190 protein-coding genes, 2 tRNA genes and 5 pseudogenes (1 of these 197 cut by a window edge) are annotated in these 230,686 nt (G+C 60.8%); 84 read left to right on the forward strand and 113 right to left on the reverse strand.

Annotation, left to right across the window (positions count from 1 at the left end):
• Positions 1-484: 484 nt before the first annotated feature.
• The 12 genes from FIV35_RS00005 to FIV35_RS00060 form a co-directional block, all read right to left on the reverse strand.
• Entirely contained in the window at positions 485-1,117 is a 633-nt protein-coding gene (locus FIV35_RS00005; RefSeq protein ID WP_034095334.1) for a class I SAM-dependent methyltransferase, read from the reverse strand.
• 39 nt (positions 1,118-1,156) lie between these two features.
• Positions 1,157-1,801 carry a methionine ABC transporter permease gene (locus tag FIV35_RS00010; RefSeq protein ID WP_034136471.1) on the reverse strand — a complete coding sequence of 215 codons (645 nt, stop codon included), beginning with the start codon at positions 1,799-1,801 and terminating at the stop codon, positions 1,157-1,159.
• Positions 1,791-2,906 (reverse strand): methionine ABC transporter ATP-binding protein, encoded by a 1,116-nt coding sequence (locus FIV35_RS00015; RefSeq protein ID WP_034136472.1) that lies wholly within the window; start codon positions 2,904-2,906, stop codon positions 1,791-1,793. Before FIV35_RS00015 ends, FIV35_RS00010 begins: the two co-directional genes overlap by 11 nt.
• 2 nt (positions 2,907-2,908) lie before the next feature.
• Positions 2,909-3,718 (reverse strand): MetQ/NlpA family ABC transporter substrate-binding protein, encoded by an 810-nt coding sequence (locus FIV35_RS00020; protein ID WP_034095337.1) that lies wholly within the window; start codon positions 3,716-3,718, stop codon positions 2,909-2,911.
• Positions 3,719-3,793: 75 nt separating this feature from the next.
• A complete protein-coding gene (locus tag FIV35_RS00025) occupies positions 3,794-5,146 on the reverse strand; it encodes an LLM class flavin-dependent oxidoreductase (RefSeq protein ID WP_034136473.1) in 1,353 nt (450 codons plus the stop codon).
• The gene (locus FIV35_RS00030) at positions 5,146-6,339 is read right to left on the reverse strand and encodes an SfnB family sulfur acquisition oxidoreductase (RefSeq protein WP_034136474.1); all 1,194 of its coding nucleotides are present in this window, start codon (positions 6,337-6,339) and stop codon (positions 5,146-5,148) included. Before FIV35_RS00030 ends, FIV35_RS00025 begins: the two co-directional genes overlap by 1 nt.
• A gap of 24 nt (positions 6,340-6,363) precedes the next feature.
• Positions 6,364-7,605, reverse strand: coding sequence for an SfnB family sulfur acquisition oxidoreductase (locus tag FIV35_RS00035; protein WP_034136475.1), 1,242 nt, complete (start codon positions 7,603-7,605; stop codon positions 6,364-6,366).
• Between the two features lie 186 nt (positions 7,606-7,791).
• The gene (locus FIV35_RS00040; RefSeq protein WP_034136476.1) at positions 7,792-8,553 is read right to left on the reverse strand and encodes a hypothetical protein; all 762 of its coding nucleotides are present in this window, start codon (positions 8,551-8,553) and stop codon (positions 7,792-7,794) included.
• Between the two features lie 317 nt (positions 8,554-8,870).
• On the reverse strand, positions 8,871-9,617 hold the full coding sequence (gene tcyN / locus FIV35_RS00045) for an L-cystine ABC transporter ATP-binding protein TcyN (RefSeq protein WP_034136477.1): 747 nt from the start codon (positions 9,615-9,617) through the stop codon (positions 8,871-8,873).
• A gap of 3 nt (positions 9,618-9,620) precedes the next feature.
• Entirely contained in the window at positions 9,621-10,286 is a 666-nt protein-coding gene (tcyL, locus tag FIV35_RS00050) for a cystine ABC transporter permease (RefSeq protein WP_034111309.1), read from the reverse strand.
• Positions 10,286-11,080, reverse strand: coding sequence for a cystine ABC transporter substrate-binding protein (tcyJ, locus tag FIV35_RS00055; protein WP_034136478.1), 795 nt, complete (start codon positions 11,078-11,080; stop codon positions 10,286-10,288). Before tcyJ ends, tcyL begins: the two co-directional genes overlap by 1 nt.
• A gap of 275 nt (positions 11,081-11,355) precedes the next feature.
• On the reverse strand, positions 11,356-12,351 hold the full coding sequence (locus FIV35_RS00060; RefSeq protein ID WP_034136479.1) for a D-cysteine desulfhydrase: 996 nt from the start codon (positions 12,349-12,351) through the stop codon (positions 11,356-11,358).
• A gap of 166 nt (positions 12,352-12,517) precedes the next feature.
• On the opposite strand from FIV35_RS00060, the gene epsC reads away from it, so the two are divergent.
• The 3 genes from epsC to mgrA all read left to right on the forward strand — a co-directional run bounded on the left by epsC (position 12,518) and on the right by mgrA (position 16,919).
• Positions 12,518-13,444, forward strand: a complete 927-nt coding sequence (gene epsC / locus FIV35_RS00065) for a serine O-acetyltransferase EpsC (RefSeq protein WP_034095345.1) — start codon at positions 12,518-12,520, stop codon at positions 13,442-13,444.
• A gap of 336 nt (positions 13,445-13,780) precedes the next feature.
• A complete protein-coding gene (gene betT / locus FIV35_RS00070) occupies positions 13,781-15,742 on the forward strand; it encodes a choline transporter BetT (RefSeq protein ID WP_170245397.1) in 1,962 nt (653 codons plus the stop codon).
• Between the two features lie 139 nt (positions 15,743-15,881).
• A complete protein-coding gene (gene mgrA / locus FIV35_RS00075; protein WP_034111313.1) occupies positions 15,882-16,919 on the forward strand; it encodes an L-glyceraldehyde 3-phosphate reductase in 1,038 nt (345 codons plus the stop codon).
• Positions 16,920-16,981: 62 nt separating this feature from the next.
• Here the strand turns inward: mgrA and FIV35_RS00080 are convergent, their stop codons facing one another.
• The 10 genes from FIV35_RS00080 to FIV35_RS00125 all read right to left on the reverse strand — a co-directional run bounded on the left by FIV35_RS00080 (position 16,982) and on the right by FIV35_RS00125 (position 28,336).
• Complete coding sequence (locus FIV35_RS00080; RefSeq protein ID WP_052198895.1) at positions 16,982-17,725, reverse strand: hypothetical protein; 744 nt, start codon at positions 17,723-17,725, stop codon at positions 16,982-16,984.
• Between the two features lie 57 nt (positions 17,726-17,782).
• On the reverse strand, positions 17,783-18,715 hold the full coding sequence (locus FIV35_RS00085; protein WP_052198896.1) for a hypothetical protein: 933 nt from the start codon (positions 18,713-18,715) through the stop codon (positions 17,783-17,785).
• A 52-nt stretch (positions 18,716-18,767) separates the two neighbouring features.
• Positions 18,768-19,742 (reverse strand): hypothetical protein, encoded by a 975-nt coding sequence (locus FIV35_RS00090; RefSeq protein WP_146374927.1) that lies wholly within the window; start codon positions 19,740-19,742, stop codon positions 18,768-18,770.
• Between the two features lie 387 nt (positions 19,743-20,129).
• Positions 20,130-20,966, reverse strand: coding sequence for a taurine dioxygenase (gene tauD, locus FIV35_RS00095; protein ID WP_034136481.1), 837 nt, complete (start codon positions 20,964-20,966; stop codon positions 20,130-20,132).
• A gap of 13 nt (positions 20,967-20,979) precedes the next feature.
• The gene (gene tauC, locus FIV35_RS00100) at positions 20,980-21,816 is read right to left on the reverse strand and encodes a taurine ABC transporter permease TauC (RefSeq protein ID WP_034136482.1); all 837 of its coding nucleotides are present in this window, start codon (positions 21,814-21,816) and stop codon (positions 20,980-20,982) included.
• A complete protein-coding gene (tauB, locus tag FIV35_RS00105) occupies positions 21,813-22,592 on the reverse strand; it encodes a taurine ABC transporter ATP-binding subunit (protein ID WP_034136483.1) in 780 nt (259 codons plus the stop codon). Before tauB ends, tauC begins: the two co-directional genes overlap by 4 nt.
• A gap of 17 nt (positions 22,593-22,609) precedes the next feature.
• Entirely contained in the window at positions 22,610-23,587 is a 978-nt protein-coding gene (gene tauA, locus FIV35_RS00110; protein WP_034136484.1) for a taurine ABC transporter substrate-binding protein, read from the reverse strand.
• 243 nt (positions 23,588-23,830) lie between these two features.
• Complete coding sequence (gene gshA / locus FIV35_RS00115; protein WP_034136485.1) at positions 23,831-25,414, reverse strand: glutamate--cysteine ligase; 1,584 nt, start codon at positions 25,412-25,414, stop codon at positions 23,831-23,833.
• A 214-nt stretch (positions 25,415-25,628) separates the two neighbouring features.
• Positions 25,629-26,012, reverse strand: a complete 384-nt coding sequence (locus FIV35_RS00120; protein WP_034095353.1) for a PaaI family thioesterase — start codon at positions 26,010-26,012, stop codon at positions 25,629-25,631.
• Positions 26,012-28,336, reverse strand: a complete 2,325-nt coding sequence (locus FIV35_RS00125; protein WP_034136486.1) for a Tex family protein — start codon at positions 28,334-28,336, stop codon at positions 26,012-26,014. Before FIV35_RS00125 ends, FIV35_RS00120 begins: the two co-directional genes overlap by 1 nt.
• Before the next feature lie 357 nt (positions 28,337-28,693).
• On the opposite strand from FIV35_RS00125, the gene ompR reads away from it, so the two are divergent.
• A complete protein-coding gene (gene ompR, locus FIV35_RS00130; protein WP_003187669.1) occupies positions 28,694-29,434 on the forward strand; it encodes an osmolarity response regulator transcription factor OmpR in 741 nt (246 codons plus the stop codon).
• A 117-nt stretch (positions 29,435-29,551) separates the two neighbouring features.
• Positions 29,552-30,865: an ATP-binding protein gene (locus FIV35_RS00135; RefSeq protein ID WP_034095356.1), complete on the forward strand. Its 1,314-nt coding sequence runs from the start codon at positions 29,552-29,554 to the stop codon at positions 30,863-30,865.
• A 99-nt stretch (positions 30,866-30,964) separates the two neighbouring features.
• On the opposite strand, the gene rimK is transcribed toward FIV35_RS00135, so the two are convergent.
• From rimK to rimA, 3 genes are read right to left on the reverse strand one after another with little or no spacing between them, the layout of a single operon-like run.
• Positions 30,965-31,870, reverse strand: coding sequence for a 30S ribosomal protein S6--L-glutamate ligase (rimK, locus tag FIV35_RS00140; RefSeq protein ID WP_034095357.1), 906 nt, complete (start codon positions 31,868-31,870; stop codon positions 30,965-30,967).
• Positions 31,867-32,349, reverse strand: a complete 483-nt coding sequence (rimB, locus tag FIV35_RS00145; protein WP_005783815.1) for a retropepsin-like aspartic endopeptidase RimB — start codon at positions 32,347-32,349, stop codon at positions 31,867-31,869. The genes rimK and rimB overlap by 4 nt, the downstream gene beginning before the upstream one ends.
• 13 nt (positions 32,350-32,362) lie before the next feature.
• Positions 32,363-33,142 carry a S6 modification regulatory phosphodiesterase RimA gene (rimA, locus tag FIV35_RS00150; RefSeq protein ID WP_034136487.1) on the reverse strand — a complete coding sequence of 260 codons (780 nt, stop codon included), beginning with the start codon at positions 33,140-33,142 and terminating at the stop codon, positions 32,363-32,365.
• A 116-nt stretch (positions 33,143-33,258) separates the two neighbouring features.
• Between rimA and FIV35_RS00155 the strand changes: the two genes are divergently transcribed.
• On the forward strand, positions 33,259-33,666 hold the full coding sequence (locus FIV35_RS00155; protein ID WP_034095359.1) for an RNA-binding S4 domain-containing protein: 408 nt from the start codon (positions 33,259-33,261) through the stop codon (positions 33,664-33,666).
• A gap of 43 nt (positions 33,667-33,709) precedes the next feature.
• On the opposite strand, the gene FIV35_RS00160 is transcribed toward FIV35_RS00155, so the two are convergent.
• The gene (locus FIV35_RS00160; protein ID WP_034136488.1) at positions 33,710-34,513 is read right to left on the reverse strand and encodes a phosphatase PAP2 family protein; all 804 of its coding nucleotides are present in this window, start codon (positions 34,511-34,513) and stop codon (positions 33,710-33,712) included.
• Between the two features lie 103 nt (positions 34,514-34,616).
• Here FIV35_RS00160 and hslO point away from each other — a divergent pair, with 103 nt between their 5' ends.
• Entirely contained in the window at positions 34,617-35,519 is a 903-nt protein-coding gene (gene hslO, locus FIV35_RS00165; RefSeq protein ID WP_034136489.1) for an Hsp33 family molecular chaperone HslO, read from the forward strand.
• A 179-nt stretch (positions 35,520-35,698) separates the two neighbouring features.
• Positions 35,699-37,240, forward strand: coding sequence for a phosphoenolpyruvate carboxykinase (locus FIV35_RS00170; RefSeq protein ID WP_034095362.1), 1,542 nt, complete (start codon positions 35,699-35,701; stop codon positions 37,238-37,240).
• Between the two features lie 98 nt (positions 37,241-37,338).
• Here FIV35_RS00170 and FIV35_RS00175 read toward each other — a convergent pair whose 3' ends face one another.
• The 4 genes from FIV35_RS00175 to FIV35_RS00190 form a co-directional block, all read right to left on the reverse strand.
• On the reverse strand, positions 37,339-37,695 hold the full coding sequence (locus FIV35_RS00175; protein ID WP_034095363.1) for a DUF1493 family protein: 357 nt from the start codon (positions 37,693-37,695) through the stop codon (positions 37,339-37,341).
• Between the two features lie 280 nt (positions 37,696-37,975).
• On the reverse strand, positions 37,976-38,458 hold the full coding sequence (locus FIV35_RS00180) for a hypothetical protein (RefSeq protein ID WP_034136755.1): 483 nt from the start codon (positions 38,456-38,458) through the stop codon (positions 37,976-37,978).
• 205 nt (positions 38,459-38,663) lie between these two features.
• Positions 38,664-39,263, reverse strand: coding sequence for a putative adenosine monophosphate-protein transferase Fic (locus tag FIV35_RS00185; protein ID WP_034136490.1), 600 nt, complete (start codon positions 39,261-39,263; stop codon positions 38,664-38,666).
• Positions 39,263-39,433 carry a YhfG family protein gene (locus FIV35_RS00190; RefSeq protein WP_080761377.1) on the reverse strand — a complete coding sequence of 57 codons (171 nt, stop codon included), beginning with the start codon at positions 39,431-39,433 and terminating at the stop codon, positions 39,263-39,265. Before FIV35_RS00190 ends, FIV35_RS00185 begins: the two co-directional genes overlap by 1 nt.
• Before the next feature lie 175 nt (positions 39,434-39,608).
• Between FIV35_RS00190 and FIV35_RS00195 the strand changes: the two genes are divergently transcribed.
• The 3 genes from FIV35_RS00195 (at position 39,609) to FIV35_RS00205 (ending at position 43,402) form a co-directional block, all read left to right on the forward strand.
• Positions 39,609-40,784: a tetratricopeptide repeat protein gene (locus FIV35_RS00195; RefSeq protein WP_034095365.1), complete on the forward strand. Its 1,176-nt coding sequence runs from the start codon at positions 39,609-39,611 to the stop codon at positions 40,782-40,784.
• Positions 40,785-41,009: 225 nt separating this feature from the next.
• Positions 41,010-42,947, forward strand: a complete 1,938-nt coding sequence (locus FIV35_RS00200; protein WP_034136491.1) for a RecQ family ATP-dependent DNA helicase — start codon at positions 41,010-41,012, stop codon at positions 42,945-42,947.
• Positions 42,948-42,970: 23 nt separating this feature from the next.
• A complete protein-coding gene (locus FIV35_RS00205) occupies positions 42,971-43,402 on the forward strand; it encodes an acyl-CoA thioesterase (RefSeq protein ID WP_034136492.1) in 432 nt (143 codons plus the stop codon).
• Between the two features lie 68 nt (positions 43,403-43,470).
• On the opposite strand, the gene FIV35_RS00210 is transcribed toward FIV35_RS00205, so the two are convergent.
• The 4 genes from FIV35_RS00210 to FIV35_RS00225 all read right to left on the reverse strand — a co-directional run bounded on the left by FIV35_RS00210 (position 43,471) and on the right by FIV35_RS00225 (position 48,325).
• Positions 43,471-43,950, reverse strand: a complete 480-nt coding sequence (locus FIV35_RS00210) for a glycine zipper domain-containing protein (protein WP_034136493.1) — start codon at positions 43,948-43,950, stop codon at positions 43,471-43,473.
• Positions 43,951-44,156: 206 nt separating this feature from the next.
• Positions 44,157-46,505, reverse strand: a complete 2,349-nt coding sequence (locus FIV35_RS00215; RefSeq protein ID WP_034136494.1) for an FdhF/YdeP family oxidoreductase — start codon at positions 46,503-46,505, stop codon at positions 44,157-44,159.
• Entirely contained in the window at positions 46,502-47,341 is an 840-nt protein-coding gene (gene fdhD / locus FIV35_RS00220) for a formate dehydrogenase accessory sulfurtransferase FdhD (RefSeq protein ID WP_034136495.1), read from the reverse strand. The genes FIV35_RS00215 and fdhD overlap by 4 nt, the downstream gene beginning before the upstream one ends.
• 96 nt (positions 47,342-47,437) lie before the next feature.
• The gene (locus FIV35_RS00225; RefSeq protein WP_034136496.1) at positions 47,438-48,325 is read right to left on the reverse strand and encodes a LysR family transcriptional regulator; all 888 of its coding nucleotides are present in this window, start codon (positions 48,323-48,325) and stop codon (positions 47,438-47,440) included.
• Positions 48,326-48,457: 132 nt separating this feature from the next.
• On the opposite strand from FIV35_RS00225, the gene lysM reads away from it, so the two are divergent.
• A complete protein-coding gene (gene lysM, locus FIV35_RS00230) occupies positions 48,458-48,898 on the forward strand; it encodes a peptidoglycan-binding protein LysM (protein ID WP_034136497.1) in 441 nt (146 codons plus the stop codon).
• A 43-nt stretch (positions 48,899-48,941) separates the two neighbouring features.
• On the opposite strand, the gene yrfG is transcribed toward lysM, so the two are convergent.
• Entirely contained in the window at positions 48,942-49,604 is a 663-nt protein-coding gene (gene yrfG / locus FIV35_RS00235; RefSeq protein WP_034095373.1) for a GMP/IMP nucleotidase, read from the reverse strand.
• Positions 49,605-49,691: 87 nt separating this feature from the next.
• On the opposite strand from yrfG, the gene nudE reads away from it, so the two are divergent.
• Positions 49,692-50,258: an ADP compounds hydrolase NudE gene (gene nudE / locus FIV35_RS00240; RefSeq protein WP_034095374.1), complete on the forward strand. Its 567-nt coding sequence runs from the start codon at positions 49,692-49,694 to the stop codon at positions 50,256-50,258.
• Positions 50,255-51,091 carry a 3'(2'),5'-bisphosphate nucleotidase CysQ gene (gene cysQ, locus FIV35_RS00245; RefSeq protein WP_034136498.1) on the forward strand — a complete coding sequence of 279 codons (837 nt, stop codon included), beginning with the start codon at positions 50,255-50,257 and terminating at the stop codon, positions 51,089-51,091. Before nudE ends, cysQ begins: the two co-directional genes overlap by 4 nt.
• A 61-nt stretch (positions 51,092-51,152) precedes the next feature.
• On the opposite strand, the gene FIV35_RS00250 is transcribed toward cysQ, so the two are convergent.
• The 7 genes from FIV35_RS00250 to rfbB are packed head-to-tail and all read right to left on the reverse strand — an operon-like array spanning position 51,153 to position 58,224.
• Positions 51,153-51,608: a thioesterase domain-containing protein gene (locus FIV35_RS00250; RefSeq protein ID WP_034136499.1), complete on the reverse strand. Its 456-nt coding sequence runs from the start codon at positions 51,606-51,608 to the stop codon at positions 51,153-51,155.
• 26 nt (positions 51,609-51,634) lie between these two features.
• A complete protein-coding gene (locus tag FIV35_RS00255) occupies positions 51,635-53,020 on the reverse strand; it encodes a sigma-54-dependent transcriptional regulator (protein ID WP_034136500.1) in 1,386 nt (461 codons plus the stop codon).
• Positions 53,017-54,825, reverse strand: coding sequence for a sensor histidine kinase (locus FIV35_RS00260; protein ID WP_034136501.1), 1,809 nt, complete (start codon positions 54,823-54,825; stop codon positions 53,017-53,019). The genes FIV35_RS00255 and FIV35_RS00260 overlap by 4 nt, the downstream gene beginning before the upstream one ends.
• 36 nt (positions 54,826-54,861) lie before the next feature.
• Positions 54,862-55,731, reverse strand: a complete 870-nt coding sequence (gene rfbD / locus FIV35_RS00265; protein ID WP_034136502.1) for a dTDP-4-dehydrorhamnose reductase — start codon at positions 55,729-55,731, stop codon at positions 54,862-54,864.
• Positions 55,728-56,273 carry a dTDP-4-dehydrorhamnose 3,5-epimerase gene (gene rfbC, locus FIV35_RS00270; RefSeq protein WP_034136503.1) on the reverse strand — a complete coding sequence of 182 codons (546 nt, stop codon included), beginning with the start codon at positions 56,271-56,273 and terminating at the stop codon, positions 55,728-55,730. The genes rfbD and rfbC overlap by 4 nt, the downstream gene beginning before the upstream one ends.
• Positions 56,270-57,145, reverse strand: coding sequence for a glucose-1-phosphate thymidylyltransferase RfbA (gene rfbA / locus FIV35_RS00275; RefSeq protein ID WP_034111342.1), 876 nt, complete (start codon positions 57,143-57,145; stop codon positions 56,270-56,272). The genes rfbC and rfbA overlap by 4 nt, the downstream gene beginning before the upstream one ends.
• A complete protein-coding gene (gene rfbB, locus FIV35_RS00280; protein WP_034136504.1) occupies positions 57,142-58,224 on the reverse strand; it encodes a dTDP-glucose 4,6-dehydratase in 1,083 nt (360 codons plus the stop codon). Before rfbB ends, rfbA begins: the two co-directional genes overlap by 4 nt.
• A 152-nt stretch (positions 58,225-58,376) precedes the next feature.
• On the opposite strand from rfbB, the gene FIV35_RS00285 reads away from it, so the two are divergent.
• The 4 genes and pseudogenes from FIV35_RS00285 (at position 58,377) to FIV35_RS00300 (ending at position 64,518) form a co-directional block, all read left to right on the forward strand.
• Positions 58,377-61,286, forward strand: coding sequence for an aminotransferase (locus FIV35_RS00285; protein ID WP_034136505.1), 2,910 nt, complete (start codon positions 58,377-58,379; stop codon positions 61,284-61,286).
• Between the two features lie 120 nt (positions 61,287-61,406).
• Positions 61,407-62,513 (forward strand): agmatine deiminase, encoded by a 1,107-nt coding sequence (gene aguA, locus FIV35_RS00290; protein WP_034136506.1) that lies wholly within the window; start codon positions 61,407-61,409, stop codon positions 62,511-62,513.
• Between the two features lie 237 nt (positions 62,514-62,750).
• On the forward strand, positions 62,751-62,963 hold the full coding sequence (locus FIV35_RS00295; RefSeq protein ID WP_034136507.1) for a hypothetical protein: 213 nt from the start codon (positions 62,751-62,753) through the stop codon (positions 62,961-62,963).
• A 269-nt stretch (positions 62,964-63,232) separates the two neighbouring features.
• Positions 63,233-64,518 (forward strand): annotated as a pseudogene (locus tag FIV35_RS00300) (OprD family porin).
• A gap of 73 nt (positions 64,519-64,591) precedes the next feature.
• On the opposite strand, the gene FIV35_RS00305 reads toward FIV35_RS00300, so the two are convergent.
• Together FIV35_RS00305 and FIV35_RS00310 are read right to left on the reverse strand one after the other, a co-directional pair.
• On the reverse strand, positions 64,592-66,721 hold the full coding sequence (locus tag FIV35_RS00305; RefSeq protein WP_034136508.1) for a M48 family metallopeptidase: 2,130 nt from the start codon (positions 66,719-66,721) through the stop codon (positions 64,592-64,594).
• A 183-nt stretch (positions 66,722-66,904) separates the two neighbouring features.
• Positions 66,905-67,264, reverse strand: a complete 360-nt coding sequence (locus tag FIV35_RS00310) for a hypothetical protein (protein WP_034136509.1) — start codon at positions 67,262-67,264, stop codon at positions 66,905-66,907.
• Positions 67,265-67,382: 118 nt separating this feature from the next.
• Here FIV35_RS00310 and FIV35_RS00315 point away from each other — a divergent pair, with 118 nt between their 5' ends.
• Positions 67,383-68,189: an MmyB family transcriptional regulator gene (locus FIV35_RS00315; RefSeq protein WP_034136510.1), complete on the forward strand. Its 807-nt coding sequence runs from the start codon at positions 67,383-67,385 to the stop codon at positions 68,187-68,189.
• Between the two features lie 139 nt (positions 68,190-68,328).
• Here the strand turns inward: FIV35_RS00315 and FIV35_RS30155 are convergent.
• Positions 68,329-68,482 (reverse strand): annotated as a pseudogene (locus FIV35_RS30155) (integrase domain-containing protein); the annotation flags it as partial.
• A gap of 123 nt (positions 68,483-68,605) precedes the next feature.
• Here FIV35_RS30155 and FIV35_RS29520 point away from each other — a divergent pair.
• Together FIV35_RS29520 and FIV35_RS00325 are read left to right on the forward strand one after the other, a co-directional pair.
• Positions 68,606-68,755 (forward strand): hypothetical protein, encoded by a 150-nt coding sequence (locus FIV35_RS29520; protein ID WP_156796372.1) that lies wholly within the window; start codon positions 68,606-68,608, stop codon positions 68,753-68,755.
• 199 nt (positions 68,756-68,954) lie between these two features.
• Positions 68,955-69,281 (forward strand): colicin E1 family microcin immunity protein, encoded by a 327-nt coding sequence (locus FIV35_RS00325; RefSeq protein ID WP_034136512.1) that lies wholly within the window; start codon positions 68,955-68,957, stop codon positions 69,279-69,281.
• 529 nt (positions 69,282-69,810) lie between these two features.
• Here the strand turns inward: FIV35_RS00325 and FIV35_RS00330 are convergent.
• The 4 genes from FIV35_RS00330 to FIV35_RS00345 all read right to left on the reverse strand — a co-directional run bounded on the left by FIV35_RS00330 (position 69,811) and on the right by FIV35_RS00345 (position 74,926).
• Positions 69,811-69,886 (reverse strand) — tRNA-Thr (locus FIV35_RS00330).
• A 121-nt stretch (positions 69,887-70,007) separates the two neighbouring features.
• Positions 70,008-71,348: an HlyD family type I secretion periplasmic adaptor subunit gene (locus FIV35_RS00335; RefSeq protein WP_094066163.1), complete on the reverse strand. Its 1,341-nt coding sequence runs from the start codon at positions 71,346-71,348 to the stop codon at positions 70,008-70,010.
• Between the two features lie 25 nt (positions 71,349-71,373).
• Positions 71,374-73,527, reverse strand: a complete 2,154-nt coding sequence (locus FIV35_RS00340; RefSeq protein WP_034136514.1) for a type I secretion system permease/ATPase — start codon at positions 73,525-73,527, stop codon at positions 71,374-71,376.
• 46 nt (positions 73,528-73,573) lie between these two features.
• Positions 73,574-74,926, reverse strand: coding sequence for a TolC family outer membrane protein (locus FIV35_RS00345; RefSeq protein ID WP_034136515.1), 1,353 nt, complete (start codon positions 74,924-74,926; stop codon positions 73,574-73,576).
• A 347-nt stretch (positions 74,927-75,273) separates the two neighbouring features.
• Between FIV35_RS00345 and FIV35_RS00350 the strand changes: the two genes are divergently transcribed.
• Both FIV35_RS00350 and FIV35_RS00355 read left to right on the forward strand, forming a co-directional pair.
• Positions 75,274-88,413, forward strand: coding sequence for a retention module-containing protein (locus FIV35_RS00350; RefSeq protein ID WP_146374931.1), 13,140 nt, complete (start codon positions 75,274-75,276; stop codon positions 88,411-88,413).
• A 123-nt stretch (positions 88,414-88,536) separates the two neighbouring features.
• Positions 88,537-88,875 (forward strand): hypothetical protein, encoded by a 339-nt coding sequence (locus tag FIV35_RS00355; protein ID WP_034095418.1) that lies wholly within the window; start codon positions 88,537-88,539, stop codon positions 88,873-88,875.
• Positions 88,876-88,922: 47 nt separating this feature from the next.
• On the opposite strand, the gene lapD is transcribed toward FIV35_RS00355, so the two are convergent.
• Together lapD and lapG are read right to left on the reverse strand one after the other, a co-directional pair.
• Positions 88,923-90,869: a cyclic di-GMP receptor LapD gene (gene lapD / locus FIV35_RS00360; protein WP_034136518.1), complete on the reverse strand. Its 1,947-nt coding sequence runs from the start codon at positions 90,867-90,869 to the stop codon at positions 88,923-88,925.
• 11 nt (positions 90,870-90,880) lie between these two features.
• A complete protein-coding gene (lapG, locus tag FIV35_RS00365; protein WP_034095420.1) occupies positions 90,881-91,573 on the reverse strand; it encodes a cysteine protease LapG in 693 nt (230 codons plus the stop codon).
• Positions 91,574-91,863: 290 nt separating this feature from the next.
• On the opposite strand from lapG, the gene bcsQ reads away from it, so the two are divergent.
• Positions 91,864-92,823 (forward strand): cellulose biosynthesis protein BcsQ, encoded by a 960-nt coding sequence (gene bcsQ / locus FIV35_RS00370; protein WP_034136519.1) that lies wholly within the window; start codon positions 91,864-91,866, stop codon positions 92,821-92,823.
• 239 nt (positions 92,824-93,062) lie between these two features.
• Here bcsQ and FIV35_RS00375 read toward each other — a convergent pair whose 3' ends face one another.
• From FIV35_RS00375 to FIV35_RS00395, 5 genes are all read right to left on the reverse strand, one after another.
• Positions 93,063-94,250 carry a methyltransferase gene (locus tag FIV35_RS00375; protein ID WP_034136520.1) on the reverse strand — a complete coding sequence of 396 codons (1,188 nt, stop codon included), beginning with the start codon at positions 94,248-94,250 and terminating at the stop codon, positions 93,063-93,065.
• Entirely contained in the window at positions 94,231-94,920 is a 690-nt protein-coding gene (locus tag FIV35_RS00380; protein WP_034095706.1) for an ABC transporter permease, read from the reverse strand. Before FIV35_RS00380 ends, FIV35_RS00375 begins: the two co-directional genes overlap by 20 nt.
• Before the next feature lie 38 nt (positions 94,921-94,958).
• Positions 94,959-95,654, reverse strand: a complete 696-nt coding sequence (locus FIV35_RS00385; RefSeq protein ID WP_034136521.1) for an ABC transporter permease — start codon at positions 95,652-95,654, stop codon at positions 94,959-94,961.
• A gap of 71 nt (positions 95,655-95,725) precedes the next feature.
• On the reverse strand, positions 95,726-96,487 hold the full coding sequence (locus FIV35_RS00390; protein ID WP_034136522.1) for an ABC transporter substrate-binding protein: 762 nt from the start codon (positions 96,485-96,487) through the stop codon (positions 95,726-95,728).
• Between the two features lie 13 nt (positions 96,488-96,500).
• The gene (locus tag FIV35_RS00395) at positions 96,501-97,274 is read right to left on the reverse strand and encodes an ABC transporter ATP-binding protein (RefSeq protein WP_034095425.1); all 774 of its coding nucleotides are present in this window, start codon (positions 97,272-97,274) and stop codon (positions 96,501-96,503) included.
• Between the two features lie 552 nt (positions 97,275-97,826).
• Between FIV35_RS00395 and gabP the strand changes: the two genes are divergently transcribed.
• Positions 97,827-99,218, forward strand: a complete 1,392-nt coding sequence (gabP, locus tag FIV35_RS00400; protein WP_034136523.1) for a GABA permease — start codon at positions 97,827-97,829, stop codon at positions 99,216-99,218.
• Positions 99,219-99,263: 45 nt separating this feature from the next.
• Here gabP and FIV35_RS00405 read toward each other — a convergent pair whose 3' ends face one another.
• Positions 99,264-99,677 (reverse strand): hypothetical protein, encoded by a 414-nt coding sequence (locus FIV35_RS00405; RefSeq protein WP_034136524.1) that lies wholly within the window; start codon positions 99,675-99,677, stop codon positions 99,264-99,266.
• Positions 99,678-99,853: 176 nt separating this feature from the next.
• Here FIV35_RS00405 and FIV35_RS00410 point away from each other — a divergent pair, with 176 nt between their 5' ends.
• Together FIV35_RS00410 and FIV35_RS00415 are read left to right on the forward strand one after the other, a co-directional pair.
• Positions 99,854-100,819, forward strand: coding sequence for an arsenic resistance protein (locus FIV35_RS00410; RefSeq protein ID WP_034136525.1), 966 nt, complete (start codon positions 99,854-99,856; stop codon positions 100,817-100,819).
• Between the two features lie 87 nt (positions 100,820-100,906).
• Positions 100,907-102,514, forward strand: coding sequence for an ArnT family glycosyltransferase (locus tag FIV35_RS00415; protein WP_034136526.1), 1,608 nt, complete (start codon positions 100,907-100,909; stop codon positions 102,512-102,514).
• A gap of 166 nt (positions 102,515-102,680) precedes the next feature.
• Here FIV35_RS00415 and FIV35_RS00420 read toward each other — a convergent pair.
• From FIV35_RS00420 to FIV35_RS00435, 4 genes are all read right to left on the reverse strand, one after another.
• Positions 102,681-102,756, reverse strand: a tRNA-Phe gene (locus FIV35_RS00420).
• Positions 102,757-102,859: 103 nt separating this feature from the next.
• Entirely contained in the window at positions 102,860-103,132 is a 273-nt protein-coding gene (locus FIV35_RS00425) for an oxidative damage protection protein (RefSeq protein WP_034095430.1), read from the reverse strand.
• Positions 103,129-104,196 carry an A/G-specific adenine glycosylase gene (gene mutY / locus FIV35_RS00430; protein ID WP_034136527.1) on the reverse strand — a complete coding sequence of 356 codons (1,068 nt, stop codon included), beginning with the start codon at positions 104,194-104,196 and terminating at the stop codon, positions 103,129-103,131. Before mutY ends, FIV35_RS00425 begins: the two co-directional genes overlap by 4 nt.
• A complete protein-coding gene (locus tag FIV35_RS00435; protein ID WP_034136528.1) occupies positions 104,193-106,412 on the reverse strand; it encodes an AsmA family protein in 2,220 nt (739 codons plus the stop codon). The genes mutY and FIV35_RS00435 overlap by 4 nt, the downstream gene beginning before the upstream one ends.
• Before the next feature lie 326 nt (positions 106,413-106,738).
• Between FIV35_RS00435 and FIV35_RS00440 the strand changes: the two genes are divergently transcribed.
• The 7 genes from FIV35_RS00440 to FIV35_RS00470 all read left to right on the forward strand — a co-directional run bounded on the left by FIV35_RS00440 (position 106,739) and on the right by FIV35_RS00470 (position 112,687).
• Positions 106,739-108,400, forward strand: a complete 1,662-nt coding sequence (locus FIV35_RS00440; protein ID WP_034136529.1) for an OFA family MFS transporter — start codon at positions 106,739-106,741, stop codon at positions 108,398-108,400.
• Between the two features lie 279 nt (positions 108,401-108,679).
• Positions 108,680-109,273, forward strand: coding sequence for an imidazoleglycerol-phosphate dehydratase HisB (gene hisB / locus FIV35_RS00445; protein ID WP_034095434.1), 594 nt, complete (start codon positions 108,680-108,682; stop codon positions 109,271-109,273).
• The gene (gene hisH, locus FIV35_RS00450) at positions 109,273-109,911 is read left to right on the forward strand and encodes an imidazole glycerol phosphate synthase subunit HisH (protein ID WP_034095435.1); all 639 of its coding nucleotides are present in this window, start codon (positions 109,273-109,275) and stop codon (positions 109,909-109,911) included. Before hisB ends, hisH begins: the two co-directional genes overlap by 1 nt.
• Entirely contained in the window at positions 109,912-110,172 is a 261-nt protein-coding gene (locus tag FIV35_RS00455; RefSeq protein WP_034136530.1) for a DUF2164 domain-containing protein, read from the forward strand.
• Positions 110,173-110,261: 89 nt separating this feature from the next.
• Positions 110,262-111,011 carry a 1-(5-phosphoribosyl)-5-[(5-phosphoribosylamino)methylideneamino]imidazole-4-carboxamide isomerase gene (gene hisA / locus FIV35_RS00460; RefSeq protein WP_034136531.1) on the forward strand — a complete coding sequence of 250 codons (750 nt, stop codon included), beginning with the start codon at positions 110,262-110,264 and terminating at the stop codon, positions 111,009-111,011.
• 83 nt (positions 111,012-111,094) lie between these two features.
• Entirely contained in the window at positions 111,095-111,865 is a 771-nt protein-coding gene (gene hisF / locus FIV35_RS00465) for an imidazole glycerol phosphate synthase subunit HisF (protein WP_003171107.1), read from the forward strand.
• A 66-nt stretch (positions 111,866-111,931) separates the two neighbouring features.
• Positions 111,932-112,687 (forward strand): substrate-binding periplasmic protein, encoded by a 756-nt coding sequence (locus FIV35_RS00470; RefSeq protein WP_034136532.1) that lies wholly within the window; start codon positions 111,932-111,934, stop codon positions 112,685-112,687.
• A 72-nt stretch (positions 112,688-112,759) separates the two neighbouring features.
• Here the strand turns inward: FIV35_RS00470 and FIV35_RS00475 are convergent, their stop codons facing one another.
• The 5 genes from FIV35_RS00475 to gpmI all read right to left on the reverse strand — a co-directional run bounded on the left by FIV35_RS00475 (position 112,760) and on the right by gpmI (position 119,547).
• The gene (locus FIV35_RS00475; protein ID WP_034136533.1) at positions 112,760-114,340 is read right to left on the reverse strand and encodes a hypothetical protein; all 1,581 of its coding nucleotides are present in this window, start codon (positions 114,338-114,340) and stop codon (positions 112,760-112,762) included.
• Between the two features lie 65 nt (positions 114,341-114,405).
• Positions 114,406-115,191 (reverse strand): divergent polysaccharide deacetylase family protein, encoded by a 786-nt coding sequence (locus FIV35_RS00480; protein WP_034136534.1) that lies wholly within the window; start codon positions 115,189-115,191, stop codon positions 114,406-114,408.
• 1 nt (position 115,192) lies between these two features.
• Positions 115,193-116,509, reverse strand: a complete 1,317-nt coding sequence (locus FIV35_RS00485) for a S41 family peptidase (RefSeq protein ID WP_034095441.1) — start codon at positions 116,507-116,509, stop codon at positions 115,193-115,195.
• A gap of 31 nt (positions 116,510-116,540) precedes the next feature.
• A complete protein-coding gene (locus FIV35_RS00490) occupies positions 116,541-117,836 on the reverse strand; it encodes a murein hydrolase activator EnvC family protein (protein WP_034136535.1) in 1,296 nt (431 codons plus the stop codon).
• Positions 117,837-118,020: 184 nt separating this feature from the next.
• A complete protein-coding gene (gene gpmI, locus FIV35_RS00495; protein ID WP_034136536.1) occupies positions 118,021-119,547 on the reverse strand; it encodes a 2,3-bisphosphoglycerate-independent phosphoglycerate mutase in 1,527 nt (508 codons plus the stop codon).
• A 151-nt stretch (positions 119,548-119,698) separates the two neighbouring features.
• On the opposite strand from gpmI, the gene FIV35_RS00500 reads away from it, so the two are divergent.
• Genes FIV35_RS00500 through secB form a run of 3 tightly spaced genes read left to right on the forward strand, consistent with a single transcriptional unit; the run spans position 119,699 to position 120,890 of the window.
• Positions 119,699-120,112, forward strand: coding sequence for a rhodanese-like domain-containing protein (locus tag FIV35_RS00500; protein ID WP_034095444.1), 414 nt, complete (start codon positions 119,699-119,701; stop codon positions 120,110-120,112).
• Position 120,113: 1 nt separating this feature from the next.
• Positions 120,114-120,368, forward strand: coding sequence for a glutaredoxin 3 (gene grxC, locus FIV35_RS00505; RefSeq protein WP_034136537.1), 255 nt, complete (start codon positions 120,114-120,116; stop codon positions 120,366-120,368).
• A gap of 42 nt (positions 120,369-120,410) precedes the next feature.
• A complete protein-coding gene (gene secB, locus FIV35_RS00510) occupies positions 120,411-120,890 on the forward strand; it encodes a protein-export chaperone SecB (protein ID WP_014716520.1) in 480 nt (159 codons plus the stop codon).
• 126 nt (positions 120,891-121,016) lie between these two features.
• Here secB and FIV35_RS00515 read toward each other — a convergent pair whose 3' ends face one another.
• Positions 121,017-121,472 carry a tRNA (cytidine(34)-2'-O)-methyltransferase gene (locus tag FIV35_RS00515; protein WP_034136538.1) on the reverse strand — a complete coding sequence of 152 codons (456 nt, stop codon included), beginning with the start codon at positions 121,470-121,472 and terminating at the stop codon, positions 121,017-121,019.
• Between FIV35_RS00515 and FIV35_RS00520 the strand changes: the two genes are divergently transcribed.
• Positions 121,471-121,911, forward strand: coding sequence for a hypothetical protein (locus FIV35_RS00520; protein ID WP_034136539.1), 441 nt, complete (start codon positions 121,471-121,473; stop codon positions 121,909-121,911). The two genes, FIV35_RS00515 and FIV35_RS00520, sit on opposite strands and share 2 nt — an antisense overlap.
• A gap of 444 nt (positions 121,912-122,355) precedes the next feature.
• Here FIV35_RS00520 and ntrC read toward each other — a convergent pair whose 3' ends face one another.
• The 5 genes from ntrC to glnA form a co-directional block, all read right to left on the reverse strand.
• On the reverse strand, positions 122,356-123,792 hold the full coding sequence (gene ntrC / locus FIV35_RS00530; RefSeq protein ID WP_034095448.1) for a nitrogen regulation protein NR(I): 1,437 nt from the start codon (positions 123,790-123,792) through the stop codon (positions 122,356-122,358).
• A complete protein-coding gene (gene glnL, locus FIV35_RS00535) occupies positions 123,789-124,874 on the reverse strand; it encodes a nitrogen regulation protein NR(II) (RefSeq protein ID WP_034095449.1) in 1,086 nt (361 codons plus the stop codon). The genes ntrC and glnL overlap by 4 nt, the downstream gene beginning before the upstream one ends.
• A gap of 290 nt (positions 124,875-125,164) precedes the next feature.
• Complete coding sequence (locus tag FIV35_RS00540; RefSeq protein WP_034136540.1) at positions 125,165-125,590, reverse strand: cupin domain-containing protein; 426 nt, start codon at positions 125,588-125,590, stop codon at positions 125,165-125,167.
• A 94-nt stretch (positions 125,591-125,684) separates the two neighbouring features.
• The gene (locus FIV35_RS00545) at positions 125,685-126,230 is read right to left on the reverse strand and encodes a chorismate mutase (protein ID WP_034136541.1); all 546 of its coding nucleotides are present in this window, start codon (positions 126,228-126,230) and stop codon (positions 125,685-125,687) included.
• 205 nt (positions 126,231-126,435) lie between these two features.
• Positions 126,436-127,842, reverse strand: coding sequence for a type I glutamate--ammonia ligase (gene glnA / locus FIV35_RS00550; RefSeq protein WP_034136542.1), 1,407 nt, complete (start codon positions 127,840-127,842; stop codon positions 126,436-126,438).
• A gap of 334 nt (positions 127,843-128,176) precedes the next feature.
• Between glnA and thiI the strand changes: the two genes are divergently transcribed.
• Together thiI and typA are read left to right on the forward strand one after the other, a co-directional pair.
• On the forward strand, positions 128,177-129,631 hold the full coding sequence (gene thiI / locus FIV35_RS00560) for a tRNA uracil 4-sulfurtransferase ThiI (RefSeq protein WP_034136543.1): 1,455 nt from the start codon (positions 128,177-128,179) through the stop codon (positions 129,629-129,631).
• 139 nt (positions 129,632-129,770) lie between these two features.
• A complete protein-coding gene (gene typA / locus FIV35_RS00565; protein WP_016972267.1) occupies positions 129,771-131,591 on the forward strand; it encodes a translational GTPase TypA in 1,821 nt (606 codons plus the stop codon).
• A gap of 193 nt (positions 131,592-131,784) precedes the next feature.
• On the opposite strand, the gene FIV35_RS00570 is transcribed toward typA, so the two are convergent.
• Complete coding sequence (locus FIV35_RS00570; RefSeq protein ID WP_034136544.1) at positions 131,785-132,219, reverse strand: YkgJ family cysteine cluster protein; 435 nt, start codon at positions 132,217-132,219, stop codon at positions 131,785-131,787.
• A 236-nt stretch (positions 132,220-132,455) separates the two neighbouring features.
• On the opposite strand from FIV35_RS00570, the gene FIV35_RS00575 reads away from it, so the two are divergent.
• The 6 genes from FIV35_RS00575 (at position 132,456) to FIV35_RS00600 (ending at position 142,113) form a co-directional block, all read left to right on the forward strand.
• Positions 132,456-134,906 (forward strand): glycogen/starch/alpha-glucan phosphorylase, encoded by a 2,451-nt coding sequence (locus FIV35_RS00575; protein WP_034095455.1) that lies wholly within the window; start codon positions 132,456-132,458, stop codon positions 134,904-134,906.
• Positions 134,907-135,064: 158 nt separating this feature from the next.
• A complete protein-coding gene (locus tag FIV35_RS00580) occupies positions 135,065-138,622 on the forward strand; it encodes a DUF2339 domain-containing protein (RefSeq protein WP_034136545.1) in 3,558 nt (1,185 codons plus the stop codon).
• Positions 138,622-139,974 (forward strand): DUF3999 domain-containing protein, encoded by a 1,353-nt coding sequence (locus FIV35_RS00585; RefSeq protein ID WP_034136756.1) that lies wholly within the window; start codon positions 138,622-138,624, stop codon positions 139,972-139,974. Before FIV35_RS00580 ends, FIV35_RS00585 begins: the two co-directional genes overlap by 1 nt.
• A gap of 97 nt (positions 139,975-140,071) precedes the next feature.
• Positions 140,072-141,082, forward strand: a complete 1,011-nt coding sequence (locus FIV35_RS00590) for a class 1 fructose-bisphosphatase (RefSeq protein ID WP_034095457.1) — start codon at positions 140,072-140,074, stop codon at positions 141,080-141,082.
• 176 nt (positions 141,083-141,258) lie between these two features.
• The gene (locus FIV35_RS00595; protein WP_034095458.1) at positions 141,259-141,513 is read left to right on the forward strand and encodes a lipoprotein; all 255 of its coding nucleotides are present in this window, start codon (positions 141,259-141,261) and stop codon (positions 141,511-141,513) included.
• Between the two features lie 30 nt (positions 141,514-141,543).
• Positions 141,544-142,113, forward strand: coding sequence for a lipocalin family protein (locus tag FIV35_RS00600; protein ID WP_034095459.1), 570 nt, complete (start codon positions 141,544-141,546; stop codon positions 142,111-142,113).
• A 64-nt stretch (positions 142,114-142,177) separates the two neighbouring features.
• Here the strand turns inward: FIV35_RS00600 and FIV35_RS00605 are convergent, their stop codons facing one another.
• Positions 142,178-143,542 (reverse strand): formimidoylglutamate deiminase, encoded by a 1,365-nt coding sequence (locus tag FIV35_RS00605; protein ID WP_034136546.1) that lies wholly within the window; start codon positions 143,540-143,542, stop codon positions 142,178-142,180.
• Positions 143,543-143,689: 147 nt separating this feature from the next.
• Between FIV35_RS00605 and hutC the strand changes: the two genes are divergently transcribed.
• The 19 genes from hutC (at position 143,690) to FIV35_RS00700 (ending at position 166,722) form a co-directional block, all read left to right on the forward strand.
• Positions 143,690-144,400: a histidine utilization transcriptional repressor HutC gene (gene hutC, locus FIV35_RS00610; RefSeq protein ID WP_371263978.1), complete on the forward strand. Its 711-nt coding sequence runs from the start codon at positions 143,690-143,692 to the stop codon at positions 144,398-144,400.
• Entirely contained in the window at positions 144,397-144,957 is a 561-nt protein-coding gene (locus FIV35_RS00615; protein ID WP_034095462.1) for a HutD/Ves family protein, read from the forward strand. The genes hutC and FIV35_RS00615 overlap by 4 nt, the downstream gene beginning before the upstream one ends.
• 343 nt (positions 144,958-145,300) lie before the next feature.
• Complete coding sequence (gene hutU / locus FIV35_RS00620; protein ID WP_034136547.1) at positions 145,301-146,971, forward strand: urocanate hydratase; 1,671 nt, start codon at positions 145,301-145,303, stop codon at positions 146,969-146,971.
• A gap of 80 nt (positions 146,972-147,051) precedes the next feature.
• Positions 147,052-148,515: a purine-cytosine permease family protein gene (locus tag FIV35_RS00625; RefSeq protein WP_034136548.1), complete on the forward strand. Its 1,464-nt coding sequence runs from the start codon at positions 147,052-147,054 to the stop codon at positions 148,513-148,515.
• Positions 148,516-148,583: 68 nt separating this feature from the next.
• Positions 148,584-149,552 carry an ABC transporter substrate-binding protein gene (locus FIV35_RS00630; protein WP_034136549.1) on the forward strand — a complete coding sequence of 323 codons (969 nt, stop codon included), beginning with the start codon at positions 148,584-148,586 and terminating at the stop codon, positions 149,550-149,552.
• A 71-nt stretch (positions 149,553-149,623) separates the two neighbouring features.
• Entirely contained in the window at positions 149,624-150,475 is an 852-nt protein-coding gene (locus FIV35_RS00635; protein ID WP_034095466.1) for an ABC transporter permease, read from the forward strand.
• Positions 150,472-151,296 (forward strand): quaternary amine ABC transporter ATP-binding protein, encoded by an 825-nt coding sequence (locus FIV35_RS00640; RefSeq protein WP_052198898.1) that lies wholly within the window; start codon positions 150,472-150,474, stop codon positions 151,294-151,296. The genes FIV35_RS00635 and FIV35_RS00640 overlap by 4 nt, the downstream gene beginning before the upstream one ends.
• A 216-nt stretch (positions 151,297-151,512) precedes the next feature.
• Positions 151,513-153,036: a histidine ammonia-lyase gene (gene hutH, locus FIV35_RS00645; RefSeq protein ID WP_034136550.1), complete on the forward strand. Its 1,524-nt coding sequence runs from the start codon at positions 151,513-151,515 to the stop codon at positions 153,034-153,036.
• A gap of 25 nt (positions 153,037-153,061) precedes the next feature.
• On the forward strand, positions 153,062-154,594 hold the full coding sequence (gene hutH / locus FIV35_RS00650) for a histidine ammonia-lyase (protein WP_034136551.1): 1,533 nt from the start codon (positions 153,062-153,064) through the stop codon (positions 154,592-154,594).
• Between the two features lie 15 nt (positions 154,595-154,609).
• Positions 154,610-155,815, forward strand: a complete 1,206-nt coding sequence (gene hutI, locus FIV35_RS00655; RefSeq protein WP_034136552.1) for an imidazolonepropionase — start codon at positions 154,610-154,612, stop codon at positions 155,813-155,815.
• Between the two features lie 11 nt (positions 155,816-155,826).
• On the forward strand, positions 155,827-156,627 hold the full coding sequence (hutG, locus tag FIV35_RS00660; RefSeq protein WP_034136553.1) for an N-formylglutamate deformylase: 801 nt from the start codon (positions 155,827-155,829) through the stop codon (positions 156,625-156,627).
• A 302-nt stretch (positions 156,628-156,929) separates the two neighbouring features.
• Positions 156,930-157,901 (forward strand): prolyl aminopeptidase, encoded by a 972-nt coding sequence (gene pip / locus FIV35_RS00665; protein WP_034095471.1) that lies wholly within the window; start codon positions 156,930-156,932, stop codon positions 157,899-157,901.
• Positions 157,898-158,335 carry a D-aminoacyl-tRNA deacylase gene (gene dtd, locus FIV35_RS00670; protein ID WP_034095472.1) on the forward strand — a complete coding sequence of 146 codons (438 nt, stop codon included), beginning with the start codon at positions 157,898-157,900 and terminating at the stop codon, positions 158,333-158,335. Before pip ends, dtd begins: the two co-directional genes overlap by 4 nt.
• A 324-nt stretch (positions 158,336-158,659) precedes the next feature.
• Positions 158,660-160,339 carry a glucan biosynthesis protein G gene (locus FIV35_RS00675; RefSeq protein WP_187696826.1) on the forward strand — a complete coding sequence of 560 codons (1,680 nt, stop codon included), beginning with the start codon at positions 158,660-158,662 and terminating at the stop codon, positions 160,337-160,339.
• Entirely contained in the window at positions 160,332-162,902 is a 2,571-nt protein-coding gene (mdoH, locus tag FIV35_RS00680; protein WP_034136554.1) for a glucans biosynthesis glucosyltransferase MdoH, read from the forward strand. The genes FIV35_RS00675 and mdoH overlap by 8 nt, the downstream gene beginning before the upstream one ends.
• A 186-nt stretch (positions 162,903-163,088) precedes the next feature.
• The gene (locus FIV35_RS00685; RefSeq protein WP_034136555.1) at positions 163,089-163,886 is read left to right on the forward strand and encodes a transporter substrate-binding domain-containing protein; all 798 of its coding nucleotides are present in this window, start codon (positions 163,089-163,091) and stop codon (positions 163,884-163,886) included.
• A 219-nt stretch (positions 163,887-164,105) separates the two neighbouring features.
• Positions 164,106-164,903: a transporter substrate-binding domain-containing protein gene (locus tag FIV35_RS00690; RefSeq protein ID WP_034136556.1), complete on the forward strand. Its 798-nt coding sequence runs from the start codon at positions 164,106-164,108 to the stop codon at positions 164,901-164,903.
• Positions 164,904-165,035: 132 nt separating this feature from the next.
• Positions 165,036-165,995: an amino acid ABC transporter permease gene (locus FIV35_RS00695; protein WP_034136557.1), complete on the forward strand. Its 960-nt coding sequence runs from the start codon at positions 165,036-165,038 to the stop codon at positions 165,993-165,995.
• On the forward strand, positions 165,988-166,722 hold the full coding sequence (locus tag FIV35_RS00700; RefSeq protein WP_034136558.1) for an amino acid ABC transporter ATP-binding protein: 735 nt from the start codon (positions 165,988-165,990) through the stop codon (positions 166,720-166,722). Before FIV35_RS00695 ends, FIV35_RS00700 begins: the two co-directional genes overlap by 8 nt.
• 15 nt (positions 166,723-166,737) lie before the next feature.
• Here the strand turns inward: FIV35_RS00700 and FIV35_RS00705 are convergent, their stop codons facing one another.
• From FIV35_RS00705 to ubiE, 12 genes and pseudogenes are all read right to left on the reverse strand, one after another.
• Positions 166,738-168,645 carry a methyl-accepting chemotaxis protein gene (locus tag FIV35_RS00705; protein ID WP_034136559.1) on the reverse strand — a complete coding sequence of 636 codons (1,908 nt, stop codon included), beginning with the start codon at positions 168,643-168,645 and terminating at the stop codon, positions 166,738-166,740.
• A 182-nt stretch (positions 168,646-168,827) separates the two neighbouring features.
• Positions 168,828-169,700: a methyl-accepting chemotaxis protein gene (locus tag FIV35_RS30185; protein WP_371918509.1), complete on the reverse strand. Its 873-nt coding sequence runs from the start codon at positions 169,698-169,700 to the stop codon at positions 168,828-168,830.
• Positions 169,686-170,744 (reverse strand): annotated as a pseudogene (locus FIV35_RS30190) (methyl-accepting chemotaxis protein); the annotation flags it as partial. The pseudogene FIV35_RS30190 and the gene FIV35_RS30185, both read right to left, overlap by 15 nt.
• A gap of 89 nt (positions 170,745-170,833) precedes the next feature.
• Positions 170,834-171,541 (reverse strand): 16S rRNA (uracil(1498)-N(3))-methyltransferase, encoded by a 708-nt coding sequence (locus FIV35_RS00715; protein WP_034136561.1) that lies wholly within the window; start codon positions 171,539-171,541, stop codon positions 170,834-170,836.
• On the reverse strand, positions 171,538-172,329 hold the full coding sequence (gene tatC / locus FIV35_RS00720; protein ID WP_083377916.1) for a twin-arginine translocase subunit TatC: 792 nt from the start codon (positions 172,327-172,329) through the stop codon (positions 171,538-171,540). Before tatC ends, FIV35_RS00715 begins: the two co-directional genes overlap by 4 nt.
• Complete coding sequence (gene tatB, locus FIV35_RS00725; protein WP_034111411.1) at positions 172,326-172,724, reverse strand: Sec-independent protein translocase protein TatB; 399 nt, start codon at positions 172,722-172,724, stop codon at positions 172,326-172,328. The genes tatC and tatB overlap by 4 nt, the downstream gene beginning before the upstream one ends.
• Before the next feature lie 10 nt (positions 172,725-172,734).
• Positions 172,735-173,013 (reverse strand): twin-arginine translocase TatA/TatE family subunit, encoded by a 279-nt coding sequence (locus FIV35_RS00730; protein WP_017738835.1) that lies wholly within the window; start codon positions 173,011-173,013, stop codon positions 172,735-172,737.
• 26 nt (positions 173,014-173,039) lie between these two features.
• Complete coding sequence (locus FIV35_RS00735) at positions 173,040-173,372, reverse strand: phosphoribosyl-ATP diphosphatase (RefSeq protein WP_003209299.1); 333 nt, start codon at positions 173,370-173,372, stop codon at positions 173,040-173,042.
• Between the two features lie 2 nt (positions 173,373-173,374).
• Positions 173,375-173,767: a phosphoribosyl-AMP cyclohydrolase gene (gene hisI / locus FIV35_RS00740; RefSeq protein ID WP_034095483.1), complete on the reverse strand. Its 393-nt coding sequence runs from the start codon at positions 173,765-173,767 to the stop codon at positions 173,375-173,377.
• Between the two features lie 41 nt (positions 173,768-173,808).
• The gene (gene ubiB / locus FIV35_RS00745) at positions 173,809-175,413 is read right to left on the reverse strand and encodes a ubiquinone biosynthesis regulatory protein kinase UbiB (RefSeq protein ID WP_034095484.1); all 1,605 of its coding nucleotides are present in this window, start codon (positions 175,411-175,413) and stop codon (positions 173,809-173,811) included.
• On the reverse strand, positions 175,410-176,033 hold the full coding sequence (locus FIV35_RS00750) for a ubiquinone biosynthesis accessory factor UbiJ (protein ID WP_034095485.1): 624 nt from the start codon (positions 176,031-176,033) through the stop codon (positions 175,410-175,412). Before FIV35_RS00750 ends, ubiB begins: the two co-directional genes overlap by 4 nt.
• Positions 176,033-176,803 carry a bifunctional demethylmenaquinone methyltransferase/2-methoxy-6-polyprenyl-1,4-benzoquinol methylase UbiE gene (ubiE, locus tag FIV35_RS00755; RefSeq protein ID WP_034095486.1) on the reverse strand — a complete coding sequence of 257 codons (771 nt, stop codon included), beginning with the start codon at positions 176,801-176,803 and terminating at the stop codon, positions 176,033-176,035. Before ubiE ends, FIV35_RS00750 begins: the two co-directional genes overlap by 1 nt.
• Before the next feature lie 158 nt (positions 176,804-176,961).
• Here ubiE and FIV35_RS00760 point away from each other — a divergent pair, with 158 nt between their 5' ends.
• From FIV35_RS00760 to FIV35_RS00770, 3 genes are all read left to right on the forward strand, one after another.
• A complete protein-coding gene (locus tag FIV35_RS00760) occupies positions 176,962-177,237 on the forward strand; it encodes a polyhydroxyalkanoic acid system family protein (protein ID WP_034136562.1) in 276 nt (91 codons plus the stop codon).
• Positions 177,238-177,341: 104 nt separating this feature from the next.
• On the forward strand, positions 177,342-177,764 hold the full coding sequence (locus FIV35_RS00765; RefSeq protein WP_034136563.1) for a phasin family protein: 423 nt from the start codon (positions 177,342-177,344) through the stop codon (positions 177,762-177,764).
• Positions 177,765-177,776: 12 nt separating this feature from the next.
• The gene (locus FIV35_RS00770; RefSeq protein WP_034136564.1) at positions 177,777-178,706 is read left to right on the forward strand and encodes a phasin family protein; all 930 of its coding nucleotides are present in this window, start codon (positions 177,777-177,779) and stop codon (positions 178,704-178,706) included.
• Between the two features lie 88 nt (positions 178,707-178,794).
• Here FIV35_RS00770 and FIV35_RS00775 read toward each other — a convergent pair whose 3' ends face one another.
• From FIV35_RS00775 to FIV35_RS00800, 6 genes are all read right to left on the reverse strand, one after another.
• Entirely contained in the window at positions 178,795-179,322 is a 528-nt protein-coding gene (locus tag FIV35_RS00775; protein ID WP_034136565.1) for a fimbrial protein, read from the reverse strand.
• Between the two features lie 18 nt (positions 179,323-179,340).
• Complete coding sequence (locus FIV35_RS00780) at positions 179,341-180,279, reverse strand: fimbrial protein (protein ID WP_231980875.1); 939 nt, start codon at positions 180,277-180,279, stop codon at positions 179,341-179,343.
• Between the two features lie 76 nt (positions 180,280-180,355).
• Positions 180,356-182,950 carry a fimbria/pilus outer membrane usher protein gene (locus tag FIV35_RS00785; protein ID WP_034136567.1) on the reverse strand — a complete coding sequence of 865 codons (2,595 nt, stop codon included), beginning with the start codon at positions 182,948-182,950 and terminating at the stop codon, positions 180,356-180,358.
• 51 nt (positions 182,951-183,001) lie between these two features.
• Positions 183,002-183,757 carry a fimbrial biogenesis chaperone gene (locus FIV35_RS00790; protein WP_034136568.1) on the reverse strand — a complete coding sequence of 252 codons (756 nt, stop codon included), beginning with the start codon at positions 183,755-183,757 and terminating at the stop codon, positions 183,002-183,004.
• Between the two features lie 6 nt (positions 183,758-183,763).
• Positions 183,764-184,540: a fimbrial biogenesis chaperone gene (locus FIV35_RS00795; RefSeq protein WP_034136569.1), complete on the reverse strand. Its 777-nt coding sequence runs from the start codon at positions 184,538-184,540 to the stop codon at positions 183,764-183,766.
• A gap of 4 nt (positions 184,541-184,544) precedes the next feature.
• Positions 184,545-185,123 carry a fimbrial protein gene (locus FIV35_RS00800; RefSeq protein WP_034111416.1) on the reverse strand — a complete coding sequence of 193 codons (579 nt, stop codon included), beginning with the start codon at positions 185,121-185,123 and terminating at the stop codon, positions 184,545-184,547.
• Positions 185,124-185,473: 350 nt separating this feature from the next.
• Here FIV35_RS00800 and FIV35_RS00805 point away from each other — a divergent pair, with 350 nt between their 5' ends.
• Entirely contained in the window at positions 185,474-186,136 is a 663-nt protein-coding gene (locus FIV35_RS00805) for a response regulator (RefSeq protein WP_034136570.1), read from the forward strand.
• A 17-nt stretch (positions 186,137-186,153) separates the two neighbouring features.
• Here FIV35_RS00805 and FIV35_RS00810 read toward each other — a convergent pair whose 3' ends face one another.
• The 10 genes from FIV35_RS00810 to FIV35_RS00855 form a co-directional block, all read right to left on the reverse strand.
• Positions 186,154-186,774: a TetR/AcrR family transcriptional regulator gene (locus tag FIV35_RS00810; RefSeq protein ID WP_034136571.1), complete on the reverse strand. Its 621-nt coding sequence runs from the start codon at positions 186,772-186,774 to the stop codon at positions 186,154-186,156.
• Positions 186,775-186,801: 27 nt separating this feature from the next.
• A complete protein-coding gene (gene phaC, locus FIV35_RS00815) occupies positions 186,802-188,484 on the reverse strand; it encodes a class II poly(R)-hydroxyalkanoic acid synthase (protein WP_034136572.1) in 1,683 nt (560 codons plus the stop codon).
• Between the two features lie 88 nt (positions 188,485-188,572).
• Positions 188,573-189,418: a poly(3-hydroxyalkanoate) depolymerase gene (phaZ, locus tag FIV35_RS00820; protein ID WP_034136573.1), complete on the reverse strand. Its 846-nt coding sequence runs from the start codon at positions 189,416-189,418 to the stop codon at positions 188,573-188,575.
• A gap of 85 nt (positions 189,419-189,503) precedes the next feature.
• Positions 189,504-191,183 carry a class II poly(R)-hydroxyalkanoic acid synthase gene (phaC, locus tag FIV35_RS00825; RefSeq protein ID WP_034136574.1) on the reverse strand — a complete coding sequence of 560 codons (1,680 nt, stop codon included), beginning with the start codon at positions 191,181-191,183 and terminating at the stop codon, positions 189,504-189,506.
• 249 nt (positions 191,184-191,432) lie between these two features.
• A complete protein-coding gene (locus tag FIV35_RS00830; protein WP_034095501.1) occupies positions 191,433-191,810 on the reverse strand; it encodes a gamma-butyrobetaine hydroxylase family protein in 378 nt (125 codons plus the stop codon).
• Positions 191,811-191,889: 79 nt separating this feature from the next.
• Positions 191,890-193,227, reverse strand: coding sequence for an ATP-dependent protease ATPase subunit HslU (gene hslU, locus FIV35_RS00835; RefSeq protein ID WP_034136575.1), 1,338 nt, complete (start codon positions 193,225-193,227; stop codon positions 191,890-191,892).
• Positions 193,228-193,265: 38 nt separating this feature from the next.
• The gene (hslV, locus tag FIV35_RS00840) at positions 193,266-193,796 is read right to left on the reverse strand and encodes an ATP-dependent protease subunit HslV (RefSeq protein WP_003171209.1); all 531 of its coding nucleotides are present in this window, start codon (positions 193,794-193,796) and stop codon (positions 193,266-193,268) included.
• A 258-nt stretch (positions 193,797-194,054) separates the two neighbouring features.
• Positions 194,055-194,756 (reverse strand): SPOR domain-containing protein, encoded by a 702-nt coding sequence (locus FIV35_RS00845; protein ID WP_034136576.1) that lies wholly within the window; start codon positions 194,754-194,756, stop codon positions 194,055-194,057.
• A 1-nt stretch (position 194,757) separates the two neighbouring features.
• The gene (argS, locus tag FIV35_RS00850; RefSeq protein WP_034136577.1) at positions 194,758-196,494 is read right to left on the reverse strand and encodes an arginine--tRNA ligase; all 1,737 of its coding nucleotides are present in this window, start codon (positions 196,492-196,494) and stop codon (positions 194,758-194,760) included.
• Positions 196,495-196,604: 110 nt separating this feature from the next.
• A complete protein-coding gene (locus tag FIV35_RS00855; protein WP_034136578.1) occupies positions 196,605-198,824 on the reverse strand; it encodes a primosomal protein N' in 2,220 nt (739 codons plus the stop codon).
• Between the two features lie 216 nt (positions 198,825-199,040).
• On the opposite strand from FIV35_RS00855, the gene rpmE reads away from it, so the two are divergent.
• The 3 genes from rpmE to FIV35_RS00870 all read left to right on the forward strand — a co-directional run bounded on the left by rpmE (position 199,041) and on the right by FIV35_RS00870 (position 201,539).
• Positions 199,041-199,259 (forward strand): 50S ribosomal protein L31, encoded by a 219-nt coding sequence (rpmE, locus tag FIV35_RS00860; protein ID WP_010213765.1) that lies wholly within the window; start codon positions 199,041-199,043, stop codon positions 199,257-199,259.
• Positions 199,260-199,294: 35 nt separating this feature from the next.
• The gene (locus FIV35_RS00865; protein WP_034136579.1) at positions 199,295-200,092 is read left to right on the forward strand and encodes a thermonuclease family protein; all 798 of its coding nucleotides are present in this window, start codon (positions 199,295-199,297) and stop codon (positions 200,090-200,092) included.
• Positions 200,093-200,270: 178 nt separating this feature from the next.
• On the forward strand, positions 200,271-201,539 hold the full coding sequence (locus FIV35_RS00870) for a malic enzyme-like NAD(P)-binding protein (protein ID WP_034095507.1): 1,269 nt from the start codon (positions 200,271-200,273) through the stop codon (positions 201,537-201,539).
• Between the two features lie 136 nt (positions 201,540-201,675).
• On the opposite strand, the gene FIV35_RS00875 is transcribed toward FIV35_RS00870, so the two are convergent.
• A complete protein-coding gene (locus FIV35_RS00875; RefSeq protein WP_375538196.1) occupies positions 201,676-204,141 on the reverse strand; it encodes a penicillin-binding protein 1A in 2,466 nt (821 codons plus the stop codon).
• A gap of 220 nt (positions 204,142-204,361) precedes the next feature.
• On the opposite strand from FIV35_RS00875, the gene pilM reads away from it, so the two are divergent.
• The 11 genes and pseudogenes from pilM to FIV35_RS00935 form a co-directional block, all read left to right on the forward strand.
• Positions 204,362-205,015: a type IV pilus biogenesis protein PilM gene (pilM, locus tag FIV35_RS00880; RefSeq protein ID WP_034136758.1), complete on the forward strand. Its 654-nt coding sequence runs from the start codon at positions 204,362-204,364 to the stop codon at positions 205,013-205,015.
• Positions 205,012-205,566 (forward strand): PilN domain-containing protein, encoded by a 555-nt coding sequence (locus tag FIV35_RS00885; RefSeq protein ID WP_034136581.1) that lies wholly within the window; start codon positions 205,012-205,014, stop codon positions 205,564-205,566. Before pilM ends, FIV35_RS00885 begins: the two co-directional genes overlap by 4 nt.
• Positions 205,563-206,543: a pilus assembly protein PilP gene (locus FIV35_RS00890; RefSeq protein ID WP_034136582.1), complete on the forward strand. Its 981-nt coding sequence runs from the start codon at positions 205,563-205,565 to the stop codon at positions 206,541-206,543. Before FIV35_RS00885 ends, FIV35_RS00890 begins: the two co-directional genes overlap by 4 nt.
• A 139-nt stretch (positions 206,544-206,682) precedes the next feature.
• Positions 206,683-207,939, forward strand: a pseudogene (locus FIV35_RS00895) (type IV pilus secretin PilQ); the annotation flags it as partial.
• Between the two features lie 4 nt (positions 207,940-207,943).
• Positions 207,944-208,462, forward strand: coding sequence for a shikimate kinase AroK (gene aroK, locus FIV35_RS00900; protein ID WP_003187914.1), 519 nt, complete (start codon positions 207,944-207,946; stop codon positions 208,460-208,462).
• A gap of 125 nt (positions 208,463-208,587) precedes the next feature.
• The gene (aroB, locus tag FIV35_RS00905) at positions 208,588-209,688 is read left to right on the forward strand and encodes a 3-dehydroquinate synthase (protein WP_034136584.1); all 1,101 of its coding nucleotides are present in this window, start codon (positions 208,588-208,590) and stop codon (positions 209,686-209,688) included.
• A 10-nt stretch (positions 209,689-209,698) separates the two neighbouring features.
• Positions 209,699-211,258, forward strand: coding sequence for an SPOR domain-containing protein (locus tag FIV35_RS00910; protein ID WP_034136585.1), 1,560 nt, complete (start codon positions 209,699-209,701; stop codon positions 211,256-211,258).
• Between the two features lie 351 nt (positions 211,259-211,609).
• Positions 211,610-216,055, forward strand: a complete 4,446-nt coding sequence (gene gltB, locus FIV35_RS00920; protein WP_034136586.1) for a glutamate synthase large subunit — start codon at positions 211,610-211,612, stop codon at positions 216,053-216,055.
• Between the two features lie 124 nt (positions 216,056-216,179).
• The gene (locus tag FIV35_RS00925; protein ID WP_034136587.1) at positions 216,180-217,598 is read left to right on the forward strand and encodes an FAD-dependent oxidoreductase; all 1,419 of its coding nucleotides are present in this window, start codon (positions 216,180-216,182) and stop codon (positions 217,596-217,598) included.
• Positions 217,599-217,840: 242 nt separating this feature from the next.
• Entirely contained in the window at positions 217,841-218,908 is a 1,068-nt protein-coding gene (gene hemE / locus FIV35_RS00930) for a uroporphyrinogen decarboxylase (RefSeq protein WP_034095516.1), read from the forward strand.
• A gap of 193 nt (positions 218,909-219,101) precedes the next feature.
• Positions 219,102-219,590, forward strand: a pseudogene (locus tag FIV35_RS00935) (cytochrome b/b6 domain-containing protein); the annotation flags it as partial.
• 35 nt (positions 219,591-219,625) lie between these two features.
• On the opposite strand, the gene FIV35_RS00940 reads toward FIV35_RS00935, so the two are convergent.
• Positions 219,626-220,873 (reverse strand): MFS transporter, encoded by a 1,248-nt coding sequence (locus FIV35_RS00940; protein WP_260401308.1) that lies wholly within the window; start codon positions 220,871-220,873, stop codon positions 219,626-219,628.
• 146 nt (positions 220,874-221,019) lie between these two features.
• Between FIV35_RS00940 and FIV35_RS00945 the strand changes: the two genes are divergently transcribed.
• Entirely contained in the window at positions 221,020-221,913 is an 894-nt protein-coding gene (locus FIV35_RS00945; protein WP_034136588.1) for a LysR family transcriptional regulator, read from the forward strand.
• A 288-nt stretch (positions 221,914-222,201) separates the two neighbouring features.
• Here the strand turns inward: FIV35_RS00945 and FIV35_RS00950 are convergent, their stop codons facing one another.
• The 9 genes in view from FIV35_RS00950 to FIV35_RS00990 are tightly spaced (at most 33 nt apart) and all read right to left on the reverse strand, a layout consistent with a single transcriptional unit that may run on beyond the window.
• Positions 222,202-222,648 carry a hypothetical protein gene (locus FIV35_RS00950; protein ID WP_034136589.1) on the reverse strand — a complete coding sequence of 149 codons (447 nt, stop codon included), beginning with the start codon at positions 222,646-222,648 and terminating at the stop codon, positions 222,202-222,204.
• Between the two features lie 25 nt (positions 222,649-222,673).
• The gene (locus FIV35_RS00955) at positions 222,674-223,900 is read right to left on the reverse strand and encodes a beta-ketoacyl-ACP synthase (RefSeq protein ID WP_034095712.1); all 1,227 of its coding nucleotides are present in this window, start codon (positions 223,898-223,900) and stop codon (positions 222,674-222,676) included.
• Entirely contained in the window at positions 223,900-224,628 is a 729-nt protein-coding gene (gene fabG, locus FIV35_RS00960; RefSeq protein ID WP_034095520.1) for a 3-oxoacyl-ACP reductase FabG, read from the reverse strand. Before fabG ends, FIV35_RS00955 begins: the two co-directional genes overlap by 1 nt.
• Complete coding sequence (locus tag FIV35_RS00965) at positions 224,625-225,086, reverse strand: hotdog family protein (protein ID WP_034136590.1); 462 nt, start codon at positions 225,084-225,086, stop codon at positions 224,625-224,627. The genes fabG and FIV35_RS00965 overlap by 4 nt, the downstream gene beginning before the upstream one ends.
• Positions 225,083-226,249: a beta-ketoacyl-[acyl-carrier-protein] synthase family protein gene (locus FIV35_RS00970; RefSeq protein WP_034136591.1), complete on the reverse strand. Its 1,167-nt coding sequence runs from the start codon at positions 226,247-226,249 to the stop codon at positions 225,083-225,085. Before FIV35_RS00970 ends, FIV35_RS00965 begins: the two co-directional genes overlap by 4 nt.
• Positions 226,246-226,728 (reverse strand): hypothetical protein, encoded by a 483-nt coding sequence (locus FIV35_RS00975; RefSeq protein WP_034136592.1) that lies wholly within the window; start codon positions 226,726-226,728, stop codon positions 226,246-226,248. The genes FIV35_RS00970 and FIV35_RS00975 overlap by 4 nt, the downstream gene beginning before the upstream one ends.
• Positions 226,725-227,459 carry a class I SAM-dependent methyltransferase gene (locus FIV35_RS00980; RefSeq protein WP_034111451.1) on the reverse strand — a complete coding sequence of 245 codons (735 nt, stop codon included), beginning with the start codon at positions 227,457-227,459 and terminating at the stop codon, positions 226,725-226,727. Before FIV35_RS00980 ends, FIV35_RS00975 begins: the two co-directional genes overlap by 4 nt.
• A complete protein-coding gene (locus FIV35_RS00985; protein WP_080761380.1) occupies positions 227,456-228,703 on the reverse strand; it encodes an NAD(P)/FAD-dependent oxidoreductase in 1,248 nt (415 codons plus the stop codon). Before FIV35_RS00985 ends, FIV35_RS00980 begins: the two co-directional genes overlap by 4 nt.
• 33 nt (positions 228,704-228,736) lie before the next feature.
• Positions 228,737-230,686, reverse strand: the 3' portion of a protein-coding gene (locus FIV35_RS00990; protein WP_034136594.1) for an MMPL family transporter. The gene runs 381 nt beyond the window's last position; the window shows 1,950 of its 2,331 coding nt (coding positions 382-2,331); its start codon lies beyond the right edge, outside the window — the gene reads right to left on this strand; the stop codon is at positions 228,737-228,739.

The following is a 230,686-nucleotide window of genomic DNA, read 5'->3' on the forward strand; positions in this document are numbered from 1 at the left end:
TCGACCCAGGGGAAGGCCGAATATGGGTGATCCAGGTCTTCAATTCGTCGCGGTTCAGGGCGTTCCAGGCTGGGTGATTGATAGGGCACTGGAAGCGACGCGGCGGGTAGACCGCCCGAGATCGAATTGTTCTCGGGGCCAAGGGGGGTGTCGGACATGATGAATCTCCTGGCTGGGAGCGCGCTCAGGACTGGCGCGTTGTGCAAGGAGAATCAAACCCCCATCCGGATGGGGTGGGTAACTGTCAGAATTGACAGTGGCGACGAATGGCAGCCGTTGGCGTCCCGTTGATGTGATTCAGCAACATCACACTTTCCCTTAAAAATTTTTTCACGCTGCGGGTGGGTGCAACGCCGGTGGTGTATCAGGTGCAGTAAATGTGGGAGGGGGCTTGCCCCCGATAGCGGTGTATCAGTATCAGATGTACTGACTGACCCACTGTCATCGGGGGCAAGCCCCTCCCACATGGGTATGTATTGCCAAGCTATTGGTGAGGTTTGCGCCAGACGCTGGCCAGCCACGGCTGTTGTTCGCGAGGCAATCCGGCAGGGCGGTAGTAATGCTCCAGCTCCACGAACCCTGCGCTGGTCAGCAACGTCTGCCACGCCTCCAGGTCGTGATACGACCCGTAGCGCGGCCCGTTCCAGCCTTCCTGGTTGTCGCCGCGCGGGTTGGAGCTGAACAGCACGCCCCCCGGTTTCAGCGCGGCATGCAGCTGTTTGAGCACCCGGGGCAATTCCTGTTTGGGGATATGAAACAGCACCGCATTGGCGAAGATGCCGTCGAAGCGCGCGGCGGGCAGTTGCAGCTTGAGGAAGTCTTGTTGCAACACTTCGCAGCCGCTGTCCTCGCGCGCCATCTGCGCGAAACGCTCGGAGCCGTCGAGCCCTACGGCGATGTGGCCCAGGCGCGTAAACGTCTGTAGATCGCGGCCAGGCCCGCAGCCAAAATCCAACACGGTAAACGGCGGCGCGCCCTGGATATGCCGCAGCAAGGCGTCGATGTTCTGGCTCACATCGTGGTCGCGGGTGCCTTCGCGAAAGTCCTCGGCCACCTTGTTGTAGTGGCCGAGGGTGGTGGAGGTGATCTGGTCGAGGTCGTCGGGTTTGAGGGTCATGGCGAGCGATACCGGGCACTGAAAGGTCCCGACTATACCTCACCGTTTGTTCAACACCCGCGCCAGGCGATCGCCGCTCACCTGAATCAGCACCACCAACGCCACCAGCAGCACGATCACCGTGAGCATGATCTGCGTATCGAAACGCTGGTAACCGTAGCGGTAGGCAATGTCCCCCAACCCGCCGGCACCGATTGCGCCGGCCATGGCCGAGGAGTTGATCATGGTCACCAGGGTGATGGTGAAACCGCCGACAATCCCCGGCAACGCTTCGGGCAACAGCACATGCCAAATGATGTGCCAGCGCCGGCAGCCCATGGCCTGGGCGGCTTCGATCAGGCCGTGGTCGACTTCGCGCAGGCTCACCTCGGCGATCCGGGCAAAGAACGGCGTGGCAGCGATGGTCAGCGGCACCACTGCGGCCCACACGCCGTAGGTGGTGCCGACGATCAGCCGCGTGAACGGGATCAGCGCCACCATCAGGATCAAAAACGGAATCGAGCGGAACAGATTGACGAACGCCCCCAGCGCCCGGTTCAACGCCGGCGCCTGGAAGATGCCGCCCTTGTCGCTGGTGACCAGGAACACCGCCAGCGGGATGCCCACCAGCAACGCGATCAACGATGACACGCCGACCATCAGCAGGGTGTCGAGGGCGCCCTGTACTAAACGATCAAACCACATAACCGAGCACCTCCACCTGTTGTGCAAAGCGCCCGGCGCGTTGGCGCAAGGCGTCGGCGCCGTGGGCCGAACCACTCACCGCCAGCAGCAATTGCCCCAGGGCGTGACCTTGGATGCGCTCCACCCCGCCGTGCAGCAAACGCACGCGCCCGCCCAGAGCGCTGAATAGCGCGGCCAGGTCCGGCTCGTCGGCGGCGCTGCCGGTGAACTGCACGCGCAGTACCACCGCCGCCTCGGCAGAGGTCGGCTGGTCCTGCAAGCGCGCTTGCAGCTCCGGCGGCAAACCTTGTTGCAGCGGTGCCAGCAGGGTTTTGCTGACCTCATGCTGCGGATCGCCGAACACCTGCCACACCGGGCCTTGCTCGACGATGCGCCCATGCTCCAGCACCACCACGCGGTCGCAGATTTCGCGGATCACCGCCATCTCATGGGTGATCAGCACGATAGTCAGGCCCAGGCGCCGGTTGATCTCGCGCAGCAGGCCAAGGATCGACTGGGTGGTTTCCGGGTCGAGGGCCGAGGTGGCCTCGTCGCACAGCAGGATTTGCGGGTCGTGCACCAGCGCGCGGGCGATGCCCACCCGTTGTTTCTGCCCGCCGGAGAGCTGCGCCGGGTAAGCCTGATGCTTGTCCTTGAGCCCCACCAATTCCAGCAGCTCGCGCACCTTCTGCTCGCGCTGCAGCTTGGGCACGCCGGCTACCTTGAGCGGCAGCTCGACGTTCTGCCATACGGTCTTGGCCGACATCAGGTTGAAGTGCTGGAAGATCATGCCGATGCGCCGCCGCAGCGCCACCAGGTGGTCTTCGTCGAAGTCGCCGATGTCCACCTGATCGATCAGCACGCGCCCGCTGCTGGGTTGTTCAAGCCGGTTGATGGTGCGGATCAACGATGACTTACCGGCGCCGCTGCGGCCGATAATGCCGAACACTTCACCACGCTGGATCGCCAGGTCGATGCCTTGCAGCGCATGCACGCTGCCGTCGTAGGTCTTACCCAGGTTGATAAAGCGCACATGGGCGCGGTTCAGGTGCGGATGCAGCTCGGTCTGCTCGGCGTCCCTGGGCGGTAAACCCAGGTCGCGCAAATGTGCGTGGGCGACGGTCATGTTCAGCCCTCCCAACCGACTTGGTAGAGCTTGCCGAGGGATTTATCCAGCGCGGCGCGCACCACCGGCGAGTGCTGGTAGATGTCGACGAACTTGATCACTCGTGGGTCGGTTTTGCTGTTGGGCTGAACCACAAACTGGATCACGTATTCGGGATGGTCGAGGCCGTCGAACAGCAGCGCCGACTCGGCATCGAAGGTCTTGGACAAGCGGATATAGGCCGGGTAGCCCTGCACCAGGTCCGCATCGTCATAGGCGCGTACCAGTTGCACGGCTTCCACTTGCAGGATCTTGATGTGTTTCGGGTTGGCGACGATGTCTTCTTCGGTGGCCTTGTAACCCACCCCCGGCTTGAGGGTGATCAAGCCCGCCTTGGCCAGCAATTGCAGGCCGCGACCGCTGTTGATCGGGTCGTTGGCAATCGCCACGCTGGCGCCTTGGGGCAGGTCGGCGAAGCTTTTATATTTTTTCGAATACAACCCGACGTTGTTGATGATGCCCGGCGCATACGGCACCAGGTCAAACCCGGCGGCGGCCTTGGCGTTTTCCAGGAACGGGATGTGCTGGAAGTAATTCACATCGATGTCGCCCGCCGCCAGGCTGACATTCGGTGCGATCCAGTCGGTGAACTCCACCAGCTCGACCTTCAAGCCTTGCTTGCCGGCTTCGGCCACGGCGGCCTCCAGCGGAATCGCAAAGGCTGCCGTGGTGCCGACTTTCAGCGGTGCGTCGGCGGCGAACACCGTCGAGCTGAACAGCCCGAAGGCCAGGGCCAGTGCTTTGACTGGGTTATTGATCAGGGTCTTTTTCATAGTGGTTTCCAGTCATCAGGGATCAGGGCAAACAAGGCAGTTGTACGGTGGGAGGTGCCCTCCCAGATCTTTTGATCAGTGGCGGTACGTAGAGCCGGTGTGTTGGTCGGGTAGGCGGGCGCTGGCGTGAAAGACTTTTTCACGCAGGGTGCCTTGCTCATATTCAGTCTTGTACGACCCGCGCCGCTGCAACTCCGGCACCACCAGGTCGATGAAGTCCACGTAGCTTTCCGGGGTCACGATGCGCGTGAGGTTGAAGCCATCCAGCCCGGTTTCGTTGATCCACGACTCCAGCTCATCGGCCACCTGTTGGGGCGAGCCCACCAGGGTGATGTAGCGCCCGCCCAGGGCGTGCTGGTCTAGCAATTTGCGGCGGGTCCAGTCGTTGTTTTGCAGGGTTTTGGTGGCCGATTGAATGGCGTTGCTCTTCACGTACTGGATCGGTTCGTCCAGTTCGTACTGGGAAAAGTCGATGCCGGTGGAGGCCGAAAAGTGCGCCACACCCGCTTCCGCGCTGGCGTAGCTCAGGTACTCGGCGTGTTTCTCCCAGGCCAGGGCTTCGGTGGCGCCGACGATCACATTGATGCCCATAAACACCTTGATGTCCTCGGGGTTGCGCCCGGCCTTGAGCGCGCTGGCGCGCACTTTGTCCACCTGCACCTTGGTCGCGGCTTTGTTCTGCCCGCTGATAAACACGCACTCGGCGTGTTGCCCGGCGAAGGCCAAGCCGCGCTCGGAACTGCCGGCCTGAAACAACACCGGTGTGCGTTGCGGCGACGGCTCGCACAGGTGATAACCCTCCACCTGATAGAACTCGCCGCGATGCTCGACCTTATGCACCTTGCCCGGTTGCGCGTAGACCCGTTGCTGCGGGTCGTTGAGCACTGCGTCGTCTTCCCAACTGCCCTCCCACAGTTTGTAGAGCACCTGCAGATACTCATCGGCCTGGTCGTAGCGGCGGTCATGCTCGACTTGTTCGGTCAGGCCCATGGCCTTGGCGGCGCTGTCCAGGTAGCCGGTGACGATGTTCCAGCCCACTCGGCCTTCGCTCAGGTGATCGAGGGTGGACATGCGCCGGGCGAACAGATACGGCGGCTCGTAGGTGAGGTTAGCGGTGAGGCCGAACCCCAGATGGCGGGTGACCGCGGCCATCGCCGAGATCAGCAGCAACGGGTCGTTGACCGGCAGTTGAATCGACTCCTTGAGCGGCACCTCGACCGATTGCTGGTAAACGTCATACACGCCGACGATATCGGCGATGAACAAACCATCGAACAATCCGCGCTCCAGGGTCTGCGCGAGATCGGTCCAGTAGGCCAGGGTTTTGTACTGGGTCGAGGTGTCCCGAGGATGGGTCCACAGGCCGTGGTTGATGTGCCCGATGCAGTTCATGTTGAAGGCATTGAGCAGGATTTTCTTTTTGCCCATCAGATCGTCCCCCGCAGTGGCGGGTTGGCGTCGTTGAGGTAGTAATTGCCCACCGCGTGATACTTCCAGCGCACCGGGTCGTGCAGGGTGTGTACGCGTGCGTTGCGCCAGTGCCGATCCAGGCCGTGTTCAGCCAGGGTCGCCTGGCTGCCGGCCAGCTCGAACAAAGTGCTGCCGGCGGCCAGGGAAATCTCGGTGCTCAAGGCGCGCGCTTCGGCCACCGCAATCGAGGCGGCCGCGACGTGTTCGGCGCTGCTGTCGGCCTGGGCGCGGTCGAGGTATTCGCCGGCGCGCTCCAACAAGGCTTCGGTGGCATGCAGACGCACGCTCAGGTGGCCGAAGCTTTTCAGGGTCAGCGGGTCTTCGCTGGCTTTGTCGCTGGTGGCGTCGATCCACGGCCGGGTTTTGGTGCGCACAAAGTGCAGCGCGTCTTCAAAGGCGGCGCGAGCGATGCCGGTGTCGATGGCGGCATGGAGGATCTGCGCCAGCGGGCCCACGGTGGTCGGGCGCTCGAAGGCGCTCTGGAACGGCACCACGTCCTGCGCCGCGACCCACACGTTATCGAACACCACCGAACCACTGCCGGTGGTGCGCTGGCCGAAGCCGCTCCAGTCGTCGATCACGTTCAGGCCCTGGCTGTCGCGGGGCACAAAGGCCAGTTGCTGCACGCCGTGTTCGTCCACCACCGAGGTGGGGATGCGTTGGGCGTAGAGCGCGCCGGTGGCGTAGAACTTGCGCCCGTTGATGCGAAAACCATCGCCGTCGCGGGTCAGCGCCGTCACGCGGTCGTGGGCGGTTTTAGTGCCCAGCTCCGCCAGTGCATTGCCGAAACGCTGGCCGGCGAGTACCTCGGCGTACAGGCGCTGCTGCTGGGCGGTGCTGCCATTTACGCGCAGCACCTCCAGGGCATAGAAATGGTTCTGCGGGATCTGGCCCAGGGAGGCGTCGGCCTGGGCGATCAGCGCGATGACCTTGGCCAGGGTCACGTTGGACACGCCGGCACCGCCGAAGGCTTTGGGCACGCTGATACCCCACAGCCCGGAGCGCGAGAACACATCCAGTTCAGGCCACGGCAGACGGCGCTCGCGGTCGCGCTGGGCGCTGTCGCGACGAAAGTCTTCGGCCAGGTCGCTGGCCACCACAAGGGCATGTTCGTCGCTGGTGATCACCGCGACGTTGGTCGAGAAAGGCATAGAGGTCTCCAGACGTCCGCTCGGTTAAATCCAGGAGTGTCGGGCGGGCAAGGTGCCGTTGAGGCGATACGCGCCCACCGCGTGATACTTCCAGCGCACCGGGTCGTGCAGGGTGTGCACGCGGGCGTTGCGCCAGTGGCGGTCGAGGTTGAATTCGGCGAGGGTGGCGCGGCTGCCGGCCAGTTCGAAGAGCTTTTCGCTGACCAGCAGCGACACTTCGGTGGTCAGCACCTTGGCCTCGGCCACGGCAATCGACGCGCGCGCCGCCGACTGCGCAGTGATCGGCGCGGCGCTGACCTGGTCGAGTACCTGGCCGGCCTTGCGCAGCAGGGCTTCGGCAGCGTGCAGTTCGATGGTCAGCTTGCCGATATCGGCGATCACGTACGGGTCATCACTGGCGCGTTCGACCTTGGCGTCGATCCACGGGCGCGAGCGCTCACGCACGAAGGCGATGGTGTCTTGCAGCGCACCGCGGGCAATGCCGGCGTCAATGGCGGCCTGGATCAATTGCGAGACCGCGCCCTGGATGTTCGGGCTTTGGCCGAGGCGCCAGTTGTCCACCACCAGGTCGGCGTCCACCGGGACGTGATCGAGCAACACGGTGCCGCTGGCGGTGGTGCGTTGGCCGAACCCGGACCAGTCATCCACGATGCGCAGCCCTTGGGTGCCACGGCGCACGAAGGCCATGACTTGTTTGCCGTCGTCGTTGAGCGCCTTGATCGCAACCCAATGGGCAAACAGTGCGCCGGTGGAGTAGAACTTCTGGCCGCTGACCACATAACCGTCGCCTTGGGCGGTGAGGCGCGCCTTGAGTTCCAGGGTGTTTTTAGTCCCGCGTTCAGGGCCGCCGTTGCCGATGCGCCAACCGTCGAGCACGCTCTGGAACAGCTGCTCTTTCTGGCGCTCGGTGGCGGTGTCCTGCAACAGATGCAGGATGCCGAAGTGGTTCTGCGGGATCTGCCCCAACGCGGGGTCGGCCGCGCTGATGATCGCGAACACCTCGGCCAGGGTGGCGAAGGACACCTGCGGGCCGCCGTACTCGCGGGGAATAGAAATGCTGCCCAGCCCACTGCGGGTGAACTGTTCGATTTGCGCCCAAGGCAGTTTGCGTTGCTGGTCGCGCGTGGCGGCTTGCAGGCGCGCGGCCTGGGCCAGCTCATGGGCGGCGTCGAGCGCCTCTGCGTCGTTGCGCAGCACCACGGCCGGCAACAGCAAAGGCGCGACGTCCAGCTGAGTGACTGGGGGTGTAAGAGCCAAGTTAGACATCAGCGCCGCTCCTTGGCTGCACGCAATGCCCTGGCGTTGCGCACCGGGGTAATTCTGACCATACCGACCTCGCATTCAATGAAATTAAAAACAAAAATTCAGAGATGTCCGGTGGTCCGGTGCATATACCCTAAGCTTGTTAAATATTTAAATAAACTAACTTTTAGGAATATGCATAGAAGGCGATCAGCCCGGTTCGCACGGGGAGCCGAGCGGTCTGGGGCGATAGGGCGTCACGGCCCGGGTCGGCCGTGACGACGTCGACGCCGCGATGCGCACCGTGCGTGACGGCGCCCAGTGCGAGGTGTTACCAACGCGATCCAGAATGCAGTACGTCACCTCCAGCCGGCAGTCGTCGCCCGCCTCCGCGATCACCGTCGCCGGCACCCAAACCTGCACGGCCAGGCCGATGCCGCGAGCCTGGATCTTCGGCAGATCCATGCGCACATCGCCCCAGCGCAGGGTGATGGCGTCGCCGGTAGTCATGTTCAGGTAGGGCTCAATGGTCAGCGGCACACCACGGCGTACCTGGCGACTGTTGACGCCGTAGCGGCGAATGGTCTCGGGCAGGCCGACGGGGGCCAGGTTCTGGTTTTCGTCGCTGTACAGCGCCGGGGGCTGGCCGCCTGGGGCGTTGGTCTTGACGCGCACCTGGGTCACGGCCGAGCGCGCCGGGCCGTGGCCCACCTGCATAACCTGGTAATACACCTGCGCCAGGCCGTCTTGCACAAAACTCTCCGGCACCCGCAGGTGCGTAGGCGTGCCGACCTTGCACGCCGTGATCCGCCGCGAGGCGGCAAAGCAACGGTTCCAGAACAATTCGATCAGGTCGCCTTCGTCCATGCCGAGGTACGGCGCAATGGCAACCTGCAACTGGGTGGCCGCCCGAGCGTTGATGCCATATCGGTTGGCCTGGGGCAGCGTTGGGGCGGTGAGCGTGGGCGTCATAAGTCATCTCCTTGATGCAGCCAGCAGCAATCGTTCCGGCCCCTTGGCGCGGGTGCGCAGGGGGGGCTGAAAGGCACGATTCAGTGAATAGCCGGGATAGGATCCAATCCTCTGAGGCCTAGATAAGAGGGTTGGCCAAGGAGCGTCAATGGCGGCAAAAGGCTAAACGGCGGGTTTGCGGATATTCAGAAGGGTCTGACTGGGAGGGGGATTTCAGGCGGCGCGAGGCGGTGCGTTTTATGCGGCTCGATGGGGCGTTGCTGTAGGAACGCGGGGTATGGCGAGGGCGCAGGCACCCTCGCCACAAACAGGCAGGCTCAGTGAGCGAGAAACTTGCTCAGGAACTGCCGTGTGCGTTCTTCCTTGGGGTTGGCGAACAGCGCCTTGGCTTCGCCTTGCTCCACGATCACGCCCTTGTCGAAGAAGATCACGCGGTTGGCCACATCCCGGGCAAAGCTCATTTCGTGGGTGACGATGACCATGGTGCGCTTCTCTTCGGCCAGGCTACGGATGGTCGCCAGTACTTCGCCGACCAGCTCCGGGTCCAGCGCCGAGGTGGGTTCGTCGAACAGAATCACCTCCGGCTCCATGGCCAGCGCACGGGCAATCGCCACGCGCTGTTGCTGGCCGCCGGACAGGCGCCGTGGGTAGGCGTCTTCTTTGCCCGCCAACCCGACCCGAGCCAGCAGCTTGCGGCCCAGAGCCACCGCAGCCTCATGGGGCATCTTTTTGACCACGGTCGGGCCTTCGATGACGTTTTCCAGCGCGGTGCGATGCGGGAACAGGTTGAAGCTCTGGAACACAAAACCCACATGCTGGCGCAGACGACGTATCAGGCCTTGCTGTTGGTTGATTGGGCGGCTGCCGTCGATCTCGATATCGCCCACCTTGATGCGTCCGCTGGTGGGCGTTTCGAGAAAGTTGAGGCAGCGCAGGAAGGTGGTTTTGCCGGAACCGCTGGGGCCGATGATGGCGATGACTTCGCCTTCCTTGACCTCCAGGTCGATGCCGGCGAGCACCACCTGACCGTTGAATTGTTTGGTCAGTTTTTCAACCACGATCATGCTTCAAGACTCCAGGTCATGCCGGTTGACCCGGTCTTCCAGGCGATTCTGAAAATGCGCCAGGATGCTGGCCAGGATCCAATAGATCAGCGCAGCGCTGAGGTACATGGTGAAAATTTCGAAGGTGCGCGCCGACACCAATTGCGCCTGGCGAAACAGCTCGGGGACCTGAATGGTGGCGGCCAGCGCCGTGTCCTTGACCAGCGAAATAAAACTGTTGCCCAACGGTGGCAGCGCTGTGCGCATGGCCTGCGGCAGGATGGCCCGGCGCAGGGTCTGCGCGCGGGTCATGCCGATACTGGCCGCTGCTTCCCACTGGCCGCGCTCGATTGAGCCGATGGCGGCACGCAGGATTTCACAGGCGTAAGCGGCCATGTTCAGCGAGAAGCCGATCAATGCCGCCGGAATCGGGTCCAGCTCGATGCCTACTTGTGGCAAGCCGTAGTAGATCAAAAACAGCTGCACCAGCAACGGCGTGCCGCGAAAAAACGACACATAGATCCGAGCAATCCCACGCACCGGCAAGAAGCGCGACAAGCGCATCAAGGCTAGGCCAAAGCCCAGCAGCAAACCGAAGAACATGCCGCCCAGGCTGAGGATCACCGTGTAGTACGCGCCCTTGAGCAGAAAGGGCGCGGAATCCAGTGCGAGTTGGAAACTTGCTTCCATTATTGAGTGACGTCAGCGTTGAAGTACTTCTCGGACAGCTTCTTCAAGGTGCCGTCGGCGCGCAGTTTGTCGAGGGCCTTGTTCACGGCGTCCAGCAGTTCAGGCTCGCCTTTGCGCAAGGCAATACCCGATTCCTGGCGCGAGAATGCTTCGCCGGCAGCGGCGGTGTCCGGAGCCTTCTTGGCATATTCCAGCGCGGCCAGGCGGTCGATCAGGATCGCGTCGATGCGGCCGATACGCAGGTCCTGGAACTTGGTCGGGTCGTCGTTATAAGTCTTGATGATGGCTTTGGGCTGGTTGTCCTTGAGCCATTGTTCGTAGTTGGTGCCCAGGCCCACGCCGACTTTCTTGCCGGCCAGGTCATCGGCGGTCTTGATGCTATCCACATTCTTTTTCAGAACCAGCGCCTGAATCCCGGAAACGGTGTAGGGCTTGGAAAAATCGTACTTTTTCTTGCGCTCTTCGGAGATGGTGACCTGGTTGACCACCGCGTCCAGGCGTTTGGATTCCAGCGCGGCGAGGATGCCGTCCCATGGCGTGGCTTGCAGCTTGACCTTTACGCCCAGCTCTTTGGCCAGGGCTTCGGACAGCTCCACCTCGAAGCCACTGAGCTTGCCGCTTTCATCTTGGAAGCTGAACGGTGGATAGGTACCTTCCAGGCCGATTTTGATCTCGCCGGCCTTCTTGATATTGGCCAATTGTTCGCCGGCCACAGCCTGACCCAACCAACCGGCACCGAGTGCCAGACCCAGCGTGCCAACCAGTAACGTGCGACGCAATGCAGAAATAGACATGAAGAGCCCCTGTGTTTTTATGGTGAGCGAAGCAGGTGACGCAGTAGGCGTATCCTGCCTTAAAGCGCGAAGCGCGTCTTCGCCTGCGGCGCGACTATAAAGCCGGTTTTTAAGACTTGAAAATAATATAAATTCAAAATCATATTCTTTTTTAGAATATAAACTGTTTCTAATGTGGGAGGGGGCTTGCCCCCGATAGCTATAGTCCAGCCAGCGCATCTCTGACTGATAGGCCGCCATCGGGGCAAGCCCCCTTCCACTTTTAACCGGTTAACTCAGTTGAACACCGCGTCATAGGCAAACAGCGCCGGCGCGCCGCCGGTGTGCAGGAAGATAATCGGCCCGTCCTCAAAGCGCTGACGCCCGATACCGTCGAGCAAACCCGCCATGGCTTTGCCGGTGTAGACCGGGTCGAGCAACAGACCTTCCTGGCTGGCCAATAGTTTGATCGCGGCCAATGTGCCGGCATTCGGCTCGCCGTAGCGCGGCGCAAAGTACTCATCCCACAGGATCACCTTGAACGCCTCGGGCAAGCCCACGCCCAGCAGCTCGGCGGTGCGCTCGGCCAGGCCCTGGACTTTCGGGAACTGTGCCTCTTCGGTACGCGATACGGTGACGCCGATGACGGGCAATTGCGGCAGTACCTCACTCAAGGCCAGCGCCAGACCGCTGTGCGTACCGGCACTGCCGGAGGCCAGCACCACGGCGGCGAAGTCGATGCCGCTGTCTTCGATCTGCGCGGCCAGCTCCAGCCCGGCGCGCACGTAGCCCAGGGCGCCCAATGCATTGGAGCCACCGATGGGCACCAGGTACGGCGTCTTGCCGTTGCTGCGCAGCCGGTCGGCGACGGCGTTGAGCTGCTCGTCGACGTGATCGAGGTTTTCCACCAATTCCACCTTGGCGTCGAACAACTCCAGCAGCAGGCGGTTGCCGTTGCCCAGGTAGTTCGGATCGTCGGTGCCGGTAGGATTTTCCAACAGGGCGACGCAACCCAGGCCGAGCTTGGCGGCGAGGGCGGCGGTCTGGCGCACATGGTTGGACTGGATCGCGCCGGCGGTCACCAGGGTGTCGGCGCCTTGGGCGATGGCATCGGCGGCCAGGTATTCGAGCTTGCGCAGCTTATTGCCGCCCATGGCCAGCGGGGTGGTGTCGTCGCGCTTGACGTAGATATCCCGGCCCAGCCACGCCGATAGCCGTTCGAGTTTTTCCAGCGCGGTGGCACCGCCCAGCAGTTCCAGGCGGTCAAAACGGTCGAGCTGTTGTTTGATCATGGTTAAACACGGTGGCGAAGTAATGGGCCGACTATAGGCAGGCACTTTTCATCGGGCAACCGTCAATCGCTTATGTCCGATGGTTATGAGCATCGCACCATTGGTTCTTAATGTCGGTCGGTGCGCTTGCCGTAAAGTGATGGCCATTTTGTCAGGAGTGAAAACCGTGAGTGAGCGTTCCAGCCATTGGCAATTGCAGACCATCGTCAGCCAACTGCGCGGCGCCCGCGATCAGTGGCGCTCCCGCAATGGCCGCCTGAGCGGCGAGCATGGTGGGCGCGAGTTGCCCTCGCGCCAGGCCGTGGCGCAGATTCTTGAGTCGCTGTGCGGGGCGCTGTTCCCCATGCGCCTGGGCCCGGCGGACCTGCGTGAAGAAAGCGAGGATTTTTACGTCGGCCACACCCTCGATGTGGCCCTCAATGCCCTGCTCGCCCAGGCACGCTTGGAACTGCGCTACGCCGCGCGCCAGGGCGGTGAGGATGACAGTGATATCGACGCCCACGCCATCCGCCTAATCCAGGATTTCGCTCTGGCGCTCCCAGCCCTGCGCAGCCTGCTGGACACCGACGTGCTGGCTGCCTATCACGGCGACCCGGCCGCGCGCAGTGTGGATGAAGTGCTGCTGTGCTACCCGGGGATCCTGGCGGTGATTCACCATCGCCTGGCGCACCATTTGTACCGCGCCGGTTTGCCGTTGCTGGCACGCATCAGCGCGGAAATCGCCCATTCGGCCACCGGCATCGATATCCACCCCGGCGCGCAGATCGGCCCGAGTTTCTTTATCGACCACGGTACGGGCGTGGTGATCGGCGAGACCGCGATCATCGGCGAGCGCGTGCGCATCTACCAGGCGGTGACCCTGGGCGCCAAGCGTTTCCCGGCCGATGAAGATGGGCAGCTGCAGAAAGGCCACCCGCGCCATCCGATCGTCGAGGATGACGTGGTGATCTACGCCGGGGCGACGATTCTGGGGCGCATCACCATCGGCAAGGGCTCGACCATCGGCGGCAATGTGTGGCTGACCCGCAATGTGCCGGCGGGGGCGAATATCACTCAAGCGAATCTGCAGCATGATGATGGGGCGCAGAAGTAGAGAACCTGCACGGGTCACCTGTGGGAGGAGGCTCGCCACAAGTGACCTGTCAGCCACCGATACACTGACTGTATTCCACACCGGGGCGGTATTTCCGTGAGCAGTCGCTGAACGATTTCCTTTGCTCAGCCGTCATACCGCTCAGCCCTGCGATTAGTCCAAAACCACCTATTCATGTTTAACTTGAACGTTCGTTCAAGTTAAACCGGTGGTTCGCTGCCCGCTCACAACAGGAGGCTTACCTTTGCTGAGTCTGTTTTTCCCAGCCACATTTCACGTCCCAGGGGTGCATCGCTCATGAGTGCATCGTCCACCCCTTCCAGCGGCCTGGTGCGCATGAATGCGCCCATTTTCTACTTTGCCGCCACGGTTATTCTGCTGTTCGGCTTGACCGTTATCGCCATCCCACAACAGGCCGGTGCCTGGCTGCTGGCGGCGCAAAACTGGGCGGCCAATACGGTCGGCTGGTACTACATGCTGGCGATGACCCTGTATCTGGTCTTCGTGGTGGTCACCGCGTTATCGGGCTACGGCAAGATAAAACTCGGTGCCGACCACGACGAGCCCGAATTCAGTTACTTGTCCTGGGCCGGCATGCTGTTCGCCGCCGGCATCAGCATCACGCTGTTTTTCTTCTGCGTCTCGGAGCCGCTGACGCACCTGGTGCAACCGCCCCAAGGCGCGCCGATGAACGCCGACGCCGCACGCCAGGCCATGCAGGTGCTGTTTTTGCACTGGGGCCTGCATGGCTGGGGTGTGTTCGCCTTTGTCGGCATGGCCCTGGCCTATTTCGCCTACCGGCATAACCTGCCGCTGGCGTTGCGTTCGGCGCTGTACCCGCTGATCGGCAAACGCATCAACGGCCCCATCGGTTATGCGGTGGATGGCTTTGGCATCATCGCCACGGTGTTCGGCCTGGGGGCCGACATGGGCTTCGGCGTGCTGCACCTCAACTCCGGTCTGGACTACCTGTTCGGCATCGCCCACACCCAGTGGATCCAGGTCGGGTTGATCACCCTGATGATGGGCGCTGCGATCTTGGTGGCCGTGGCCGGCGTGGACAAGGGCGTGCGGGTGATGTCCGACATCAACATGCTGCTGGCCTGCGCGCTGCTGCTGTTCGTGTTGTTCGCCGGGCCTACCCAGCACTTGCTCAACACTCTGATCCAGAACATCGGCGACTACCTCGGCGCCTTGCCGACCAAGAGTTTCGACGTCTACGCCTACAACAAACCCAGCGACTGGCTGGGCGGCTGGACGGTGTTCTACTGGGCTTGGTGGATCGCATGGTCGCCGTTCGTGGGTCTGTTTATCGCGCGGATTTCCCGCGGCCGCACCATCCGTGAATTCGTATTCGGCGTGCTGCTGATCCCGCTCGGCTTCACCCTGGCGTGGATGTCGATCTTCGGCAACAGCGCCATCGACCAAGTGCTCAACCACGGCATGGCGGCGCTCGGCCAATCGGCCATCGATAATCCATCGATGAGCCTTTACCTGTTGCTGGAAACCTACCCTTGGAGCAAGGCCGTCATCGCTGTCACGGTGTTTATCAGCTTTGTGTTCTTCGTGACGTCGGCCGACTCCGGCACTGTGGTGCTGTCGACCCTGTCGTCCAAGGGTGGCAACGCCGACGAAGACGGGCCGAAATGGCTGCGGGTGTTCTGGGGCGCGATGACGGCGCTGGTGACCAGCGCATTGTTGTTCGCCGGCAGTATCGATTCGCTCAAGTCGGCGGTGGTGCTGACCTCGTTGCCGTTCTCGCTGATTCTGCTGCTGATGATGTGGGGGCTGCACAAGGCGTTCTACATGGAATCGCAAAAGCAGATCGCCCAGTTGCACTCGCTGGCGCCGATCTCTGCGTCACGCAAGGGCCGTGGCGGCTGGCGTCAACGCTTGAGCCAGGCGGTGCACTTTCCATCGCGTGACGAGGTGTACCGTTTCCTCGAATCGACCGTGCGCCCAGCCATCGAAGAAGTGACCGCGGTGTTTGTCGAGAAGGGCCTGAACGTCGTCACCCAGCCGGACCCGGCCAACGACAGCGTCAGCCTGGAAATCGGCCACGGCGAGGAGCGCCCGTTTGTCTATCAAGTGCAGATGCGCGGCTACTTCACGCCGTCGTTTGCCCTGGGCGGCATGGGCAAGAAAGCTATCAATAACCGCCGCTATTACCGGGCGGAAGTGCATCTGAGCGAGGGCAGCCAGGATTACGACTTGGTGGGCTACACCAAGGAGCAGATCATCAACGACATCCTCGACCAGTACGAGCGCCACCTGCAGTTCCTGCATCTGGTGCGCTAGAGAAGAGGCGTGCGTGTTCCTCTCGGGTAGGACTTTGCTGTAAAACAGCAATGGCGAAGTTAAGCGATTCAGCTGGTTAAAGGGCCTGGGAATAGTCTTGTTCCCGGGCCTTATTTGCCGCCGTCCAAGAGAGGATTCGATGACTTATATTGCTGCCGAAAACCGCTATGAATCTATCCCGTACCGTCGCGTAGGCCACAGTGGCCTGGTGCTGCCGGCACTGTCCCTGGGGCTGTGGCACAACTTTGGCGACAGCACGCCGATCGCCACCCAGCGCGCGCTGTTACGCACTGCGTTCGACCTGGGGATCAACCACTTCGACCTGGCCAACAACTACGGCCCACCCTACGGCAGCGCCGAGATCAACTTCGGCCGTTTGCTGCGCGAAGACTTCAAGCACTATCGCGACGAACTGATCATCTCCAGCAAGGCTGGCTGGGACATGTGGCCCGGCCCGTATGGCCAGGGCGGCGGCTCGCGCAAATACGTGCTGGCCAGCCTGGACCAGAGCCTGCAACGCCTGGGCGTGGATTACGTGGACATCTTCTACTCCCACCGCTTCGACCCCGACACGCCCCTGGAAGAAACCGCCAGCGCCCTGGCCACTGCCGTGCAACAGGGCAAGGCGTTGTACATCGGCATTTCGTCCTACTCCGGCGCCAAAACCCGCGAGATGGCCGCGCTGCTCAAGGAATGGAAAGTACCGTTGCTGATCCACCAGCCGGCCTACAACCTGCTCAACCGCTGGGTGGAAAAAGACCTGCTGGACACCACCGAAGCGCTTGGCACCGGCGTGATCGCCTTCACGCCGCTGGCCCAGGGTTTGCTCACCGACAAGTACCTCAACGGCGTGCCGGCCGATGCGCGGGTCAATCGTCCCGGCGGTGGTTCGTTGCAGGCCGGGCACTTGTCTGAAGCCAACCTCGCCCACGTCCGGGCGCTGAACGAGATCGCCCAGCGTCGCGGCCAGAGCCTGGCGCAACTGGCCCTGGCCTGGACCCTGCGCGACCCTCGGGTGACCAGCGCGCTGATCGGTGCGAGTCGGCCAGAGCAGATTGTTGAGAACGTCGGCGCGCTGAACAACTTGTCGTTCAGCGCTGAAGAACTGGCGGAAATCGATCGGTTTGCCCAGGAAGGTGGGATTAACTTGTGGGAAAAGCCGTCACTGGCGCAGTAATGCACGACGCCCTCTCGCCTGGACGGCGAGAGGGCGTTTGATCATCCGGTCAGGCGCGGGCGCTATACCAGCTTGAGGTACATCCCGCGCCAATTCCGGAATGGGGACGTCGAAAACGGTCTTTTTTCACCGTAGAGGTCGATATGCCCATCGACCACGGCCACCGAATGGTTGTAGAAGGAGGCGGTGCCGGTGACTCCTTTGTCCAGATCGCGAAAATGAGTCCAGCGCGTTTTGCCTAACAGGCCCAGGCGCTTAAAGCCATCCCGGTCTCCTTCACCGTCGTTGAGCGTGCCCATGGCGGCTTCGAAGCTTCGCTTAGCCCGGCCCTCGTGGTTTTTCATCTGCGCGCGCTTGGCACTGGCGGCATATAAAAACACCGCATCCGCCAATACGTCGGGGTCGTCGCCATAAAAAGCCGAACCGGTCTTCGCCTGTTTTATTTCGTCATGGGTCAGGCTCAGCTTGAACGTGTCACGCATGACAATATCGAAGCCGGTGGGTGTTTCGGTCACAGACTTGTAGATGCCACGGGGGTTGTGACCGTATTTCATCATCGCCGCTTTTATAGCCGAAACAGTGACGCAATTCCCCTGCCTGCCTTGCGTGAAAGCAGTCCAGATATTCTTGGGCTTGATGCCAGCGGCGGTTTTGGACATGGGCATGTAGCCCGTGTCGAACCGGTTGACCTGTGTCGCCGTATTGTCATACGCGCCAGGACCCGCGGTGCCGGTGTGCTCAATCGCAGGGGGGACGAGGTTCGAATAAGGTTGGGCATAGCTGCCCACGAGTGCTGATAAGTTCATGCAATGCGCCTTGATGCTTGGAAAACCGCCTGTGTTACAGCCAACGAGCAAGGATGCTCAGACCAGGATGTAGCCGTGCCCGTCATACGGCAGCGCCTCTTTATCCAGCACCAGGCCGTGGTTATACAGGTAGGACGGTGCCTTGGTTTCCGACATTTCATGTGCGTTGGCGTGGGTCATGAAAGACACCATGCCAAGGTCTTCCAGGATCCTTTTCTCAAACCCTTGCGTAGTGATGACGCTGCGCAAAGCGGCTTCGAAGTTGGAGCGAATGACCGGATCTTCATGGGTGTTCTGAACGCGCTTTACGTAAGCGGTCAGCATGAAGTTGGCGTCCTTGATCATTCCGTTGTCATGGCCGGCGAATTTGGCGGCATCTGCCGTAAGTTGTATTTCCGCGCGGGTGATGTTCACGCTTTCTCCGTCTTTCATGTCGACGGCATAGGTGTCTCCCGTTCGGGTGACTTTTTCGAAACAATCCGTGGGGCTCTGTCCGAACCTCATCATCATCAGTTTGATCATTGCCGCGTAGCGATCCGTATAGCGGTTTTCACCAAACTCGCGGGGCACGGAATAAAACCCCTTTTCGATATCGCTGGGCGCTGCGCCGTTGGTTTTTGACGAAAGTTCCGGGAACTGCAGGTTTTCAGTGTCGTTCGTTGGCGTGACCTCTTTTTGCAGCAGGCTATTAAGACGGGTCGGGAGTTGCCGTGTTGTATCAACGCCGGGACGGACAGGCGTGGAAAGTGGCGTGTCTTGATGGATGACCCCTGCCTGTTGCGGGTGGGTCAAGTTCTTTAGAGCAGTTTCAAGGCTTTGCAATAACGTGAACATCGAACTTAAGACCAACTCGATGCTGTGCTGGGTGTGTGCATTGGGTTGCTGGGGAGCCTCGTAATCGTGGTTTTTTAGCAGCGCATTGCGGTTGTCCAGGGAGGGAGAAACATTGGCGGACAGGGCGTTGGAGCGGTAGTTGGAGAACGTGTTCATCGGCTCAATTCCTAAGTATGTGATGTTTTGTCCCGGACGTTTACGGGAGTATTCAAGTAAGTAGATAGGCTTGTTGATGTTTTCTGACACCGGAAGGTGTGCAGTTGAAGTCTGCCAACCCATCGACAATGGCGAGGGACTCCACAGGGCTTTTCACAATAATGCCTAAACCTTTATTCGCGGCGATGTCATGGGACTTGGCCGACTGGATATGGTTTTTCATGCCCAATAACTCCAACACGTTTTTGGCCGACTCCCCCTTGTTGGTTTCCCACATGGCAATGGCATAGTCGGAGGGCGCCGAAGCATTAAATGATTCGATCTGCTTTCGTTTTACCAAGGCGCCGAAAAGAAAGGCTGCATCTTTGAGCATGCTTTCGTCACCGAGCATCTGGCAGCCTTCTTGAGCCAGTTTTAGTTCTTCAAACGTAATATGAAGTTTGAAGCCGTCGCGCATCGTTATGTTGAAGCCCGTGTCAAGTCTGGTGACTTCACTGAAAATATCCCGCGGACTTTGCCCAAACCGTTGCATGGCCAGTTTTATACCCGCGACATGGGAACTGAGCGGGGCGCCGCTCGAATACAGCGTGAGCACCGGTGAAGAAAACAGCCCACCCCAGATGTCATCCGGTTTTTCGCCACTTTTTTTGGCTGAAAGAAACTCGTGCGATTGGGGGGCGGTCGCTTTGTCAATTACCTGGGTGGTTTCCAATGTTGTATGGGGTAGTTCGGTGGCTGGCCGGAGAGGCTTGTGATCAACCAACGTTTTTACCGATGGTTGTATGTTTAGCAGGTTATTCAGTGATGTCATGATTTCATTGAGTGCATTGCCAAGCAGTGCAAGTGTTTTTTCGACACTTATATGAGAGGGTGCGGATGCTGAGGTAGTCTGGGCAAGTGTATGTTTATGTGATGTTGAATTAGAGTGCCTGTGAGGCGCAGTTGCCATGGGTAACGTGTTGTTATAGTTCTCGCTTTGTCTATTGGCGGCGATTGACGGGTGAGTAGATGTTAGTAATGTGTTCATCTATTTGTTTCTCAATTAAATAAGTTTTTCGTCGATATAAGATTAAGTTTTATATCGCTTTTGCGGTATTGATGAGTGAGGCGTTAGCGTTTTCACGTCGCGACAGTGTCGTGAGATCTGTGGTTGGTAACTGTCTGGGGTTCCGAGTGCCAGTGCGGAATTGGTAACGTGAGATAACGATAGCTATAGAGGATTTTTCTGAAGTAATAGCAAGGCGGGGATGTTAATTAATTGTGTAACGAGGTTGCCGAGAGTAGGCAATATGGCGAGTTTTATTTTAATAAATCGGATGCGGCCGATATTGGCTGTTTAAAGTTTGCTATGAGCATCAAACGCGCCGACGCGAGGCGGCGCGTAATAAGCTGGACTGCATGGGGGCGCCGGAAATCAGAACGGCACATCTCCCAGAATCGTCGCGCGGTGCATCACCCGCCGTTGCGGTCGGTAGTCATCCACTGCGTAGTGCTGGGTCACACGGTTATCCCAGAACGCCACGTCATGGGCCTGCCAGCGCCAGCGCAGGGTAAATTCCGGCCGAGTGGCGTGGGCAAACAACAGCTTCAGAATCACCTCGCTTTCGGCGGCTTCCAACTCGTTGATCCGGGTGGTGAAACCTTCGCTGACAAACAGCGATTTGCGCCCACTCACCGGGTGCGTACGTACCACCGGATGGGACAATGGCGGGTTCTTTTGACGGGCAGCTTCCCAGCGCTGCAGGTCTTCGGCGCTGTTGCCGAAGCGCTCCAGAGGGAAGGACTTGATGAAGTCGTGGGTGGCGGTCAAGCCGTCCAGCAGCCGTTTCATCGGCGCGGATAGCGCCTCATACGCCGCGATCCCGCTGGCCCACAGCGTGTCGCCACCGTACGCCGGCAGCAGCTTGGCGCTGAGCACCGCGCCGAGGGCCGGGGTGGGCAGGAACGTCACGTCGGTGTGCCACACCGCATTGTCGCGCACGTCGGTGACGGCGGTGTCGAGCACCAATACTTCGGGTTGTTCCGGCACGTTGGGGTAGATCGGATGGATGTGCAAGTCACCGAAATTCGCCGCGAATCGTGCCTGCTGTTGCGGGGTGATCGGCTGGTCGCGGAAGAACAGCACCGAGTGTGTAAGCAACGCCTGTTCAATGGCGTCGCGCTGATGGGGGGACAGCGGCCGGGTGATATCGACGCCACTGATCTGGGCGCCCAGGGCGGTGCTCAAGGGGCTCACGGTAACGTTGCTCATGGGATTCTCACAGTCAGTGTGCCTGGCCATGCCAGGGCACTAATTTACGCTGCAGGGCACGCAGGCCCATTTCCAGGGCGAAGGCGATCAGGGCGATGACCAAAATCCCCAGCACCACCACATCGGTCACCAAAAACTGCGCCGCCGACTGCACCATAAACCCCAGCCCACTGGTGGCCGCGATCAGTTCAGCGGCCACCAGCGTCGACCAGCCCACCCCCAGGCCGATGCGCACACCGGTGAGAATGTCGGGCAGGGCGCTTGGCAGAATTACATGACGAATCAATTGCGCGCGCGTTGCCCCCAGGGACTGCGCCGCACGCAGCTTGGCCGGGTCGACGGTGCGTACGCCGGTGGCGGTGGCGATCGCGATGGGTGCAAAGATCGCCAGGTAGATCAGCAGCACTTTGGACAGCTCGCCGATGCCGCACCAGATCACGATCAACGGCAGATAGGCCAGCGGTGGAATAGGCCGATAAAACTCGATCAACGGGTCGAAAATGCCGCGGGCGATGCGGTTGGCTCCGATGGCGATCCCCACCGGCACGGCGGTCAACACCGCAAAACCCAGGCCCAGGCCGATGCGGCTGAGGCTGGCGGCCAGGTGCTGCCATAAGGTGGAATCCATATAACCGCTGGTCGCCAGCAACCAGCCTTTTTGCAGCACAGCGGCCGGCGGCGGCAGAAACAGCGGCTCGATCACACCGGTGGCAGTCACGGCCCACCAAGCGATCAGCAGGGTAGTGAGGGTCAACAGGCTGATCCAGCGCGTGCTCAGGCTGCGGCGTACCGGAATGGGCGTTTGTGCCGCCGGCTCGGTGGTGGTGACAGGAAGTTCGTAGCTGCTCATGGGGACACCTGCCGTTGCGAGAACACCTTGCCCAAGACATGTTCGCGGGTTTCGATAAAGCGCGGATCGGACTTGATCGCTCGCGCCGACTCGCCGGCGGCATAGCGTTGGCCGAAATCCAGGCGCAGGCGTTCGACGATCTGGCCAGGGTTGGGCGCCAGCAGAATCAGATCGGTGGCGAGAAATACCGCCTCTTCGATGTCATGGGTGATCAGAAACACCGGCTTGGCCGTGCGCCGCCAGACTTGCAGCAGCAGCTCCTGCATCTGTTCGCGGGTGAAGGCATCCAGGGCGCCGAACGGCTCATCCATCAGCAATACGCGCGGGTCGGCGGCCAATGCGCGGGCCAGGCCAACACGTTGCTTCTGGCCACCGGACAGTTGCCAGATGCGGCGGTGGTCGAAACCGGCCAGGTCCACCAGTGCCAGCATTTCCCGCGCGCGGGCTTCACGCTGTGTTTTAGGCACGCCGGCCAATTCCAGGCCGAAGCCAACATTGGCCAGCACGTCCTGCCAGGGCAGCAGCGCATCGTCTTGAAACACCACGCCACGCTCGGCGCTCGGGCCTTTGACCGGCACGCCGTCGAGGCTGATACGCCCGGCGCTGGGTGCGACGAAGCCGGCGATCAGGTTCAACAGTGAAGTCTTGCCACTGCCGGACGGGCCGAGAGCCACCAGCAATTGCTGGGGCCCCAGGTCCAGTGAGATATCCGCCAGCACCGGTGCCGGGGCGCCTGGGTACTGTGCGCTGATGCGCTCCAGTTGTAGCAAGGCCATCGCGATAAACTCCCGAATCAGTGGGTAATGAACTGAGCGCTGACGTATGGGGCGTAATCCGGCAGTACCGCGTCGACTTTGCCCTGTTCCTTGAGGAATGCAGCGGTGTCGGTTACGGCCTGGGTGGTCGGCGCGCCGAGCAGGGTGATTTGGTCTGCGGCCAGCGGGTAGACGTTGCCTTGCAGCAGTTGTGGGATATCACTGGCCTTGGCGCCGGAGAGCTTGACCAGTTTGTCGACGTTGCCTGTGTTGGCCAGCCAGGCCTGTGGGTCTTTTCGATAGTCCGCGTAGGCATCCAGCGTAACCTTGGCGAAAGCCTTGACGATTTCCGGATGCTTCTCGGCAAAATCCTTACGCACGATCCAGGCATCGAAAGTCGGTGCGCCGAATTTGGCCAGTTCGCCGGAGGTGATCAGCACCTTGCCGTTTTCCTTGGCTACGCCCAGTGCCGGGTCCCACACGTAGGTGGCGTCGATATCGCCGCGCTTCCAGGCAGCAATGATCGCCGGCGGTGCGAGATTGAGGATGGTCACCTTGGAAGGGTCAATATTCCAGTGCTTCAGCGCGGCCAAGAGACTGTAGTGGCCGGTGGACACGAACGGCACGGCGACTTTCTTGCCGATCAGGTCTTGCGGGCTGTTGATCCCCGAACCGTCACGCGCCACCAGCGCCTCGGCGCCGCCGATCTGCGTCGCGACCAGAAAGGTTTGCACCGGCACTTTGCGCGTAATCGCGGCGGTCAGTGGGCTGGAACCGAGGTAACCGATCTGCACGTCGCCGGAGGCAATGGCGGCGATGATGTCCGCACCGTTATCGAATTTGCGCCAGTCGATCTTGGCGTTGGTGGCTTTTTCGTAAGCGCCGTCGGCCTGCGCGACTTTGGCCGGGTCGACGGTGGTCTGGTAGGCAATGGTCACATCCGCCGCCTGGGCAAACAGGCTGGCACCGGCCAGGGACAATGCGGCCAACAGGCGCAGAGGGGTAAGCAGTTTCAAGGGGAATCTCCTCAATCAGGCGGCCGAGGCTCGGCGTGAGAGGAGACTAAATGATCTAAGAATCGAAAAATAAATAACTTTTTCGAATTAGCTTATGTGGGTAAGGGTGAAGCGAACCTTGAGCTTGATTGGGGGCAAATGTGGGAGGAGGTTTGCCCCCGATGGCGGTAGTTCAGCCACTGGTGGGTTGACTGGCCCAGTACAATCGGGGGCAAGCCCCCTCCCAATGGACCGAGTTCGGTCTTAGTTACTGATAGCCAGAATACTCGCCTGGTACGAGCCGACAAACACATCGAAATCGCCCACTTCGTTCTGCTCCAGTTCCGCCTGCTGCGCCAGCGACGTGCGCGCCAGCTCCTCAAAGCGTGCCTGCTCTTCAGCCGGCAACGGCTCGCGGCGGAAGTACTCGGCGTGCACTTCGCTCTGATGCAGCGAGAACTGCGCGAAACTCTCTTTGCGCTCGGCCATCGCCGCCAGCACCTGCGCCGACGGTGTCAGGGACGGGTCGTTGACCTTGGCCAGTTGGGCGTCCAACGCGTGACTGTGTTCGGTGATGCCGTGGCTTTCATCGAGCAGGGCGGCCAGCGGCGCGATGTGTTCCAACAATTCGGTAGCCCATTCCTTCATGTCCACGGCCTGGCCCTGACGCTGCAATTGCAGGCCCGGACGGCGGCCTTCCTTGACCACGCTGAGGAAGTTGGAGGTGGCGTTGCTGCACTCGTTGTTGGCGAACAGCGGGCTCTCGTTGAGGGCGCAGTACAGCAGGAACGCGTCAAGGAAGCGCGACTCCGGCAGGTCGATGCCCATCGGCAGGAACGGGTTGATATCCAGGCAACGCACTTCAATGTACTGGATACCCCGCGCCATCAGCGCCTGGATCGGCCGTTCGCCGGTGTAAGTCACGCGCTTGGGGCGGATGTTGGAGTAGTACTCGTTTTCGATCTGCAGGATGTTGGTGTTGAGTTGCACCCACTCACCGTCCTTGTGCGTGCCGATTTCGACGTACGGCGCGTAGGGCGTTGCCACCGCTTTGCGCAAGCTGTCGGTGTAGCTTGCCAGGTCGTTGTAGCAGGGCGTCAGGCCGGCCTGGGCGTTACTCTGGTAACCCAGGTCACTCATGCGCAGGCTGGTGGCGTAAGGCAGATACAGGGTGTCGGCGTCGAGTACTTCCAACTGGTGCGAACGTCCGCGCAGGAACCCGGCATCCAGGGCCGGCGAAGCACCGAACAGGTACATCAGCAGCCAGCTGTAGCGGCGGAAATTGCGGATCAGCGCGATATACGCGTCGGACTGGAAGTCGCGATCAGTGCCGACATAGCCCTCGTCTTGCTTGAGCAGCGGCCACAATTTTTCCGGCAGCGAGAAGTTGTAGTGGATGCCGGCGATGCACTGCATGGTCTTGCCGTAACGCAGGGCCAGACCCTTGCGATACACATACTTGAGTTGTCCGATATTGGAGGTGCCGTAGTAGGCAATCGGAATATCTTCTTCGGCCGGCAATGGGCACGGCATCGAAGGACTCCACAGGTATTCGCTGCCCAGCTTGGTGTAGGCGAACCGATGGATTTTTTCCAGGCTGCTAAGGGTATCGGCCGGGTTGGGCAGGGCTGGGGTGATGAACTCCAGCAGCGATTCCGAGTAGTCAGTGGTGATCTGTTCGTGGGTCAACGCAGCGCCCAGGGCTTCGGGGTGCGGTGTCTGCGCCAGGCGACCTTCACCCGTGACACGTAGGCATTCGCGCTCGATGCCGTGCAGGCACTGCTCTAGCAGGGAGAGGTGTTCGCGCTTGCCGAGCAGGGCCAGGCGGCGGTTGAGAAGTTCGCTCAAGTTGGATTCCTTCACGCGTCAGTCGCCCCAATATGGGGGTGGGCAGGACGGTCTACAAGGGTGAAGTTAAAACTGGCGTGATCGCCTGGTTTTGAGTCAAGTTGACCCGCTTTGAAAAAGCCTACTTCATTCCATGAATTGGGCTATAGCACAGCGAGAAAATTCCGACGCTGTTTCAGCAGCGCCGAAATTAACTCAAATCGAGGGTGGGGAGCTATAGGACAGCGAACGTGCCCTGTGCTTTTGCGACAAGTCTTTCGCCTTGGTACACATCCGCCTCGACCACCAACGTGCGTCGGCCGGCGTGAACGATGCGGCTGGTGCACAGCACCTCACCGTCTTCCACGGCGCGGATGTAATTGATCTTGCATTCGATGGTCGCGCTCTGCTGGTCGAAACCATGGGAACTGGAGCAAGCCAGTCCCATGGTGATGTCCACCAGACTGAAAATCGCCCCGCCATGCAGCTTGCCCGCGCGGTTACGCAGATGCGGCTCCAGGCTCAGGGCCACCTCGGCAACGCCCTGCTCCAGGCGTTGCAGGCGGCAGCCGATCAGTTCGCTGAACGCGCTCTGGGTCAAGCCGGCCGGGATCTCCATCAACGCTTCTTCAACTGTTTGGCATTGGCGAACAGCGAGGCCATGGCGTTGTTGCTAGGCGCCGCGGTGGCGGTTTCCTTGCGCGGTGCGCTGTTCTGCGACTGACGCGGCGCCGAGCCAGGACGAGCGCCCCGCGCGCCATCGATTTTTTCTCCGGGGGTGTCGCTCATACGCATCGACAGGCCAACGCGTTTGCGCGGGATATCCACTTCCATGACCTTGACCTTGACCACGTCACCGGCCTTGACCGCTTCGCGTGGGTCCTTGATGAATTTCTCCGAAAGCGCGGAGATATGCACCAAACCGTCCTGATGCACGCCGATATCCACAAAGGCGCCGAAGTTGGTCACGTTGGTCACCACACCTTCGAGGATCATGCCCAGTTGCAGGTCCTTGAGGTCTTCGACACCGTCCTGGAACTCGGCGGTCTTGAACTCGGGGCGTGGGTCGCGGCCCGGTTTTTCCAGTTCTTGCAGGATGTCGGTGATAGTCGGCACGCCGAAGGTTTCGTCGGTGTACTTCTTCGGGTCCAGGCGCTTGAGGAACGCGGCGTCGCCAATCAGCGAGCGGATGTCGCGGTCGGTCTCGGCGGCAATGCGTTGCACCAGCGGGTAGGCTTCCGGGTGGACCGCCGAGGCGTCCAGTGGGTTGTCACCGTTCATGACGCGCAGGAAACCGGCAGCCTGCTCGAAGGTTTTTTCGCCCAGGCGCGCGACTTTTTTCAGCGCGGCGCGGGTTTTAAAGGCGCCATTTTCATCGCGGTGGTTGACGATGTTCTGTGCCAGGGTGGCATTGAGGCCGGAAATCCGCGCCAGCAGCGCCACCGAGGCGGTGTTGACGTCCACGCCCACGGCGTTCACGCAGTCTTCGACGACCGCGTCCAGGCCGCGTGCCAGCTTCAACTGCGACACATCGTGCTGGTACTGGCCGACGCCGATGGATTTAGGGTCGATCTTCACCAGTTCGGCCAGCGGGTCCTGCAGGCGACGGGCAATGGACACCGCGCCACGGATCGATACGTCCAGGTCCGGGAATTCCTTGGAGGCCAGCTCCGACGCCGAGTACACCGACGCACCCGCTTCGGACACCATGACCTTGGTCATCTTCATGGCTGGGTATTTTTTGATCAGTTCGGCGGCCAGTTTGTCGGTTTCACGGCTCGCGGTGCCGTTGCCGATGGCAATCAGGTCTACCGAGTGCTTGGCGCACAGGGCGGCGAGGATCGCGAGCGTCTGGTCCCACTTGTTATGCGGCACATGCGGATACACAGTCGCGTGGTCCAGCAGCTTGCCGGTGGCGTCCACCACCGCGACCTTGCAACCGGTGCGCAGGCCCGGATCGAGGCCCAGGGTGGCGCGCGGGCCGGCCGGGGCGGCCAGCAGCAGGTCGTGCAGGTTGTGGGCGAACACGTTGATCGCTTCGGTCTCGGCGCCGTCGCGCAGTTCGCCGAGCAGGTCGGTTTCCAGGTGGGTGTAGAGCTTGACCTTCCAGGTCCAGCGCACGACTTCACTGAGCCACTTGTCCGCAGGACGGTTCTGATTCTGGATGCCGAATTGTTGACCGATCATCCCTTCGCACGGGTGCATGGTGCCCGGCAGTTCGTCGCCGACTTTCAGCGCGGAGCTGAGAATACCTTCGTTGCGGCCGCGGAAAATGGCGAGGGCACGGTGGGAAGGCATGCTCTTGAGCGGTTCGTCGTGTTCGAAATAGTCACGGAACTTGGCGCCTTCTTCCTCCTTGCCGGCGATTACGCGGGCGCTGAGGATGGCTTCTTGCTTCAAATAGTTACGCAGTTTTTCCAGCAGGCTGGCGTCTTCGGCGAAGCGCTCCATCAAGATGTACTTGGCGCCTTCCAGCGCTGCCTTGGTGTCGGCGACGCCTTTTGCGGCATCGACAAAGCGCGCGGCTTCGGTTTCTGGAGTCAGAGACGGGTCGTTGAACAACCCATCGGCCAATTCGCCGAGGCCGGCTTCCAGGGCGATCTGGCCCTTGGTGCGGCGCTTTTGCTTGTAGGGCAGGTAAAGGTCTTCGAGGCGGGTCTTGGTGTCCGCGAGCTTGATGTCGCGCTCCAGTTGCGGGGTCAGCTTGCCCTGTTCCTCGATGCTGGCGAGGATGCTGATGCGCCGTTCGTCGAGTTCTCGCAGGTAGCGCAGGCGCTCTTCCAGATGCCGCAACTGGGTATCGTCGAGGCTGCCGGTCACTTCTTTACGGTAACGGGCGATGAAGGGCACCGTGGAGCCTTCATCCAGTAGAGCGACGGCCGCTTCGACCTGTTGTGGGCGTACACCGAGTTCCTCGGCAATGCGGCTGTTGATGCTGTCCATAAAACCACCTGAAATTCTGAAAAGCAGCTCGGGAGCCCGGTAAACAAGGCGTTGCGAGGCTGGTTGAGCGGCCCGACCGGCGCCGCTGCCTGGGTCAAGAGGCAGCCTATTGACCCTCGAAATCGAAAAAATCGCGACAAGCGGGTGAAAAAAGCCCGGCAGTAAACGGTAACGATCTGACGTTGCCCTGCACGACGGCGCGGCATTATAACCAGCGTTCTGCTCTTGGGGGGTACTGTGCCGGAGGGGTGTAGGGCGCGGGTTCGCTGGCAGTAGAGGAAAAATCTGCTAACAATGCACACGGTGCGTATAACGGCAGCTACGCCATAATGCGCGCCGAGATAAGAGGAGCATCCAATGAGCAGCACTGCACAAACTGCTGAAGGCGAAAAAATTCTCATCGTTGATGACGATCCAGGGCTGAGCAGCCTGCTGGAGCGTTTCTTCAACTCCAAGGGCTATCGTGCCCGCGCGGTACCGAACACCGAGCAAATGGACCGCCTTCTGGGGCGCGAAGTCTTCAATCTTGTCGTGCTCGATCTGATGCTTCCCGGCGAAGATGGCTTGACTGCGTGCAAGCGTCTGCGCGGCGCCAATAACCAGATTCCAATCATCATGCTCACCGCCAAGGGCGATGAGCTGAGCCGCATCAAGGGCCTCGAACTGGGTGCCGATGACTACCTGGCCAAGCCTTTCAACCCTGACGAGTTGATGGCGCGTGTCAAAGCTGTACTGCGTCGCCAGGCGCCAGCGGTGCCGGGTGCTCCGGGCAGCGAAGATGAAAGCGTGACCTTTGGCGATTACGAACTGTCGCTGGCGACCCGCGAACTCAAGCGCGGTGAAGAAGTGCACATGCTGACCACCGGCGAATTTGCCGTGCTCAAGGCGCTAGTGATGAACGCCCGCCAGCCGCTTACCCGTGACAAGTTGATGAACCTGGCCCGTGGTCGCGAGTGGGATGCCTTGGAGCGTTCCATCGACGTGCAGATCTCCCGTCTGCGCCGGATGATCGAACCGGACCCGTCCAAGCCGCGCTATATCCAGACAGTGTGGGGCGTGGGTTACGTGTTCGTGCCGGATGGCACCGCTACCAAGTGACCGATGATTTGCAGAGGTGGGCATCCCGGCATTTGACCCCATAAAGGTCGACGGGATGCTCGGCGTCTGCAATTCTGCGAGCGCCGCTCATTCTTGCAAGGTGTCCAGCTGTCCTCTATGAAAACCCCGTTGTGGTTCCCGCAAAGTTTCTTCTCCCGCACCCTCTGGCTGGTGCTGATCGTCGTTCTGTTTTCCAAGGCACTCACGCTGGTTTATCTGCTGATGAACGAGGATGTGCTGGTGGACCGGCAATACAGCCACGGCGTTGCTCTTACACTGCGTGCCTATTGGGCCGCTGACCCCGAGAATCGCGAGAAAATCGCCAAGGCAGCCACCCTGGTGCGCGTGGCGGGCGCCGGTGTGCCGGAAGGCGAGCAGCATTGGCCCTACAGCGAGATTTACCAGCGTCAGATGCAGGCCGAATTGGGCAAAGACACCGAAGTGCGGCTGCGCATGCATGTGTCACCGGCGTTGTGGGTGCGTGCGCCAAGCCTGGGTGAGGATTGGCTGAAAGTGCCGCTGTATCCGCATCCATTGCGCGGGCAGAAAATCTGGAACGTATTGGGCTGGTTCCTGGCCATCGGCTTGCTTTCGACGGCGTCCGCGTGGATCTTCGTGCGTCAGCTCAACCAACCGCTGAAGCGCCTGGTGTTCGCCGCCCGCCAGTTGGGCCAGGGCCGCAGTGTGCGACTGCCGGTGAGTGATACACCCAGTGAAATGACGGAGGTATACGGCGCCTTCAACCAGATGGCGGAAGACGTCGAACAGGCCGGTCGCGAACGCGAGTTGATGTTGGCGGGGGTGTCCCACGATCTGCGCACACCTTTGACACGCCTGCGCCTCTCCCTGGAGTTGATGGGCAACCATACGGACCTGACGGATGACATGATTCGGGACATTGAGGACATGGACGCCATCCTTGATCAGTTCCTGGCATTTATCCGTGACGGCCGCGATGAGGTAGTCGAGCAAGTCGATCTCACCGATCTGGTGCGTGAAGTCGTGGCCCCCTATAACCAAAATGGCGAACAGGTACGCATGCGCCTGGAGCCGATCCAGCCGTTCGCGCTGCGGCGGGTGTCGATGAAGCGCCTGTTGAACAACCTGATTGGCAACGCCCTTCATCACGCCGGTACGGATGTGGAAGTGGCGGCGTACGTGTCCGGCGATAGCGCTGCGCCTTATGTGGTGCTGAGTGTGATGGACCGCGGTACCGGCATTGATCCTGCGGAGCTGGAAGGCATCTTCAACCCCTTTACCCGAGGTGATCGTGCGCGCGGAGGCAAAGGGACAGGCTTGGGCTTGGCGATTGTGCGGCGGATTGCGTCGATGCATGGCGGCAATGTCGAGCTGCGCAATCGCGAGGGAGGCGGGCTGGAGGCGCGGGTGCGGTTGCCGCTTGGGCTGATGTTGCCTAGAGACGCGGTATAAAAAAACAGCGGCAAGTTTCGAAGCTTAAAGCCGCAAGCAAAAGGCAGACAGCTTTTGCCCTTTCTTGCAGCTTATAGCTTGAAGCAAACAGCTGCGTCCCTAACCCTTGCCCTTGGTCCTGGTCATGTTCGGCCCGCCATTCTTTTCCAGATGCTGAATGATGATCCCCGCCACATCCTTGCCCGTGGTGGTCTCGATCCCTTCCAGGCCGGGTGAGGAGTTCACTTCCATCACCAGCGGGCCATGGTTGGAACGCAAAATATCCACGCCTGCCACCGCCAGGCCCATCACCTTTGCTGCTCGTAGCGCGGTCATGCGTTCTTCCGGAGTGATTTTGATCAAGCTGGCGCTGCCGCCACGGTGCAGGTTGGAGCGGAATTCCCCCGGCTTGGCCTGGCGCTTCATCGCCGCGATGACTTTGTCACCCACCACGAAACAGCGGATATCCGCACCGCCGGCTTCCTTGATGTACTCCTGCACCATGATGTTCTGCTTGAGGCCCATGAAGGCTTCGATCACCGACTCGGCCGCGGTGGCGGTTTCACACAGCACCACGCCGATGCCTTGGGTGCCTTCCAATACCTTGATCACCAGCGGTGCGCCGTTGACCATTTCGATTAGGTCCGGGATGTCGTCGGGGGAGTGGGCAAAGCCGGTGACCGGCAAGCCGATGCCTCGGCGCGACAACAGCTGTAGGGAACGCAGTTTGTCCCGTGATCGAGCAATGGCGACCGACTCATTGAGGGGAAATACGCCCATCATTTCAAACTGGCGCAAGACCGCGCAGCCATAGAAGGTCACCGACGCGCCGATGCGTGGGATGACCGCATCGAAACCCTCCAGAGGCTTGCCACGGTAGTGAATCTGCGGCTTGTGGCTGGCAATGTTCATATAGGCACGCAACGTGTCTATCACCACCATTTCATGGCCACGTTCGGTGCCGGCTTCGACCATGCGGCGGGTGGAATACAGACGCGGGTTTCGCGACAGCACAGCAATCTTCATGCAGCACCTGGGGCAGAAATAGTAGAGACCGGGAACACCGGCTTGTCTTGAACGTACTTGACGCCGGGATTGACCACCAATTGGCCGTCAATCAGCGCCTTGGAACCCAGCAACAGGCGGTAACGCATGGCTTTGCGGCAGGCCAGGGTGAATTCCACCCGCCATACCCGGTCGCCCAATGCCAGCGTGGTGCTGATCACATAGCGCACCTGCGCATGGCCGTTGGAGCTTTTGATGGTTTTCATCGTCACCAGGGGCGCTTCGCAGCGACGATGCCGCAGTTGCACCACGCTGCCCAAGTGCGCGGTAAAGCGCACCCACTTTTCGCCGTCGCGTTCGAACGGCTCGATGTCAGTGGCGTGCAAGCTGGAGGTGCTGGCCCCCGTGTCGATCTTCGCACGCAGGCCTGCCACTCCCAGGTCGGGAAGGGCCACCCACTCACGCAGACCCACAACGGTCAAATGATCAAATGTCTTCAATATGGCTAACCGGTCAATTCGCCCAGGCCTGGGAGGGGATCTCGGCCAAAGCATTGAATGCGGGCCTGGCGAACCAATAGCCCTGCATCAGAAATATTCCACAGTCGGACAGGAAGTCTCGCTCACCAGCACTTTCGATGCCTTCGGCGATGACAGTAACCCCCAACTGCTCACAGATTGTGACAATCCCCCGGACGATTACCTGGCGAACACGATCCTTGTCGACATCGCGAATCAGCGCCATATCGAGTTTGATCAAGTCAGGTTGGAAATCGGCCAGCAGGTTCAGCCCCGAATAGCCCGCGCCGAAATCATCGATGGCGGTCTTGAAGCCGAATTCCCGATATTCACGCAGAATATTCGTCAAATGGCGATAGTTATCTACATGCTCGCTTTCCAGCGTCTCGAAAATCAGCTGGTTCAGCGGGAAATTGTGCGCGCGAGCCGCTTCGAGTGTGCTGCGGATACACAACTCCGGACGGTACACGGCGTTAGGCATGAAGTTGATCGACAGGTGCGTTTGCATCCCCAGCGCAGCGGCCCCGGCAATCGCCTGGGTACGGCAGCGTTGGTCGAAGCGGTAACGATTGCTTTCGTTAACCTGTTGCAGCACCGAGAGCGCTCCTTCTCCGTTGACGCCACGCACCAGCGCCTCATTGGCAAAAATCGAATGGTCCCGAAGGTCTACGATTGGCTGGTAGGCGAACGCAAAATCGAACCCTAAGGGTTCGCTCTGCTGGCAGCCCACGCACCGTTGACCCGGCGAGGTGAGTAAAAGGGGAAAGTCGGTCACGGCGTATCCTCGCGAAAACGGGGTGCTACCTGGCGTATCTTAGGTGAGCCTTGGGATTTATGCGTCGAAGGGTTTCAACGGTAAAGTTGCGACATTTTTCAGAGAGAGGAATTCAAGTGGCTCAAAAGCAGGAAGAGGAAGACAAGGTCCGCTTGGACAAGTGGCTGTGGGCTGCGCGCTTCTATAAAACCCGCGCCTTGGCCAAGGCCGCGATTGAAAGCGGCAAAGTGCATCACCGAGGGGAACGCTGCAAGCCGGGTAAAGAGCCGCGTGTTGGCGATGAGTTTGAGATTCGTACGGGGTTTGACGAAAAGACCATCGTGGTCCAGGCATTGTCGATCGTGCGGCGCGGTGCACCTGAAGCCCAGACGCTGTACGTCGAAACCCAAGCCAGCATCGCCAAGCGCGAACAAGCGGCGGCGATGCGCAAGGCTGGGGCGTCAGGCCTGACCACTGACGGTAAACCGAGCAAGAAGCAACGCCGCGACTTGTTCAAGTTTCGCGGCAGTGGCAATGACGATTGATTGCGCCAATCACGCTGTCATCGCTGTGTGCCGCGTCGCGGTGTTAAGAGAAGGTGCGCATGACGCTCAGTCGACCGAGCACTGGCAGTTTGCCAAATACTCCGAAAATCGGTGCCGTTACCCGCAGCAGTACACCGGAAACCTTCGCGGCAAAAGGCGTGTAATAACCCCAACCCAAGGCCAGCAGCGCCAGTAACACTCCACCGATGTAATCGTCCTGACCCCAATGCGCACCGGCGACCAGGCGCGGCATCATGAACAGCAGCGCCAGGCCCCAGATCACCAATACTTGGCCGATTCGCTTGGCAAACACGCTCATGAACATCCCCCAGATCAAGAGCACCGACGCATGATCGCCGGGAAAGCTCTGGCTGGAGCGATCCTTCAACTCCCAGGTTTTTTCCAGCCCTGGGAAATAGTCGCTCATCTGGATAGCGCCGCTGATCATCATCGACGGGCTGCTGTGTTGCCAGCCCATCTGCGCTGCAAGTTTGGAAAACAGCATGCGAATAAACAGCAGCAATAGCAGGATGCTGAAGAACCCGAAAAACGCCTGGCGAACCTGCATGGCTTTGAACACCCAATCGCCGCGAATCAACAGCGCCAGCAGAATCACCCCGACTACCGCATCGAACGGTCGCAAACTCGCCACGGCCCACACATGCAGCCAGGCTGAACTTGTGGCCAGCGGGTCATTGAGCAGATGAAATAGCCATTCGTCGAAAACTACGCACAGCATCTGCCCCGTGGGCCATAGCCAAAAGCACAGCAGCCCGATAGCGAGTAGATTGCAGAGCGCCCACCCCCCGAGGTTCCACCTGGCTTGGAACAAACCCGGATTGTTCATAAACTGTCCCTCTTCGCTCTGTAAAATCGCACCAGTTTGGTGCCAAAGCGTTTAATTTTATAAACTTTGTAACCATTTTGTCATCACTTCAGATATCCGACCTATGACTGATTTGCCGCATACCGACTTCACCCAACGCTTCATCTTCGACGACAGCGACGCTCGCGGCGAACTGGTGTCGCTGGAACTCAGCTATGCCGAAGTCCTTGCCAAACACGCCTATCCAGAGCCGGTCGCGCAATTGCTCGGCGAGCTGATGGCCGCGGCGGCGCTGCTGGTGGGGACCATGAAATTCGACGGTTTGCTGATCCTGCAGGCGCGCTCCGAGGGCCCGATTCCGCTGCTGATGATCGAGTGTTCCAGCGAGCGCGATATTCGTGGTCTGGCCCGCTACGAGGCCGAGCTGATCGCCCCGGACGCGAGCTTGTCCGACCTGATGCCCAACGGCGTATTGGCGCTCACCGTTGACCCGACCGAAGGCCAGCGTTACCAAGGGATTGTCGACCTTCACGGTAAAACCCTGTCGGAATGCTTCACTAACTATTTCGTGATGTCCCAGCAAGTGGGCACCAAGTTCTGGCTCAACGCCGACGGCAAGCGCGCCCGCGGCATGCTGTTGCAGCAACTGCCGGCCGATCGCATCAAAGACGAAGACGATCGTGCGGAAAGCTGGCGCCACACCATCGCCCTGGCTGACACGTTGAAAGCCGAAGAATTGCTGGGCCTGGACAACGAAACCATCCTGCATCGCCTCTACCATGAGGAGGAAGTGCGGTTGTTCGATGCACAAAGCCTGCGCTTCCATTGCAGTTGCTCCCGCGAGCGTTCGGGCAATGCGCTGGTCAGCCTTGGCCTGCACGATGCGCAAAATCTTGCGGCGGAGCATGGCGGCAAGGTCGAGATCGATTGCCAGTTCTGTAACCAGCGCTACCTGTTCGATGCTGCCGATATCGCCCAATTGTTTGCTGGTGCAGGCGTCGACACCCCTTCCGGTACCCGCCACTAAAACGTTTAAGTACAGGTAAATCACCTGTGAATCGCCGGATTAGCGCTGTTCTGACGGGAGGGCCCTACTCTTTTTGGGCTTTTCTGGCATAATCCGGCCCACTTTTTTCGCGGTAGTAGTGCGCGACTTTCTACTACAAAACGTTTGGAGCACTCGGCCATAGGCCGACGGGGAACCTCATGACGCAAGCCAACAACGCCGTATACACCGATCTGAGTGTTGACGATCTGGTTAAAGAAGCCCTGAAGCGCGGTGAAGGCGTGCTTGCCGATACTGGTGCGCTGGTCGTAGAAACCGGGCACCGCACCGGCCGTTCGCCAGTCGATCGTTTCATCGTTGAAGAGCCTTCCACTCAGGACGCCATCGCCTGGGGCCCGATCAACCGCAAGTTCCCAGCCGACAAATTCGACGCTCTGTGGGCTCGCGTCGAGGCGTTCAACAACGCGCAAGAGCATTTCGTTTCCCACGTTCATGTAGGTGCTTCCGAAGCTCACTACCTGCCGGTGAAGATGACCACCCAGACTGCTTGGCAGAATCTGTTCGGTCGTTGCCTGTTCATCAACCCGGCGAAATACAACCCGGCGGGTCGCGACGAATGGCAAGTGCTCAACGTGGCCAACTTCGAGTGCGTGCCGGAGCGCGACGGCACTAACTCCGACGGTTGCGTGATCCTCAACTTCGCCCAGAAAAAAGTGCTGATCGCGGGTATGCGTTACGCCGGCGAAATGAAGAAAGCCATGTTCTCGGTGCAGAACTTCCTGCTGCCGGCCGCCGATGTACTACCGATGCACTGCGCCGCCAACATCGGCGAAGCAGGCGACGTGACCCTGTTCTTCGGCCTGTCGGGCACTGGTAAAACCACCCTGTCGGCCGACGAAAGCCGTTACTTGATCGGTGACGACGAACACGGCTGGGGCGAGGGCGTAGTGTTCAACATCGAAGGCGGTTGCTATGCCAAGTGCATCGACCTGTCCGAGAAGAACGAGCCTGTCATCTGGAAAGCTATCAAGCACGGTGCTGTGTTGGAAAACGTGGTGATCGACGATGCCAAGCACGCCGACTACACCAACGTGAGCCTGACCCAGAACAGCCGCGCTGCTTACCCGTTGGAGCACGTTGCCAAGCGTTCCGAGAAGAACTTGGGCGGCGAGCCTAACGCGGTGATCTTCCTGACCTGCGACCTGACTGGCGTACTGCCGCCCGTGTCGATCCTCAGCGAAGAACAAGCGGCCTATCACTTCTTGTCCGGCTACACCGCGCTGGTGGGCTCCACCGAAATGGGTTCGGGCAGCGGCATCAAGTCCACCTTTTCCACCTGCTTCGGTGCGCCGTTCTTCCCACGTCCGGCCGGCGAATACGCAGAGCTGTTGATCAAGCGTATCCGCGGTTTCGGCTCCAAGGTCTACCTGGTCAATACCGGCTGGACCGGCGGTGGCTACGGCGTCGGCAAGCGCTTCAACATCCCGACCACCCGCGGCGTGATCGCAGCGATCCAGAGCGGCGCGTTGGTCGGTGCTGAAACCGAACATCTCGACACCATCAACCTCGACGTGCCATTGGCCGTACCGGGCGTTGAAACCGGCCTGTTGAACCCACGTAACACCTGGGCTGACAAAGCCGCTTACGATGAAGCAGCGAAGGCCCTGGCTGGTCTGTTCATCGAGAACTTCAAAAAGTTTGAAGTGAGCGACGCGATCAAGGCTGCGGGTCCGAAGTTGTAAGATTCGGAAACTGTGAAAAAGCCGCCCCTTGTGGGCGGCTTTTTTATGGGCGTCAGGCTGGCGAAGATACCCTTGTGGGAAAGCTCAGTGTTGTGCGCTCAGCTCAGGTTTTCCAGTGTTTGCGTGTCCCAACTGTGGGTTTTGATGGCCAGGTAGAGCATGCCAATGGTTAGCGGGACCTTGTCGCCATGCCCTTTGCTGCGACGTTTGAGGAACACGTCAAAGACCGGCGGGTTGAAGTAGCGATAAGTGTCGTAGTCGCCCAGGTCGAGGGCAAACTCCTGCTCCAGTGCTTCCATAAGCTGTTTGGCTTCACTGCCGTCACAGCCCAAGTCGAAATTAAGTGAGGTTTGCAGGCGGATGGTCTTGTGTTTAGGCAGACCGATTTCTTCGTGCAGCAATTGCAAGAGTTGCTGCATAACGGGGTCTTCGGGGAAGTTGGGGGCGAGGTTCATGGTGGGGGCTGTGGTTAAGTGATGGCTGGTTTTTGCCTTGCAATATAGATTTTGGGTGCTCAATAACCCGATACCGATCACAAAGGCCACGACTGGCAAGCTTTCTAAGTGGGCCTCTCTGATCCAAGAGGTGGCATAGAAAAGAAGTGCTGGCCCAGTTACCAAAAGGCAGAGTCCAAGCCACTTTCTGAGTGCTGGTAGCTTTATTGTTCTGTCGACGAGTGCGGCCAGTATGAGCAGGAGCAGCAGATTGGTCCACTGGGTGTAATCGCTCATCGTATCAGCCCCCCTGGAACTGTCGGACCATCGCCGACAGTGAACGCTGAGGGCCGATTCCGCCGCTGACCTGCGCGTCCAGGCCTATAACTACGTCGCCGGCGTGATAGCTGCGAATGATGCCTTTCACTGTCAGGGTGGTTGTCGCGCCAACAATGCCTCCGATAGGTCGAGATACCAGGCTGATAGGTGCAGCCAGAGCGCCTCCAATCAATCCTGAGATGATGTCTGCTCGAGTGTTGAACACGTCTGCCTGTTGCCGATTCAGAGGCTTTGAAATCGCGAGCTTCATTTTGCAAGGTAAGTCGCGGGCAAGCATTCTTTCGTAAAGATCCCTGATGTGGCTCCTCAGTTCGTTTGCGGTGTTTCCTGTTCCCAGTAGGCATAGGTTGCCCAAAGCATTCCGATTTTCAGGCACAACAGTGAAGCGCATCACTGTGAACGTGACGCCATAGTGGCCGATGTGTTGAGTCCTTTCGATGTTCACGGGGTTCTGCCGAGAAAGTAGAGACCGCGTTATTTTCATGCAGTTACGGCTAGCTTCTATAGAGGGGTAAGCGGGCGTTTGGAGCAGTTTGGGAAGGGGATGTCGTGGCGTTTGGTGATTTCCTACAACTGTTTCCGGCATTCGTGGCTAGGCAGCGACGCACCGGATAGAACTGGTCAAATGTGGAAGCCGGGCTTGGCCACAATCACTGATCTACAGGTCTACTGATACACCGCTCAAAGATCGCCTCCAAGCCCCGATAGTCACACGCCACGGCATCAATATTCGCCGGTATCCATGCTGCCTGTTTCACCAGCCACCAATTCACCGAAAACCCCGCATTTACGATGATCTGTTCGAACAAAATTCGCTGCGCCCGGCCGTTGCCTTCGCGGAAAGGATGGATGACGTTGAGGTCGCCATAAGCTTCGGCGATTTGTGTCACCAGTTCGGCTTGGCTTGTTCCTACGAACCAGTTTGCCTCTTCCATATGCCGAATGATCTTTGCCGCTTCCGGCTGGATGCGTTCCGGGGTGCAGAACAGGGTGTCGCCTTTCTGGATGTTGACGCTGCGCAGTTCGCCGGCCCAGTCGTAAATGTCGCTGAACAGCGTGCGGTGGAGGTATTGCAGGCGTTCGAGGTCGTAGGGGGGAGGGAAGAGCGGAAGGTTGCTCACGGCAATTTCGGATAATTCCCGCTCGGCTTGGTGCAGTTTATGTTCATCGTGCAAATCGAGGCGATTGCGCAGGACGCTGCTACCGGGGTAGCAGTACGGGTCCTGGCCTACCCCGTATTTGTCGAGCATCAGCGTGGAGTGTTGCGGTACTTGGCAAGCACGGCTTCGCGGGTCGGCAGGGGTTTGTCGACGTCGGCTGGTTGGGTCTCGAACCCTTCCAGGCGCAGGCTGGCCAGGTAATTGGAACGGCGGATCTTGTGGTAGTGATCCTGTTTCTGCTCAAAGGTCAGTTCGCTCATCGCAGCGTCCTCCTGGGTGGCAAGGCTTGATTGTAGCGCAATGCGTCAGCGGGAAGGCGGGATAAAAACCACGTCACATTTTGTATAAATACTCCGCCATCGGGCTGAATTCAGCGTATGTTTCACCGCAAAATCTTGTAGGGCGATTCCGCCCTCTAATTAAAGGGAGTTAAGCATGGGTTTGCTTCGTGTTGCTTCGGCGATGTCATTGTGTGCGGTAGCTTTTTCGATCCAGGCTGAGCAATTGCCGATCGAAGTGCTCAGTGCGGTGGTCAAGGACCAGAAAATCGCTGATGCCGAAGTATTGCTGCAGCGCAATGGCGCACAAAACGTGGTGGGCCGCACCAACGCCCAAGGCCAAGTGACGCTGACCAGCGAAGCCGCCGATGATGCGAGCAATCTGCTGATCATCAAAAAGCCTGGCTATTCCAACCTGGTGGTCAAGTGTCCCTGTGCGGGCATGACCTATGCGATCAGCCCGGTTATGGAGAATCTCGACGGCCTGCGTGTCGTGCTGACCTGGGGCAAGACGCCGGAAGATCTCGATTCCCACATGATCTTCCCGGGCAACAATATCTACTTCGAAAACAAGCAGGGTACCGACGCCGAGTTGGACGTGGACGACGTCGACAGTTATGGCCCGGAAACCATCACCCTGCAGAAAAAACACTACGGCGAAAGTTATGTATATGCCGTGCATGACTTCACCAACATTGCCAATCCGGGCTCGCGCCAGCTGTCCAACAGCGAAGCCAAGGTGTTTGTGTACATGGGCCAGTCCCTGGTGCGCACTTACTATGTGCCGAAGAACCGCAGCGGCAACCTGTGGACCGTGTTCCGCATGACCGGCAGCGGTGACTTCCAGGACATCAACACCTTCAGCGGTGTAAAGGTGGACGCCAAGGACGTGCTCGACGAAGTCAAACCGCTGCTGGATGACAGCGTCGCGGTAACAGCGGTAGCCGTTAGCTCCTCCGCACAAGCGGATGCGAAACGTCTGAACGTGCAAGGTGAAGCGGCCTACCAAGCCGGCAACCTGGATCAGGCCATCGAGTTGTTCCGTCAGGCCATCGACCTGGATAACAGCTTCGGTAAAGCCTACGGCAACCTGGGCTTGGCCTATCAGAAGGCCGGTAACACCGCCGAGTCGATCTGGGCCAACCGCAAGGCCATCGCCCTGGCCACTGGTGCGAACGCCGCGACTGTACGTGCCGGTGCTTACTACAACATCGCCCGGATCTACGAAGCGGCCGGGCAATTCTCTGACGCGTTGCGTCACTACCAGTTGGCCAAGGAACAGAAGGCTAACCCGGTGTATGACACGGCGATTGAGCGCGTGCAGAACCGCTGATTCAGCATTTAGCGCTGTTCTGAACTACTGTGGGAGGGGTGACCCCTCCCACAGTTGTTTGTGGTTTTCCTACAACCACAGTCTCCCTTGTCGAATTTGGCCCAAGGCCATGGCTGCACCCTGTGTATCATCCTGTCTCGTTTTTCCATGCGACCTTTCTCGATTCGCTGAACCGGCTGAACTACGTTTTAAAGCCACCTTCAGCGGTCAATGGAGTGACAGCCTATGCACGACACCCTCCAGCAGGTCTTTGGTTATCCACAGTTTCGTACGGGCCAGGAAGACACCGTCAGCGCTGTGCTGGCCGGGCGTTCGGCCGCCGCCATTTTCCCGACCGGATCGGGTAAGTCTCTGTGTTACCAGCTGTCGGCGGTGTTGCTGCCACATTTGACGTTGGTGGTATCGCCGCTGCTGGCGCTGATGCAGGATCAATTGGGCTTCCTGCAGCGTCACGGTATTTCGGCGGGCAGTATCGATTCGGCGCAAAGCCGCGAGGACGCCAATGACGTGATGGCCCGAGCGCGTTCCGGCGAGTTGAAAATCCTGATGATTTCCGTGGAGCGCTTGAAGAACGAGCGTTTTCGCAACTTTCTGCAGAGCGTGCGGATATCGCTGCTAGTGGTGGATGAAGCCCACTGTATTTCCGAATGGGGCCACAACTTTCGTCCGGACTATCTGAAGCTGCCGGACTACCAGCGTCAGTTCAATATCCCACAGGCGCTGTTGCTGACGGCTACGGCGACGCCCGAGGTGATTGCCGACATGCAGACGAAGTTCGCCATCGCTGCGAACGATGTGGTCACCACCGGCTTCTACCGGCCCAACCTTAACCTGTTAGTCGAGCCGGTGAGCGGTGCAGACAAGCGTCGCAGGTTGATCCAATGGATGAACGAGCGGGCCGGCCAGCCGAGTATCGTCTACGTCACCCTGCAGAAAACCGCCGAGCAGATTGCCGAGCACCTGAACCGTCATGGCATCCAGGCCGAGGCTTATCACGCCGGTCTGCCCCACGATAAGCGCGAGGGCATTCAGCAGCGCTTCATGGAAGGGCGTTCCAATTGCATCGTGGCCACCATCGCGTTTGGTATGGGGATCGACAAAAGTGACATCCGCAATGTGGTGCACTTCGACCTGCCCAAATCCATTGAAAACTACAGCCAGGAAATCGGCCGCGCCGGTCGCGATGGCCGGCCATCCGACTGCTTGGTGCTGGCCAACCGCGACAGCCTCAATGTGCTGGAAAACTTTGTATACGGCGATACGCCCGAACAGGAAGGCATCCTGCGGGTGCTGGAGCAGTTGCAGGCAGCGCGCGGCGAAGGGCAGTGGGAGTTCCTACTCAGGTCATTGGCGGATCACAGCAATATCCGCGAACTGCCACTCAAGACGCTGCTGGTGCAACTGGAACTCAGGGGCGTAATCGCGCCGCGCTATGCGTTCTACGCCGAATACCGCTTTAAGTACCTGGTCGAGCCCGAGGCATTGTTGGCGCGGTTTTCCGGTGAACGGCAGCAGTTTGTAGCGGCGATCATCCAGGTGTGCAAGCGGGCAAAAACCTGGGCGACGGTAGATTTCGACGCGCTCCACCAGCAGCACAATGCCGTGCGCAGCCGTGTGGTGAAGGCCCTGGATTATTTTCAGGAGCAGGGTCTGATCGAGCTGGAAAGCAAGCAGATGACCGAAGTCTACAGCCTGCTGAATACCGAATTTGATCCACAGGCGCTGAGCCAGGAGTTATACACAGGCTTCAAGCAGCACGAGCTTGCGCAGGTGGCGCGGATTCACGCCATGCTGGAGCTGTTCGCCACCGAGCACTGCTTGGGGCAGCGACTGGCACGCTATTTCGGCGATGAAAACGCGCCTCAACGTTGCGGGCATTGTTCGGTCTGCCATGGCCAGGTGGCGCACCTGCCGCCGCCGCCGAGCTTGCCGGCGCTTGTGGATAAAAACTTTATGGGGCTGTGCGGTGATTTTATCCACAGGCATCATGAGCACACCGGTCACCTGCCCGGCGCCGAGCGCCTGACGCGCTTCCTGGGCGGTATCAGCGTGCCGTTGTTCACCAAGTTGAAGGCACGAACTATTCCCGGTTTTGCCGCGTTGGAAGACTATCCCTATGCCGAGGTTCGCGCCTGGGCCCAGGCCCATTTGAACGAACTGTAACGCCCATTCGAAGAGAGGTGCCGATGCCTGACTCAATGCCGCAACGTGCTGATTACCGTCACTTCCAGCCGATCATTACGCGCTGGCACGACAATGATGTGTATGGCCATGTTAACAACGTCACCTATTACAGCTTCTTCGACACGGCGGTGAATACCTACCTGATCGACCAGGGCGGGCTGGATATACATGACGGCGAAGTGGTTGGGTTTGTGGTCAGTTCGTCGTGCGATTACTTTGCGTCGATCGCTTACCCTGAGCGCATTGAGATCGGCCTGCGCGTAGGCAAGCTGGGCAATAGCTCAGTGCAGTATGAGTTGGCGGTGTTTAAAGCAGACGAGGAGGATGCCTGTGCGGCGGGGCGTTTTGTGCATGTGTTTGTGGATCGGGGGACGAACCAGCCGGTGACGATTCCGGGAATGTTGCGCGAGGCATTGCAGAGATTGGTGGTGTGACCGCAGCAACCCATGTGGGAGGAGGGCAAGCCTCCTGCCACATGGGGTTTTGCTGTGTTTTTAAGGAATCAACGGTGGCGGTAGTGGTGCTTGTTCTTGCGATGCCCGTAAGCATGGCCACGGCCTGGGTGATCGTCACGGTAGTAGCGACGGTCGTCGCGGCCACGATAATGACGGTCATCGTCATCGCTCTTATTGCCCATGTAATTGCCCAAGGCACCGCCGGCGCCACCGCCTGCTGCTGAGCCGATCAGCGCGCCGGTGCTGCCGCCGACACTGCGGCCTACCACGTTGCCGCCCGCTGCGCCCAATGCGCCGCCGATGGCTGCTTCGCCACGGCTACGCTTGTCGGCGCCGACCGCGCTACCGCCCGCGCCGCCCAGGGCTGCGCCGATCGTCGAACCGGTGTTGCCGCCCAACTGCTGGCCGACCACAGAACCTAGAACCCCGCCCAATGCGCCGCCCACACCGGCTTCGGTGGTGCCACCGGCCATGGCTGCGCCACTGACCAGGCCAAGGGACAACAAGAGAATCGAGGAGAACTTCATTCGGGAAACCTCAAGGGGATGACGGCGCGATCCTGAGGCTGTATTGACATTGTGACAATAGAAATCCGACCAGTAACACGAGTTGTACACAATTCTCTAAGTTACTGTTTTGAATAGGGAACTTAAGTGTTTTTTACGAGTCATTAGCTACTTCGGAACGGCCGCTTTTATGCAAAAGCGGCCTTTTTTGTGTCCGAAATGATCGATCAGGCCGAGCGCGACATGATCAAGCCGCTCTCGCTCGCCGCTTCCAGACGAATCGCTACAAATTTCGACGTTGGCGTATGGCTGCCATCGCCTGTGCTTTCGAGCGGCACCAGTGGGTTCACTTCCGGGTAATAAGCGGCTGCTTGCCCGGCTGGAATATCAAATGCCAGCAAGGTGAAGCCCTTCACACGGCGCTCACGGCCGTCTTCCCACAGCGACACGATGTCAGCCTTCTGCCCTGGCTTGAAGCCCAGACGGATGATGTCGGCTTCGTTGACGAACAGCACGTCACGCTGACCTTTGACCCCACGGTAGCGGTCGTCCAGGCCATAGATCGTGGTGTTGTACTGATCGTGGGAGCGCATCGACTGCATGATCAGGTCCGGCACCCGGCCAGTGGCGTGGGTGCGCTCGTGGATCAGATCCTTGGGCAGCACGTTCGGGCGGAAGTTGGCGCGTGTCGACGGCGTGTTCCATTTGCGCGCACCGGCCGCATTGCCCAGGTAGAAGCCGCCCGGGTTTTTGATTTTTTCGTTGAAATCCTTAAAGCCTGGAATGGTGTCGGCAATTAGATCGCGGATGCGCCCGTAGTCGGCCACCAGCCAGTTCCAGTCCACCGGCTGGCTGCCCAGCGTCGCGGCGGCAATGCCGGCCAGAATCGCTGGCTCGGACTTCATCAGGCTCGACAGTGGCTGCAGTTGGCCATTGGAGCCATGCACCATGCTGAACGAGTCCTCCACCGTCACCGCCTGCGGGCCTTCGGCCTGGATATCGATGTCGGTACGGCCCAGGCACGGCAGGATCAGGGCGTCTTTGCCGTGCATCAGATGGCTGCGGTTGAGCTTGGTGCTGATCTGCACGGTCAGGTCGCAGTTGCGCAGCGCTTGGAAGGTGCGCGTGCTGTCCGGCGTGGCTTGGGCGAAGTTGCCGCCCAGGCCGATAAATACTTTGGAGCGTCCTTCGAGCATGGCGTGGATCGCTTCGACTACGTTGTGGCCATTGGTGCGCGGCACCTGAAACTGGAAGCGGCGCTCCAACGAATCAAGAAACGCAACCGGCGGGCGCTCGTTAATACCCATGGTGCGGTCGCCCTGCACGTTGCTGTGGCCGCGTACCGGGCACAGGCCGGCGCCCGGGCGGCCGATATTGCCGCGCAGCAGCATCAGGTTGGCGATTTCCTGGATGGTCGGCACCGAGTGGCGGTGCTGGGTGATACCCATTGCCCAGCACATGATCACGTTCTTGCCTTTGGCGTACATACGCGCCGCTTGCTCGATTTCAACCAGACTCAGGCCTGACTGCTCGACGATCTCCTCCCAAGAGGTATCGTCGATCTGGCCCAGGTACTCCAGCACATTGGCGGTGTGTTCGTTGAGGAAGTCATGGTCGAACACCGTTTCGGTGCCTTCGGCCTGCGCCTGGCGTTCCCACAGCAACAGGAATTTGGCCATGCCGCGCAGGATCGCCATATCGCCGCCCAGCGCCGGGCGGAAGTACGCGGTGTTGGTCGGTTTGTCGCCGTTGGTGAGCATCTCCAGCGGGTGCTGCGGGTGCTGGAAGCGTTCCAGGCCGCGCTCCTTGAGCGGGTTGATGCACACCACCTGGGCGCCACGTTTGACCGCCTCGCGCAGGGGTTCGAGCATGCGCGGATGGTTGGTGCCAGGGTTTTGGCCCCACACGAAAATCGCGTCGGCGTGTTCGAAGTCATCAAAGGTCACGGTGCCTTTGCCGACCCCCACGCTTTGCGCCAGGGCCACGCCGCTGGCTTCGTGGCACATGTTCGAACAGTCCGGGAAGTTGTTGGTGCCATAGGCGCGTACAAACAATTGGTATAGGTACGCGGCTTCATTGCTGGCGCGGCCGGAGGTATAGAACTCGGCCATGTCCGGGCTGGGCAGGGCATTGAGGTGCTGGCCGATCAGGTCGAAGGCCGCTTCCCAACTGATGGATTTGTAACGGTCGGTTGCGGCGTCGTAGCGCATCGGCTCGGTCAGGCGGCCTTGGTATTCCAGCCAATAGTCACTTTGCTCCAGCAGCGACGTCACGCTGTGCTTGGCGAAAAACGCCGCATCCACCCGGCGCTTGGTGGCTTCCCAGTTGACGGCTTTGGCGCCGTTTTCGCAGAACTTGACCATGCCGCTTTCCGGCGAGTCGCCCCAAGCGCAGCCTGGGCAGTCGAAGCCGCCGTTCTGGTTGGTCTTGAGCATCATGCGCAGGTTTTTCAGCGCGTTATCGCTGGTCAACCACGCCTGCGCCACACTGATCAGCGCGCCCCAGCCGCCTGCCGGGCCTTTGTAGGGCTTATAGCGCGGTGTGGGAGTTTGGTCGGCTTGATGATGATTGCTCACGGCTGGTTCTCCATCGCAGGGCTGTAGACCCGCGGCGCACTTTTCTGCGGCAGGTGGATGAGATTGAGGTTGTGCCGACGGGCCCATTGCAGGGCCAAGCCGGTGGGCGACGACAGGCTGACCAGGGTCTGGATGCCCGCGCGCAGGACTTTCTGGATCAATTCGAGGCTGCAACGGCTGGTGACAATCGCCACGCCGCCGTCGGTTGGAATTTGTTGACGGACCAATGCACCGATCAACTTATCCAGAGCGTTGTGCCGGCCAATGTCTTCGCGGCCCAGCAACAATTCGCCCTGATTATTCATAAACACCGCCGCGTGCACCGCACCGCTGTGCTGGCCGAGGGGCTGGAACGCGCTGATGCGCTGGCGCAGACCGTCGAGCCACTCGGCGGGCGGCAGGGGCGCGCCGGCCAGCACTTGTAGATCCGGAAGGGCTTGTTCAACGGCTTCTACGCCGCATAAGCCGCAGCCGCTGGTGCCCGCTAACTGACGACGCTGCTGCTTGAGGTTCCAGAACGCGCGGCTGGAAATCTGTACCTGGGCGTATTGCGCAGAGCCCGAGCCGCTAAGCTTCAGGTCGTAGATATCGCTGATGTCGGCGATGATGCCGCTGCCCAGGCTGAAGCCGACGATAAAGTCTTCCAGATCCGTAGGCGTCACCAGCATCACCGCTTGGCTGATGTCGTTATAGGCGATCGCCAACGCCACTTCTTCGGCCAGCGCGGTGCTGGCGACGTCTGAGTGTTCGAGGGTGCAATACTGGTAGCTCTGGCTGGCGGCCGACGCGGGCGTTTGTGCAGCAGGCGCCGCGCAGGCTGGGCGCTGGGCGTTCATTTGGCGTACCACCGGCGGATTGATCAGTGTTTAGACTAGGCGCGACAAAGCGTCGCGTCTAATTGCCAGTACTGATGCGCCGATAGATGACGTCGATCAAGGCTCTATTTGCGATTTCTGATACAGCGCAAAGCACGCCTCGGCCAATGCCGAACGCGGTGCACTGCGACGCATGATCAGCCCCAGCCGCGCGAGGGTGTGGGCGTTTTCGATCGGTTGCAGGCGCAGGTGTTCGGTGAGGGCATCCAGCCCGCCCTCCAGGGGCATGACCGCGCAACACAAACCGCCATGCACCGCCTGCAATAACTGATGAACGGCATCGGTCTGCAGCAGCGGTTGTGGGTGCAAGCCGCGACTGTGGAAGTTGTGGTCGATGGATTGGCGAAAGTGCATGCCGCTGGTGAGCATGCCCAGCGGCAGTTCGATCAGCGCTTCCCAGCTCAACGGTGTGTCGCCGAAGCTGAAGAAACGTTGGTCATATAGCAGCCCCATGCGGGTTTCGCCCAGGGCCAGGGAGTCGAAGCGTTCCGTGTCGAGACGCTCCAGGTACGACACGCCCAGGTCCAGGCGATTGCTGGCCAGTTGTTCGAGGATCTGCTCGGAACTGAGCGCCGACAGTTCGAAGCGCAGGTTCGGATGCTCTTTATGCAACTGCTGCATCAGTGCCAAGGGATCGAAGCTCGACAACGGCACCACCCCCAGGCGCAACGTGCCCACCAGGTTGCCGCGACACGCTGCCGCTTCAGCCTGCAAACCGTCGTAGGCCGCCAGCACCGTCCGCGCCCACGCCAGTACCCGTTCGCCTGGCGCGGTAAAGCCTTCGAAGCGCTGGCCACGGTTGACCAGCGGCAAGTCCAGCTCTTCTTCCAGGCTGCGCAGGCGCATCGATAACGTGGGTTGGGTGATATGGCAACGGGCTGCGGCCTGGCCGAAGTGACGGGTCTCGTCGAGGGCGATGAGGAATTTCAGCTGTTTGATGTCCATCTTCGCTCCAGGGCTTATTCCAATGGCGGGGGGATTCTAGCGCGTTTGGGTCTTTGGTCGGTCTGGAACCCAAGTGTGCAGGACTGGTCTAGTCTTGGGCATCTGGAATTCATATCCCAAGGAGAGCGCACCATGAGTCTTTTAAGCTTTGTTAAGGAAGCCGGCGAGAAGTTGATCGACCTGTTGACGCCGGGTAATGCCAATGCCAGTGAGCAGTTGAAGGAACACGTGGCCAAAGTGGGTCTGGGGAATCCGAATGTGCAGACCAAGGTGGAGGGTGACAAGGTGATCGTCACCGGTGAAGTCGCCAGCCAGGAAGAGAAAGAGAAAATTCTGCTGGCGCTGGGCAACATTAAAGGTGTTGCGAGTGTGGACGACCAGATCACCGTATCCGGCCCGGTGGTGGCTGCCGCACGTTTCGTCGTGGTGAAAGAGGGCGACACTCTAAGTGCGATTTCTCTGGCGGTGTATGGCAACGCCAACCAGTACAACAAGATCTTCGAAGCCAACAAGCCGCTGTTGTCGCACCCGGACAAAATCTACCCAGGGCAGACGCTGCGTATTCCTGAGTAATACACGGAAGAAAGGTGGGTGGGGGCTCATCGCCCCTCTCACCTCAGAGACCGACAATAAGATCGCGGTAGTCACCGACCGCTGCAAACTCGCCAGTGTCTTTCGGCCCCTTCTTGCTATCCGGTTCTTTTACCGCCAGCAAATGCCTTACGCCAAACGCCCCGGCGCTGCGCAGGATCGGCAGGGTGTCGTCGATAAACAGACTGCGGGCCGGGTCGAACTCTATATCAGCTTGCAAAGCGTCCCAGAATTGCGGGTTTTCCTTGGCGAAACCGTAGTCGTGGGAACTGATCAACCGTTCGAAATAGGGCGCCAGCTCGATGCGTTCCAACTTCAACGACAGCGAATCGCGGTGAGCATTGGTGATCAGGATCACCCGCTTGCCGGCCTGTTTGATGGCCTGCAAAAACGTGTCGGCATCCGGGCGCAGGGCGATCAGGTGCGCGGTCTCCAGCTTGAGTTCGCGCACCGGGAGGTTGAGTTCTGCGCTCCAGAAGTCCAGGCAATACCATTGCAACTGTCCAGCGTTACGCTCGAACAGGGGCTGCAATTCCATCTCGGCCATGGCGCGGCTGACGCCATGCAGCTCGGCGTAACGCTGAGGCAGGTGTTCCATCCAGAAATGGTTGTCGTAATGCAGGTCCAGCAGGGTGCCGTCCATGTCCAGCAGGACGGTGTCGATGGCGTGCCAGGGCAAAGAGGGCATGGGGCGTTCTCATGTAAGTAAAGATATCCGACACAGACAATCGGAAAAGCCACGGTATAGTAACCCGATCACGCCAAGGAGCTGCTTATGCGCCAGAAACCCACCGTCCTCGCCCGCGAAATAGTCGCCAGTAGCCGTTTGTTCCGCGTGGAGGAAGTGCAGTTGCGCTTTGCCAATGGCGTTGAACGGACCTACGAGCGCCTGGTGGGCCGGGGGAACGGTTACGGCGCGGTGATGATCGTGGCGATGATCGATGAGGACCATGCGTTGCTGGTGGAAGAGTACTGCGGCGGCACGGATGAATATGAAGTGTCGCTGCCCAAAGGCTTGATCGAGCCCGGTGAAGATGTGCTGGCGGCCGCGGATCGGGAACTCAAGGAAGAGGCAGGCTACGGTGCCCGGCAGTTGGAGCACATTACCGAGTTGTCGCTGTCGCCTGGCTATATGAGTCAGAAAATCCAAGTGGTGCTGGCTACCGATCTGTACGAAGAACGTCTGGAAGGCGATGAGCCCGAGCCGATGCGGGTGGACAAGGTCAACCTGCGCGAGCTGTCGAGCCTGGCGCAGAACGAGCAATTCAGTGAAGGTCGCGCCCTTGCCGCGTTGTACCTGGTGCGCGATCTGTTGACCCAGCGTGGAGCCTTCAACGCATGAGCGAACTGTTTCTGGGCCACCCGTTTATCGCCCCTGTCATTGAACTGGCCCGCCAGGCGGGTGAAGCGATCCTGCCGTACTGGCGCGCGAATGTGGCCGTGACCTCCAAGGCCGATGACTCGCCGGTGACGGCGGCGGACCTGGCGGCGCACCACCTGATCCTCGCCGGCCTGACGGCCCTGGACCCCAGCATCCCGGTGCTCTCCGAGGAAGATGCCGATATCGACCAAAGCGTGCGTGCCAGCTGGCAACGCTGGTGGCTGGTGGACCCGCTGGATGGCACCAAGGAATTCATCGCCGGCAGCGAAGAGTTCACCGTCAATATCGCGCTGATCGAACAGGGCCGCGTGGTGTTTGGCGTGGTCTCGATGCCCACCAGTGGCCGTTGCTACTTCGGTGGCGCGGGCCTGGGGGCGTGGCGTTCGGATGTCAATGAAGCCCCACGGCAGATTCAAGTGCGCCAAGCGCCGGCGGAGGGCGAGTGCTTTACGGTGGTGGCCAGTCGTCGACACAGCAGCCCTGAGCAGGAGCGATTGCTGGAGGGGCTGAGCGAAGGGCTGGGCAAACTGGAGCTGGCGAATATCGGCAGCTCGTTGAAGTTTTGCCTGCTGGCCGAAGGCAGCGCCGATTGCTACCCGCGCCTGGCTCCGACCTCACAGTGGGACACCGCTGCCGCCCAAGGCGTGCTGGAAGGTGCCGGTGGCGAAGTGCTGGAGTTGAGCGGTGAGCCGTTCAGTTATCCGGCGCGGGAATCGCTGCTCAATCCGTTCTTTTTGGCGCTGCCGGCCAAGGCGGCCTGGCGTGAACGTTTGCTGAGCTTGGCGCGTTCTTGAGACCTCAAGCGAGCTGACTGTGGGAGCTAGCCCCGTCCCACAGTTGTTTTGTGTAGGGGTTCTAGCGGTGCAGGACGTATTGGCCAGTGAAGGCGACCGCTCTTTCGTCACTGCCCTCATTCACGATCCAGGTGTCCAACGTCAACCGCGCCCGCCCATAGCGCTTGTAGGTGGCTAAAAAACGCTTCCACACCTTTTCTTCCGGCGCCTGGCAAATCACCGTGGCGTCATGTGTAACCGGCAACGGATAACTGATCTGCCCCTCCTGAATCACGATATGCCCGTCCTCGATGCCTTCCTCGCGCAATTGCAGGTGCAACCAACCCCAGCCCGCCAGCACCGCGCCGCAGTAGAGGCTGCCGCCGAACATGGTGCTCTTGTGGTTGATATTGGCTTGCAAGGGCAGGTGCAGCTGCAACTGGCGATCTTGCCAGTCGAGCACCTTGAGCCCCATTTCCCGGGTCAGGGGAATGTCATGGTGAAGGATGGATTCCAGGTAACGGCTGTCGCGGCTCATGGTGGCCTCTTGGCGGGTAGGAAGGGTCATTCGTCGTCGGCACTGTGCTGGGCGCTGTCGGCGAAGTTCAGCCCGTGCTTGCGTAGTTTGTCGTGCAAGGTCTTGCGCGGTACGCCGAGGGCTTCGGCGAGGCTGCGCAGAGAACTGTGGGGGCGGGCGAGTTCGGCGGCGATCAGGCTTTTTTCGAACTGTTCGACCTGTTCGCTCAAGCCGCCCGGCGTGGATGTCAGCACGCTGCCGGTGGGGTTGTCCGCCGAGCTGTCCAGGGCCAGCTCCAGGCCCAGTGCAAAGCGCTCGGCGGCATTCTGCAGTTCCCGCACATTACCCGGCCAGCTGTGGCGCAACAGCAATGCGCGCTGGCCCGGTTGCAGTTCGTGTAGCGGCAGGCCATGGCGACTGCTGGCTTCGTCGGCAAAGTGTTGGAACAACATCAGCGCATCCTCGCCCCGTTCGCGCAACGGCGGGATGCGCAGCGGCGCCACGTTGAGACGGTAATACAGATCGGCGCGGAAGCGGCCCTGGTCGGCGGCCTGACGCAGGTCTTCCTTGGTCGCGGCGATGATGCGGATGTCCAGGGGGATCAATTGGTTGCCGCCCAGGCGCTCGACCACGCGCTCCTGCAACAGACGCAGGAGCTTGACCTGCACATCCAGGCTCATGCTTTCGATTTCATCCAGAAACAACGTACCGCCATTGGCAAACTCGAACTTACCGATGCGGCGCTTCTGCGCACCGGTAAATGCGCCGGGTTCATGGCCGAACAGTTCGCTTTCGACCACCGACTCGGCCAGGGCCCCGGCGTTGATCGCCACGAACGGCCCGCTGCGTCGGCTCGACAGATCGTGCAACGCGCGCGCCACCACTTCTTTACCGGCGCCGGTTTCGCCGAGGATCAGCACGTCGGCCTTGGTTGCCGCCAGGGCGCCGATCTGCTCGCGCAGGCGCAGCATCTGCGGCGAATGCCCCACCAGGCGCGTGCTCAGTTGCTGGCGGTCGCTAAGGGCCAGGCGCAGGCTGCGGTTGTCCAGCACCAATCGACGCAACGCCAGGGCGCGGCGCACGCTATCGAGCAAAGCGTCGCTGGCGAAAGGCTTTTCGAGAAAGTCATAGGCCCCGGCGCGCATGGCTTGCACAGCCAGCGGTACATCACCGTGGCCGGTGATCAGCAACACCGGTAGATCCGGGTCCTGGCCGTGCAGCTCGGCCAGCAGTTCCAGGCCGTCCATGCCGGGCATGCGGATGTCGCTGACCACCACCCCCGGCCAATCCCGCGACAGCTGCGCGGTGAGGCCGGTGGCTTCGGCCAAAGGCAGGACCTTCAGCCCGGCCAGGTCCAGGGTCTGGCACAGGGCCTGACGCAAGTGCGGGTCGTCGTCGATCAGCACCACCTGAATCTGGTTATCGATACTCATACACTGCGGTCCTCGGACGGTTGCAGACTGACGCCCGGCGAACCGGCACGCAATTTCAAGGTTAACAGCGCGCCGCCTTCCTTGTGGTTGGCAAACAGCAGTTCGCCGCCAAAGGCGCGCATCAGGGTTTCACAGATGGCCAGGCCCAGCCCAAGGCCTTGTGTACGCGTCTTGGTGGTATAGAACGGCTCACTGGCGCGGCCCAGGGCTTCCATGCAAAAGCCTGGGCCGTTGTCGCGAATGTACAGGTTGACGCCTTGCTCGGTGGTTTCGGCACTCAGCCAGAGTTTGCGCGGCTGGCCTTTTTCGGTCAGCGCGTCCAGAGCGTTGGCCAGCAGGTTGCCCAGCACCTGGCGCAGGCGGGTTTCGCCGGCCTGCACCCACAGCGTGGCTTCCGGCAGATCGCGGATCAATTCCACTTCCATCGAGCGGCGGCGCTTGGCCAGCAGCGCCAGGGCGTCATCGAGCGCTGGTTGCAGCGCCACGCTCTCGGGAGCATGGCGGTCGCGGCGGGCAAAGGCGCGCAGGTGGGCGATGATCGAGGCCATGCGCCCGGTCAATTCGCTGATCAGCTTGAGGTTGCCGCGCGCGTCGTCGGTGCGCTGGTGATCGAGCAGGATTTCGGCGTTTTCGGCGTAGCTGCGGATCGCAGCCAAGGGCTGATTGAGTTCGTGGCTGATGCTCGCCGACATGGTCCCCAGCGCCGACAGCTTGCCGGCCTGTACCAGGTCATCCTGAGCGCGTACCAGTTCCTGCTGGGCGTGTTCGCGCTCCAGCACTTCTTGTTTCAGGCGTCGGTTAAGGCCTTCCAGGTCGCTGGTCCGTTCGGCCACACGCATTTCCAGTTCGCGGCGGGCTTTGGCCTCAAAGGCAATACGCTCCAGATAGTGGCGACGGCGCTGCATCAACAGACCGAGCAACAGCATCAACACCAGCAGTGCCGCGCCGCCCACGGCCACCACGGTGCGCACCGGGCGGCTGATCAAGGATTTCGGCGCGAGGATTTCCACGTTCCAGCCGGTTTCGGCGATGGCCGTGGACTGGCGCAACCAGGCGGTGCTGCTCAGGTTCAGCGGCTGTGGATCGCGGGTCGGGTAGGGCTGGATTGCGATGATAGCCTGCCGCTCTTCAGCGGTGAGCGGGCGCGTGGCGCGGAATCGCCATTGCGGGCGTGACGTCAGGATCACCACGCCGTTGTGGTCGGTGACCAGCAGTTGTTCCGGGGTGTTACCCCACAGGCTTTCGGTGTGATCCAGGTCCACCTTGACCACCAGCACGCCGATGACTATTTCACCGTCGCGCACCGCCGCGGCGAAGAAGTACCCGCGCTTGGCGGAGGTGGTGCCCAGGCCGAAGAATCGACCCAAGCGCCCGGCCATGGCTTCACTGAAGTAGGGGCGGAATGAAAAGTTACGTCCGACGAAGCTGTCCTGTTTATCCCAGTTCGACGCGGCGAGGGTCTTACCGGTGGTGTCCATTAGATACATCACTTCCACGCCGGCCTGGGCCGCCACGTCTTTGAGCAGCAGGTTAGCGTTGGCCAGGTGGGTACTGACCTCGGGCGCCGCCAGCGCGGTGCGCAGGGCGGGCAGATCGCCGAGGATCTGCGGCAGTACTTCGTAGCGGTGCAGGGTACCCAACAGGTTGGCGACGTACAGGTCGAGGGTCTGGCGGTTTTGTCCGGCCAGCTCACTGCGATAGTAGCGCTCGGCCAGGTGTTCCAGCGGCCACAGCAGCGGGGCCAGGCACAACGCCAGCAATGCGAGGCTGCGCCAGCGGGGTCGTCGCGGAAGGGGTGGAGTCATGGGAGTCGTGCGCCTGGGGGTACAGGCGCATTATGCCTAGTGCGGCTGTGCAAGACACTCGCGCAGTGCGTCCAGCCAATGCGGTTGGGCGACATGCCACTGGTGCTGCAAGCGGCTGCAGTCCAGACGCGAGTTCAGCGGGCGTTTGGCGGGTGTCGGGTAAGCGCTGGAAGGGATGGCCTCCAGCTCGGCGCAGGCTTTGCCGGTGGCCCGCAGATGCTCGCCGATGGCTTGGGCAAAGCCGAACCACGACGTTTCGCCTTGGGCCGTCAGGTGATACACCCCCCACGCGCCGGCGGCCCCAGCCTGCCAATGTTCGATCAGGGCGCGAGTGCTGTCGGCGATGGTGCCGGCCCAGGTCGGCGCACCGATCTGGTCGGCGACGATGCGCATCTGCGGCTTTTCCTGCAGCAGGCGTTGCATGGTCAGCAGGAAGTTCTTGCCGTGGTTGGAATACACCCAACTGGTGCGCAGAATCAGATGCTCGCCTCCCACTGCCGCAATCGCCTGCTCGCCGGCGAGCTTGCTTTGGCCATACACCCCCAACGGGTTCGGCGTATCGGCCTCGGTGTACGGCGCCGGTTTGCTGCCGTCGAACACGTAGTCGGTGGAGTAGTGGATCAGCGGCGCGCCCAGGGCCTTGGCCTCCTCAGCCAGAATGCCGGGGGCGATGGCATTGATGGCGAAGGCCACCTCCGGCTCGCTTTCGGCCTGGTCGACCGCCGTGTGGGCGGCGGCGTTGATGATCAGGCCGGGGCGGTGGGCACGGACCTGCTGGCGGATTTGGTCGACGTTGGTCAGGTCCAGTTGCTCGCGACCCAGCACGATCAGTTCGCCGAGCGGGGGCAGACGCTGCTGCAGAGCCTGGGAGACTTGGCCGTGTTGGCCGGTGATGAGGATTTTCATGGGAACAGGTCCGCTTCCACCAAGCGTTTGCCGGCCTGGTCCTTGACGGACAGTTGCGGCGTCTCGGTCAGTTGCCAATCAATTGCCAGCGTTGGGTCGTTCCATGCGATGCAGCGCTCAGCACTGGGCTGATAGTAATCAGTGGTCTTGTAGAGAAACTCTGCGTATTCACTCAACACCACGAACCCATGAGCAAAACCTTCGGGTACCCACAGTTGGCGGTGGTTCTGAGCCGACAGACGGACCCCCACCCATTGACCGAAGTTCGGAGAACTGCGGCGAATATCCACCGCCACGTCGAGCACCTCACCTGCGGTGACACGCACGAGTTTTCCCTGTGTGTCTACCAACTGATAGTGCAAGCCCCGCAGCACACCCTTTTGCGAGCGCGAATGGTTGTCTTGTACGAAGTTGCGTTCGAGGCCCGTGGCCTGCTTGAACGTCCTGGCGTTGAAACTTTCGTAGAAAAAACCTCGGTCGTCGCCATAGACTTTTGGTTCGAGGATTACAACACCGGGAAGTGAGGTTTCAACCACGTTCACTGGCTATCTCCCGCCAGCGAGTACAGGTATTGACCATAGCCGGTCTTGCCAAAATATTGGGCGCGCTGCAGCAGGTGGTTGCGGTCGATCCACTCATTCTCGTAGGCAATTTCTTCAAGGCAAGCGACTTTCAGACCTTGGCGGTGTTCAATGGTCTGTACGTACGTCGAGGCCTCCAGCAAGCTGTCGTGGGTGCCCGTGTCGAGCCAGGCAAAGCCACGCCCAAAGCGTTCCACATGCAGATCGCCACGCTGCAGGTACGCGTTGTTGACGTCAGTGATCTCCAGTTCACCGCGAGGCGAAGGCTTGACCGCCTTGGCGATCTTGATCACATCGTTGTCGTAAAAATACAGGCCGGTCACGGCGTAGCTGGACTTCGGCTTGGCGGGTTTTTCTTCGATTGAAAGGGCGCGGCCTTCGTTGTCGAAGTCGATCACGCCGAAGCGCTCCGGGTCTTTGACCCAATAGCCGAATACAGTCGCGCCGGACGGGCGATTGGCGGCTGTGCGCAATTGATCGCCGAAGTGCTGGCCATGGAAAATGTTGTCGCCCAGGATCAAGCAGACCGGGTCGTCACCGATAAACTCTTCGCCGATGATAAACGCCTGCGCCAGGCCATCCGGAGAAGGCTGTTCGGCGTAACTGAACCGCACGCCGAACTGGCTGCCGTCGCCAAGCAGGTTGCGGTATTGCGGCAAGTCCACCGGGGTGGAAATCACCAAGATGTCCTTGATCCCCGCCAGCATCAGCACTGAGATGGGATAGTAGATCATCGGCTTGTCGTACACCGGTAACAGCTGTTTGGACACACCCAGGGTAATGGGGTGCAAGCGCGTGCCGGAGCCACCGGCCAATACGATTCCCTTCATCATGCAATCAGATCCTTCGTGTCGGTGTTGCCCAATCGTTCGCCCTGATAACTGCCGTCCTGGACCCTGCGGCACCATTCCAGGTTATCGAGGTACCACTGCACGGTTTTGCGCAGACCGGTTTCGAAGGTTTCTTCCGGAACCCAGCCCAGTTCGCGTTCGATCTTGCTGGCGTCGATCGCGTAGCGTTGGTCGTGACCTGGCCGATCCTTGACGAAAGTGATCAGGTCGGTGAATTGCGCGACGCCTGCGGGCCGTTGCGGCGCCAGTTCTTCCAGCAGGGAGCAGATACCACGCACCACGTCGATGTTCTTTTGTTCGTTATGGCCGCCGATGTTGTAGGTCTCGCCGACCACACCTTCGGTGACCACTTTCAATAGAGCGCGGGCGTGGTCTTCGACGAACAGCCAGTCCCGCACCTGCAAACCATCACCGTAGACCGGCAATGGCTTGCCCGCGAGGGCATTGAGGATCACCAGCGGAATCAGCTTTTCGGGGAAATGGAACGGGCCGTAGTTGTTCGAACAGTTGGTCAGCAGCACAGGCAGGCCGTAGGTACGGTGCCAGGCGCGCACCAAGTGGTCGGATGCGGCCTTGCTGGCTGAGTAGGGCGAGCTGGGAGCGTAGGGCGTGGTTTCGGTGAACAGGTCATCCACGCCGTGCAGGTCGCCATACACTTCATCGGTAGAAATGTGATGAAAGCGAAAGGCACTTTTTGCCGGCTCGGTCAGCGTATGCCAGTAGGCACGGGCGGCTTCGAGCAGGCTATAGGTGCCGACGATATTGGTCTGGATAAAATCCGACGGACCGTCAATCGAACGGTCGACATGGGACTCGGCGGCCAGGTGCATGATCGCATGGGGCTCGAAGCGTGCCAGCACGGCGCTGACGGTGGCCTGGTCGATGATATCGGCCTGGACAAACTCATAGCGACTGTTGGAGGCGATGCTGGTCAGAGACTCCAGGTTGCCAGCGTAGGTGAGTTTGTCGAGGTTGAGCACTTCGTGCTCGGTGTGTTGAATCAGATGGCGGATCAGGGCTGAGCCGATAAATCCGGCGCCACCGGTGATGAAAATGCGCATGTCGGAGGGCCTTTTCCTTAGACGGACATTAAGCGGATGAAGCATAGCTTGAGTTGCGCAGCGGGGCGGCGCAAGCACGGTTATAAGCAGGGGGTTGCTTAACCCCCCAAAACAATGGCGATATACACGCCTAAAAATCAGAGGCTCTGACCATGCTGCTCGCCACGTTGATCCATCGCGCCAGTCTATCTTGCCCGCAAGTAGGCCTCGATCAGGCCACTCAACTCTTGGCGCAGCACTATGGCCTTGCTGGCACTTTGCAGTCACTGGGCAGCCAGCAAGACCTCAATTACAGAGTCGACACCCCCCAGGGACAGTTTGTTCTGAAAATCTGCCGGGGTGACTACGCGGCGTTGGAGCTGCAGGCTCAGCACGCGGCGCTGGGTCACCTGCAGACGCACGCCGAGGTGCGTGTGCCTAAGGTCATCAAGACCCTGGCTGGCGATGAGTTGCTCACCCTGACGATCGGCGGGCAAACCCTGCATTTGCGGCTGCTGGACTATCTCGACGGCCAGCCGTTGACCCACATGCCGCACTTGAGCCGTGAGGTGATCGCCGGATTTGGCGACCTGTGCGGCCGCATGAGCCTGGCGCTCGCGCCGTTCGAGCATGGGGGCCTTGAGCGCACGCTGCAGTGGGACCCGCGCCATGCTCCGGAACTGATCACCCACCTGCTGACCAGCCTGGAACGTCTCCCGCACCGTGACGCGTTGGAGCGCGTGGCCGCGCAGGTTCAAGCCCGGATTCGCCCCTTGGCCGAGCGCCTGCCGTGGCAAGCCGTTCACATGGATATCACCGATGACAACGTGCTGTGGCAGCGCGATGCCCAGCGTCATTGGCACATTCAGGGGGTGATCGACTTCGGCGATCTGGTTCACACCTGGCGCATCGCTGATCTGTCGGTGACTTGCGCGGCCCTGCTGCACCATGCCAAAGGCGACCCCTTTGCGATTTTGCCGGCGATCCAGGCCTGCCATGCCGTGACCCCTTTGCAACGCGAAGAGTTACAGGTGCTGTGGCCGCTGATCGTTGCGCGGGCGGCGGTGCTGGTGCTGAGCAGTGAGCAGCAGCAACGCTTGGACCCGGATAACAGCTACCTGCTGAAAAATGCCGAGCATGAGTGGGAAATCTTCCATGTGGCGACCTCGGTGCCGTTCGAACTGATGGAAGCGGCGATTTTGAGCAGCGTTGGCGAAACGCCGACGCCCATCGCCAGCCAGGATTTTGCCCCACTGTTACCGGAGCTGGTCGGTCGCGAATTTGCGTTGATCGACCTCGGGGTGCTCAGCCCGCATTTCGAGGCTGGCAATTGGGAGACACCCGGTGTCGATCGCAGGCTGCTGGACGAAGCAGCAGCAGTTCATGGGTTGGCGGCCAGCCGCTACGGGCAATATCGGCTGTCGCGCACCGTCCCTGACAGCGCCGCCGAGCCGGAGACCTTTCCCCTGCACGTCGAGCTGCATGTGCCCCACGGCACGGTGCTGGAAGCGCCTTTCGCCGGTACATTGCACCAGGACGCCGATGGGGTCGTGAGCCTGCAGGGCGTCGAGTCGAGCGTTTGCTTGATGGGGGTCAAACCCTCCCTCAAACCGGGTGCGCTGCTGGTCAAAGGGCAAGTGTTTGGCGAGGTTCAAGCGCCGCTGACCGTACAACTGTGCCGCGCCGATCTCGAACCGCCGCTGTTTTGCACGCCTTCGCGCGCATCGGCCTGGCAAATCCTCTGCCCGTCGCCTGCTGCTGTGCTGGGGCTGGCTTGCGACGCCGAGCCTGAACTGGACGCTCACGCCCTGCTGGCTCGCCGCGACGCCAGTTTTGCGCGCTCGCAAAAGCACTATTACACCGATCCGCCGCGTATCGAGCGGGGCTGGCGCAACCACCTGATCGACATGCAGGGGCGTTCCTACCTGGACATGCTCAACAACGTGGCGGTGCTCGGCCATGGGCATCCGCGCATGGCTGCGGTGGCGGCGCGGCAATGGTCGCTGCTCAACACCAACTCACGCTTTCACTATGCCGCCGTCACGGAGTTTTCCGAACGCCTTTTGGCCTTGGCGCCGGCGGGCATGGACCGTGTGTTTCTGGTCAACAGCGGCACCGAAGCCAACGACCTGGCCATTCGCCTGGCCTGGGCCTACAGCGGCGGGCGCGACATGCTCAGCGTGCTGGAGGCGTACCACGGCTGGTCGGTGGCGGCGGATGCGGTGTCCACCTCGATTGCCGATAACCCCCAGGCCTTGAGCAGTCGTCCGGACTGGGTGCACCCAGTGACGGCGCCCAACACCTATCGCGGTGAGTTCCGTGGGCAGGACAGTGCCCTGGACTACGTACGCAGCGTGGAGCACAACCTGGCGAAAATCGCCGCCAGCAAACGCCAACTGGCAGGCTTTATCTGCGAACCGGTGTATGGCAACGCCGGTGGCATCTCGCTGCCGCCGGGCTATCTGCAACAAGTGTATGGCCTGGTGCGCGCTCAGGGCGGCGTGTGCATCGCCGATGAAGTGCAAGTCGGTTATGGGCGCATGGGGCGGTTCTTCTGGGGCTTCGAGGAGCAGGGCGTGGTGCCCGACATCATCACCATGGCCAAAGGCATGGGCAACGGCCAGCCACTGGGGGCCGTGATCACTCGCCGCGAAATCGCCGAAGCGCTGGAGGCTGAAGGCTACTTCTTCTCGTCTTCTGGCGGCAGCCCGGTCAGTTGCCGGATCGGCATGGCAGTGCTGGATGTGATGGAAGAAGAAAAGCTGTGGGAAAACGCCCAAGTGGTCGGTGGGCATTTCAAAGCTCGCCTGGAAGCCCTGATCGAGCGTCACCCGTTGGTCGGCGCGGTGCATGGATCCGGTTTCTACCTGGGCCTGGAACTGGTTCGCGACCGGCACACCCTGGAGCCTGCCACCGAGGAAACCAAAATACTGTGCGACCGCTTACGGGAGTTGGGCATTTTCATGCAGCCTACCGGTGATTATCTGAACATCCTCAAGATCAAACCACCGATGGTCACTTCCCGCAGCAGCGTGGATTTCTTCGTCGACATGCTGTCGAAGGTGCTCGATGAACAGTTATAAATAGTCGATTCTTATCGATAATTAGGCCGGATGCCTCAGGCTAAAGCCTCTTAACTGATTTTAAAGCCGATTTTTATCCGTTATAAAGTCGGCCATCACCCCTTCGGAGCACCGAACGCCATGACCACTTTGCACAGCACTCCCCGCGCCGATGGCTTCCATATGCCCGCCGAATGGGCGCCACAGACCCAGACCTGGATGATCTGGCCTGAGCGCCCGGACAACTGGCGCCTGGGTGGCAAGCCGGCGCAGGCGGCCCATGTGGCCGTGGCCAAGGCCATTGCGCGGTTCGAGCCGGTGACGTTGTGCGTGTCCGCCGGCCAATATGAAAACGCGCGGGCGCGTTTGGATGTGCCGAATATTCGCGTGGTGGAAATGTCCAGCGATGACGCTTGGGTGCGGGACACCGGCCCGACGTTCGTGATCAACAACAGCGGCGAAGTGCGCGGCGTCAATTGGGATTTCAACGCTTGGGGCGGTTTCGATGGCGGCCTCTACGCGCCGTGGAACCGTGACACACAGGTGGGCGGCAAAATCCTTGAGATCGAGCGCGCCCCCCGTTACCGCACCGAAGGTTTTGTGCTGGAGGGTGGTTCGATCCACGTTGATGGCGAAGGCACCCTGATCACCACCGAAGAATGCCTGCTCAACCGCAATCGTAACCCGCACCTCGACCGCGCCGAGATCGAAGCGGTGCTGAGCGCCAATCTGGCGGTGGATAAAATCATCTGGTTGCCGGACGGCCTGTTCAACGACGAAACCGATGGCCATGTGGATAACTTTTGCTGCTACGTGCGCCCGGGCGAAGTATTGCTGGCCTGGACCGATGACCCACAAGACCCGAATTACGCGCGCTGCCATGCCGCCATGGACGTCCTGCAACGCAGCACCGATGCCCAGGGCCGCTCGTTTACAGTGCACAAAATGCCGATTCCGGGGCCCTTGTATGCCACCGAAGAAGAGTGCGCCGGGGTCGACCCGGTGGACGGTTCCCAGGAGCGTAATCCGACCGTGCGGTTGGCGGGTTCCTACGTCAACTTCCTGATCGTCAACGGCGGCATCATCGCGCCGAGCTTCGACGATCCGCTCGACCTTGAAGCCAAGCGCATCCTGCAGGACCTGTTCCCGCAACATGAAGTGGTGATGGTGCCGGGTCGTGAATTGTTACTGGGGGGCGGCAATATTCACTGCCTGACTCAACAGCAGCCTGCGCCGCATAAAAACTGAGTGCGGTTGTAACAGCGCTTTAACGACGACCTGGCGCTACGCGCCTCCAGCTTCCAAGGCAAGCCCGCGGCCCTACTAGCCCGCGGGCTTTTTTGCGCGCGCAGGCCCCTGAACCTGGCGCATTGGCATAGCTCTTGTATCGGTTTTGCCATAGCAGTGGCCCAAGGTGATGACTGCGCAGTTCTGTCATAAACCTTGAGTAAGTTAGCCGCTCACGCAGTCGGAGAGAGCGCTGAAATGAACGTCGAAATCAACCCCATGCGCGCGCGCCCGCTTCATCCTTCACGGGTCGACAGTGACGCCATCCATGCCCTGGCGCTCTGGTTGAAGGAAAACAGCGCGCGGCAGGTCAGGCAACCTGACCTGCGCAGTGTATTGAGTGAACGCTACCCGCAGGGGTTGTTCAGTGAGGATGAAGTGCACGCGCTGTGCGAGGTGATGCGCAATTAGTTGTCGTTTTTAGACATGTCATCAGCATCTCCTTAGAATTATTTCGCCTAAATACAGACGATTCGCGAAATTGACACATAGTTCAACGCGCGACTAGGATTGCGCCCAACGCCTGTGGCTAACCGCCATGACTCTTCCAATAAAAAAAGGCCCGCGGCATGTTCAGTCGTCCGCGGGCTTTCTTTTTTCCGAAAAAAGTCGATATCAGAAAGCGACATGGAGCCTGGTATCACAGCGCGTACTCAACCCGTAATAAGGAATACAAGAACATGTTGAAGCAACGGATGAGTCTGATCGCTCTGGGGATTTTGAGCGCATCGACAGCAATGGCCAACGACCAGGACCAATCCAAGGGTTTTGTCGAAGACAGCCACCTGAATATCGCCGCACGTAACGCCTACATCAGCCGTGACTACAAAAACGGCAAGCAAGACAAAGCCGAGTGGGGCCAGGGTTTCATCGGTAAATTCGAGTCCGGCTTCACCCAGGGCACCGTCGGTGTGGGTGTGGACGTGATCGGTCAGTACGCTATTCGTTTGGACGGCGGTAAAGGCCGCAGCGGCGCTGGCGGCATCGACTTCTTTAAGCAGGGCGATAGCGGCTCGGCCGCAGACGACCTGGCCAAAGGCGGCGCTGCCGTGAAGTTCCGGGTGTCCAACACCGTGCTCAAATACGGTGATCAGTTCCCTAACGTCCCGGTTCTGGCCTACGACAACTCCCGCCTGTTGTCCGAAACCTATACCGGCACCTCGATCGTTTCCAAAGAGATCGAAGGCCTGCAACTGGACGCCGGTCATTTCACCAAGGAAGCACGCAAGAGTGCTGAAGGTACCGACAGCGGTAACCTCAAGAGCATCAACTACCTCGGTGGTAGCTATAAATTCACCGAAAGCCTGTCCGCCGCTCTGTACGCGTCCGATATGGAAGACGTGCTGAAGAAGCAATACGTCAACGTCAACTACGTGCTGGCCCTGCCAGAAAAACAGTCGCTGACCTTTGACTTCAACGGCTACAAAACCAAGTTGGACAAGAGCTTCGCCCTGCAAAACCAAGGTGACGAAGACGCTCGCGACAACAAGATCTGGAGCCTGGGCGCTACCTGGGCCGTTGGTCCGCACAGCTTCACCGTCGCTCACCAGCGTAGCACTGGCGACACTGGCTACCTGTACGGCGGCTACCGCAACGATGGCGGCATCGGTGACGGCGGCAACACCATCCTGCTGGCCAACTCCTACTGGTCCGACTTCAACGGCAAGGACGAGCGCTCCTGGCAGGTCGGTTACGGCCTGGACTTCAGCACCTTCGGCGTGCCGGCCTGACCTACAACGTGGCCTACGTGCGCGGCACCAACATCGACGACGGCTCCAACCGTGGCGATGGCACCGAGCGGGAAATCTTCAACCAGTTCAAGTACGTCGTTCAGAGCGGCCCGGCCAAAGACCTGAGCCTGCGCGCTCGTGCGTCCTGGTTGCGCGTCTCCAACAACGCCAGCAACTACAACGTGGGCGGTAACGAACTGCGTCTGTTCGCTGACTACCCAATCAACGTGTTCTGATTGACCGCACGTTGCGCCTGATGTCAGGCGTTAAAAAACCCCGACTGGTTCGGGGTTTTTTTATAAGCGCCGATCAGTCCTGACGGCTTTGCAAGATGCTGCGCGCCAGCGACGCGTTCACGTAATCGGTTATCAGCGACAGCCCTTCGTAAGGCGCGATCTTTCGGTTATCGATGCACAACTGCGCCATCTGCAACACCACCAGGCGCTTCTTCTTATTGAGCCGCACCCCTGGCACGCCGAACGCCGTTTTGCGCAGTTCGGGCAGCGGTGCTTCGTCCGTCAGTTCAAGCGTGAGCCAGATGCCTTGGATCGGTTGCAGCGACACATTGGCGATATGCTCAATCGGCAGCGGTTGCGCCAGGTTGGCAAACACAAAATGCTCCGGCGTGAGCCGCAGCGCGATCTGCGGCGCGCGTTTGTAACGGCGCACGCCCAGCCACACAAAGATCAGCGCAATGCTGGCGATGGCCGCGCCGGCACCGAAGGTCGACAGCGGCGTGCCTTTCACGCGCGATGGATCGAGCCAAGGCAGGCTCATGATCAGCAGCCCGAGCACCACAAACGGCACCGCCAGTACCGCCGTGACCAGGGCGCGCCGCCGGCCACCTTCGTGTAAAGCATGTTCGCCCTGAGCGGAAGCGGCCAGCGTTTCCAGCAGTTCGGTTTGTGCCTCGTCTTCGGCGACGACGGCCTGGATCAAGTCGTCGGACAGCTGTTCGCTAAGCGCTGACACCGAACTGAAAAAAACCACCAACTGCGCCTGCGCCGCCTCGACATCCACCGCGCGGGTAGCGTTGCGCGTGGCATCATCCAGCGACGCGTTCAGGGCTTGCAGGCGTTCGCCGTTGGAAGGGTGTGAGTCGGTCGGGTGTGGTTGGTGAATGTCCAGTGCGTCAGGTGGCAGTTGCAAGGCTTGTTCGCGTAATGCAATCAGCACACCCTGGGTCAGGTCTGCGGTCGACGCCGTCTCGCACAGCGTGATCAACGCGTCCTCTAGGTGCGGTTGCAACACCGAAACGCGCAGCAAGGCCGAGGCTGCTGCCCCATTACCGGCCAACCGCGCGCCGGCGGCATCGGCCAGCAGTTCGCGCTCGCGACTCCAGTGGTTCACCGCGTGGTCGAAGCGCTGTATGAAAAACACTCCGAACAGAAATGATGGACGCATCAGCCAACCTTGGATCAGATCGCTGGCCAGCAATGTCTCTTGCAGCGCCTCCAGGCTGCGATTGACCCCATCGTAGATCGGCAAAAAGCGCAGGCTGTACTCTGTGTCCTGCCCGACAAAGTGCGCCAGCTCATGGCCAATCACGGCATTGATTTCCGCCGGATTCAGCAGCCCCAGATACGGCAACGGCACATGCAACGTCCGCCCATGCAGCGAGGTGTGCGCCGGCAGCAATGTGGCGTCGCTGGACGTGACGTAAAAGCCTTGGGCCAAGCTCACCACGATATGGTCGGGCGGCAAAGCACCGAGCCGACCCGCCAATTCACTCACCTGGCGCCATAAGCCCGGAGCCTGTACGGGCGTGACTTCCCGCGCGAAAATCTCCATGGGCGCTGGCGTGAACATCGCCAGCATGTGGCGCAATTGCCGCAGCAGCAGCCAGATGGAATACAGGCAAAACGCCGCAACCACCCCCAGCACCGCCATCAGCTTGACTTCGCCACTGCCCAACCGGCCTACATGCCACATCCCCAAACCTTCGAAACACAAGGCCAGCGCCACCGCCGCCGCCATCGCCACCACATGGCTCACCAGCCCATAAGGCAACAACCGACTGCCTTGGGTGAACACACGTAGTAATGTTTCTCGCGATTGCAACGCCTGTCGCCCCGCCCAGTGCGTCCCGGCCAACGCCGCCAGGCCGATCACCGCCGCCAGCAAACCGAACCCCACCACCCACGGCGCGAACCCGCGCATTGCCCGATTCACCTGATGAGCCGTGGGTAACTCCGCCTCGATCTTTTCCAGACGTGAGAGCGCCAACTGCACGCTGATCTTCTCATTCGGCAGATCGACACTGGCCATAGGGTTCCTCGCCGCCAGCGCCCGCAGTTGTTGTTTCGCGATGCTCACATTGCTGTGGTAATCGATCATCGCATTGCTCATCTCCTCCGCACGCTGCCGCTCCCAGTTACCCAGGGCAGCCAACAGCAGCGGGAAAATCACCAAAAGGGCGACGAGTTTTAGAGCGTTCATGGGAATCCGTTCGTGACGCTGGGGGATGTTGGTTATACCGAAAAGGGTTGGGGGTGGGCAAAGTGCTTTTGGCGGTCACCTCGCTGACCTGGGCCCTCATGCATATCGATCAGCAGCCCCCACGGCCGGATATCTGAAAACACAGGAATTGCCAAACGCCAACGGACTTCCTCTTCATTTCTCTTAGTCGAAATTGCGCGAATTATTGATGCTGTAACCGGTGCTATCCGCAGGCAGCTTCTTCTTGGCGAATCCGTTGATAACGATGTAAAGCAATGGGCCAATCGATACGAAGACTGCCGTTATTAGAAAGTAAGGCACAAGAGAGACCGCAGATCGGCCTTTGGAACGAGCGTCTCGATACATCCAGATGCAGGCGAGGACGCCGAGCAGGTAAAGGTCAATAACTACTTGGGCAGTGTCCGGGCTGGATATTAACTCCCGGCCGAAGTCGATCAGCGATTGATCGGCAACGAACATAGTACCCGCTGTATACATTGAAAAAATCACCAACGTGGAAAGCGAGAGGTAGGGTCTGTTCATTTGTCCTCCTTGAGCAATAAGCGATGATCAACGCTGACAAGGTAGTGATATTGTCACGACGAGATCAATGACCTCACAGGTCATGGACTCAGCCAATTCGCGCCGTCAGAGTCGAACAATGAGCCCCCGATCTTTTTCTCGAACGACACCCTCCATCACCGCAAGTGAGCAGTTGCGGCAACTGCGACGTCAGGCAAAATTGAGCCAACTCGACCTCGCCTTGATGTCGGGTATTTCTCAGCGACATCTCAGTTGCATCGAGACAGGGCGCGCCAAGCCAAGCCCCGGCACCCTGCATAACCTACTTATGGCACTCAATGCGCCTCTAGAGCTCTGCAACAGTGTCTTTCTCGCCAGTGGTTACGCACCGCGCTACGAAGCGACACCTCTTTCCTCGCCAAGCATGGAGGCCGTTCGTGACGCTATTACTCATCTCCTTCATGCCAACAACCCCGCACCAGCGATTGTCTTGGGGAGTCAGTGGGAGATATTGGCCGCCAACGCCAGCGCTGGAGTGTTGTTCGAACTGGTCGGTCTGAGTACCGATGCGGCGATTGGCCTAAATCTTTTGGTAACGCTGCTGGAGCCTGGAGGGTTGGGCGATCATCTGAGCAATGCCGAGGAAATCAGATTGATTGCCTGGCAAAGGGCCGCTAGAGAGGCCCTGAGCAACCCAGGGCTCGCGACGCTTCTGAAAAGCCTCCCCGCGCCTCAAGAGGCTTCCACGTTGGCAAACGAACCGCCTCCGTTAGTGCTGACACGGATCGACTCAAGGCACGGGGAACTGAAATTCATGTCAACTTTCACAACATTTGGCATGCCTCTCGACATTACTATGGAGTCGCTGCGTATTGAGCATCTGATTCCTGCTGATGCGAGAACCTGGGAAGTCATGGGCCGAGCCTATGAGCAATTGAAACGCTGATGCCCCTTATCTTCGGTTAAATACATTCATAGGGGTTGTTCGCCAGACGCTTAGTGCGCCAGTTAAAGCGGGCGGAGGATGAAGTACCACTGATGCGCCGCATTCCCATTGTTTTACTCGGACTCATGACCTTCACCTACTGATCAGCGGGGAGCGTAACCATATTCCAGTTTACGCTGGACAATCTGTTTTCCACCGTGGCGATGCCTGTCGCGCCTTGGTCAACTTGCTGACGCAGATCCGGTGTATTCCAGCAGCGTCGGCCGATCAATTTGTCGTGCATCGTTAACTCTTGATGCGCGCACCAATGTCACCAGCCACGCCGACATCCCTGCGCGGTGATGGGCGTGCTGGCCCACGAATCCCTTAACGTCCACAAAAAGCGGCTCAGTCACTGGCCCGCCCTGAAGGTAGCCATGGAAGAACCCAAGCCACCCGCCACCCGCAAGCACCGCAAGGTCAACGCGTTCAGCTTCGGCGAATTCGAGTCGCAGGCGGACGAGGAACACCAGCAGGCTCAGATCGGCGTGAACAAAGGCGTGGAAAATTCTGGTCGCTGTTCGTGAACATGCCGGGGGGGCTAGAATCGCTATCCTATCTTTAGCTATTTTTTGAGTATTCAGACTTTAGATGTGTCGCATTTTTCGCACTGTTGTCATATTAGAAAAAATTCTAGTCGGCTGTGTGATGGCGAGGGGGTAATAAATAGTCGATTATTCGAATGGAATATCAATTTTGGTATAAGTGCATGGAAGGAAGTTGGGTATGGAAAAAAGCTACTATTTGAAAAATCTAATTATTGGGCTGGGATTGTTTTCGATTTGCGCGTTCGCATTTAAATCAGATGCTAATGCAGTAATATTTTTTTTGATTTGTGGCATTAATGCATTTTTGTTTCCGTTTGCCAAGCGTCTAGTCGAAGACTTGGTGCTTCGTTATACATCTAAAGATTTTTGGAGGTCGGGTCCGTTAAGGACCGGTGCTGCAAATGGCGGGTATGCGCTTTTATATGGCTTTTATTTTGCGCTGGCTGTTCCACTTAGTTTATTGTTTTTAATTGTGTTTTATATCAAGAAAAAGTCCGCCATATAGGCGGACTTTTTTATGGAGCTGCTATGGGGTTTTTATTTTTCTCACTAATGCGTCATAAATCTGAGAGCCCGTGGTAGCGATCAAGCGCCAGAAATGCCCAGAGGATATGCTGCGATAACCTCAAACACCTCACTAACTTGGGTTGTTGCTGCGACGCCAAGTGAAAACCGAGCCAGATCCCCTCTATTCTCCCGTCAGGTGCGCTTTCTGTGGTTGAGGCTACTCAAATAGTGCGTTTTCATCAGCTTGCGGACAGCGTGCGAGCTGATGTTTCGTCTGGTGGGGTCTTGGCTATAGGGTCTGTAGACCATGAGTCATATGGGGAGACCGCGGGGATTTTGGAGACCGCGATTGAAATTGGAACTCAGCTTATCAAGCCACCATTGTCCCGGTGGCAGCGTATGAAAAACCGATTCAAAAAATGAGTGTGGACGTTTTGTGGACGTTTTGACGAAAACGAGACATAGGATTTTCGCCGTTTCCCAAACCCCAGAAACCACAAAGCCCCGCATTGCGGGGCTTTGAGATATGGTGCCGGCACCAGGAGTCGAACCCGGGACCTACTGATTACAAGTCAGTTGCTCTACCAACTGAGCTATACCGGCGTGTTAGGGCGACGATTATAGCGATTGGCAAGGTTCTGTAAACCCCTGAAATCTGACTATTTTTGCGAAAACTCAAGTTTTCTCACATTGCCCTGCTTTTCTCTGTCCCTTCAGCAAAAAATCAACGCTCGTGCAGTGCCTCTGCCCGGGATTTGATGATGGGTTTGAGCAGGTAGCTCAAGATGCTTTTCTTGCCGGTGATGATGTCTACCGACGCCACCATGCCGGGGATGATCAGCAGGGGTTTTTCGTCGGTGCCCAGGTGGCTGCGTTCGGTGCGCAGTTTGATGACGTAGAAGGTGTTCTTCTTTTCTTCGTCCATCACGGTGTCGGCGCCGATTTGTTCGAGCTTGCCTTTGAGGCCGCCGTAGATGGTGTAGTCGTAGGCGGTGAATTTGATCATGGCTTCCTGGCCGGGGTGCAGGAAGGCGATGTCTTGCGGGCGGATCTTGGCTTCCACCAGCAGGGTGTCGTCCAGCGGTACCACTTCGGCGATGTCGCTGCCGGGTTGGATCACGCCGCCGACGGTGTTGACCAGCATCTGCTTGACGATGCCGCGCACCGGGGAGGTGACCATGGTGCGGCTGACGCGGTCTTCCAGGCCTTTGGAGGTGGCTTGGGCCTTGCTCAGGTTGGTGCGGGCTTCGTTCAACTGGGCCAGGGCTTCGCTGCGGAATTTACCCCGGGTTTCGTCGATTTTGCGCTGCACTTCGTTGATCGCGGCTTGGGCGCGCGGGATGGCCAGTGTGGTGCCGTCGAGCATGCCTCGGGTTTCGACTTCGGAACGCTTGAGGCGCAGCACTTCTACCGGCGATATAGCGCCTTGCTGCACCAGCGGTTCGGACATGCCGATCTCCTGGCGCAGCAGGCCCAGGCTGTTACGGTATTGATCCTGCTTGGAGCTGAATTCACGCAGTTCCTGCTGGCGTTGCAGCAGCTGTTGTTGCAGCCCGCCAATTTCATCCGCCAGTTGCTGACGGCGGCTCAGGTACAGCGACTCTTCGTTAGAAGCCTGGTTCGGCGCGGCTTTGCGTGCGCTGTCGGAGATATTCAATGGGCGGTTGTCGACTTCCGCACTCAGACGCTCCACGCGCAGTTCCATGGCCACGCGGTCGGCTTCGGTTTCGCCGACGTTGGAGGCAAATCGCGTATCGTCCAGGCGCACCAGCGGCGCCCCGGCGTCGACGATCTGGCCTTCATGCGCATAAATCTGCGCCACGATGCCGCCTTCCAGGTTCTGGATCTTCTGGATGCGCGAGGAGGGGATCGCCTTGCCTTCGCCCTTGGTCACTTCGTCGATGATCGCGAAGTGCGCCCACAGCAGCAGGAACACGAAGAAGCCGATCACGCCCCAGATGGTCAGGCGTACGATGCGTGGCGCGTCGTCGACCAGGGCTTTTTCCACTTCGGGCAGTGGCTGGTTGTCGAGTGAGTCGGTGCCTTTGAAATAACCGAAGACCATCTTCTTTAAGCGGCGTAGACCGGAGTTAAGCGACACTGATCTGCCCCTTTTTCAGCGCTTCCATCACGGCCGCTTTGGGGCCGTCTGCGAGTATCTGGCCACGGTCGATCACCAGCAGGCGGTCGACCAGGCTCAGCAGCGAAGCACGGTGGGTGACGAGAATCACCGTCTTGTTTTCGATCACCGACTGCAAGCGCTGCTTTAGGCGCTCTTCGCCGGTGTTGTCCATGGCGCTGGTGGGTTCGTCCAGCAGCAGAATAGGTGGGTTCAGCAGCAGGGCGCGGGCCAGGGCCACGTTCTGGCGCTGGCCGCCGGAGAGGTTTTGCCCGCGCTCGCCCACTTGCAGTTCGTACCCCTGCGGGTGGAGCCTGGCGAATTCATGCACGCCGGCCAGCTCTGCCGCTTGCAGCACCATCTCGTCGTCCACGTAGCGCGCACCGGACACCAGGTTGTCGCGCAACGTGCCAGCCAGCAACTGGATGTCTTGGGCCACATAGCCGATGTTGTGGCGCAGCTCGCTGACGTCGATCTGGCGAATGTCCACGCCATCCACCAGCAGCGAACCCGAGTCTGGCTGATAAAGGCCCACCAGCAGTTTGGCCAGCGAGCTTTTGCCCGAGCCGCTACGGCCGATGATGCCGATTTTTTCGCCGGGGCGAACGTTCAGGTTGATGCCGCGTAGCGCCAGATTCTGTTGGTTCGGGTAGGTGAAGTCGACCTCGCGGAAGGTCATCGCACCTTGCAGCGATTTGCGGCTGAGGGGGCGCTCTTCGAAGTTGCGTTCTTGCGGCAACTCCATCATTTGGTCGACGGAGACCATCGTCACCTTGGCTTGCTGGTAACGCGTCAGCAGGCCCGACAGTTGCGCCAGCGGGCCCAGTGCGCGGCCGCTGAGCATGTAGCACGCTACCAGGCCGCCCATGCTCAGGGTGCCATCAATGATCTGATACACGCCGAAGATGATCATCGCCACGCCTGCCACTTGCTGGATCAGCAGCGTGATGTTCATCGCCAGGCCGGACAGAACTTTCACCCGCAGTTCCAGGCGGCTGAGGGTACCGATGGTTTGTTCCCACTGGTATTGGCGCTCGCTCTCGGCGTTATTGACCTTCACCGCATCCAGCCCGGCGAGGGTTTCGATCAGGCTGGACTGGCGCTCGGCGCCCAGCGCCATGGTGCGCTCAAGTGTCGCGGTCAGTGGCTTTTGCAGAAAGTGGCCGATCCCCAGGGCCAGTGGGAACGCGACGATTGGAATCCACACCAGGTGGCCGCCCAGCAGCGCGATCACGCCGAGGATGATCAATGTAAAAGGCAGATCGATCAGGCTTGCCAGGGTCAGCGAGGTTAAAAAGTCGCGCATCCCCTGAAATTCGTGGATGTTTTGCGCATAGCTGCCGACGCGTGCAGGGCGCATTTTCATCGACATGCCCACGATGCGCTCGAACAGCGTCGCGGAGATGATCAAGTCGGTTTTCTTGCCCGCAAGGTCCAGGCACAGGCTGCGCATGCTCTTGAGCAACAGGTCGAACAGGTAAGCGCCGCAAATACCGACCGCCAGCACCCATAGGGTGGCGGTGGCCTGGTTGGGGACCACGCGGTCATACACGTTCATCACAAACAGCGGCGCGGCCAGGGCGATCAGGTTGATCACCAGGCTGGCGGCGATAGCATCGGCGTAGAGCCAACGTGAGCGTTTGAGGGTGTCTCTGAACCAGGAGCGAGCGCGCGGGATAAGCGTGCCAGTGGTGACGTCAAATTTATGCTGCGGTTGGGCGAAGAACACCCGGCCGCTGTAATCCTGACTCAGCACTTCCCGGGTGACGTGAACTTCGCCGCCTTCGCTTTCGCTGAGCAGCAAGCGGGCGGTATCACCGTCCCACCCCACCAGCACCGCACTGCGCCCTTCCTTCAACAGCAATAAGGCCGGCAATGCGATGGATGGAATCTGCTCCAACTTGCGCTGCAGCACGCGACCCTGCAAACCCGCCCGCGCGGCTGCGCGGGCGAGCAGGTCGGGGCTCAAGCGCTGGCCCGCCAAGGGCAGGCCAGTGGTCAGCATTGCCCGACTGGCGGGCTTGTAATGCAGGGAGCAGAGGGTCAGCAACCCGTCCAGCAAGGGGTCATCATGCTGACTGCGCGGGTCATGGTTGAGCGGCGCCACACTTATTTCAGAATCCAAGCTGACTCTCTCTTAATGCAGTTGAGCGGTCCAACTCCGTCAAGAATCAGTTCATCCCTGGCAGGTTCACCTTCGTTTTGACTTCGTTTTGCACAACTGATGCCAGCGGCGCAACCACGCCTTGGCTTTTGAGCAGTTGGCCCATATCGGCCTTGATACGGTATTGCGTATACAGCTGCAGGTTTTTGATCTGTGCCAGGCGTTGCGATGCCGTGAACAGTTCGTTCTCGCTGTCGAGCAGGTCGAGCAGTGTACGCTCACCGAGGCTGAACTGCTGCTGATATGACGTGCGCACGCGGGTGCTGCGGTCTACGTATTCCTGAGCGATCGGCAATTGCGCCGTGGCGTTGTTGTAGGCGTTCCACGCCAGGCTCAATTCCTGGTTCAGCTCACGCAGGGCGTTGTTGCGGATATCCAGCGCTTGGGATGCCTGGGACGCCTTGGACTGCAGGTCTGCCTTGTTGCTGCCGCCGGAGTACAGGTTGAACTGCATGCGCAGCATGGCGGAGTAGCCATTGTCGTGGCCTTCTTCGCCGCCGATATTGCTGTTGGCCGAGCGCTGCAGCTCAGCATCGAAGCGCGGATAGAACGTCGACTTGGCGGATTCGTATTGCTTTTCAGCCGCTGCGATGTCCGCTTCGGCCGAACGCAGTACCGGGCTGCTCTCTACCATCTGCCGACGTGCTTCTTCGAGGCTGGCAGGCATCAAGGCGACAAAGCCCTGGGGCTTCTCCAACTCGTCGGGTTCTTGGCCGACGGCGCTCATGTAGTTGGCTTTGGCGTCATCGAGGTTGGTCTGTTCGGTCAGCAAGTTGTTGCGGGCCTGGGCCAGACGGGCTTCGGCTTGATCCATGTCCGCCATTCTTCCGACGCCACGGCTGGTGCGTAATTTGATCTGGTCAAAAATGCGTTCGTGGCTTTTCAGGTTGTCTTCTGCCAACTGCACCATCTCGCGACGGGTCAGGACATCCAGATAAACCTGGGCCACCGTCAGTGCGGTGCGCTCGGTGGTATTGAGCAGGGCATAGCCGCGAGAGTTGGCGGTGGCCTGCTGGCGGCCGACTTCATTCTCGGTGCCGAAACCCTGGAACAGGTTTTGCTGAAGACGAATGCTCGACTCGCCGCGGTTCAAGGTTTTCCAGTCATGGCTGTTGCTGGCGGCGCGGGTCGAGGTGTTGTCGGAGCTTTCGCGACCATAACCGCCCAGCAAGTCGATTTTAGGCAGGTAGCCGCCCTGGGCCGCTCTGACCTGATAGTCGGCAGCGATACGTGCGTTAACGGCAGCCTGGATTTCCGGGTGAACGTCGACAGCCTTTTGCATGGCTTCTTGAAGGGTTTGAGCCTGTACGAAACTAGTCGCGAGAACAAATGGCACAGCGGTGAATAAGTGCAAACGCATTCTGATTTTTCCCCGGGGATTGGTTGCCTGAAAGCCGCAACAAACTTGAAATATTGCACTGGAGTGGCAACTCGAAATGCCCGTTTTTATTGGGCGCCGCAGGGCGCAAACAGAAAGTCGTGAAGCCGCTTAAATATCAATGTGACATTACTGGGCGGATTGTTTAGGATGACGCCCAATAGGTCAATACCTTGACGGAAAAGTAATTTTTCTGGCGCAGTAACAAAATATTGACGCCATTATTTTTTTTGAAGCAATTGAGTACTCCAGCTTATTGAATCGGCACCACTGACAGGGCCGGTCTCCTGGGTGGATACCCCTGAACGGCAATACACGGAGAGTCTTTTATGAGCAGCGTTGCGGTCGTCAAAAGCATTGTCGGTCAAGTGTTCGCGGTATCCCCAGAAGGGATTCGTCGTCTGCTGGTAGAAGGCGATCGCCTGTTCGCAGGGGAGCAGATTGATACAGGCCCGGCCGGTGCCGTTTCGCTGGAACTGGCCGACGGCCGCGTGATTGATCTGGGCCGCGACACTCAGTGGAGCGCCAACGCACCTGACTCGACCACCGACCTCAGCGCCGCCACTGCTCAAGCAGCACCGTCCGTCGCCGAATTGCAGCAGGCCATCGCTGCCGGCGCCGACCCGACCCAAGACCTCGAAGCCACCGCCGCGGGCCCGACCGCAGCCGGTGCTGACGGTGCTGTCGGCGGCGGCCATAGCTTTGTCGTGCTTGAAGCAACGGCCGGCGTGGTCGACCCTACCATCGGTTATCCGACCAACGGTCTTAACGCTGCGGATGCGGTGGCTAACGCCCTGACCGGCGCTGACAACAACGGCGTCGACCCGCGCAACGTCACCATCACCCTGACCGCTACGCCTACCATCACCGAAGCCGGTGGTGTTGTGGTTTACACCGTATTCATCACGCAAGCCCCGACCAGCGACCTGACCGTCACCTTGTCCAACGGCCTCTCTGTTGTGGTCCCAGCCGGCCAGACCTCGGGCGCACTGAACGTCACGTTCGCCGGGAATGACACCCCTTACCTGGACGCATCGTCGATCTCCGCCACCATTACCGGCACGTCCGGCGGCGGCAACCTGATCATCACCACCGACCCGACGCCGGCGGTCACTCAGATCAACGACACCATCGACACCACCACCGTTACGCTCACCGCGACGGCATCGGTGGATGAGGGTGGCAAGATCGTCTACACCGCCACCGTCACCAACGCGGCGCAGACCGACGTTGTGATCAAACTGTCCAACGACCAGACCATCACCATCGAAGCCGGTAAAACCACCGGTACGGTCAGTGTCGACACCCCGGCCAACCTGGCGGATGGTAAAGACCTGACGGTCAGCGCCACCATTACCAGCGCCACCGGCGGCAACTACGAAAACCTGGCGATCAATCCCGCACCGGCCACTTCCACCGTTGTTGCTGTGGATGATCCCAGCGTTCTGGTCGCCGATACCAACACGATCGTCGAAGATAACGTCGCCACCGGCAATGTGCTGAGCAACGACAGCGACATCGACAATGTGCTGAGCGTCGCCACCTTCAATGTGGGCGGCACCACCTTCGCGGCGGGCCAGACGGCTGTTATTGCAGGCGTGGGCAGTATCACGATTGGAACCGATGGCGCTTACACGTTCACCCCGGTCAAGGATTACAGCGGCGAAGTGCCGCAGATCGGCTACACCACTAATACCGGTTCGAGCAGCACGCTGACGGTAACGATTACGCCGGTCAACGACGCGCCGGTGATCGAAGTGTCGGCCAACACCCTGGTTGAAAACACCGCGGTAGCCGGCACTGTGGCAGGCACATTTGCCGCCAGTGACGCAGAGACGCCAACCCAGGCGCTGGATGTGAAGTTCACCGCAGGTACTAATGCGGACGGTTACTACGCGATCTCTGGCACCGACGTTGTACTGACGCAGAAAGGTGCTGACTGGGTCAACGCCGGCAATCAACTGCCGAAGATCGATTTGACTGTGACCGACGCTGACAATGTCAGCTCGACAGCCAATGGCCAGCCGAGCGTGACTCTGGTCAACGACGTCCCGGTTATCAGCGTCGAAGCCAACACCCTGACGGAAAACGATGCCAAAGAAGGCACCGTCGCTGGCCGCTTCACCGCAACCGACGAAGAAACGCCGGTTGCTGATCTGAAGGTCACCTTCACTGCCGGTACCAACAACGACGGTTACTACGCGATTTCCGGCACCGACGTCGTGCTCACTCAGAAAGGCGCCGATTGGGTCAACGCCGGCAATCAACTGCCGAAGATCGATTTGACTGTGACCGACGCTGACAATGTCAGCTCGACAGCCAATGGCCAGCCGACCGTCACTCTGGTCAACGACGTCCCGGTTATCAGCGTCGAAGCCAACACCCTGACTGAAAACGACGCCAAAGAAGGCACAGTCGCCGGTCGCTTCACCGCAACCGACGAAGAAACGCCGGTTGCTGATCTGAAAGTCACCTTCACCGCCGGCACCAACAACGACGGCTACTACGCCCTGTCGGGTACCGATGTGGTCCTGACTCAGAAAGGCGCCGATTGGGTCAACGCCGGCAACCAGTTGCCGAAAATTGATCTGACCGTGACCGACGCTGACAACGCCAGCTCGACCGCGAATGGCCAGCCGACCGTGACCCTGGTTAACGACATCCCGGTCATCAGCGTCGAAGCCAACACCCTGACCGAAAACGACGCCAAAGAAGGCACCGTCGCTGGCCGCTTCACCGCGACTGACGAAGAAACCCCGGTTGCCGATCTGAAAGTTACGTTTACCGCTGGTACTAACGCCGACGGTTACTACGCGATTTCTGGCACCGATGTGGTGCTGACGCAGAAAGGCGCTGACTGGGTTAACGCCGGTAATCAACTGCCGAAAATTGATCTGACCGTCACTGATGCCGATAACGCCAGTTCGACCGCTAGTGGTCAGCCGACCGTGACTTTGGTTAACGACATCCCGGTCATCAGCGTCGAAGCCAACACCCTGACCGAAAACGACGCTAAAGAAGGCACCGTCGCCGGTCGCTTCACCGCGACTGACGAAGAAACGCCGGTTGCCGATCTGAAAGTCACTTTCACTGCCGGCACGAACGCCGATGGTTACTACGCTCTCTCCGGCACCGACGTGGTCCTGACCCAGAAAGGCGCCGATTGGGTCAACGCCGGCAATCAACTGCCGAAGATCGACCTGACCGTCACTGACGCCGATAACGCCAGCTCCAGCGCGACCGGCCAACCGAGCGTCACTCTGGTTAACGACATCCCGGTTATCAGCGTCGAAGCGAACACCCTGACCGAAAACGACGCCAAAGAAGGCACCGTGGCCGGCCGCTTTACTGCGACTGACGAAGAAACCCCGGTTGCTGATCTGAAAGTCACCTTCACCGCCGGTACCAACACCGACGGCTACTACGCCCTGTCGGGTACCGATGTGGTGCTGACTCAAAAAGGTGCCGATTGGGTCAACGCCGGCAATCAACTGCCGAAGATCGACCTGACCGTCACTGATGCCGATAACGCCAGTTCCAGCGCTAACGGCCAACCTACCGTCACTCTGGTCAACGACATTCCGGTTATCGCCGTCGAAGCCAACACCCTGACGGAAAACGATGCCAAAGAAGGCACCGTAGCGGGCCGCTTCACTGCGACTGACGAAGAAACCCCTGTTGCTGATCTGAAGGTCACCTTCACTGCGGGTACCAACACCGACGGCTACTACGCCCTGTCGGGCACCGATGTGGTGCTGACTCAAAAAGGTGCCGATTGGGTCAACGCCGGCAACCAGTTGCCGAAGATCGACCTGACCGTGACCGACGCTGACAACGCCAGCTCGACCGCCAACGGCCAGCCGAGCGTGACTCTGGTCAACGACATCCCGGTTATCGCCGTCGAAGCCAACACCCTGACCGAAAACGACGCCAAAGAAGGCACCGTCGCTGGCCGCTTCACCGCGACTGACGAAGAAACTCCAGTCGCTGATCTGAAAGTCACCTTCACCGCCGGTACTAACGCCGACGGTTACTACGCGATTTCCGGCACCGACGTAGTGCTGACCCAGAAAGGCGCCGATTGGGTCAACGCCGGCAATCAACTGCCGAAGATCGACCTGACCGTCACTGACGCCGATAACGCCAGCTCCAGCGCGACCGGCCAACCCACCGTCACTTTGGTCAACGACATCCCGGTTATCAGCGTCGAAGCGAACACCCTGACGGAAAACGATGCCAAAGAAGGCACCGTCGCTGGCCGCTTCACCGCGACTGACGAAGAAACGCCAGTCGCCGATCTGAAGGTCACCTTCACCGCCGGCACCAACAACGACGGCTACTACGCCCTGTCGGGCACCGACGTAGTGCTGACCCAGAAAGGCGCCGATTGGGTCAACGCCGGCAATCAACTGCCGAAGATCGACCTGACCGTCACTGACGCCGATAACGCCAGCTCGACCGCGAATGGCCAGCCGACCGTGACCCTGGTCAACGACATCCCGGTTATCGCCGTCGAAGCCAACACCCTGACGGAAAACGACGCCAAAGAAGGCACCGTCGCTGGCCGCTTCACCGCGACTGACGAAGAAACCCCGGTTGCCGATCTGAAAGTCACCTTCACCGCCGGTACTAACGCCGACGGTTACTACGCGATTTCCGGCACCGATGTGGTGCTGACGCAGAAAGGCGCCGATTGGGTCAACGCCGGCAATCAACTGCCGAAGATCGACCTGACCGTCACTGACGCCGATAACGCCAGCTCGACCGCCAATGGCCAGCCAACTGTGACGTTGGTGAATGACATCCCGGTTATCGCCGTCGAAGCCAACACCCTGACCGAAAACGACGCCAAAGAAGGCACCGTGGCGGGGCGCTTCACTGCGACCGACGAAGAAACTCCAGTCGCTGATCTGAAAGTTACCTTCACCGCCGGTACTAACGCCGACGGTTACTACGCGATTTCCGGCACCGATGTGGTGCTGACCCAGAAAGGCGCTGATTGGGTTAATGCCGGTAATCAACTGCCGAAAATTGACCTGACCGTGACTGATGCTGACAACGCCAGCTCCAGCGCCAACGGCCAGCCGAGCGTCACCTTGGTTAACGACATCCCGGTTATTAGCGTCGAAGCGAACACCCTGACCGAAAACGACGCCAAAGAAGGCACCGTGGCCGGCCGCTTTACTGCGACTGACGAAGAAACCCCGGTTGCCGATCTGAAGGTCACCTTCACTGCGGGTACCAACACCGACGGCTACTACGCCCTGTCGGGCACCGACGTAGTGCTGACCCAGAAAGGCGCCGATTGGGTCAACGCCGGCAATCAACTGCCGAAGATCGACCTGACCGTCACTGACGCCGATAACGCCAGCTCCAGCGCGACCGGCCAACCGAGCGTCACTCTGGTTAACGACATCCCGGTTATCGCCGTCGAAGCCAACACCCTGACGGAAAACGATGCCAAAGAAGGCACCGTCGCTGGCCGCTTCACTGCGACTGACGAAGAAACTCCAGTCGCTGATCTGAAAGTTACGTTCACTTCCGGTACTAACACCGACGGTTACTACGCCCTGTCGGGCACCGACGTAGTGCTGACGCAGAAAGGCGCCGATTGGGTCAACGCCGGTAATCAACTGCCGAAGATCGACCTGACCGTCACTGACGCCGATAACGCCAGCTCGACCGCGAATGGCCAGCCGACCGTGACCCTGGTCAACGACATCCCGGTTATCGCCGTCGAAGCCAACACCCTGACGGAAAACGACGCCAAAGAAGGCACCGTCGCTGGCCGCTTCACCGCGACTGACGAAGAAACCCCGGTTGCCGATCTGAAAGTCACCTTCACCGCCGGTACTAACGCCGACGGTTACTACGCGATTTCCGGCACCGACGTGGTGCTGACGCAGAAAGGCGCCGATTGGGTCAACGCTGGCAACCAGTTGCCTAAAATCGACCTGACCGTGACCGACGCTGACAACGCCAGCTCGACCGCGAATGGCCAGCCGACCGTCACCTTGGTCAACGACATCCCGGTTATCGCCGTGGAAGCCAACACCCTGACCGAAAACGACGCCAAAGAAGGCACCGTGGCCGGCCGCTTTACTGCGACTGACGAAGAAACCCCAGTTGCCGATCTGAAAGTCACTTTCACCGCCGGTACTAACGCCGACGGCTACTACGCCCTGTCGGGTACCGATGTGGTGCTGACTCAAAAAGGTGCCGATTGGGTCAACGCCGGCAATCAACTGCCGAAGATCGACCTGACCGTCACCGACGCTGACAACGCCAGTTCCAGCGCTAATGGCCAGCCGACCGTCACCCTGGTCAACGACATCCCGGTTATCAGCGTCGAAGCCAACACCCTGACCGAAAACGACGCCAAAGAAGGCACCGTGGCGGGCCGCTTCACTGCGACTGACGAAGAAACTCCAGTCGCTGATCTGAAAGTTACGTTCACTGCCGGTACCAACAACGACGGTTACTACGCCCTGTCGGGCACCGACGTGGTCCTGACACAGAAAGGTGCCGACTGGGTTAACGCCGGCAACCAGTTGCCGAAGATCGACCTGACCGTTACTGACGCTGACAACGCTAGCTCCAGCGCTAACGGCCAGCCGACCGTGACTCTGGTCAACGACATCCCAGTCATCAGCGTCGAAGCCAACACCCTGACGGAAAACGATGCCAAAGAGGGCACCGTAGCGGGCCGCTTCACTGCGACTGACGAAGAAACCCCGGTTGCTGATCTGAAGGTCACCTTCACCGCCGGTACCAACAACGACGGCTACTACGCCCTGTCTGGCACAGACGTGGTTCTGACTCAGAAAGGCGCCGAATGGGTCAACGCCGGCAACCAGTTGCCGAAAATCGACCTGACCGTCACCGACGCTGACAACGCCAGCTCGACCGCCAATGATCAGCCGACCGTCACCTTGGTTAACGACATCCCGGTTATCGCCGTCGAAGCCAACACCCTGACCGAAAACGACGCCAAAGAAGGCACCGTGGCGGGGCGCTTCACTGCGACTGACGAAGAAACTCCAGTCGCTGATCTGAAAATTACGTTCACTGCCGGTACCAACAACGACGGTTACTACGCCCTGTCTGGCACCGACGTGGTTCTGACTCAGAAAGGCGCCGATTGGGTCAACGCTGGCAACCAGTTGCCGAAGATCGACCTGACCGTCACTGACGCCGATAACGCCAGCTCCAGCGCCAACGGCCAGCCGAGCGTCACCTTGGTTAACGACATCCCGGTTATTAGCGTCGAAGCGAACACCCTGACCGAAAACGACGCCAAAGAAGGCACCGTGGCCGGCCGCTTTACTGCGACTGACGAAGAAACCCCGGTTGCCGATCTGAAGGTCACCTTCACCGCCGGCACCAACAACGACGGCTACTACGCCCTGTCGGGCACCGACGTCGTGCTGACTCAGAAAGGTGCTGATTGGGTCAACGCCGGCAACCAGTTGCCGAAAATTGATCTGACCGTCACCGATGCTGACAACGCCAGCTCCAGCGCCAACGGCCAGCCGAGCGTCACTCTGGTCAACGACATCCCAGTTATCGCCGTCGAAGCCAACACCCTGACGGAAAACGATGCCAAAGAAGGCACTGTGGCGGGGCGCTTCACTGCGACCGATGAAGAAACTCCAGTTGCCGATCTGAAAGTCACTTTCACCGCCGGTACTAACGCCGACGGTTACTACGCGATTTCCGGCACCGACGTAGTGCTGACCCAGAAAGGCGCCGATTGGGTCAACGCCGGCAATCAACTGCCGAAGATCGACCTGACCGTCACTGACGCCGATAACGCCACCTCCAGCGCCAACGGTCAGCCGACCGTCACCCTGATCAACGACATCCCGGTCATCACCGTGACCGGCACCACTATCGTTGAGAACACCGCGAAGGTCGGCACCGTCGCTGGTACCTTCACGGCCTCCGACGAAGAAACGCCGGTCGCCAATCTGAAGGTTGCCTTCACTGCTGGCACCAACAACGACGGTTACTACACCCTGTCGGGCACCGACGTGGTCCTGACGCAGAAAGGCGCCGATTGGGTCAACGCCGGCAACCAGTTGCCGAAGATCGACCTGACCGTGACCGACGCTGACAACGCCAGCTCGACCGCCAACGCGCAACCGAGCGTCACCCTGGTCAACGACGCTCCAGTCATCACCGTGACCGGCACCACTATCGTTGAGAACACCGCGAAGGTCGGCACCGTCGCCGGTACTTTCACTGCCTCCGACGAAGAAACGCCGGTCGCCAACTTGAAGGTCGCCTTCACTGCCGGCACCAACAACGACGGCTACTACACCCTGTCGGGTACCGACGTAGTGCTGACGCAGAAAGGCGCCGATTGGGTTAACGCCGGCAACCAGCTGCCGAAGATCGACCTGACCGTGACCGACGCTGACAACGCCAGCTCGACCGCCAATGGTCAGCCGACCGTCACCTTGGTTAACGACATCCCAGTTATCGCCGTCGAAGCCAACACCCTGACTGAAAACGACGCCAAAGAAGGCACCGTCGCCGGTCGCTTCACCGCAACCGATGAAGAAACGCCGGTTGCTGATCTGAAAGTCACCTTCACCGCCGGTACCAACAACGACGGTTACTACACCCTGTCGGGTACCGACGTGGTACTGACTCAGAAAGGCGCCGACTGGGTCAACTCCGGCCACCAACTGCCGAAGATCGATCTGACCGTTACCGATGCTGATAACGCCAGTTCGACCGCCAATGGTCAGCCGAGCGTCACCCTGGTGAACGATGCTCCGGTCATCACCGTGACCGGCACCACTATCGTTGAGAACACCGCGAAGGTCGGCACCGTTGCCGGTACCTTCACTGCCTCCGACGAAGAAACGCCGGTCGCCAACTTGAAGGTCGCCTTCACTGCCGGCACCAACAACGACGGCTACTACACCCTGTCGGGTACCGACGTTGTACTGACGCAGAAGGGTGCCGATTGGGTCAACTCCGGCCACCAACTGCCGAAGATCGACCTGACCGTTACCGACGCTGATAACGCCAGTTCGACCGCCAATGGTCAGCCGAGCGTCACCCTGGTGAACGATGCTCCGGTCATCACCGTGACCGGCACCACTATCGTTGAGAACACCGCTAAAGTCGGCACCGTTGCCGGTACCTTCACGGCCTCCGACGAAGAAACGCCGGTCGCCAACCTGAAGGTCGCCTTCACCGCCGGCACCAACAACGACGGTTACTACACCCTGTCCGGCACTAACGTAGTGCTGACGCAGAAAGGCGCCGATTGGGTCAACTCCGGCCACCAGTTGCCGAAAATCGACCTGACCGTCACCGACGCCGACAACGCCACGTCGCACAATGACGCGCAGCCGAGCGTCACCCTGGTCAACGACGCTCCGGTCATCACCGTGACCGGCAGCACTATCGTTGAGAACACCGCTAAAGTCGGCACCGTCGCCGGTACCTTCACGGCCTCCGACGAAGAAACGCCGGTCGCCAACCTGAAGGTCGCCTTCACCGCCGGCACCAACAACGACGGTTACTACACCCTGTCCGGCACTAACGTAGTGCTGACGCAGAAAGGCGCCGACTGGGTCAACTCCGGCCACCAGCTGCCGAAAATCGACCTGACCGTTACCGACGCTGACAACGCCACGTCTCACAATGACGCGCAACCTAGCGTCACCCTGGTCAACGACGCTCCGGTCATCACCGTGACCGGCAGCACTATCGTTGAGAACACCGCTAAAGTCGGCACCGTCGCCGGTACCTTCACGGCCTCCGACGAAGAAACGCCGGTCGCCAACCTGAAGGTCGCCTTCACTGCCGGCACCAACAACGACGGTTACTACACCCTGTCCGGCACTAACGTAGTGCTGACGCAGAAAGGCGCCGATTGGGTCAACACCGGCCACCAACTGCCGAAGATCGACCTGACCGTTACCGACGCTGATAACGCCAGCTCGACCGCTAATGGCCAGCCGAGCGTGACCCTGGTCGATGACGCCCCGACCGCCACCGACGGTTTCATCCAGAGCAACGAAGACACCTCGGTCGAACTGACCTGGGCGACCTTCGGCGTCAAGGATGAGGACTCCACGAACCCGAAAGTGGTGTTCACCAGCCTCCCTGCCGGTTCCATCGAGTACAACGTCAACGGTACGTGGGTCAAACTGACCGTGGCCGATCTGAAGACCGATACCTCGGCGGGCAAGGCGTTCAGCCAGGCTGACTTCGATAGTCACAACGTACGTTACACCCCGGCAGCCAACGAATCAGGCGACAACAGCTTCGGCAGCACCGGTGTGGGTAACATGCAAAGCGATTACACCCAACTGAAGTTTCAGGCGACCGACGGCAACTCCTACAGCGACACCAAAACCATCACGGTGGATATCCACCCGGTGACGGACGTTCCTGTTGTGACGGTCGGTGCATTCAGCGCTGTGCCGACTGGCCTGACCATTCAGACTTGGAGCGGCGGTAACCTGCGCACTGACTTGGGGACCAACGGTAACGGTGTGGTCAACTCCAGCGATCTGATCAAAGTGATCGACGCCAAGACCGCTGCCAGCGCCGTCTCCACGGGTGTGACCAGCGACGTCAGCAACACCAATGTGGCGGACGGCACCGCGACTAAGGTCTCCGGCCTGATCTATCTGGAAGCGGGTAAGAGCTACACCTTCACCGGTACGGCCGACGACAGCCTGGCAATCACCGTGGGCGGCAAGCTGGTCGCGACCGAAACCTGGAGCAAGGGCAGCGCGATCACCGGAACGGCCTACACGCCGAGTGAGTCGGGCTATTACACCCTCGATATCTACCACTACAACCAGGCCGGCGCGGGCAACTACGACGTCAATGTGTCGATCAACAATGGCCCGTCGATGTCGCTGGGCAACAGCGGCGTGCAGACCTACACCAGCGTGGACGCCTTGAAAGCGGCCGGCGCGGTGCTGGGCGACAGCCATGTGGTCAATGGCGAAGGCTATTACACCGGCTATGTCTACAACCATGGGTTGGAAGACACCGCCATCAAGGTGGCACCGATCACTACCACGTTTGTCGACAACGATGGCTCGGAAACCCACAAGGTGGAAATCAGCGGCCTGCCCAAAGGCACCGTGATTACCGACACTAGCACTGGCGCCAGCTATACCTCGACGGGTGCCAGCGCGCTCTATGATGTCAGCACCTGGAACCTGAAGACCCTGACGGTTACGCCGTTCAAGGATTCGACCGCCAGCTTCGATATCACCGTAAAAGCGACGGCCAAAGAGTCGAGCACCGGTGTGGAAGCGGTGACCACCGGCAAAGTGAGCATCGTGGTCACTGCGGTCAACGACGCGCCGACCCTGGACCTCAGCATCGCCGACGGTTCTGTCGCCACGGGCTTCAGCGCCTCGTACACCGAGCGCGGCACCAATGGTGTTGCGATTACCGGCAATGTGGCCATCAGTGACGTCGACAGCAGCCAGATGCAAAGCGCGACCATCACCCTGAAAAACGCCAGTTCGGGTGATGTGCTCAGCTCCAACCTGGTGGCGGTGGGCGGTACCTACAAAGGTGTCACCGTGACCAGCGTCGGCACGGACGTCAGCGGCAAGATCGTACTGACCCTGTCGGGCGTGGCTGATGTCGCGACCTACAAGGCGCTGCTTGAGTCGTTCCAGTACTCCAACACCGGCAAATACCCGTCCCTTGGTGATCGCACCATCGACATTTCGGTGATGGACAACGAAGGCAGCAACAGCCTGAGTTCGTCGGTGGCAACGACCACCATCACGGTCAAGCCTCAGGTCTACACCCCGGTCACTGAAGGCGGTGCGGCGGCGGATACCATCGACCTGGGCTCCAGCTCGGCCAACAACATCGTGGTCGGCGACAAGGGCGGCATCACCACGCCGGGCAGCAACTACAACATCGCGTTTATCGTTGACACCTCGGGCAGTATCGGGTCGAGCGCGATGACGTCGATCAAAACCCAGCTTTCCGGCATTTTCGATACCTTGATCGCGAACGCGAAGATGACAGGGTCGGGCGTGGTGAAAGTATTGTTGGTCGACTTCGATACCAAGGTTGAATCGCAGGTATCGGTCAACCTGGCCGACCAGGCTGCCGCCAAGGCTGCCCTGCAGGCGGTATTGAACAACATGGCGTCCAACCCAAGCGATGTAACCAACTACCAGGATGCCTTTAACGCGGCTACCAACTGGTTCAAGAGCAGCGACGCCACCAGCAACGCTGGTGCAAAAAACCTGACGTATTTCATTACCGACGGTGAGCCGAACGTCTACAACGCGACGTACGACAACATTAGCCTGGGGTATACCAGCTCCTGGTGGGGCTCCAACGTGACCTTCGATAGCAAGGTCAACGGCTCCACCTACACCCTGGGTCAAAGTACTCCGGTCACCGCTACGATCTACGGTCAGACACAGGTCATCGTCGACAAGGACGGTAAGGTGTACTCGTACAACTCGTCCGGCACCAAGACCTTTGAAGGCTATGTCGTGTCCGATGGCCACGGTGGTTTCAACGTGGCGGGGGCTGCCAGCAGTTCGGGCTGGACCGATTATGCGTTGGAATACGCCAAAGACGCTTACACGGCGCTGACGACTTCCGTCGCGGGCGGGGTCGAGGTACAAGCCATTGGTCTGGGCAATAACGTCGATAAAGACATGCTCCAGAAGTACTTCGATACCGACAAGACGGTCAGCACCATCGATACCGCGAAACTGGCGGATACCATTACCGGCCACACGGCCGATACCGGTGCCGACAGCGTTTCCGGCGGTTCGGGCAACGACATCATCTTCGGTGACCTGATCAGCTACAACGGTCAGGAAGGCAGTGCCGCACTCAAGGCCTTCGCCGCCGAGAAGCTGTCCACTACCGTCGACCACATCGATGACCGCACCTTGCATCAGTACATCACTGAGCATGTGCAAGACATCGGTGCCTTGGCCAGCGCGTCGAACATCTACGGTACCAAGGACGGCGGCGACACCCTGATCGGCAATGCCGGCAATGACATCCTGTTCGGCCAGGGCGGCAACGACACCCTCTCCGGCGGTGCCGGTAACGACATCCTGGTGGGCGGCAAGGGTAACGACATCCTCACCGGCGGCGCGGGTGCCGATACCTTCGTCTGGCTCAAAGGCGACACCAACACCAACGGCGGCTTCGATCGCATCACTGACTTCAAGCACAGCGAAGGCGACAAGCTGGACCTGTCCGATTTGCTGCAAGGCAATAACGACAACAACTTGTCCAAGTACCTGCAGCTGACCACCGACGCGTCGGGCAACTCGACGCTGAGCGTCAGCAGCACCGGCTCGTTCACCGCGTCGGGTGGCGGCACGGCAGATGTCACCATCAAGGTCGATGGCGCCAACTGGGGGGCTGGCAGCTCCGCGATCAACAACCTGATCGCCGGTGGCGACCTGACCGTCAAGCACCACGACTGATCCCCCGGCAGCGCCAATCTTTCGGGATTGGCGCTGCGTGGGCATCAGCGTCGGGCAAATGTGTGTAATCTCTGCAGAGGCCGTGCGCGGCACCTGCAGGGATTTTTTATTGGGAGAACGTTGATGTTCTACGTGCAACGCGATCAAAACAACGCTTTGATCCGTGTCGAGGCGCAGGCCTATGCCGAGGCCACCGAGACGCTACCGGCCGACCATCATGAGATACAGGCGTGGTTTGCCGACGATGTGGTCGACAACAGCCTCAAGCAGCTCAAGCAAAGTGACTTTGAGATGATTCGGGTGCTGGACGACTTGATCCAGGTGTTGATCACCAAGAACGTCATGAGCATCACGGACTTGCCGCCCGCCGCGCAGGCCAAGTTCCTCGAACGTACCCAGGCCCGGGCAGCATTGGGCGGGTTGAGCGAGCTGATCAATGACGATGAAACCGGCTTGATCTGAGCCGCGCACCTCCTTCACGGCGTGGCCGTCAAGGAGGCTTCGACGGTCTATTTCCAGGGCGCCGGTTCGCCGACCAGTTGGCCTTGCACCCCTTCAATCCCCATTTCGCGAATCACCTGTAGCTCACCCTCGGTTTCCACACGTTCGGCAATCAACGGCAAATCGATGCTGTGGGCGGCGCGCTGGATGGCTTCGATAAAAAAGCGCTTGTGGCTTTCCTGGTCGATGGCACGGATGTAGCTGCCGTCGATTTTCAGGTACGCCAGGCCCAGGTTCGCCAGGTTGCCGATCATGCTGAAACGCCCGCCGAAACGCTGCAGGCCAAGGCTGAAGCCCAGGCTGCGCAAGCGTCGGGTCAGGCGCTCCAGCTGCGACTGCTCGGGCACTTGTTCTTCACCGATTTCCAGGGTCAGGCGCGGCCCCAGGGCGGGGTTTTGAGCCAGGCGCTCGAAGACGCGCTCCAGTGCCTGTGGGTCGTTCAGGGTAGCGGCCGACAGGTTCAACGCCACCGATGGGCTGTGCTGGGTCAAGTGCTTGATCACCAGATCAACCATCAATTGGTCGAGGCGTGCGGTCCAGCCGAAGCGCTCCAGCCACGGTAGGAAGTGGCCGGCCGCGATGGTCTGGCCCTGCGGGTCGAGCAAGCGTGACAACACTTTGTAATGCAGGACCTGTTGGGTATTGCTGCTGCTCACCACCGGCTGGAAAAACAACCGGAAGCGCCCTTGGGTCAGGGCCTCGTCGAGCAAGGTGTGCCAGCTGTGGTGATCGTCGCTGACGGTGCCTTGGGTCTGGTGTTCCAGGCACACCCAAGTCTGGCCTGTACCGGCTTCGGCCTGGGCCAGTGCCTGGTCGGCCAGCATTAGCAGGTCTGCCGAGGCATCGCCCGGTTTGTAAGGTGCCAGCCCGATGTAAGCCACGATCGGCATATCGGTGGCTCCCGTTTCGTAGAGGCTTTGCAGGGTGCTTTCCAGGACCTGGGCCAGCTGCAGCGCTTCATCGCGCACCAGCCCCGGGGCGAGCACCGCGAACTCGCCGCCGCGGCTGCGGGTGATCAGGTTCTGGGTTTCCGGGTACTTGGCGCAGGTGCGCACCAGTTGCTGGCTGACGGCCTGCAGCAGTTGGTCAGTGCGTTGCCCGCCCAGGCGTTGGTTGAGGCCGCTCAGGTCGTTGACCCGCAACATCAGCAGGTAACCCGAACTGGCTTCCTCAAGGTTGCTGACGCGCGATTGCAGCTGCATCTCAAAATAACGACGGTTGGCCAGGCCCGTGAGGCTGTCCTGGTAGGACTCCACCCGCAGCTTCTCGCTGCGCTCGGTCTGTTCATGGAACAGCGCCTTGAGCTTCTCCACCATCTGATTCATCGCCTGCACCACCCGGCGCAGCTCAGGGGTACGGGGCAGATCGGGCAGGCTCAGGAATTCACGGCGGGCGATGGCATGGGACTGCTCGACCATATAATCCAGCGGCTTCAATTGACGCCGTAGCAACAGCGCGCCCAGTACCGCGCTCACGGCGCCGCAGAGCAGCAGCCAGCCCAGGCTGCCCAATGCGCTCTGCCACAGCTTGGCCAGGGCAAACATTGGATGGCTGACCACCTCGACCCGCGCCGCCTGCTGCCAGCCACGGCTGACGATCGCATCGCCGCCGGCCGGCGCCAGGCCGATCATCTTCACGAACCACGCCGGGACGCTGCTGGCGTCCGGCTCGGCGGCGCGCTCTACCAGTACTTGGTTGTTGCTCAGGTCCACCACGCGGATGCTGGCGTAGTAGCCGCTGTCGAAGATCGAACTGACCATCAGCTCGGTCATCGCCGGGTCATCGATGTTCGGCGTCAACGACAGCGCCAGCGCAGTGGCCGCGTCCTGAGCGTGGGAGCGCAATTGGTTGACGTACTGGGTACGCGAGCTTTCCAGGCTGACGAAGAAGCTACCGCTGAACGCGACCACCAGGAACACGCAGATAGCGATCAGCAATTGTTTGAACAGTGACATCGTAGCTCCTGTTAATTATCCGAACCGGTCGGAAACCCTTCAGCGGTCATTTTCTTCAACACATCCTGCCAACGCGACAGACGCTTGGTATCGCCGACTTTTTTGTTGCCCGTCGCACCGGTCAGCCACAGCCCTTCGCCGTTGAAGGCGTAAACCGGCAGCAGGTCCGGCCGTTGGCTGGCGGGCAGAATCGGGTCCATCAGGCTGTCCAGTACCAAGGGCATGGCCTCGGGGCTTGAATAGTAGGTCAGCACCATATGTGCACGATTCTGGCGCAGAGCCTTGACGTAGGTTATGCGCAGCTTCTCGGCCGGTACGCCCAAATGACGCAGGCTGAAGTATTTGGCGATGGCGTAGTCTTCGCAGTCGCCGGCGCCTTTCCACAAGGACTGAATGGGCGTCGCCCAATAATCCACCTCGTGCCACAGGTCGATATCTTCTTCGTAATGCAGCTGACGATTGAAGAACAAGTTAACCACTTTGAGTTGTTCGCTCTCGCTGACCTGCTTTTGTGTGGCCAGTAGCTGTTGCCAGGCATCAATGCGCTGTCGACCGGGACCGAGGGGGCCGTAGAGTGCTTCGGCCTTACGGCTGATCTGGCTGAAATCCCAATCGGCAAGTAAATCGCCCAGCAGTCCACCGCCCAGCACCACCGCGATGGCGAGGCCGTAGAGGAACCGAGGGAATTTAAAGCGTATCGCCACTGCGCTTATCCAAAACGTACAGCCTGGAAGTTGCCGCAATGGTGCGGGGATGGCCGGTAAAAAACAATGGCACGATGAAATCACCGCCTATCAAATGACGGTATTTTTCGTCAGTAAATTGGCAGTTTTCCGCTCGTCTGAAAGGGTGGTGAATTTTTGATCAAAATAATGACACTCCATCGGGGCTGACACAGAATGCAGCCAATAAACACGCCAATAAGAACACGTACGGGAAGCCTTGATGGGCCGACCTTCCACGTCTTCCGATGGCGTTGCGAAGGAGCCCGGCCATGAGCCGTACCGATGATCTATTTGCCCTGTTCGGCAACAGCGTTTCCCGTGACCCGAAGGGCAAAAACGCTCGTTTACATTTTTTCGGCAGCATTCCATTTGATGATGGCACTCGGGTAAACCGTGAGGATGGTTCGCTCGTTCATCCTCATGGGGCTCACGGCAATCAAGCCTGCGCGCATGCCGCTCCCGCCTCGCTGCGCGCCACCGTGGTGGCTGTGGTTTCGATCAACGGCGGCGTGGGCCGTAGCACGCTGGTCACGGCCTTGAGCAGCGGGTTGCAACGCTTGGGCGAGTCGGTGGTGGCCGTGGATCTGGACCCCCAGAATGCGCTGCGCCAGCACTTCGGCGTCGATCATCAGCGCCCCGGCGTGGGGCGCAGCAGTTTGCTCAACGCGCCGTGGGCCGGCGCCTTGCAAACGGGGTTCGCCGGTTCCCAGGTGATCCCATTCGGCGACACCGACAGCCGCCAGAAGGAGGGCCTGCAACGCTGGCTTACGCGCGAGCCCACTTGGTTGGCCGAGCACCTGTCGGTCATGGGGCTGAGCGAAGCTCACACGGTGATCATCGATACCCCCGCGGGTAACAACGTTTATCTGCATCAAGCCCTGAACGTGGCCGATATTGTGTTGGTCATCGCTCAACCTAACGCCGCCTGCCTCGGCACCCAGGACCAGTTGGACGCACTGCTGGCGCCCTACCTTGAGCGTGCGCGCCCGCCCCGTTGCCACTTCGTGATCAATCAAGTAGATGACCAATCGGCGTTTAACCGGGAAATGCTGGAAGCCTTTACGCTGCGTCGCCAGGCTGACGCGTTGGCGGTCGTACATGACGACGCGCTGATCAGCCAAGCCCTGGCGTTTGCCACCGACCCGCTGGATAACGTGGCGTCCAGCCAGGCAGGTGCGGATATCAATGAGCTTTGCCGGCTATTGATTGCGCGTAAAAGAACCGCGTAAAGCGCGGTTTAGAGGCTAATCGTCAGAGGCTTATGCACAATCGGTTGGATGCGCCATTAAGAAACACTCTTTTTGTGGAGCGGTTCTCATCTGGGCTTAACTGCCTGTTTTACGTGCACTTTATTTTGTGAACAAAAAATGAACAGCTCGGGTTTTGGCCTGCGAGCCAGATGATTAAAGGCTTTGTAAAGAAACCATCAACAGAGTTATCCACAGGCTGCGCTGCGTCAATTTGCCTCTTAATCGCGCTCGGCAAGCACCATCAAGTTGCGCGGCGTCAGTGCGGCGTCGCAGAAGCTGCCCAGTTCAACGCGGTAGCCTTGTTCGGTCAGAAACAGCGCACGATCCAGCACCAGCCATATCTCCAGCGGTCGCCGAAACAGACCACGCACCAGTTCCAGGTTTCTCACCTCGGCCAAGCGAGCCCAGCCTTGGGCCTCCAGCGCGGCCCAATCCTGCTCGCCTGTGGATAAACCTTTCAGGTTTGCCAACGCTCGGCAGTAGTCGGCGAAAGGTACGCTCAACCACGCAGTGGGCAGTGAAGGGGTGGGCAGATACTCGTCGCAACCCCGTAGCTGCCGTTGCAGTTGATCGAAGCCCAGACGGCGGGCCATGGATGTGTCCCGCTGCTGGCGTACGCGTTTGCCCGCAGTGACGGTTTCGCTGAGCGGCAGGCCGAGGTCTTCGATTGACAGTCGCAACGTTGAAGCGCGGCCTGCCTCGGACAGTGGTTGGTACGCCGGTGCGCTGATGCGGTTGTAACAGCAGGGCGCCAGGGCCAGCTGTTTGCAGCCTTGCGCACTGGCCAGTTGCAGCAGGCGCACATGCAGGTCACCGCAGGCGTGCAGGGCGACGGGGGTGTGTTCGGCGCAGAGGGTGAGGTCCGCCATGACGTCTTGCAGGCGATGGGCCGCGGCCAAGCCATGGTGGTCGCTCAGGGCCTGGCCTGCGGCGATCAGTGCCGGGTCGTATTCGAGGCAGGTCAGCTGTTGCCCGGTTTGCAGCAGCCGGCGGCCCAGGTGGCCCTTGCCGGCACACCAATCCAGCCAGTGCGTGGGGGCTTGCGCAAACGACAGGGCGGCGCCGAAGGCTTCGATTTGCTGCCACTTGCGGCCCGGCACATCGATATTCAAGCGATGGCGCGCGAGCGGCAGGGGCTGCGTCGGCAACTTATCCACAGTGCTGAGCTGGCGCGCCTGTGCGGCAAGTTGTGCAAAAGGCGCGGGCGCCGGGAGATCATAGGGGGCGTTGTGGCTGGCTTCGGCGTCATCCAGCGAGCGCTGGCGCAACCAGTGTGCCAGCTCTGGATGTCGTGATTCCCAGGCCAGTTGGCGATGGGTAAAGGGCCGTGGTTTCCACAGCCCTTGGTGCTCGATCAGGAAGGCATCCAGTGCCTGGAAGTGCGCCTTAACGTCCCTGGCAGGCATCGACGCGCAGCCAGCGTTCCAGCAGTTTGAAGCCGCGCACCAGGATGTAGGCCATCAACAGGTAGAACAGGCCTGCAGCGAAGAAGATCTCCACCGGCAGGTAGGTTCGGGCAATGATGGTTCGCGCCATGCCGGTCAGTTCCAGCAGGGTCACCGTACTCGCCAGGGCGCTGGCTTTGAGCATCAGGATCACTTCGTTGCTGTACGCCGGCAAGCCGATGCGCGAGGCGCGGGGCAGGACGATATAGAACAACGTCTTGGGCTTGGACATGCCCAGGGCGCGGGCGGCTTCGATTTCGCCCGGTGGGATGGCCTGGATCGCCCCGCGCAGGATCTCCGCGATATAGGCGGCGGTGTGCAGGGTCATGGTGGCGGTGGCGCACCAGAACGGATCGCGCAGGTATGGCCACATAAAGCTGCTGCGCACCGCGTCGAACTGCGCCAAGCCGTAGTAAACCAGGAACAACTGCACCAGCAGCGGCGTGCCACGGAAGAAGAAAATATAGGCATAGGGCAGGGCGCTCACGTACCAGCGGCGCGACGAGCGGGCGATGCCCAGCGGGATTGCCAGCAGCAGCCCGGCAATGACTGCAATGGCCACCAGTTCCAGGGTGAGGATGGCGCCCTGGGCCAGTTTGGGCAGCCACTTGATGATCACGGCCCAGTTCAGGCCCAGGTCGAAATGCGCCAGCCAGCTGTAGTCGCCGCTCATTGGGTGCTCCTCGCAAAGCCGCGGGCGGCGCGTTTTTCCAGGAAGTGCAGGGTGGTCATCGCCAGGACGGTGAGACCCAGGTACATGAACGCCGCAACCATAAAGAAGGTGAACGGTTGTTTGGTCACCGTGACGCCGATCTGCGCGTGGCGCATGATTTCTTCCAGGCCGATCACCGACACCAGCGCGGTGTCTTTCATCAGGATCATAAACAGGTTGCCCAGGCCCGGCAGGGCGATGCGCCACATCTGCGGCATGATCAGGCGGGTGAAGATCCGAAACTTCGAAAGCCCCAGTGCCACGCCCGCTTCGCGGTGGCCTTTGGGAATGGCGAGGATCGCGCCGCGGAATACTTCCGTGGCGTAGGCGCCGAAGCACAGGCCCAGGGCAATGACCCCGGCGGCAAAGGCGCTGAGAGACAGGTCGGGGTTACCGAAAAACTCACCCAGGGCACGCATCATGTTGACCGTGCCGAAGTAAATCAGCAGTACCCACAGCAGTTCCGGGATACCACGGACCACGGTGGAGTAAGCACCGCCAAGCCATTGCAGCGGCTTGTACGGGGATGTTTTGGCCAGGGCGCCGGCCAGGCCGAGCAGCAGCCCCAGGCACAGGGCCGTGAGGGCCAGTTTGACGGTCATCAGCGCGCCGGCGGCGAGCGCGGGGCCGAATCCGTAAAGGTCGAAATTCATGGTTTAGTCGTTTCGCAAGGTAAAGCTCAGGACCGACGCGCTCGGGGGAGCGCGCCGGGCAGGCGTTCAGGTCATTCGATGCTGAACGGGAAGTACTTGTCGTTGATTTTCTTGTAGGTGCCGTCAGCCTTGATCTCTGCCAGGGCTTTGTTCAGGCGCTCGCGCAGTGGGTCGCCTTTGCGTACGGCGATACCGATCTTGTCGCTTTCCACGACAGGCTCACCTTTGAATTCAAAGTTGGAGCCGTCTTTGCTTTTGAGCCACTCATACTGCACGTACTTATCCGCCAGAATGCCATCGACACGCCCGGAGATCAGGTCGAGGTAGGCGTTTTCCTGAGTGTCATAAAGGCTGATTTTGACGTTGTAGTCATCTTCCATATTGCGGTTGTCCAGCCAGGTGCCAGCGAGTGTTGCGCGTTGGGCACCGATGGTCTTGCCGCTGAGATAAGCCTTGTCTGTCTTGAAGTCGGTGGTCTTGGGCGCGATGAACTGCAGCTTGTTGGAGTAGTACGGATCGGTGAAGTCGACGGCCTGCTTGCGTTCGTCGGTGATCGACAGCGAGGACACCAGGAAGTCGAATTTCTTGGCGTTCAGGGCCGGGATGATGCCGTCCCAGTCGGACGTCACCACTTCGCACTCGACTTTCATCTTGGCGCACAGCGCGTCGCCGATGTCTTTGTCGAAGCCGACCACTTGGCCACTGGCGTCTTTATTGTTGAACGGCGGGTAGGCCGCTTCGATCCCCATTTTCAATTTTTCGGCGGCAACGGCCGAGGCGCTGAACGCCATCGTGACGGCGGCGGCCAAAAGGAACTTTTTATAGTTCTGCATGCATGTTGCTCCGTTAGCGGTTGCTGGACATGAATTGTTTGCAGCGCGCCGAAAGCGGGTTTTCAAATACCTGCTGTGGCGATCCTTGCTCCTCGATCAGGCCTTGGTGAAGGAACACCACCTCACTGGACACCTGACGGGCAAAGCCCATTTCGTGGGTGACCAGCAGCATGGTGCGACCTTCTTCGGCCAGCGCGCGGATCACACTAAGTACTTCCTGAACCATTTCCGGGTCAAGGGCGGAAGTGGGCTCGTCGAACAGGATGACTTTGGGCTGCATCGCCAGGGTGCGGGCGATGGCGGCGCGTTGTTGCTGGCCGCCGGACAATTGTGCCGGGTAGGCGTGGCGCTTATCGGCGATGCCGACCTTGGCCAGCAGCGCTTCGGCCACTTCGATGGCTTCGGCCTTGCTCTGGCCCAGCACACGGCGGGGCGCCTCGATGATGTTGTCGAGGATGCTCATGTGCGGCCACAGATTAAAGTTTTGAAACACAAAACCGATTTCGCTGCGCAGGCGGTTGATCTGCTTGCCGTCGGCGGCCATCAGCTCGCCGTTCTTCGCGGCTTTGAGTTTGAGTTCTTCACCCGCCACCAGGATCTGGCCCTGATGAGGGTTCTCCAGCAGGTTGATGCAGCGCAGGAAAGTCGACTTGCCGGAACCGGAGGAACCCAGGATCGAGATCACATCGCCGTCGCGAGCGGTCAGCGAGATACCTTTGAGCACCTCCAGCTCACCATAACGTTTATGCAAGTTGCGGATTTCAAGCGCGGGCGTGGCCTCGGCCATGGGGGGTCCTCATTGTGTTCTGCGTGCCTGCTGTTGGGCCGCCTTCCTGGCGAGGCGCCAAGCTAGCATAGCGTCCGGATGGCAGCCAACAGCGCGGCGGGCGGTAAGCGGGCGGCATGCGGCAGGGTGTCGCATCGGCACAGCGACGTGTCGCGCCGTCAACAACCGAACAAGCGTTTGAACCCGGAAAGCCGCAGGCTTCGCGTCAAAAAGGGCGCGATGGTGCCAGCTTTGGCCAGGTGTTGGAAGGGTTAAACGGGCAAACGGTCGCTATCGGCGCTTTTATGGGGCGTTACTTATTTTGTGTGTGTGTTTTTGGTGCGCGTATCGGCCTGAATAGTGAGTCGCACGGTAACGCTATAGCGGAATGCCATTGTTCTCAATGACTTGCGTGCGCTGTGGAAAAGTCCTACAGCCCGCGTCAATCGCGGCTCTGTAACATTTTGGCGCAAATCTTGCGTAAAAAATAAAGAACGCCCTGTTGGTTTCTTTTCACGAGGAGGATCCCAGGTCGGGCGGACCGTTTTCGCAATTCCTCGCAAAGGTGTGTCAATGAGTAGTACGCAAAGCTCCAATGACCTCGAACAGGGGCTCAAACCGCGTCACGTCACCATGCTGTCGATTGCCGGTGTTATCGGCGCCGGTCTGTTTGTCGGCTCCGGCCATGCGATCGCTGCTGCCGGCCCTGCGGTGCTGCTGGCTTATGCCGCTGCGGGTACGTTGGTGGTGCTGGTGATGCGCATGCTGGCCGAAATGGCGGTGGCTTCACCGGATACCGGTTCGTTCTCCACTTACGCCGACCGTGCGATTGGCCACTGGGCCGGCTTTACCATCGGCTGGCTGTACTGGTGGTTCTGGGTGCTGGTGATTCCATTGGAAGCCAACGCGGCCGCCACTATCCTGCATGCCTGGTTCCCCGATGTGGCGATCTGGGTGTTCACGCTGGTGATCACACTGCTGCTGACCGCCACCAACCTGTTCAGTGTGAAGAACTACGGCGAGTTCGAGTTCTGGTTCGCGCTGATCAAAGTTGTGGCCATCGTTGGGTTTGTGATCCTCGGCCTGGCGGCGATTTTCGGTTTCCTGCCGACCAGTCAGGTCAGCGGCGTTTCGCACCTGTTCGACACCCAAGGCTTTATGCCGAACGGCATGGGCGCAGTGTTGGCTGCGATCCTGACCACCATGTTCTCGTTTATGGGCACCGAAATCGTCACCATCGCCGCGGCCGAGTCGAAGAACCCAGGCCAGCAGATCACCAAGGCCACCAATTCGGTGATCTGGCGTATCGGCTTGTTCTACCTGTTGTCGATTTTCATCGTCGTCTCCCTGGTGCCATGGAATGATCCGACCCTGGCGGCGGTAGGTTCCTACCAGACCGTGCTGGAACGCATGGGCATTCCGAATGCCAAGCTGATCGTCGACCTGGTGGTCCTGGTGGCCGTGACCAGCTGCTTGAACTCGGCGCTGTACACCGCGTCGCGCATGCTGTTTTCCCTCGGGCGTCGCGGCGATGCCCCGGCTGTGTCCAAGCGCACCAACAAAAGCGGCACGCCTTACTGGGCGGTGATGCTGTCCACTGGCGCAGCGTTCCTGGCGGTGTTCGCCAACTACGTGGCCCCGGCGGCAGTGTTCGAATTCCTGCTGGCCAGCTCCGGTGCAATCGCACTGCTGGTGTATCTGGTGATCGCGGTGTCGCAACTGCGCATGCGTCAGAAACGCACGGCGGCGGGCGAGAAGATTGTCTTCAAGATGTGGCTGTTCCCCGGCCTGACCTACGCGGTGATGGTGTTCATCGTGGGGACGTTGACCATCATGCTGTTCCAGGAAGCGCATCGCGTGGAGATCATCGCGACGGGCATCCTGAGCCTGCTGGTAGTGGCGGCGGGGTTGATGGTGTCGAGCCGGCGCAAGGCTCAGAGAGTAGGGGCGGCGGTGCTTAACTGACCGCCATTCCAATGTTGGGAGGGGACAGGCCCCTCCCATTTTTTGTCAGTCTTGCGAGTTGGTAAGGGCTTGGGAGGCGGCAACGTAGTCCGCTTGAAACTGCGGCGATTCGATCCACGCCAATGCGGCGGCTTCATCGTCGCTGTCCGTGGCCCACTGCCGATATTCGATCAGTGCCGCCAGGATAAAGTCGGTAGCCTCTTCTTCGCCTTCCTGCTCAAGTACCAGCGCGAGCAGCGGGTGGGCCAGGAATGCGGCGCACAGCGCTTGCTGACTGATCTCGCCGGCAACGCGCATCTCCACGAACAGCTCTGTTAAATCCACCGACTCCAAATCGATACGGCTGTCATCGCCGGCGAACGCATCCGGCTTAGTCGCGACCGCGCGCTGGGCGCGGTTCTGCTTGGCCTTGGCCTTGGCCCGGTGGGCACGTTTTTGCTGCTTGTTCGGCGAGGCCATGGGCTCACGTCCTTGGGGTCAGGATCTGGGTTGGGTATTGAAGCGCAGGTTGGCGCAAATCCCAAGGGTATCCGCCATTAATTGGCTGACATGTTCTCGCCGTTCCAGCCGCTCGCCTGGTAATCACGCCAGTAGATGCTTAGGCTTGCGCTTTTGCGTTCCACCAGGGCGTTTCCATGACCCGCGACACCCTCGAACATCACCAGATCCCTATCTACTTCATCACCGTCCTCCTGGCTGTCGGCTTCGGCCTGCTTGCGCCTTCGTGGGGGCACGGCCTGGGTGTGTGGATCACACCGGCCATCGCGGTGCTGATGTACGCGATGTTCCTGCAAATTCCGTTTCTGGACCTGCGCGAAGGCTTGAGCCACAAGCGCTTTATGGCGGCCTTGCTGCTGGCTAATTTCATCCTGGTGCCCTTGCTGGCGTGGGGGCTGACCCTTGGCTTGGCGGAGCGTCCGGCGCTGCTGGTGGGGGCGTTGCTGGTGTTGCTGACGCCGTGCATCGATTACGTGGTGGTGTTTACCCATATCGGTAAAGGCGATTCACGCTTGATGCTCGCGGCGACGCCGGTGCTGCTGTTGCTGCAGTTGCTGCTGTTGCCGCTGTACTTGGGGCTGATGCTGGGGGCGCAATCCGGTGTGGTGATTGGCGCGCAGCCGTTTGTGCAGGCATTTGTGCTGCTGATTGTGGTGCCGATGTTGGCGGCGGTGGCGACCACGTTTGTGGCGCGCAGGTCGGCAGCCGTCGGCGCTTGGAACGCGGCTTGGGCCTGGCTGCCGGTGCCGGCGATGGCGCTGGTGCTATTTGTGGTGATCGGTTCGCAGATCACGTCGGTAGTGCGCGATTTCAGCCTGTTGCTGCCGGTCATTCCGGCCTATGTAGGTTTCCTGTTGCTGGCGCCGCTGACGGGCGCCTTGGCCGCGCGGCTGTTCGCGCTGCCGAGTGCGCCCGCGCGGGCGGTGACGTTCAGCGCGTCGACGCGCAATTCGCTGGTGGTGCTGCCGCTGGCGTTGGCATTGCCCGAGGAGATGCGTGGGCTGGCCGCGACGGCGGTCATCCTGCAAACCCTGGTGGAGCTGGTCGGCGAATTGATCTACGTACGCCTGGTGCCCGCACTGGTATGGCGTGGCGGGCGCTGAAGGGTGAAATATTGAGGGTTGTTCAGGCGCTATTCAGCAGGGCGACCGGCACCATAGGTCGGCGCTTTCTACCTGACAGGTCAAACGATGGACCACCGCAACCGCTTTCGCCTGGAGTCCCTGGGCATTTTTCTGTTCGCCCTGATGCTGTTTACGCTGGGCATCTGGGACCAGCAGCCACAGGGATTTGACGGGCGCTGGGCGCTGTTCCTGCAAGAAATGTATCGCCACGGCGCCAGTCTTTTTCCTACGACGTACGGCCAGCCTTACGCGGACTATCCTGGCACCGCGACCTTCTTCAGTTACCTGTTTGCCCGTCTGTTCGGCGCGCCCAATCACTTGGCCAACGTACTGCCCACGGCGCTGGCTTCCGCCGGTATCGTAGCGCTGATGTATCGCTTGCTGGCCCCTACGAGTCGTCAGTGGGGGCTGCTCAGTGTGCTGCTGACATTGCTTACCACTCAATTGCTCGAAAAGTCCCGTTCGGTATGTCTGGATCAGATGGTGGCGTTGCTGTGTGTAGGTAGTTTCTATCTGCTGCACACGGGGGAGCGCTTGGGTTCACGATTCAGGCAACTGGCGGTCTTCCCGCTATTCGTGCTGGGCTTTGCGATACGCGGGCCGCTGGGGTTGATCGAGGTCTGCGGTGTGGTGTGCGTGTATTGGGCGTTGGGCAAACCGGGCGAGCGGGTCAGGCAGGTGCTCGTCCATGGGGTCATCGGATTGATACTGCTGGCGATGTGCTGGTGGCTGCTGATGAAGCTCGCACGCTTGAGTGGGGGCGATGGGTTTGCCGCCGAGGTATTCAGGATGCAGGTGGGTGGGCGCCTGGATGAGAGCGGCGAGCCGTTCTATTTTTATTTTCAGCTGAGTTTGTACCGCTACTTCCCCGTGGTGCCCCTGGCGCTGGCAACGTTGTTTGCGTTGCGTCATCGCTGGTCTGCGCGATGGGCGAATGATGATATGCAGCTCGTGGTGCGATTGGGCGCCTGCGGTTTGATGATCCTGCTCGGGTTGTCGGTGCCGCACTTCAAGCGGGCGTATTACATCCTGCCGATGGTACCGATGTTCGCCGCTGTCGCCGCCTACGGGCTACTCCAGGCGCAAGGCTGGCTGATCGGTGTGCGCCGCTGCTATGAGGTGCTTGTCGCGGCGCTGCCGACCTTGTGTGTGGTTGTGGTGTTTGTGTGTCGACACACATGGCAGAAGCACGGCTACTGGCCAGACGTCTCATTGCCGTTGCTGATCGGCGCGCTGCTGGTGCTGCAAGTGGTCGCGCTGATCAGCTGGCGTCGGCCGCTGCGCCTGGTATGGCTCAGTCTGATTGCGTTGCTGGGGCAATGGTTACTGCTGGTGAGCGTGGTGGAGCCGGCTAAAGATCTGCAATTCGATACACGCCATTTTGTCGGCCAGGTCGAGGCGTTGCGTGCCGCGCGTCCGGGGCCGTTGGTGTTCGTCAATCTAGGGCGGGACACCTGGGCGGTGCGCTACATGATGAACCTGGATCACGATGAAGAGCCGCTGTTTGTCGGTCGTGATCAAGTGCAGCGCCTGGCCACGTTACCGCGTCCGGCCTGGGTGATCGTCGCGCGCAAGGAAACCGCGCTGTTGAAGCAAACACCGTTGGAGCATCTGGCTCCGGCGTTCAATGGGCGGTTGAATGACAATCCGCTGATGGTGTTTTTGCTGGAGTGAGGTGAGTTTTTTGTCTCGCGGGAAAGCCTCGAAGGAGTGGGGCTAATGGAACGGTTCGTTGCTTCGAACAGGCCTGGGGGCGTCAAATCCCAGGCAATAAAAAACCCGCACTAGGCGGGTTTCTTATGTGTTTCAGATGATATGTGCACCACCTGAAACTAATGAGTGGTGCCCAGAGACGGAATCGAACCGCCGACACGGGGATTTTCAATCCCCTGCTCTACCGACTGAGCTATCTGGGCAACGGGGCGCATTAAACGGGTTTTTCAGGGGGTCGTCAAGCAAGTTTTCAAAAAATATTTAATTATTACCGTCGCTTACGTTCCGACCCCGGTTTTTGATCAGTTATTGAGCAGGTGGTACGTAGCCTTCGGCCTTGGCGTAATCCTCGCCGGAAAAGAACTTATCCATTTCGCCTTGCAGGTATTTGCGGTCTTCGGCGTTCATCATGTTCAGGCGTTTTTCGTTGATCAGCAGGGTCTGGTGTTTCTGCCAATCGGCCCAGGCCTTGGCGGAGACGTTTTCGTAGATGTCCTGGCCCTTGGCGCCCGGATAAGGAGGGCGTTCCAGGGCGGGCAATTGTTCTTTGTACTTGCGGCACATTACGGTGCGGGTCATGACGACTCTCCTGCGTTCAATACATCGGCCGCGCGTTTGAGCAGTTTTTTCACCGGGGCGGCGAGGCCCAGGCGCGGCGGGGTGGCGAGGTTATACCAGAGCCAGTCGGCCTCGGCCACGTGATGGGCGGATTCCTGCACTTGGACCAACCAGGGTTCGATGGCCAGTTGGAAGTGGCTGAAGGTGTGGATCAGCCCCGGCAGTTCCTGTTGCGTGCCCAGCTCAAGGGCATGCTGGTGGGCGAGGTGTTCCAGATCTTGCAGCTCGTCCAGTTCCGGAAGGCTCCACAGGCCGCCCCACAGGCCGGTGGACGGGCGACGGTAAAGCAGAATCGCGCCCTCGGCATTGGCCAGCATCGGCATCAACGTACGCTTCTGCGGAATGCTCTTGCGTGGCTTCGGGATCGGGTAGCGCGTCTCCAGGCCAAGCATGTGCGCTTCGCAGCTTTTTTCCAGCGGGCACAACAGGCAGCTGGGTTTGCTGCGGGTGCAGAGGGTAGCGCCCATGTCCATCATGGCCTGGGTGTAGGCGTTGACCCGGTCTTGGGGCGTGAAGCGTTCGGCGGTGGCCCACAGTTGCTTGGCCACCTTGGGTTCGCCTGGGTAGCCCTCTTGCGCGGTAAACCGTGCCAGCACGCGCTTGACGTTGCCGTCGAGGATCGGTGCACGCAGGCCCATGCTCAGGCTGGCGATCGCTCCGGCGGTGGACAGGCCGATGCCGGGTAGCTCGGTGAGTTTTTCCACGCTCCGCGGAAACTCGCCGCCGTACTCGGCGACCACGATTTTCGCGGTTTTTTGCAGGTTGCGTGCGCGGGTGTAGTAACCCAGGCCGGTCCACAGGTGCAGCACCTCGTCTTCCGGTGCGGCGGCCAGGGCTTCGACCGTTGGCAGGGACGCCATGAACCGGTCGAAGTAATTGAGCACGGTGCTCACTTGGGTCTGCTGCAACATGATCTCCGAGACCCACACCCGGTAGGGCGTGATGCCCTGTTGCCAGGGCAGGTCATGGCGACCGTGGCGGTCGTACCAATCCAGCACCGCCGTTGAAAACTGCTCGTCTCTCATCGTTTGAACAGGCCTTTGAGCGCGTCTTTGAGTTGCGGGTTGACCTTGTCGAGTTTCTCTTCGAGCTTCTCGTTGAGACGGTTGCCGGCGGCCTTGATAGCGACCTGACCGAGGCCGTCCTTGTCCAGGCGACAGGCCTTGGCGCCCAGCTCCAGCGGGCCACGGCAGCGCAGCGGTATTTCGATGCCCTGGAAGTTGGCACCCACCTCGCAGGCCGGGTCCGGCACTTCGCGCTGGTCGCCTTCGACAATGATGCCCACGCGGTAGTCCATGCCCAGTACCCGCAGGTCAACATCGCCGTTGCCATTGACCGTCAGGCCCGGGATGCGCACTTTCAGGTCCGGATTGTTGGCCACGCCATTACGGAAGGTCAGGTTGCCTTTGAGTTCCTGGAAAGGCGTGTCCTTGCCGCGTTGTTCGCCGCTCAAGGTTTTGCGATTGAGCAAGGCGATGCCGGTGCACAGTTGTTGCTCAAGGTTGGCGTTGAGCAGCACACCGTTGTTGATCACAAAGCTGGCGGTACCGTTGAGGCTGTCGATCAGAGCTTTCTGGCTGTTGCCGCGACCGGTGAGGTTGCTGTCGAGCGTCACCTGGCCTTTGACCGGCGGCGTTTGCCCCTGGGCTTGCAGGATGCGTTCGACAGGCACTTGCTTGATGCGGCTTTGCAGCGCCAGTACCGGAATGTCCTGGCGTACATCCAGATTGCCGTTGGCCTGGAAGGAGCCGTTATAAAGCCCGCCACTCAAGGTTTCGAGCTTGAGCTGGCCATCGATGCCAGATGCTTTGAGCACTGCATTCTGGATCGGCAGCTTGCTCAGGGTCAGTTGGCCGAAGGCGAGGTCGGCATTGACGTCGAGGGTGCGCAGGCGCGTCAGCGGCAGCAGTTTGTCGGTGCTCCAGGCGCCTTTGGTCGGAGCCTCCGGCAGTGGTGTGGTGCCGCCGGCGGCCATCGCGCCGGCTTCGCTGTTCTGGACTTCGGCCTGGCGTGCGGCGCTGGCGCCTTTGGCGGATTCGGATTTGGCCGGCAGGTAATTGTCGGCGTTGAAGGTGTCGCCCTTGAGTTGGACACGCAGCGACTGCTTGGCGAAGTCGTCCACGGCGACGCGACCGGTGAAGGTGCTGCCGTCGAGTTTCAGGTTCAGGTCTTCCAAGGCCAGGCTGGTGGGCGTGCCCTTGAGGCGGCTGACCAGTTCGACTTTGCTCAGGCTGCCTTCGGCCATCGGCGGCAGCGGGTTGCCCACGCTGTCGAGGAACTTGGCCAGGTCAAACTGAGCGATCGACAACGCGCCGCTGAGCTGTGGAGTCTTATCTAGGTCGTTGACTTTCAATTCGCCCAGCGCGCGCAGCTGGTTGGCCGACAGTTTCAAATTGGTCCATTCGGCGATGTTGGCCGCTTGATCCACCAGCAGTTGGCCTTGGGTGGAGAAGGTCACGGTCTTGCCTTGCAGCGGTTCGCCGGTGGCTTCGCCGCTGATACGCATGTCTTCGAACTGGTAGCGCTTGAGGGCGCGCTGGATGCGCAGGTTGCCCGTCAGTTCGGTCTTGAGACGCATCACTGGCTGGTTGCTGCCGAAGAATGCGGTGAGCTTGACCGGGATGCTGGCGCCTTCATGAATGGCGCCGGCGCTCAACTGGATGCTTTCGGCGCTGAACTGCTTGCCGGTCTGCTCGTCGTTGTATTCGACCCGGGCGTTGTTGATGGTCAGGCTGTCGATGTCCAGGCGGATGGGTTGGGCCGGTTTTTCCGGTTTGACCTCAGCAGGTGGCTGCGCCGGCGTGGGCGCACTGGCGGTAGCCTCGGCGGGGTCGGGGACGTTCTTGCCGATGTCTTCCCAGTTGCCGTGGCCTTGCTTGTTGCGGTTCAGGCGCAGGTTCAAGCCCTCGACGCGCACGTCGCTCATCTGTACTTCGCGGCGCAGCAGCGGCAGCACGCGCACCGACAGGCCAAGCATCTGCAGGTCGGCGAACGGTTGGGTCGGGTTGGTCAGGGTCGCCACGCTGGCTTCGTGCAGTTCCAGGCCAAGCCAGGGGAACAGGCTCCAGCCGATGTCGCCATTGAGCGTCAGCTCGATGTGGGCCTTGTCGCGGGCAATCTGGCGAATCTCTTCTTTGTAGTCGTTGGGATCGAAGAGGTGGGTCAGGGCAAAGCCGAGAGCCACAATGATCAGCAACAGCCCGAGAAGTACCAGACCCAGGATTTTGCCGAACGCTTTCATGGGCGAGTCCTTGTATGTCGATTTCAAAAATAAGCCGAAGAGTATAACGCCCGACGGCCTGCGTCAGTTCATCGATCGTTACATTGTATCCATGGCCGCAAGAACAGGTTTTTGACGTCAAACAAACCGAAATTCCTTAAAAAGGTGATGGCATTTTGGTTTTTCTCGCGCTTTTAGATGCTAATCTCTGCGCGTTCGTCTGCCTTCTGCGACGTATCGTCGCGCCAAAATGGAGTTTCACTCAATAAAACGGCCACGCTTTGCGTGCAAGGCCGATGGGGGAAGCGCGCCTGACGGACGCATACCAATAACTGGGGGAAACACCAATGAGCACTCGCACTGCGGCCGCTTCTACAGCCGCACAGCCCGCGTTCCTGTCCAAGGAGCGCATTATCGCCAAGCCCGGGTTCAACCGCTGGCTGGTTCCGCCGGCCGCCCTGGCCATTCACCTGTGCATCGGCATGGCCTACGGTTTCTCGGTGTTCTGGTTGCCGCTGTCCAAGGCGCTGGGTATCACCGCACCGGTTGCCTGCGCGCCGGACATGAGCTTCATCGCCCAAGTCTTCTCGTCCCAATGCGACTGGCCTATCTCGATGCTGGGCTGGATCTACACCCTGTTCTTTATCTTCCTGGGCTGCTCGGCAGCGATCTGGGGCGGCTGGCTTGAGCACGCCGGACCGCGCAAGGCTGGTGTGGTATCGGCGCTGTGCTGGTGCGGCGGCCTGCTGATCTCGGCGTTGGGGATTTATACCCACCAGATCTGGTTGATGTGGATCGGTTCGGGCGTCATCGGCGGTATCGGCCTGGGCCTGGGGTATATTTCGCCCGTCTCGACCTTGATCAAGTGGTTCCCAGACAAGCGCGGCATGGCCACCGGCATGGCGATCATGGGCTTCGGCGGCGGCGCGATGGTCGGTGCGCCGCTGGCTGCGGCACTGATGGGCCATTTCGCTTCGCCCACCAGCGTGGGCGTATGGCAGAGCTTCCTGGTGATGGCTGCGATCTATTTCGTGTTCATGATCGGTGGCGCGCTGTCCTACCGCGTTCCGCCGACCGGTTGGAAGCCTGAGGGCTGGACCGCGCCGGCGAAAAAAGCCAGCAACGCGATGATCACCCACCGTCACGTACACGTGAACGTGGCGTGGAAAACCCCGCAATTCCGTTTGGTGTGGCTGGTGCTGTGCCTGAACGTTTCGGCGGGTATCGGCATCCTCGGCATGGCATCGCCGCTGCTGCAGGAAGTGTTCGGCGGCAAGCTGCTGGGCGTGGATGTGCCCTTCGGTCAGCTGGATGCCGGGCAACTGGCTTCCATCGCGGCCATCGCTGCGGGCTTCACCGGTCTGTTGAGCCTGTTCAACATTGGTGGCCGGTTCTTCTGGGCGTCGTTTTCCGACTACCTGGGCCGTAAAAACACCTACTTCGTGTTCTTCGCTCTGGGTTTCGCCCTGTACGCGCTGATCCCGAACCTGGGGCATCTGGGCAACGTATCGCTGTTCGTGGCGGCGTTCTGCATCATCCTATCGATGTACGGCGGTGGTTTTGCCACCGTGCCGGCATACCTGGCCGACTTGTTCGGCACCCAAATGGTCGGCGCGATCCACGGTCGTCTGCTGACCGCCTGGGCGGCGGCCGGTGTGCTCGGCCCGGTGCTGGTGAACTACCTGCGTGAATATCAACTGAGCATCGGCGTCGAGCGTGCCGCGGCCTATGACATCACCTTGTACATTCTCGCCGGCCTGCTGGTACTGGGCTTTATCTGCAACCTGCTGGTTCGCCCTGTGGCCGACAAGTACTTCATGACCGACGCCGAACTGGCCGCCGAACAGGCGCTGGGCCATGACAAAGGTGCTGATGCCAGTACTGTGCTGGAGTGGAAAGCGTCCGCCGGTAGCAAGCCATTGGCTATCGCTGCGTGGCTGGTGGTAGGTATTCCGCTGGCGTGGGGTGTGTGGGTGACCCTGCAGAAGACCGCAGTACTGTTCCACTGACACCTTTATGAGGGAGCTCGGTTCCTGTGGGAGCCGGGCTCGCCCGCGATGGCATCGCTGCGGTCAGTTGAATGACCCCAGAGTAGTTGCATTGCGGGCAGCCAGCTCCCACATTCTCATCAGAAGACATCCCTTCAGCGCCCCATTCTGGGGCGCCCGCTTGTCTGCACATGTCTAACACAGACACTCCATCAGTCTTATCCCCTTCGATGTTTCTGTTTAGCGCCCGCGCCCCTATAATGGCTGCCTTTTTCGCCCAATGATTTTGCGGAGCTGGTGATGGCCGAACGTATGGCGTCCGTCGAGCGCGACACTCTGGAAACCCAGATCAAAGCCTCGATCAACCTGGATGGCACCGGAAAGGCCCGATTTGATATCGGTGTACCTTTTCTTGAGCACATGCTGGACCAGATCGCCCGGCACGGGCTGATCGACCTGGATATCGTCTGCAAGGGCGACCTGCACATCGACGACCACCACACCGTGGAAGACGTCGGCATCACCCTCGGCCAGGCGTTTGCCAAGGCCATCGGCGATAAGAAAGGTATCCGTCGCTACGGCCATGCCTATGTGCCGCTGGACGAAGCGCTGTCGCGCGTAGTCATCGACTTCTCCGGCCGCCCGGGCCTGCAGATGCACGTGCCCTACACCCGCGCCACCGTAGGTGGCTTCGACGTCGACCTGTTCCAGGAATTCTTCCAGGGTTTCGTCAACCACGCCCTGGTCAGCCTGCACATCGACAACCTGCGCGGCACCAACACCCACCACCAGATCGAAACCGTGTTCAAGGCTTTCGGCCGCGCCCTGCGCATGGCCGTGGAGCTGGACGAGCGCATGGCTGGGCAAATGCCATCGACCAAGGGCGTTCTGTAATGCAGACGGTCGCGGTTATCGATTACGGCATGGGTAACCTGCACTCGGTGGCCAAGGCCCTCGAACATGTAGGTGCCGGCAAGGTGCTGATCACCAGCGATGCCAAAGTTATTCGCGAGGCCGACCGGGTGGTGTTCCCCGGCGTCGGTGCGATTCGCGATTGCATGGCCGAGATCCGCCGCCTGGGCTTTGACAGCCTGGTGCGCGAAGTCAGCCAGGACCGGCCGTTCCTCGGCATCTGTGTGGGCATGCAAGCCTTGCTCGAACGCAGCGAAGAGAACGACGGCGTCGACTGCATCGGTCTGTTTCCTGGCCAGGTGAAGTTCTTCGGCAAAGACCTGCACGAAGACGGTGCCCATCTCAAGGTTCCGCACATGGGCTGGAACCAAGTCAGCCAGACCGTGGACCATCCGCTGTGGCACGACATCCCCGACATGGCGCGCTTTTACTTCGTGCATAGCTACTACATTGCCGCCGGTAACCCGCGTCAGGTAGTGGGTGGCGGGCACTACGGCGTCGACTTCGCTGCGGCGCTGGCCGAAGGTTCGCGTTTTGCCGTGCAGTTCCACCCGGAGAAAAGCCATACCCATGGCCTGCAATTGCTGCAGAACTTCGCCGCCTGGGATGGACGCTGGTAGATGGCCAGGAAGCCGAAGCCGCCGATCTTGACCCTCACTCCCGAGCAGGAGAGTGAGGCTACCGTCAAGATCAAGCGCTTCATGGAGGATCGCTTCGAGCTCAAGTTGGGCTCGTTCGAGGTCGCCGAGATCCTTGAGTTGTTCACTAACGAAGTGGCACCGCACTATTACAACAGGGCGATTTTCGATACGCAGACGCTCCTTAAAGAAAGGTTCGAAAGCATCGAAAGTGACCTGTGGTCGCTTGAAAAGAGCAGCTGAAAGCTTCAAGCCCAGGCTGCAAGAATTGATACGCGTGCTTGCTTGCAGCTTATAGCTTGCAGCTTGCAGCTCTTTGACGAAGGAAAAGCATGCTAATTATCCCCGCTATCGATCTCAAGGACGGCGCCTGCGTACGTCTGCGTCAAGGCCGTATGGAAGACTCCACCGTGTTCTCCGATGACCCGGTCAGCATGGCTGCCAAATGGGTGGAAGGGGGCTGCCGTCGTCTGCATCTGGTGGACCTGAATGGCGCCTTCGAGGGCCAGCCGGTCAATGGTGAAGTGGTTACTGCGATCGCCAAGCGCTACCCGAACCTGCCGATCCAGATTGGCGGCGGCATCCGCTCCCTGGAAACCATCGAGCATTACGTCAAAGCCGGCGTGAGCTACGTGATCATCGGCACCAAGGCCGTGAAAGACCCGGCCTTCGTTGCCGAAGCCTGCCGCGCGTTTCCCGGCAAAGTGATCGTGGGCCTGGATGCCAAGGACGGTTTCGTCGCCACCGACGGCTGGGCGGAAATCAGCACCGTGCAGGTGATCGACCTGGCCAAACAGTTTGAAGCCGACGGCGTATCCGCCATCGTGTACACCGACATCGCCAAAGACGGCATGATGCAGGGCTGCAACGTGCCGTTCACCGCCGCATTGGCTGCGGCCACGCGCATCCCGGTGATCGCTTCGGGCGGCATTCACAACCTGGACGATATCAAGTCGCTGCTGGACGCCAAGGCCCCCGGCATCATCGGCGCGATCACCGGCCGTGCGATCTATGAGGGCACGCTGGACGTGGCTGAAGCTCAAGCTTTTTGTGATGGCTACGCGGCCAGCTCCAAGTCGTAAGCTGCAAGCTGCAAGTAAAAGCAGATCTGCTTCTACTTGCAGCTTATAGCTCAAAGCTTGCAACTCTTATCGGAGATAAGCCCATGGCTTTAGCCAAGCGCATCATCCCTTGCCTGGACGTCGACAACGGTCGCGTGGTCAAGGGCGTCAAGTTCGAGAACATCCGTGACGCCGGCGACCCGGTGGAAATCGCCCGTCGCTACGATGAGCAAGGTGCCGACGAGATTACTTTTCTCGATATCACCGCCAGCGTCGACGGCCGCGATACTACCCTGCATACCGTCGAACGCATGGCCAGTCAGGTGTTTATCCCGCTCACCGTGGGCGGCGGCGTGCGCACCGTGCAAGACATCCGCAACCTGCTCAATGCCGGCGCGGACAAGGTGTCGATCAACACCGCGGCGGTGTTCAACCCGGAATTCGTCGGCGAAGCCGCGCAGCACTTCGGCTCGCAATGCATCGTGGTGGCCATCGACGCCAAGAAGGTCTCCGGCCCCGGCGAAACCCCGCGCTGGGAGATCTTCACCCACGGCGGCCGCAAGCCCACCGGGCTGGACGCGGTGGAGTGGGCGATGAAAATGGAAGGCCTGGGCGCCGGTGAAATCCTGCTCACCAGCATGGATCAGGACGGCATGAAAAACGGCTTCGACCTGGGCGTGACCCGTGCCATCAGCGATGCGCTGGGTATTCCGGTGATCGCCTCCGGCGGCGTTGGCAACCTGCAGCACCTGGCCGATGGCGTCATCGAAGGCCACGCCAGCGCGGTGCTGGCGGCGAGTATTTTTCACTTCGGCGAATACACCGTCCCTGAGGCCAAGGCCTACATGGCGGCACGCGGTATCGTCGTTCGCTAAACGTTGCTGGACACCATGGCAGGCGCGCGGCACTCTCTGCGCTTGCCATGGATTTCGGTAACCTTCATGTTCAAACACCTGCTGCTCACCCTCGCCAGTACTTGCGCCCTGTTGGCCGGTTCGGCCTACGCCGAAGAGGCGCCTGGCACCTCCCTGGTGTTGCTCACGGAAAATTTCCCGCCTTACAACATGGCGAAAAACGGCAAGAACTTCGCCAAGGACGAGAACATCGAAGGCATCGCCGTGGAAATCGTGCGCGAGACCTTCAAGCGCGCGGGCATTTCCTACAACCTCACCCTGCGTTTTCCTTGGGAGCGGATCTACAAACTCGCCCTGGAAAATCCTGGTTACGGTGTGTTTGTGATGGCGCGTCTGCCGGACCGCGAAGCGTTGTTCAAATGGGTCGGCCCCATCGGCCCGGATGACTGGGTGCTACTGGCAAAGGCAGACAGCAAGATTCAGCTGGACGAACTGGGGCAGGCTCGGCGCTACAAGATCGGTGCCTACAAAGGCGATGCCATTGCCGAGACCCTGGAGAAGCAAGGTCTCAACCCCGTAGTGGTGCTACGGGATCAAGACAACGCGCAAAAACTGCTGGAGGGCCAGATCGACCTCTGGGCCACCGGTGATCCGGCTGGGCGCTACCTGGCGCGTCAAGTGGGGGTGACAGGGCTCAAGACGGTGCTGCGTTTTAACAGTGCTCAGCTGTACCTGGCCTTGAATAAAGACGTGCCCGATGCCGTCGTCGCCAAGCTGCAAGCTGCACTGGATCAGTTGCGCAAGGACGGCGTGGTCAGCGAAATCATGGGGCGTTACCTCTAGCTACACCTGCCTGCGGTGTTGGCCTTTGTTATTCCACTTGGAGATTGCCTTACCCGTTTTGTGGTTGGGTAATTAGCGTGGCTTGAGCAGGTCCACGCGCAGGGTCGACGGCTGATCCGCCTGGTCAAACGCATAGGTGCAGATCTTGTACGGCGTGCTCCAGGCATTGATGAGCTGAGCGTACTTTTCCTGAGAACCATCGGAAGCGTCATTGGGGGCGTAGAACAGATCGATGATGTCATCGTCTTCAGCCGGAACGGGTTCAGGGATGTTGTGGTAATCAACAGGCCGCAGGCAGTCGGTGGTGGCGGCCGGACCATATTTGTAGGTGTAGCGACTCATAAAGGGAGGGGCCAGGTTCCAGATAACCGTGTAGGCCGCCGAACCTTGTTTATCCAAGCTGATTGTCAGGTTGGGTGTGCGTGCCGGCCCAGGTTCGGCTAGTTCTACCGCCAGGGTCAGGGCGTTTCTCATCATGCCATGGGTGGTCCGCTGATCGGCGGAACTCACGCCGACGATACACAACATGTGCATGCCGGTTTGCGGTCCGATGGGGTCCTTCACAAAGGCGTCTGCCGCGCTGATGGGCGCGCTGTAGGACGCCGGGTTTTCGCAATCAATCGCGCGGCGAGTGGTTTTGTATCGATAGAACGGTGTGTTGACGGTGAACGCCAGGTTCCACCGCGGCACGATGTTCTGCTGTCGGCTGCCGGTTTTTTTCAAGAAGTATTGCTGGATAGGCTCAGGGTTCCTGAACGTAATGGACGTGGTCGGGTATAGCTCGCAGTGTTCGTCGTCGGCCTTGAGCATGCCGTCGACGAAACACGTATTCAGAAAGGTCACCGGGCTGCCGTAGTTGGTATCCGGGTGCCAGAGGGGCATGCCATTCTGGATTTCACAGGGGGCGTCGCGTTGGCATTTGCGCTCCTCGGGCTGGCCGGCGGTGCTGGTGCTAAGGACGCCGAACAGGGTATTGGTGGCGCGATCGAGCAAGGGCCCGCCGAAACCGCCGAGGCCGATGTTCTTGCATTGGTTCTTCATGGTGACGCGCCATACGAACGGTTGCTCCACCAACTCCTGTGAGACCTGTTGACTGCAAGCGGATAGATGCAAGGTGTCCCACTCCGGCGCAGCCAAGGCGAGAATGTCATCCCCCGTAGCCGGGACTTGGCTGGCCAGCTTCAGCGGGGTGATGCCGGCTTTAATTAAGTCGACCAGTGACGCCTGCAACTCAATGATCGCCAAGTCCACACCTTGGCTGCTGCCCCACTTCAAGGTTTTGAGGGGAAAGGTCTTGATGGTTTCGAGGGTGTCGTCAAAGTAATTGAAGCTGATACTGCCCTTGATCGGCAGGTCCCGTTGCACGGCGCCGTTGAGGCGATGCAGGCAGTGAGTGCTGGTCAGCACATAGGCCGGCCCGGATATGCCTTCGGCGCTGCGAGTGTCCAGTAGGCTGGCGGTGCAGAGGGTTTGGTTTTCGTTTCTGATGCGACCCACGCCGCTCCAATGATCGTGCTGATGCTGCGCATTGCTCAGCAAACGGGCTGAGTGGTGGTTGACCAGGCCGTCGCCGAAATCCTTGGGTGCGGCATACAGCAAGCCGCTGAGGCTACCGAGCAGCAGCCCCGAAATAACCACGCTGATGGTGTTCATGAAATGCCCTTGAAGAGTGAACGGAGGGTTCACTATTCAGGACCGGGATGCGCGACGAGCTGTAGTTATCTAGGGGCCGGCCGGTAAGTGCCGTCTCGACCGTGGCCTGCCATTGCACGGTTGCTACGCACGCTGATCATCGACTTGATATCGATCCACTCGACGCCCTGAGCCTTGAGCTTGGGCAGCTCACGTTCCAGCACCGCCAGGGTCTGTGGATAAGGGTGGCCGATCATCACCGCCGAGCCCTGTTTGTGAGCGAGCTTGATCGCGGTTTGCAACTGCGTGGTGATGGCCGCTTCGGTGCGTTCGTCGTCGAGAAACACATCCCGCGAGACACTGGCCAGGCCGATTTTCTGTGCTTCGGCGGCGGCCACGGTTTGTGCGCTGGTGCGACTGTCGACGAAGAACTTGTGGCGCCGTTGCAATTCACCCATCAACCAGGCCATGGCCTGCGGTTGGGCGGTCATGCGGCTGCCCATGTGGTTATTGATGCCAGCGGTAAACGGCACAGCGTCGAACGCAGCCTCCAAGCGTTTGCCGAGTTCTTCGATCGGTAGCTCCGGGTGCCAGGCGAACGGGCCCGTGGCCGGGTCCATGGGCATGTGCAGGATCACGATCTTGCCGGCCTTGTGCGCTTCGCGGGCGAATTCGGCGGCGTGGGGTGTGTCGGGCATGATCGCGGTGGTCACGGGGCCGGGCAGGGCCAGCACGCGACGATCCCTGGGCAGGTTCTGCCCGAGGTCGTCGATGATGAGGGTCAGGTAGGCTTTGTGTGTCTCGCTGGCAGGCGTCGCATGGGCGACGCCTGCCAGGCTGCACAGCACGGCGATGATCAGGGCAAAACGCATATCAACGGCTGCGCGTGATGCTCAAGCCCTTGAGCAGGCTCAGCGCCTGGGCCAGTTGGTAATCATCGTCCTGGGGCATCGGCTTGGCTTTGGCGCCGCTGCCGGTCGGCTGATCGGCGCCGCCGTTGCCATTGCCCAGGTGACCTTGCAGGTCAGCCTCTTTGTAGTACTCGCTGTCGATCTCGTTGGTGATCTTGGCTTTGCGCACTTCGATGTCCGGCACGATGCCCTGGGCCTGGATCGAACGGCCGTTCGGCGTGTAGTACAGCGCGGTGGTGATCTTCAGGGCGCGCTCATTGTTCAGCGGCAGCACGGTCTGTACCGAGCCTTTGCCGAAGCTGGTGGTGCCCATCAGCACGCCGCGCTTCTGGTCTTGCAGAGCGCCGGCGACGATCTCCGAGGCCGAGGCACTGCCGCCGTTGATCAGCACGGCCAATGGCACGTTCTCGCTGAGGTCATTACCGGTGGCCGAGAAGCGCAGCTCGGAGTTGGCGATACGGCCCTTGGTGTACACGATCAACCCTTTGGTGATGAAGTGGTCCACCACTTCCACCGCCGACTGCAAGACGCCGCCTGGGTTATTGCGCAGGTCGAGCACAATGCCGTTGAGTTTCTTGCCATTGTCCTTGCGCAGCTTGGCCAGGGCCTTGGCTACTTCGTCGCCGGTCTTGACCTGGAACTGGGTGATGCGGATGTAGCCGTAGCCCGACTCCAGCAACTGGCTCTTCACGCTCTTGACCGTGATGGTCGCGCGGGTCAGCGTCACGTCGAACGGGTTACCGCCATCGCGCACCAAGGTCAGGGTGATTTTCTGGCCGATCTTGCCGCGCATCTTGTCGACGGCTTCGGTCATGCTCTGGCCGCGGGTCGGCTGACCGTTGATCTTGACGATAAAGTCGCCAGCCTGGATGCCGGCCTTGGAAGCAGGGGTGTCGTCGATCGGCGAGACCACTTTGATATTGCCGTCTTCGGAGCCGACCTCGATGCCCAGGCCACCGAATTCACCGCTGGTGCTCTCCTGCAGCTCGGCGAAATCTTCCGGGCCCAGGTAGGCGGAATGTGGGTCGAGGTTGCTGAGCATGCCCTTGATGGCATTTTCCAGCAGGGTCTTGTCGTCCACGGGTTCGACATAGGCTGCCTTGATCCGGTCCATGACCTCGGCGAACGTGCGCAGCTCATCCAGCGGCAACGGCGCCTTGGTGGTCGCGGCGGTGGCGGCGGGTGCAGCCGGAGCGGCCTGGTCGGCCAAAGCCAGAGGCGCGCCGATCACCAGAGCGATCGTCAGGGCCAGCGAAGTGAGGCGGGACAAATGCAGCATGTCGAACGAACTCCTAATGTAGATGCGACCCTTATCCTTGGGTTCTGCACCATTGTGCGGGATCGCTCGGGCGACCCTGCTGACGAATAGCGAAGTACAGCGCCGGGGTGTCCTGGCCGCCACTGTTACCGACAGTGGAGATGGACTCACCGGCTTTTACAACATCACCTGCCGACTTGAGTAATGTCTGATTGTGGCCGTAAAGGCTCAAATAGCCATTGCCGTGGTCGAGAATCACCAACAATCCGGCGCCGCGCAACCAATCGGCAAACACCACGCGCCCGCCGTGTACGGCGTGGACCGGGCTGCCGGCGGCGGCGCTGATCATCACCCCGTCCCATTTGGCGCGGGTGTCATCGCCACGGGTTTCCCCAAAGCGTGCCAATAGTCGACCATCAACTGGCCATGGAAGTTTGCCTCGCGCCGAAGCAAAGGGGCCGCCGAAGGACTCGCCGGCGCTGGAAACCAGTGGCCCCGGCGCTGTATGTGCCGGTTTGCGCGGTGCCGGAGCGTCGGTGGTGGCCGCCAGTTCAGCTTCGCGCTGACGCTTTTTTTCCGCTTCCTGCTGGGCGATCAGCGCTTTTTGCCGCGCTTCTTCGGCCTCGCGCGCCTGGCGGGCCAGGGTCTCTTCGATGGTCTTTAGTACTTTGGCCAGGTCGGCCTGGTCCTGCTCGCGGGCCTGCAACTTGGCATCGCGGGCTTTTACGTCGTCGTTGAGCTTGGCCAGCGCCAGTTGGCGTTCCTTGCGAACCTTGTCCAGTTCGTCGCGCTGGGCATTGAGGCTGCTTTTCTGGTCCTCCAGCTGAGACTGCTGGTTGGCGATTTCCTGCTCCACGTTCACCAACTGGCGCAGGGTCTCGTTGAAGCTCTTCAATTGCTCCAGACGGGCCTTGCTCAGGTAATCGTAATAGGTAAGGGTGCGCGCGAATTTTTCCGGGTTTTGCTGGTTGAGCAGCAGCTTGAGGTACTCCTGGCGGCCGCTCTGGTAAGCGGCGCGGGCCTGGATCGCGATCAGGCGTTGCTGTTCAACGCGTGCGCTCTGGAGTTTTTTTTTCTCAGCGTCGAGTCGCTCCAGTTCCGACTCGCTCTTCTTTAGTTCTTTTTGCAACTCCTGGACTTGCTTCTCCAGCTTGCCCATTTCGGTTTCTGTACCGCGCAGGTCCTTTTGCACTCCGGATTTTTCTTCCTGGAGTTTGCCAAGCAGCTTCTTCAGCTCGGCAATGTCCTGACGCGTAGCGTCCAACTGTTGTTGGGTTTGTGCGCGCTCGTCGGCAAACGCCGGTTGGAGCAGGCAGACAAGAGCAAGGGTAATCAAGGCGCGAAGCATAGAGGCGGGCGACACCAGGGGAAAGGGACGGCCTAGTATGCCCGCCAAGCGCTGCAAAAAAAACGCCCAATTCGGGCAAGCGGACAAGATAGGCGCCGAGTGGCGGTGGTATGGCAAAAAGATATCTTCCAAACATTAAAAGCCAGTGTGGGAGGGGCAAGCCCTCTCACACTGTTTGTTTGGATCAGACCAGGATTGAGGTGCCAGTCATCTCTTTGGGCTTCTCCAACCCCATCAGCATCAGCATGGTCGGTGCCACATCCGCCAGCACGCCGCCTTTACGCACTTTGAAATCGCGCTTGCCGACGTAGATGAACGGCACGGGCTCGGTGGTGTGGGCGGTGTGAGCCTGGCCGGTGGATTCGTCGGACATCTGCTCGCAGTTGCCGTGGTCCGCCGTGATCAGCGCTTCGCCGCCGACTTTTTCCAGGGCGTCGACGATGCGGCCGACGCAGGTATCCAGGCATTCCACCGCCTTGGTTGCGGCTTCCAGGTTGCCGCTATGGCCGACCATGTCCCCGTTGGCGTAGTTGACCACGATCACGTCGTAACGCTGGTGGTCGATGGCGTCGACGATTTTGTCGGTCACTTCCGGTGCGCTCATTTCCGGCTGCAGGTCGTAGGTGGCGACTTTCGGCGATGGAATCAGGATGCGCTCTTCGCCTGGGAACGGTTCTTCGCGACCGCCGGAGAAGAAGAAGGTCACGTGAGCGTATTTCTCGGTTTCAGCGATACGCAGTTGGGTCTTGCCGTTTTTCGCCAGGTAGTCGCCCAGCACGTTGTCCAGGCTGCCCGGTGCGAAAGCTGCGGGGGCGGGAATGCTGGCAGCGTATTGGGTCAGGCCGACGTATTGCACTTTCGGCTGGCGGGCCCGTTCAAATTCCTTGAAGTCGTCTTCAACGAATACGCGGCTCAGCTCGCGGGCACGGTCGGCACGGAAGTTCATGAACACCACGGCATCGCCGTCTTCGACTTTGACCGGCTCGCCGATCGTGGTGGCCTTGACGAACTCATCGCTCTCGCCGCGGGCGTAGGCGGCTTCGAGACCTTCCTGGGCAGTGGCGGCGTTGAACTCGGCCTGGCCGTCGACGATCAGGTTGTAGGCTTGGGAGACGCGGTCCCAGCGATTGTCGCGGTCCATGGCGAAGTAACGGCCAATCAGACTGGCGATGCGGCCCTTGCCCAGAGCGGTGAAGGTGGCATCCAGCAGTTCGATGGACGATTGCGCGCTTTTAGGCGGTGTGTCGCGACCGTCGAGGAAGGCGTGCAGGTAAATCTTTTCGGCGCCGCGCTTGAAGGCCAGTTCGGCCATGGCCACCAAATGGTCCTGATGGCTGTGCACGCCGCCGTCGGACAGCAGGCCCATGAAGTGCACGGCCTTGCCGGCCGCGACTGCTTTATCCACCGCCGCGCAGATGGTCGGGTTCTCGAAGAACTCGCCATCGCGGATCGCTTTGGTTACGCGAGTGAAGTCCTGATAGACCACTCGTCCGGCGCCGAGATTCATGTGGCCGACTTCCGAGTTGCCCATCTGGCCGTCCGGCAGGCCCACGTCCATGCCCGAACCGGAAATCAGGCCGTTGGGTACGCTGGCCGTGAGGCGGTCGAGGACGGGCTTGTTAGCCGCGTATACGGCGTTGTCGTGGTGGCTTTCACTGTGTCCGAAGCCATCGAGAATTATCAGGACCAAAGGTTTAGGCGTGGTAGTCATAGATCCTCTCGCGGCGTTAATAAAGGAAGGCAATTGAAAAGGGAGTGGCAGTTTAAAGCGAAGTTCCGAGCACGTCACCGCTTTACGGGGGTTGGCCCCCCCTGGCGGCTGTGTATACTTACCGCCATTTTAACGCCCTGGAACCTCCTTGATGGTTGATCACCTGATTGCATTTGCCACTGCCCATTATCTGCTTGTGGGTGCCTTTGTCATTCTGCTGGCGCTGCTGATCGCTCATGAAATGAGCCGTGGTGGCCGCAGCCTGAGCACGTCGGAACTGACCGCACTGGTCAACAAGGATGAGGCCGTTGTGGTGGATATCCGCCCGGCCAAGGATTTCGCCACCGGCCATATCGTCGGCGCATTGAACATCCCCCAGGACAAGCTGATCGCCCGCCTGGCCGAGCTGGAAAAGCACAAGGCCAAGACCATCATCCTGGTCGACGCCCAGGGCCAGCACGCCGGTACCCACGCCCGCGAGATGCTCAAGAGCGGCTTCACCGCCGCCAAGCTCTCCGGTGGCATCAGCAGCTGGCGCGCCGATAACCTGCCGCTGGTGAAGTGATATGAGCCAGGTCGTCGTATATTCCAGCGATTGGTGCCCGTACTGCATGCGGGCCAAGGCCCTGCTTGAGAAGAAGGGCGTTGCGTTCGAAGAGATCAAGGTCGACGGCAAGCCCCAGGTGCGTGCCGAAATGGCCCAGAAAGCGGGGCGTACGTCCGTGCCGCAGATCTGGATCGGCACCCGGCACGTCGGTGGTTGCGATGACCTGTTTGCTTTGGAGCGCGCCGGTAAACTCGATGTGCTGCTGTCCGCCTGACTCCCAAACCCTTAAAGACCCCAAGATAGAGAAGGATCTGCGATGACTGATCAACAGAACACTGAAGCAGCAGAAGCCCAAGGCCCGCAATTCTCGCTGCAACGGATCTATGTGCGTGACCTGTCCTTCGAAGCGCCGAAAAGCCCGGCCATCTTCCGTCAGGAGTGGACCCCAAGCGTTGCCCTGGACCTGAACACCCGTCAGAAAGCCCTGGAAGGCGATTTCCACGAAGTGGTGCTGACCCTGTCGGTTACCGTCAAGAACGGCGAAGAAGTGGCTTTTATCGCTGAAGTGCAACAGGCCGGTATCTTCCTGATCCAGGGCCTGGACGAAGCTTCCATGAGCCACACGTTGGGTGCGTTCTGCCCGAACATCCTGTTCCCGTACGCTCGCGAGACCCTGGACAGCCTGGTGACCCGTGGTTCGTTCCCCGCATTGATGCTGGCGCCGGTGAACTTCGATGCCCTGTACGCGCAAGAGCTGCAGCGTATGCAGCAGGAAGGCGCGCCGACGGTTCAGTAATCTGTAACCGACGCAGCACCCAATGTGGGAGGGGGCTTGCCCCCGATTGCGGTGGATCAGTCACACATAAGTTGACTGACACTTCGCCATCGGGGGGCAAGCCCCCTCTCACATTTGTTTTGTGTATTACTTGAAACCGAGTTGGCGCCAGCCTTCATAGACCGCCACGGCGACGGTATTGGACAGGTTCAGGCTGCGGCAGCCCTCGCGCATCGGCAGGCGCAGGCGATGGCCGTCGGGCAGGGCGTCGAGCACATCGGCGGGCAAGCCACGGCTTTCCGGACCGAACAGAAACGCGTCGCCTTCGGCAAAACGGGCATCATGAAATGCTCGCGAGCCTTTAGTGGTAAACGCGAACAGCCGTGGATGGCCGAGGCTTTCCAGGCAACTGGCCAAATCGGCATGGCGCTTGAGGGTGGCGTACTCGTGGTAGTCCAGTCCCGCGCGGCGCAGACGCTTGTCGTCCATGTCAAAGCCCAGGGGCTCGATCAAATGCAGGTGGCAGCCACTGTTGGCGCACAGCCTGATAACGTTGCCGGTATTCGGCGGAATTTCTGGTTGAAAAAGGATGACGTGAAACATGCACGGCTCCGAAGGCAAAGATGCGCTGCATTCTACCCCCGAAGAGGATCCAAGGCCGAAGCTATTGCCGAGGGTTATGGGGTCATTGGCGATTGTCGGCTTGATGGTGGGCCTGATGATCGGCCGCCTGACCATTCCCGACCCGGTTGAGTTGCAGCAGGTCGAAACGGCGCCGGACGGTGTGGTGGTGTGGTTCAACAGTGAACCCCAACTGCACGGCGAGCATATCGACGGCACCGTGGCACTGTTGTTCGACGCCCAGGGCAAGGCTGCCAGTGGGCAGCTCAAGGTCAACGATAAGGACGTGAATTGGCGCATTCGCAAGACCGATGGTGGCTTGCTGCTGAACCTGGTGGCGGCGCGACCGTTGCGCGGAGAGTGGAAAGGCGCTGGGGTCGACGGCCGCTGGCGGCTGGAGATCCATCTCCAAGGGCAATAAAAGAGGGAGTTCCCGGCCTGCCTGTACCAGGGCTCCCAAAACGGGGTGAAGCCGTAAAGGCTTCGGTGTTAAAGAGGGGATTCTCGGCCTGCCTGTACCAAGGTCCCCGAAACTGGGTAGTACCAGGGTTATTGCAGGGCGCGTGCCAGAGTTTGCAATTTTCGCCAAAAAATCATGCCGAAAAGCGCAAAGCCCCGGAATTCGGGGCTTTGGCGGTTTAAACTCAGCAGCGTTGCTAAGCGGTGGTGGTGTTCAGGCGCTCGTATCGGTGCCCGATGCCGGTTCATGGTGCATTGAATCGGTGCACGACCCTGAAGCTCTGTGACGGTCAAAATGTGGGAGGGGGCTTGCCCCCGATGGCGGTGTATCAGGCACAGAGGTTGTGACTGATCTACTGCTATCGGGGGCAAGCCCCCTCCACATTAGACCTCGGTAGATTGGAGATCAGGCGTCGTCGCCCTCGTCATCGTCACCGCCATCCACCTTCATGCCCAGTTCCTTGATCTTGCGCGTCAAGGTATTGCGCCCCCAACCCAGTAATACAGCGGCATCGCGGCGGCGACCGGCGGTGTGCTTGAGGGCGGTTTCGATCATGATCCGCTCGAAGGCCGGCACGGCGCTGTCCAGCAGGTTCGACTGGCCGCGTGCCAGGGCCTGGTCGGCCCATTGGCGCAGGGCCTGTTCCCAGTTGGTCACCGGCGCGGAGTCCTGCGGCAGGCTCAGCAGCTCCGGGGGCAAGTCGCTGATGTGCACTTCGCGCCCGGACGCCATCACCGTGATCCAACGGCAGGTGTTCTCCAATTGGCGCACGTTGCCGGGCCATGGCAGGTTTTTCAGGTATTCCTCGGTCTCGCTCTTGAGCAGCTTCGGCTCGACGGCCAGCTCCTGGGCGGCGCGGCTGAGGAAGTGACGGGCGAGGGTCGGGATGTCTTCGCGACGATCCGACATGCGTGGGATATGGATGCGGATCACATTGAGGCGGTGGAACAAGTCCTCACGGAATTTGCCCGCGTGCACCAGGGTTTCCAGGTTCTGGTGGGTGGCGGCGATGATTCGCACATCGACCTTCACCGGGGTGTGCCCGCCGACGCGGTAAAACTCGCCATCGGCCAGCACACGCAGTAAGCGGGTCTGGGTGTCGGCGGGCATGTCGCCGATCTCGTCGAGGAACAGGGTGCCGCCATCGGCCTGTTCGAAGCGACCGCGACGCAGGTTGGCCGCGCCGGTGAAGGCGCCTTTTTCGTGGCCGAACAGTTCCGACTCCATCAAATCCTTGGGGATTGCCGCCATGTTCAAGGCGATAAACGGCGAGGCCGCCCGTGGGCTGTGACGATGCAGGGCGTGAGCCACCAGCTCTTTACCGGTACCCGATTCGCCGTTGATCAACACGGTGATGTTGGAATGACTCAAGCGCCCGATAGCGCGAAACACTTCCTGCATCGCCGGCGCTTCGCCGATGATTTCCGGGGTGCGCGTCAGTGTCGGCGGCGCTTCCTGGTTCTGCTGTTCCTGGGCGTGCTGGTTGGCGCGCTTGACCAGCGCCACGGCCTCGTCCACATCGAAAGGCTTGGGCAGGTATTCAAATGCGCCGCCCTGATAGGACGCCACGGCGCTGTCCAGGTCGGAGTGGGCGGTCATGATGATCACCGGCAGGCGCGGGTGCTGCTCGCGAATCCGCGCCAGCAGGTCCAGGCCGCTGGCGCCGGGCATGCGGATATCGGAGATGATCACGTCGGGCTGCTGGCGCGCCAGGCGGCTCATCACGCCGTCGGCGCTGTCGAAGCTCTGGGTGGTCATGCCTTCCTGCTGCAAGGCTTTCTCCAGGACCCAGCGGATAGAACGGTCGTCATCGACGATCCACACAGTTTCACTACGGCTCATGTCGATGGGGCTCCTTGTTCCAGTGGCAGAAAGATCGAGAACGTGGTGTGGCCGGGATGGCTCTCACATTCGATCAGGCCCTGGTGCTGGCTGATGATGTTCTGGGTGATGGACAGGCCCAGCCCGGTACCGTCCGGGCGGCCGCTGACCATGGGAAAGAAAATGGTTTCCTGCAGTTCCGCAGGAATGCCCGGGCCGTTGTCGATGATTTCGACTTTAGTCACCAGGCGATGGCGCACGTGGCCAATAGTGAACTGACGCAGGGCGCGGGTACGCAGGCAAATGCGGCCCAGGCGCAGTTCGTTCTGACTGCTGATGGCCTGCATGGCGTTGCGCACAATATTGAGCACTGCCTGGATCATCTGCTCGCGGTCGATCAACACGTCGGGGATGCTTGGGTCGTAGTCGCGCACCAAGGTGATGCAGCCCTGGCTTTCGGCTTCGACCAGTTGGCAGACGCGCTCCAGCACTTCGTGCACGTTGGTCAGCGCCAGCGACGGCAACTTGTTGGAGCCAAGCATGCGATCCACCAGATTACGCAGGCGGTCGGCTTCTTCGATGATGACGTTGGTGTAGTCCTTGAGGTTCTCGTCCGGCAGCTCGCGGGCCAGTAACTGCGCCGCGCCACGGATTCCGCCGAGTGGGTTCTTGATTTCATGGGCCAGGCCGCGCACCAGCATCTTGCTGGTTTCCTGCTTGGACAGCTGCGCTTCCTCTTTGGTAATGCGCAGCAGGCGATCGCGGGGGTGTACTTCAAGCAGTAGCAGGGTGGCGCCGTTGCTCAGGATCGGGGTTACGGCGTAGTCGACGGTGAGGGTCTGGCCGGTAAGGGCGGTGAGCATCGCTTCGCGCTTGGTGAAGGGATGCGCCTGTTCAACTGCCTGGCGCAACGAACTCAAGGCCTCGGCCGACTCGGTGAACAATTCGCTGATGAACTGCCCATGGCTGCGCTGGCCGCTGATGGCCAGGAGCATTTCCGCCGCCGGGTTCATGTACTCAAGACGTAGATCGTCATTGAGCAGGATGGTCGCGGTGGTCAGGTTGTCGAGTAGCAAACGGTGCAGTGCATCGCTGATGGTCATCAGGACCTCTTTTGGAGCAAGGCGCGGGCTTGAGGCACACGCTGATACCAAGAAAATGCAAAAACCAAACCAAGGCTCCGAAAAGAAGCGCGCAGGCCCTGAAATAAGGGTTTTTGGCGCGAAACTGTGGCGTTCTGCCAGCTTTATCGTGAAGTTTCGAACCAAAATGGGTTGGCGGGTTGGGTAGGGTGCAACTTGTCGCACCAATATAGTGCGAAATGGTTGTGTTTGTTCAGGAAGTGCGAAGGCAGGATCGTCTGGGGCAAACGATCCTGCGTTGCGTAAGGCGGTCAGTGGGTTTGCGAAAGCGGTATACCGGGGCTACCGGCATAGAACACCAGCAGTTCGACCGGCGTGTCGCCCGTACTGCCGCGATGCTCGATGCCCACCATTTCGGCCAGCGTATCGCCTTGGCGCAATGTGCGGGTGGCACCGCTCTCACGGGCTTCGACCAGCAGTTCGCCGGAAAGGATATACGCCGCATTGGGAATGGGATGGGAGTGCCACGGCAATTGGGTATTGGCAGGGATGTTGAGACGTATCAGGGTCAACTGTGGAGCGCCTGAAGGGTAAGCCGTGTAAGGCGTGCCGTCCCATGACTCGCTGCTTTGCAGCAGTAACTCGGTTTTGATGGGGGCCGTATTCGGTTGTGGGGTGGTGCAGCCGAGCGCGGACAAGCACGCGGCTGCAGCGATCAAGCCGTTGAAGGATTTCATGGGGCCATCCTGTGTGGTCAATGACCCGTCAGGCTAGGGTGAGCCCCCAATCGGAAGATGCCGGAAAGTGCCTAGGATGAGGTAGTCCACGTATTTATTTGCTGGCGGGTGCCTGGAGGCATAGCTCGCCAGTGGCGCGGGCTCTTGCTATCTGCATCAAGGGCTCGTGCAGCGGCTCGTGAATCGCCCTGGCCACCCATTGAGGGCATTGCGGGTTGTTGCGCTGTGGGGCGAAGTCGGCTAATTGCTGCAAGAGGCGCTTTTGCAACTGATCCAACTGCGGGCGGATTTTACCCACCAAGTCCGGGCGTGGCAGATCCGGGGCCTTGCCCATGAACTGCCAGTCGGACAAGCGCGTGTATTGCACGAGTTTGTTGGCCTCGATCTGCGCGGCGAAAAACTGCTCGGCAACGGCGGGGTCGAGTTTGTAGTTGGGCGCCTGGGCGGCGACGCTGGCGAGCACTTCCTGTTCGCGCTGTTTATCTTCTACCGGCTTTTTGCTGTCCCATTTACTCAGCGCGACCTGGTCGGCGATGGCTAGGCGTTCGGTGATGCTGTTGAGTAAAGGTTCCAGGCTGGGCGGCGCAGCGCTGGCGCTGGCGCTGACCAATAACAAAGCGAACACAAGTCGACGTTTCAAGGCTGTTCTCCTTGTGGGAGGGGCTACATCCGATGGCAGAGTGTCAGCCAGCACCTGTATCAGCTGATCCACCGCTATCGGGAGCAAGCTCCCTCCCACCTTTTTGATTGGGTTTGCAGATACGGAGCTATGTAATGTCCGGGCAAAAAAAAGACCTCCCGAAGGAGGCCTTTTTCATCGCGCTACGTCAAGCAGCGCAACCGGATCAGCAGCTGTAGTACAGCTCGTATTCCAGAGGGTGTACGAAGGTGCGTACTTTGATTTCTTCTTCGCTTTTCAGGGCGATGTAGGCATCGATAAAGTCGTCGCTGAACACGCCGCCTTTGGTCAGGAACGCACGGCCCTTGTCCAGCTCTTCCAGGGCTTCTTTCAGGCTGCCGCACACTTGTGGGATCTCTTTGGCCTCTTCAGGCGGCAGGTCGTACAAGTTTTTGTCGGCGGCGTCGCCAGGGTGGATCTTGTTCTGGATGCCGTCCAGGCCAGCCATCAGCAGGGCGGCAAAGCCCAGGTATGGGTTGGCTGCCGGATCCGGGAAGCGAGCTTCGATACGGCGAGCGCGAGGGCTGGACACGTAAGGAATACGGATCGAAGCCGAACGGTTGCGAGCCGAGTAGGCCAGCATTACCGGTGCTTCGAAACCTGGGACCAGACGCTTGTAGGAGTTGGTCGAAGGGTTGGTGAAGCCGTTCAGGGCCTTACCGTGCTTGATGATGCCCCCGATGAAGTACAGGGCGGTGTCGGACAGGCCGGCATAACCTTCGCCAGCGAAGGTGTTCTTGCCATCTTTGGCGATGGACAGGTGAACGTGCATACCCGAACCGTTATCGCCGTACAGAGGCTTAGGCATGAAGGTAGCGGTACGGCCGTAAGCTACGGCAGTGTTGTGCACGCAGTATTTCAGGGTCTGAACTTCGTCAGCCTTGGCCACCAGGGTGTTGAACTTCACACCGATTTCGTTCTGGCCGGCAGTGGCCACTTCGTGGTGGTGCACTTCGATGACCAGGCCCATGTCTTCCATGGCGTTGCACATGGAGGTACGGATTTCGTGGTCGTGGTCGAATGGCGGAACTGGGAAGTAGCCACCTTTGATACCTGGACGGTGGCCATGGTTGCCGCCTTCCACGTCCTGGTCGGACATCCACGAACCTTGTTCGGAGTAGATTTTGAACATGGAGCCGGAGATGTCGGATTTGAACTTCACTTCGTCGAAGATAAAGAACTCTGGCTCCGGGCCTACGAATACGGTGTCACCGATACCGGTGGACTTGAGGTATTCCTCGGCACGCTTGGCGATAGCACGTGGGTCGCGGTCGTAGCCTTGCATGGTCGAAGGCTCGATTACGTCGCACACCAGGATCAGGGTCGGTTCTTCGGTGAATGGGTCCAGCACGGCAGTGCTGTCGTCCGGCATCAGGATCATGTCGGAGGCTTCGATGCCTTTCCAGCCAGCGATGGAGGAACCGTCGAACATTTTGCCTTCTTCGAAGAAAGCTTCATCCAGCGCGTCGCGAGCCGGCATGGTCACGTGGTGCTGAGTGCCTTTGGTGTCCGTGAAGCGCAGATCAATCCATTTAACGTCATGATCTTTGATGAGTTGAACCGACTTCGACATAGTGTCCTCCGGGTGGCTTCGGGCTGGGGTAGTGGAGTTAGCCCTTAGAATGTGGGTGATGCCGGCGCGGATACTCCGCCATGGCAACCTGCCTCACAAGAGAGCAAATTGCATGCCAGTGCGCCAACATGGGTTTTCTGTTCCAAAAACGCCCCTATAAAGGTGCATTGCGACAAAACCGCAAAAACAGCGCACCGCAATGTGGCGCAACTCGTGTTAAACGCACTGCTTTAGTGCGTGACGGTTGAAGTGCATATTAACTGGTTAAACCTTGAGCGATTTCCGCTATAATCCGCGCCCCCCTTTTTCGGCAGGCCCTGCGCGCGCTGTTTCCATGAAATTAATCGTTAAAGTCTTCCCCGAGATCACCATCAAAAGCCGACCGGTACGGACGCGTTTCATCCGTCAGTTGGCCAAGAACATCCGTGCCGTGCTCCGCGATCTGGACCCGGCTGTGGTGGTGAACGGCGTGTGGGACAACCTCGAACTGGAAACCCGTGTTACCGACCCCAAAGCCTTGAAGGATATGACCGAGCGCCTGAGCTGCATGCCGGGTATCGCGCATTTTCTGCAGGTGGACGAATACCCGCTCGGCGACTTCGACGACGTCACCGAGAAGTGCAAACGGCACTACGGCAGCTCGCTGGAAGGCAAGATTTTTTCCGTGCGCTGCAAGCGTGCCGGCAAGCATCCCTTCAGCTCGATGGACGTCGAGAAATACGTCGGCAGCAAGCTGCGTCGCGAGTGCGGCGCCGCCGGAATCTCCCTGAAAGCGCCGCAAATTGAAGTGCGCATGGAAATTCGCGACCAACGGTTGTTTGTGATCCACAGCCAGCACAACAGCATCGGCGGCTACCCGCTGGGCGCCCTGGAACAGACCCTGGTATTGATGTCCGGCGGTTTCGATTCCACGGTGGCGGCCTACCAGATCATGCGCCGCGGCCTGATGAGCCACTTCTGCTTCTTTAACCTGGGCGGGCGTGCACATGAATTGGGCGTGATGGAAGTCGCGCACTATATCTGGAAGAAATACGGCAGCTCCCAGCGTGTGCTATTTGTGAGCGTGCCATTCGAGGAAGTGCTGGGAGAAATTCTCGGCAAAGTCGATAACAGTCATATGGGCGTAGTATTGAAGCGTATGATGTTGCGCGCTGCGTCCCGAATTGCCGATCAATTGCAGATCGACGCGCTGGTGACCGGTGAAGCGATTTCCCAGGTGTCCAGCCAGACGCTGCCCAACCTGTCGATCATCGACTGCGTCACCGAGAAACTGGTGTTGCGTCCGCTGATCGCCAGTCACAAGCAGGACATCATCGACCTGGCAGAGCAAATCGGCACCGCCGACTTTGCCAAACATATGCCGGAGTACTGCGGGGTCATTTCGGTGAACCCCAAGACCCACGCCAAGCGTCACCGCGTGGAGCATGAAGAGAAAGAATTCGACATGGCGATTCTGGAGCGTGCGCTCGAGAACGCCAAACTGGTCCCGATCGATCGCGTGATCGACGAGTTGGGCCAGGATGTGCAGATCGAAGAAGTCAGCGAAGCCCTGGCCGGCCAGATCGTCATCGACATCCGTCACCCGGATGCCGCCGAGGACGAGCCGCTGGAGATTCCTGGCATCGACGTACAAACGCTGCCGTTCTATGCATTGAACGCGCGTTTCAAGGAACTGGATAACAGCCGTCAGTACCTGTTGTATTGCGACAAAGGCGTCATGAGTCGCCTGCATGCTCACCATTTGCTCAGTGAGGGGCATGCCAATGTGCGCGTTTATCGACCGAGCTAAGAGCCCGGGGCTGTTTGCCTGTGGCCTGCGTCACCGGCCCCCCGACTCTGCCGTCAAGCTGTAACGGCAAGGCCTGACTCTACTGTTAATCGCTGCCACGACCTGACAGCACACCGAATCCTCTGATCGAGATACACAAGTGATCGAAAATCTACGTAACATCGCCATCATTGCTCACGTTGACCATGGTAAGACCACCCTGGTAGACAAACTCCTGCGTCAATCCGGCACCCTGGAGCGCAACGAGCTCAACGACGAGCGCGTGATGGACTCCAACGACCAGGAAAAAGAGCGCGGTATTACCATCCTGGCGAAAAACACCGCCATCAACTGGAACGGCTACCACATCAACATCGTGGACACCCCGGGCCACGCCGACTTCGGCGGCGAAGTAGAACGCGTGATGTCGATGGTCGACTCCGTGCTGCTGCTGGTTGACGCTCAAGACGGCCCTATGCCGCAAACCCGTTTCGTGACCAAGAAGGCGTTCGAAGCCGGCCTGCGTCCGATCGTGTGCATCAACAAGGTTGACCGTCCAGGCGCGCGTCCGGACTGGGTTCTGGACCAGATCTTCGACCTGTTCGACAACCTGGGTGCCACCGAAGAACAGCTGGACTTCAAAGTCGTCTACGCCTCGGCCCTGAACGGCATTGCCGGTCTGGACCACAACGACATGGCCGAAGACATGACCCCGCTGTACCAGTCGATCGTCGACAACGTACCAGCACCGGCTGTTGACCGTGACGGCGCGTTCCAGATGCAGATCTCCGCACTGGACTACAACAGCTTCCTGGGTGTTATCGGCGTTGGCCGTATCGCTCGTGGTCGCGTCAAGCCGAACACCCCGGTTGTGGCTATCGGCGCCGACGGCAAGAAGCGCAACGGTCGTATCCTGAAGCTGATGGGTCACCACGGCCTGCACCGCATCGACGTCGAAGAAGCTGCAGCCGGCGACATCGTGTGCATCAGCGGTATGGACTCGCTGTTCATCTCCGACACCCTGTGCCACCCGGACACCGTAGAAGCGATGAAGCCGTTGACCGTCGACGAGCCAACCGTTTCCATGACCTTCCAGGTAAACGACTCGCCGTTCTGCGGTAAAGAAGGCAAGTTCGTGACCTCCCGTAACATCAAGGAGCGTCTGGACAAAGAGCTGCTGTACAACGTTGCACTGCGCGTTGAAGAAGGCGACTCGGCCGACAAGTTCAAGGTCTCCGGCCGTGGTGAGCTGCACCTCTCGGTACTGATCGAAACCATGCGTCGCGAAGGCTTCGAAATGGGTGTTGGTCGTCCGGAAGTGATCATCCGTCAGGTTGACGGCGTGAAGCAGGAACCGTTCGAAAACGTCACCATCGACACCCCTGAAGAATCCCAGGGCAAGGTCATGGAAGAGATGGGCCTGCGTAAGGGCGACCTGACCAACATGGTGCCGGATGGCAAAGGCCGTGTTCGTCTGGAGTACAACATCCCTGCTCGCGGTCTGATCGGTTTCCGTAACCAGTTCCTGACCCTGACCAACGGTGCTGGCATCCTGACCTCGATCTTCGATCGCTACGACACCATGAAGTCCGGCGACATGTCCGGCCGTCAGAACGGTGTTCTGGTTTCGGTTGAAACCGGCAAGGCGCTGACCTACTCCCTGGAAACCCTCCAGGCACGCGGCAAGCTGTTCGTTGAACACGGTCAAGAGATCTACAACGGTCAGATCGTTGGTCTGAACAGCCGTGACAACGACATGGGCGTCAACCCAACCAAAGGTAAGAAGCTCGACAACATGCGTGCTTCGGGTAAAGACGAAACCATCGCCCTGGTTCCACCTGTTCGCTTCACCCTGGAACAGGCCCTGGAATTCATCCAGGACGACGAGCTGTGCGAAGTCACGCCGAAGTCGATCCGCCTGCGTAAGAAGATCCTGGACGAAGGCGAGCGTACCCGCGCTGCCAAGAAAGCCAAGAACTGAGATAACTCAGGCTGAATGAAAAACGCCCCCGGTCGAAAGGCCGGGGGCGTTTTTTTATGCCTGCAGTTTTTGGGGTGGCTGTTCTGGCCTCATCGGGGGCAAGCCCCCTCCCACCTTTGAATGTGTTCACAGATCAAAATGTGGGAGGGGGCTTGCCCCCGATAGGGCCCTCAAGCCCCCCACAAAACCCGGATCAGAACTTATCGAGGGTCTTGAAGTTAGTCTCGCGCACCACTTCCTTGAGCTTATACGCGCAATACCCCGGCCGCGGCCCGATCTTCGGGTGATTGCGGCAAGTGTCCGGGCGTTTGTCATAAATAGTGCAGAAGCGGGTTTTACGATCCAGGTACAGGCAGTCGTTGTTGCTCATGCGCTGCAGGGTAAAAATCTCGGATTTGTTGTTGTAGCGCTCGACGATGCCTTCCTTCTGCAACCGCTTGGCGATGTTCTTCGGCGGGTCGCCGCGTTCGAACTCATCGACGATACCAATGCGGATCAGGTCCTTGATCTTCACCTCAACCGGCAGCGTGCAGCAGCTGGACACGCAGCCGCCGCACATATGGCTGGAGTATTTCTGCCAGGTTTCGAGACGGTCGAGTTCCGCGGCGGCGATCAGTTGAGGCTTCATCAGGGTTCCAGGGTGGGGCGGTATCAGGGCGCGCGATCATACCGGGATTGGTGCTTTTTTGAACAATATTTTGCGGTTTTCGGCTAAAAGGCGGCGCGGCGCAGGATCGGGCACGGCCCCTGCATCTAATTCCGGCAACGGTGAATGAGTTAAAAAACTGCCGAACCAGAGCCTCTGCCGTCTGTCAGACCGACTAGGCTCTAGCAACTCCTTCAATCTCGCCCGAGGTCACACCGATGTCTCAGGAACCGCTTGCACGAGAAGCAGAGGTAGCCGCGTTTCGCGATGCTGTCTTGACCAAACTCACCTATGCGGTGGGCAAGGACCCCGATCATGCCTTCGACCACGACTGGTTCGAAGCCATTGCTCTGGCCGCCCGCGACCAAATGGTCGACCACTGGATGGATCACACCCGACGCATCTACCGTAAAGGCCAGAAGCGGGTGTACTACCTTTCCCTTGAATTCCTTATTGGCCGCCTGCTCTACGACAGCCTGAGCAACCTGGGCGTGCTGGAAATCGCCCGCGATGCGCTGGCCGAGCTGGGCGTCGACCTGGAGCGCATTCGTCTGCTGGAGCCCGACGCGGCCCTCGGCAACGGGGGCCTCGGCCGTCTGGCGGCGTGTTTTATGGAGAGCATGTCGACCTTGGGCATTGCCGGCCACGGTTACGGCATCCGCTATGAACATGGCCTGTTCCGCCAGGCCGTTGTCGACGGCTGGCAGCAAGAGCAGACCGAACGCTGGCTGGATTTCGGCAACCCTTGGGAATTCGAACGGGCCGAAGTGATTTACCCGATCGGTTTTGGTGGCAGCGTCGAAACATTGGCGGATGCCTCCGGCAAGATGATCCAGGTCTGGTCGCCCAACGAAACCGTACGCGCCGTGGCCTATGACACGCCGGTGGTCGGCTGGCGCGGCGCCAGCGTCAACACCCTGCGCCTGTGGCGTGCCCGCGCGGTGGAAGACTTGCACTTGGAGCGCTTCAACGCCGGTGACCACTTGGGTGCGGTGGCCGAAGTGGCCCGTGCCGAGAGTATCTCTCGCGTGCTGTACCCGGCCGACAGCACCGAAGCGGGGCAGGAACTGCGCCTGCGTCAGGAGTACTTCTTTGTTTCGGCCTCGCTGCAAGACCTGCTGCGTCGCCACAAGAACATGCACGGTTCGGTCTTGAGCCTGGGCGAACACGCCGCCATCCAGCTCAACGACACCCACCCGTCCATCGCCGTGGCGGAGTTGATGCGTCAATTGGTCGACCTGCACGATATTCCGTGGGAAGCCGCGTGGGACGTGACCGTCGAAACCCTGTCCTACACCAACCACACGTTGCTGCCCGAGGCCCTGGAAACCTGGCCTGTAGGCTTGATGGAACGCATGCTGCCCCGGCATATGCAGATCATCTACCTGATCAACGCCCAGCATATCGACTCGCTGCGCGCCAAGGGCATCCACGATTTCGACGTGTTGCGCGCCGTGTCGCTGATCGAAGAAGACAACGGCCGCCGCGTGCGCATGGGCAACCTGGCGTTCCTCGGGTCCCATAGCGTCAACGGCGTGTCCGGCCTGCACACCCAACTAATGCGCAGCACGGTGTTCTCCGAACTGCACAAGCTGTACCCGGAACGTATCAACAATAAAACCAACGGCATCACCTTCCGCCGCTGGCTATATCAGGCCAACCCCCAGCTCACCCAGATGCTGGTGGACGCGCTGGGTCCTGACATCCTCGACAACATGGAGACGCGCCTGGGCGAGCTGGAAACCTTCGCCGAGAAACAGGCGTTCCGCAAATCCTTCGCCGAGCAGCGTCTGCACAGCAAGCGTGCCCTGGCCGAGATCATCCACGAGCGCCTGGGCATTTCGGTAAACCCGGCGGCGATGTTCGACGTGCAGGTCAAGCGCATCCACGAATACAAACGCCAGTTGCTTAACCTGCTGCACACCGTGGCGCTGTACCAGGCGATCCGTGCCGAGCCGGAAACCGACTGGGTGCCGCGTGTGAAGATCTTCGCCGGCAAGGCTGCGGCGAGTTATCACCAGGCCAAGTTGATCATCAAGTTGACCAACGACATCGCCCGCACCGTCAACAACGACCCGACCGTGCGCGGCCTGCTCAAAGTGGTGTTTTTGCCCAACTACAACGTCAGCCTGGCCGAGAGCATCATCCCGGCGGCGGATTTGTCGGAGCAGATCTCCACGGCAGGCTTCGAAGCCTCGGGCACCAGCAACATGAAGTTCGGTCTCAACGGCGCGTTGACCATCGGCACCATGGACGGCGCCAACGTGGAAATGCACGAGCGCGTGGGCGCCGACCACATGTTTATCTTCGGCCTCAGCGCCCAGCAGGTGGAAGCGCGCAAACACGCCGGTGAATTCCACGCCGGGCCGGACATCGCCGCGTCCCATCGCCTCAACGATGTGCTGCAAGCGATCCGGGGCGGGGTGTTCTCGCCTGACGATCCGGGCCGCTATGTGGGCTTGATCGACGGGCTGATCGATTACGACCGCTTCCTGGTGTGCGCCGACTTCGATTCTTATTGGGAGGCCCAGGCCCGGGTCGAAGCGCATTGGCACGACTCCAAGGCGTGGTGGCGTTCGGCGGTGCTCAATACCGCACGAATGGGGTGGTTCTCGTCGGACCGGACCATCCGCGAATACGCCACCGAGATCTGGAAAGCGCTCGACTAAACAGCGCAATTTGAAAGTGTGGGAGGGGGCTTACCCCCGATGGCAGTGTGTCAGTTTGCAGATCTGTGGACTGGTACACCGCTATTGGGGGTAAGCCCCCTGCCACATTGGTTGCGCGTCGATATACTGAGCGCCGGTTTGCTTAGGGAATATCGTTCATGCAATGGATTTTCATGCTGATAGGGCTGATGCTCGGCTGGACGCTCGATGAGTCGTTCTATGATGCGGGCATCGGTGCGCTGTTGGGGTTGGGCATTGGCCAGGCGATCCGCCTGTCGATGCTGTCGTCCCAGGCGGACCAACAGGCTCGTCAGCTGGAGGCCGCGCAAAAAGCCCTGAGCGCCGTCGAGCAGCGTCTGGCGCAGTTGGAAAGACCCGCGCTACAACCCGATCCCACACCTGCGCCGCCGGTATTTGTCGAAACGCCTGTGGCCGAAGCTCCCCAAGCCGCACCGCCACCCAAGGCAGTCGAACTGGTTTGGGAATTACCGCCTGAACTGGCCCCGGTGGCCGTCACCAAGCAAGCCAGCCAACCGTTGCCCGCCGACGTGTGGGCACCGGCTCCAACACCTACGCCTGCACCGCTCCCCAAAGAACCGGTCGTACCCCGTGGCCCCACCCTTATCGAGCGCGCCCTCGGCGGCGCGCGGAATTGGCTGTTTGGCGGCAATACCGTGCTGCGCGTCGGGGTGGTGCTGTTGTTTCTCGGCCTGGCGTTCCTGCTGCGCTATGCCACCGAAGGCATGGTGGTGCCGATCGAAGTGCGTTACGCCGGTGTGGCGGCGGCGGCCATCGGCCTGCTGGGTTTGGGCTGGTGGTTGCGACTGCGCAACAGCAACTATGGGTTGATGCTGCAAGGCACCGGGATTGCGGTGCTGTACCTCACGGTGTTCGCCGCGATGCGCCTGCATCCGCTGATCGATCCGAGTGCGGCGCTGGGTCTGTTGGTGGCGGTGACGGTGTTCTCGGCGATCCTGGCGATTACCCAGGACGCGCTGGGGTTGGCCTGCGCGGCGGCGCTTGGCGGGTTCGCCGCGCCGATTCTGACCTCTACCGGGTCGGGCAATCATGTGGCGTTGTTCAGTTACTTTGCCTTGCTCAACACTGGCATCCTCGCCATCGCCTGGTTCAAGGCCTGGCGCTTGCTCAACCTGATCGGTTTTGTCGGCACCTTCGGCATTGGCTTCGCCTGGGGCTTGCGTTCCTACACCCCGGAATTGCTGTGGAGCACCGAACCGTTTCTGGTGTTGTTCTTCCTGATGTACCTGGCCATCGGCCTGTTGTTTGCGCGCCGTAAATTGCTGCAGATGCGCGACGCGCCGCAAGACGATAGCCGTGGCGCACTGTTGCGCTGGTCGGCGGCCAAAGGTGATTACGTCGATGGCAGTATGCTGTTCGGCCCGCCGCTGGTGGGCTTTGGCTTGCAATTCGCGTTGGTGCAGCACTTGGAATTTGCGGCGGCGTTCAGCGCGTTGGGCCTGGGCATTATCTATATGGGCTTGGCCCGAGTGCTCAGCGGCGGGCGCGCCTTGCTGCTGGCGGAAACCTGTCTGGCCCTCGGTGTGATTTTCGCCAGCCTGGCTATTCCGCTGGGGCTGGACGCACGCTGGACCGCTGCCGCCTGGGCCGTGGAAGGCGCCGGGATTTTCTGGCTGGGCTTGCGCCAGCAGCGGCCATTGGCGCGAGCATTCGGCCTACTGCTGCAATTGGGTTCGGCGCTGGTGTTCCTCAGCGAATTGCAGCTGGGCGAGCGTACCTTGCTGCAAGGCGCGCCACTGGGCGCACTGCTGCTGGGCGTGGCGTTGCTGTTCAGCTTCGACCAATTGCGCAAAGCCTCGGCCGAGCAGGCCGCAGAATGGGAGCGCAAGGGCCTGCCGCTACTGGCGAGCCTCGGTTTGAGCTGTCTGTACCTGCTGGCACCGTTGTTGTTGCTGACCCAGGGCACCGCGATCAGTTGGGCCATCGCCGGCCTGGCGACCCTGTTTGTCGGCCTGCGCATCGGCTCGCGGACTTTCCTGTTTACTGCGTTCGCCGTGCAATTGCTGGGCGGCGCACTGTTCCTGCTGCGCCTGCGAAGCGGTGAGGGCGCTGCGGTGTTCGACGCCGGTTGGAGCGGTTTGCTGACCGCATCGTTGATCGGCCTGGCCTTGATCGGCGGCATGTTGCTGGCAGTACGTGACGATACGGTGCGCGGCGATGTGCGGTTGTTGCGTGGGTTGTCGGTGGTGCTGCTCGCCGGCCTGGTATTGATCAACCTCGCGGTGCTGTTTGTGCTGCCTTGGGCCAGCGCCAGCGGCGTGTGGGCGGTCAGTGGTCTGTTGATCATCTGGCTGAGCCTGTACCTGCAACAACGCGTGAGTTTTGTATTTGGGTTGTTGCTGCAATTGATCGGTGGCGGTTCGTTCCTGCTGTCGGTGCCGGCGCTGCTCGGGCCGTTGTCCGGTGAAGATCTGCGGCCCTTGGCCCACAGCGGCTTCTGGACCCCGATGGTGCTGGGCCTGGCCGCGCTGGTCGGCGCTTGGCGCCTGCAACGTCAACCCCATGCGCCCTTGTTTGCTGCGCTGAAGCTGCAACGTCTGTCCGACCTGTTGCTGGTGTGGGGCGCGGCCTGGTGGACCCTGGCGGTGAGCGGCGAAGTGCTGCGGTTTATTCCCGACGAACTGCAGGGCGCATTCTGGCTGGGAATCGCGGCGCTCAGCGTGGCGATCTGGAGTGTCTGTGCAACGCGCCTGCGCTGGGCTTCCCTGGGTATGCTATGCACCCTGCTGATGCCGGCGGCGGGCATGGTGCTGCTGGTGTCCGCCCATACCTATTACCACCCAGCGGCGCATTACGGCTGGCTGGCTTGGCTGGCGGTGTTTACCGTGCATTTCCTCTCGCTGCGGCGGTTGGCGCCAGTGGTGCCGGGCAAGGTGCTGAGCGTCGCCCATGTGCTGGGCTGCTGGATGCTGATCGGCGTGCTGGCCTTGGAGCTGCGTTACGGCCTGTTGAGTCTATCCAGCGAATACAACGCCTGGCGTTGGCTGGGTTGGGCGATTCTGCCGAGCCTGTACCTGGTGCTGGCCGCCACGCCGCGCCAATGGCCGTGGCCGGTGGCGGCGTATCCACGGGAATATCGTGTGCTGGCCGCGCTGCCGTTGGCGGTGTTGATGCTCGGTTGGTTCTGGCTGGCCAACACGTTCAGCGACGGCACGGCCAAGCCGCTGCCTTACGTACCCTTGCTCAACCCGTTGGACTTGGGCCTGCTGTTCGCCTTGTTGGGTGTGTACCTGTTGTCGCGTAGTGTGGCGCCCCAGCGTGGGCCGCGGGCGCAGTTGATCGCACAGGGTGTGGCGGGGCTGTCGCTGTTTGCGTTCTTCACCGCGCTGGTGATGCGCACTGCACACCATTGGGGCGGCGTGCCGTTTCATCTGGATGCGCTGCTGGCGTCGATGCTGGTGCAGGCCAGCCTGTCGATCGTGTGGACGCTGATCGCCCTCGGCCTGATGATCGGCGGCCATCTGCGTTACCGTCGCGACGTGTGGCTGATCGGCGCGGCGCTGATTGCAGTGGTGGTCGCCAAGCTGTTCTTTGTCGAATTGAGCAACCGTGGCGGCCTGGCGCGGATCGTGTCGTTTATCGGTGTGGGCGGGTTGTTGCTGGTGGTGGGTTATTTCGCGCCGCTGCCGCCCAAGCGTGCCGAACCTGTGTTGGAAACGGAAGGAGCAAGCTCTTGATCGGTAAGTTGAGTGTGGCCTTGGCCGGCGTGTGTGTGGCGCTGTGTGTGGGGGCCCAGGAGGGCCCGGCTGATTTCACTACGCAGGTGCCGCTGGCCGTCAGCGGCAACGGCCCCTGGTATCGCCTGGAATTGCCCTTGGCCGTGCAACTGAACGCGCGCCAGGCCGATCTTAGCGACGTGCGCGTGTTCAACGCCGCTGGTGAGCCCCAGGCGTATGCGTTGTCGCGCCAGGCCGCCTCAAGCACGGAAAGCCGCTCGGTTACCGACGTGAAGTGGTTCCCGCTGTACGCGGCCGACACCCGCGAAACCTTGCCCGGCGTGGTGATGAAAACCACCACCGAAGGCACCCTGGTGGAAATCAAACCGTCCTCGGTCGCCAAGCCCGGTACGCAGGTGTTGCGTGGCTGGGTGCTGGATGCCAGTGCGATCAAGGCGCCGTTGCAGCAGTTGAACCTCGACTGGAGCCGTGAGCAGGAAGGCTTCCAGCGCTTCACTATCGAAGCCAGCGATGATTTGCAGCACTGGGAATCCTGGGGCGATGGGCAAGTGGCGCGATTGTCGTTCGCCGACGAGCGGGTCGAGCAGCATGACGTCAGCCTGCCCGGGCAATCGGCGCGTTACCTGCGCCTGCTGTGGCAGGGCCAGGCCGCGCCACTGCTGACTTCGGCCAAGCTGGTGAGCGCCACCCGCAGCAGCCTGCCGCAGCCGTTGGTGTGGTCGCCGCCGCTGGCGGGCACGCGGCTGGGGGCCGGTGAATACAGTTGGCAACTGCCCACGGGCCTGAGTGCCGAGCGTGTGCGCATCGAATTGTCGCAGCCCAACACCCTTGCGCCGGTGAGTGTGTCGGGGCGCCGTGACAACAAGCAGACCTGGCAACCACTGAGTTCGGGCCTGCTGTACCGCCTGACCCAGAATGGCCAGGACGTGGTGCAGGATGAGTTGGCATTGCCGGGCCAGGTGCTGAACCAGATCCGCTTGCAGGTCGACGAACGCGGCGGCGGCCTGGGCGCCGAAGCGCCGGCCTTGCGCTTTGCGGTGCGTGCCACGCAAGTGGTGTTCCTGGCGCGGGGCGAACCGCCGTTCACCCTGGCGTTGGGCAATGCCACGGTGAAGGCGGCGAACTTGCCGTTGTCCACGCTGATTCCTGACTACAGCGCCGAGCGTCTCAAGTCCCTGGGGCAAGCCAAGGTGGTGGGGGCGGCAGTGGTCAAGGCGCCCGCCGTCACCGTGGCGCCAGAGGAGGGCCGCGACTGGAAGAAACTCGGTTTGTGGGCCGTGCTGCTGCTGGGCGTGGCGGCGCTGGGGGCCATGGCCTACAGTTTGTTGCGCAAACCGCAGGGCCAGCCGTGAACTCTATTGGGGTTAAATCCTCTGATGAGAGGAAATTAGCCCCGACTCGCGCTAAACTGCGCGGGTTTTTAAGCCCCCCCATTCATCGGAGCCTTCCATGTCCCGCGTTACCTTGAGTCGCTATTTGATCGAGCAGACCCGCAGCAACAACACGCCTGCCGATCTGCGCTTCCTTATCGAAGTGGTGGCGCGTGCTTGCAAGGAAATCAGCCACGCCGTGTCCAAAGGCGCACTGGGCGGTGTCCTGGGCAGCATGGGCACTGAAAACGTGCAGGGCGAAGTGCAGAAGAAACTCGACGTGCTGTCCAACGAGATTCTGCTTGAAGCCAACGAATGGGGCGGTCACCTGGCCGGCATGGCGTCCGAAGAAATGGACAATGCCTACCAGATTCCCGGCAAATACCCGAAAGGCGCCTACCTGCTGGTGTTCGACCCTCTGGACGGCTCGTCCAACATCGACATCAACGCGCCGGTTGGCACCATCTTCTCGGTGCTGCGTTGCCCGAACGAATACCTGAGCCAGAACGAAGCGCTGAACGAAAAGGCCTTCCTGCAGCCAGGCACCGAGCAGGTCGCCGCCGGTTACGCGATCTACGGTCCACAGACCATGCTGGTACTGACCCTGGGCGATGGCGTCAAAGGCTTCACCCTGGACCGCGAAATGGGCAGCTTCGTGTTGACCCACGAGGACATCTCGATCCCTGCGTCCACCCAGGAATTTGCGATCAACATGTCCAACCAGCGCCACTGGGAAGCCCCGGTACAGCGCTATGTCAGCGAGTTGATGGAAGGCGAAGAAGGCCCGTTGAAGAAGAACTTCAACATGCGCTGGGTCGCGGCGATGGTGGCCGACGTGCACCGTATCCTCACCCGTGGCGGTCTGTTCATGTACCCACGCGACAGCCGCGAGCCGTCCAAGCCGGGCAAACTGCGCCTGATGTACGAAGCCAACCCGATGTCGTTCCTGGTCGAGCAGGCGGGCGGTGCGTCTACCGACGGCCACCAGCGCATTCTCGACATCCAACCCGAGGGCCTGCACCAGCGTGTGGCGGTGTTCCTGGGTTCGAAGGAAGAGGTTGAGCGCGTAACGGCCTACCACAAGCAGTAACCTGCTGCGACCGGTAACCGGTGTGGTTGTGAGCCGGTTCACCCTTAAAGAAGCCCCGAAACGTTTCAGCGTTTTCGGGGCTTTTTTTGTTTTCGTCCGTCGGGAACCAGACACCTCTTTTCCCTTCTAAGCTTCTGGCAGATACCCAAGCCGCTTCGCCCCTCCAGGAGTTTCCCATGTCGTTACGCCGTCTCGCCCTGCTGACTTTTTGTGTTGTGTTGGCCGCTTGCAGCAAGGTCAACCAAGAGAACTACGCAAAGCTGTCGGCCGGGATGCCAAAGGCCGAGGTGGAGTCGCTATTGGGTAAGCCAACGGATTGTTCCGGCGCACTGGGCATGTCCAGCTGCACCTGGGGCGATAAAAACAGCTTTATCAGCGTTCAATATGCCGGTGACAAGGTTCTGATGTTTTCCGGGCAAGGCCTGAAGTAAACCGGGGCGAGAGCCTACGGGAGAAGAAGAATGATGCGTTTTGTTTTGTTTCTTTGTGCCAGCCTGTTTTTGGCGGGCTGCGCCAGTCATTCTGGCGATGATCTGCAACCCAAGACCGCGAGCAACGTCAACCTGCATCGCTACCAGGGCACCTGGTATGAGCTGGCTCGCTTGCCGATGTACTTCCAGCGCAACTGCGCACAATCCGAAGCCCGCTACACCTTGCTGCCTGATGGCGACATGTCGGTGTTCAACCGTTGCCTGACCAACGAGTGGAAGTGGGAAGAAGCCCGAGGCACGGCCACGCCGCAAGTGCCGGGCAAGACCGACAAGCTTTGGGTCGAATTCAATAACTGGTTCACCGCGCTGTTACCGGGCGTCGCCAAGGGCGATTACTGGGTGTTGTACGTCAGCGATGACTACAAGACCGCCATCGTCGGCAGCCCAAGCCGTCGCTATATGTGGATTCTCTCGCGCACGCCGACGGTGAATGCCGACACCCGCGAAGACCTGCTGAGCAGGGCGCGTCAGCAAGGGTATGACACCACCCGATTGATCTGGCGTACGCCGGACAAGCAGATGGCCAAGAGTTCGCAGTAACCCTGGATCGCTACAGAATGTGGGAGGGGTCAAGCCCTCTCCCACATTGGTTATGGGCTAACTGTTAGCCCAACAAATCCTTCAGGACTTGCGTGAATGCACGGCGGCTATCTTCCTCCCCGGCATGCCGCCCATCGCGCACCACCCACTGGCCGTTGACCAGCACATCGCGCACCTGGCGATCACCGCCGGCAAATAACCAGCGATTGAGAATGCCATCCTCTGTGGCGGTTGCCAGGTACGGATCATTGCCGTCCAGCACGATCCAGTCCGCGCGTTTACCCACTTCCAACCGGCCTATCGGCTGTCCCAGCGCCTGGGCGCCACCGTCCAGTGCCGCATCGAATAAAGTGCGTCCAACCATCGGCTGATCGCTGCGATACAAGCGGTTGCGTCGCTGATCGCGTAGGCGCTGGCCGTATTCCAGCCAACGCAGCTCTTCGACCACACTCAACGACACATGGCTGTCGGAGCCAATCCCCAGGCGCCCGCCCTGTGCAAGAAAATCCACCGCCGGGAAAATCCCATCGCCCAGGTTCGCTTCGGTGGTCAGGCACAGGCCGGCAATCGCGCGGCTCTTGGCCATGCGTGTAACTTCATCCGCGTCGGCGTGAGTGGCGTGCACCAGGCACCAGCGCTCATCAACTTCAACATGGTCATACAGCCATTGCAGCGGGCGCTTGCCGCTCCAGGCCAGGCAGTCGTCGACTTCCTTCTGTTGCTCGGCGATGTGGATATGCACCGGGCATGCCTTGTCGCTGGCGGCCAGAACTTCATTGATCTGTTGTGGCGTGACGGCGCGCAAGGAGTGAAAGCACAAGCCCAAATGCTGCGCCGGTTGTGCCGTCAGGATCGGTTGCAGTCGCGCTTGCAGATCCAGGTAGTTTTCCGTGCTGTTGATAAAGCGCCGCTGCCCGTCATTCGGCGCCTGGCCGCCAAATCCGGAATGGCTGTAGAGCACCGGTAGCAAGGTCAAGCCGATGCCGCTGGCGGCGGCCGCCTGGCTGATTTGTCGCGACAATTCCGTGGGGTCGGCATAGGGCTGGCCCTGGGTGTCGTGATGCACGTAGTGAAATTCGGCGACTGAGGTGTAACCCGCTTTGAGCATTTCGATATACAGCTGACGTGCGATCACCTGGAGTTGCTCCGGGTTGATCCTGCCGACCATGCGGTACATCAGGTCGCGCCAGGTCCAGAAACTGTCGTTCGGGTTGCCGGCCACTTCCGCCATGCCCGCCATGGCGCGTTGGAACGCGTGGGAATGCAGGTTGGGCATACCCGCCAACACCGGGCCTCTTAGCCGTTCGGCATGGTCTGCACTGGCATTGGACTCAACATGGGTCAGCAGGCCGTCGGCGCTGACCTCAAGACGTACATTGTTGGCCCATCCACTAGGCAGCAGCGCGCGTTCGGCGAAGAAAGCGGACATGATTAGAGCACCCCGGTCGTGTGTTTATTTGTATATACATATACAGACGTTTGCCTGCTCGGTAAACTCCGGCAATCTATGCATCTTTTCCTACTGCAAGGATCCCCCGTGCCGACTCCGCCCGCCAACTCTTCGCTGGCTGCCCACATGGACGAAAGTCCGGCGCCCTTGTATGCCCGCGTCAAACACATGATCAGCCAGCAAATCCTCAACGGTAACTGGCCGCCTCATTATCGCGTGCCATCGGAAAGCGAGCTGGTCAGCCAATTGGGCTTCAGCCGCATGACCATCAACCGCGCCCTGCGCGAGCTGACCGCCGAAGGTCTGTTGGTGCGCATGCAGGGCGTCGGCACCTTCGTCGCCGAGCCGAAAAGCCAGTCGGCGCTGTTCGAAGTGCACAACATCGCCGATGAAATCGCCTCCCGTGGCCACCGGCATACCTGCCAGGTCATTACCCTGGGCGAGGAGGCCGCCGGTTCCGAGCGCGCCGTGGCTCTGGAAATGCGCGAAGGCGGGCGGGTGTTTCATTCGTTGATCGTGCATTACGAAAACGACATTCCCGTGCAAATCGAAGACCGTTTCGTCAACGCCCTGGTCGCACCGCAATACCTGCAACAGGATTTCACCCTGCAAACCCCCTACGCGTACCTCAACCAAGTAGCGCCGCTGACCGAAGGCGAGCATGTGGTGGAAGCCATTCTTGCCGACGCTTCTGAATGCCAGCTGCTGCAGATTGAACCGAGCGAACCGTGCCTGTTGATTCGTCGTCGCACTTGGTCAGGCCGCCAACCGGTGACCGCCGCACGCTTGATCCACCCCGGTTCCCGTCACAGCCTGGAAGGACGTTTCAGCAAATGAGTGCAGTAAAAGTCTGGCGCGCCACCGAATACGTGCGCATGCCGTGGAAGAACGGCGGCGGCAGCACCGAAGAAATTGCCCGCGATGCTGGCGAGGGCTTGGAAGGCTTCGGCTGGCGTCTGTCGATTGCCGATATCGGCGAGTCGGGCGGGTTTTCCACCTTTGCCGGTTACCAGCGTGTGATCACCGTGATCAAAGGCGCAGGCATGGTGCTGACAGTGGATGGTGAGGAGCAGCGCGGGTTGTTACCGTTGCAACCGTTCGCCTTCAAGGGCGACAGCCAGGTTTCATGCCGCTTGATTACCGGGCCGATCCGCGACTTCAACCTGATCTACTCGCCCCAGCGTTACCATGCACGGTTGCAGTGGGTGGATGGTGTGCAGCACTTCTTCAGTACTGCGCAAACCGTGCTGGTGTTCAGTGTTGCGGATGAAGTGAAGGTGCTGGACCAGGTGTTGGGCCATCACGACTGCCTGCAAGTGGACGGTAACAGCGGCCTGCTGGATATTTCCGTCACGGGTCGCTGCTGCATCATCGAACTGACCCCGCGCGGTTAAACATGTGGGAGGGGGCAAGCCCCTCCCATATTTGTTTCTCAATGTTCTTGCGATCTGTTTCCAGGCCTCGCACCAATTTGTTACCGAACGCCCCAGCGTGGCGCAAAACCCCCGCTGTCTTGCCTCACCTCCCTCGCAATAAAACGTCGTCGTAAGAAATTTCATCATGCCTTGAAGCCTTAATTTCCAAGGCTCTCACGCGCTTTCAAAAAATAACCAAACACCTCGCTCGGAAAGTTGGCCGCTTGATTGCATATGCTTGTATGTACAAGTAAAGATGTGTGCGTAAGACCCTGCCTTGCACCATCCCTGTTCGCGCATCGATCGCCGAGGAGTTTGAGTTGTGACCAAGCCTACAAAATACCGTGACGTTGAAATCCGCGCCGCCCGCGGTAACAAGCTCACCGCCAAAAGCTGGCTGACCGAAGCGCCGCTGCGCATGCTGATGAACAACCTCGACCCGCAAGTGGCCGAGAACCCGAAAGAGCTGGTGGTGTACGGCGGTATCGGCCGTGCCGCGCGCAACTGGGAGTGCTACGACCAGATCGTCGAGAGCCTTACCCACCTGAACGACGACGAGACCCTGCTGGTGCAATCCGGCAAGCCGGTCGGCGTGTTCAAGACCCACAGCAACGCCCCGCGCGTGCTGATCGCCAACTCCAACCTGGTACCGCACTGGGCCAGTTGGGAACACTTCAACGAGTTGGATGCCAAGGGCTTGGCCATGTACGGTCAGATGACCGCCGGCAGCTGGATCTATATCGGCAGCCAGGGCATCGTCCAGGGCACGTACGAAACCTTCGTCGAGGCCGGTCGCCAGCATTACGACAGCAATCTCAAAGGCCGTTGGGTGCTCACCGCCGGTCTCGGCGGCATGGGCGGCGCGCAGCCGCTGGCCGCGACCCTGGCCGGTGCTTGCTCGCTGAACATCGAGTGCCAGCAGGTCAGTATCGATTTCCGCCTGAACAGCCGTTACGTCGACGAGCAAGCCACCGACCTCGACGACGCGCTGGCCCGCATCGCCAAGTACACCCAGGAAGGCAAGGCCATCTCCATCGCGCTGCTGGGTAACGCAGCGGAAATCCTGCCGGAACTGGTCAAGCGCGGCGTGCGCCCGGACATGGTCACCGACCAGACCAGCGCCCACGACCCGCTCAATGGCTACTTGCCTGCCGGCTGGACCTGGGACGAATACCGCGCCCGCTCCAAGACCGAACCCGCCGCCGTGATCAAAGCCGCCAAGCAGTCGATGGCCGTGCACGTCAAAGCCATGCTGGAATTCCAGAAGCAAGGCATCCCAACCTTCGACTACGGCAACAACATCCGTCAGATGGCCCAGGAAGAGGGCGTCGAAAACGCGTTCGACTTCCCAGGTTTCGTACCGGCCTACATCCGCCCGCTGTTCTGCCGTGGCATCGGCCCATTCCGCTGGGCGGCGCTGTCGGGCGACCCGCAGGACATCTACAAAACCGACGCCAAAGTCAAAGAGCTGATCCCCGACGACGCGCACCTGCACAACTGGCTGGACATGGCCCGCGAGCGCATCAGTTTCCAGGGCCTGCCGGCGCGTATCTGCTGGGTCGGCCTGGGCCAGCGTGCCAAGCTCGGCCTGGCGTTCAACGAAATGGTGCGCAGCGGCGAGTTGTCGGCACCGGTGGTGATCGGTCGCGACCACCTGGACTCCGGCTCGGTGGCCAGCCCGAACCGTGAAACCGAATCCATGCAGGACGGCTCCGACGCCGTGTCTGACTGGCCGCTGCTCAACGCCTTGCTCAACACCGCCAGCGGCGCCACATGGGTTTCGCTGCACCACGGCGGCGGCGTCGGCATGGGCTTCTCGCAGCACTCGGGCATGGTGATCGTTTGCGACGGCACCGACGAAGCGGCCGAGCGCATCGCCCGCGTGCTGCACAACGACCCGGCCACCGGGGTGATGCGCCACGCAGACGCCGGTTACCAGATTGCTATCGATTGCGCCAAAGAGCAGGGCCTCAATCTTCCGATGATCAAGTAACCCAATGTGGGAGGGGCCAAGTCCTCTCCCACCGTTGATCGGCAGCGAACCCAAGACAATCCATCAGAGGTTGAAAGTAAATGGCTGACACGCGTGCAACCACCCCGTTGATCGAAAAGCGTTCGATCGATTACATCCCGGAAGCGGAAAGACACGGTCGTCTCTTGAGCCAGTTCACCTTGTGGATGGGCGCCAACCTGCAGATCACCGCCATCGTCACCGGGGCCCTGGCCGTGGTGTTGGGCGGCGATGTGTTCTGGTCGTTGACCGGTCTGTTGGTCGGCCAACTGCTGGGCGGTGGCGTGATGGCGTTGCACGCGGCGCAAGGCCCCAAGCTGGGGCTGCCACAGATGATCTCCAGCCGGGTGCAGTTCGGTGTCTACGGCGCGGCCATTCCGATCGTGCTGGTGTGCCTGATGTACCTGGGCTTCACCGCCACCGGCACGGTGCTGTCCGGGCAGGCGCTGGGCCAGCTGTTCGGGGTCAGCGACAGCGTCGGCATTCTGATCTTCGCCAGCGTTATTGTGCTGGTCACGGTGCTCGGCTACCGCGTGATCCACTTTATCGGGCGCGTGGCCAGTGTCATGGGGGTGATCGCCTTCGTGTACCTGTTCAGCCGTTTGATGAGCCAGACCGACGTGGGCGCGCTTCTGCAGATTCGCCACTTCAGCTGGAGCAGCTTCCTGCTCGCGGTGTCCCTGGCCGCGTCCTGGCAGATCGCGTTCGGCCCATACGTGGCGGACTATTCGCGCTACTTGCCAAGTCGAACGTCGTCGGTGAAGACCTTCTTTGCCGCCGGTGCCGGTTCGGTGATCGGCGCCCAGGTGGCAATGGTTCTGGGCGTGTTCGCTGCTGCGTCGGCCAACGGTCAGTTCGCCGGCCATGAAGTGGCCTATATCGTCGGCCTGAGCGGCACCGGCGCCACGGCGGCGCTGCTGTACTTCAGCATCGCGTTCGGCAAGGTGACCATCTCCACCTTGAACTCCTACGGCAGCTTTATGTGCATCGCCACCATCATCAGCGGCTTTCGCGGCCACCTGCGGGTTACGCACTGGCAGCGCCTGGCCTTTGTGCTGGCGATTGTCGGCGCGGCGACCTTGATCGCCTTGCTCGGCCAGCACTCGTTCCTGGGGGCGTTCAAGTCATTCATCCTGTTCCTGCTGGCGTTCTTCACGCCCTGGAGCGCAGTGAATCTGGTGGACTACTACTGCATCACCCGTGAGCGCTATGACGTGCCGGCCTTGGCGGACCCGAATGGCCGTTACGGTCGCTGGAACCTGTTGGGGATCAGCGTCTATGTGTTCGGTGTGTTGGTGCAACTGCCGTTTATCTCCACCAAGTTCTACACCGGCCCGCTGGTGGATGTGCTCGGTGGCGTGGATATTTCTTGGATCATCGGCCTGGTCGTGCCGGGCGCGCTGTACTACCTGTGCGCGAAAAAATGGCACGCCGCCGTGCCCGATCACCTGATTCTGCCGCCTGAGCAGAGCAGCGTTGTACAACCTAAAACAAGCGGGACCGGTCGCGCTGCGGCGCAGGCCTGACTGGACGTGGACAGGGCTGGATGCCTCTTGACTGCCGTAAGCCCATTCATGATTAGGAGCGTCACACAATGAAATCGAACAAGACCCTGCTGACCACCGTGATTTCCCTGGGCCTGCTGGCCAGCGCCGGCGCCACCCAGGCGGCCGGTTGGTGCGAGTCCGGCAAACCGGTGAAATTCGCCGGCCTGAACTGGGAAAGCGGCATGTTGCTAACCGATATCCTGCAAACCGTGCTGGAAAAAGGCTACGACTGCAAAACCGATAGCCTGCCGGGTAATTCCATCACCATGGAAAACGCCCTGAGCAGCAACGATATCCAGGTGTTCGCCGAAGAGTGGGTCGGCCGCAGCGAAGTGTGGAACAAGGCCGAGAAGGCCGGCAAAGTGGTTGGCGTCGGTGCTCCGGTGGTGGGGGCTGTCGAAGGCTGGTACGTGCCGCGCTATGTGGTCGAAGGCGACGCCAAGCGCAAGCTGGAAGCCAAGGCGCCGGGCCTGAAAAACATCGCTGACCTGGGCCAGTACGCCGCCGTGTTCAAGGACCCGGAAGAACCGTCCAAAGGCCGTTTCTACAACTGCCCGGCCGGTTGGACCTGCGAGCTGGACAACAGCGAAATGCTCAAGAGCTACGGCCTGGAAAGTTCCTACACCAACTTCCGCCCAGGCACCGGCCCGGCGTTGGACGCGGCAGTGCTGTCGAGCTACAAGCGCGGCGAGCCGATCCTGTTCTACTACTGGTCGCCGACGCCGCTGATGGGCCAGGTCGACCTGGTGAAACTGGAAGAAAAACCCGGTGTGGATAAGAGCGTGAGTATCAAGGTGGGCCTGTCCAAGACCTTCCACGAGCAAGCGCCGGAACTGGTGGCCGTGCTGGAAAAGGTCAACCTGCCGATCGACCTGCTGAACCAGAACCTGGGCCGCATGGCCAAGGAGCGCATCGAGTCGCCGAAGCTGGCCAAAATCTTCCTCAAGGAACACCCTGAAGTCTGGCACGCCTGGGTGAGCGACGAGGCTGCCAAGAAAATCGACGCGGCCTTGTAGGTCGAGCGTGCCCGGCTACCCTGAGAGGCAGCCGGGCGCCTGGCCACACCCCACTGGATCGAGAGCACGCTATGTTTCCTGAGAGTTTTACCTTTTCCATCGCCGACTGGGTCAACGGTTGGGTGGATTCACTGGTCACCAATTACGGCGATGTGTTCCGGCACATCTCCGACACCCTGCTATGGGCCATCGTCAACCTGGAGGGCCTGCTACGCGCCGCGCCCTGGTGGTTGATGCTGGCCATCGTCGGCGCCGTTGCCTGGCACGCCACCCGTAAAGTGCTGACCACGGCGGTGATCGTTGGGTTGTTGTTCCTGGTAGGCGCCGTCGGCCTATGGGACAAACTGATGCAGACCCTGGCGCTGATGCTGGTCGCTACGGTGATCTCGGTGTTGATCGGCATCCCGCTGGGCATCTTGTCGGCACGTAGCAATCGCCTGCGTTCGGTGCTGATGCCGTTGCTGGACATCATGCAAACCATGCCCAGCTTCGTGTACCTGATCCCGGTGCTGATGCTGTTCGGCCTGGGCAAAGTACCGGCGATTTTCGCCACGGTGATTTACGCCGCGCCGCCGCTGATTCGCCTGACGGACCTGGGCATTCGCCAGGTCGACGGCGAAGTCATGGAAGCCATCAACGCCTTCGGCGCCAACCGCTGGCAGCAACTGTTCGGCGTACAACTGCCGCTGGCGCTGCCGAGCATCATGGCCGGTATCAACCAGACCACCATGATGGCGTTGTCGATGGTGGTGATCGCCTCGATGATCGGCGCCCGTGGCCTGGGTGAAGATGTATTGGTCGGCATCCAGACTCTCAACGTCGGCCGTGGCCTCGAAGCCGGGCTGGCAATCGTGATTCTCGCAGTGGTCATCGACCGCATCACCCAGGCCTACGGTCGTCCACGGCATGAGGCGAGCAAATGACTACTGTCAGCAAAATCGAAGTAAAAAACGTCTTCAAGATTTTCGGCAATCGCGCCAAGGACGCGCTCTCGCTGATCGGCCAGGGCAAGACCAAGGACCAGGTGCTGGCCGAGACCGGCTGCGTGGTCGGCGTCAACGACCTGTCCCTGAGCATCGGCACCGGCGAAATTTTTGTGATCATGGGCCTGTCCGGTTCGGGCAAGTCGACCCTGGTGCGCCACTTCAACCGCCTGATCGACCCCACCAGCGGCGCGATCCTGGTGGACGGCGAAGACATCCTGCAACTGGACATGGAAGCCTTGCGCCAATTCCGTCGCCACAAGATCAGCATGGTGTTCCAGAGCTTCGGCCTGCTGCCTCACAAAAACGTGCTCGACAACGTCGCCTACGGCCTCAAGGTGCGTGGTGAAAGCAAGCAGGTGTGCGCCGAGCGCGCGCTGCACTGGATCGACACCGTGGGCCTGAAGGGCTACGAAAAAAAATACCCGCACCAGCTCTCCGGCGGCATGCGCCAACGGGTGGGCCTGGCCCGTGCCCTGGCGGCCGACACCGATATCATCCTGATGGACGAAGCCTTCAGCGCCCTCGACCCGCTGATCCGCGCCGAGATGCAGGACCAGTTGCTGGAGCTGCAGAAGACCCTGCACAAGACCATCGTGTTTATCACCCACGACCTCGACGAAGCCGTGCGCATCGGCAACCGCATCGCGATTCTCAAGGACGGCAAGCTGATCCAGGTCGGCACCCCGCGCGAGATCCTGCATTCGCCGGCGGATGAGTATGTAGATAGGTTCGTTCAGCGGCGGGCGGCGGTGGTCTGACCCAGATCCTGTGGTGAGGCTGCTGGCCTTATCGGGGGCAAGCCCCCTCCCACATTTGATCGGGTTCACACTGTCCCAACTTGGGAGGGGGCTTGCCCCGATGAGGCCGGAGCAAGCTCCCTCCCACATTTGATCGGGTTCACACTGCCCCAATGTGGGAGGGGGCTTGCCCCCGATGAGGCCGGCAAAGCTGTAGAGAATATGAAGAGGTCAACAATGTCCCAGGCACCAAAAATCACCATCGGCGACACGCCATTGCGCTGGCAGGACGTGGTCGCCGTGGCCCGCCATGGCGCGGTCCTCGAACTGTCGACCCAGGCCTGGGCGCGGATCGATAACGCCCAGGCCATCGTGCAGCGCATCGTCAGCAGCGGTGAGCGCGCCTACGGTGTGAACACCGGGCTGGGGGCGCTGTGCAATGTATCGCTGCAAGGCGAGCAACTCAGCCAATTGTCGCGCAATACCTTGCTTAGCCATGCCTGCGGCGTCGGCCCGGTGCTGAGCGACGAACAGACCCGCGCGATCATCTGCGCGGCCCTCGTCAACTACAGCCACGGCCATTGCGGCCTGCACCCCCAAGTGGTGCGGGCACTGCTGGCGCTGCTCAACCATGGCATCACCCCGCAAGTGCCGTCCCAGGGTTCGGTGGGTTACCTGACCCACATGGCCCACGTCGGCGTGGCGTTGCTGGGTGTCGGCAATGTGAGCTATCGCGGCGGCATTGTCTCGGCGCAGCAGGCCTTGCAGGCCGAAGGCTTGCAGCCCGTTGAGCTTGGCGCTAAGGACGGTCTGTGCCTGGTCAACGGCACGCCATGCATGACCGGCCTGAGCTGCCTGGCCCTGGCCGATGCCCATCATCTGCTGCAGTGGGCCGACGTGATCGGCGCCATGAGCTTCGAGGCCCAGCGCGGTCAGCTCGACGCGTTCGACGCAAACATTATCGCCCTCAAGCCCCACCCCGGCATGCAGTTGGTGGGCGCCAACCTGCGCGCGTTGCTCGACGGCAGCGAGGTGATCGCCGCCAGCCAGGGCATACGCACCCAAGATGCCCTGAGCTTGCGCTCGATCCCGCAAATCCATGGCGCGACGCGTGACCAGGTGGCGCACGCCACCCAGCAGATCGAGACTGAACTCAACAGCGTCACCGATAACCCACTGGTGCTCGGCACGCCGGACAACTACCGCGTGGTGTCCCAGGCCAACCCTCACGGGCAGTCGGTCGCGCTGGCGGCGGATATGCTCGCCATCGCCATGGCCGAAATCGGCTCGGTGGCCGAGCGCCGCCTGGATCGCTTGATCAACCCCCATGTCAGTGGCCTGCCGGCGTTTCTGGTAAGCAACCCCGGGGTCAACTCCGGCATGATGATCGTGCAGTACGTCGCCGCGTCGTTGTGTGGGCAGAATCGCCAACTGGCGCAGCCGGCGGCGCTCGACAATTTCGTCACCTCGGGCCTGCAGGAAGACCACCTCAGCATGGGCACCAATGCCGCGCTCAAGCTGCACCAGGTGTTGGCCAACGTGACTCAGATCCTCGCCATCGAGTACTTACTGGCGGCCCAGGCTTTTGAATTTCTAAAAACGCAACGCTTCGGCGCCGGCACCGAGCGTGCCTGGCGTTTACTGCGCGAACAGATCCCGCCCTACGAGCAGGACCGCTGGCTGGCGCCGGACATCGCGACCGCCGCCGCACTGCTCAAGGACAGCGCTTTGCTGCATCAAGCATTTCCCCATTTGCACTGAACAATAATTCCAAAGGAGCATCACTGTGACTGCGCTAAACCTGATTCCGGGCCAACTGAGCCTCGCCCAACTGCGGGCCATCTATCAGCAGCCGGTAACCCTCGGCCTGGATGCCAGCGCATCGGCGCAGATCGACGCCAGCGTGGCCTGTGTCGAGCAGATCCTCGCCGAAAACCGCACCGCCTACGGCATCAACACCGGCTTCGGCCTGCTGGCCTCCACGCGCATCGCCAGCGAAGACCTGGAAAACCTTCAACGCTCCCTGGTGTTGTCCCACGCCGCCGGTATCGGCGAGCCGATCAGCGACGCGCTGGTGCGACTGGTGATGGTGCTCAAGGTCAACAGCCTCAGCCGTGGTTTCTCGGGCATCCGTCGCGTGGTGATCGATGCACTGATCGCGCTGATCAACGCCGAGGTCTACCCGCATATTCCGTTGAAAGGTTCCGTGGGCGCGTCCGGTGACTTGGCGCCCCTGGCCCACATGTCCCTGGTGCTGCTCGGCGAAGGCAAGGCGCGCTACAAAGGCGAATGGCTTGAAGCAAAAGACGCGCTCAAGGTCGCTGGCCTTGCGCCGCTGACCCTGGCGGCGAAGGAAGGCCTGGCGCTGCTTAACGGCACCCAAGTGTCCACCGCCTATGCCTTGCGTGGTCTATTCGAAGGTGAAGACCTGTTCGCCGGTGCCTTGGCGTGCGGCGGTCTGACTGTGGAAGCGGTGCTGGGCTCGCGCTCGCCGTTCGATGCGCGCATCCATGCGGCTCGCGGTCAGCGTGGGCAGATCGATGCGGCGGCGGCCTACCGTGATCTGCTGGGCGAAAGCAGCCAGGTGTCGCAGTCGCACCAGAACTGCGACAAGGTGCAGGATCCGTATTCCCTGCGTTGCCAGCCACAAGTGATGGGCGCTTGCTTGACCCAATTGCGCCAGGCTGCCGAAGTGCTGGTGGTGGAAGCCAACGCCGTATCGGATAACCCACTGGTCTTTGCCGCCGAGGGTGATGTGATCTCCGGCGGTAACTTCCATGCCGAACCGGTGGCCATGGCCGCCGACAACATGGCGCTGGCCATCGCCGAAATCGGTTCGCTCAGTGAGCGACGCATCTCGCTGATGATGGACAAGCACATGTCCCAGTTGCCGCCGTTCCTGGTGGGCAATGGCGGGGTCAACTCCGGTTTCATGATCGCCCAGGTCACCGCCGCCGCATTGGCCAGCGAGAACAAAGCGCTGGCCCATCCCCATAGCGTCGACAGCCTGCCGACCTCGGCCAACCAGGAAGACCACGTGTCGATGGCTCCGGCGGCCGGCAAGCGTCTGTGGGAAATGGCCGAAAACACCCGTGGCATCCTCGCCGTGGAATGGCTGGCGGCGTGCCAGGGCCTGGACCTGCGCGAAGGCTTGAAAACCTCCCCCAAGCTGGAAAAGGCCCGGGGCATCCTCCGCAGCCAAGTGGCGTTTTATGACAAGGACCGCTTCTTCGCCCCGGACATCCTCGCCGCCAGCGAACTGCTCGCCAGCCGCTGTCTGAATGAGCTGGTCCCGGCCCAGTTGCTGCCGAGCCTGTAACCCAAGGAGTGTCGGATGAAAACCCTTTGGCAACACTGCCACGTCGCAACCATGGCCCAGGGCAAGTACTCGATCATCGAGGATGCGGCTATGGTCACCGCCGGTTCGCTGATCGAGTGGATCGGCCCGCGCAGCCAGGCGCCCAGCGCGGATTACGCCCAGGTCCACGACCTGCAAGGCGCGTGGGTGACCCCTGGGCTGATCGATTGCCATACCCACACGGTGTTCGGTGGCAATCGCAGCGGTGAGTTCGAGCAACGCCTTGAAGGCGTGAGCTATGCCAAGATCGCGGCGCAGGGCGGTGGGATTGCCAGCACCGTACGCGCCACCCGCGCCGCCAGTGAAGATGAACTGTTCGCCAGCGCCCATAAGCGCCTGCGCAGTTTGTTGCGTGACGGCGTGACCACGGTGGAAATCAAATCCGGCTATGGCCTCGATTTGGCCAGCGAGCGCAAATTGCTGCGGGTGATTCGCCGTCTCGGTGAGGCGCTGCCGGTCAGCGTGCGCGCCACTTGCCTGGCCGCCCATGCCTTGCCGCCGGAGTACAAGGACCGCGCCGACGACTACATTGAGCATATCTGCCAGGAGATGCTGCCGGCCCTGGCGGCCGAAGGCCTGGTGGATGCGGTGGATGCGTTTTGCGAATACCTGGCGTTTTCCCCGGCACAAGTGGCGCGAGTGTTTGACGTCGCGCAGCAACTCGGCCTGCCGGTGAAGCTGCACGCCGAACAGTTGTCCTCGTTGCACGGCTCCAGCTTGGCGGCGCGTTACCAAGCGTTGTCCGCCGATCACCTGGAGTTTATGACCGAAGAAGACGCCATCGCCATGGCCGCCGCCGGCACCGTCGCGGTACTGCTGCCGGGGGCGTTCTACTTTCTACGCGAAACCCAGTTGCCGCCTATGGAGGCCCTGCGCAAGCACGGTGTGAAAATCGCCATCGCCAGCGACCTCAACCCCGGCACCTCGCCGGCGCTGTCTGTGCGCCTGATGCTGAACATGGCCTGCACCTTGTTCCGCATGACCCCGGAAGAAGCCCTGGCCGGCGCCACTCAACATGCGGCCACCGCGCTGGGCATGGGCCACACCCACGGTTCGCTGGAAGTGGGCAAGGTCGCGGATTTTGTCGCCTGGCAGATCGATCGTCCGGCCGACCTGGCTTACTGGTTGGGCGGCGAACTGGATAAACGCGTCGTGCGCCATGGCGTCGATGCCAACGTTTAAGGAGTACCGTTGTGGATAACGTTCTGAACTTCAAGCAAGGCCGCACACCGCTGCTGATCAGCATGCCCCACGCCGGCCTGCGCCTCACACCTGCGGTAAAGGCCGGGCTGATCCCCGAGGCGCAGAGCCTGCCGGACACCGATTGGCATATCCCTTTGCTGTATGACTTTGCCGAGCAATTGGGTGCCAGCACCTTGTCGGCGGAGTATTCGCGGTTTGTCATCGATCTGAACCGACCGTCCGACGATACGCCGCTGTACGCCGGCGCCACCACCGGCCTGTACCCCAAAACCCTGTTCGATGGCGTGCCGTTATTTGTCGAAGGCCAGGAGCCGTCCGAGGAGGAACGGGCGACCTACCTGCAGAAAATCTGGGGCCCCTACCACCGCGCGCTGCAAGAAGAGTTGGCGCGGCTCAAGGCTGAGTTCGGCTATGCGCTGCTGTTCGATGCGCACTCGATTCGCTCGGTGATCCCGCATCTATTCGACGGCAAACTGCCGGACTTCAACCTCGGCACCTTCAACGGCGCGGCATGCGACCCGGAACTGGCCGGCCAGCTCGAAGCCATCTGCGCCAGGCATACGCAGTACACCCATGTGCTTAACGGGCGCTTCAAGGGCGGGCATATCACCCGGCATTACGGCAACCCGGCCGAGAATATCCACGCCGTGCAGCTGGAATTGTGCCAGAGCACCTATATGGAGGAGTTCGAACCGTTCAAGTACCGCGCGGACCTGGCTGAGCCGACGCGAGTGGTATTGAAGCAGTTGCTCGAAGGTTTGTTGGGCTGGGGACGCAAGCGCTACGGCTAGGGAGGATCTACAGCGCTGGCCTTGCTCTAAGCCAAATACAGTTCCAACTGGGGGAGGGGGCTTGCCCCCGATAGCCATAGGTATCCACATTAGTCTCAAAGGCTGAAATAAGTCTGTGGTGAGCGAGCCCGCTCACCACTGCCAAGCCCTCATCCCAAGCCTTGCCTACCTGGGGAGCGAAGGGCTGACACAGGTCTAAGCGCTCAAGGACATGCTCATTGCACAATTCGGGTTTATAGTGCCAGACGGCAGAATAATAGACGTCCCCCCAGGGATGAACCCGACCCCCTACGGAGCGCGCAATGCAGACTTGGTACCCGCAGATCAAACCCTACGCCCGGCACGATCTGGCCGTCGATGACACCCATACCCTGTATGTCGATGAAAGTGGCTCTCCCGAAGGCTTGCCCGTTGTATTCATCCATGGTGGCCCTGGCGCCGGTTGCGACGCCCAGAGCCGCTGCTATTTCGACCCCAACCTGTACCGCATCGTGACCTTCGACCAACGGGGTTGCGGTCGCTCCACACCACGCGCCAGCCTGGAAAACAACACCACCTGGGATCTGGTCGCCGACATGGAGCGCATCCGCGAGCACCTGGGCATCGATAAATGGGTGCTGTTCGGTGGCTCCTGGGGGTCGACCCTGGCCCTGGCCTATGCGCAAACCCATCCCGAGCGCGTGCATGGCCTGATCGTGCGCGGCATCTTCCTGGCCCGTCCGCAGGACATTCACTGGTTCTACCAGGAAGGCGCGAGTCGCTTGTTCCCGGATTACTGGCAGGACTACATCGCGCCGATCCCGGCCGATGAGCGTCATGACATGATCGCGGCCTATCACAAGCGCCTCACCGGTAACGACCAGATCGCCCAGATGCACGCGGCCAAGGCGTGGTCCGGATGGGAAGGGCGCATGCTCGGCTTGTGCCCGAGCCCGCAGCATGTGGAGCGGTTTTCCGAGCCGCAGCGGGCGTTGTCGATTGCGCGCATCGAGTGCCATTACTTCACCAACCACTCGTTCCTGGAACCCAACCAACTGATCCGCGATATGCACAAGATTGCGCACCTGCCTGGCGTAATCATCCATGGGCGCTACGATATGATCTGCCCGTTGGATAACGCTTGGGAGTTGCACCAGGCGTGGCCCAACAGCGAGCTGCAGGTGATCCGCGAGGCGGGGCATGCGGCGTCCGAGCCTGGCATCACCGACGCGCTGGTGCGCGCGACCGGCGAAATGGCCCGGCGTTTGCTCGACCTGCCGCCTGAAGAAGCATGAAGGGGCTGCTGCAACGGGTGCGTGGTGCCCGGGTCGAGGTAGCAGGTGAAATCGTAGGGGCCATCGATCAGGGGTTGCTGGTGCTGGTGGCTGTCGAGCCTTCAGATACCCCTGAGAGTGCCGACAAATTGCTGCACAAGTTGCTGAACTATCGGGTGTTCAGCGATGACGAAGGCAAGATGAACCTGTCGCTCAAGGACATTGACGGCGGTTTGCTGCTGGTCTCGCAATTCACCCTGGCGGCGGATACCAAGAGTGGCTTGCGGCCCAGCTTCTCCACGGCGGCCCCTCCGGCCCTGGGAGCGGCGCTTTTTGAGCACTTGCTGTTACAAGCGCAACAATTGCATGGCAGGGTGGCGTCGGGGCGTTTTGGCGCGGATATGCAGGTGCATTTGGTCAATGATGGCCCTGTGACCTTCCTCTTGCAGACGTGAATGTATTGAAAACGACTTTTAATGCTTAAAAACGCAGGATTTCGCTACAAATACTTCGTTGCCCCTGATGCGTTGTCTCGCGGGCTACTAGATAATCGCGCGCTACGGGGATCAGCGTTGTTTGGTCCATTTTTGACTTAGGTAGAGACTTGTCCGACAACCATTGGGGAATCATTTTGACCCAGGGGAGTCGGAACAATGCTCGCCAACCTGGCATATAGATAGCTGGCCGTTGGTTTTTTGATCTGTTTTCGGCGAGGGTTGCTCGTGATTGTTAGTCCCTGTAATGCACCAAAATTGTCTGCCAAACGGTTACGAAACGCACTGGTGACGGGCTCTGCCCTGTTTTGCCTGTTCGGCGCGGGTCAACTGTGGGCATTCAGTCTGGATGATGTGTCGGCCAAGGCAAAAGAGCTGGCCGGGCAGAAGTACGAAGCTCCGCGCAGCAATCTGCCAAACGAATTCCGCGAAATGAAGTTTGCGGACTATCAGAAAATTCGTTTCCGCAATGAAAAAGCCGAGTGGGCCGATCAGAACACCCCGTTCAAGCTGTCCTTCTATCACCAGGGTATGCACTTCGATACGCCGGTGAAAATCAACGAAGTCACCGCTGACAGCGTTCAGGAAATCAAATACGACCCGTCGCGTTTCGATTTCGGTGATGTGAAATTCGATCCTAAGGCCACCGAACAACTGGGTTATGCCGGTTTCCGTGTTCTGTTCCCGATCAATAAGAGCGACAAGCAAGACGAAATCATGACCATGCTCGGCGCCAGTTACTTCCGCGTCGTGGGCAAGGACCAGGTCTATGGCCTGTCCGCCCGTGGCATGGCGATCGACACTGCGCTGCCGTCCGGCGAAGAATTCCCGCGGTTCACCGAGTTCTGGATCGAGCGTCCGAAGCCGGGTGACAAGCACCTGGTGATCTTTGCCCTGCTGGATTCGCCGCGCGCGACCGGCGCCTATCGCCTGATCCTGCGTCCGGGCACCGACACTGTGGTCGACGTCAAATCCCAGATGTTCCTGCGCGACAAGGTCAGCAAACTCGGGGTGGCCCCGCTGACCAGCATGTTCCTGTTCGGCGCGAACCAGCCGTCCAAAGTGCTCAACTACCGTCGCGAACTGCACGACTCCAGCGGTCTGTCGATCCATGCCGGCAACGGCGAGTGGATCTGGCGTCCACTGAACAACCCTAAACACCTGTCGGTCAGCAATTTCAGCGTAGAGAACCCGCGCGGTTTCGGCCTGCTGCAACGTGGTCGCAACTTCAGCCACTACGAAGACCTGGACGACAACTACGACAAGCGCCCAAGCGCCTGGATCGAACCTGAAGGCGACTGGGGCAAGGGCTCCGTGGACCTGGTCGAGATCCCGACCGCCGACGAGACCAACGACAACATCGTTGCGTTCTGGAGCCCGGAAAAACTGCCGGAAGTCGGTCAGCCGCTGGACGTAGCCTACCGCCTGCACTGGACTCTGGACGACGCCGCGTTCCATTCGCCGGACAGCGCCTGGGTCAAGCAGACCCTGCGTTCCACCGGTGACGTCAAGCAATCCAACCTGATCCGTCAGCCGGATGGCAGCGTCGCTTACCTGGTGGACTTCGAAGGCCCGTCCCTGAAGAAACTGCTGCCGGATGCCCCTGTGCGCAGCCAGGTGAGCGTGGGTGACAACGCTGAACTGGTTGAAAACAGCGTGCGTTACAACGAGCACACCAAAGGCTGGCGCCTGACCCTGCGCATGAAGATCAAGGACCCGAGCAAACCGACCGAAATGCGTGCCGCCCTGGTGCAGGACGTTGCTCAGCCAGAGCCTGAGCATGTGTCGACCCAGGTCCTCAAGGCCGACAAGGTATTGGCCAAGCAACACGAGAAACAGGCCAAGAAAGACGCCAAAGACAAGGAAGCCAAGCAGCCAGAAGCTGCCCCAGCCACACCGGAGCCGATCAAGACCGAACAGGTCCTGACCGAAACCTGGAGCTATCAGTTGCCTGCCGATGAGTAATTCTCAAGTCCAGCCAGAGACTCTGTCCGAGTATCTGGCGCATCTCCCGATGACTGCAGAGCAGCGCGCCGAACTGGCGGGCTGCTCCTCCTTCGCCGAATTGCATCAACGCCTGTCGTCCGCGACCTTCGACGAACCGGTCGACGCCGCTCAAGCGTCGGTGGGTCGCCGGTTGACCCTCAGCACGGCCGAAGAGCTGCAAGACGCCGAAATGCTTGCGGTCGATGCTGCCGGTCGCGTCTGCCTCAAAGCCACGCCGCCGATCCATCGCACCCGGGTGGTGCCGGAGCCGTGGCGCACCAATATTCTGGTGCGCGGCTGGCGCCGCCTCACCGGGCGCAGCAACCCGCCCAAACCGCCGAAGGATGAACGGGTATTGCCGGCCGCGCGCTGGCGCACCGTCGGTTCGATCCGTCGCTATATCCTGCTGGTGCTGATGCTCGGCCAGACCATCGTGGCCGGCTGGTACATGAAAGGCATCATGCCGTACCAGGGCTGGTCGCTGGTGGACTTCGACGAAATCCGCAATCAGACCCTGCTGCAGACCGCCACCCAGGTGCTGCCTTACGCCCTGCAAACCAGCATCCTGATCATGTTCGGGATTTTGTTCTGCTGGGTGTCGGCCGGTTTCTGGACAGCGCTGATGGGCTTCCTGGAGTTGCTCACTGGCCACGATAAATACCGGATCTCCGGTAAAAGTGCCGGCAACGAGCCGATCCCGAAAGACGCCCGCACCGCGCTGGTGATGCCGATCTGTAACGAAGACGTGCCCCGGGTATTCGCCGGCCTGCGCGCCACGTTCGAATCGGTGGCCGCGACCGGTGACCTGGACCGCTTCGACTTTTTCGTGCTCAGCGACAGTAACGACGCCGACATCTGCATCGCCGAGCAGCAGGCCTGGCTCGACGTGTGCCGCGAAGCCGGTGGCTTCGGCAAGATCTTCTATCGCCGTCGCCGTCGTCGCGTCAAACGTAAAAGCGGCAACCTCGACGACTTCTGCCGTCGTTGGGGCGGTGACTACAAATACATGGTGGTCCTCGACGCCGACAGCGTGATGAGCGGCGAATGCCTGACCAGCCTGGTGCGCCTGATGGAAGCCACGCCGGATGCCGGGATTATCCAGACCGCGCCGCGTGCGTCGGGCATGGACACCCTGTATGCGCGCATGCAGCAGTTCGCCACTCGTGTATATGGCCCGCTGTTCACCGCTGGCCTGCACTTCTGGCAGCTGGGTGAATCCCACTATTGGGGTCACAACGCAATCATCCGCATGAAGCCGTTTATCGAGCACTGCGCCCTGGCGCCGTTGCCGGGTAAAGGCGCGTTCGCTGGTTCCATCCTGTCCCACGACTTCGTAGAAGCGGCGCTGATGCGTCGGGCCGGCTGGGGCGTGTGGATTGCCTACGACCTGCCGGGCAGCTATGAAGAACTGCCGCCGAACCTGTTGGACGAACTCAAGCGTGACCGTCGCTGGTGCCACGGCAACCTGATGAACTTCCGTCTGTTCCTGGTTAAAGGCATGCACCCGGTGCACCGTGCGGTGTTCCTGACCGGCGTGATGTCCTACCTGTCGGCGCCGTTGTGGTTCCTGTTTCTGGTGCTGTCCACCGCGTTGCTGGCGGTGAACACCCTGATGGAGCCGCAGTACTTCATGGCGCCGCGCCAGTTGTACCCGCTGTGGCCGCAGTGGCATCCGGACAAGGCGGTGGCGTTGTTCTCCACCACTATCGTGCTGCTGTTCCTGCCTAAATTGCTGAGCATCATCCTGATCTGGGCCAAAGGCGCGAAGGAGTTCGGCGGCAAGTTCAAGGTCACGATGTCCATGCTGCTGGAAATGCTGTTTTCCATGCTGCTGGCGCCGGTGCGGATGATTTTCCACACCCGTTTTGTGCTTGCCGCGTTCCTCGGCTGGGCCGCGACCTGGAATTCGCCAAAGCGTGATGACGACTCCACCACCTGGGGCGAAGCGTTCAAGCGCCATGGCACGCAAACCTTGCTGGGCTTCTTGTGGGCCTTGCTGGTGGTGTGGTTGAACCCAAGCTTCCTGTGGTGGCTGGTGCCGATTGTCGGGTCGCTGATGTTGTCGATCCCGGTGTCGGTGATCTCCAGTCGGGTGAACCTGGGCCTCAAGTCCCGTGACGAGAGCCTGTTCCTGATCCCCGAGGAATACAATCCGCCCCAGGCGCTGGTGTCGACCGACAAGTACACCCACGAAAATCGCTGGCACGCCCTGCACGACGGCTTCGTGCGCTCGGTGGTCGACCCGCAGCAGAACGCCCTGGCCTGTGCCTTGGCGACGTCGCGTCACGGTCAGGCCGAGCCGATCGAGTACCTGCGTGCCGAACGCGTGCGCCATGCGCTGAAAGTCGGCCCCGCCGGCCTCAACAATGCCGATCGTGTGGCCTTGCTCAGTGATCCAGTGGCCCTGGCCCGCCTGCACGAGCTGGTCTGGAGTGAAGGGCACGCCGAATGGCTTGCCGCTTGGCGTGAGTCGATCAAGGCTGACCCGCACGCGCCGTTGCTGCCTCTGCAACCGCTGTCGTCCCAGGCCCAACCGGCCTGATTCAAACACCCCCGAGGGCTTACCTCGGGGGTGTTTCAAGCGCTTTTCCTACAACGATTTCTTTCCCTCCAAAAGCTAGCTAACTCCTTGTAATTTCGAAACAAAATACCCCTGCCAAGGACGTATTGGCGTGCCCGTGGCTGGGGTAGGATCGCGCCCCAATTCGTTTCGGCCACAGGGGGATTCATGATCAAAAGGTATTGTGCGGCGTTGCTGCTGAGCGCCGTCGCCTGGCTTCAACAAGACGTGCAGGCAGGCGCCATTGACGATGCTGTACGGCGTGGTGTGCTGAAAGTGGGCACCACTCCCACCTATGTGCCCTTCGAAATGACCGATAAGCAGGGGCGTATCGTCGGCTTTGAAATCGACCTGCTCACGGTCATGAGCCAAGCCATGGGCGTGGAGCTTGAACTGGTCTCGGTGCCTTACACCGAGTTGGTACCGGGGTTGCTGGCCAGAAAGTTCGACATGATCGGCAGTGGCATGACCGTCACCCAGGAGCGCAACCTGAAGCTCAACTTCAGCGACTCCTTCATTGTGGTAGGCCAAACCGTGTTGCTGCATCCCAGCCTGGTCGGCAAGGTCACCAGTGTTGAAGACCTGGATGATCCCCATTACCGCATCGCCACCACCGAAGGCACCACCGGCGAAGCCGCGGCGCGGCGCTTTCTGGGGGCGGCGCGATTGAGCCGTTTCGCCACCCCGGAGGAGGGTGTGCGCCACGTGGTGGATGGCAAGGCCGATGCGTTTATCCACGATGCGCCCTATAACCTGATCGCCCTGAGCCGTGCGGAAAACAGTGCTTTGTTCTTGCTGGAGCAGCCGTTCACCTTCGAACCGCTGGCCTTTGGTTTGAAGAAAGGCGACTTCGACAGCCTCAACTGGATCAATCATTTCTTGAATCAGGTCGCCCAGGACGGCACCTACGATCGCCTGCATGACAAGTGGTTCAAGGACACCGACTGGCTTACGGAAATCGACTGAAAGTCATAACTGCTTACATAACAATTATTTGCCGTTGCCCCCTGCGCGCGTGTCTACCCTCTGTGCTCGAACATCCCGTTGTGGGCCTTTTCCGACATACGCAATAACAATTACCCGTGAAACCTTTGTGACCGGCAGTGAGTGGGTTAGGATCGCACCCCGAAATGGCGCAGCCCTTTTGTGCGCCGACCTTATAAGAATCGTTCAGGGGACTTGATGATGAAAAAGTATCTTTCGATGCTGCTGCTAGGCGTCACCGCACTGGTCGCGGCCACTGCGGCCCAGGCCGGCGCCATCGACGATGCGGTCAAACGCGGCACGCTGAAAGTTGGGATGGACCCGACTTACATGCCGTTCGAAATGACGGACAAGCGCGGCGAAATCATCGGTTTCGAAGTCGACATCCTCAAGGCCATGGCCAAGTCCATGGGCGTCAAGCTGGAGCTGGTCTCCACCGGCTATGACGGCATCATCCCGGCCTTCTTGACCGGCAAGTTCGACATGATCGGCAGCGGCATGACCCTGACCCAGGAACGCAACCTGCGCCTGAACTTCAGCGAACCGTTCATCGTGGTCGGCCAGACCCTGCTGATCCGCAAGGACTTGGAAGGCACCATCAAGTCCTACAAAGACCTGAACGACGAGAGATACCGCCTGACTTCCAAGCTCGGCACCACCGGTGAAATGGTCGCCAAGAAGCTGATCTCCAAGGCCAAGTACCACGGCTACGACAACGAGCAGGAAGGTGTACTGGACGTGGTCAACGGCAAGGCCGATGCCTTTGTGTATGACGCGCCGTACAACGTGGTGGCCGAGAAGAAAGTCGGCAACGGCAAACTGGTGTTCCTGGACGAACCGTTCACCTTCGAGCCCCTGGCGTTCGGTTTGAAGAAAGGCGACTACGACAGCATTAACTTCATCAACAACTTCCTGCACCAGATCAAGAACGACGGCACCTACGATCGCATCCATGACAAGTGGTTCAAGAGCTCCGAGTGGCTCAAGGACATGGAATAAGGTCCGACTGAACACCGCGTAGCGCCCATCGCGGGCAAGACTGCCACATTTGACTGTTGGAACTCGGTCAAGTGTGGGAGTGGGCTTGCCCACGATGGCGGCCTACCAGGCAACACACATCCGGAAAGATCAATGAAACAGAAAAAAGCCCAATGGCCCTGGCACCTGCTGACGGTGGTCGTGCTGGTTGGCTTGGCCGGCGCCTTGTATTACGCCACCTCGCTGATGTCCTACGAATGGCGTTGGAACCGCGTACCGCAGTACTTCGCCTATCAGGCGGAAACTGCCCAGCGCGCGGCGGATATCTCCACCGTCGTTGAGCTGGCACGCAATGGCGACACAGCCGAAGTCACCTTGCGCAATGACGCGGGCGTCGAGCAAAAGCTCACCGTCGCCGACAACAGCTTGCAAGTGGCCCGCGGCGATGATGTGGCCGAGGGCGATGTGGTCGGTGTGACCCGGCACTGGGCGTTGGGCCCGTTGATGTGGGGGCTGTGGACCACGTTGTGGCTGTCGGTGGTGTCCGGCATCCTGGGCCTGGTGATCGGTCTGGCGACCGGCCTGTGTCGCTTGTCCAGCAACCCGACCCTGCGCGACCTGTCGACGATCTATGTCGAATTGGTGCGCGGCACGCCGCTGCTGGTGCAGATCTTCATTTTCTATTTCTTTATCGGCACGGTGCTCAACCTGTCCCGCGAATTTGCCGGGATCGCCGCGCTGTCGCTGTTTACCGGCGCCTATGTGGCGGAAATCGTGCGCGCCGGTGTGCAGTCGATCACCCGTGGCCAGAACGAGGCCGCGCGATCCCTGGGCCTGAGTGCCAGCCAGTCGATGCGTCACGTCGTGTTGCCCCAGGCGTTCAAGCGCGTGTTGCCGCCGCTGGCCGGGCAATTTATCAGCCTGGTCAAGGACACCTCGCTGGTTTCGGTGATCGCCATCACCGAACTGCTCAAGAGCGGCCGCGAAGTGATCACCACCTCGTTCTCACCGTTCGAAATCCTGTTCTGCGTCGCAGGCCTGTACCTGCTGATCAACCTGCCGCTGTCGAAAATGGCCAGCCGGCTTGAGCGGAGGCTCGCGCAAAGTGATTGAAGTCCGCGATCTGGTAAAAGTCTTCGATACCCGTGGGCAGGTCGTCCGCGCGGTGGATAACGTCACCACCCAGGTGGCCAAGGGCGAAGTGCTGGTGGTGATCGGCCCGTCCGGTTCCGGCAAGTCCACCTTCCTGCGCTGCCTCAATGGACTGGAAGAATTCGACTCGGGCTCGGTGAGCATCGACGGCCTGCAACTGGCCGATCCGAAAACCGACGTGAACGCCTATCGCCGCGAAGTCGGCATGGTGTTCCAGCACTTCAACCTGTTCCCCCATATGACCGTGCTGGAAAACCTGTGCCTGGCGCAGAAAGTCGTGCGCAAGCGCGGTAAGCAGGAGCGTGAGGCCAAGGCTTTGGCGCTGCTGGAAAAGGTCGGTATCGCGCAAAAGGCCAACGAGTTTCCATCCCGCTTGTCCGGCGGTCAGCAACAGCGGGTAGCCATCGCCCGGGCCTTGGCGATGGACCCTAAAGTGATGCTGTTCGACGAGCCCACCTCGGCCCTCGACCCGGAAATGGTCGGTGAAGTGCTCGATGTGATGAAGACCCTGGCCCTGGAAGGCATGACCATGGTCTGCGTCACCCACGAAATGGGCTTTGCCCGCGAAGTGGCCGACCGTGTGCTGTTCTTCGATCACGGCAAGTTGCTGGAAGACGCGGCCCCCGCCGCGTTCTTCGAGGCCCCCAAGGATCCGCGCGCCCAAGCCTTCCTGCGCCAGGTGCTGTAACCGGCCGGGGCGCGTTCAGACCTTGAACCGCCCCACACATGCCTGCAGATCCGTGCCCAACCGGGCCAGCTCAGTGCTCGCCGCGGCCGTTTGCTCACTGGCGGTGGCGGTCTGTTCCGACACGTCCCGCACCTTCAACACGCTGCGATTGATCTCTTCGGCTACCGCGCTCTGCTCCTCGGCCGCCGCGGCAATCTGTGGGTTCATTTCCTGAATCACTCCCACCGTGCGTGCGATCTCCATCAAGGCCTCGCCGGCGTTGCGGGTCAGGCCGACGCTTTGGTCGGTCAGCGTACGGCTGTTGTCCATAATGTCGGCCACCTGTTGCGTGCCGCTGTGCAGACCGCCGATCAGTTCCTCGATTTCCTCGGCGGACTGCTGGGTGCGTTGGGCGAGGCTGCGCACTTCATCGGCGACCACCGCAAAGCCTTGGCCGGCCTCCCCAGCACGGGCCGCTTCGATGGCGGCGTTGAGGGCCAACAGGTTGGTCTGCTGCGACACCGACTTGATCACTTCCAGTACGCTGCCGATCTTCTGGCTCTCCCGTTGCAGCCCCAACATGGCCTGGCTTGAGCGCGCCATTTCATGGGCCAGATGCTCGATCTGCGCCACGGCATCCGTCACCACTCGGTCGCCCAGCTCGGTTTGCTGGTTGGCCTGCTTGGCGGCGATCGACGCCTGTTCAGCATGCCGCGCCACTTCCTGGGCGGTGGCCAGCATTTCGTTCATGGCGGTGGCGACCTGTTCGGTTTCGTCGCGTTGATTGTTGACTCCCGAACGGGTCTGTTCGGTGACCGTGGACAGCTCCTCGGCGGCGCTGGCGATCTGCCTGGCGTTGTCGCTGATGTTGCCGATCAGGGCGCGCAGGTTGAGCGTCATTTGCGTCATGCTGCACTGCAATTGGCCCAATTCGTCCCGGCGTCGGGTCTGGACATCATGGCTCAGGTCGCCGTCGGCAATGCGATTGGCCACCGCCAGGGCTTTGCGCAATGGCTTGACGATCTGCCCGGCGATAACCCACGCGGCCAAGGCGCCGAAGATCAGCGCGGCGGCCGTGGTCGCCAAGGTCTGGGTGCGTGCGTGATCGGCGGCGAGGTCGCGTCGTTGGGTCTGGTCCTGGCTCAACAGGTCGCTCTGCGCGAGCAGTTGATCCAGCTGTTGCTCCAACTGGGCTTGCGCGGTCTCGGTGCTCAGTTGCGCCTCCTTGAGGCGGGTGAGATGGGTGCGGATGCTTTGCACGGCGTTGGTCAGCGCGCTGTTATCCACCGGCAGCTTCGCCACGGCGGCTAGGGTCAGTTCCAGGCTGCGCTCCGCGTCGCTGACGGCCTGGGCGTAGGCCTCCAGCGAATCGGCGGCCCAGGCCGCGCTCTGGGCGCTGTCTTCGGCGTGCCCAATGGCCTGGCGAAGATTCTCGATAGCATCCAGGGCCTTTTCATCCTCCTGATCCGGCAGGTCGCTGGCCAATTGCGCCAGTACATCGCCGATGCGCACGGTGCTTTGTTTTAGTTGCTCGCGGGCGTTTTCCCGTTTCTCCACGCGGGCGGGTATGTCCTTGAGGGTCGTTTTGAACGCATCGGTCAGACGCGTCATCTCCTGCAAATACTGAATGGACTGGGCGACTTTGAGGCGGTTGGAGAGTTCTGCCAGCGCGGCCTCGACTTTTTCCATGCCGTGGCTTAATCGATCGAGGCTTTTGGCATCGTCCAGCGTGCGGTAAACGATCCGATCGGAGCGCAGTTCTTCGCCGGCCACGGCCAATTGCGCGAGCACGGTGAGGGTTTGCGAGCGGTAAAGGGATGCGGCCAGGGCCTGCCAGCCGGTCACGGCGATGACCAGGCTCAGGGCCAGTACCAGGGCGAAGCCCAGGGCCAGTTTGAGGGTGACGCTGGCGTCGCCCAATAGGTGAGTCATTCGACGAAGCATGGTTAACCTCCGACAAGTGAACGAGGGACGTTCGTCAACGTATCGGCGCACCACGGGCGCGCTAACGCGGTGAACTGAGTTCAACGCTAGTTCTGTTGTCGGTGGGGGGAGCCTGAAAAACTCGTAGGAAATTTCACAGGCTGACAACGGCGACCCGAGGCAGGTCGCCGTGACACAGGGGGTCAGACGCGGAAGCGGCCGACCAGGGCTTGCAGGTGGGTGCCCAGGCGCGCGAGTTCGGTGCTCGACGTGGCGGTCTCTTCGCTGGCGGCGGCGGTCTGTTCCGAGATGTCGCGCACGTTCAGCACGCTGCGGTTGATCTCTTCGGCCACGGCGCTCTGCTGCTCGGCGGCGGTGGCGATCTGGGAGTTCATCGCCTGGATCGTCGATACGGTACGGGTGATGCTGGCCAGGGCACTGCCGGCGCGGCGGGTCAGTTCGACACTGCTGTCGGTGAGGCCGCGGCTGTTGTCCATGATGGCCGCCACCTGCTGAGTGCCGGTTTGCAGGCCGGCAATCAGCTCTTCGATCTCTTCGGTGGACTTCTGGGTGCGCTGCGCCAGGCTGCGCACTTCATCGGCCACCACGGCGAACCCGCGCCCGGCTTCACCGGCCCGTGCCGCTTCAATCGCGGCGTTGAGTGCCAACAGGTTGGTTTGCTGGGCCACGGACTTGATCACGTCGAGCACGCTGCCGATCTTGTCGCTTTCGCGCTTGAGATCGCCCATGGCCTCGGTGGAGTTGCCGACCTCGGTGGCCAAGCGTTCGATCTGGGCAATCGCCTCGCCCACCACCTTGTCGCCCTCACGGGCCTGCTGGTCGGCGGCCACGGCGGCTTCGGAGGCTTCCTCAGCATTGCGCGCCACTTCCTGCACGGTGGCGGCCATTTCGTTCATGGCGGTGGCCACCTGATCGGTCTCGACCTTCTGGCTGTTGACCCCGGCACTGGTCTGTTCGGTCACGGCGGACAGCTGTTCGGCGGCGCTGGCGATCTGGGTCACGCCATCGCTGATACCGCCGATCAACTCACGCAGGCCCACGGTCATGCTTTGCATGGCCCGTTGCAGTTGGCCCAGTTCGTCCTGGCGCAGCGAGGTCAGGTTGTGGCTCAAGTCGCCCGAGGCGACGCGCTCCGCGACTTTGAGGGTCTGCTCCAGCGGGAGGATGATCTGGCGGGTGATGGCCCATGCGGCCACGAGGCCGAAGATCAGTGCCAGGATGGTCGCGAGCAGCAACAGGTTTTTTGCGTGGGCGGCGTCGGTGTCGCGCACGACGGTCTGAGACATGGTCAGATTTTTGCTGCGGTCCAACAGGATATCGCCTTGGGCGCCCATGATTTTCAGGGCGGCAGCGCTAGCCAATTGGGAGTCTCGGAATTGGCTGACCGCTGCACGGTAGGCTTGCAACGATGCGCTGGCCTGTTCCAGATTGTTCGAAAATTGATCGCCAATCTGGCCGTTGAGGCTGGCAATTTTCTTGAGGGCGTTATCAATGGCATCCAACGCGGGCTGTTCGGCTTCGACTTTGCCGCTGTAGGTGTAGCCACGAACCTGGAAGCGGGCCTGCTGAATCAGCTTGCTCAGTTCGACGATGCTGTTGAACTGGCTGACGCTGTCGCCTTGCAATAGAGCCTTTTCAACTTCAGCGACCTTAGCCACCGCGTTGTCGGCGGTATCGCCCAGCTTGCTACGGGCGTTCTCTCGGTTGGCACCGGCTTGCGCCATGGCCTCGAAGGCGCGTTTGTAGGTTTCGACCGCTGCCAGTTGGTCTTCGATCAAGGCGATATCGGCGGGTTGTTCGATCAGTGTGCGCGCGGTTTTAAGGCCGCTGTCCAGTTGCCCCAGCAGCCCGCTGACGGCGGTGGTTCCCTGTTCGCCGCGACGCATTTCATAGTCCAGGCGCGCAATGCGCAAGTCCTTGGTCAAGTCATTGAGGCTGGCGATATAACCCAGTTTGTCCCCTCGGCTGATTACCCCGGACAGCCCGGTCCAGCCAGTGAGCATGATCAATAGGGTCAGCAGCAGCACCAGGCCAAAGCCTACCGCCAGCTTGGTTTTGACACTGACATTCCCCAGTTTTTCGGCTAACCAACGATACATGCTGCAAACTCCCCTGGAACAAGGCTTGGACTTATCCAAGCCTTATCGGCTGCCTAGGGCGTTTCTGTAGGAATCAGCAGTTGGGGGCGTCAGAACAGGCGGGCAAGGAGAGCCGTCACGGCCGTTTCAACGCGCAGGATACGTGCACCGAGTTGCACCGGTTGCAAGCCGGCCTTGGTCAGCAATTCCACCTCGTAGGGGATCCAGCCGCCTTCCGGTCCAATCGCCAGGGTGACCGGTTCATCCAAGCCGCGCGGGCAGGCTGGGTAATTCCCCGGATGGCCGATCAGGCCTAACGTGCCCTCGGTCATGGCCGGTAGACGGTCCTCGACGAACGGCTTGAAGCGCTTTTCGATGATGAACTCGGGCAGCACCGTGTCGCGGGCTTGCTCCAGGCCCAGGATCAGTTGCTCACGGATCGCCTCGGGCTCCAGGAACGGGGTCTGCCAGAAACTTTTCTCTACCCGGTAGCTATTGACCAGCACCACCTTGGGCACACCCATGGCCGCCACGGTTTGCAGCACTCGGCGCAGCATCTTCGGGCGTGGCAGGGCCAGCAACAGGGTCAGGGGCAGTTTGGCCGGCGGCGGCAGGTCGAAGCTGACCTGTAACTCGGCCTCGGCGGCTTCAAGGCGCAGCAGGTGCGCGTTGCCCATCAGCCCACCGATGCGGCCGACGCGCAGGTTGTCGCCCACCGCTGCGCGGTGGACGTCCTGCATATGCACCAGGCGTCGATCCCGCAGGATAACTCGGTCGGCCGCGATAAAGTCGGCGTCTTCCAGCAGCAGCAGGTTCACGGCTGGGTCACTGGCGGCTGGTCGTCGTCGGCGGGTTGGTCATCCGGGTGGTCGCTGCGCTTGCTGATCAGGCCACTGAACAGGATGCCGATCTCGAACAGCATCCACATCGGCACGGCCAGCAGGGTCTGGGAGAAGATGTCCGGCGGGGTCAGGATCATGCCGACCACGAAGCAGCCGATGATCACGTACGGGCGGATCTTCTTCAGGTACTGCACATTGACCACGCCGATCCATACCAGTAGCACCACCGCCACCGGGATCTCGAAGGCCACGCCAAAGGCGAAGAACAGCGTCATCACGAAGTCGAGGTAGCTGGTGATGTCGGTCATCATCTCCACGCCGGCGGGCGTGGCGGCGGCGAAGAATTTGAAGATCAGCGGGAACACCAGGAAGTAGGCGAAGGCCATGCCGGTGTAGAACAGCAGGATGCTCGACACCAGCAACGGCACCGCGATGCGTTTCTCATGCTTGTACAGGCCCGGAGCGATAAAGCCCCAGATCTGATGCAGGATCACCGGGATCGCCAGGAACAGCGAGACCATCATCGTCAACTTCAACGGCGTCAGGAACGGCGAGGACACATCGGTGGCGATCATCGTTGCGCCGGCCGGCAGGTACTGGCGCAATGGCGTGGAGACGAACGTGTAGATCTGCTGGGTAAAGGCGAACAACCCGGCAAAGATGATGAAGATCGCCGCTACGCAACGCAGCAGGCGGGTACGCAGCTCGGTGAGGTGCGAGACCAGCGGCATGTGCTGGTCGTTTTCCGGTTTATCAGCGCTCATGGGGCTCGCGGCGGCAATGTAGGGTCATGGGGAGCGGGCGACGCGGTGGGCGCCGGTACTGGCTCTGGCGGGGTTGGAGCGGTGTCGGCGGCTGGGGCTGGTGCAATGCTGTGTTCAGCCACCGGCTCCACCGGTTTGGCCGGCTCTTGCACGGGCGACAGGATCTTGCGCGCCTCTTGCTCCAACGACAGGATGTGTTCGTTGTGCAGTTGCCGGCGGATCTCGTCCGCGCCGATTTCCCGTTCAACTTCCTGTTTGATGGCGTTGAAACTGCGTTTCAGGCGCCCGATCCACAGCCCGGCCGTGCGTGCGGCACCGGGCAGGCGTTCCGGCCCCAGCACCAACAGGGCCACGAGGCCGACGAGCAGCAGTTCAGAGAAGCTGATACCAAACATTAGTCAGTGCTCACGAGTCTTTGCGGGTCGGCTCTTCGACTTTTTCAGCCTGCACGTCGAAGGTGCGACGCTCGGTGATCGGCTGGGCGGCCTGGGGGTGCACAGGCTGGGCTGGTGGCACCGGATTGGCCGCAGGGTCGGCGGGCTTTTCGTCGTCGTTCATGGCTTTGCGAAAGCCCTTGATCGACTCGCCCACGTCGGTGCCGAGGTTTTTCAGTTTCTTGGTGCCGAACACCAGCACCACCACCACCAGAATGACGATCCAGTGTTTCCAGTCAAAAATGCCCATGCTGCAAATCCTCTAATCAACGTTATTCAAGCGGACGGGCGCGAGGCCTTTTCGGCGTGCCCGGACAGGCCGAAGCGACGGTCCAGTTCATCCAGCACGGCCTGCGGATGCTGCCCCAGTTGGGCGAGCATGACCAGGCTGTGGAACCACAGGTCGGCGGTCTCGTAGATCACATCGCTGCAGTCGCCACTGATCTGGGCATCCTTGGCGGCAATGATGGTCTCGACCGATTCTTCGCCGAGCTTCTCCAGGATCTTGTTCAAGCCCTTGTGGTACAGGCTGGCGACGTAGGAGCTGTCGGCGTCCGCACCTTTGCGGTCCTCCAGCACCTGGGCCACACGGTTCAGGGTATCGCTCATGTTCAGTGTCCTGCGGAGTAAATGGCGTGCGGGTCTTTAAGCACCGGTTCGACCACTTTCCATTCGCCGTCCTCGAACACGCGATAGAAGCAGCTGTGACGGCCGGTGTGGCAGGCAATGCCGCCGATCTGCTCGACTTTCAGGATGATGACATCCCCATCGCAATCCAGACGCAGCTCGTGCAGGGTCTGCACATGCCCGGACTCTTCGCCCTTGCGCCACAGTTTGCCACGCGAACGTGACCAGTAGATGGCGCGCTGCTCAGCGGCGGTGAGGCTCAGGGCCTCGCGGTTCATCCAGGCCATCATCAGCACGCGCCCGGTCTTGTAGTCCTGAGCAATGGCTGGCACAAGGCCGTCACTGTCCCATTTGATTTCGTCCAGCCAGTCTTTCATGTTCGGCTCCGGCAATTTGCAACAGTGTATAACTGGATCGGCTATCGCCGCACAATCAGATAAACACCCACGGCGACCATGATCCCGGCCGGCCAATGGCCCAATTGGTTCAGCGGCCCGCCGATCGCCAGCATCACGCCACCCACCAGATGCGCCGCGCCCAATAAGCGCAGGAACCAGTCGTCCTTGCGTTTTTGCCACGGTGGCGCGGGGTCTTTGGCGTGGGGTTGGGACATGCGCTCAAGCAGGTCACGGGTCATATTGGCCAGGTGCGGCAGCTGTTCGAACTGGCTGTGCAGGTTGCCCAGCATGGTCTTTGGACTCATGCGCTCGCGCATCCAACGTTCCAGGAACGGCTGCGCGGTGTTCCACAAGTCGAGGTCCGGGTACAGCTGGCGGCCCAGGCCTTCGATGTTGAGCAGGGTTTTTTGCAGCAGGACCAACTGCGGCTGCACTTCCATATTGAAGCGCCGCGCGGTCTGGAACAGGCGCATCAGTACCTGGCCAAATGAAATATCTTTTAATGGTTTTTCAAAGATCGGCTCGCACACGGTACGGATTGCCGCTTCGAACTCATTGAGCTTGGTCTCCGCCGGCACCCAGCCCGAATCGATGTGCAATTGCGCCACGCGGCGGTAGTCGCGCTTGAAGAAGGCGAACAGATTGCGCGCCAGGTAATCCTGGTCTTCCGGAGTGAGGCTGCCGACGATGCCGCAGTCGATTGCGATGTACTGCGGGCTCCACGGGTTGACGGTGCTGACGAAGATATTGCCCGGGTGCATGTCGGCGTGGAAAAAACTGTCGCGGAACACCTGGGTGAAGAAGATCTCCACCCCGCGTTCGGCGAGCATCTTCATGTCGGTGCGCTGGTCGGCCAGGGTGGCCAGGTCGGTGACCTGCACGCCATAGATGCGCTCCATCACCAGCACTTTAGGGCGGCACCAGTCCCAATACACTTGCGGCACATACAGCAGTTGCGAGCCTTCAAAGTTGCGCCGCAATTGGCTGGCGTTGGCCGCTTCGCGCAGCAGATCGAGTTCGTCGTAGATGGTTTTTTCGTAGTCGGCGACCACGTCCACCGGGTGCAGCAAGCGTGCATCGGCGCTGAAACGCTCGGCGGCGCGGGCGAGGATAAACAGCCATGCCAGGTCCTGGCCGATGATCGGCTTGAGGCCCGGGCGAATCACCTTCACCACCACTTCTTCGCCGGTCTTGAGTTGCGCGGCGTGCACTTGCGCCACGGAGGCCGAGGCCAGGGGCTCGACGTCAAAGCGCCTGAACACCTCGCTGATCTTTTTGCCCAGTTGCTCTTCGATCAGCGCCATCGACTGTTGCGAATCGAAGGGCGGCACGCGGTCCTGCAACAGCATCAGTTCGTCGGCGATGTCTTCGGGCAGCAGGTCGCGGCGGGTTGAGAGAATTTGCCCGAACTTGATGAAGATCGGCCCCAGGTCCTGCAATGCCAGGCGCAGGCGCGCACCACGGCTGAGCTCCAGCCGTTTGCGGGGCAGCCAGCGCCACGGCAGTACATAGCGCACCGCCAGCAGGAACCATGGCAAGGGCAGGGCGAACAGCAGGTCATCGAGACGGTAGCGGATTACGACGCGCTGGATACGGAACAAACGGCGGACGGCGAGCAGCTTCATGCGTTATCGCTTGGATCAAGGGAACGGCTCAGGCGCTCGAAGCGCGCCTCAAGACGTTCCAGGTCGAGTTTGGCCTTGTCGAGTTCGCGAAAGCGCGCTTGCGCTTCCCGTTGCCCGACCAGAGTGCGCGATTCTTCGCTCAGGTATTCGGCGAGGTTCTGGTTAAGGCTGGCGAATCCCTGCTGGTACCAGCGCGTGCGGCTGCGCACGTGACCGCTGATCAACTGGGTGGCGACGGGGCCGATCCAGCGCGAGAGCTCGTATTCCCAGTCCAGTTCCAGATCCTGCAGCACGGCGGCCAGGTCCATCAGCACCGCGCTGTCGCCTTCCAGCTCAACTTCGGTGCTGTGCAGGATGGCGGTCTTGTTGCGGCTCAGCGCCAGGTGCAGCAGGCTCGATGCCGGCGCACGCAGGGTGCAGTCGGCGTCGGCGGCCCACTGGGTCGCCAGCATCAGGCCTTCATCGCTGGGCAGGATAAACAGCTGCAAGGCGGGGCTGCGGCAGTCGACGGCGATAACGTTGCCGTTCAGGTGTGCGAGCCGCGCCAGGGCAGTGCTGTCCAGGCGCAGCACACGGTTGAGACCGTGCTCGACGCTGGCGAGAAGACCTTGCAGCAGCATCAGGGCTTGATGCCACGGTGCAGGGCGACGATGCCCGAGGTCATGTTGTGGTAGGTCACACGGTCAAAACCGGCTTCCACCATCATCGACTTCAGGGTTTCCTGGTCGGGGTGCATGCGGATCGATTCGGCCAGGTAGCGGTAGCTCTCGGCGTCATTGGTGATCAGCTTGCCCATCAGCGGCATGAAGGCAAAGGAGTAGGTGTCGTAGACCTTGGACATCAGCGCGTTGGTCGGCTTGGAGAACTCCAGCACCAACAGGCGGCCACCCGGTTTGAGTACGCGCAGCATCGAGCGGATCGCGTCTTCTTTATGGGTCACGTTGCGCAGGCCGAAGGCGATGGTCACGCAGTCGAAATGGTTGTCGGGGAACGGCAGCTTTTCAGCGTCGGCCTGGACGAACTCGATATTGCCGGCCACTCCTTTGTCGAGCAGACGGTCACGGCCGACCTTGAGCATCGAACCGTTGATGTCCGCCAGCACCACCTGGCCAGTCGGGCCGACGAGCTTGGAGAACTTGGCGGCCAGGTCGCCCGTGCCGCCGGCGATGTCCAGCACGCGATTGCCGGGGCGTACGCCCGACAATTCGATGGTGAAGCGCTTCCACAAGCGGTGCATGCCGCCGGAAAGCACATCGTTCATCAGGTCGTACTTGGCGGCTACGGAGTGGAACACCTCAGCGACTTTTTCCGCTTTCTGGCTTTCCGGGACGTTCTTGAAGCCGAAGTGAGTGGTGGGTTCGGCATCGCTGCCTTTGCGCTGATCAGTCATATCGCTGTCACCAAAAGAGAATGCGGCACATGATAATCCCCAAGGCTTGCTTTGTCTTGGCAAGGCTGCAGGTAAGATAGAGGGGCGCCGAGACGTTTTGCCGCATTCACGTTGTGCAAGTCTCTATTTTTCAAGTCTCTGCAAGAGGAATCATCGCAATGGCCCGTATCACCGTTGAGCGTGCACATTCCCTGGGTAAAGAAGGCGCACGGGCAAAGGCCGACAAGTTGGCGAGCAAACTCAAGGAACAATATGGCCTGGAATCGTCGTGGTCTGGCGATACCTTGAACCTCAAGCGTTCCGGGGTTAAAGGCACCGTACTTGTGGCTGACGACTCGCTGCGTATCGATGTGGAACTGGGCCTGCTGATGTCGGCCATGAGCGGCACCCTCAAGTCCGAAATCGAAAAAGCCTTGGACAAAGCCTTGGCCTGACTACTTAGGGTTAGGGTGCCGATTCTAATTTTTCCTCCTACTTTGTGCCCAAGCCCACAACTCCTGCGGGCCGTTCCTCCCCCCTATTTTGTGTGAGGTGCACCATGGCCAACGTTATCCTGAAGAAAAAAATCGACACTCAAACCCGCGCCCTGAGCGATGTTAAATCCTACGCGCGCAAGATCTGGCTGGCGGGCCTGGGGGCCTATGCGAAGGTCGGCAGTGAGGGCAGCGAGTATTTCAAAGAGCTGGTTAAGAGCGGTCAACATATTGAAAGTAAAGGCAAAAAAGTTGCCGTTGAACAACTTGATGCCGCCAACAGTCAGATTGACCAAGTAAAGAGTAATGTCACTGCGGTCAAAGGTCGGGTAGAAGTTCAGCTGGATAAAGTTGAAAAAGCTTTTGATACTCGCGTTGCAAGTGCCTTGAATCGAATCGGCATTGCGTCTAAACATGACGTGGAGACACTCTCTGCTAAGCTCGAAGAGCTGACGGCATTGCTCGAACGTGTCGCGCGTAAACATTAAGGAGACAACGGGATGGCTGTTAAAAAGAATACTCAGAAAGAAGGCAGCTCGTGGATCGGGGAAGTTGAAAAATACTCCCGTAAGATCTGGCTTGCTGGTTTAGGCGTGTACTCGAAGGTCAGCAGTGATGGCGGCAAATACTTCGAGACCTTGGTTAAAGACGGCGAAAAAGCCGAGAAGTTGACCAAGACCACCGTTGGCAAGAAAGTCGATGCGGCCAAGGCCAGCGCAGGTTCGGCCAAGGCAAGCATTTCCGATACCTGGGGCAAGTTGGAAGAGACCTTCGACAAGCGCCTCAACAGTGCCATTTCGCGCTTGGGCGTGCCCAGCAAAGCGGAGCTGAAGGCGCTGCACGGCAAGGTCGACACGCTGACCAAGCAAATCGAGAAACTCACCGGCGCTAAAGTGGCACCCGTGAAAACCGCCGCCGCCAAACCTGCGGCCAAAACCGCAGCGGCTAAACCGGCCGCAAAAACTGCCGCCAAGCCATTGGTGAAAGCCGCCGCCAAACCTGCAGCGAAAACCGCGGCCAAGGCGCCGGCTAAGGCGGCGGCCAAGCCAGCGGCCAAAACCGCAGCAGCCAAGCCGGCTGCAAAAGCGGCCGCTAAACCGGTCGCTGCCAAAGCGGCTGCCAAGCCTGCGACCAAAGCCGCCGCCAAGCCTGCAGCCAAACCAGCAGCTAAGGCTGCGGCGAAACCGGCCGCCAAGCCTGCGGCGAAAACCGCAGCGGCCAAGCCCGCCGCCAAACCTGCTGCCAAGCCCGCCGCAGCGAAGAAGCCCGCCGCCGCCAAAAAACCTACGGCCGCCAAACCGGCAGCGGCAACCAAACCTGCAGCTCCCGCATCAACCGCCTCTACTGCCAACTCGGTCTCCGCGCCGACGCCAGCTGCCACTACCCCGACTGCAACGCCGGCTACCCCGACGCCTTCCAGTCAGTCCTGATTTTTCCGGGACATCCAAAAATACCCGGCCTGCGAAGGTCGGGTTTTTTTGTACCCGCTGATTTTTACCGGCAACAACGCCAGCGCCATCAGTTGTAAGTGATCGAAACGGTAACGGCGCTGGCCAGACTGCCGTGGGTGAGGGGTTCCCCGGTTTTGTGGTACGCCGCCGTCAGCGGCATCACTGCTTTATTGCCGGCAGTTGCGATGCTACGGCTGCGCTGGTCCACGGTGCCGTTGGCGGGGATGGTATACGCGGGGGAGCCGCGATGTATGAGCTGCAGGGCTGTTCCCCCCGAGGTCCCGGTATTGGAAAACAGTTGGGCGTTACCCGTTGAAGGGGTGCCGGAGAACAGAAAAACCACAGTGTTGATATCCGACTCGCAGTCGGCGGAAATCTCGAAATCAAACGCGCCCGTACTGGCCGCCGCATCGAAGTCCGAGACCTTGATGGTGGGCAAGGTAATGGTGCGGTTCTCATCGCCGGCCGCCAGGTTGCAGGTGCCGGCGTTGATCTGGCCGACAAAAGTCAAAGTTCCCGTGGTGGCGGCCTGAACCCCATGGCTGGCCACGCCCACAGTGATTGCCAGCCAAACCGCTGGCGCGCGGGTGTTCATCGCGTGATCCTCAATCGGTCAGTCATAGGTGATGTGGACGGTCACGGTGCTGATGAAGGTGCCTTGAGTGACCGTGCCGTTCTTGTGATAAGCGCTACCGAGCGGCAGCACGGCGCGGTTGCCCGAGACCGCCAGCGTGCGTGTGTCTTCGGTGCCGTTGGCGAGTATGTTCTGCACGCCGCCGCCGAGGCGTGAGTACAGCCAGAGCGCAACGCCTGCGGCGGTGCCCGTGTTGGCGAAGATCCGATCATTGCCCGGTGCCGGTGCGCCGGAAAAACGGAACTTCACGTTCATGGCGTCGCTGCATTGCGCGGTCAATTCGAAATCCCGTCCGCCAACGACCGTCTGGGTGTCGAATGCACGGACTTGCACCGGCTCGAACAGGATCGTGCGGTTGACGTCACCGGCGTCCAGGTTGCAGGTGGGCGTAGGGGCGACAAAACGCACCGATGTATTGAGCAGCAAGTGAAAGCGGCCTTTACCGCCGTCCCAACGATCTTCAACCAGGCTTCCACTGGTCAGCGTGCCGCTGGTGACGGGGCCGGTTTTGAAGAACAACGCCTCCGCGCTGACATTGCTGTACAGCGCAAACGCATTGCTCTGACTGAACGGGGGCGAGGTGTGCAGTTGATGGGGGTAAACCAGTCCCCTGTGATTACGCACCAGCACGCGTATGCCGACCCCTGGCACACCGGTGTGATACGCCGTGACGCCTGCGCCCGGCACCATCGCCGAGTCGGTGAAGCGCCCGATAATCTGCCTGGGGGTCGAAGTGCGGCAGTTGAGTTCAAAGCTGGGCGCGATGCCGTTGAAAGCCTGCCGGATAATCAGGCTGCCGACGGGAAGGCTGGCGGGAACGGTGATGGTATCCGGCAGGGACAGGCCGTGCTCGGAGTTGGGATATAGCCGACACTCAGCAAGCACCGTGACCGGCGCCCCGACTATCAGCAGGAGCAAACAACATCTAACAGTGTGCGTCATGGGCAACCTCGTTATCAGAAGCCGGGTATCAAGGGGCGCGTGATCGTGCCGTTCAGCCGCTTGCATCGCGCTCGGCCGCTGGCGGCTGCGCGGCGAGGTCTGCACCGAGTTGGCACAGGTCAGCGTTCAGATGCCGCAAGCGCTGCTTGTTCTGCGCCGTGGCCGCGATGGCGGCGTTGTAGGTAAACCAGCAAGTGGCAGTGGCGGTTGAACCCCACTTGACGGTCAATTTGCCCCGCGCCCGTGAGACCCGAACAAACGCCTTTCCACCTTGGCCGACGATCCCGACACTGGCGCCGTCTTCATCGAATACATCCGAACCGAACGGCAATGGGCTGCCGTCCTCGCGCTGTGTGCTGATCAACAAGGCTTGGCCGCTGACCGTCTCGAATTGCAGCTTCACCACCGAGCCGGCGCGGGGCGCGACGTTGCGCGCTGCGGTCTTGAGTTCGACATCCACGGACAAGTCCTTGGGGTCCAGCTCGACCACGTTCTGTCGATAGGGCGTGAGGTGGCTCACCACCGCCTGGCCGTGTTTGCCGACGTGGGCGGCGTGGTTGCCATTGATCCTCGCGCCCTGGGCGTCGGGTGGCTGGACGATCCCCAGGGTGTCGCCCAGCTCCGGGGCGAAGATCAGGCCGTCGGCGTGCGCAACCAGGCCTCCGGTCATGCCCAGCGACGTCGAGCGGTACGCCTCGCTGTGGCCATAGCTGGCGGACAACACGCCATAATCGGCCTGGTACTTCATATCGGCACTCTGGGTGTTGCCGCTGCCCTGGGTGCGGCTGGTGCTCAGGCCGTAGCTCAGTTGATTGTGCTCGCCCCAACTACCGCCCAGGCTGATCCGCTCGCCGCTGTTGTGGTCGCCACGGTAGGCCGTGCTGGTCAGAGTAGGCGTATGCGTGCCGCTGCCCAGAGGCAGGCTCAGGGTCAAATCCAGCTGTTGATCGACTTCACCACTCAGCACATCACGGCCGCGCTGAACGCTGAGGGTGTAGTGGAGGTTTTTCCAGTGGCCGCTGTAGCCGGCACTGAAGGTCAGGTTGCCCCCTGAACGGTTCCAGTAGTGTTGCGAAGAACCGGTCACATACACCGAGCCGTGGCTCAGGCTTTGATTAAGGCTGATATCCATCCTGTCGCGCAGGCGTGACACGTTGTCCAGGTCGCGTCCGTCCAGGGCATGGTCACGCAGTTGCGCGGCATCGCCCGCCGTCAGAAAACCGGAGGTGGAGTAACGGTAAGCGCCGAGGGTGAAGTGGGTGCCGCTGTCGGCAAAATTCTTGCTGTAGCGCAGTTGCACGCTGTGCCCGCTGCGCGAGCCGTGCCTGGGGATGTCGGCGCTTGAGTGTGTCAGGTCCACGGACAATGCGCCCAATGGCGTGTTGAATGCCGCGCCTGCCAATTGGGCGCGGTAGTCCTCGCCCAGCATCGCGCCGGTGTAGCCGGTCAGCAGATTGCTCAGACCCTGTTGGTAAGTGGCCTGCATCAACTTGGGCGGATGGCGCAGCCCCAGCTCATCCACCTGGCCGACACTTAGCGTGTAGCGCCGATAGCCCGGCCGCAGCAAGTGAGCATTGGCGGCGAACGGCACGATAAACGCGCGCTGGCGCCCATCGGCCTCGGTGATCGTCACACTCAGGTCGCCGCCGTAACCGGTCGGGAAAAAATCGTCGAGCACAAAGTGGCCGGGCGCCACCGACACTTCGCTGAGCAATACACCACGTTGACGCACGCTGACACGGGCATTGGTTTCGGCGACACCGCGCACCACCGGCGCAAAGCCGGTCATGGAGTCCGGCAACATCCGGTCATCGCTGAACAGGCTGATGCCGCGCAGGCGAATGCTGTCGAAAAGTTCGCCGGGGGTATGGATTTCGCCGGCCATCAGTTGTGAGCGCCACCGACTCAGTTCGCGCTGCACGTAGGTGGCGTTGCTCTGATAGCCAGCGGCGCCGAGGCTGTGGCTGTAGCTGCCGTTATGTCGCCAATGCCAATCGCCCAGGTTAAGCCCGGTGTTCAGGCCCACGTAGTGGGAGTCCAGCGAGCGGCCGTTGGTACGGGTGGTAAAGGTGTTGGCGTTGTAGCGCACGAACGCTGCGTCCACGCCACTTTCCCAGTGCCTGGGGTCGACATAGCCACGCGCTTGGCGCGTCAGGTAAACCTGGGGGATCTGCAAGTCCAGGCGCGTTTCGCCGATATCGAACTGGCTGCTGGCGCCGGGTAGATAGCTGGCGATATCGGCACAACGGTCAAACGGTTTGCGCGGGCCGGATGTTTGTTGGTCGGCGCTGTCGACCTCGATACCGAAGCGTTGCAACGCCTCACGTTCCAGGCACAGCTGTGCCGACGGCTGACCCTGGACGGCGATAAACGTGACGCTCTCGCGCCCGAGCCACTGACCGTTGAGGTACACCTCTGAACGGTAGGTGCCTGGCAACACGACGTTGCCCTGGCTGAATTTCGCGATATCGACCTGCAAGCCTGCCGCGCCATCGGCAAAGAAAGCCGGGTTGAACTCCACATACTCGGCGCCGTGGGCGTCCATCGCCTCGGCGCTGCTCACCAGCAGCAGGCTACGCATTGTCAGACTCAAACCACGGCGTGCCAGGGGCGCGCTGCGGACGCCGGTGGGCGTGATCGCACTCATTGTTAAGCGTTTCCAAAAACAGGTGTTGCTCGGCTCCCGGCATAGGGAGGGTCATGGGGCGACCTTGGCGTTGTGGAGGACCTTCACCCCGAAATCGTCCAGCGTCTGGAATTCCACGCTGGCCGTAGCTCCAGGCGGCGCTTTGAGGTCGGGCAGATCGAAGCGGGTGCGAGCGCCGGGCATCACCATATTGCCGGCCCCGGAGGCAGCGGCTTGGCGCCCATGGCGTTGCCCGGCGACCTGCACCTCGACACGCTCGAAGGTCACCAGGTAAGGGGTCGGGTTGAACACTTCCACCGCCTCGCCGTAGGCGCTCGACACGCGGCGCCACTGCAACTTGGCGGGCGCGGCCTCGGCACCGTGGGGCAGGCCCGGGGGACGCAGGATCAGCTTGATCCGTGTGCGAAACGCCAGTTGCAGCTGGTTACTGGGCTGGACGCCTCGCGCCTGCGCCGGCACCTCCAGCACGTTGAACCAAAACAGGCTCTCCTGCGCTGGCGGCAACCCTTCGCCGGTGTAAGCCACGCGTACGACCTGCTGTTTACCCGGCTCCATGCGAAAGATCGGCGGTGTGACCACGAACGGTATGTCGGCCAGTTCTGGCGTCGAATGTTCGTCGCCGTTGTCGAGCCAGGTCTGGATCAGCACCGGTACTTGGTTCCTGCTTTCAAGCCTGACGGTGACTTCCTTGTGGGGCTGCGGATAGATGATCCGTGTGCTGCTGATCACCACGCTCGCCTGCGCCGATAGCGCGACGACCATGGCGCACAGGGCTGCCAGGGTGTGTCGAATCGAAAGAGTGGACATGGGCGGTCATCCACCAGACGTGTGGCTGAGGCCCGCCACATGGCGCACGCGGGCGCCGAAGTCGCTGATGCTGGTGAACTCGACCTGAGCGGCGCCGTGCGGACGCTGCTGCAGGGTCGGCAGCACAAAGCGTTTTACGTCGCCGGCGGGCAGCAGCAGGCTGTCGTCGGCCGCTTGGCTCGGTGCCTTGCTGAAGCGCTTGCCGGCGCTGAGCAACATCACCGGGCCGAGCGATACGTGATACGGCGTCGGGTTGGTGACTTGCAGGGCAAACCCACGTTCATGGGGGACCAGCGTCCATTGCAGTTTTGAGGCCGCGCGCTCCACTGGATAGGGCAGAGCCGGTGGGCGCAGGAATACCCGCAGGCGGGTGCGGAACGACAGTTGGATCTGATTGTTCTGCGCGGCATCCACGGCACGCGGCGGCACTTCAAGCACATTCAGCCAGAACAACCGTTCACGCGCTTCGGTCAGCGGCTCGCCGGTATAGCGCAGGCGCAGGGCCTGTTGCTGGCCCGGCTCGATGCGGAAGATAGGCGGCGACACGCTGATCGGCGTGAGTGCGGTGGCCGGCGTCGAGTGTCGATCACCGCTGTCCAGCCAGGTTTGCACCAGCGCCGGGCGGTTGCCACGATTCTCCAGACGCACGACTACTTCCTGCTGTTCAGCCGGGTAGACCACTCGCGTGCCGTGGATGATCACGCCGGCCTCGCCGGCTGACGTCCACCACGACAACAGGCTGAAGGCCCAGGTGACCAGCACCCGTTGGGTTTGGCTGCTCATGGCGTTACTCGGCGTACTCGATCATAAAGCCGACCCGCGTGTTGACCTTGCCCTCGGTGGCCGGTCCGCTCGCATACAGTTGTGCCGCCAGGGGGATGATTGCCTGGTTATCGGCGATCACCACGCTCTCAGATTTTTCGCTGTAGACATTGATCGGCGAGCCGCTACGGCTGGTGACTTCGACCTGCACATTCTTGGCGTTGGTGGTGTCGGCCGGGTCGTCATGACCATCGATGTTCAGGCGTCCGGTAGCCACGTCGATGGCGGGGCTGGTTGGGTCGAACGCGACCATGGCGATGCGCCCGTTGGTGCAACTGCCTTCTCCGGGCGCGCCAATGCGAATGGTAAAACCGGTCAGGTTGGCGCGGCTGCCAGCGGTGGCCAGGCGCGCTGCCGAGACGCCACCCAGGTTGACGTCTTTGACCACCGCGCCACTGCCCGGCGCCGCACCTTCGACCGTGCAGGTCACATCGGTGACCAGCCCGCTGAAATTGATCACGCCGTCGACGGCGAACGCAGCGTGGGGGAGTGCGGCGGCCAAGGCCAGTAGGGCTGCGACGGGGGAGAGAATATTGACGTTCATGGTATTTCCAGGGGTGATTGATCGATAAGGGGCCTCGGTGGATGTGAATAATTTGTATCTAAAAGTTAATGCGTTCTATAGCGAAGCCACGACTTTTAGTTCGAGATAGTTCGAAACGGTGCTGTTTTAATTATGGTTTTTTGCAAGTCTTGTTCGAGCTTTGAAAGTTGCTGTAAGCGCTGTCCGTCAGCGGCTTCTGTAGGGCGTATCGATATGCGTTGTGCGGCGATATTGAACCCTGTGTAGGCCTGGGCTATACCGGGCTGGTAATAAGGGTGGATTGTGTAGACCGTTGCGTTACTTATGCGGGTGTCTGTATGCCTACTTCAACTAGTCATGCGTATACCGTCATGTTGTTGGATGACCACGAAATGGTTCGGCAAGGTATTGAGCTGGGCCTGAGTGGAGCGTCCGATATCAAGGTGATCGGTTCTTTTGCCACGGGCCGGCAACTGCTTGACGCCCTTGCGCGACAATCGGCGGATGTCGTGGTGATGGACTTCATTCTGGCACCGGCGGAAATCGATGGTCTCAGCCTGCTGCAGGCGCTGAACCGTCGTTTCAGCCAGTGTCGACCATTGATTGTGTGTTCCCACTACACGCCTGCGACGGTATCGCTGTCGTTGAAAGCCGGATGCTGGGGCATCCTCGGTAAAACCCAGAACTTGACCGAGTTGATCAGCGCCATTCGAACCGTCGCCCAAGGAAGGATTTATTTGCAGCCGTGCATGGTGCCGGCATTGCAGGGCACGCAATCGGTGTGGGAGGCCATCAGCCAAAAAAACACCACGGATTTTGCATCGCCATTACGCTTGAATGCCTGTCTTAGCCCTAAAGAACAGGAAGTACTGCGCTGTTTTCTGGATGGCATGTCGGTGAACTCGATTGCCGCCAAGTTCTCGCGCAGCGCCAGTACCATCAGCACGCAAAAACAATCGGCTTATCGCAAGTTGGGAATCAGGAACGACAGTGAGTTGTTCAAGTTCACTCAGCAATTCGGCGCGCTGGGCTGACCTTCCACAGATCGGCGTTAAATAGGATCGTCCAGATAACGCAACGCCAGACGCTCTGTAGCCTGGCGCGCCGGCGCTAACAAATGCGGCGCCACCAGCATCATGATCTGGTAAACGACCACCCGCACCTCGCCTTCGCGATCGAGAATGCGCTGGTAATCCAGGGAAAACAGCAGGGTGAGGGTGATCTGTTCCACCAACTGCCCCAGCGCCTGAGTATCGCTGACCAACTGCCCGGCCGCCTTCAAGCGTGCCAGCAGTGACGCCAGGGTGCGCTTGAGCGCCGTAAGCAGGTTGCGAATGCCCTTGGCCAGCTTGGGCAGGCGCCCAGCCAGGTTTGACAGGTCCTGGAATAGAAAACGGTAGTGGGCCATGCGCTCAATGATCAGGTGCAGGAACAGCCAGTAGTCCTGGGGCTCCAGTTGCGCGTCGGCCGGTGGGTCGAGCAACGGCGCCAGTTCATTCTGAAAGCGCTCGAACAACCCCAGCACCAAGGGTTCCTTGCCATGGAAGTGGTAGTAGAGGTTGCCGGGGCTGATCCCCATTTCATTGGCCACCTCCATGGTCGACACGTTCGGTTCGCCCTTGTGGTTGAACAACTGCAGGGCGCATTCAAGGATACGGTCGCGGGTCTTCATCCAGTCTTCTTAATCTGATCGTTGAGCTCAGCGCACCCGCACATAGGTGCCCGGCGCCGCTTCCATCGGTGGGTAATTCTGGTTGCCCAGGGCGGTCAGGGTTTCGCGCTGCACGCCCGAGCGTTGCTGGATCCATGCCAGCCACTGCGGCCACCAACTGCCTTCGACATGGTTGGCGTCGTAGTACCAGGCGCGGGGGTCGCTGCTTAGCTTGGGATTCTCGACGTAATTGGCCTTGGGGTTGCCAGGCGGGTTGAGGATGCTCTGGATATGCCCGCTGTTGGACAGTACGAAGCGCCGCTCGCCACCCAGCAGTTGCGTGGAGCGATACACCGCATCCCACGGCGTGATGTGGTCGTTGATGCCGGCCACGCTGAAGCTGTCCACCGTGACCTTTTGCAAGTCGATCGGCGTGCCGCACACCTCCAGGCCGCCGGGATGGCTCAGTGGGTTGTGCTTGAAAAAATCCAGCAGGTCGCCGTGCAAGGCGGCGGGCAGGCGCGTGTTGTCGTTGTTCCAATACAGAATGTCGAACGCCGGCGGTTCCTTGCCCAGCAGGTAATTGTTGATCCAGTAGTTCCAGATCAGGTCGTTGGGGCGCATCCAGGCAAACACCTTGGCCATGTCGCGGCCGTCCAGCACACCTTGTTGGTAGGACCGACGTTTGGCCGCTTCCAACGTTTGCTCATCGGCGAACAGGGTGGCGGGGCTGTCGATCTGGCTGTCCAGCAGGCTCACCAGGTAGCTGGCGCTGGAGATGCGGCGCAACTGGCGCTTGGCTTGCAGATGGCCTTGCAGCGCGGCGATGGTCAGGCCGCCGGCGCAGGCGCCCATCAGGTTGACCTCCCGCGCGCCGGTAATGGCTCGGCACACGTTGAGCGCTTCTTCCAACGCCGCCACGTAGGTGGACAGGCCCCACTCGCGATGCCGCACATCTGGGTTGCGCCAACTGACCATAAAGGTCTGCAGGCCGTTTTTGAGCGCGTATTGCACGAAGCTGTTGGCCGGGCTCAGGTCGAAGATGTAGTACTTGTTGATTTGCGGCGGCACCACGAGCAGCGGCCTGGCGTACTGTTTCTCGCTCATGGGTTTGTACTGGATCAACTCCAGCAGCTCGTTGCGAAACACCACCGAGCCGGGCGTGGTGGCCAAGGTTTTACCCACTTCAAATGCCTGTTTGCTCACTTGGCGCGGCAGGCCATTGTTGTGCAGCAAATCGTCGAACAGGTTGCTCACCCCGCGCACCAAGCTATTACCCCCGGAGTTGAGCAGCTCCTTGACGGCCAAGGGGTTGAGCAAGGTGTTGGAGGGCGACACCGCATCGTTGAACAGCGACAAGGCAAAGTGCGCCCGGGCCCGGTCGTCGTCGCTCAGGGTGCTGTCGTCGATCCAGTGGCGGGTCTGTTTCTGCCAGCTCAGATACGCCTGAAGGCTGCGCCGATAAAGTGGGTTGAGCTGCCAGGTGGGGTCGACGAAACGGCTGTCGCGGGGGTTGGGCTCATGCACGGTCTCGCCCAGCAGAACGCGACCCAGCTGCCCACCCAGGGCCAGGGCGTGACGGGCGGTATGCACCGGGTTACGCAAACCGTGGGCGGCCACGCTGCGCAGGGTCGACAGCAGGTCGCGGCCCCTCAGGCCGGTGATCGCATTTTGCGCATTGATGAACGCGGCGGGGGTGGGCGCCGGGTTCGTCACGGGTCTTTCTCGCATGAGCCAACACTCCTTCGTCTAGCCATCAACAGGCACGCCAATTCAGAACCATAGTCGGTTCCTGGCAAGTTGCGCGGCGGTGTGGTCCTTACACCGCGGGGCGTGGGTGAATCACTGCGCGCAGGCGCTCCTCCTCCAGGAATTTCATGATGATCGGCGCCACGGCTTCGGCCCGGGTGATCAAAAACAAGTGGCCATCATCGATGATGTGCAACTGCGCGTTGGGGATGCGCCAGGCGAGCATGCGCATATTGACCAGTGGGATCAGTGGGTCATCGTCGCCGGCCAATACCAGGGTGGGTTGGCGGATCTTGTGCAGCCAATGGATGCTGGTCCAGCCAAGCCCCGCGAACAACTGCCAGTAGTAGCCGAGCTTGCCGGCCGAACGCACTTTGCTGGCATGTTCGGCGGCCAGCTTCGAATCGCGACGGAACGAGCCGCCGTAGATCATCGGTGCAATGCGTACCACATGGGACGGCTGGATATAGCGGCGCGGGCTCGCCATCAGCCACAGCACTTTCGGCTTGCCTGGCACCATCACCGCGCCCGCCGCCGTCGCCGCCAGGATCAGCTTCTTGCAGCGCTCCGGGTAGTCATAGGCGAACTGCTGCGCCAGCGCGCCGCCCCAGGACACGCCGACGGCATTCACCTGGCCGTAGTCCAGATAATCGAGCATGCGCGCGGTGAGCTTGGCCAGACCGGGGAAGCGGTACGGCCGGCTGGGCGTTGAGGAACCGCCCACTCCCGGTACGTCGAAAGCAATGACCTCCAGGTCCGGGTCCAGAGCCTGCACGAACGGAAACACCAGCTCCAGGTTGGCGCCGATGCCGTTGAAGATCAGCAACGGCGTCAAGTGAGGCTTGCCCGGACGTACCGCCGTGCGGATGGTCTGGCCATCCAGATCGATGGTACGGAAGATGAACGGTTGCGGCATTGGGGAACCCTTTAGGGTTAGAGGGGCAGCTTCAAGCTACAAGCCTTAAGCTGAACTCAATCGGCTTGAGGCTTGTAGCTTGCCGCTAGCGTTCATGCACATAGGTACCTGGCGCCGCTTCGGCTGCGGCGTACGTCTTGTTGCCTAATACCGTCGGCGCCTTCTTCAGCTTGCCCGCCCGCTCGGCCTGCCACGCTTGCCAGTGCAGCCACCAGGAATCGGTGTGCTTGGTGGCGTTTTCCTGCCATTGCAGGGCGGTGCTCGCCAGGCCGTCGCTGGTCTGGTAGCGCGCCTTGGGGTTGCCCGGCGGGTTGAGGATGCTCTGGATATGCCCGCTGCTGGACAACACGAATTCCACGTTGCCGCCAAACAACTGCGCCGACTTGTAGCAGGACTGCCAGGGGGTGATGTGGTCGTTGGTGCCGGCCAGGGCGTAGATATCGGCGGTCACTTGCTTGAGGTCGATCGGCGTGCCGCACACTTCCAGAGCGTTGGGGCGAACCAGCGGGTTGTTCTTGAACAGTTCGATCAGGTCGCCGTGGAATGCCGCGGGTAAACGCGTGGTGTCGTTGTTCCAGAACAGGATGTCGAACACCGGCGGTTCGTTGCCCAGCAGGTAGTTGTTGACCCAGTAGTTCCAGATCAGGTCATTGGGACGCATCCAGGCGAACACCTTGGCCATGTCGCGACCTTCCAATACCCCGGTCTGGTAGGAGTGGCGCTTGGCCGCTTCCAGCGTCTGCTCGTCGACGAACAGCGCCACCTGGGTGTCGAGGGTGGTGTCGAGCACGCTCACCATCAGGGTCAGGGCGTTGACCTTCTTCTCGCCCAACGCCGCGTAATGGCCCAGCAGCGCCGTGCAGGTGATACCACCGGAGCAGGCGCCGAGCATATTGATGTCTTTGCTGCCGGTGATCGCGGTGACCACATCGACCGCTTCCTTGAGCGCCTCGATATAGGTCGACAGGCCCCACTCGCGCTGGGCCTTGGTCGGGTTGCGCCAACTGATGATGAACGTTTGCTGGCCGTTGCGCAGGCAGAAACGCGCCAGGCTTTTATCCGGGCTCAAGTCGAATACATAGAATTTGTTGATCTGCGGCGGCACCACCAGCAGAGGGCGTTCATGCACTTGTTCGGTGATCGGTTTGTACTGGATCAACTCCAGCACATCGTTGCGAAACACCACCGCGCCTTCGGAGGTGCCCAGGCTCTTGCCCACTTCAAAGGCGCCCATGTTGACCTGGCTCGGCATGCCGCCGTTGTGCACCATGTCCTTGGCCAGGTGGGACAGGCCATCGAGCAGGCTTTTGCCGCCGGTTTCGAAGAAGCGTTTGACCGCCGCCGGGTTGGCCGCGCTGTTGGTGGGGGCCATGGCTTCGGTCATCAGATTGATCACGAAGTGGCCGCGGCTTATGTCCTGTTCCGACAGGTTGCTGTCGCCGATCCAGTCGTGCAGTTCCTTGCGCCACGCCAGGTAGGTTTGCAGGTAACGTTTGTAGAGCGGGTTCTGGCTCCAGGCCGGGTCGTGAAAGCGACGGTCATCGCTTTCCGGCGCCAGCGCCGATTTGCCGAACATGACGTTTTTCAGTTCCACCCCGAAATGGGCGACATGCTTGACGCTGTGCAACGGTTGCTTGATGGCTTGGGTCAGCACCATCTTCGCCGAGGCCAATAAATCCTTTTTGCGTAACGCGATGATCGGGTTCAACCCCAGGGTGTTCTCCGAGGCCTGGCGTTTCAAGTCATCGTTGTTCTTGTTACTCATCTACGACGCTCCATTGTCCGAAAGACGAGTACCGGCTACCGCTGCGCACCAAGTTTCGATACACAACACAAGCCAGGTACTGCGACTCGGGTGACCGTTGATACCGCATCGTCAAATGCAGGGAACTTGCCAGTTCCATTGGTTACCCGAGTTTAATTTTTTTCGCAAGCAGGCCAATCATTGGCCACGCGACAGGGCATTCAAGCAGATGAAATTAGAAAATGCTCTCTAAAGAGCAAGACGCCTGACTTAGAGCATCAGGCGTACGACCGACTCACTCGGGTCGCGGGTTTTACCGGCGGCCTTGAGTTCGGCGAGGTAGTCGGCCCACAACGTTTCCTGACGCACGGCCAGTTGGTAGAGGTAGTCCCAGGTGAATAGCCCGCTGTCATGACCGTCGTCGAAGGTCAATTTCAGTGCGTACTGGCCGGCCGGCTCGATCTTGGTCAGCCGAACATTCAGCTTGCCGAATTGCAGGATGGGTTTGCCGTGGCCCTGGACCTCGGCGGAAGGCGAGTGCACCCGCAGGAACTCGGCGGGCAGCTGGTAGACCTCATCGGGCCCGTAAGTGAGGCCGAGGGTGTTGGAGGTTTTGTGCAAATTAACAGCGGTGGGGAATTTCGGCATTGGGGACCCCTTGGGCTGCGAGCTACAAGCCGCGAGTTGAATGTGCTCAACGTGCGGCTTGTAGCTTACAGCTTGCGGCTTACAGAATGTACCGCGACAAGTCTTCGTTCTGCGCCAATTCGCCCAAGTGGCTGTTGACGTAGTCGGCATCGATCTTGATTGCTTCGCCATTCTGCGCACCGGCCATGTCGCCGGCGCTGAAGGACACTTCCTCAAGCAGGCGTTCAAGCAGTGTATGCAGGCGACGAGCACCGATGTTCTCGGTCTTCTCGTTGACCTGCCAGGCGATTTCCGCCAGGCGCTTGATGCCGTCCGCCTGGAACTCGATACCCAGCCCTTCGGTTTTCAACAGCTCACGGTATTGCTCGGTGAGCGAGGCATGCGGCTCGCTGAGGATGCGTTCGAAGTCGCCCGGTGTCAGCGCCTTGAGTTCCACGCGAATCGGCAAACGGCCCTGCAGCTCCGGCACCAGATCGCTTGGCTTGCTCAGGTGGAATGCACCGGAAGCAATGAACAGGATATGGTCGGTCTTGACCATGCCCAGCTTGGTGTTGACGGTGCAGCCTTCGATCAGCGGCAGCAGGTCGCGCTGCACGCCTTCACGGGAGACATCGACGCCGCCGGAGTTACCGCGCTTGGCCACCTTGTCGATCTCGTCGATAAACACGATGCCGTGCTGCTCGACCGCTTCGAGGGCCTTGGCCTTGAGTTCTTCCTCATTCACCAGGCGCCCGGCTTCTTCGTCGCGCACCAGCTTGAGCGCTTCCTTGACCTTGAGCTTGCGGCTTTTCTTCTTGCCCTTGCCCATGTTGGCGAACAGGTTCTGCAACTGGCTGGTCATTTCTTCCATGCCAGGCGGCGCGGAGATGTCGACGCCGGACACTTCGGCCACTTCGATTTCAATTTCCTTGTCGTCCAACTGGCCTTCGCGCAGGCGCTTGCGGAACAGTTGGCGCGTGTTGGAATCCGAAGCCGGTGCGGCGTCTTCGTTAAAGCCCATGCGCGCCGGTGGCAGCAGGGCGTCGAGGATACGTTCCTCGGCGGCGTCTTCGGCGCGGTGGCTGACCTTGGTCATTTCCTGTTCGCGCAGCATCTTCAGCGCAGCGTCGGCCAGATCGCGAATGATCGACTCGACGTCACGGCCTACATAACCCACTTCGGTGAACTTGGTGGCTTCGACCTTGATGAACGGGGCATTGGCCAGTTTGGCCAGGCGCCGGGCGATTTCGGTTTTACCCACGCCGGTCGGGCCGATCATCAGGATGTTCTTGGGCGTTACTTCAACGCGCAGTTCTTCTGGCAGTTGCATGCGGCGCCAGCGGTTACGCAGCGCGATGGCAACGGCGCGTTTGGCATCGTCCTGGCCGATGATATGGCGGTTGAGTTCATGGACGATTTCACGGGGAGTCATGGACATAATGTGTGGCGGCCCTCAAGCGCGAATAAGCCTGCGGCTTACTCGGCGAGGTCCTGCTCCTCAATGGTCTGGTTGTGGTTGGTGAACACGCAGATATCGCCGGCGATACCCAGGGCGGTCTCGACGATTTCCCGCGCTGACAGGTCGGTTTTCTTCAGCAGCGCACTGGCCGCGGCCTGGGCGTAGCCGCCGCCGGAGCCCATGGCAATCAGGCCATGTTCGGGCTCAACCACATCGCCATTGCCGGTGATGATCAAGGAAGCGTCTTTGTTGGCGACGGCCAGCATGGCTTCCAGGCGGCTGAGGGAGCGGTCGGTGCGCCATTCTTTGGCCAGCTCGACGGCGGCACGCACGAGGTGGCCCTGGTGTTTTTCCAGTTGGCCTTCGAAACGTTCAAAGAGGGTGAATGCATCGGCAGTGGCACCGGCGAAACCGGCGAGTACCTGGCCGTGGTACAGGCGACGCACTTTTTTCGCGTTGCCTTTCATCACGGTATTACCCAGGGAAACCTGGCCGTCGCCGCCCATGACGACTTTGCCGTGGCGACGTACTGAAACGATGGTGGTCAAGGGGAGAGTCTCCACGCAGCGGGGCGAAAATGCCCTGATGGAAACTCATATGGGGGTGGCGGGGGGGATTTCAACCATGGGGGTTTATGGCGGACGAGTGGTGTTTATCGGTCTGACACCCATTTCAGAGCGCTGCAAAACCAAATGTGGGAGGGGGCTTGCCCCCGATGGCGGTGTATCAGTCACCGAAAATATTGACTGGTCTACTGCTATCGGGGGCAAGCCCCCTCCCACATTCATGCTGGTGTGTCTTCGAAATCAGCGGCTCTGGCGCTGTTGTAACAACAGGTTGCTAAACCCGGCCCCGGCCAATTGCTTCTGCGCCACGGTCAGCTGTTCGCGGTTGCTGAATGGCCCCACCAACACGCGATACCAGGTGGCATCCTTCACCGTGCCGGACTCCACTGTCACCGTCTGGCCCAGCAGGATGATCTGGGCACGCACGCGGTCGGCGTCCGCTTGTTTGGGAAACGAGCCTGCCTGCAGGAAGAACTTGGTCACCGGTGCGGCCTTGGTTTCCGCCACTGGCGGTGCCGGCGGCGGGGTGATGCCGGCCAGTGCCGCCTGGGCTCGTGCGGTATCGATCTTGGCGGCTTCGGCCGGGGTGACCGGCGTGGTCGGCACTTGCGGCGTCGGCAGAGTTTTCTCCGGCACAGCGTCAGGCGGCACGATCACTTCCGATTCCGGCAACAGCGTGTAGAAGTCGTATTTCGGCTTCACCGGCGCCGTAGGGCTTGGTGTGGTCTTGTTGGCTTCAGCGATCTTCGAAGCTTTCTGCTGCTCTTGTTTGACCCGTTTGACGTCGTCGCCCTGGCCTGGGTCCAGCTTCATCAGAAACACGATAAAGGCGCCGACCGTAAGGCCGATGGCCATCCACAACCAGCCCGGGATCGGCTTTTTCGCCGGGGCCTGGTAGCGGCTGGCGCCGCGCTTGGGTGCAGGTTTTTTCTTGGCAGCCAACTTACATACGCTCCAGAGTTTCCAGGCCCAACAGTTCCAGGCCTTGCTTGAGGGTCCGTCCAGCCAGTGCGGCGAGGCGCAGGCGACTCTGCTTGTGGGCTTCGTCGTCGGCGGTGAGGATCGGGCAGTTCTCGTAGAAACTGGAGAACAACCCGGCCACTTCGTACAAATAGGTGCACAGGATATGTGGCGTGCCTTTTTCGCCGACGCTGTTCAGCACTTCGCCGAATTGCGCCAGCTTGGCGGCCAGGTCCTGTTCATGGGGAGCGTCCAGCACGATCTGGCCTTCGACTTGGCTGAAGTCCTTGCCCAGTTTGCGGAACACGCCGGCCACGCGGGTGTAGGCGTACAGCAGGTACGGCGCCGTATTGCCTTCGAAGTTGAGCATCAGCTCGAAGTTGAAGCTGTAGTCACTGGTGCGGTGCTTGGACAGGTCGGCGTATTTCACCGCGCCGATCCCCACCACACGGGCGATGTTGCGCAAGTCGGCTTCGGCCAGCTCCGGGTTCTTTTCCTTCACCAGGTTATAGGCACGGTCCTGGGCTTCGTTGAGCAGGTCGATCAGCTTGACGGTGCCGCCGTCGCGGGTTTTGAACGGGCGGCCGTCGGCGCCGTTCATGGTGCCGAAGCCCATGTGTTCCATATGCATCGGGTGGGTGACGAAACCGGCGCGACGCGCCACTTCGAACACCTGCTGGAAGTGCAGGGCCTGGCGCTGGTCGACGAAGTACAGTGCACGGTCCGCCTTGAGCACGCCACTGCGGTAGCGTACCGCCGCGAGGTCGGTGGTGGCGTACAGATAGCCGCCATCGGCCTTGACGATGATCACCGGCAGCGGCTCGCCGTCGGCGGTCTTGAATTCTTCGAGGAACACGCACTGCGCGCCGTTGCTTTCCACCAGCAGGCCCTTGGCCTTAAGGTCGTTGACCACATTGATCAGGTCGTCGTTGTAGGCGCTTTCGCCCATCACGTCGGCCATGGTCAGTTTGACGTTGAGCAGGGTGTAGATCTGCTGGCAGTGGGCCAGGGAGATATCGCGGAAGCGGTTCCACAGCGCCAGGCATTCTTCGTCGCCGGCCTGCAGCTTGACCACCAGGCCACGGGCGCGGTCGGCAAACTCTTCGGATTCGTCGAAGCGCTTCTTGGCGGCGCGGTAGAAGTTCTCCAGGTCCGACAGCTCATCGCTGGTGATCGGGTTTTCTTGCAGGTACGCCATCAGCATGCCGAACTGGGTGCCCCAGTCGCCCACGTGGTTCTGGCGGATCACGGTGTCGCCGAGGAATTCCAGCACCCGTGCCACGCCGTCGCCAATGATGGTCGAGCGCAAGTGGCCGACGTGCATCTCTTTGGCCAGGTTGGGCGCCGACAGGTCGATGACCACGCGCTGGTTGTCGCCGGCCTTGCGCACGCCGATGCGGGCATCGGCCAGCGCGGCGTCCAGGCGCGAGGCCAGGGCCTGGGTGTTCTGGAAAATATTGATAAAGCCCGGGCCGGCGATTTCGGCCTTGCTCACCTGCGGGTCGGCCGGCAGGGCGGCGATGATTTTTTCCGCCAGGTCGCGCGGCTTCATGCCGGCCGGCTTGGCCAGCATCATCGCGATATTGCTGGCGAAGTCGCCGTGGGTCTTGTCACGGGTGTTCTCCACCTGAATCGCCGGCGTCAGGCCTTCAGGCAACACACCTTCGTTGACGAGTTGGGTGAGGGCTTGTTGGATCAGCTGGCGAATGGTGTCTTTCATGGTGTTCTCTTTCGACCGCAAGCGGCGGCGCGCGATGCGCAGGTGGAAAAACTGGGCATTATCCGTGGCGGGGGCGGGCTTGCCAACCTTCGCGGGACCTGTGGCCAGGCTTAATACAAATCTACCGGGTCTACGTCCAGCGACCATCTCACCTGGCGACCGCTCGGCATTTGCTCCAGCGCAAGTAACCAGCTACTTAACAGGCGATGCAAGGGGGCTCGCGCGCTGGCTTGCAGCAGCAGCTGTGCCCGATAACGTCCAGCGCGGCGCTCCATGGGCGCGGGCACCGGGCCAAGCAGTTCGATGCCGGTCAGACCCAACTCACCGAGCAAACGTTCGGCGGCGCTGCACGCTTCATCCAGAAAACCTTCGGCCTGCCCCGGTTTATGCGCCTCGGCGCGCAGCAGCGCCAAGTGTGCGAACGGCGGCAGGCCGGCGGAACGGCGTTCGCTCAGGGCCTGTTCGGCAAAGGCGAAATAGCCTTGCTCGGTCAGTTGGATCAGCAACGGATGGTCGGCCAGGTGCGTCTGGATAATCACTCGCCCGGGCTCCTCGGCCCGTCCCGCGCGGCCGGCGACCTGCACGATCAACTGCGCCATGCGCTCGCTGGCGCGGAAATCACCGGAGAACAGGCCGCCGTCGGCGTCCAGGATCGACACCAGGGTCACCCGAGGGAAGTGATGGCCTTTGGCAAGCATCTGGGTGCCCACCAGAATGCACGGGTGGCCCTTCTGGATGGTGGCAAACAGTTGGTTCATCGCGTCCTTGCGCGACGTGCTATCGCGGTCGACCCGCAGCACCGGGTAATCCGGGAACAGAATGCCCAGGCGCTCTTCGGCGCGTTCGGTGCCCGCGCCGACCGGCCGCAGGTCCACCTTGCCACACTGCGGGCAGTGGCGCGGCACCCGCTCCACATGGCCGCAGTGATGGCAGCGCAACTCGCCGTAGCGCTGGTGCACGGTCATACGCGCGTCGCAGCGTTCGCACTCGGACATCCAGCCGCAGTCATGGCACAGCAGGGTGGGGGCAAATCCACGACGGTTGAGGAACACCAGCACTTGCTGGCCGGCGGCAAGGGTCTGGCCGATGGCTTGTTGCATCGGCCCGGAAATACCACTGTCCAGCGGACGGCTTTTCACGTCCAGACGCAGGAAGCGTGGCTGCTTGGCGCCACCGGCCCGCTCATTCAAGCGTAGGAGCCCGTACCGGCCGGTGTAGGCGTTGTGCAAGCTCTCCAAGGATGGTGTGGCTGAGCCCAGCACAATCGGAATGTCTTCCTGGCGCGCGCGCACCAGTGCCAGGTCGCGGGCGTGATAGCGCAAGCCTTCCTGCTGCTTATAGGAGCCGTCGTGCTCCTCGTCGATGATGATCAGCCCGGGGTTTTTCATCGGCGTGAACAGCGCCGAACGTGTGCCGATGATGATGTCGGCCTCGCCGTCCCGCGCTGCCAGCCAGGACTCCAGGCGCTCGCGGTCGTTGACCGCCGAATGCACCAGGGCGATACGCGCGTTGAAGCGCTGTTCGAAGCGCGCCAGGGTTTGCGGGCCGAGGTTGATCTCAGGGATCAACACCAGGGCTTGTTTGCCGGCCTGCAGGGTTTCGCGGATCAGTTGCAAATAGACTTCGGTCTTGCCGCTACCAGTGACCCCGGCCAGCAGGAATGCGTGGAAACTGTCGAAGCCGGCACGAATGGCTTCATAGGCGGCGCGTTGCTCGGCGTTCAGCGGCAGTTCCGGTTGGGCCAGCCAATGTTCGTGGCGAGGGTCTGGGGCATGCTTGCGGATTTCCACCTGCACCAGGCCTTTGGCGAGCAGCAGGTCGAGGCTGTCCTTGCTCAACATCAGCTTGCTCAGCAACTGATGGGCTACGCCATGGGGGTGTTGGGCCAGCGTCGCCAAGGCTTCGCGCTGACGCGGCGCGCGGGCGATGCGTGGGTCGTCCAGGCGCGCGCCAGGCACCGTCGACCAGAAACGCTCCTGGCGCGCCTCGGCCAGTTCGCCCTGACGCAGCAACACCGGCAGCGCCCAACTCAGGGTGTCGCCCAGGCTGTGCTGGTAATACTGGGCGGTCCACAAGCACAGCTTGAACAGCGCCGGTGGCAGCGGCGGCGTGGCGTCGAGGATCGCCACGGCCGGCTTGAGTTTCTCGGCGGGCACTTCGCTGTGGTCGGCAACTTCCACCAAGATGCCGATCATTTCCCGCCGGCCGAACGGCACACGTACCCGCATGCCCGGCTGCAACTGCGCACGCAACACGCCGGCCGGCGCCCGGTAATCGAACAGGCGGCGCAGGGGCGAAGGCAGGGCGAGGCGCAAAATGGCGTCGGGCACGCGGGGAGTCTCATATAAAGGCAGGCGGTGGCGCAGGGGCGCGAGCCTAGCAGAGGAGGGCGTTAATGGGTATGCCGTGGTTTTCTGATGAAAGGGGCTTGCTGACGGTAAGGTCCGCTTGCGCGATTGCAAAGGTCTGGTAGAATCCGCGGCCTAATTACGTGCGGTATTCGACAATAGTGTCGAGTGGCGGCACGCTAGCCCGAGGAAGTCACCATGAAAGCCGATATCCATCCAGCGTACGAAACCATCGAAGTAACCTGCAGCTGCGGCAACAAGTTCGAAACCCGTTCGAACCTGTGCAAGCCACTGGGTACTGACGTATGCAACGAGTGCCACCCGTTCTACACCGGTAAGCAGAAAACTCTGGACACCGGCGGCCGTGTACAGCGCTTTGCTGACCGTTTCGGTGCTTTCGGTGCCAAAAAGGCCTAAGGCCGATCAACTTGGGAAGCCGCTGCGGTTTTTCCATGCTGATGAAAAAGGCGTCCCTTGTGGGCGCCTTTTTTGTGCCTGGGATTTGGCTGTCGGCGGTTCAGGCCGAGGTGTTTTGCCCGGCGCCGGCGTCCTTGGTCCAGGTGGAAGTGCAGCGCGTGGTGGACGGCGACACCGTACGCCTCAAGGATGGCCGCAGTGTGCGCATGATCGGCCTCAATGCGCCGGAAACCGGTAAAAAGGGGCGGCCGGACGAGCCGTTCGCCGTCGCCGCGCGCGAGCGCCTGCAAGCCTTGGTGCAGGCCAGTGACGGGCGGGTCGGCCTGGTGCCGGGGCGCGAAGCCAAGGATCACTATGGGCGAACCCTGGCCCATCTCTACGGCGCCAATGGCCGCAATCTGGAAGCGCAATTGCTCGCCGATGGGCTGGGGTTTCAGGTGGGCGTCGCGCCGAATATCGATCTGGTGGCCTGTCAGCAGGCGGCCGAAAACAGCGCGCGCAAAGCGCGAGTGGGGCTGTGGCGGCAATCGCCGGTGCGCTCGGTGGCGCAAATCAAACGTTCCGGGTTCGCAGTCATCAACGGGCAAGTCCGGAGTATCGAACGCAATCGTGGCGGAGTCTGGATCGAGTTACAGGGCTCATTGGTATTACGCATTGCACCCGATCAGGCCCGACAATTCGACTCGCGCCTGCTCACTGGTCTGCAAGGCAAGACCGTCGAGGCCCGTGGCTGGGTACAGGATCGCTCCCGGCGGGGTGGCTTTAAAAACCATCAAGCGCGCTGGTTAATGCCGCTGACCGATTCCAGCATGCTGAAAGTGCAGCGCGAATAAAAAATTGTAGACATTTTTTTATAGGATTGTGAACAGTCCAGCCCTTATATCCCGTGGCCTTAGACCAAAGTACGGCGCTTTGGGGCCTTGACACCGGTGACTGCCCAGTCTTGTAGGGGCTTTACGACACGCGTATCCTCGGCGGTCCGTCGACCAACAGTAAAAGCGGAATGCCGATATGTCTGATTTGAAAACTGCCGCTCTCGAATATCATGCCCATCCTCGTCCAGGAAAGCTGAGTGTAGAGCTCACCAAAGCCACCGCCACCGCCCGCGACCTGTCGCTGGCCTACAGCCCTGGCGTGGCCGAGCCCGTACGTGAAATCGCTCGCGACCCCGAGCTGGCGTACAAGTACACCGGCAAAGGCAACCTGGTTGCAGTGATTTCCGATGGCACCGCGATTCTCGGCCTGGGCAACCTCGGCCCATTGGCGTCCAAACCAGTCATGGAAGGTAAAGGCGTGCTGTTCAAGCGCTTTGCCGGCATCGACGTGTTCGACATCGAAGTCGATTCCGAGAGCCCGCAGGCTTTCATCGACACCGTCAAACGCATCTCCATCACCTTCGGTGGCATCAACCTGGAAGACATCAAGGCACCTGAGTGCTTCGAGATCGAAAAGGCCCTGATCGAGCAGTGCGACATTCCGGTATTCCACGATGACCAGCACGGCACCGCGATCGTAACCGCGGCCGGCATGATCAACGCCCTGGAAATCGCTGGCAAAACCCTGGCTGACGCCAAGATTGTTTGCCTGGGCGCCGGCGCGGCGGCTATCTCTTGCATGAAGCTGATCGTCAGCATGGGCGCCAAGCTGGAGAACATCTACATGGTCGACAGCAAGGGCGTGATCCAGTCCGAGCGTACCGATCTGAACCAGTACAAGGCGATGTTTGCCCACCCGTCCTCCAAGCGCACCCTGGCTGACGCCCTGAACGGTGCCGACGTGTTCGTCGGCCTGTCCGGCCCGAACCTGCTGAGCGCCGAAGGCCTCAAGTCCATGGCGGCCAACCCGATCGTGTTCGCCTGCTCCAACCCGGACCCTGAAATCGCGCCTGAACTGGCTCACGCCACCCGTAACGACGTGATCATGGCCACTGGCCGTTCGGACTACCCGAACCAGGTCAACAACGTGTTGGGCTTCCCGTTCATCTTCCGTGGCGCCCTGGACGTTCGCGCCAAGCGCATCAACGAAGAAATGAAAGTAGCGGCCGCCAACGCCCTGCGTGAACTGGCAAAACTGCCAGTCCCTCAGGACGTTTGCGACGCCTACGGTGGCGCCAAGCTGGAATTCGGTCGTGAGTACATCATTCCGAAGCCAATGGACAAACGCCTGATCACCGTGATCTCCGACGCCGTAGCCAAGGCTGCGATCGAGACCGGTGTGGCCACCCTGCCGTATCCGAAGCACTACCCGCTGCAAAGCGTGGATGATGTGTTCAACGGCTAAGCCGTAGACCCATAAAAAAACCCGGCTCAGAACGCCGGGTTTTTTTATGGGGAAGTTTCAAGCTGCAAGCGGCAAGTTCAAGACCGGCCCACAGCAGCTCTTAACTTGCCGCTTGTAGCTGACAGCTTGCCGCTCTCTAAAAGAGATCGATCGGCGCGCCTTCATCCGCCGGCAGCGGGCTGCCCGGCACGACGCCATTGCCCAGTTCGTTGACCGACGGCGGCGTATCTTCGCTCTTGAACAGTTCGAAATACGCATTCGGCGTGCTTGGCGAGGCAGCGCGGCCGCTGATCGGGTCGATCCTCAGGCTGAGGATGCCTTCTGGTTCCGGCTGGGTGTGCAGCGGCTTGTCCTTCAAGGCTGCGCCCATGTAGCTCATCCAGATCGGCAGCGCGACGGTGCCACCGAACTCGCGGCGACCGAGGCTTTCCGGCTGGTCATAGCCGGTCCATACCGTGGTGACGTAGTCGCCGTTGTAGCCGGAGAACCAGGCGTCCTTGGATTCGTTGGTGGTGCCGGTCTTGCCTGCGATATCTGCGCGGCCCAGGGCCAGGGCGCGGCGGCCGGTGCCCTTCTTGATCACATCTTCCAGGATGCTGTTGAGGATGTAGGTGGTACGGCCATCCACGACACGTTCGGCCACAGCCGGTGCCTGCGGTTCGCTAGGGGCGCTAGGGTTGGCGGCTGCCGGAGTCGTGCCGGGCGTTGGCTCGATGGTGATCCCGCCGTGGCTCGGCGCAGCCAGGCCATCGGTGGCAACTACGCCGTTGACCACATCGCCCGGCACCCGTGGCGGGTTGGCAGTGAACAGGGTGTCGCCATTGCGGCTTTCGATCTTGTCGATCAGGTACGGCGTGATCTTGTAGCCGCCGTTGGCAAAGGTGCTCCAGCCGGTGGCGATTTCCATCGGCGTGAGGGTGGCGGTGCCCAGGGCCAACGACAGGTTCGGCGGCAGGTCCGACTTGTTGAAGCCAAAGCGCGTGATGTAGTCGATGGTCTTGCCGACGCCCATGGCTTGCAGCAGACGGATCGATACCAGGTTACGTGACTTGTACAACGCCTCGCGGATACGGATCGGGCCAAGGAAGGTGTTGGTGTCGTTCTTCGGGCGCCAGACCTTGTCCAGGTACTCGTCGACGAACACGATAGGCGCATCGTTGACCAGGCTGGCGGCGGTGTAGCCGTTGTCCAGTGCGGCGCTGTAGATGAACGGTTTGAAGCTCGAACCGGGCTGGCGCTTGGCCTGGGTGGCGCGGTTGTAGTTGCTCTGCTCGAACGCGAAACCGCCGACCAGGGCGCGAATCGCACCGTTCTGCGGATCCAGCGACACCAGTGCGCCCTGGGCCAGCGGCACCTGGCTGAACTTCAAGCTGTCGTCCTTCTGGCGTTGCACGCGGATCAAGTCGCCCACTTGCGCGACGTCCGACGGCTGCTTGGGCATGGCGCCCATGCTGTTGGTGTTCAGGAAAGGGCGCGCCCATTTCATGCTGTCCCAGGCCACATGGGCCTCGCCGGTACGGGTCAGCACTTGCAGGCCGTCTTTTTTCACCTGAGTGACGATGGCGGGTTCCAGGCCGCTGATGGGGCGCTGTTTGCTCAATTCTGCGGTCCAGGCGCTGAGTGTCTTGCCCGGCAGGCGCGATTCAGGGCCGCGATAGCCGTGGCGCTGGTCGTAGGAAATCAGACCGGAATGCACCGCATCGTTGGCGATTTCCTGCAGGTCGCTCGGAACCGTGGTGGTCACGCGGAAGCCTTCGGTGTAGGCATCGCTGCCGTAGCGGCCGACCATCTCGGCGCGGGCCATTTCGGCGATATACGGTGCGTTCACTTCCGGCGTCGGTACGTGATAGCTGGCGTTCAGCGGTTCGGCCACGGCGCTTTCGTAAGCGGCTTGGTCGATCTTGCCCAGCTTGTACATGCGCCCCAGGATCCAGTCGCGTCGCTCTTTGCTACGCGCCGGGTTGGCCAGGGGGTTGAAGCGTGAAGGCGCCTTGGGCAGACCGGCGATCATGGCCATCTGCGCCAGGCTGGCGTCGCGGATGGACTTGCCGTAGTACACCTGGGAGGCGGCTTCGATGCCGTAGGCGCGGTTGCCCAGGTAGATCTTGTTGACGTACAGCTCAAGAATCTCGTCCTTGGTCAGCTGTCGCTCGATCTGCAGTGCCAGCAGGATTTCAGTGGCTTTGCGCGAAAAGCTGCGCTCGCTGGTGAGGAAGAAGTTCTTCGCCACCTGCATGGTGATGGTGCTGCCACCGGATTGAATGTGTCCGCTTTTTACCAACTGTGTGGCGGCGCGCACCAGGCTGCTGGGGTCGACACCATAGTGGTTGGCGAAATTATCGTCCTCGGCCGACAGCAGGGCGCTGATGAAATTAGGCGGAATGTCGGCAAAACGGATCGGTGTGCGGCGCATTTCGCCGAACTCCGCGATGAGTTTTTCATCGCTGCTGTAGACCCGCAAAGGAATCTGCAACTGGATACTTCTAAGGGCCTCTACCGACGGCAAACCCGGACTAAGGTAGAGGTACGCCCCGCTGAGCACGAGCAACAGCCCGCAGACGATGGCGACAATGGAGTACCCGAAAAACTTCAGCAGACGAATCAAGGCTTTTGGATTTCCAGAGAAAAGAATGGGTTAGGCGTCGGGGCATGCATGGCAAATGATGGATCAACCCGAGCTGCAGATAAAAAGCGGGAAAAAACGCTGGGCATTAAAGCATTTTCGGCCTGGGGCGTCATTCGCGCCTCTGCAACAAGTCGACCGAATGCACGGCGTCCCGCGGCAACCAGGCGGTATGACAGGCAATGTTCTAGGGAGTTTTATGGGAAAGGGATTATTCAGGCGAAAAGTCGATACCTTGCTGGGCATCGATATCAATGACACGGCCATCATGCTGGTCGAACTGGGGCGCTCGCCCGCAGGTTACAGCGTTCAAGGTTATGTCACGCAGGGGCTGCCCGCCGGGGCGGTGGTCGACGGTGCGTTCCTGGACCTGGACGGCATCGGCCAGGCGTTGCACACCGCTTTGCTCAAGTTGCAGACGAGGGTTCGGCGTGCAGCGGTCGCAGTGACCGGGCCATCGGTCATTACGCGACTCATCGAGCTGGAGGCGGGGCTTACTGACGAAGCGATGCTGGCTATGGTCGAGCGGGAGGCCGAGCAGTACATTCCTTATCCATTGGATGACATGGCCATCGACTTTCAAGTCCAGGGGCGCTCGGTTCACGAGGCGGCGCGGGTCGAGGTGTTGCTGGTGGCATGCCTGAAAGAACATGTCGAAGCCCGCGAGGCGGTTTTGGCCATGGCCGGGCTCATACCGGCGGTGGTCGATGTTGAAGCGTTTGCATTGGCGCGCGCGAGCAGTCAGGATTTCGCCAGCTTCACGCCGTGCAATCGCGTCGACGGCGCACAATGGGCCGTGGATGCCCAAGGGATGGGAGTTGCTTGCGGGCTGGCCCTGAGGAGTTTCGCTTGAAGACACGAATCAATCTTTTGCCCTGGCGCCAAGCCCAGGCTGAACGGCGCCGTCACTATTTTGTGGCGTTGCTTCTGGCGTTCGTGTGCACGGCGTTGGTCGTCGTTTGGCTGGCGGATCAGGTTATCGACCAAGCGATCGATCGGCAGGTGACGCGTAATAGCCACCTTAGCAAGGACGTCGCCACTCAGGATTCCAGTATCAAGACCCTTGGCGACCTAGAGGTGCAAAGCCAGCAACTGGCTGAGCGGATGAAAGTCGTGCAGGACCTGCACAGCGGCCACTCATCCGGTGCCCGATTGTTGGATCAGTTGGCCCGTGCGGTGCCCGATGGCGTGCATCTGCATGAGGTCGTGGCCAAAGGCGATACGCTGAGTATCAGCGGCACCGCCGAATCCAGCCAGGATATCGCCCAATTGATGCGTCGTCTGGAAGCATCGGAGGGCGCCCATGGGGCTCGTTTGCAGCATGTGCGCACCGAAGGCGCGCAAGGCAGCAATGGATTCCAGCTGATGGTGCGCCAGGGAGCGTCCTTCGAGGCCCAGCCATGAGCCGGCCCAGGCTCGAATTTTCCGCGTTCTCTCACCGCGCTGCAAAATGGCCCTTACCTGGCAAGGTCTTGCTGGGCTGTGCCTTGGGCGGCCTGGTGCTGGCAATGGGTGAGCTGATGCAGCTTGGCCCCGCCCGCGCCCGGTTGCAGCAGGCGCAAGTGCAAGAGATGGCCCTGCAACGGCAGCTCGCGGAATCAGCTGTTTTAGCGTCCGAGCTCGAAGAGCGCGCTCGTCAGCTCCAACTCAAGCAGGCCCAGGTCGAGGGGCTGTTGCGACAGTTGCCGGGTGGGCCCCAGATGCCAGGCATGCTGGAAGACATCGCCCGATTGGCCTTGGCCAATGGCTTGGTGATCGAGTCCGTGCTCCCCCAGGATGAACAACTGCGGCCTCTGTATGCCGAGCAGCCCGTGCAGATCGGCCTCACTGGCGCCTATCACGACCTCGCCTCGTTCGTCAGTGCCTTGGCTGATCTGTCACGATTTACCACGGTGCATGAGATGCGCCTGCAAGCGGATGGCCGCTTGTTGCGGCTTGACCTGCAGGCCAGGATCTACCGGCGTGTGCTGCCATCGTCGGTGAGGGATGAGGCTGAGCCGTCGCCGTTGCGCAACCCGCGCTTTATCTACCGTGCCGCCGGCCTGCGCGACCCGTTCCAGCCGTTGAGCTTGCAGGTCGAGCATGTGGCAGGGCGGCGCGCGCCTGGGCCGGACCCGATGCGGCCAAGGGGGCTGCTGGAGGGGCTTGCCCTGGACCAATTCGAAATGGTCGGCACGCTCTCTCGTGGGGCGCAGACCTTCGCCCTGCTGCGGGTGGCGTCCACGGTGCATCGCCTGGCAGTCGGCGATTACCTGGGGCCCGATTATGGTCGAGTCACGGCCATTCATGACAACCATATCGAATTGGTCGAGCTGTTTCCCGATAAACAGGGTGCCTGGCTGGAGCGCCCACGAACCCTCGTGCTGAACGTCAACTCATAACGGAATCAAGCAAATGAAAAGGACTTTCCTGTCCTTCGGTGTAGCGCTATGGATAGCGCTTACGGCACCGATGGCTGCCGCTGTGCCCAATCGTGTGGACCTCATCCAATTGCCGCCCCCTGGCAGGGCGGTGGTGAGTGCCTTTAGTGGCGAACCGCTCAACCTCAATTTCCAGAACATCGAGGTACGTGCCGTGCTGCAGCAGATCGCCGATGTTGCAGGCCTGAACCTGGTCGCCGGCGACGACGTGCAGGGCACGATCACACTGCGCCTCAAAGGCGTGCCGTGGGATCAGGCCCTCGACCTGGTGCTGCAAGCCAAGGGGTTGGACAAGCGGATCAAGGCCGGGGTATTGCTGGTTGCGCCCGCCGAGGAGTTGGCGGCCCGCGAACTGCTGACGCTGGAATCACGCAAACAAATGGCCGACTTGGCGCCGTTGCGTCGCGAGCTGTTGCAGGTCAACTACGCCAAGGCGGCGGACCTGGCCAAGCTGTTCCAATCAGTGACCGGCCTGGAAGGTGCTACCGACGAGCGCGGTTCGGTGGCGGTGGACGATCGCACCAATAACATCATCGCTTACCAGACCGGCGAACGCCTCGACGAGCTGCGAAGGATCGTGGCGCAGCTGGATATTCCGGTGCGCCAGGTCATGATCGAAGCGCGAATCGTGGAGGCCAACGTCGATTACGACAAAAGCCTGGGCGCGCGCTGGGGTGGGCGGCTTGCGCGCGGCAACTGGCAGGCCGGCGGTATGCCTAAGCCGCTGCCGGAGGGCGCGCAACCCCCGGAGAACCCACCCAGCTCGCCGTTTGTCGATCTGGGCGCGGTGACGGCGTCGTCCGGTCTGGGTGTGGCCTATATCACCGACAATCTTCTGCTGGACCTGGAACTGACGGCGATGGAGAAGACCGGCAATGGTGAAATCGTCTCGCAGCCCAAAGTGGTGACCTCCGACAAGGAGACCGCGCGCATCCTCAAGGGCACCGAGATTCCGTATCAGGAGTCCAGCTCCAGCGGCGCGACATCGGTGTCGTTCAAGGAGGCCTCGTTGTCGCTGGAAGTCACCCCGCAGATCACCCCCGACGACCGGGTGATCATGGAGGTGAAAGTCACCAAGGATGAGCCCGACTATCTCAACCGGCTCAATGACGTACCGCCGATCAAGAAAAACGAGGTCAATGCCAAGGTCCTCGTCAGGGATGGCGAGACCATCGTGATCGGTGGAGTTTTCTCCAATACCCAAAGCAAAGTGGTAGATAAAGTGCCATTTTTGGGCGATGTGCCGTATCTTGGCCGCCTTTTCCGGCGCGATATGCTGGCGGAGAAAAAATCCGAGCTGCTGGTATTCCTGACTCCGCGTATTATGAATAACCAGGCGATTGCTGTGAGTCGTTGATTCTGTGCGAAATTTGATTCTTGTAGGACCGATGGGGGCTGGAAAAAGCACCATCGGCCGTTTGCTGGCCAAAGAGCTGCGCCTGCCATTCAAAGACTCCGATAAGGAAATTGAATTGCGCACGGGTGCCAATATCCCGTGGATCTTCGATAAAGAAGGCGAACTGGGCTTTCGCGACCGTGAGCAGGCGATGATCGCCGAACTGTGCGGCTGCGATGGCGTGGTATTGGCTACCGGCGGTGGCGCGGTGATGCGCGATGAAAATCGCCGAGCGCTGCATGCCGGTGGTCGGGTGGTCTATCTGCATGCGTCGGTCGAGCAGCAGGTGGGCCGTACCGCTCGTGATCGCAATCGCCCTTTGCTGCGCACCGCCGACCCGGCGAAAACCTTGCGCGATCTGCTGGCGCTGCGCGATCCGCTGTATCGGGAAATCGCCGATCTGGTGGTAGAAACCGATGAGCGACCGCCACGCATGGTGGTGCTGGACATTCTCGAACGCCTGCAACGGCTGCCTCCCCGTTAAAGCCAGGGGCGAAATGCGCTATTCTCGGCGTCGCGCCATCACCCTGAGCGGTGTGGCGTAGAGCCATCAGGCAGCGTCGGACCTCGACGTTACCGGTCGTCAATTCATCTCTCACGCGGGGACACATGCAGACACTTAAGGTCGATCTAGGCGAGCGCAGCTACCCGATCCACATTGGCGAGGGTCTGTTGGACCTGCCCGAGTTGCTCGCGCCGCATATTGCCGGGCGGCAAGTGGCGATCATCTCCAACGAAACAGTCGCGCCGCTGTATCTTGAGCGTCTGAGCCGCAGTCTGGCGGCCTACTCAGTGATTTCCGTGGTGCTGCCCGACGGCGAAGCCCACAAGAACTGGCAAACCCTGCAGCTGATCTTCGATGGCCTGCTGACGGCGCGCCATGACCGGCGTACCACGGTGGTCGCCCTTGGCGGCGGCGTGATCGGCGATATGGCCGGTTTTGCCGCCGCCTGCTACCAGCGCGGCGTGGACTTTATCCAGGTGCCAACCACCCTGTTGTCCCAGGTCGATTCGTCGGTGGGCGGCAAGACCGGCATCAACCATCCGCTGGGCAAGAACATGGTCGGCGCGTTCTATCAGCCCAATGCTGTGCTGATCGACACCGCCACCCTCAACACTCTGCCACCGCGTGAGTTGTCGGCGGGTCTGGCGGAAGTCATCAAGTACGGGCTGATCTGCGATGAGCCCTTCCTGACTTGGCTGGAAGAGCACATGGACGCCTTGCGCGGTCTCGATCAGGTGGCGCTCACTGAAGCGATTTCCCGCTCCTGCGCGGCCAAGGCGCTGGTGGTGAACGCCGACGAACGCGAATCCGGCGTACGGGCCACCCTGAACCTGGGCCACACCTTTGGGCATGCGATCGAAACCCACATGGGCTATGGTGTGTGGTTGCATGGCGAGGCGGTGGCGGCTGGTACGGTGATGGCCATGGAAATGTCACACCGCCTGGGCTGGATTAGCGCCGACGAGCGTGATCGCGGTATCCGCCTGTTCCAGCGTGCCGGGTTGCCGGTCATTCCGCCACAGGAGATGACCGAGGCGGACTTCCTCGAACATATGGCGATAGACAAGAAAGTGATCGACGGTCGAATGCGACTGGTGCTGCTGCGCCGCATGGGCGAAGCCGTAGTGACCGACGATTATCCGAAAGAGATTTTACAGGCCACGCTGGGAGCGGATTACCGCGCCCTGGCCCAGCTTAAAGGTTAATAAGATTCTCATGACTAGTTTGCATGCCGACGAGGCGTTCCTCGGCCATTACCAGTTAAGCCACGACCCTTTCGCTCCACGGGTGCCTGGTTTCAAATTTTTCCCGGCCCAGCGCAAGCCGGTGCTCGGACAGCTTCATCATCTCGCGCGCTATAGCCAACTGCTGCTGGTAGTGACCGGTCCCTTGGGCAGCGGCAAGACCTTGCTGCGCCAGGCCCTGGTAGCCAGCACTAATAAGCAATCGGTGCAGAGCGTGGTGGTGTCGGCCCGTGGTGCCACCGATGCGGCCGGTGTTCTGAGCCAGGTAGCCCAGGCGCTGGACGTGTCCACTGCCGAGCCGAACGCAATCCTCAAGCAGGTGGTGCAGTTGGGTCTGACCGGGCAGGAAGTCTATCTGCTGGTGGACGATGCCGAGCAGCTCGACGAGTCGGCACTGGAAGCCCTGCTGGCGCTGGCCGCGGGCACGCCGGAGGGTCGCCCTCATGTGTTCCTGTTTGGTGAGTCTTCGTTGATCGCCGATCTTGAGCAGATCAGTGGCGATCAGGAGCTGTTCCACGTTATCGAATTGCAGCCCTACGAAGAAGAAGAGACCCGCGAATACCTGGCTCAGCGCCTCGAAGGCGCGGGGGCCGGCATCGAACTTTTCTCCGCTGCGCAGATCTCTGATATTCACGAAAGCGCAGGCGGCTGGCCTGGCAACATCAACCAGGTTGCCCGCGATGCCATGATCGAAGCCATGATTGCCAGCCGCTCTGCGGTCAAGCGTCCAAAGATGGGGTTCACTATGCCGAAGAAGCACGTACTGGCCATTTCCGCAGTGGTCGTGGTCGCCGTTGCCGCCGCCTGGTTGATCCCGGGTCGCAGCAAGGCACCTACTACTGCCGGCACGCCTGCCGAGCAGGCGCAATTGCCGCTGGGCAAGCCTACGCCGAATGTAGAGTTCGCCAACTCCGGCCAGCCGACCAATCTGCCGATGGTGGGCCAGCCGGTGATGCGTGGTCCGCTCGCCGAAGAGGCTGGCGGCATTTCCGAAGGCGACGACGGCGTGCCGGTGGAAGGCTCCAGCGCCACGCCGCCGACCGTGACCACCACCGCACCGCCTGCAGGCGTGCCTGCGGGTCAGCCTGCGGCCAACCCAGCGCCGACTGTCGCTACCGCCAAACCTGCACCGGTCACCAAGCCTGTGGTCGCAGCGCCCACTCCAGCCCCAGCTGCCAAACCGGCGCCAGTGACCAAGCCTGCTGAAAAGCCGGCCGCTACCGTGGCCAAGGCCGGCACCGCCGGCAGCAGCTGGTACGCCAGCCAGCCGAGCGGCAATTTCGTGGTGCAGATCCTCGGCACCAGCTCCGAAGCCAATGCCCAGGCGTTCGTCAAAGAGCAGGGCGGCGAGTACCGTTATTTCAAGAAAGTGCTCAACGGCAAGCCTCTCTATGTGATCACCTACGGCAACTTCTCCAGCCGTGCGGCAGCTGATTCTGCCATCAAAGCCTTGCCAGCGAAGGTTCAGGCTGGTAAACCTTGGCCTCGCACTGTTGCCAGCGTTCAACAAGAACTGGCAGCAACTCGCTGAAGATCCGGCGGCCTTACCCAGGCCGCCCTCCCGGCACCTCAAAAAAAATCGCATGGCGTGCAGTCTCTAGGGACCGCGCGCTTTGTGGTGTCTGCGTCACAGTAGCTTTTGAGTCGTAGCGGTCAGAATTAAAAAAGTTTTGACTAGCACAGCATATCGCTTTAAACCTTTCATAAATGCGACATAGATTTGCGACATTTCGTCGCTAAATTTGTGAGCGTCTGTGTCGGTGTGTACAATGACCTCCCTTTTGCCCCCGCTAAGCCGGCGTACGTTCGGCGTGGAAGGTAACCGGTTGAATTGAAAAGAAATTTGCCTCGGTATAAGAGGCAGCCTGGTGAGAAAGTGTCTATGAAAGCAGGTCTGTACCAACCCGATGAATTCAAGGATAACTGCGGATTCGGCCTGATAGCCCATATGCAGGGCGAGCCCAGTCATACCCTTCTGCAAACGGCCATCGAGGCCCTGACCTGCATGACCCACCGTGGTGGGATCAACGCCGACGGCAAGACCGGTGACGGTTGTGGCTTGCTGATTCAAAAGCCCGACCAGTTCCTGCGCGCTGTCGCCAAAGAGCATTTCGCAGTCGATCTGCCCAAGCAATATGCGGTGGGCATGGTGTTCTTCAACCAGGACCCGGTCAAAGCCGAAGCCGCTCGCGAAAACATGAACCGCGAAATCGTCGCCGCCGGTCTGCAACTGGTCGGCTGGCGCAAAGTGCCGATCGATACCAGCGTACTCGGCCGTCTGGCCCTGGAGCGTCTGCCGCAGATCGAACAGGTTTTCATCGCCGGCGATGGCCTGAGCGACCAGGACATGGCGATCAAGCTGTTTACTTCCCGTCGTCGCTCGTCCGTGGCCAATGCTGCCGACACTGACCACTACATCTGCAGCTTTTCCCACAAGACCATCATTTATAAAGGCCTGATGATGCCGGCGGATCTCACCGCCTTCTATCCGGACCTGAGCGATGAGCGCCTGCAAACCGCGATCTGCGTGTTCCACCAGCGCTTCTCCACCAACACCCTGCCGAAATGGCCGCTGGCCCAGCCATTCCGCTTTCTCGCCCACAACGGCGAGATCAACACCATTACCGGCAACCGCAACTGGGCCGTGGCCCGTCGCACCAAGTTCGCCAACGACCTGATGGACCTGGAAGAACTCGGCCCGCTGGTCAACCGCGTGGGTTCCGACTCCTCCAGCATGGACAACATGCTCGAACTGATGGTCACCGGTGGCATCGACCTGTTCCGTGGCGTACGCATGATCATTCCGCCTGCGTGGCAGAACGTCGAGACCATGGACCCGGATCTGCGTGCATTCTACGAGTACAACTCGATGCACATGGAACCGTGGGACGGTCCGGCCGGCGTGGTGATGACCGACGGTCGCTATGCGGTGTGCCTGCTCGACCGTAACGGTCTGCGCCCGGCGCGTTGGGTCACCACCACCAACGGTTTCATTACCCTGGCCTCGGAAATCGGCGTATGGGACTACAAGCCTGAAGACGTGATCGCCAAAGGCCGCGTAGGCCCTGGCCAGATCCTGGCTGTGGACACCGAAACCGGGCAGATCCTCGACACCGACGCTATCGACAACCGCTTGAAGTCTCGGCATCCGTACAAGCAATGGCTGCGCAAGAACGCCCTGCGCATCCAGGCGACCATGGAAGACAACGACCACGGTTCGGCTTTCTACGACATCGACCAGCTCAAGCAGTACATGAAGATGTACCAGGTCACGTTCGAAGAGCGCGACCAGGTGCTGCGTCCGCTCGGTGAGCAAGGCTACGAGGCGGTCGGCTCCATGGGCGACGACACGCCGATGGCCGTGCTGTCCCAGCGCGTGCGCACGCCATACGACTATTTCCGCCAGCAGTTCGCCCAGGTGACCAACCCACCGATCGACCCGCTGCGCGAAGCCATCGTGATGTCCCTGGAAGTGTGCCTCGGTGCCGAGCGCAACATCTTCCAGGAGTCGCCTGAGCACGCCTCTCGGGTGATCCTCAGCTCGCCGGTCATTTCCCCGGCCAAGTGGCGCTCGCTGATGACCCTGGATCGCCCAGGCTTCGACCGCCAGATCATCGACCTGAACTACGACGAGAGCCTCGGCCTCGAAGCCGCCGTGCGCAATGTCGCTGACCAGGCTGAAGAAGCCGTGCGCGCCGGTCGTACCCAGATCGTGCTGACCGACCGCCATATCGCCCCGGGCAAGTTGCCGATCCATGCTTCGCTGGCCACCGGCGCGGTGCATCACCGTCTGACCGAAAAAGGCCTGCGTTGCGACTCCAACATCCTCGTGGAAACCGCCACCGCTCGCGACCCGCATCATTTTGCGGTGTTGATCGGCTTCGGCGCCTCGGCGGTGTACCCGTTCCTGGCCTACGAAGTGCTGGGTGATCTGATCCGTACCGGTGAAGTGCTGGGCGACCTCTATGAGGTGTTCAAGAACTACCGCAAGGGCATCACCAAGGGCTTGCTGAAGATCCTGTCGAAGATGGGCATCTCCACCGTGACCTCTTATCGCGGTGCGCAACTGTTCGAGGCCATCGGTCTGTCCGAAGAAGTCTGCGAACTGAGCTTCCGTGGCGTGCCGAGCCGCATCAAGGGCGCGCGTTTCGTCGACATCGAAGCCGAGCAGAAAGCCCTGGCGGCCGAAGCCTGGAGCGCACGCAAGCCGATCCAGCAAGGCGGCCTGCTCAAGTTCGTACACGGTGGCGAATATCATGCGTACAACCCGGATGTGGTCAGCACCCTGCAAGCCGCTGTGCAACAGGGCGACTACGCCAAATTCAAGGAATACACGAGCCTGGTGGATAACCGCCCGGTGTCGATGATCCGCGACTTGCTCAAGGTCAAGACCCTGGACACGCCGATGGACATCAGCGAGGTCGAGCCACTGGAGTCAATCCTCAAGCGCTTCGACTCTGCGGGTATTTCCCTCGGCGCCTTGTCGCCCGAAGCCCACGAAGCCCTGGCCGAAGCCATGAACCGCCTGGGTGCGCGTTCCAACTCCGGCGAAGGCGGCGAAGACCCGGCACGCTACGGCACCATCAAGAGTTCGAAAATCAAGCAGGTCGCCACTGGCCGTTTCGGTGTGACCCCGGAATACCTGGTCAACGCCGAAGTGCTGCAGATCAAAGTCGCCCAGGGCGCCAAGCCCGGTGAGGGCGGCCAGTTGCCGGGCGGTAAGGTCAACGGTCTGATCGCTAAGCTGCGTTATGCGGTGCCTGGCGTGACCCTGATCTCGCCGCCGCCACACCACGACATCTACTCGATCGAGGATTTGTCGCAGCTGATTTTCGACCTCAAACAAGTCAATCCGCAGGCGCTGGTTTCGGTGAAACTGGTGGCGGAAGCCGGCGTGGGCACCATCGCCGCCGGTGTGGCCAAAGCCTACGCCGACCTGATCACCATCTCCGGCTACGACGGCGGCACCGGCGCATCGCCGCTGACCTCCATCAAGTACGCCGGCGCGCCGTGGGAACTAGGCCTGGCCGAGACCCACCAGACCCTGCGCGGCAACGACCTGCGCGGCAAGGTCCGTGTGCAAACCGACGGCGGCCTGAAAACCGGCCTGGACGTGATCAAGGCGGCAATCCTCGGCGCCGAGAGCTTCGGCTTCGGCACCGCGCCGATGATCGCCCTGGGCTGCAAATACCTGCGTATCTGCCACCTGAACAACTGCGCCACCGGCGTCGCCACTCAGAACGAGAAGCTGCGCAAGGATCACTACATCGGCACCGTCGACATGGTGGTGAACTTCTTCACCTACGTTGCCGAAGAGACCCGTGAGTGGCTGGCCAAGCTGGGCGTGCGCTCGCTGGAAGAACTGATTGGCCGTACCGATCTGCTGGACGTGCTTGAAGGCCAGACCGCCAAGCAACAGCACCTGGACCTCACGCCGCTGTTGGGCAGCGATCACATCCCGGCCGACAAACCGCAGTTCTGCGGCGTCGACCGCAACCCGCCGTTCGACAAGGGCCTGCTGGCCGAGAAAATGGTGGAGATGGCCGCATCGTCGATCAACGACGCCAGCGGTGGCGAATTCGCCTTGGATATCTGCAACTGCGACCGCTCCATCGGCGCACGCATCTCCGGCGAAATCGCGCGCAAGCACGGCAACCAGGGCATGGCGAAAGCGCCGATCACCTTCCGTTTCAAGGGCACCGCGGGCCAAAGCTTCGGCGTGTGGAACGCCGGCGGCCTGCATATGTACCTGGAAGGCGATGCCAACGACTACGTGGGTAAGGGCATGACCGGCGGCAAGCTGGTGATCGTTCCGCCTACAGGCAGCATCTACAAGACCCAGGACAGTGCCATCATCGGCAACACCTGCTTGTACGGCGCCACGGGCGGCAAGCTGTTCGCCGCCGGTACGGCCGGTGAGCGTTTTGCCGTGCGTAACTCCGGTGCCCACACGGTGGTGGAAGGTACTGGCGATCACTGCTGCGAGTACATGACTGGGGGCTTTGTCGCGGTACTGGGCAAGACCGGTTACAACTTCGGTTCGGGCATGACCGGCGGTTTCGCCTACGTGCTGGATCAGGACAACACCTTCGTCGACAAGGTCAACCACGAGTTGGTCGAGATCCAGCGGATCAGCGGCGAAGCCATGGAATCCTACCGGAACCACTTGCAGCACGTGCTGGACGAGTACGTCGAGGAAACCGGCAGCGAATGGGGTCGCAACCTCGCCGAGAATCTCGATGATTACCTGCGTCGTTTCTGGCTGGTCAAACCGAAGGCAGCGAGTTTGAAATCTCTGCTCTCCAGCACACTTGCGAGTCCGCAATGATGACGCAGCGGCAAGTATCGAGCTTCAAGCCGCACGCTAACAGCAGCGCGCGTTGTGCCGGTTTATTTGATTTCTTGCAGCTTGAAGCTTGTAGCTTAAAGCTGTCGTGTACGAGGTTTTAACGATGGCCGAACGTCTCAGCAACGACTTCCAATTCCTCGATGTCGGGCGCAAAGATCCGAAGAAGAAACTGTTGCGTCAACGCAAGAAAGAGTTCGTGGAAATCTACGAACCCTTCAAACCCCAGCACTCGGCCGAACAGGCCCACCGTTGCCTGGGCTGCGGTAACCCGTATTGCGAATGGAAGTGCCCGGTGCACAACTTCATTCCCAACTGGCTGAAGTTGGTGGCCGAGGGCAATATCCTCGCTGCCGCCGAACTGTCGCACCAGACCAACACCTTGCCGGAAGTGTGCGGCCGGGTGTGCCCACAGGATCGTCTGTGCGAGGGGGCCTGCACCCTTAACGACGGTTTCGGCGCGGTGACCATCGGCTCGGTGGAGAAGTACATCACCGACACCGCCTTTGCCATGGGCTGGCGCCCGGACATGTCCAAGGTCAAGCCGACCGGCAAGCGCGTGGCGATCATCGGCGCGGGCCCGGCGGGCTTGGGTTGTGCCGACGTGCTGGTGCGTGGCGGCGTGACCCCGGTGGTGTTCGACAAGAACCCGGAAATCGGCGGCCTGCTGACCTTCGGCATCCCCGAGTTCAAGCTGGAAAAAACCGTACTGAGCAACCGGCGCGAAGTGTTCACCGGCATGGGCATTGAGTTCCGCCTGAACACCGAAGTCGGCAAAGACGTGACCATGGAGCAACTGCTCGCCGAATACGATGCAGTGTTCATGGGCATGGGCACCTACACGTACATGAAGGGCGGTTTTGCCGGTGAAGACCTGCCGGGTGTGTACGACGCGCTCGACTTCTTGATTGCCAACGTCAACCGCAACCTGGGCTTTGAAAAGTCGCCGGAAGACTTCGTCGACATGAAAGGCAAGAAGGTCGTGGTACTCGGCGGTGGCGACACCGCGATGGACTGCAACCGTACCTCGATCCGCCAGGGCGCCAAGTCGGTGACCTGTGCGTATCGTCGCGACGAAGCCAACATGCCGGGCTCGCGCAAAGAGGTGAAGAACGCCAAGGAAGAAGGCGTGAAATTCCTCTACAACCGCCAGCCGATCGCCATCGTCGGTGAAGACCGCGTCGAGGGCGTCAAGGTGGTCGAGACCCGTCTCGGCGAACCGGATGCCCGTGGCCGTCGCAGCCCCGAGCCGATTCCGGGTTCCGAAGAGATCATCCCGGCTGACGCCGTGGTCATCGCCTTCGGTTTCCGTCCAAGCCCGGCGCCGTGGTTCGAGCAGTTCCAGATCCAGACCGACAGCCAGGGCCGCGTCGTCGCCCCGGAACAAGGCCAGTACAAGCACCAGACCAGCAACCCGAAGATCTTCGCCGGTGGCGACATGGTGCGCGGGTCCGACCTGGTGGTGACGGCGATCTTCGAAGGCCGTAACGCCGCCGAAGGCATCCTGGACTACCTGCAAGTCTGACCCCGATCCCGGGTTGAAATGGGACCAAAAGGTGGGAGGGGGCTTGCTCCCGATCGCGGTGGTTCAGTCACAGTCTCTGTCACTGAACCACCGCGATCGGGAGCAAGCCCCCTCCCACATTGGGTTTTGATGTGCCCAAGAGATTGTCGTAAATCAACCCGATAGACAAAAGGCACCGCTCTTGCCGTGCCTTTTGCGTCGCGCTCTGAGAAAATGCCCGCACTTTTTTTGCGGATGCCGACATGACTGCCCTCAAGAACGACCGTTTCCTTCGTGCCCTGCTCAAGCAACCCGTAGACGTCACCCCGGTATGGATGATGCGTCAAGCCGGGCGCTATCTGCCGGAATACCGCGCCAGCCGCGCCCACGCCGGCGACTTCATGAGCCTGTGCATGAATCCGGCGTTCGCCTGCGAAGTCACGATGCAGCCGCTGGACCGCTATCCACAACTGGACGCGGCCATTCTGTTCTCCGATATCCTCACCATCCCCGATGCCATGGGCCAAGGCCTGTACTTCGAGACCGGCGAAGGTCCGCGCTTCAAGAAAGTCGTCAGCACCCTGGCCGATATCGAAGCCCTGCCGATTCCCGATCCGCACAAAGACCTGGGCTATGTGATGGACGCGGTCAGCACCATCCGCCGTGAGCTCAACGGCCGCGTGCCGCTGATCGGCTTCTCCGGCAGCCCGTGGACCCTGGCGACCTACATGGTCGAAGGTGGCTCGTCGAAAGACTTCCGCAAGACCAAGGCCATGCTCTACGACAACCCACAAGCCATGCACCTGCTGCTGGACAAGCTGGCCCAGTCGGTGACGTCTTACCTCAACGGCCAGATCATGGCCGGTGCGCAAGCGGTGCAGATTTTCGATACCTGGGGCGGCAACCTGTCCGCGGCGGCTTACCAAGAGTTTTCCCTGGCCTACATGCGCAAAATCGTCAGCGGCCTGATCCGTGAACACGAAGGCCGCAAGGTGCCGGTGATTCTGTTCACCAAGAACGGCGGCCTGTGGCTGGAAAGCATCGCCGATGCTGGCGCGGACGCCCTGGGCCTGGATTGGACCTGTGATATCGGCGACGCCCGCCGCCGGGTCGGCGATAAGGTCGCGCTGCAAGGCAACATGGACCCGACCGTGCTATACGCCAAGCCGGAAGCGATCCGCGCCGAAGTCGGCCGTATCCTGGCCAGCTACGGCAAAGGCACCGGGCATGTGTTCAACCTGGGCCACGGCATCACCCCGGAGGTAAACCCGGACCACGCCGGCGCTTTCCTGCAAGCAGTGCACGAGCTGTCCGCGCAATACCACCAGTAACATCCCGCCTCAAGCGAGCCGCCCTCTGTCTGGCAGTGGGCGGCTCGTTGCGCTTCAGCGTTTGTTAAGTCCGGCCTTGATACGCTACCGAAGTTGGGATTTCTCCTACAGCCCTCGGTAACTGCCTCGGTAAAAATCCTACCCGACTCTTCCACTCGCCAGTGATTGGCGTTTATTGTCAGGTGATATCAGGATGAACACTTCAGCGTATTCAACCGGCCAGAAACTCCTGCATTGGATTTCGGCCGTCATCATTTTGTGGGCATTGTTATCCGGTTTTTTCGTCGCCGTGTTCAGTGTGCCGGCGTCGGTCAAGGCGTGGGTCGCGTTCTTCAATGTGTCGTTGACCACCGCCTATATCCCGATCTTCGTGTTGCGGGTGTTCTGCTCTTTCAGCCACGGCCTGGATTTTTCAAGCAAACGCACGGTGCAGGAGTACCTGGCGTTGCTGGTGCACAAGGCGATGTACCTGGTGCTGGCCGTGGTGCTGGCGACGGGTGTGCTGATGATGGACCGCCCGATCAATATCTTTAACCTGGTGTCCATTGCGCCTTTTGAGAGCGACGCGGCGCGCATCGCCCTCTACACCCGCGTGCATGTGCTGTCGTGCGTGGCGTTGTTGCTGATGCTGGTGCTGCATATCGGCGCGGTGGTGATGCATGAGCGTCGCGGTAAACGGGTGATGGCGCGGATGTCGTTTACGCAGCCGCCGGGGCCTCAGGCCGAGGCCAGCGGCGGTAACTTGGCCAGCCTCAACGCCACCAGCAACGCGCCGGTCAGCAAGGTCAAAATAAACGCGCCGATGCCATTCCAACCGGCAAAGTGCCAGAAGAACCCGCCTGCCGTGCCGGCGATGCTCGAGCCGGCGTAGTAGCAGAACAGGTACAGCGAGGAAGCCTGGCCCTTAGCCTTGGTGGCTCGGCGGCCGATCCAACTGCTGGCCACCGAGTGGGCACCGAAGAAGCCAAAGGTGAACACCAACATGCCCGGCACCACCAGCCATAACGGCGATAGCAGGGTCATGGCCATGCCGCCGAGCATCACCAGGATGGTGGCCCACAGCACGCGCCGGCGTCCGAGGCGGTCGGCCAGCGAGCCGATCTTCGCCGAGCTGTAGATGCCCGAGAGGTACACCAGCGACAGCAGACCCACCACGGCCTGGCTCAGGTCGTACGGATCGGCCAGCAAGCGATAGCCGATGTAGTTGAACAGCGTCACGAACGCGCCCATCAGCAGAAAGGCTTCAAGGAACAGCCATGGCAGGCCGGCATCCTTGAAGTGCATGACGAAGCCTTCCAACAGGCTGCGCGGCCGCAAACTACGGGGGCGGAAATTGCGCGATTCGGGCAGGATTTTCCAGAACACTGTCGCGGCGATCAGCGCCAGGGCGCCGATGATCAGCATCGCAGTGTGCCAACTGACGAAATCGATTAACACGCCGATGATCAACCGCCCGCTCATGCCCCCGATCGCGTTGCCGCCGATATACAAACCCATGGCCAGACCGATGTGTTGAGGGTGGATCTCTTCGCTCAAATACGTCATGGCCACGGCCGCCAAGCCACTGAGCGACAGCCCCACCAGTGCGCGCATCAACAGGATGCCCTCCCAGGACGGCATCAGGCCGCTGGCGATGGTGGCAAACGCGGCACAGAACAACGCGGCCACCATCACCGGTTTGCGCCCCAGGGTGTCGGAAATCGGCCCGGTGATCAGCAGCCCCAGCGCCAGCATTGCCGTGGAAACCGAGAGCACCAGGCTGCTCTGCGCCGCGTTGATGGAGAACTCATGGGACAGCGCCGGCATCATCGGCTGTACGCAATACAGCAGGGCAAACGTGGCGAAGCCGCCGGAGAACAGCGCGAGCACCGTGCGCATGAACAGCGGCGTGCCTTTTTCGATGTACTCGTCGTTGAGTTGAGCCACCACCTCATCCAGGGCGGTGGGCGGAAGATCATGAGCCAGTGGCGCAACAGCAGATTTCACAGGAACCTCGGGGGAGCAAAAGCCTGCCAGGGCGGGCAATGGAAAAAAGAATATAGCTGGCTAATGATTCTTTCCAATATATTGTTCGACCTGTTTGATAGCTTAAACGACCTAATGAGGTAGGCATGGAATTGCGACATCTGCGGTACTTCATCGCGGTCGCCGAAGAATTGCACTTCGGCCGCGCCGCGCAGGTGCTGGGCATCTCGCAACCGCCCCTGAGCCAGCAGATCCAGGCATTGGAGCATGAGGTGGGGGCGCGGTTGTTCGAGCGTACCAATCGTCGGGTCGAACTGAGCGAGGCCGGGCGTCTGTTTCTGCAAGAGGCACGCCTTGTGTTGGCCCAGGTCGACAAAGCCGCGGACGTGGCGCGGCGTGCGCAGTTGGGCGAACTGGGGGAATTGAAGATTGGCTTCACGTCATCGGCGCCGTTCAATGCCAGCATTCCCCAAGCCATCTTTGCGTTCCGCCAGGCGTTCCCGGCGGTTCACCTCAACCTGCAGGAAATGAGCAGCACCGAGGTGGCCGAGTCGCTGGTGGATGAGTCGATTCAGGTCGGGCTGATGCGACCGTTGCCTTTGCCGGATTCGTTGGTTGTGATCGAGCTGATGCGAGAACCGCTGGTGGCCGTGCTAAGCGCCGGCCACCCCCTGGCGCAAGGCTCCGAGCGTGGTTTGCACCTGGCGCAATTGGCGGAAGAACCGTTTGTGTTTTTCCCACGCAGTTACGGCAGTGGCCTATACGCCCAACTGCTCAACCTGGCCCGCGACGCAGGCTTCAGCCCGCGCTTCGCTCAGGAAGCGGGTGAGGCCATGACGATCATCGGGTTGGTGGCGGCGGGGTTAGGCGTGTCGGTACTGCCAGCGTCGTATCAGCGCATCCGCATCGATGGCGTGGTGTATCGCACCTTGCTGGACCCGGAGGCGGTGACATCAGTGTGGCTGGTGCAACGCAAGAGCGCACAAACGCCAATGGGCAAAGCATTCGTGGAATTGCTCACGCGCAAGGCCACACAGTAATCGTCGCGCCGCCCGAAAAGGGGCGGCTGCCCAGCCCCGGCGCGAGGCAAGCTCGCTCACCACAGAGGTTGTCTCACTACATAGGTTGTCTCGCTACATAGGTGACGCTTCCTGCAGTGAGTCGGTTGTTGTGGTGAGCGGGCTTGCCCCGCGCGGGGCTGGGCAGCCGCCCCGATCCCATGTGCCGGTTGAACGGCATCGGTTGAAAAAGGAGCCGCTGCAAAAATGCTCGGCTTATCACCACATAAGATGGGCCGACCATCGAAGGGGTAGTGCTTGGCCTCAGTTCTACTTTGAGGTGCCGGTCTGCTCAAACAACTGCGCCGCTGACCCTGCCTCGCCACTCACACCATTGCTGCGCAAGCCTGCCTTGATGTCGTTATCCAGGTTGTTCACCCAACGGTTGTAGTTGCGATGGATCTTGCCGTCCTTGTAGCCCAGGTCGCGGCTGTCGCGGTAGGTGATGGCGTAGCTGCTGCGGGTGTAGCGGATGTCGATTTCAGCGTGGTACTGGCCGCGCACGGTGATTTCGGCCTGCACCAGTTGCGGGCTCAGGCGTTGCACGGTCCATTCGCGTTTCTGCAAGGCGTTGACGATCACCTGCTTCATTTTCTCTTCGCTGACCTGAGTACCTGCCGGTAGCTCACTGTGAGGGTTGAGCACCGGTTTGCTGGTGCAACCGGCGACGGTCAGCAGGGCCAACGTGATGAAGGTGGCGCGTAGCAAGGAAGACATTCCGTTTTCTCCAATCGATTAAAAATCAGGACCAGCGGCGAAAGATCAGCGACGTATTGACGCCGCCAAAGGCGAAATTGTTATTCATCACGTAGTCGTGGTGCATCTGGCGAAACCCACCTTGCAGGTAGTCCAGTTCGCCGCACTGCGGGTCGACGGTGTCGAGGTTGAAGGTGTGCACGTACTGGTCGCGGTTCATCATTTCGATGCTGAACCACGACTCCAACGCGCCGCACGCGCCGAGGGTGTGGCCCAGGAAGCTCTTTTGCGAACTGATAGGCATGCGGCTGCCGAACAGGCTGCTGGTGGCCAGGGTCTCGGCGATGTCGCCTTGATCGGTGGCGGTGCCATGGCCGTTCACGTAGCCGATGGCGGCCGGTGCCAGGCCGGCGTCTTCCAGGGCCAGTTCCATGGCGCGGCGCATGGTTTTCTGTTCCGGGCGGGTGGTGTGCTGGCCGTCGGCGTTGCTGCCGAAACCGACGATTTCCGCATGGATATGCGCACCGCGCGCCAGCGCATGTTCCAGTTCTTCCAGCACCAGCATGCCGCCGCCTTCACCGATCACCAGGCCGTCGCGGCCGCTGTCATAGGGGCGTGGGCTGGTTTGCGGTGCGTCGTTTTTCAGGCTGGTGGCGTAGAGCGCGTCAAACACCATGGCTTCGGTGGGGCACAGTTCTTCGGCGCCGCCGGCGAGCATCAACGGCAGGCGCCCGAACTTGATGGCCTCGTACGCATAGCCGATGCCCTGGCTGCCGCTGGTGCAGGCGCTCGAAGTGGGAATCAAACGCCCGGTCAGACCAAAGAAGATGCTGATATTGGCCGCGGTGGTGTGCGGCATCATGCGCACGTAGGAGTTGGCGTTCAGCCCCTCGGCCACCGAGTTGAGCAGCATATTGCCAAAGGCTTTGATCTCATCGGTGCTGCCGGTGGACGAACCACAGGCCACGCCCATGCGCCCGTCCTTGATCGACTCATCCCCCAGTAAACCGGCGTCTTGCAACGCCTGCTCCGCAGCCCACACCGCCAGGCGCGAGACGCGGCCCATGCTGCGCAGTTGCTTGCGCGTCCAATGGGAGGGCACCACGAAATCGTCGATGGGCCCGGCCAAGCGCGTGTTCAGTTCGGTGAAACGGTCCCATTCGTCCATGCGCCGGATACCGCTACGGTTGGCGCGAAAGTTGGCCGAGATGGTCGGCCAGTCGCTGCCCAGGGAGGTCACGCCGGCCATGCCGGTGACGACGACGCGCTTCATCAGCACAGGCCCCCATTCACCGCCAGCACCTGGCGGGTGATGTAACCGGCCTCGGCGGACATCAGGAAGTTCACCGCCCCGGCGACTTCTTCCGGGGTGCCCATGCGCTGTGCCGGGATCATCTTCATCAGTTCCTCGACGGGTACGTTCTCGTCCAGCATGGCCGTGTCGATCAACCCCGGCGCGACGCAGTTGACCGTGATCTTGCGCTTGCCCAGCTCGATGGCCAGGGCCTTGGCCGCGCCGATCAGGCCGGCTTTCGAAGCACTGTAGTTGACCTGCCCGCGGTTGCCGATCAGCCCCGATACCGAAGTAATGCACACGATGCGCCCGGCCGCGCGACGACGGATCATCGGCATCATCACCGGGTGCAGCACGTTGTAGAAACCGTCCAGATTGGTGCGCATCACTACATCCCAATCGTCCTCCGACAAGGCCGGGAACGCGCCGTCGCGGGTCAGGCCGGCGTTGAGCACCACGCCGTAATAGGCGCCGTGTTGCTCCACATCGGCTTCAAGGATGTGCTTGCAGCTGGCGCGATCCGCCACGTCGAATTGCAGCACCCGCGCCTGACGGCCCAGGGCCTGGATCTCCACCTGCACCGCATCCGCCTCGGCGCGGCCGCTGCGGCAGTGCAGCACAATGTCGTGGCCCGCCTGGGCCAGGCGCAGGGCAATGGCGCGGCCGATGCCACGGCTGGAGCCGGTGACCAGTACGGATTCAGTCATGGCGTTTCGTCCTTCGATTCATCTAAATAGGCGGCCGCCTGGGGCGGTCGGAATACGTTCAAGCGCGCGCTGGCGTGGAACCCGTCGCCGCGCAGGTGGCATTCGAACACACCCATGCCATTGTCGTCTTCCAGGGAACGCAGGCCGTGGATGCTCAGCTCGGCACCGGCCGGAAAGTGTTCGACGTTGCACTCGAACTTACGCGTGCCCAGCAGGAAGCCCAACGCCACTGGCTCGCCTTTGCGGCGGGCATGGCAGCCGGCATAGGCGGCCACGCTCTGCGCCATCAGCTCGATACCGACCCAGGCCGGCAGGCTGCCGTCAGGGCGGTTGAACAGGCCGCCGGGCTTGACGGTGGCGCGGGTGTGAATCTGTTCTTCGTCGAACGACAGCACCTGGTCGATCAGGATCATGTCGCCCGCGTGGGGGATCAGTTCGGCGAGTGGCCAATCGATCATGGGGCCTCTCCGATAATCAGGCTGACGTTGTTACCGCCGAAGGCAAACGAGTTGCTCATCAGGCGCGTGTTTTTCAAGGGTTCGCCGGCGCGTGCCCACTGCAAGGCGGGGAGCCCTGGGTCGGCCTCGCCGTCCCACACATGGGGCGGCACCTGGCCGTGGCGCAGGCTCAGCCAGCAGAACGCCGCTTCCAGCGCGCCAGCGGCGCCCAGGGTATGGCCGCTCATGGGTTTGGTCGATGAGCAGCTCACGCCGTCGGGGAACAAGCTGGCGACCGCCAGGCTTTCCATGGCGTCGTTATGTTGGGTAGCCGTGCCGTGCAGGTTCAGATAGCCGATCTGCTCCGGCGCCAGTTTCGCGCAGGCCAGTGCCTTGCGCATCGCCTGGAGCGCGCCTTTGCCGCTCGGCTCCGGCGCGGAGATATGGTGCGCATCGCAACTGGCGCCGCTGCCCAACAGGGCGATGGGCGCCGGTTGCCTGCTCATCAGAAACAACACGGCGGCTTCGCCGATATTGATGCCGTCGCGGTTGCGCGAAAACGGGTTGCAGCGCGTGTCGGATACCGCCTCCAGCGCGCTGAAACCGTTGAGGGTCAGCTTGCACAGGCTGTCCACGCCGCCGCAGATCACCGCATCGCACAGGTCCAGGTCCAGCAGGCGCCGGGCGCTCATCAGCGCACGGGCGCTGGAGGTGCAGGCGGTGGAAATCACATAAGCCGGGCCGCTCAGTTGCAACCAGTCGGCAAGGAAATTGGCCGGGGCGCTGAGTTCCTGTTGCTGATAGTCATAGGTGCCGGGGAAGCGGTTGTCGCGCAGGTACTCGGCAATGCCGCGACTGGCTTCGTCGATGCCCGAAGTGCTGGTGCCGAGCACCACGCCTACTCGCGATGCGCCGTAGGTGTGGATCGCCTGGCGAATCTCTTCTTCGATTTGCAGCGCCGCTTCCAGCAACAGTTGATTGTTGCGACTGCTTTGCTGGCCCAGCTCAGGCGGGATACTCGCCAGCTCGCCCTGCACGCCGCCCACTGGCAGCACGCGTTCCGGCACCCAGCCGCTTTCGGCGCGCATGCCCGAGCAGTCACCGGCGAACAGACGGCGGCTGACCTCAGCCTGGCCACGGCCAAGGGCGCAGATCACGCCGAGGGCGTTCAAGTAGGCGCTCATCGTGCGGCACCCAGCGGCGTAATGCGGTAGCTCAAGGGCTGTCCGACGATGTTCACGCTGAACACCTCTGAAGACTGGTAGATGATTTGCCAATGACCCGGCAGGGTGCGGGTCAGGTCGCGTGCCTGGGCGCTGGGGTACAGCGCGCGCACGTCATCGGCCGACGTCAGGGCAAACAACAGCGCGGCGAACAACTCGCGGGCCTGGGGGTTGGGCGGCAGCAAGCCATCGGCCTGCCACTGGCCATCGACCAGTTTCTGCCGGGCTTGGGGGATGCCCAGCGGATCCATCATCGACCAGCGAATCGCGCCGCCTTCGCGTTGCACCACCAGTAGCCAATCCTGGCTCTGGCCATCCGCCAGGCGCTGCACATGCAGTTGCAGCGGCAGCGGCAAGCTCGGGGTGGTGGCGGGCAGCGGTGGCTGGCTGGCGCAGGCGCTGAGCAGCAACAGGCAGCCGATCAACAGTGCGCGGATCATGGTACGACGCTCGCCAAGGGTTTGCGTGCCACGCAGTTGACCAGGGTTTCTTCGCGCTGGCCCACCGGTTTCGGTCGGCGCAGGCGCAGGCGTTCGAGCAGGCCGAAATCCTTCGAACGGCTCCACCACAGGTACGGGTACGAGACATTCTGCGGGCCGAACTCAAAGCCTTGCTCGCGCAGCATCGCCAGATACCCTTCGGCGCTTTTCTGCACGTGCATGGGGTGGCGGAACAGCCAGCGGATCACCCAGGTGTCGATATAGGCTTCGGTGGATTCGGCAAACAGCAGGTAGCCGCCGGGTTTGAGCACGCGATAGAACTCTTGCAGCGCACGCTGCTGTTCCACCAGATGGTGGAAGGTCTGGTGGCAGAACAGTAGGTCGACGCTGTTGTCCGCCACATCGAGGGTGGCGCAATCGCTGCCGATCAGCTCGACGCTCAAACCCTGGCGCTCGGCCTCGGCCTGGCTCATCTGCAAACTGTGAGGGTCGGCATCCAGGCCGATCAGGCGTGCCGGCGCGAATGCTTGTTGTAGCAGGGTGAACGACTTGCCCTGGCCGCAACCGGCGTCCAGCAGTACCGGCGCCTGGGGCAGCGGCTCGCTGAACAGGCCGCGCAGGTCGTTGATCGCCACGCGCAGCACGTGGTGCTGCCAGGTGTGGCTGCGCAGGAACCACAGGCCGAAGCGGGTTTCCTCGACGTAGTTTTTGCTCAGGTATTGCGTGCTCATACCGGCTCACTCGCACAGATTTCCGACAACATCCGCAAACGTCGCTTGGGCTCGCTGACGAACGGGTTGCGCTCGTCCCACGCATAGCCGGCGAGGATCGAGCTGATCATACGGCGAATCTCCGGGGCACTGCCCGGATGGAAAATAACGTCCTGGAACGTCCCGGCGTACCAGCCTTCGACGTAGCAGCGGAAGGTGTCGACACCGCGTTTGAGGGGCGCGGCGAATTCGGTCTGCCAATCCACCGCCTCGCCGCTCAACTGGCGGTGCAGCACGCCGGCGGCCATGCTGGCCGAGCGCATGGCGATGGTCACGCCGGAGGAGAACACCGGGTCGAGGAATTCCGCCGCATTGCCCAAGAGCGCGAAGCCTGGGCCGTGCAAAGTCGTGACGTTCGCCGAATAGCCGCCGATGGTGCGCGCCGGCGTGTCCCACACGGCGTTTTGCAGCACGCCGGCCAGGCTTGGGGTTTCGGCGATAAAGTCGCGCAGGCAGGCGTCCAGGTCATCGCCACGGCCGTCGAAGTGTTCCTTGGCCGCGACCACGCCTACCGAGCAACGGCCGTTGCTGAAGGGAATGGTCCAGAACCAGATATCGCGCTGGGTGGGATGGGTGGTGACGAGGATTTTGGTGCGGTCGAAGCCTGGGTGTTCGATGCGATCCTCGATGTGGGTAAACACCGCTTGGCGCACCGGGAAATTCGACGGCGCTTCCAGGTCCAGCAGGCGTGGCAGCACGCGGCCGTAGCCGCTGGCATCGAGCACGAACTTGGCCTTGAGGTGATACTCGCTGCCGTTCTCGCGGCGCACATGCAGGTAGCGGCATTCGCCTTTGAAATCCACGCCGACGATGGTCTCGCCGTAGCGGATGTCCACGCCTTGCAGCGCGGCCTGGTCGGCCAGCAATTTGTCGAACTCGCCGCGTTGCACCTGGAACGTGGTGGGCTTGCCGTCGCTGAAGGTGTCACTGAAATCGAACGCGCTGTAGCGCTCGCCCCAGGCGAAGGCGGCGCCGGTTTTCAGTTGGAAACCGGCGGCCTGCACGGCGTCCAGCATGCCGGCTTCTTCGATGAAATCGATGCAGTGGGACAGCAGGCTTTCGCCGATCGAGAACCGTGGAAAATGCTGGCGCTCAATGATCAATACATCATGCCCTTTGCGCTTGAGCAGCGCGGCGGCGATGGCACCTGACGGGCCGGCACCGATCACCACGACCTGGCGGCGTTCCATTTCAACTGTGGGCACGAGGGCTCCTTGCCGCATTGGCGATAATCACATTCATAAGGCATGTTTCTGTTGGCCGGCCCAGGGCGCCAGCATAAAGCTGAACGCCAGGCCCAGGCTGACCGATAGACCGAAATTACTGACTGCGGGCGTACTCGACACCGCCAGCAGGCCGAACGACAACCATGTCGTCAGCGCCGCCAGCAGTGTTCCTAGCAGGCTGACCGCAGCGCCGCCGATCTGTTCGCGCATCAGGATCGCGTAGTCGACACTGATCGCCGTCACCAGCAGCAGGCCGAACAGGCTGAACAGCGTCAACGGCTGGCCCAGCCAACCGAGGCTGGCCAGGCTGCACAGCGCGGCGAGCAATGGCAGCGCGACGATACGCAACGCACCGCCGAGGCCAAACGGCACGATCAGCAGGATGACGATCAACCCGCACGACAGCAGTTTCAATTCAGCGGCGCTGATCTGCGTGGCGGCAAACACCCGATTCAAGTCGCCCAGGCGATCCACCAGTTGCACGCCTGGCAAGTCCGCCGCCTGCGCGTGCAGCAACGCCGGGTTGTTCAAGCCTTGCAGGCTGACCATCGCCGCCACACCGCCGTCCACCGGGCCCAGCCACAGGGGGCGCCAGGGTTCGGCCAGCGGGCCCGCTAAGGCGGCATCGATATCTTCGGTGGGCAGGGCCTGCAATTGCGCGATTTCGGCGTGCAGGGCACTGGCGGGAACGCCGAGGTCCAGCAGCGGCTGCCAATGCTGCGGCAGGCGGTTCAACGCATCGCGCACTTGCTGTTGCTCGGCGGGGCGACTGACCAATTGATTGAGGGCCAGGTAGCCTTGCAGTTTGTCCATGTTCACCAGTTGATCCAGGCGCTGGCCCAGCGTGTCCAGGCGCTCCAGCAACTGAGTTTGATCCGGCGCGCGCACCAGAAAGAACTGGCTGGTGGGCTGGAACCCGGTGATGCGCGCCACGGCCTGGGCCTCCTGGAGCAACTGCGGCGGCGCGCCGATCCATTGGCGAATGTCGTTCTTGGTGTTCAGCTGCCACAGGCCGCCTGCGCAAAACAGCAGCACCAGTGCCAGCAATACGGCACTCGGGACGCGCTTGAGCAAGGCTACGCGCAGTTGCCACAGGCGTTCGGCGATGCGCAGCGGCCATTGCGCTGGGCGCAGTTCGACGCCGTTGAGCAGCGCCGGCAACAGGCACACCGCCGACAGGTAGGCACCCACCAGCCCGGCGGCGGAGAACACGGCGATCTGGGTCAGTGCCGGGAACGGTGTCCAGGCCAGCGCCAGGTAGCCGATGCAACTGGTCGCCAGGCTCAGGCTCAGCCCCGGCAGCGTCAGGCGCAGCGCTGGCCAACTGCGCCACGGTTGCAGGCTCCAGCTTTTGGACAGGTAGTGCAGCGGGTAATCCACGGCCACGCCGATCAGGCTGGAACCCAGCACCAACGTCATCACATGCATATGGTCGAATAGCGCCACACACGCCACCGCGCCGAACAACATCCCCACCAGTACCGGCACGAACGCCAGCAGCACGCGCCAGCGCCGGAACGCCAGCAATAGCAGCAACAGGATGCCCACGGTCGCGCCGCCGCCGACCCAGGTGATTTCGCGAGTGGCCTGTTGCTGACCGTTGGCGGCGTACAACAGGCCGCTGGCGGCCAGCAATTGCGCGCCATGCTCGCCGGCCTCGGCGCGGCTGGCTTGGAGCAGGTCCGCCACGCGCAGTGGCAGGTGCATGTCGAAGGCGTTGCCGGTGGTGCGCGCGCGCAGCAGCACCCAGCTCTTGCCGTCGGCATCGGCAATCAGCGCGCCGCTGCCGATGTCCAGTTGCACCGAGCCACGTTGCGGCTGGCTGTTCTGGATGCGCCCGGTCAGGCCCAGCCAATCCTCCTGGCTGGGCACCAGGCTGAACCCGGTGAAGGGGTCGAACAGCGCCTGCACCCGCTGCTGAATGAAGGCGTCGGGGTGTTCGATCAACTGCTCGCGGTCTTT

This window comes from Pseudomonas rhodesiae, assembly GCF_007858255.1.
GTDB classification, from domain to species: Bacteria; Pseudomonadota; Gammaproteobacteria; order Pseudomonadales; family Pseudomonadaceae; genus Aquipseudomonas; species Aquipseudomonas rhodesiae.

What these genes read in the sequence shown, in the direction of transcription:
- FIV35_RS00980 (WP_034111451.1), bottom strand. Translation starts at nt 227,459, where the DNA reads ATGAGCACGCAATACCTGAGCAAAAACTACGTCGAGGAAACCCGCTTC.
- hemE (WP_034095516.1), top strand. Translation starts at nt 217,841, where the DNA reads ATGACTGCCCTCAAGAACGACCGTTTCCTTCGTGCCCTGCTCAAGCAA.
- FIV35_RS00775 (WP_034136565.1), bottom strand. Translation starts at nt 179,322, where the DNA reads ATGAACACCCGCGCGCCAGCGGTTTGGCTGGCAATCACTGTGGGCGTG.
- FIV35_RS00010 (WP_034136471.1), bottom strand. Translation starts at nt 1,801, where the DNA reads ATGTGGTTTGATCGTTTAGTACAGGGCGCCCTCGACACCCTGCTGATG.
- rfbD (WP_034136502.1), bottom strand. Translation starts at nt 55,731, where the DNA reads ATGAAAATCCTCATCACCGGCCAACACGGCCAAGTCTCCCAGGCTCTG.
- FIV35_RS00500 (WP_034095444.1), top strand. Translation starts at nt 119,699, where the DNA reads ATGGTTGATCACCTGATTGCATTTGCCACTGCCCATTATCTGCTTGTG.
- cysQ (WP_034136498.1), top strand. Translation starts at nt 50,255, where the DNA reads ATGAGCGAACTGTTTCTGGGCCACCCGTTTATCGCCCCTGTCATTGAA.
- lapD (WP_034136518.1), bottom strand. Translation starts at nt 90,869, where the DNA reads ATGTCACTGTTCAAACAATTGCTGATCGCTATCTGCGTGTTCCTGGTG.
- FIV35_RS00770 (WP_034136564.1), top strand. Translation starts at nt 177,777, where the DNA reads ATGGCTGTTAAAAAGAATACTCAGAAAGAAGGCAGCTCGTGGATCGGG.
- FIV35_RS00575 (WP_034095455.1), top strand. Translation starts at nt 132,456, where the DNA reads ATGTCTCAGGAACCGCTTGCACGAGAAGCAGAGGTAGCCGCGTTTCGC.
- FIV35_RS00030 (WP_034136474.1), bottom strand. Translation starts at nt 6,339, where the DNA reads ATGCCTTTCTCGACCAACGTCGCGGTGATCACCAGCGACGAACATGCC.
- dtd (WP_034095472.1), top strand. Translation starts at nt 157,898, where the DNA reads ATGAAGGGGCTGCTGCAACGGGTGCGTGGTGCCCGGGTCGAGGTAGCA.
- argS (WP_034136577.1), bottom strand. Translation starts at nt 196,494, where the DNA reads ATGAAAGACACCATTCGCCAGCTGATCCAACAAGCCCTCACCCAACTC.
- FIV35_RS29520 (WP_156796372.1), top strand. Translation starts at nt 68,606, where the DNA reads ATGGAAGAACCCAAGCCACCCGCCACCCGCAAGCACCGCAAGGTCAAC.
- FIV35_RS00385 (WP_034136521.1), bottom strand. Translation starts at nt 95,654, where the DNA reads ATGAATTTCGACCTTTACGGATTCGGCCCCGCGCTCGCCGCCGGCGCG.
- gabP (WP_034136523.1), top strand. Translation starts at nt 97,827, where the DNA reads ATGAGTAGTACGCAAAGCTCCAATGACCTCGAACAGGGGCTCAAACCG.
- FIV35_RS00595 (WP_034095458.1), top strand. Translation starts at nt 141,259, where the DNA reads ATGTCGTTACGCCGTCTCGCCCTGCTGACTTTTTGTGTTGTGTTGGCC.
- FIV35_RS00890 (WP_034136582.1), top strand. Translation starts at nt 205,563, where the DNA reads ATGAGCCGGCCCAGGCTCGAATTTTCCGCGTTCTCTCACCGCGCTGCA.
- FIV35_RS00625 (WP_034136548.1), top strand. Translation starts at nt 147,052, where the DNA reads ATGGCTGACACGCGTGCAACCACCCCGTTGATCGAAAAGCGTTCGATC.
- FIV35_RS00475 (WP_034136533.1), bottom strand. Translation starts at nt 114,340, where the DNA reads ATGAACACCATCAGCGTGGTTATTTCGGGGCTGCTGCTCGGTAGCCTC.
- FIV35_RS00410 (WP_034136525.1), top strand. Translation starts at nt 99,854, where the DNA reads ATGACCCGCGACACCCTCGAACATCACCAGATCCCTATCTACTTCATC.
- FIV35_RS00580 (WP_034136545.1), top strand. Translation starts at nt 135,065, where the DNA reads ATGCAATGGATTTTCATGCTGATAGGGCTGATGCTCGGCTGGACGCTC.
- FIV35_RS00310 (WP_034136509.1), bottom strand. Translation starts at nt 67,264, where the DNA reads ATGAACAGACCCTACCTCTCGCTTTCCACGTTGGTGATTTTTTCAATG.
- FIV35_RS00735 (WP_003209299.1), bottom strand. Translation starts at nt 173,372, where the DNA reads ATGAGCGATACCCTGAACCGTGTGGCCCAGGTGCTGGAGGACCGCAAA.
- FIV35_RS00325 (WP_034136512.1), top strand. Translation starts at nt 68,955, where the DNA reads ATGGAAAAAAGCTACTATTTGAAAAATCTAATTATTGGGCTGGGATTG.
- FIV35_RS00435 (WP_034136528.1), bottom strand. Translation starts at nt 106,412, where the DNA reads ATGAAAGCGTTCGGCAAAATCCTGGGTCTGGTACTTCTCGGGCTGTTG.
- tcyN (WP_034136477.1), bottom strand. Translation starts at nt 9,617, where the DNA reads ATGATCGTGGTTGAAAAACTGACCAAACAATTCAACGGTCAGGTGGTG.
- FIV35_RS00520 (WP_034136539.1), top strand. Translation starts at nt 121,471, where the DNA reads ATGCACGGCTCCGAAGGCAAAGATGCGCTGCATTCTACCCCCGAAGAG.
- FIV35_RS00695 (WP_034136557.1), top strand. Translation starts at nt 165,036, where the DNA reads ATGAAACAGAAAAAAGCCCAATGGCCCTGGCACCTGCTGACGGTGGTC.
- FIV35_RS00305 (WP_034136508.1), bottom strand. Translation starts at nt 66,721, where the DNA reads ATGAACGCTCTAAAACTCGTCGCCCTTTTGGTGATTTTCCCGCTGCTG.
- FIV35_RS00005 (WP_034095334.1), bottom strand. Translation starts at nt 1,117, where the DNA reads ATGACCCTCAAACCCGACGACCTCGACCAGATCACCTCCACCACCCTC.
- FIV35_RS00925 (WP_034136587.1), top strand. Translation starts at nt 216,180, where the DNA reads ATGGCCGAACGTCTCAGCAACGACTTCCAATTCCTCGATGTCGGGCGC.
- ompR (WP_003187669.1), top strand. Translation starts at nt 28,694, where the DNA reads ATGAGCAGCACTGCACAAACTGCTGAAGGCGAAAAAATTCTCATCGTT.
- FIV35_RS00455 (WP_034136530.1), top strand. Translation starts at nt 109,912, where the DNA reads ATGGCCAGGAAGCCGAAGCCGCCGATCTTGACCCTCACTCCCGAGCAG.
- grxC (WP_034136537.1), top strand. Translation starts at nt 120,114, where the DNA reads ATGAGCCAGGTCGTCGTATATTCCAGCGATTGGTGCCCGTACTGCATG.
- FIV35_RS00955 (WP_034095712.1), bottom strand. Translation starts at nt 223,900, where the DNA reads ATGAAGCGCGTCGTCGTCACCGGCATGGCCGGCGTGACCTCCCTGGGC.
- thiI (WP_034136543.1), top strand. Translation starts at nt 128,177, where the DNA reads ATGAAATTAATCGTTAAAGTCTTCCCCGAGATCACCATCAAAAGCCGA.
- FIV35_RS00440 (WP_034136529.1), top strand. Translation starts at nt 106,739, where the DNA reads ATGAGCACTCGCACTGCGGCCGCTTCTACAGCCGCACAGCCCGCGTTC.
- hisF (WP_003171107.1), top strand. Translation starts at nt 111,095, where the DNA reads ATGGCTTTAGCCAAGCGCATCATCCCTTGCCTGGACGTCGACAACGGT.
- FIV35_RS00870 (WP_034095507.1), top strand. Translation starts at nt 200,271, where the DNA reads ATGTCTGATTTGAAAACTGCCGCTCTCGAATATCATGCCCATCCTCGT.
- FIV35_RS00750 (WP_034095485.1), bottom strand. Translation starts at nt 176,033, where the DNA reads ATGCTGCTGCAAGGTCTTCTCGCCAGCGTCGAGCACGGTCTCAACCGT.
- FIV35_RS00685 (WP_034136555.1), top strand. Translation starts at nt 163,089, where the DNA reads ATGATCAAAAGGTATTGTGCGGCGTTGCTGCTGAGCGCCGTCGCCTGG.
- hisH (WP_034095435.1), top strand. Translation starts at nt 109,273, where the DNA reads ATGCAGACGGTCGCGGTTATCGATTACGGCATGGGTAACCTGCACTCG.
- FIV35_RS00790 (WP_034136568.1), bottom strand. Translation starts at nt 183,757, where the DNA reads ATGTCCACTCTTTCGATTCGACACACCCTGGCAGCCCTGTGCGCCATG.
- FIV35_RS00480 (WP_034136534.1), bottom strand. Translation starts at nt 115,191, where the DNA reads ATGCGTTTTGCCCTGATCATCGCCGTGCTGTGCAGCCTGGCAGGCGTC.
- gltB (WP_034136586.1), top strand. Translation starts at nt 211,610, where the DNA reads ATGAAAGCAGGTCTGTACCAACCCGATGAATTCAAGGATAACTGCGGA.
- FIV35_RS00975 (WP_034136592.1), bottom strand. Translation starts at nt 226,728, where the DNA reads ATGATCCGCGCACTGTTGATCGGCTGCCTGTTGCTGCTCAGCGCCTGC.
- aguA (WP_034136506.1), top strand. Translation starts at nt 61,407, where the DNA reads ATGACCACTTTGCACAGCACTCCCCGCGCCGATGGCTTCCATATGCCC.
- FIV35_RS00965 (WP_034136590.1), bottom strand. Translation starts at nt 225,086, where the DNA reads ATGATCGATTGGCCACTCGCCGAACTGATCCCCCACGCGGGCGACATG.
- FIV35_RS00125 (WP_034136486.1), bottom strand. Translation starts at nt 28,336, where the DNA reads ATGGACAGCATCAACAGCCGCATTGCCGAGGAACTCGGTGTACGCCCA.
- FIV35_RS00060 (WP_034136479.1), bottom strand. Translation starts at nt 12,351, where the DNA reads ATGATCAAACAACAGCTCGACCGTTTTGACCGCCTGGAACTGCTGGGC.
- FIV35_RS00865 (WP_034136579.1), top strand. Translation starts at nt 199,295, where the DNA reads ATGCTGATGAAAAAGGCGTCCCTTGTGGGCGCCTTTTTTGTGCCTGGG.
- FIV35_RS00395 (WP_034095425.1), bottom strand. Translation starts at nt 97,274, where the DNA reads ATGGCCGAGGCCACGCCCGCGCTTGAAATCCGCAACTTGCATAAACGT.
- FIV35_RS00375 (WP_034136520.1), bottom strand. Translation starts at nt 94,250, where the DNA reads ATGCCTGCCAGGGACGTTAAGGCGCACTTCCAGGCACTGGATGCCTTC.
- yrfG (WP_034095373.1), bottom strand. Translation starts at nt 49,604, where the DNA reads ATGCCCTCTTTGCCCTGGCACGCCATCGACACCGTCCTGCTGGACATG.
- FIV35_RS00730 (WP_017738835.1), bottom strand. Translation starts at nt 173,013, where the DNA reads ATGGGCATTTTTGACTGGAAACACTGGATCGTCATTCTGGTGGTGGTG.
- FIV35_RS00765 (WP_034136563.1), top strand. Translation starts at nt 177,342, where the DNA reads ATGGCCAACGTTATCCTGAAGAAAAAAATCGACACTCAAACCCGCGCC.
- FIV35_RS00080 (WP_052198895.1), bottom strand. Translation starts at nt 17,725, where the DNA reads ATGAACTTATCAGCACTCGTGGGCAGCTATGCCCAACCTTATTCGAAC.
- hutH (WP_034136550.1), top strand. Translation starts at nt 151,513, where the DNA reads ATGTCCCAGGCACCAAAAATCACCATCGGCGACACGCCATTGCGCTGG.
- phaC (WP_034136574.1), bottom strand. Translation starts at nt 191,183, where the DNA reads ATGAGTAACAAGAACAACGATGACTTGAAACGCCAGGCCTCGGAGAAC.
- betT (WP_170245397.1), top strand. Translation starts at nt 13,781, where the DNA reads ATGAATGCGCCCATTTTCTACTTTGCCGCCACGGTTATTCTGCTGTTC.
- FIV35_RS00470 (WP_034136532.1), top strand. Translation starts at nt 111,932, where the DNA reads ATGTTCAAACACCTGCTGCTCACCCTCGCCAGTACTTGCGCCCTGTTG.
- FIV35_RS00190 (WP_080761377.1), bottom strand. Translation starts at nt 39,433, where the DNA reads ATGAGCGAACTGACCTTTGAGCAGAAACAGGATCACTACCACAAGATC.
- FIV35_RS00205 (WP_034136492.1), top strand. Translation starts at nt 42,971, where the DNA reads ATGCCTGACTCAATGCCGCAACGTGCTGATTACCGTCACTTCCAGCCG.
- secB (WP_014716520.1), top strand. Translation starts at nt 120,411, where the DNA reads ATGACTGATCAACAGAACACTGAAGCAGCAGAAGCCCAAGGCCCGCAA.
- FIV35_RS00805 (WP_034136570.1), top strand. Translation starts at nt 185,474, where the DNA reads ATGTTGTTGGATGACCACGAAATGGTTCGGCAAGGTATTGAGCTGGGC.
- ntrC (WP_034095448.1), bottom strand. Translation starts at nt 123,792, where the DNA reads ATGAGCCGTAGTGAAACTGTGTGGATCGTCGATGACGACCGTTCTATC.
- ubiB (WP_034095484.1), bottom strand. Translation starts at nt 175,413, where the DNA reads ATGAAGCTGCTCGCCGTCCGCCGTTTGTTCCGTATCCAGCGCGTCGTA.
- hisB (WP_034095434.1), top strand. Translation starts at nt 108,680, where the DNA reads ATGGCCGAACGTATGGCGTCCGTCGAGCGCGACACTCTGGAAACCCAG.
- ubiE (WP_034095486.1), bottom strand. Translation starts at nt 176,803, where the DNA reads ATGACTGATCAGCGCAAAGGCAGCGATGCCGAACCCACCACTCACTTC.
- aroB (WP_034136584.1), top strand. Translation starts at nt 208,588, where the DNA reads ATGCAGACACTTAAGGTCGATCTAGGCGAGCGCAGCTACCCGATCCAC.
- hisA (WP_034136531.1), top strand. Translation starts at nt 110,262, where the DNA reads ATGCTAATTATCCCCGCTATCGATCTCAAGGACGGCGCCTGCGTACGT.
- FIV35_RS00170 (WP_034095362.1), top strand. Translation starts at nt 35,699, where the DNA reads ATGACGCAAGCCAACAACGCCGTATACACCGATCTGAGTGTTGACGAT.
- FIV35_RS00490 (WP_034136535.1), bottom strand. Translation starts at nt 117,836, where the DNA reads ATGCTTCGCGCCTTGATTACCCTTGCTCTTGTCTGCCTGCTCCAACCG.
- FIV35_RS00040 (WP_034136476.1), bottom strand. Translation starts at nt 8,553, where the DNA reads ATGACGCCCACGCTCACCGCCCCAACGCTGCCCCAGGCCAACCGATAT.
- FIV35_RS00335 (WP_094066163.1), bottom strand. Translation starts at nt 71,348, where the DNA reads ATGGTCTTCGGTTATTTCAAAGGCACCGACTCACTCGACAACCAGCCA.
- FIV35_RS00615 (WP_034095462.1), top strand. Translation starts at nt 144,397, where the DNA reads ATGAGTGCAGTAAAAGTCTGGCGCGCCACCGAATACGTGCGCATGCCG.
- FIV35_RS00415 (WP_034136526.1), top strand. Translation starts at nt 100,907, where the DNA reads ATGGACCACCGCAACCGCTTTCGCCTGGAGTCCCTGGGCATTTTTCTG.
- gpmI (WP_034136536.1), bottom strand. Translation starts at nt 119,547, where the DNA reads ATGACTACCACGCCTAAACCTTTGGTCCTGATAATTCTCGATGGCTTC.
- tauC (WP_034136482.1), bottom strand. Translation starts at nt 21,816, where the DNA reads ATGAGCAGCTACGAACTTCCTGTCACCACCACCGAGCCGGCGGCACAA.
- hslU (WP_034136575.1), bottom strand. Translation starts at nt 193,227, where the DNA reads ATGTCCATGACTCCCCGTGAAATCGTCCATGAACTCAACCGCCATATC.
- FIV35_RS00425 (WP_034095430.1), bottom strand. Translation starts at nt 103,132, where the DNA reads ATGACCCGCACCGTAATGTGCCGCAAGTACAAAGAACAATTGCCCGCC.
- FIV35_RS00295 (WP_034136507.1), top strand. Translation starts at nt 62,751, where the DNA reads ATGAACGTCGAAATCAACCCCATGCGCGCGCGCCCGCTTCATCCTTCA.
- FIV35_RS00600 (WP_034095459.1), top strand. Translation starts at nt 141,544, where the DNA reads ATGATGCGTTTTGTTTTGTTTCTTTGTGCCAGCCTGTTTTTGGCGGGC.
- tauB (WP_034136483.1), bottom strand. Translation starts at nt 22,592, where the DNA reads ATGGCCTTGCTACAACTGGAGCGCATCAGCGCACAGTACCCAGGCGCC.
- FIV35_RS00540 (WP_034136540.1), bottom strand. Translation starts at nt 125,590, where the DNA reads ATGAAATCCTTCAACGGCTTGATCGCTGCAGCCGCGTGCTTGTCCGCG.
- FIV35_RS00200 (WP_034136491.1), top strand. Translation starts at nt 41,010, where the DNA reads ATGCACGACACCCTCCAGCAGGTCTTTGGTTATCCACAGTTTCGTACG.
- FIV35_RS00345 (WP_034136515.1), bottom strand. Translation starts at nt 74,926, where the DNA reads ATGCGTTTGCACTTATTCACCGCTGTGCCATTTGTTCTCGCGACTAGT.
- FIV35_RS00605 (WP_034136546.1), bottom strand. Translation starts at nt 143,542, where the DNA reads ATGTCCGCTTTCTTCGCCGAACGCGCGCTGCTGCCTAGTGGATGGGCC.
- hisI (WP_034095483.1), bottom strand. Translation starts at nt 173,767, where the DNA reads ATGAAAGACTGGCTGGACGAAATCAAATGGGACAGTGACGGCCTTGTG.
- FIV35_RS00255 (WP_034136500.1), bottom strand. Translation starts at nt 53,020, where the DNA reads ATGAGTATCGATAACCAGATTCAGGTGGTGCTGATCGACGACGACCCG.
- FIV35_RS00085 (WP_052198896.1), bottom strand. Translation starts at nt 18,715, where the DNA reads ATGAACACGTTCTCCAACTACCGCTCCAACGCCCTGTCCGCCAATGTT.
- FIV35_RS00160 (WP_034136488.1), bottom strand. Translation starts at nt 34,513, where the DNA reads ATGAACAATCCGGGTTTGTTCCAAGCCAGGTGGAACCTCGGGGGGTGG.
- FIV35_RS00590 (WP_034095457.1), top strand. Translation starts at nt 140,072, where the DNA reads ATGTCCCGCGTTACCTTGAGTCGCTATTTGATCGAGCAGACCCGCAGC.
- FIV35_RS00795 (WP_034136569.1), bottom strand. Translation starts at nt 184,540, where the DNA reads ATGAGCAGCCAAACCCAACGGGTGCTGGTCACCTGGGCCTTCAGCCTG.
- FIV35_RS00260 (WP_034136501.1), bottom strand. Translation starts at nt 54,825, where the DNA reads ATGACTCCACCCCTTCCGCGACGACCCCGCTGGCGCAGCCTCGCATTG.
- mdoH (WP_034136554.1), top strand. Translation starts at nt 160,332, where the DNA reads ATGAGTAATTCTCAAGTCCAGCCAGAGACTCTGTCCGAGTATCTGGCG.
- FIV35_RS00760 (WP_034136562.1), top strand. Translation starts at nt 176,962, where the DNA reads ATGGCCCGTATCACCGTTGAGCGTGCACATTCCCTGGGTAAAGAAGGC.
- mutY (WP_034136527.1), bottom strand. Translation starts at nt 104,196, where the DNA reads ATGAGAGACGAGCAGTTTTCAACGGCGGTGCTGGATTGGTACGACCGC.
- pilM (WP_034136758.1), top strand. Translation starts at nt 204,362, where the DNA reads ATGGGAAAGGGATTATTCAGGCGAAAAGTCGATACCTTGCTGGGCATC.
- FIV35_RS00705 (WP_034136559.1), bottom strand. Translation starts at nt 168,645, where the DNA reads ATGCTTCGTCGAATGACTCACCTATTGGGCGACGCCAGCGTCACCCTC.
- rimK (WP_034095357.1), bottom strand. Translation starts at nt 31,870, where the DNA reads ATGAAGATTGCTGTGCTGTCGCGAAACCCGCGTCTGTATTCCACCCGC.
- FIV35_RS00285 (WP_034136505.1), top strand. Translation starts at nt 58,377, where the DNA reads ATGCTGCTCGCCACGTTGATCCATCGCGCCAGTCTATCTTGCCCGCAA.
- FIV35_RS00635 (WP_034095466.1), top strand. Translation starts at nt 149,624, where the DNA reads ATGTTTCCTGAGAGTTTTACCTTTTCCATCGCCGACTGGGTCAACGGT.
- pip (WP_034095471.1), top strand. Translation starts at nt 156,930, where the DNA reads ATGCAGACTTGGTACCCGCAGATCAAACCCTACGCCCGGCACGATCTG.
- FIV35_RS00035 (WP_034136475.1), bottom strand. Translation starts at nt 7,605, where the DNA reads ATGTCTAACTTGGCTCTTACACCCCCAGTCACTCAGCTGGACGTCGCG.
- FIV35_RS00210 (WP_034136493.1), bottom strand. Translation starts at nt 43,950, where the DNA reads ATGAAGTTCTCCTCGATTCTCTTGTTGTCCCTTGGCCTGGTCAGTGGC.
- nudE (WP_034095374.1), top strand. Translation starts at nt 49,692, where the DNA reads ATGCGCCAGAAACCCACCGTCCTCGCCCGCGAAATAGTCGCCAGTAGC.
- FIV35_RS00570 (WP_034136544.1), bottom strand. Translation starts at nt 132,219, where the DNA reads ATGAAGCCTCAACTGATCGCCGCCGCGGAACTCGACCGTCTCGAAACC.
- hutC (WP_371263978.1), top strand. Translation starts at nt 143,690, where the DNA reads ATGGACGAAAGTCCGGCGCCCTTGTATGCCCGCGTCAAACACATGATC.
- FIV35_RS00225 (WP_034136496.1), bottom strand. Translation starts at nt 48,325, where the DNA reads ATGGACATCAAACAGCTGAAATTCCTCATCGCCCTCGACGAGACCCGT.
- FIV35_RS00355 (WP_034095418.1), top strand. Translation starts at nt 88,537, where the DNA reads ATGTTCTACGTGCAACGCGATCAAAACAACGCTTTGATCCGTGTCGAG.
- FIV35_RS00175 (WP_034095363.1), bottom strand. Translation starts at nt 37,695, where the DNA reads ATGAACCTCGCCCCCAACTTCCCCGAAGACCCCGTTATGCAGCAACTC.
- FIV35_RS00195 (WP_034095365.1), top strand. Translation starts at nt 39,609, where the DNA reads ATGGGTTTGCTTCGTGTTGCTTCGGCGATGTCATTGTGTGCGGTAGCT.
- FIV35_RS00640 (WP_052198898.1), top strand. Translation starts at nt 150,472, where the DNA reads ATGACTACTGTCAGCAAAATCGAAGTAAAAAACGTCTTCAAGATTTTC.
- tcyL (WP_034111309.1), bottom strand. Translation starts at nt 10,286, where the DNA reads ATGGAAGCAAGTTTCCAACTCGCACTGGATTCCGCGCCCTTTCTGCTC.
- glnA (WP_034136542.1), bottom strand. Translation starts at nt 127,842, where the DNA reads ATGTCGAAGTCGGTTCAACTCATCAAAGATCATGACGTTAAATGGATT.
- tatC (WP_083377916.1), bottom strand. Translation starts at nt 172,329, where the DNA reads ATGAGCGCTGATAAACCGGAAAACGACCAGCACATGCCGCTGGTCTCG.
- phaZ (WP_034136573.1), bottom strand. Translation starts at nt 189,418, where the DNA reads ATGCCGCAACCGTTCATCTTCCGTACCATCGATCTGGATGGCCAGACC.
- FIV35_RS00950 (WP_034136589.1), bottom strand. Translation starts at nt 222,648, where the DNA reads ATGTCTTCCTTGCTACGCGCCACCTTCATCACGTTGGCCCTGCTGACC.
- FIV35_RS00970 (WP_034136591.1), bottom strand. Translation starts at nt 226,249, where the DNA reads ATGAGCGCCTACTTGAACGCCCTCGGCGTGATCTGCGCCCTTGGCCGT.
- FIV35_RS00015 (WP_034136472.1), bottom strand. Translation starts at nt 2,906, where the DNA reads ATGACCGTCGCCCACGCACATTTGCGCGACCTGGGTTTACCGCCCAGG.
- bcsQ (WP_034136519.1), top strand. Translation starts at nt 91,864, where the DNA reads ATGAGCCGTACCGATGATCTATTTGCCCTGTTCGGCAACAGCGTTTCC.
- FIV35_RS00630 (WP_034136549.1), top strand. Translation starts at nt 148,584, where the DNA reads ATGAAATCGAACAAGACCCTGCTGACCACCGTGATTTCCCTGGGCCTG.
- FIV35_RS00315 (WP_034136510.1), top strand. Translation starts at nt 67,383, where the DNA reads ATGAGCCCCCGATCTTTTTCTCGAACGACACCCTCCATCACCGCAAGT.
- rfbB (WP_034136504.1), bottom strand. Translation starts at nt 58,224, where the DNA reads ATGCGCATTTTCATCACCGGTGGCGCCGGATTTATCGGCTCAGCCCTG.
- FIV35_RS00120 (WP_034095353.1), bottom strand. Translation starts at nt 26,012, where the DNA reads ATGGAGATCCCGGCCGGCTTGACCCAGAGCGCGTTCAGCGAACTGATC.
- FIV35_RS00690 (WP_034136556.1), top strand. Translation starts at nt 164,106, where the DNA reads ATGAAAAAGTATCTTTCGATGCTGCTGCTAGGCGTCACCGCACTGGTC.
- FIV35_RS00785 (WP_034136567.1), bottom strand. Translation starts at nt 182,950, where the DNA reads ATGAGTGCGATCACGCCCACCGGCGTCCGCAGCGCGCCCCTGGCACGC.
- FIV35_RS00020 (WP_034095337.1), bottom strand. Translation starts at nt 3,718, where the DNA reads ATGAAAAAGACCCTGATCAATAACCCAGTCAAAGCACTGGCCCTGGCC.
- FIV35_RS00800 (WP_034111416.1), bottom strand. Translation starts at nt 185,123, where the DNA reads ATGAACGTCAATATTCTCTCCCCCGTCGCAGCCCTACTGGCCTTGGCC.
- FIV35_RS00945 (WP_034136588.1), top strand. Translation starts at nt 221,020, where the DNA reads ATGGAATTGCGACATCTGCGGTACTTCATCGCGGTCGCCGAAGAATTG.
- hutI (WP_034136552.1), top strand. Translation starts at nt 154,610, where the DNA reads ATGAAAACCCTTTGGCAACACTGCCACGTCGCAACCATGGCCCAGGGC.
- mgrA (WP_034111313.1), top strand. Translation starts at nt 15,882, where the DNA reads ATGACTTATATTGCTGCCGAAAACCGCTATGAATCTATCCCGTACCGT.
- FIV35_RS00025 (WP_034136473.1), bottom strand. Translation starts at nt 5,146, where the DNA reads ATGGGCAAAAAGAAAATCCTGCTCAATGCCTTCAACATGAACTGCATC.
- rpmE (WP_010213765.1), top strand. Translation starts at nt 199,041, where the DNA reads ATGAAAGCCGATATCCATCCAGCGTACGAAACCATCGAAGTAACCTGC.
- FIV35_RS00515 (WP_034136538.1), bottom strand. Translation starts at nt 121,472, where the DNA reads ATGTTTCACGTCATCCTTTTTCAACCAGAAATTCCGCCGAATACCGGC.
- tcyJ (WP_034136478.1), bottom strand. Translation starts at nt 11,080, where the DNA reads ATGTCTATTTCTGCATTGCGTCGCACGTTACTGGTTGGCACGCTGGGT.
- FIV35_RS00390 (WP_034136522.1), bottom strand. Translation starts at nt 96,487, where the DNA reads ATGCAGAACTATAAAAAGTTCCTTTTGGCCGCCGCCGTCACGATGGCG.
- tauD (WP_034136481.1), bottom strand. Translation starts at nt 20,966, where the DNA reads ATGAGCAACGTTACCGTGAGCCCCTTGAGCACCGCCCTGGGCGCCCAG.
- FIV35_RS00090 (WP_146374927.1), bottom strand. Translation starts at nt 19,742, where the DNA reads ATGAACACATTACTAACATCTACTCACCCGTCAATCGCCGCCAATAGA.
- FIV35_RS00405 (WP_034136524.1), bottom strand. Translation starts at nt 99,677, where the DNA reads ATGGCCTCGCCGAACAAGCAGCAAAAACGTGCCCACCGGGCCAAGGCC.
- phaC (WP_034136572.1), bottom strand. Translation starts at nt 188,484, where the DNA reads ATGCGAGAAAGACCCGTGACGAACCCGGCGCCCACCCCCGCCGCGTTC.
- FIV35_RS00485 (WP_034095441.1), bottom strand. Translation starts at nt 116,509, where the DNA reads ATGCTGCATTTGTCCCGCCTCACTTCGCTGGCCCTGACGATCGCTCTG.
- FIV35_RS00135 (WP_034095356.1), top strand. Translation starts at nt 29,552, where the DNA reads ATGAAAACCCCGTTGTGGTTCCCGCAAAGTTTCTTCTCCCGCACCCTC.
- rfbA (WP_034111342.1), bottom strand. Translation starts at nt 57,145, where the DNA reads ATGATGAAGGGAATCGTATTGGCCGGTGGCTCCGGCACGCGCTTGCAC.
- lysM (WP_034136497.1), top strand. Translation starts at nt 48,458, where the DNA reads ATGAGTCTTTTAAGCTTTGTTAAGGAAGCCGGCGAGAAGTTGATCGAC.
- hslO (WP_034136489.1), top strand. Translation starts at nt 34,617, where the DNA reads ATGACTGATTTGCCGCATACCGACTTCACCCAACGCTTCATCTTCGAC.
- FIV35_RS00350 (WP_146374931.1), top strand. Translation starts at nt 75,274, where the DNA reads ATGAGCAGCGTTGCGGTCGTCAAAAGCATTGTCGGTCAAGTGTTCGCG.
- tatB (WP_034111411.1), bottom strand. Translation starts at nt 172,724, where the DNA reads ATGTTTGGTATCAGCTTCTCTGAACTGCTGCTCGTCGGCCTCGTGGCC.
- glnL (WP_034095449.1), bottom strand. Translation starts at nt 124,874, where the DNA reads ATGACCATCAGCGATGCACTGCACCGTTTGCTACTCGACAACCTGACC.
- FIV35_RS30185 (WP_371918509.1), bottom strand. Translation starts at nt 169,700, where the DNA reads ATGCAAAGCATGACCGTGGGCCTGCGTGAGTTGATCGGCGGTATCAGC.
- FIV35_RS00830 (WP_034095501.1), bottom strand. Translation starts at nt 191,810, where the DNA reads ATGCCGAAATTCCCCACCGCTGTTAATTTGCACAAAACCTCCAACACC.
- FIV35_RS00810 (WP_034136571.1), bottom strand. Translation starts at nt 186,774, where the DNA reads ATGAAGACCCGCGACCGTATCCTTGAATGCGCCCTGCAGTTGTTCAAC.
- FIV35_RS00910 (WP_034136585.1), top strand. Translation starts at nt 209,699, where the DNA reads ATGACTAGTTTGCATGCCGACGAGGCGTTCCTCGGCCATTACCAGTTA.
- fabG (WP_034095520.1), bottom strand. Translation starts at nt 224,628, where the DNA reads ATGACTGAATCCGTACTGGTCACCGGCTCCAGCCGTGGCATCGGCCGC.
- FIV35_RS00250 (WP_034136499.1), bottom strand. Translation starts at nt 51,608, where the DNA reads ATGAGCCGCGACAGCCGTTACCTGGAATCCATCCTTCACCATGACATT.
- fdhD (WP_034136495.1), bottom strand. Translation starts at nt 47,341, where the DNA reads ATGAACGCCCAGCGCCCAGCCTGCGCGGCGCCTGCTGCACAAACGCCC.
- FIV35_RS00185 (WP_034136490.1), bottom strand. Translation starts at nt 39,263, where the DNA reads ATGCTCGACAAATACGGGGTAGGCCAGGACCCGTACTGCTACCCCGGT.